General features: G+C 67.6%; 216 protein-coding genes and 7 tRNA genes (2 of these 223 cut by a window edge). 147 read left to right on the top strand and 76 right to left on the bottom strand.

Going from position 1 to position 221,418, the window contains the following annotated elements:
* From GGQ93_RS06255 to egtB, 6 genes are all read left to right on the top strand, one after another.
* Positions 1-1,332, top strand: the 3' portion of a protein-coding gene (locus tag GGQ93_RS06255; RefSeq protein WP_183215802.1) for a S9 family peptidase. It extends 915 nt beyond the left edge of the window; only the last 1,332 of its 2,247 coding nucleotides appear in the window; its start codon lies off the left edge, out of view; its stop codon occupies positions 1,330-1,332.
* 27 nt (positions 1,333-1,359) lie between these two features.
* Positions 1,360-3,003: an amidase gene (locus GGQ93_RS06250; protein ID WP_054765512.1), complete on the top strand. Its 1,644-nt coding sequence runs from the start codon at positions 1,360-1,362 to the stop codon at positions 3,001-3,003.
* Positions 3,004-3,050: 47 nt separating this feature from the next.
* Complete coding sequence (locus tag GGQ93_RS06245; protein WP_054766917.1) at positions 3,051-3,329, top strand: SWEET family sugar transporter; 279 nt, start codon at positions 3,051-3,053, stop codon at positions 3,327-3,329.
* Between the two features lie 274 nt (positions 3,330-3,603).
* Positions 3,604-3,909 carry an SCP2 sterol-binding domain-containing protein gene (locus GGQ93_RS06240; RefSeq protein ID WP_183215800.1) on the top strand — a complete coding sequence of 102 codons (306 nt, stop codon included), beginning with the start codon at positions 3,604-3,606 and terminating at the stop codon, positions 3,907-3,909.
* 106 nt (positions 3,910-4,015) lie between these two features.
* Complete coding sequence (locus GGQ93_RS06235; protein WP_183215798.1) at positions 4,016-5,242, top strand: acyl-CoA dehydrogenase family protein; 1,227 nt, start codon at positions 4,016-4,018, stop codon at positions 5,240-5,242.
* Between the two features lie 114 nt (positions 5,243-5,356).
* Entirely contained in the window at positions 5,357-7,516 is a 2,160-nt protein-coding gene (gene egtB / locus GGQ93_RS06230; protein ID WP_183215796.1) for an ergothioneine biosynthesis protein EgtB, read from the top strand.
* A gap of 220 nt (positions 7,517-7,736) precedes the next feature.
* Here the strand turns inward: egtB and GGQ93_RS06225 are convergent, their stop codons facing one another.
* Entirely contained in the window at positions 7,737-7,958 is a 222-nt protein-coding gene (locus GGQ93_RS06225; RefSeq protein WP_152950050.1) for a con-10 family general stress protein, read from the bottom strand.
* A gap of 117 nt (positions 7,959-8,075) precedes the next feature.
* A complete protein-coding gene (locus GGQ93_RS06220) occupies positions 8,076-8,240 on the bottom strand; it encodes a hypothetical protein (protein ID WP_182713809.1) in 165 nt (54 codons plus the stop codon).
* Between the two features lie 121 nt (positions 8,241-8,361).
* On the opposite strand from GGQ93_RS06220, the gene GGQ93_RS06215 reads away from it, so the two are divergent.
* Positions 8,362-8,655 carry a hypothetical protein gene (locus tag GGQ93_RS06215; protein ID WP_224764285.1) on the top strand — a complete coding sequence of 98 codons (294 nt, stop codon included), beginning with the start codon at positions 8,362-8,364 and terminating at the stop codon, positions 8,653-8,655.
* Between the two features lies 1 nt (position 8,656).
* Here GGQ93_RS06215 and GGQ93_RS06210 read toward each other — a convergent pair whose 3' ends face one another.
* Positions 8,657-9,358 carry an MBL fold metallo-hydrolase gene (locus tag GGQ93_RS06210; protein ID WP_221233576.1) on the bottom strand — a complete coding sequence of 234 codons (702 nt, stop codon included), beginning with the start codon at positions 9,356-9,358 and terminating at the stop codon, positions 8,657-8,659.
* A 192-nt stretch (positions 9,359-9,550) separates the two neighbouring features.
* Here GGQ93_RS06210 and tig point away from each other — a divergent pair, with 192 nt between their 5' ends.
* The 3 genes from tig (at position 9,551) to GGQ93_RS06195 (ending at position 12,096) form a co-directional block, all read left to right on the top strand.
* Entirely contained in the window at positions 9,551-10,894 is a 1,344-nt protein-coding gene (tig, locus tag GGQ93_RS06205; protein WP_082382673.1) for a trigger factor, read from the top strand.
* A 160-nt stretch (positions 10,895-11,054) separates the two neighbouring features.
* On the top strand, positions 11,055-11,702 hold the full coding sequence (locus tag GGQ93_RS06200; protein WP_054765520.1) for an ATP-dependent Clp protease proteolytic subunit: 648 nt from the start codon (positions 11,055-11,057) through the stop codon (positions 11,700-11,702).
* 73 nt (positions 11,703-11,775) lie between these two features.
* Positions 11,776-12,096 (top strand): hypothetical protein, encoded by a 321-nt coding sequence (locus tag GGQ93_RS06195; RefSeq protein ID WP_054765521.1) that lies wholly within the window; start codon positions 11,776-11,778, stop codon positions 12,094-12,096.
* A gap of 6 nt (positions 12,097-12,102) precedes the next feature.
* Here GGQ93_RS06195 and GGQ93_RS06190 read toward each other — a convergent pair whose 3' ends face one another.
* Entirely contained in the window at positions 12,103-12,753 is a 651-nt protein-coding gene (locus GGQ93_RS06190; protein WP_183215792.1) for an HAD-IB family hydrolase, read from the bottom strand.
* Between the two features lie 194 nt (positions 12,754-12,947).
* Between GGQ93_RS06190 and clpX the strand changes: the two genes are divergently transcribed.
* From clpX to GGQ93_RS06170, 4 genes are all read left to right on the top strand, one after another.
* Positions 12,948-14,216, top strand: a complete 1,269-nt coding sequence (clpX, locus tag GGQ93_RS06185; RefSeq protein WP_054765523.1) for an ATP-dependent Clp protease ATP-binding subunit ClpX — start codon at positions 12,948-12,950, stop codon at positions 14,214-14,216.
* Between the two features lie 714 nt (positions 14,217-14,930).
* Positions 14,931-17,327, top strand: a complete 2,397-nt coding sequence (lon, locus tag GGQ93_RS06180) for an endopeptidase La (RefSeq protein ID WP_183215790.1) — start codon at positions 14,931-14,933, stop codon at positions 17,325-17,327.
* A gap of 109 nt (positions 17,328-17,436) precedes the next feature.
* Complete coding sequence (locus GGQ93_RS06175; RefSeq protein ID WP_054766918.1) at positions 17,437-17,712, top strand: HU family DNA-binding protein; 276 nt, start codon at positions 17,437-17,439, stop codon at positions 17,710-17,712.
* A 34-nt stretch (positions 17,713-17,746) separates the two neighbouring features.
* Positions 17,747-17,822, top strand: a tRNA-Val gene (locus GGQ93_RS06170).
* A gap of 57 nt (positions 17,823-17,879) precedes the next feature.
* Here GGQ93_RS06170 and GGQ93_RS06165 read toward each other — a convergent pair.
* Positions 17,880-21,179 (bottom strand): autotransporter domain-containing protein, encoded by a 3,300-nt coding sequence (locus GGQ93_RS06165; RefSeq protein WP_183215788.1) that lies wholly within the window; start codon positions 21,177-21,179, stop codon positions 17,880-17,882.
* A 326-nt stretch (positions 21,180-21,505) separates the two neighbouring features.
* Between GGQ93_RS06165 and GGQ93_RS06160 the strand changes: the two genes are divergently transcribed.
* Complete coding sequence (locus GGQ93_RS06160; RefSeq protein ID WP_183215786.1) at positions 21,506-22,756, top strand: glycosyltransferase; 1,251 nt, start codon at positions 21,506-21,508, stop codon at positions 22,754-22,756.
* A 141-nt stretch (positions 22,757-22,897) separates the two neighbouring features.
* Here the strand turns inward: GGQ93_RS06160 and GGQ93_RS06155 are convergent.
* From GGQ93_RS06155 to GGQ93_RS06145, 3 genes are all read right to left on the bottom strand, one after another.
* Positions 22,898-22,974, bottom strand: a tRNA-Asp gene (locus GGQ93_RS06155).
* 82 nt (positions 22,975-23,056) lie between these two features.
* Positions 23,057-23,133, bottom strand: a tRNA-Asp gene (locus tag GGQ93_RS06150).
* 95 nt (positions 23,134-23,228) lie between these two features.
* Entirely contained in the window at positions 23,229-24,860 is a 1,632-nt protein-coding gene (locus GGQ93_RS06145) for an AbgT family transporter (protein ID WP_182713805.1), read from the bottom strand.
* Positions 24,861-25,064: 204 nt separating this feature from the next.
* Between GGQ93_RS06145 and GGQ93_RS06140 the strand changes: the two genes are divergently transcribed.
* The 22 genes from GGQ93_RS06140 (at position 25,065) to GGQ93_RS06035 (ending at position 44,817) form a co-directional block, all read left to right on the top strand.
* The gene (locus GGQ93_RS06140) at positions 25,065-25,442 is read left to right on the top strand and encodes an NADH-quinone oxidoreductase subunit A (protein ID WP_054765527.1); all 378 of its coding nucleotides are present in this window, start codon (positions 25,065-25,067) and stop codon (positions 25,440-25,442) included.
* Positions 25,412-26,023: a NuoB/complex I 20 kDa subunit family protein gene (locus tag GGQ93_RS06135; RefSeq protein WP_183215783.1), complete on the top strand. Its 612-nt coding sequence runs from the start codon at positions 25,412-25,414 to the stop codon at positions 26,021-26,023. The genes GGQ93_RS06140 and GGQ93_RS06135 overlap by 31 nt, the downstream gene beginning before the upstream one ends.
* Complete coding sequence (locus GGQ93_RS06130) at positions 26,020-26,664, top strand: NADH-quinone oxidoreductase subunit C (RefSeq protein ID WP_183215781.1); 645 nt, start codon at positions 26,020-26,022, stop codon at positions 26,662-26,664. Before GGQ93_RS06135 ends, GGQ93_RS06130 begins: the two co-directional genes overlap by 4 nt.
* Before the next feature lie 65 nt (positions 26,665-26,729).
* On the top strand, positions 26,730-27,944 hold the full coding sequence (locus GGQ93_RS06125; protein ID WP_054766920.1) for an NADH-quinone oxidoreductase subunit D: 1,215 nt from the start codon (positions 26,730-26,732) through the stop codon (positions 27,942-27,944).
* The gene (nuoE, locus tag GGQ93_RS06120) at positions 27,941-28,618 is read left to right on the top strand and encodes an NADH-quinone oxidoreductase subunit NuoE (protein WP_054765530.1); all 678 of its coding nucleotides are present in this window, start codon (positions 27,941-27,943) and stop codon (positions 28,616-28,618) included. Before GGQ93_RS06125 ends, nuoE begins: the two co-directional genes overlap by 4 nt.
* On the top strand, positions 28,618-28,899 hold the full coding sequence (locus tag GGQ93_RS06115) for a hypothetical protein (protein ID WP_183215779.1): 282 nt from the start codon (positions 28,618-28,620) through the stop codon (positions 28,897-28,899). The genes nuoE and GGQ93_RS06115 overlap by 1 nt, the downstream gene beginning before the upstream one ends.
* Before the next feature lie 393 nt (positions 28,900-29,292).
* A complete protein-coding gene (nuoF, locus tag GGQ93_RS06110) occupies positions 29,293-30,606 on the top strand; it encodes an NADH-quinone oxidoreductase subunit NuoF (protein ID WP_183215777.1) in 1,314 nt (437 codons plus the stop codon).
* Between the two features lie 2 nt (positions 30,607-30,608).
* Positions 30,609-31,100, top strand: a complete 492-nt coding sequence (locus GGQ93_RS06105; RefSeq protein ID WP_054765533.1) for a hypothetical protein — start codon at positions 30,609-30,611, stop codon at positions 31,098-31,100.
* Entirely contained in the window at positions 31,100-33,145 is a 2,046-nt protein-coding gene (nuoG, locus tag GGQ93_RS06100) for an NADH-quinone oxidoreductase subunit NuoG (protein ID WP_183215775.1), read from the top strand. Before GGQ93_RS06105 ends, nuoG begins: the two co-directional genes overlap by 1 nt.
* A 3-nt stretch (positions 33,146-33,148) precedes the next feature.
* Positions 33,149-34,228 carry an NADH-quinone oxidoreductase subunit NuoH gene (gene nuoH, locus GGQ93_RS06095; RefSeq protein WP_054765535.1) on the top strand — a complete coding sequence of 360 codons (1,080 nt, stop codon included), beginning with the start codon at positions 33,149-33,151 and terminating at the stop codon, positions 34,226-34,228.
* Positions 34,229-34,462 (top strand): hypothetical protein, encoded by a 234-nt coding sequence (locus tag GGQ93_RS06090; RefSeq protein WP_183215773.1) that lies wholly within the window; start codon positions 34,229-34,231, stop codon positions 34,460-34,462.
* Entirely contained in the window at positions 34,459-34,692 is a 234-nt protein-coding gene (locus tag GGQ93_RS06085; RefSeq protein ID WP_183215770.1) for a hypothetical protein, read from the top strand. The genes GGQ93_RS06090 and GGQ93_RS06085 overlap by 4 nt, the downstream gene beginning before the upstream one ends.
* The gene (nuoI, locus tag GGQ93_RS06080; RefSeq protein ID WP_054765538.1) at positions 34,692-35,183 is read left to right on the top strand and encodes an NADH-quinone oxidoreductase subunit NuoI; all 492 of its coding nucleotides are present in this window, start codon (positions 34,692-34,694) and stop codon (positions 35,181-35,183) included. The genes GGQ93_RS06085 and nuoI overlap by 1 nt, the downstream gene beginning before the upstream one ends.
* 71 nt (positions 35,184-35,254) lie before the next feature.
* Entirely contained in the window at positions 35,255-35,881 is a 627-nt protein-coding gene (locus tag GGQ93_RS06075) for an NADH-quinone oxidoreductase subunit J (RefSeq protein WP_183215768.1), read from the top strand.
* Complete coding sequence (gene nuoK / locus GGQ93_RS06070; RefSeq protein ID WP_166620544.1) at positions 35,881-36,189, top strand: NADH-quinone oxidoreductase subunit NuoK; 309 nt, start codon at positions 35,881-35,883, stop codon at positions 36,187-36,189. The genes GGQ93_RS06075 and nuoK overlap by 1 nt, the downstream gene beginning before the upstream one ends.
* A gap of 2 nt (positions 36,190-36,191) precedes the next feature.
* Positions 36,192-38,285, top strand: a complete 2,094-nt coding sequence (nuoL, locus tag GGQ93_RS06065; protein WP_183215766.1) for an NADH-quinone oxidoreductase subunit L — start codon at positions 36,192-36,194, stop codon at positions 38,283-38,285.
* 4 nt (positions 38,286-38,289) lie between these two features.
* The gene (locus GGQ93_RS06060; protein ID WP_183215764.1) at positions 38,290-39,774 is read left to right on the top strand and encodes an NADH-quinone oxidoreductase subunit M; all 1,485 of its coding nucleotides are present in this window, start codon (positions 38,290-38,292) and stop codon (positions 39,772-39,774) included.
* 8 nt (positions 39,775-39,782) lie between these two features.
* Positions 39,783-41,225: an NADH-quinone oxidoreductase subunit NuoN gene (nuoN, locus tag GGQ93_RS06055; RefSeq protein ID WP_183215762.1), complete on the top strand. Its 1,443-nt coding sequence runs from the start codon at positions 39,783-39,785 to the stop codon at positions 41,223-41,225.
* Positions 41,226-41,229: 4 nt separating this feature from the next.
* Positions 41,230-41,979 carry a biotin--[acetyl-CoA-carboxylase] ligase gene (locus GGQ93_RS06050; RefSeq protein ID WP_183215759.1) on the top strand — a complete coding sequence of 250 codons (750 nt, stop codon included), beginning with the start codon at positions 41,230-41,232 and terminating at the stop codon, positions 41,977-41,979.
* Positions 41,976-42,755, top strand: coding sequence for a type III pantothenate kinase (locus tag GGQ93_RS06045; protein ID WP_183216102.1), 780 nt, complete (start codon positions 41,976-41,978; stop codon positions 42,753-42,755). Before GGQ93_RS06050 ends, GGQ93_RS06045 begins: the two co-directional genes overlap by 4 nt.
* A complete protein-coding gene (locus tag GGQ93_RS06040) occupies positions 42,756-44,429 on the top strand; it encodes a ribonuclease J (RefSeq protein WP_183215757.1) in 1,674 nt (557 codons plus the stop codon).
* A 49-nt stretch (positions 44,430-44,478) separates the two neighbouring features.
* Positions 44,479-44,817, top strand: a complete 339-nt coding sequence (locus tag GGQ93_RS06035; protein ID WP_183215755.1) for a DUF3088 family protein — start codon at positions 44,479-44,481, stop codon at positions 44,815-44,817.
* Between the two features lie 9 nt (positions 44,818-44,826).
* On the opposite strand, the gene GGQ93_RS06030 is transcribed toward GGQ93_RS06035, so the two are convergent.
* Positions 44,827-45,180, bottom strand: coding sequence for a 5-carboxymethyl-2-hydroxymuconate Delta-isomerase (locus GGQ93_RS06030; protein WP_183215753.1), 354 nt, complete (start codon positions 45,178-45,180; stop codon positions 44,827-44,829).
* Positions 45,181-45,256: 76 nt separating this feature from the next.
* Here GGQ93_RS06030 and GGQ93_RS06025 point away from each other — a divergent pair, with 76 nt between their 5' ends.
* The 4 genes from GGQ93_RS06025 (at position 45,257) to GGQ93_RS06010 (ending at position 48,894) form a co-directional block, all read left to right on the top strand.
* The gene (locus GGQ93_RS06025) at positions 45,257-45,523 is read left to right on the top strand and encodes a DUF1467 family protein (RefSeq protein ID WP_183215750.1); all 267 of its coding nucleotides are present in this window, start codon (positions 45,257-45,259) and stop codon (positions 45,521-45,523) included.
* Between the two features lie 77 nt (positions 45,524-45,600).
* The gene (gene proS / locus GGQ93_RS06020; protein WP_183215748.1) at positions 45,601-46,917 is read left to right on the top strand and encodes a proline--tRNA ligase; all 1,317 of its coding nucleotides are present in this window, start codon (positions 45,601-45,603) and stop codon (positions 46,915-46,917) included.
* A complete protein-coding gene (locus tag GGQ93_RS06015; protein WP_183215746.1) occupies positions 46,914-48,200 on the top strand; it encodes a lipoprotein-releasing ABC transporter permease subunit in 1,287 nt (428 codons plus the stop codon). Before proS ends, GGQ93_RS06015 begins: the two co-directional genes overlap by 4 nt.
* The gene (locus GGQ93_RS06010) at positions 48,193-48,894 is read left to right on the top strand and encodes an ABC transporter ATP-binding protein (protein ID WP_183215736.1); all 702 of its coding nucleotides are present in this window, start codon (positions 48,193-48,195) and stop codon (positions 48,892-48,894) included. Before GGQ93_RS06015 ends, GGQ93_RS06010 begins: the two co-directional genes overlap by 8 nt.
* Positions 48,895-49,289: 395 nt before the next feature.
* On the opposite strand, the gene msrA is transcribed toward GGQ93_RS06010, so the two are convergent.
* Positions 49,290-49,922, bottom strand: a complete 633-nt coding sequence (gene msrA / locus GGQ93_RS06005; protein ID WP_183215734.1) for a peptide-methionine (S)-S-oxide reductase MsrA — start codon at positions 49,920-49,922, stop codon at positions 49,290-49,292.
* A gap of 489 nt (positions 49,923-50,411) precedes the next feature.
* On the opposite strand from msrA, the gene dnaE reads away from it, so the two are divergent.
* The 18 genes from dnaE (at position 50,412) to lpxB (ending at position 70,084) form a co-directional block, all read left to right on the top strand.
* Positions 50,412-53,873 carry a DNA polymerase III subunit alpha gene (dnaE, locus tag GGQ93_RS06000; RefSeq protein ID WP_183215727.1) on the top strand — a complete coding sequence of 1,154 codons (3,462 nt, stop codon included), beginning with the start codon at positions 50,412-50,414 and terminating at the stop codon, positions 53,871-53,873.
* 98 nt (positions 53,874-53,971) lie between these two features.
* The gene (locus tag GGQ93_RS05995) at positions 53,972-54,358 is read left to right on the top strand and encodes a DUF3224 domain-containing protein (RefSeq protein ID WP_183215720.1); all 387 of its coding nucleotides are present in this window, start codon (positions 53,972-53,974) and stop codon (positions 54,356-54,358) included.
* A gap of 97 nt (positions 54,359-54,455) precedes the next feature.
* On the top strand, positions 54,456-55,049 hold the full coding sequence (locus GGQ93_RS05990; RefSeq protein WP_183215718.1) for a DUF4142 domain-containing protein: 594 nt from the start codon (positions 54,456-54,458) through the stop codon (positions 55,047-55,049).
* A gap of 224 nt (positions 55,050-55,273) precedes the next feature.
* Positions 55,274-56,158, top strand: coding sequence for a 30S ribosomal protein S2 (gene rpsB, locus GGQ93_RS05985; protein ID WP_182714651.1), 885 nt, complete (start codon positions 55,274-55,276; stop codon positions 56,156-56,158).
* A 102-nt stretch (positions 56,159-56,260) separates the two neighbouring features.
* Complete coding sequence (gene tsf / locus GGQ93_RS05980) at positions 56,261-57,202, top strand: translation elongation factor Ts (RefSeq protein ID WP_183215716.1); 942 nt, start codon at positions 56,261-56,263, stop codon at positions 57,200-57,202.
* A 125-nt stretch (positions 57,203-57,327) separates the two neighbouring features.
* A complete protein-coding gene (pyrH, locus tag GGQ93_RS05975) occupies positions 57,328-58,062 on the top strand; it encodes a UMP kinase (protein WP_182714653.1) in 735 nt (244 codons plus the stop codon).
* Between the two features lie 39 nt (positions 58,063-58,101).
* Positions 58,102-58,659 carry a ribosome recycling factor gene (gene frr / locus GGQ93_RS05970; protein WP_054765556.1) on the top strand — a complete coding sequence of 186 codons (558 nt, stop codon included), beginning with the start codon at positions 58,102-58,104 and terminating at the stop codon, positions 58,657-58,659.
* A 34-nt stretch (positions 58,660-58,693) separates the two neighbouring features.
* Positions 58,694-59,455 carry a polyprenyl diphosphate synthase gene (uppS, locus tag GGQ93_RS05965; protein ID WP_054765557.1) on the top strand — a complete coding sequence of 254 codons (762 nt, stop codon included), beginning with the start codon at positions 58,694-58,696 and terminating at the stop codon, positions 59,453-59,455.
* The gene (locus GGQ93_RS05960; RefSeq protein WP_183215714.1) at positions 59,455-60,276 is read left to right on the top strand and encodes a phosphatidate cytidylyltransferase; all 822 of its coding nucleotides are present in this window, start codon (positions 59,455-59,457) and stop codon (positions 60,274-60,276) included. The genes uppS and GGQ93_RS05960 overlap by 1 nt, the downstream gene beginning before the upstream one ends.
* Entirely contained in the window at positions 60,273-61,469 is a 1,197-nt protein-coding gene (gene dxr / locus GGQ93_RS05955) for a 1-deoxy-D-xylulose-5-phosphate reductoisomerase (protein WP_183215712.1), read from the top strand. Before GGQ93_RS05960 ends, dxr begins: the two co-directional genes overlap by 4 nt.
* 23 nt (positions 61,470-61,492) lie before the next feature.
* Entirely contained in the window at positions 61,493-62,710 is a 1,218-nt protein-coding gene (locus GGQ93_RS05950; protein WP_183215710.1) for a M50 family metallopeptidase, read from the top strand.
* A 29-nt stretch (positions 62,711-62,739) separates the two neighbouring features.
* Positions 62,740-65,154 (top strand): outer membrane protein assembly factor BamA, encoded by a 2,415-nt coding sequence (gene bamA, locus GGQ93_RS05945; protein ID WP_054765561.1) that lies wholly within the window; start codon positions 62,740-62,742, stop codon positions 65,152-65,154.
* Positions 65,155-65,191: 37 nt separating this feature from the next.
* Entirely contained in the window at positions 65,192-65,794 is a 603-nt protein-coding gene (locus GGQ93_RS05940; RefSeq protein ID WP_054765562.1) for an OmpH/Skp family outer membrane protein, read from the top strand.
* A gap of 7 nt (positions 65,795-65,801) precedes the next feature.
* Complete coding sequence (gene lpxD / locus GGQ93_RS05935; RefSeq protein ID WP_152950089.1) at positions 65,802-66,815, top strand: UDP-3-O-(3-hydroxymyristoyl)glucosamine N-acyltransferase; 1,014 nt, start codon at positions 65,802-65,804, stop codon at positions 66,813-66,815.
* 2 nt (positions 66,816-66,817) lie between these two features.
* Complete coding sequence (fabZ, locus tag GGQ93_RS05930; protein WP_054765564.1) at positions 66,818-67,294, top strand: 3-hydroxyacyl-ACP dehydratase FabZ; 477 nt, start codon at positions 66,818-66,820, stop codon at positions 67,292-67,294.
* Positions 67,294-68,082 (top strand): acyl-ACP--UDP-N-acetylglucosamine O-acyltransferase, encoded by a 789-nt coding sequence (lpxA, locus tag GGQ93_RS05925; protein WP_182714657.1) that lies wholly within the window; start codon positions 67,294-67,296, stop codon positions 68,080-68,082. Before fabZ ends, lpxA begins: the two co-directional genes overlap by 1 nt.
* Positions 68,079-68,918 carry a UDP-2,3-diacylglucosamine diphosphatase gene (gene lpxI, locus GGQ93_RS05920; protein ID WP_183215708.1) on the top strand — a complete coding sequence of 280 codons (840 nt, stop codon included), beginning with the start codon at positions 68,079-68,081 and terminating at the stop codon, positions 68,916-68,918. The genes lpxA and lpxI overlap by 4 nt, the downstream gene beginning before the upstream one ends.
* Entirely contained in the window at positions 68,915-70,084 is a 1,170-nt protein-coding gene (lpxB, locus tag GGQ93_RS05915; RefSeq protein WP_183215705.1) for a lipid-A-disaccharide synthase, read from the top strand. The genes lpxI and lpxB overlap by 4 nt, the downstream gene beginning before the upstream one ends.
* 81 nt (positions 70,085-70,165) lie before the next feature.
* On the opposite strand, the gene gltA is transcribed toward lpxB, so the two are convergent.
* Complete coding sequence (gltA, locus tag GGQ93_RS05910; protein ID WP_054765568.1) at positions 70,166-71,458, bottom strand: citrate synthase; 1,293 nt, start codon at positions 71,456-71,458, stop codon at positions 70,166-70,168.
* A 67-nt stretch (positions 71,459-71,525) separates the two neighbouring features.
* On the bottom strand, positions 71,526-72,941 hold the full coding sequence (gltX, locus tag GGQ93_RS05905; RefSeq protein ID WP_183215703.1) for a glutamate--tRNA ligase: 1,416 nt from the start codon (positions 72,939-72,941) through the stop codon (positions 71,526-71,528).
* Between gltX and GGQ93_RS05900 the strand changes: the two genes are divergently transcribed.
* Positions 72,940-75,117 (top strand): ComEC/Rec2 family competence protein, encoded by a 2,178-nt coding sequence (locus GGQ93_RS05900; RefSeq protein ID WP_183216099.1) that lies wholly within the window; start codon positions 72,940-72,942, stop codon positions 75,115-75,117. The two genes, gltX and GGQ93_RS05900, sit on opposite strands and share 2 nt — an antisense overlap.
* On the opposite strand, the gene lexA is transcribed toward GGQ93_RS05900, so the two are convergent.
* From lexA to GGQ93_RS05880, 4 genes are all read right to left on the bottom strand, one after another.
* Entirely contained in the window at positions 75,098-75,799 is a 702-nt protein-coding gene (lexA, locus tag GGQ93_RS05895) for a transcriptional repressor LexA (protein WP_054765570.1), read from the bottom strand. The genes GGQ93_RS05900 and lexA overlap by 20 nt on opposite strands.
* A gap of 123 nt (positions 75,800-75,922) precedes the next feature.
* Complete coding sequence (trpC, locus tag GGQ93_RS05890) at positions 75,923-76,717, bottom strand: indole-3-glycerol phosphate synthase TrpC (protein WP_054765571.1); 795 nt, start codon at positions 76,715-76,717, stop codon at positions 75,923-75,925.
* Positions 76,714-77,751: an anthranilate phosphoribosyltransferase gene (gene trpD, locus GGQ93_RS05885; protein WP_182714660.1), complete on the bottom strand. Its 1,038-nt coding sequence runs from the start codon at positions 77,749-77,751 to the stop codon at positions 76,714-76,716. Before trpD ends, trpC begins: the two co-directional genes overlap by 4 nt.
* 16 nt (positions 77,752-77,767) lie before the next feature.
* Positions 77,768-78,358, bottom strand: coding sequence for an anthranilate synthase component II (locus GGQ93_RS05880; protein WP_183215701.1), 591 nt, complete (start codon positions 78,356-78,358; stop codon positions 77,768-77,770).
* An 87-nt stretch (positions 78,359-78,445) separates the two neighbouring features.
* On the opposite strand from GGQ93_RS05880, the gene GGQ93_RS05875 reads away from it, so the two are divergent.
* Entirely contained in the window at positions 78,446-78,652 is a 207-nt protein-coding gene (locus GGQ93_RS05875; RefSeq protein ID WP_183215699.1) for a peptidoglycan-binding protein, read from the top strand.
* Here the strand turns inward: GGQ93_RS05875 and trpE are convergent.
* Together trpE and GGQ93_RS05865 are read right to left on the bottom strand one after the other, a co-directional pair.
* Positions 78,649-80,163 carry an anthranilate synthase component I gene (gene trpE / locus GGQ93_RS05870; RefSeq protein ID WP_183215697.1) on the bottom strand — a complete coding sequence of 505 codons (1,515 nt, stop codon included), beginning with the start codon at positions 80,161-80,163 and terminating at the stop codon, positions 78,649-78,651. The genes GGQ93_RS05875 and trpE overlap by 4 nt on opposite strands.
* On the bottom strand, positions 80,160-82,067 hold the full coding sequence (locus tag GGQ93_RS05865) for a peptidylprolyl isomerase (RefSeq protein WP_183215695.1): 1,908 nt from the start codon (positions 82,065-82,067) through the stop codon (positions 80,160-80,162). Before GGQ93_RS05865 ends, trpE begins: the two co-directional genes overlap by 4 nt.
* A gap of 138 nt (positions 82,068-82,205) precedes the next feature.
* Here GGQ93_RS05865 and tpiA point away from each other — a divergent pair, with 138 nt between their 5' ends.
* The 4 genes from tpiA to GGQ93_RS05845 all read left to right on the top strand — a co-directional run bounded on the left by tpiA (position 82,206) and on the right by GGQ93_RS05845 (position 85,514).
* A complete protein-coding gene (tpiA, locus tag GGQ93_RS05860) occupies positions 82,206-82,955 on the top strand; it encodes a triose-phosphate isomerase (protein ID WP_054765577.1) in 750 nt (249 codons plus the stop codon).
* A gap of 108 nt (positions 82,956-83,063) precedes the next feature.
* On the top strand, positions 83,064-83,483 hold the full coding sequence (secG, locus tag GGQ93_RS05855; protein ID WP_370513356.1) for a preprotein translocase subunit SecG: 420 nt from the start codon (positions 83,064-83,066) through the stop codon (positions 83,481-83,483).
* 120 nt (positions 83,484-83,603) lie between these two features.
* A complete protein-coding gene (gene pyrG / locus GGQ93_RS05850) occupies positions 83,604-85,256 on the top strand; it encodes a CTP synthase (RefSeq protein ID WP_054765579.1) in 1,653 nt (550 codons plus the stop codon).
* 99 nt (positions 85,257-85,355) lie between these two features.
* The gene (locus GGQ93_RS05845; protein WP_183215693.1) at positions 85,356-85,514 is read left to right on the top strand and encodes a hypothetical protein; all 159 of its coding nucleotides are present in this window, start codon (positions 85,356-85,358) and stop codon (positions 85,512-85,514) included.
* 4 nt (positions 85,515-85,518) lie between these two features.
* Here GGQ93_RS05845 and GGQ93_RS05840 read toward each other — a convergent pair whose 3' ends face one another.
* The 4 genes from GGQ93_RS05840 to hemB are packed head-to-tail and all read right to left on the bottom strand — an operon-like array spanning position 85,519 to position 88,841.
* Entirely contained in the window at positions 85,519-86,823 is a 1,305-nt protein-coding gene (locus GGQ93_RS05840) for a hypothetical protein (protein ID WP_183215691.1), read from the bottom strand.
* 55 nt (positions 86,824-86,878) lie between these two features.
* Positions 86,879-87,220 (bottom strand): hypothetical protein, encoded by a 342-nt coding sequence (locus GGQ93_RS05835; protein ID WP_152950118.1) that lies wholly within the window; start codon positions 87,218-87,220, stop codon positions 86,879-86,881.
* A gap of 53 nt (positions 87,221-87,273) precedes the next feature.
* Positions 87,274-87,843 carry a GNAT family N-acetyltransferase gene (locus GGQ93_RS05830; protein ID WP_183215690.1) on the bottom strand — a complete coding sequence of 190 codons (570 nt, stop codon included), beginning with the start codon at positions 87,841-87,843 and terminating at the stop codon, positions 87,274-87,276.
* Positions 87,843-88,841, bottom strand: coding sequence for a porphobilinogen synthase (gene hemB / locus GGQ93_RS05825; RefSeq protein ID WP_183215689.1), 999 nt, complete (start codon positions 88,839-88,841; stop codon positions 87,843-87,845). Before hemB ends, GGQ93_RS05830 begins: the two co-directional genes overlap by 1 nt.
* Positions 88,842-88,987: 146 nt before the next feature.
* Here hemB and GGQ93_RS05820 point away from each other — a divergent pair, with 146 nt between their 5' ends.
* The gene (locus GGQ93_RS05820; protein WP_221233574.1) at positions 88,988-89,788 is read left to right on the top strand and encodes a class I SAM-dependent methyltransferase; all 801 of its coding nucleotides are present in this window, start codon (positions 88,988-88,990) and stop codon (positions 89,786-89,788) included.
* 4 nt (positions 89,789-89,792) lie between these two features.
* Here the strand turns inward: GGQ93_RS05820 and GGQ93_RS05815 are convergent, their stop codons facing one another.
* From GGQ93_RS05815 to GGQ93_RS05805, 3 genes are all read right to left on the bottom strand, one after another.
* Entirely contained in the window at positions 89,793-91,778 is a 1,986-nt protein-coding gene (locus GGQ93_RS05815) for a M61 family metallopeptidase (RefSeq protein ID WP_183215687.1), read from the bottom strand.
* A 227-nt stretch (positions 91,779-92,005) separates the two neighbouring features.
* Positions 92,006-93,961, bottom strand: coding sequence for a M61 family metallopeptidase (locus tag GGQ93_RS05810; protein WP_183215685.1), 1,956 nt, complete (start codon positions 93,959-93,961; stop codon positions 92,006-92,008).
* Positions 93,962-94,078: 117 nt separating this feature from the next.
* The gene (locus GGQ93_RS05805; RefSeq protein WP_183215683.1) at positions 94,079-94,633 is read right to left on the bottom strand and encodes an FKBP-type peptidyl-prolyl cis-trans isomerase; all 555 of its coding nucleotides are present in this window, start codon (positions 94,631-94,633) and stop codon (positions 94,079-94,081) included.
* A gap of 127 nt (positions 94,634-94,760) precedes the next feature.
* On the opposite strand from GGQ93_RS05805, the gene GGQ93_RS05800 reads away from it, so the two are divergent.
* The 3 genes from GGQ93_RS05800 (at position 94,761) to GGQ93_RS05790 (ending at position 98,676) form a co-directional block, all read left to right on the top strand.
* Positions 94,761-95,711, top strand: coding sequence for a mechanosensitive ion channel family protein (locus GGQ93_RS05800; RefSeq protein WP_183215681.1), 951 nt, complete (start codon positions 94,761-94,763; stop codon positions 95,709-95,711).
* On the top strand, positions 95,711-96,727 hold the full coding sequence (locus tag GGQ93_RS05795) for a threonine aldolase family protein (protein ID WP_183215679.1): 1,017 nt from the start codon (positions 95,711-95,713) through the stop codon (positions 96,725-96,727). The genes GGQ93_RS05800 and GGQ93_RS05795 overlap by 1 nt, the downstream gene beginning before the upstream one ends.
* 62 nt (positions 96,728-96,789) lie before the next feature.
* Complete coding sequence (locus GGQ93_RS05790; RefSeq protein ID WP_183216097.1) at positions 96,790-98,676, top strand: ABCB family ABC transporter ATP-binding protein/permease; 1,887 nt, start codon at positions 96,790-96,792, stop codon at positions 98,674-98,676.
* Here GGQ93_RS05790 and GGQ93_RS05785 read toward each other — a convergent pair.
* From GGQ93_RS05785 to GGQ93_RS05770, 4 genes are all read right to left on the bottom strand, one after another.
* The gene (locus GGQ93_RS05785; protein ID WP_183215677.1) at positions 98,661-99,161 is read right to left on the bottom strand and encodes a chemotaxis protein CheE; all 501 of its coding nucleotides are present in this window, start codon (positions 99,159-99,161) and stop codon (positions 98,661-98,663) included. The genes GGQ93_RS05790 and GGQ93_RS05785 overlap by 16 nt on opposite strands.
* A complete protein-coding gene (locus GGQ93_RS05780) occupies positions 99,158-99,706 on the bottom strand; it encodes a response regulator (protein ID WP_182714831.1) in 549 nt (182 codons plus the stop codon). Before GGQ93_RS05780 ends, GGQ93_RS05785 begins: the two co-directional genes overlap by 4 nt.
* 71 nt (positions 99,707-99,777) lie before the next feature.
* On the bottom strand, positions 99,778-100,725 hold the full coding sequence (locus GGQ93_RS05775; RefSeq protein WP_183215675.1) for an acetyl-CoA carboxylase carboxyltransferase subunit alpha: 948 nt from the start codon (positions 100,723-100,725) through the stop codon (positions 99,778-99,780).
* A 116-nt stretch (positions 100,726-100,841) separates the two neighbouring features.
* Positions 100,842-101,744, bottom strand: a complete 903-nt coding sequence (locus GGQ93_RS05770) for a site-specific tyrosine recombinase XerD (protein ID WP_183215673.1) — start codon at positions 101,742-101,744, stop codon at positions 100,842-100,844.
* A 125-nt stretch (positions 101,745-101,869) separates the two neighbouring features.
* Between GGQ93_RS05770 and GGQ93_RS05765 the strand changes: the two genes are divergently transcribed.
* Genes GGQ93_RS05765 through GGQ93_RS05755 form a run of 3 tightly spaced genes read left to right on the top strand, consistent with a single transcriptional unit; the run spans position 101,870 to position 104,126 of the window.
* A complete protein-coding gene (locus GGQ93_RS05765) occupies positions 101,870-102,436 on the top strand; it encodes a shikimate kinase (RefSeq protein ID WP_183215671.1) in 567 nt (188 codons plus the stop codon).
* The gene (gene aroB / locus GGQ93_RS05760; RefSeq protein ID WP_183215669.1) at positions 102,433-103,539 is read left to right on the top strand and encodes a 3-dehydroquinate synthase; all 1,107 of its coding nucleotides are present in this window, start codon (positions 102,433-102,435) and stop codon (positions 103,537-103,539) included. The genes GGQ93_RS05765 and aroB overlap by 4 nt, the downstream gene beginning before the upstream one ends.
* Positions 103,539-104,126, top strand: coding sequence for a GNAT family N-acetyltransferase (locus tag GGQ93_RS05755; RefSeq protein WP_183215667.1), 588 nt, complete (start codon positions 103,539-103,541; stop codon positions 104,124-104,126). Before aroB ends, GGQ93_RS05755 begins: the two co-directional genes overlap by 1 nt.
* Before the next feature lie 131 nt (positions 104,127-104,257).
* Here GGQ93_RS05755 and GGQ93_RS05750 read toward each other — a convergent pair whose 3' ends face one another.
* The 3 genes from GGQ93_RS05750 to tadA are packed head-to-tail and all read right to left on the bottom strand — an operon-like array spanning position 104,258 to position 106,268.
* On the bottom strand, positions 104,258-105,304 hold the full coding sequence (locus GGQ93_RS05750) for an NAD(P)H-dependent flavin oxidoreductase (RefSeq protein WP_183215665.1): 1,047 nt from the start codon (positions 105,302-105,304) through the stop codon (positions 104,258-104,260).
* Positions 105,305-105,344: 40 nt separating this feature from the next.
* Positions 105,345-105,770 carry an MliC family protein gene (locus tag GGQ93_RS05745; RefSeq protein WP_224761429.1) on the bottom strand — a complete coding sequence of 142 codons (426 nt, stop codon included), beginning with the start codon at positions 105,768-105,770 and terminating at the stop codon, positions 105,345-105,347.
* Between the two features lie 39 nt (positions 105,771-105,809).
* Complete coding sequence (gene tadA / locus GGQ93_RS05740) at positions 105,810-106,268, bottom strand: tRNA adenosine(34) deaminase TadA (RefSeq protein WP_054766924.1); 459 nt, start codon at positions 106,266-106,268, stop codon at positions 105,810-105,812.
* Between the two features lie 12 nt (positions 106,269-106,280).
* On the opposite strand from tadA, the gene GGQ93_RS05735 reads away from it, so the two are divergent.
* Positions 106,281-107,717, top strand: coding sequence for a pseudouridine synthase (locus GGQ93_RS05735; RefSeq protein ID WP_183215663.1), 1,437 nt, complete (start codon positions 106,281-106,283; stop codon positions 107,715-107,717).
* A gap of 3 nt (positions 107,718-107,720) precedes the next feature.
* Positions 107,721-108,293 (top strand): 16S rRNA (guanine(966)-N(2))-methyltransferase RsmD, encoded by a 573-nt coding sequence (rsmD, locus tag GGQ93_RS05730; protein WP_183215661.1) that lies wholly within the window; start codon positions 107,721-107,723, stop codon positions 108,291-108,293.
* Positions 108,294-108,365: 72 nt separating this feature from the next.
* Here rsmD and GGQ93_RS05725 read toward each other — a convergent pair whose 3' ends face one another.
* From GGQ93_RS05725 to GGQ93_RS05695, 7 genes are all read right to left on the bottom strand, one after another.
* Positions 108,366-108,818, bottom strand: coding sequence for a hypothetical protein (locus GGQ93_RS05725; RefSeq protein ID WP_183215659.1), 453 nt, complete (start codon positions 108,816-108,818; stop codon positions 108,366-108,368).
* 163 nt (positions 108,819-108,981) lie between these two features.
* Positions 108,982-109,332, bottom strand: a complete 351-nt coding sequence (locus GGQ93_RS05720; RefSeq protein WP_183215657.1) for an endonuclease domain-containing protein — start codon at positions 109,330-109,332, stop codon at positions 108,982-108,984.
* Positions 109,333-109,484: 152 nt separating this feature from the next.
* A complete protein-coding gene (locus tag GGQ93_RS05715; protein WP_183215655.1) occupies positions 109,485-109,958 on the bottom strand; it encodes a low molecular weight protein-tyrosine-phosphatase in 474 nt (157 codons plus the stop codon).
* A 196-nt stretch (positions 109,959-110,154) separates the two neighbouring features.
* Positions 110,155-112,047 (bottom strand): DNA mismatch repair endonuclease MutL, encoded by a 1,893-nt coding sequence (mutL, locus tag GGQ93_RS05710; protein WP_183215654.1) that lies wholly within the window; start codon positions 112,045-112,047, stop codon positions 110,155-110,157.
* Between the two features lie 64 nt (positions 112,048-112,111).
* Positions 112,112-113,884 (bottom strand): response regulator, encoded by a 1,773-nt coding sequence (locus GGQ93_RS05705; protein ID WP_224764454.1) that lies wholly within the window; start codon positions 113,882-113,884, stop codon positions 112,112-112,114.
* A 65-nt stretch (positions 113,885-113,949) separates the two neighbouring features.
* Positions 113,950-114,954, bottom strand: a complete 1,005-nt coding sequence (cobS, locus tag GGQ93_RS05700) for a cobaltochelatase subunit CobS (RefSeq protein WP_054765606.1) — start codon at positions 114,952-114,954, stop codon at positions 113,950-113,952.
* A gap of 169 nt (positions 114,955-115,123) precedes the next feature.
* Entirely contained in the window at positions 115,124-115,552 is a 429-nt protein-coding gene (locus tag GGQ93_RS05695; RefSeq protein WP_152950162.1) for an organic hydroperoxide resistance protein, read from the bottom strand.
* 136 nt (positions 115,553-115,688) lie between these two features.
* Here GGQ93_RS05695 and GGQ93_RS05690 point away from each other — a divergent pair, with 136 nt between their 5' ends.
* Together GGQ93_RS05690 and prfB are read left to right on the top strand one after the other, a co-directional pair.
* Positions 115,689-118,100, top strand: a complete 2,412-nt coding sequence (locus tag GGQ93_RS05690; protein ID WP_054765608.1) for a penicillin-binding protein 1A — start codon at positions 115,689-115,691, stop codon at positions 118,098-118,100.
* A 120-nt stretch (positions 118,101-118,220) separates the two neighbouring features.
* A protein-coding gene (gene prfB / locus GGQ93_RS05685) for a peptide chain release factor 2 (RefSeq protein WP_152950166.1) occupies positions 118,221-119,343 on the top strand; the annotation gives its coding sequence in 2 pieces (ribosomal slippage) (positions 118,221-118,289 and positions 118,291-119,343; 1,122 coding nt in all).
* Between the two features lie 53 nt (positions 119,344-119,396).
* On the opposite strand, the gene GGQ93_RS05680 is transcribed toward prfB, so the two are convergent.
* From GGQ93_RS05680 to tyrS, 4 genes are all read right to left on the bottom strand, one after another.
* Positions 119,397-119,945 (bottom strand): bactofilin family protein, encoded by a 549-nt coding sequence (locus GGQ93_RS05680; RefSeq protein ID WP_224762143.1) that lies wholly within the window; start codon positions 119,943-119,945, stop codon positions 119,397-119,399.
* On the bottom strand, positions 119,929-121,038 hold the full coding sequence (locus GGQ93_RS05675; RefSeq protein WP_260171168.1) for a peptidoglycan DD-metalloendopeptidase family protein: 1,110 nt from the start codon (positions 121,036-121,038) through the stop codon (positions 119,929-119,931). Before GGQ93_RS05675 ends, GGQ93_RS05680 begins: the two co-directional genes overlap by 17 nt.
* A 220-nt stretch (positions 121,039-121,258) precedes the next feature.
* Positions 121,259-121,726 carry a peroxiredoxin gene (locus tag GGQ93_RS05670; protein WP_183215650.1) on the bottom strand — a complete coding sequence of 156 codons (468 nt, stop codon included), beginning with the start codon at positions 121,724-121,726 and terminating at the stop codon, positions 121,259-121,261.
* Positions 121,727-121,851: 125 nt separating this feature from the next.
* The gene (gene tyrS / locus GGQ93_RS05665) at positions 121,852-123,105 is read right to left on the bottom strand and encodes a tyrosine--tRNA ligase (RefSeq protein WP_054765614.1); all 1,254 of its coding nucleotides are present in this window, start codon (positions 123,103-123,105) and stop codon (positions 121,852-121,854) included.
* A 199-nt stretch (positions 123,106-123,304) separates the two neighbouring features.
* Here tyrS and GGQ93_RS05660 point away from each other — a divergent pair, with 199 nt between their 5' ends.
* The 6 genes from GGQ93_RS05660 to GGQ93_RS05635 all read left to right on the top strand — a co-directional run bounded on the left by GGQ93_RS05660 (position 123,305) and on the right by GGQ93_RS05635 (position 128,834).
* Complete coding sequence (locus GGQ93_RS05660) at positions 123,305-123,811, top strand: DOMON-like domain-containing protein (protein WP_183215648.1); 507 nt, start codon at positions 123,305-123,307, stop codon at positions 123,809-123,811.
* Positions 123,808-125,010, top strand: a complete 1,203-nt coding sequence (locus tag GGQ93_RS05655; protein ID WP_183215646.1) for an exo-beta-N-acetylmuramidase NamZ family protein — start codon at positions 123,808-123,810, stop codon at positions 125,008-125,010. The genes GGQ93_RS05660 and GGQ93_RS05655 overlap by 4 nt, the downstream gene beginning before the upstream one ends.
* 40 nt (positions 125,011-125,050) lie before the next feature.
* Positions 125,051-125,389, top strand: a complete 339-nt coding sequence (locus tag GGQ93_RS05650; RefSeq protein WP_152950177.1) for a hypothetical protein — start codon at positions 125,051-125,053, stop codon at positions 125,387-125,389.
* Positions 125,390-125,510: 121 nt separating this feature from the next.
* Positions 125,511-126,074, top strand: coding sequence for an alkyl hydroperoxide reductase subunit C (gene ahpC / locus GGQ93_RS05645; RefSeq protein WP_152950179.1), 564 nt, complete (start codon positions 125,511-125,513; stop codon positions 126,072-126,074).
* Positions 126,075-126,216: 142 nt separating this feature from the next.
* Positions 126,217-127,803, top strand: a complete 1,587-nt coding sequence (ahpF, locus tag GGQ93_RS05640) for an alkyl hydroperoxide reductase subunit F (protein WP_054765618.1) — start codon at positions 126,217-126,219, stop codon at positions 127,801-127,803.
* 68 nt (positions 127,804-127,871) lie between these two features.
* Entirely contained in the window at positions 127,872-128,834 is a 963-nt protein-coding gene (locus GGQ93_RS05635; RefSeq protein WP_183215645.1) for a DMT family transporter, read from the top strand.
* Positions 128,835-128,844: 10 nt separating this feature from the next.
* Here the strand turns inward: GGQ93_RS05635 and GGQ93_RS05630 are convergent, their stop codons facing one another.
* Positions 128,845-130,158, bottom strand: a complete 1,314-nt coding sequence (locus GGQ93_RS05630; RefSeq protein ID WP_183215644.1) for an NAD(P)/FAD-dependent oxidoreductase — start codon at positions 130,156-130,158, stop codon at positions 128,845-128,847.
* Positions 130,159-130,344: 186 nt separating this feature from the next.
* Here GGQ93_RS05630 and GGQ93_RS05625 point away from each other — a divergent pair, with 186 nt between their 5' ends.
* Entirely contained in the window at positions 130,345-131,322 is a 978-nt protein-coding gene (locus GGQ93_RS05625) for a TerC family protein (protein ID WP_183215643.1), read from the top strand.
* Positions 131,323-131,343: 21 nt separating this feature from the next.
* Here the strand turns inward: GGQ93_RS05625 and GGQ93_RS05620 are convergent, their stop codons facing one another.
* Entirely contained in the window at positions 131,344-131,994 is a 651-nt protein-coding gene (locus GGQ93_RS05620) for an alpha/beta hydrolase (protein WP_054765621.1), read from the bottom strand.
* A gap of 158 nt (positions 131,995-132,152) precedes the next feature.
* Between GGQ93_RS05620 and GGQ93_RS05615 the strand changes: the two genes are divergently transcribed.
* Genes GGQ93_RS05615 through GGQ93_RS05575 form a run of 9 tightly spaced genes read left to right on the top strand, consistent with a single transcriptional unit; the run spans position 132,153 to position 139,397 of the window.
* Complete coding sequence (locus tag GGQ93_RS05615; protein ID WP_054765622.1) at positions 132,153-132,635, top strand: Rrf2 family transcriptional regulator; 483 nt, start codon at positions 132,153-132,155, stop codon at positions 132,633-132,635.
* Positions 132,632-133,771, top strand: a complete 1,140-nt coding sequence (locus GGQ93_RS05610; RefSeq protein ID WP_183215642.1) for a cysteine desulfurase family protein — start codon at positions 132,632-132,634, stop codon at positions 133,769-133,771. Before GGQ93_RS05615 ends, GGQ93_RS05610 begins: the two co-directional genes overlap by 4 nt.
* Positions 133,771-135,237, top strand: a complete 1,467-nt coding sequence (gene sufB, locus GGQ93_RS05605; RefSeq protein WP_183215641.1) for a Fe-S cluster assembly protein SufB — start codon at positions 133,771-133,773, stop codon at positions 135,235-135,237. Before GGQ93_RS05610 ends, sufB begins: the two co-directional genes overlap by 1 nt.
* The gene (locus tag GGQ93_RS05600) at positions 135,234-135,614 is read left to right on the top strand and encodes a hypothetical protein (protein WP_183215639.1); all 381 of its coding nucleotides are present in this window, start codon (positions 135,234-135,236) and stop codon (positions 135,612-135,614) included. Before sufB ends, GGQ93_RS05600 begins: the two co-directional genes overlap by 4 nt.
* 2 nt (positions 135,615-135,616) lie before the next feature.
* Positions 135,617-136,378: a Fe-S cluster assembly ATPase SufC gene (sufC, locus tag GGQ93_RS05595; protein WP_183216093.1), complete on the top strand. Its 762-nt coding sequence runs from the start codon at positions 135,617-135,619 to the stop codon at positions 136,376-136,378.
* Positions 136,375-137,397 (top strand): Fe-S cluster assembly protein SufD, encoded by a 1,023-nt coding sequence (gene sufD / locus GGQ93_RS05590; RefSeq protein ID WP_183215637.1) that lies wholly within the window; start codon positions 136,375-136,377, stop codon positions 137,395-137,397. The genes sufC and sufD overlap by 4 nt, the downstream gene beginning before the upstream one ends.
* Entirely contained in the window at positions 137,376-138,614 is a 1,239-nt protein-coding gene (locus GGQ93_RS05585; protein ID WP_183215635.1) for an aminotransferase class V-fold PLP-dependent enzyme, read from the top strand. Before sufD ends, GGQ93_RS05585 begins: the two co-directional genes overlap by 22 nt.
* Positions 138,615-138,618: 4 nt before the next feature.
* On the top strand, positions 138,619-139,008 hold the full coding sequence (locus GGQ93_RS05580; protein WP_182713634.1) for an SUF system Fe-S cluster assembly protein: 390 nt from the start codon (positions 138,619-138,621) through the stop codon (positions 139,006-139,008).
* Positions 139,008-139,397, top strand: coding sequence for a HesB/IscA family protein (locus tag GGQ93_RS05575; protein ID WP_183215633.1), 390 nt, complete (start codon positions 139,008-139,010; stop codon positions 139,395-139,397). The genes GGQ93_RS05580 and GGQ93_RS05575 overlap by 1 nt, the downstream gene beginning before the upstream one ends.
* A gap of 8 nt (positions 139,398-139,405) precedes the next feature.
* On the opposite strand, the gene GGQ93_RS05570 is transcribed toward GGQ93_RS05575, so the two are convergent.
* Positions 139,406-141,136, bottom strand: a complete 1,731-nt coding sequence (locus GGQ93_RS05570) for a cytochrome c biogenesis protein DipZ (protein ID WP_183215631.1) — start codon at positions 141,134-141,136, stop codon at positions 139,406-139,408.
* 148 nt (positions 141,137-141,284) lie between these two features.
* On the opposite strand from GGQ93_RS05570, the gene parC reads away from it, so the two are divergent.
* Entirely contained in the window at positions 141,285-143,498 is a 2,214-nt protein-coding gene (parC, locus tag GGQ93_RS05565; protein ID WP_183215629.1) for a DNA topoisomerase IV subunit A, read from the top strand.
* Here the strand turns inward: parC and GGQ93_RS05560 are convergent.
* Both GGQ93_RS05560 and GGQ93_RS05555 read right to left on the bottom strand, forming a co-directional pair.
* The gene (locus tag GGQ93_RS05560; RefSeq protein WP_183215627.1) at positions 143,491-144,243 is read right to left on the bottom strand and encodes an arginyltransferase; all 753 of its coding nucleotides are present in this window, start codon (positions 144,241-144,243) and stop codon (positions 143,491-143,493) included. The two genes, parC and GGQ93_RS05560, sit on opposite strands and share 8 nt — an antisense overlap.
* 114 nt (positions 144,244-144,357) lie before the next feature.
* Positions 144,358-145,257: a flagellar motor protein MotB gene (locus GGQ93_RS05555; protein WP_054765635.1), complete on the bottom strand. Its 900-nt coding sequence runs from the start codon at positions 145,255-145,257 to the stop codon at positions 144,358-144,360.
* Between the two features lie 123 nt (positions 145,258-145,380).
* On the opposite strand from GGQ93_RS05555, the gene GGQ93_RS05550 reads away from it, so the two are divergent.
* A complete protein-coding gene (locus GGQ93_RS05550; protein ID WP_183215625.1) occupies positions 145,381-146,241 on the top strand; it encodes an NAD(P)-dependent oxidoreductase in 861 nt (286 codons plus the stop codon).
* A gap of 19 nt (positions 146,242-146,260) precedes the next feature.
* Here the strand turns inward: GGQ93_RS05550 and GGQ93_RS05545 are convergent, their stop codons facing one another.
* Both GGQ93_RS05545 and GGQ93_RS05540 read right to left on the bottom strand, forming a co-directional pair.
* Positions 146,261-148,480: a S9 family peptidase gene (locus GGQ93_RS05545; protein ID WP_183215623.1), complete on the bottom strand. Its 2,220-nt coding sequence runs from the start codon at positions 148,478-148,480 to the stop codon at positions 146,261-146,263.
* A 75-nt stretch (positions 148,481-148,555) separates the two neighbouring features.
* Positions 148,556-150,340 (bottom strand): acyl-CoA dehydrogenase, encoded by a 1,785-nt coding sequence (locus tag GGQ93_RS05540; protein WP_183215620.1) that lies wholly within the window; start codon positions 150,338-150,340, stop codon positions 148,556-148,558.
* Between the two features lie 124 nt (positions 150,341-150,464).
* On the opposite strand from GGQ93_RS05540, the gene GGQ93_RS05535 reads away from it, so the two are divergent.
* On the top strand, positions 150,465-151,016 hold the full coding sequence (locus GGQ93_RS05535) for a cytochrome b (protein ID WP_183215618.1): 552 nt from the start codon (positions 150,465-150,467) through the stop codon (positions 151,014-151,016).
* A complete protein-coding gene (locus tag GGQ93_RS05530; protein WP_224764407.1) occupies positions 151,013-151,939 on the top strand; it encodes an L-threonylcarbamoyladenylate synthase in 927 nt (308 codons plus the stop codon). The genes GGQ93_RS05535 and GGQ93_RS05530 overlap by 4 nt, the downstream gene beginning before the upstream one ends.
* Here GGQ93_RS05530 and GGQ93_RS05525 read toward each other — a convergent pair.
* From GGQ93_RS05525 to GGQ93_RS05510, 4 genes are all read right to left on the bottom strand, one after another.
* Positions 151,936-153,000 carry a patatin-like phospholipase family protein gene (locus tag GGQ93_RS05525; protein ID WP_183215616.1) on the bottom strand — a complete coding sequence of 355 codons (1,065 nt, stop codon included), beginning with the start codon at positions 152,998-153,000 and terminating at the stop codon, positions 151,936-151,938. The genes GGQ93_RS05530 and GGQ93_RS05525 overlap by 4 nt on opposite strands.
* 24 nt (positions 153,001-153,024) lie before the next feature.
* Positions 153,025-153,849: a 3-hydroxybutyrate dehydrogenase gene (locus GGQ93_RS05520; RefSeq protein WP_183215614.1), complete on the bottom strand. Its 825-nt coding sequence runs from the start codon at positions 153,847-153,849 to the stop codon at positions 153,025-153,027.
* Positions 153,850-153,901: 52 nt separating this feature from the next.
* Entirely contained in the window at positions 153,902-154,687 is a 786-nt protein-coding gene (yaaA, locus tag GGQ93_RS05515) for a peroxide stress protein YaaA (protein ID WP_182713622.1), read from the bottom strand.
* A 78-nt stretch (positions 154,688-154,765) separates the two neighbouring features.
* Entirely contained in the window at positions 154,766-155,308 is a 543-nt protein-coding gene (locus tag GGQ93_RS05510) for a DUF924 family protein (RefSeq protein ID WP_183215612.1), read from the bottom strand.
* Between GGQ93_RS05510 and ilvC the strand changes: the two genes are divergently transcribed.
* A complete protein-coding gene (gene ilvC / locus GGQ93_RS05505; RefSeq protein WP_183215610.1) occupies positions 155,307-156,341 on the top strand; it encodes a ketol-acid reductoisomerase in 1,035 nt (344 codons plus the stop codon). The genes GGQ93_RS05510 and ilvC overlap by 2 nt on opposite strands.
* A 111-nt stretch (positions 156,342-156,452) precedes the next feature.
* Here ilvC and GGQ93_RS05500 read toward each other — a convergent pair.
* Positions 156,453-156,529, bottom strand: a tRNA-Pro gene (locus GGQ93_RS05500).
* 199 nt (positions 156,530-156,728) lie between these two features.
* On the opposite strand from GGQ93_RS05500, the gene GGQ93_RS05495 reads away from it, so the two are divergent.
* Positions 156,729-156,802, top strand: a tRNA-Gln gene (locus GGQ93_RS05495).
* Between the two features lie 208 nt (positions 156,803-157,010).
* Positions 157,011-157,095 (top strand) — tRNA-Leu (locus tag GGQ93_RS05490).
* Positions 157,096-157,280: 185 nt separating this feature from the next.
* Here the strand turns inward: GGQ93_RS05490 and GGQ93_RS05485 are convergent.
* Positions 157,281-158,891, bottom strand: coding sequence for an amino acid permease (locus tag GGQ93_RS05485; protein WP_183215608.1), 1,611 nt, complete (start codon positions 158,889-158,891; stop codon positions 157,281-157,283).
* A gap of 156 nt (positions 158,892-159,047) precedes the next feature.
* Between GGQ93_RS05485 and hrpB the strand changes: the two genes are divergently transcribed.
* From hrpB to GGQ93_RS05470, 3 genes are all read left to right on the top strand, one after another.
* Positions 159,048-161,483, top strand: a complete 2,436-nt coding sequence (gene hrpB / locus GGQ93_RS05480; protein WP_183215606.1) for an ATP-dependent helicase HrpB — start codon at positions 159,048-159,050, stop codon at positions 161,481-161,483.
* A gap of 74 nt (positions 161,484-161,557) precedes the next feature.
* On the top strand, positions 161,558-161,767 hold the full coding sequence (locus tag GGQ93_RS05475) for a hypothetical protein (RefSeq protein ID WP_182713618.1): 210 nt from the start codon (positions 161,558-161,560) through the stop codon (positions 161,765-161,767).
* Positions 161,768-161,786: 19 nt separating this feature from the next.
* A complete protein-coding gene (locus tag GGQ93_RS05470) occupies positions 161,787-163,124 on the top strand; it encodes an MFS transporter (RefSeq protein WP_375782440.1) in 1,338 nt (445 codons plus the stop codon).
* Between the two features lie 55 nt (positions 163,125-163,179).
* On the opposite strand, the gene GGQ93_RS05465 is transcribed toward GGQ93_RS05470, so the two are convergent.
* The 3 genes from GGQ93_RS05465 to GGQ93_RS05455 are packed head-to-tail and all read right to left on the bottom strand — an operon-like array spanning position 163,180 to position 166,283.
* Positions 163,180-163,977, bottom strand: a complete 798-nt coding sequence (locus tag GGQ93_RS05465) for a TrmH family RNA methyltransferase (RefSeq protein ID WP_183215604.1) — start codon at positions 163,975-163,977, stop codon at positions 163,180-163,182.
* On the bottom strand, positions 163,974-164,885 hold the full coding sequence (locus GGQ93_RS05460) for an RsmD family RNA methyltransferase (RefSeq protein WP_183215602.1): 912 nt from the start codon (positions 164,883-164,885) through the stop codon (positions 163,974-163,976). The genes GGQ93_RS05465 and GGQ93_RS05460 overlap by 4 nt, the downstream gene beginning before the upstream one ends.
* Positions 164,886-164,903: 18 nt before the next feature.
* Positions 164,904-166,283, bottom strand: coding sequence for a glycosyltransferase (locus GGQ93_RS05455; RefSeq protein WP_224764405.1), 1,380 nt, complete (start codon positions 166,281-166,283; stop codon positions 164,904-164,906).
* Between the two features lie 130 nt (positions 166,284-166,413).
* On the opposite strand from GGQ93_RS05455, the gene GGQ93_RS05450 reads away from it, so the two are divergent.
* The 4 genes from GGQ93_RS05450 to GGQ93_RS05435 all read left to right on the top strand — a co-directional run bounded on the left by GGQ93_RS05450 (position 166,414) and on the right by GGQ93_RS05435 (position 169,587).
* Positions 166,414-167,043 carry a TetR/AcrR family transcriptional regulator gene (locus GGQ93_RS05450; RefSeq protein ID WP_183215598.1) on the top strand — a complete coding sequence of 210 codons (630 nt, stop codon included), beginning with the start codon at positions 166,414-166,416 and terminating at the stop codon, positions 167,041-167,043.
* An 83-nt stretch (positions 167,044-167,126) separates the two neighbouring features.
* The gene (locus GGQ93_RS05445; protein ID WP_183216087.1) at positions 167,127-167,846 is read left to right on the top strand and encodes an ABC transporter substrate-binding protein; all 720 of its coding nucleotides are present in this window, start codon (positions 167,127-167,129) and stop codon (positions 167,844-167,846) included.
* Positions 167,843-168,832 (top strand): FecCD family ABC transporter permease, encoded by a 990-nt coding sequence (locus tag GGQ93_RS05440; RefSeq protein WP_183215596.1) that lies wholly within the window; start codon positions 167,843-167,845, stop codon positions 168,830-168,832. The genes GGQ93_RS05445 and GGQ93_RS05440 overlap by 4 nt, the downstream gene beginning before the upstream one ends.
* On the top strand, positions 168,832-169,587 hold the full coding sequence (locus GGQ93_RS05435; protein ID WP_224764415.1) for an ABC transporter ATP-binding protein: 756 nt from the start codon (positions 168,832-168,834) through the stop codon (positions 169,585-169,587). The genes GGQ93_RS05440 and GGQ93_RS05435 overlap by 1 nt, the downstream gene beginning before the upstream one ends.
* Here the strand turns inward: GGQ93_RS05435 and GGQ93_RS05430 are convergent.
* Complete coding sequence (locus GGQ93_RS05430; protein ID WP_221233572.1) at positions 169,581-171,632, bottom strand: lytic transglycosylase domain-containing protein; 2,052 nt, start codon at positions 171,630-171,632, stop codon at positions 169,581-169,583. The two genes, GGQ93_RS05435 and GGQ93_RS05430, sit on opposite strands and share 7 nt — an antisense overlap.
* Positions 171,633-171,757: 125 nt before the next feature.
* Here GGQ93_RS05430 and dapA point away from each other — a divergent pair, with 125 nt between their 5' ends.
* Both dapA and smpB read left to right on the top strand, forming a co-directional pair.
* Positions 171,758-172,642, top strand: coding sequence for a 4-hydroxy-tetrahydrodipicolinate synthase (gene dapA / locus GGQ93_RS05425; RefSeq protein WP_182713611.1), 885 nt, complete (start codon positions 171,758-171,760; stop codon positions 172,640-172,642).
* The gene (gene smpB / locus GGQ93_RS05420; protein WP_054765718.1) at positions 172,642-173,115 is read left to right on the top strand and encodes an SsrA-binding protein SmpB; all 474 of its coding nucleotides are present in this window, start codon (positions 172,642-172,644) and stop codon (positions 173,113-173,115) included. The genes dapA and smpB overlap by 1 nt, the downstream gene beginning before the upstream one ends.
* A 16-nt stretch (positions 173,116-173,131) precedes the next feature.
* On the opposite strand, the gene GGQ93_RS05415 is transcribed toward smpB, so the two are convergent.
* The 3 genes from GGQ93_RS05415 to GGQ93_RS05405 all read right to left on the bottom strand — a co-directional run bounded on the left by GGQ93_RS05415 (position 173,132) and on the right by GGQ93_RS05405 (position 174,599).
* Complete coding sequence (locus GGQ93_RS05415; RefSeq protein WP_183215593.1) at positions 173,132-173,323, bottom strand: hypothetical protein; 192 nt, start codon at positions 173,321-173,323, stop codon at positions 173,132-173,134.
* Positions 173,324-173,421: 98 nt separating this feature from the next.
* A complete protein-coding gene (locus GGQ93_RS05410) occupies positions 173,422-174,060 on the bottom strand; it encodes a uracil-DNA glycosylase (RefSeq protein WP_054765720.1) in 639 nt (212 codons plus the stop codon).
* Positions 174,057-174,599: a LabA-like NYN domain-containing protein gene (locus GGQ93_RS05405; RefSeq protein WP_152950228.1), complete on the bottom strand. Its 543-nt coding sequence runs from the start codon at positions 174,597-174,599 to the stop codon at positions 174,057-174,059. The genes GGQ93_RS05410 and GGQ93_RS05405 overlap by 4 nt, the downstream gene beginning before the upstream one ends.
* A 25-nt stretch (positions 174,600-174,624) precedes the next feature.
* On the opposite strand from GGQ93_RS05405, the gene folK reads away from it, so the two are divergent.
* From folK to GGQ93_RS05355, 10 genes are all read left to right on the top strand, one after another.
* Positions 174,625-175,173: a 2-amino-4-hydroxy-6-hydroxymethyldihydropteridine diphosphokinase gene (folK, locus tag GGQ93_RS05400; RefSeq protein WP_224761548.1), complete on the top strand. Its 549-nt coding sequence runs from the start codon at positions 174,625-174,627 to the stop codon at positions 175,171-175,173.
* An 84-nt stretch (positions 175,174-175,257) separates the two neighbouring features.
* Positions 175,258-175,617, top strand: a complete 360-nt coding sequence (gene rpoZ / locus GGQ93_RS05395) for a DNA-directed RNA polymerase subunit omega (protein WP_054765722.1) — start codon at positions 175,258-175,260, stop codon at positions 175,615-175,617.
* 98 nt (positions 175,618-175,715) lie between these two features.
* Positions 175,716-177,896, top strand: a complete 2,181-nt coding sequence (locus GGQ93_RS05390) for a RelA/SpoT family protein (RefSeq protein WP_054765723.1) — start codon at positions 175,716-175,718, stop codon at positions 177,894-177,896.
* Between the two features lie 39 nt (positions 177,897-177,935).
* On the top strand, positions 177,936-178,520 hold the full coding sequence (gene pyrE, locus GGQ93_RS05385) for an orotate phosphoribosyltransferase (RefSeq protein WP_152950231.1): 585 nt from the start codon (positions 177,936-177,938) through the stop codon (positions 178,518-178,520).
* Positions 178,521-178,560: 40 nt separating this feature from the next.
* Positions 178,561-179,301, top strand: coding sequence for a pyridoxine 5'-phosphate synthase (locus GGQ93_RS05380; protein ID WP_183215591.1), 741 nt, complete (start codon positions 178,561-178,563; stop codon positions 179,299-179,301).
* Positions 179,298-179,699 (top strand): holo-ACP synthase, encoded by a 402-nt coding sequence (gene acpS, locus GGQ93_RS05375; protein ID WP_054765726.1) that lies wholly within the window; start codon positions 179,298-179,300, stop codon positions 179,697-179,699. The genes GGQ93_RS05380 and acpS overlap by 4 nt, the downstream gene beginning before the upstream one ends.
* Positions 179,700-180,039: 340 nt before the next feature.
* Positions 180,040-180,753, top strand: a complete 714-nt coding sequence (gene lepB / locus GGQ93_RS05370) for a signal peptidase I (protein WP_224764416.1) — start codon at positions 180,040-180,042, stop codon at positions 180,751-180,753.
* Positions 180,753-181,463: a ribonuclease III gene (gene rnc, locus GGQ93_RS05365; protein ID WP_183215589.1), complete on the top strand. Its 711-nt coding sequence runs from the start codon at positions 180,753-180,755 to the stop codon at positions 181,461-181,463. Before lepB ends, rnc begins: the two co-directional genes overlap by 1 nt.
* On the top strand, positions 181,460-182,407 hold the full coding sequence (era, locus tag GGQ93_RS05360) for a GTPase Era (RefSeq protein ID WP_054765728.1): 948 nt from the start codon (positions 181,460-181,462) through the stop codon (positions 182,405-182,407). Before rnc ends, era begins: the two co-directional genes overlap by 4 nt.
* Before the next feature lie 15 nt (positions 182,408-182,422).
* On the top strand, positions 182,423-183,658 hold the full coding sequence (locus GGQ93_RS05355; protein WP_224764414.1) for a serine hydrolase domain-containing protein: 1,236 nt from the start codon (positions 182,423-182,425) through the stop codon (positions 183,656-183,658).
* Positions 183,659-183,771: 113 nt separating this feature from the next.
* Here GGQ93_RS05355 and scpC read toward each other — a convergent pair whose 3' ends face one another.
* Positions 183,772-185,283, bottom strand: a complete 1,512-nt coding sequence (gene scpC, locus GGQ93_RS05350; protein WP_183215585.1) for a succinyl-CoA:acetate CoA-transferase ScpC — start codon at positions 185,281-185,283, stop codon at positions 183,772-183,774.
* A gap of 185 nt (positions 185,284-185,468) precedes the next feature.
* Between scpC and GGQ93_RS05345 the strand changes: the two genes are divergently transcribed.
* The 3 genes from GGQ93_RS05345 to recO are packed head-to-tail and all read left to right on the top strand — an operon-like array spanning position 185,469 to position 187,340.
* Positions 185,469-186,074, top strand: a complete 606-nt coding sequence (locus GGQ93_RS05345) for a flavodoxin family protein (protein ID WP_054765731.1) — start codon at positions 185,469-185,471, stop codon at positions 186,072-186,074.
* 22 nt (positions 186,075-186,096) lie between these two features.
* Positions 186,097-186,609: a nuclear transport factor 2 family protein gene (locus GGQ93_RS05340; protein WP_183215583.1), complete on the top strand. Its 513-nt coding sequence runs from the start codon at positions 186,097-186,099 to the stop codon at positions 186,607-186,609.
* Positions 186,609-187,340 (top strand): DNA repair protein RecO, encoded by a 732-nt coding sequence (recO, locus tag GGQ93_RS05335; protein WP_054765732.1) that lies wholly within the window; start codon positions 186,609-186,611, stop codon positions 187,338-187,340. The genes GGQ93_RS05340 and recO overlap by 1 nt, the downstream gene beginning before the upstream one ends.
* Positions 187,341-187,379: 39 nt before the next feature.
* On the opposite strand, the gene GGQ93_RS05330 is transcribed toward recO, so the two are convergent.
* The gene (locus GGQ93_RS05330) at positions 187,380-187,988 is read right to left on the bottom strand and encodes a hypothetical protein (protein ID WP_152950246.1); all 609 of its coding nucleotides are present in this window, start codon (positions 187,986-187,988) and stop codon (positions 187,380-187,382) included.
* Positions 187,989-188,280: 292 nt separating this feature from the next.
* Between GGQ93_RS05330 and GGQ93_RS05325 the strand changes: the two genes are divergently transcribed.
* The 12 genes from GGQ93_RS05325 (at position 188,281) to GGQ93_RS05270 (ending at position 192,889) form a co-directional block, all read left to right on the top strand.
* On the top strand, positions 188,281-188,619 hold the full coding sequence (locus GGQ93_RS05325) for a RebB family R body protein (protein WP_054765734.1): 339 nt from the start codon (positions 188,281-188,283) through the stop codon (positions 188,617-188,619).
* A gap of 35 nt (positions 188,620-188,654) precedes the next feature.
* Positions 188,655-188,978: a RebB family R body protein gene (locus tag GGQ93_RS05320; protein ID WP_152950248.1), complete on the top strand. Its 324-nt coding sequence runs from the start codon at positions 188,655-188,657 to the stop codon at positions 188,976-188,978.
* Between the two features lie 102 nt (positions 188,979-189,080).
* Entirely contained in the window at positions 189,081-189,446 is a 366-nt protein-coding gene (locus tag GGQ93_RS05315) for a RebB family R body protein (RefSeq protein ID WP_054765736.1), read from the top strand.
* On the top strand, positions 189,443-189,769 hold the full coding sequence (locus GGQ93_RS05310) for a hypothetical protein (RefSeq protein ID WP_054765737.1): 327 nt from the start codon (positions 189,443-189,445) through the stop codon (positions 189,767-189,769). Before GGQ93_RS05315 ends, GGQ93_RS05310 begins: the two co-directional genes overlap by 4 nt.
* A 24-nt stretch (positions 189,770-189,793) precedes the next feature.
* Positions 189,794-190,021, top strand: coding sequence for a RebB family R body protein (locus tag GGQ93_RS05305; protein WP_054765738.1), 228 nt, complete (start codon positions 189,794-189,796; stop codon positions 190,019-190,021).
* 3 nt (positions 190,022-190,024) lie between these two features.
* Positions 190,025-190,360, top strand: a complete 336-nt coding sequence (locus GGQ93_RS05300) for a RebB family R body protein (protein ID WP_054765739.1) — start codon at positions 190,025-190,027, stop codon at positions 190,358-190,360.
* A gap of 19 nt (positions 190,361-190,379) precedes the next feature.
* On the top strand, positions 190,380-190,613 hold the full coding sequence (locus tag GGQ93_RS05295; RefSeq protein WP_054765740.1) for a RebB family R body protein: 234 nt from the start codon (positions 190,380-190,382) through the stop codon (positions 190,611-190,613).
* Positions 190,614-190,647: 34 nt separating this feature from the next.
* The gene (locus tag GGQ93_RS05290; protein ID WP_054765741.1) at positions 190,648-191,031 is read left to right on the top strand and encodes a hypothetical protein; all 384 of its coding nucleotides are present in this window, start codon (positions 190,648-190,650) and stop codon (positions 191,029-191,031) included.
* A gap of 21 nt (positions 191,032-191,052) precedes the next feature.
* Positions 191,053-191,403 (top strand): hypothetical protein, encoded by a 351-nt coding sequence (locus GGQ93_RS05285; protein WP_183215581.1) that lies wholly within the window; start codon positions 191,053-191,055, stop codon positions 191,401-191,403.
* Positions 191,404-191,410: 7 nt separating this feature from the next.
* Complete coding sequence (locus tag GGQ93_RS05280; protein ID WP_183215580.1) at positions 191,411-191,671, top strand: hypothetical protein; 261 nt, start codon at positions 191,411-191,413, stop codon at positions 191,669-191,671.
* Complete coding sequence (locus tag GGQ93_RS05275) at positions 191,668-191,985, top strand: hypothetical protein (protein WP_183215578.1); 318 nt, start codon at positions 191,668-191,670, stop codon at positions 191,983-191,985. The genes GGQ93_RS05280 and GGQ93_RS05275 overlap by 4 nt, the downstream gene beginning before the upstream one ends.
* Before the next feature lie 181 nt (positions 191,986-192,166).
* Entirely contained in the window at positions 192,167-192,889 is a 723-nt protein-coding gene (locus GGQ93_RS05270) for an RNA polymerase sigma factor (RefSeq protein WP_183215576.1), read from the top strand.
* Here the strand turns inward: GGQ93_RS05270 and GGQ93_RS05265 are convergent.
* The 3 genes from GGQ93_RS05265 to GGQ93_RS05255 all read right to left on the bottom strand — a co-directional run bounded on the left by GGQ93_RS05265 (position 192,886) and on the right by GGQ93_RS05255 (position 196,349).
* Complete coding sequence (locus GGQ93_RS05265; RefSeq protein ID WP_054765746.1) at positions 192,886-193,635, bottom strand: lysophospholipid acyltransferase family protein; 750 nt, start codon at positions 193,633-193,635, stop codon at positions 192,886-192,888. The genes GGQ93_RS05270 and GGQ93_RS05265 overlap by 4 nt on opposite strands.
* Positions 193,636-193,673: 38 nt before the next feature.
* Entirely contained in the window at positions 193,674-194,720 is a 1,047-nt protein-coding gene (locus GGQ93_RS05260; protein ID WP_183215574.1) for a GGDEF domain-containing protein, read from the bottom strand.
* 99 nt (positions 194,721-194,819) lie between these two features.
* Positions 194,820-196,349, bottom strand: a complete 1,530-nt coding sequence (locus GGQ93_RS05255; RefSeq protein WP_183215572.1) for a DEAD/DEAH box helicase — start codon at positions 196,347-196,349, stop codon at positions 194,820-194,822.
* A 247-nt stretch (positions 196,350-196,596) separates the two neighbouring features.
* Here GGQ93_RS05255 and GGQ93_RS05250 point away from each other — a divergent pair, with 247 nt between their 5' ends.
* From GGQ93_RS05250 to GGQ93_RS05240, 3 genes are read left to right on the top strand one after another with little or no spacing between them, the layout of a single operon-like run.
* Positions 196,597-197,415, top strand: coding sequence for an ImuA family protein (locus GGQ93_RS05250; RefSeq protein WP_183215570.1), 819 nt, complete (start codon positions 196,597-196,599; stop codon positions 197,413-197,415).
* Positions 197,315-198,886 carry a Y-family DNA polymerase gene (locus GGQ93_RS05245; RefSeq protein WP_260171167.1) on the top strand — a complete coding sequence of 524 codons (1,572 nt, stop codon included), beginning with the start codon at positions 197,315-197,317 and terminating at the stop codon, positions 198,884-198,886. The genes GGQ93_RS05250 and GGQ93_RS05245 overlap by 101 nt, the downstream gene beginning before the upstream one ends.
* Positions 198,883-202,245, top strand: a complete 3,363-nt coding sequence (locus tag GGQ93_RS05240; RefSeq protein ID WP_183215566.1) for an error-prone DNA polymerase — start codon at positions 198,883-198,885, stop codon at positions 202,243-202,245. The genes GGQ93_RS05245 and GGQ93_RS05240 overlap by 4 nt, the downstream gene beginning before the upstream one ends.
* Before the next feature lie 6 nt (positions 202,246-202,251).
* Here the strand turns inward: GGQ93_RS05240 and GGQ93_RS05235 are convergent, their stop codons facing one another.
* Positions 202,252-203,421, bottom strand: a complete 1,170-nt coding sequence (locus GGQ93_RS05235) for an MFS transporter (RefSeq protein ID WP_182713593.1) — start codon at positions 203,419-203,421, stop codon at positions 202,252-202,254.
* A 103-nt stretch (positions 203,422-203,524) separates the two neighbouring features.
* Between GGQ93_RS05235 and GGQ93_RS05230 the strand changes: the two genes are divergently transcribed.
* Positions 203,525-204,421 (top strand): LysR family transcriptional regulator, encoded by an 897-nt coding sequence (locus GGQ93_RS05230; protein WP_183215563.1) that lies wholly within the window; start codon positions 203,525-203,527, stop codon positions 204,419-204,421.
* A 62-nt stretch (positions 204,422-204,483) separates the two neighbouring features.
* Here the strand turns inward: GGQ93_RS05230 and GGQ93_RS05225 are convergent, their stop codons facing one another.
* Positions 204,484-204,993 (bottom strand): hypothetical protein, encoded by a 510-nt coding sequence (locus GGQ93_RS05225; protein WP_183215561.1) that lies wholly within the window; start codon positions 204,991-204,993, stop codon positions 204,484-204,486.
* A gap of 187 nt (positions 204,994-205,180) precedes the next feature.
* Here GGQ93_RS05225 and GGQ93_RS05220 point away from each other — a divergent pair, with 187 nt between their 5' ends.
* Together GGQ93_RS05220 and GGQ93_RS05215 are read left to right on the top strand one after the other, a co-directional pair.
* Entirely contained in the window at positions 205,181-206,047 is an 867-nt protein-coding gene (locus GGQ93_RS05220) for a 50S ribosomal protein L11 methyltransferase (RefSeq protein WP_054765755.1), read from the top strand.
* An 18-nt stretch (positions 206,048-206,065) separates the two neighbouring features.
* Positions 206,066-207,871 carry an aminopeptidase P family protein gene (locus GGQ93_RS05215; protein ID WP_183216083.1) on the top strand — a complete coding sequence of 602 codons (1,806 nt, stop codon included), beginning with the start codon at positions 206,066-206,068 and terminating at the stop codon, positions 207,869-207,871.
* Positions 207,872-207,873: 2 nt separating this feature from the next.
* On the opposite strand, the gene GGQ93_RS05210 is transcribed toward GGQ93_RS05215, so the two are convergent.
* Positions 207,874-209,610 carry a patatin-like phospholipase family protein gene (locus GGQ93_RS05210; RefSeq protein ID WP_183215559.1) on the bottom strand — a complete coding sequence of 579 codons (1,737 nt, stop codon included), beginning with the start codon at positions 209,608-209,610 and terminating at the stop codon, positions 207,874-207,876.
* Between the two features lie 85 nt (positions 209,611-209,695).
* Between GGQ93_RS05210 and GGQ93_RS05205 the strand changes: the two genes are divergently transcribed.
* From GGQ93_RS05205 to GGQ93_RS05185, 5 genes are all read left to right on the top strand, one after another.
* The gene (locus GGQ93_RS05205) at positions 209,696-211,108 is read left to right on the top strand and encodes an FAD-binding oxidoreductase (RefSeq protein ID WP_183215557.1); all 1,413 of its coding nucleotides are present in this window, start codon (positions 209,696-209,698) and stop codon (positions 211,106-211,108) included.
* Between the two features lie 15 nt (positions 211,109-211,123).
* Entirely contained in the window at positions 211,124-211,837 is a 714-nt protein-coding gene (locus GGQ93_RS05200; protein ID WP_183215555.1) for an HAD-IA family hydrolase, read from the top strand.
* 114 nt (positions 211,838-211,951) lie between these two features.
* Positions 211,952-213,241, top strand: coding sequence for a dicarboxylate/amino acid:cation symporter (locus GGQ93_RS05195; RefSeq protein WP_183215553.1), 1,290 nt, complete (start codon positions 211,952-211,954; stop codon positions 213,239-213,241).
* 56 nt (positions 213,242-213,297) lie between these two features.
* Positions 213,298-213,372 (top strand) — tRNA-Val (locus GGQ93_RS05190).
* A gap of 55 nt (positions 213,373-213,427) precedes the next feature.
* Positions 213,428-213,640, top strand: coding sequence for a hypothetical protein (locus GGQ93_RS05185; protein ID WP_054765759.1), 213 nt, complete (start codon positions 213,428-213,430; stop codon positions 213,638-213,640).
* Positions 213,641-213,723: 83 nt separating this feature from the next.
* Here GGQ93_RS05185 and GGQ93_RS05180 read toward each other — a convergent pair whose 3' ends face one another.
* Both GGQ93_RS05180 and GGQ93_RS05175 read right to left on the bottom strand, forming a co-directional pair.
* Positions 213,724-214,941 carry an LL-diaminopimelate aminotransferase gene (locus tag GGQ93_RS05180; RefSeq protein WP_183215551.1) on the bottom strand — a complete coding sequence of 406 codons (1,218 nt, stop codon included), beginning with the start codon at positions 214,939-214,941 and terminating at the stop codon, positions 213,724-213,726.
* A gap of 157 nt (positions 214,942-215,098) precedes the next feature.
* Positions 215,099-215,290 (bottom strand): hypothetical protein, encoded by a 192-nt coding sequence (locus GGQ93_RS05175; RefSeq protein ID WP_054765761.1) that lies wholly within the window; start codon positions 215,288-215,290, stop codon positions 215,099-215,101.
* A 213-nt stretch (positions 215,291-215,503) separates the two neighbouring features.
* On the opposite strand from GGQ93_RS05175, the gene GGQ93_RS05170 reads away from it, so the two are divergent.
* Entirely contained in the window at positions 215,504-216,874 is a 1,371-nt protein-coding gene (locus tag GGQ93_RS05170) for a class II 3-deoxy-7-phosphoheptulonate synthase (RefSeq protein WP_183215549.1), read from the top strand.
* Here the strand turns inward: GGQ93_RS05170 and GGQ93_RS05165 are convergent.
* The gene (locus GGQ93_RS05165; protein ID WP_183215547.1) at positions 216,852-218,063 is read right to left on the bottom strand and encodes an FAD-dependent oxidoreductase; all 1,212 of its coding nucleotides are present in this window, start codon (positions 218,061-218,063) and stop codon (positions 216,852-216,854) included. The two genes, GGQ93_RS05170 and GGQ93_RS05165, sit on opposite strands and share 23 nt — an antisense overlap.
* Positions 218,064-218,264: 201 nt before the next feature.
* Between GGQ93_RS05165 and GGQ93_RS05160 the strand changes: the two genes are divergently transcribed.
* Together GGQ93_RS05160 and GGQ93_RS05155 are read left to right on the top strand one after the other, a co-directional pair.
* The gene (locus GGQ93_RS05160) at positions 218,265-218,840 is read left to right on the top strand and encodes a prephenate dehydratase domain-containing protein (protein ID WP_183215545.1); all 576 of its coding nucleotides are present in this window, start codon (positions 218,265-218,267) and stop codon (positions 218,838-218,840) included.
* Between the two features lie 281 nt (positions 218,841-219,121).
* On the top strand, positions 219,122-219,880 hold the full coding sequence (locus tag GGQ93_RS05155) for a chorismate mutase (RefSeq protein WP_183215543.1): 759 nt from the start codon (positions 219,122-219,124) through the stop codon (positions 219,878-219,880).
* Positions 219,881-219,898: 18 nt separating this feature from the next.
* Here GGQ93_RS05155 and GGQ93_RS05150 read toward each other — a convergent pair whose 3' ends face one another.
* Together GGQ93_RS05150 and acs are read right to left on the bottom strand one after the other, a co-directional pair.
* Complete coding sequence (locus GGQ93_RS05150) at positions 219,899-220,807, bottom strand: SDR family NAD(P)-dependent oxidoreductase (protein WP_183215541.1); 909 nt, start codon at positions 220,805-220,807, stop codon at positions 219,899-219,901.
* Positions 220,808-220,905: 98 nt separating this feature from the next.
* Positions 220,906-221,418, bottom strand: partial view of an acetate--CoA ligase gene (gene acs / locus GGQ93_RS05145; protein ID WP_183215539.1) — the 3' end only. It continues 1,440 nt past the right edge of the window; 513 of the gene's 1,953 nt are visible here — the last part of the coding sequence; its start codon lies off the right edge, out of view; it ends in the stop codon at positions 220,906-220,908.

The following is a 221,418-nucleotide window of genomic DNA, read 5'->3' as shown; positions in this document are numbered from 1 at the left end:
TCGCGCGACCAGAAGACGCTCGACCTGCTCAGCGTCGATCCGGCCACCGGCGCATCGCGGGTCATTCTCAGCCAGAAGGCCGAGGCCTGGGTCGATCTGAACAACGATTTCCACGTCCTGCCGGACGGCCGTTTCATCTGGTCGAACGAGGACAGCGGCTGGCGGCACCTCTATCTTTACGACCGCAACGGCCGCCGCATCCGGGCGATCACGCACGGCGACTATCCGGTCAAACATCTGGACGGCGTCAACGAGCGGACCGGCGAGGTCTATTTCACCGCCTCGATGCGCGACGGCAAGGAACTGCCCATCGAACAGCAGATGTTCCGCGCCAGCCTGAACCGCACGGTCGATCCGGTGGCGGTGACCCCCGCCGGCGGCTGGTGGAACGTCTCGGTCAACGGGCCGGCGACCGCCTATGTCGGCAACTATTCCGATCCCGCCACCCCGCCCCAGTCGGCCCTGTACCGGATCGACGGCACGCGGATCCGCTGGATCGAGGAAAACCGGCTCGACGCCGACCATCCGTTCGCCCCCTATGTCTCGCGTCTGCGCACGCCCGAGTTCGGGACCATGCAGAGCCACGGCGAAACCCTGGTCTGGCGCATGACCACCCCGCCCGACTTCGATCCGTCGAAGAAGTACCCGGTGGTGATGCAGGTCTACGGCGGCCCCGGCACCGGCGCGGGCGTGCAGAAGAGCTGGCAGCCCCTGACCAACCAACTGCTGACCGAGGCCGGCTATATCGTCTTCCGCGTGGACAACCGCGGCGAGGGCGACCGGTCCCAGGCGTTTGAGACCAGCATCTATCGCCGCCTGGGCATCCCTGCGGTCGAGGATCAGGCTTTGGCCGCCAAATGGCTGAAAACCCTGCCTTATGTCGATGGCGACCATATCGCGGTCATGGGCTGGAGCTTCGGCGGTTTCCTCAGCCTGCTGACCCTGACCGATCCGGACGCTGGACTGGCCTCGGCGCTTGCCGGCGCCGCCCCGACCGAGTGGAGCCTCTACGACACCCACTACACCGAACGCTACATGTCCACGCCCCAGGACAATCCGGACGGCTACGCCGCCACCGACATCCTGCCGCGCCTGGACGACCTGACCGGCCGTCTGCTGATCCTTCACGGCATGGCCGACGACAATGTCATCTTCGGCAACGCCACCCGCGTGATCGACGCCCTCCAGGCCAAGAGCACGCCGTTCGAGATGATGCTCTATCCGGGCCAAAGGCATGGCGTCCGCGGCGAACCGCGGCAGCTTCAGCAATGGCGGACCTATCTCGACTTCCTGGACCGCACGATCGGCAAGAGGGCTGAGACGGCGGACTGACGACTGAACCAAGGCGCAGGGGCGAACATGTTGAAGACCAAGCTTTTGGCCGGTGTGTTCGCCGTCGTCCTGGCCGGCGTCGCGGCGCCGTTCGCCTCGGCGCAGACGCCGCCGCCCCCGCCGCCGCCGCCGAACGCCGACATCGCCTGGGTTCAGCGCGAGCGGACGCCCTACGGCTCCTGGGAGCAGATGGCGCGCTTCTTCCTCAGCCAGATTCGCACCTATGACGTCGAAGGCCGGTTCGGCGAGCCCGGTCCCGCGATCAACAGCCTGATCGCGATCAACCCCGATGCGCTCGAGGACGCCCGCGCCTCCGACGCCCGCCGCCTCGCCGGACAGGCCCTGCCGCTGGACGGCGTGCCCCTGGTCATCAAGGACAATGTCGAGGCGCGCGGCATGCCGACCACGGCGGGCTCCCTGGCCCTGGCCGCGAACCAGCCGGACCGCGACGCGCCGATCACGGCCCGGCTGCGCGCGGCGGGGGCGGTGCTGATCGGCAAGTCCAATCTGTCGGAGTGGGCCAATATCCGCTCGTCCCACTCCATCAGCGGCTGGAGCGCCGTGGGCGGCCTGACCCGAAACCCCTACGCCCGCGACCGCAACACCTGCGGCTCGTCCTCGGGATCGGGCGCGGCGGTGGCGGCGGGTTTCGCCATCGTGGCCATAGGCACCGAGACGGACGGATCGATCACCTGTCCGGCGGCGATGAACGGCCTGGTCGGGTTCAAGCCCACCGTCGGCCTGGTGTCGCGCACGGGGATCGTGCCGATCAGCCACAGCCAGGATACGGCCGGGCCGATGACCCGCACGGTCAGGGACGCGGCCCTGGTGCTCAATGTCATCGCCGGTTCCGACCCCGCCGATCCGGCGACGGCTGAGGCTGACGCCCGCAAGACCGACTATGCGGCGGCTCTGGAGGCGGCCAGTCTCCGCGGGGTTCGCATCGGCGTCGCTCGGTTCCTCACCGGCTATTCCGACGGCACGGACGCCGTCTTTGAAGCCAATCTGGAGCGGTTGCGCCAGGCGGGCGCCGTCCTGATCGAGATCAAGGACGGACCGGATATGGACGCTGTCGGCGGCGCGGAATTCACCGTCCTGCTGACGGAGTTGAAGGCGGATCTGAACGCCTATCTCGCCACCACCGATCGGGCCCAGGTCAAGACCCGCACTCTGGCGGACGTCATCGCCTTTAACCGCGCGACCCCGCGCGAGCTGGCCCTGTTCGACCAGGACCTGTTCGAGGCCGCCGAGGCGACCGGGGGCCTGTCCGACCCCGCCTATGTGGCGGCGCGCGAGACCTCGCTGCGTCTGGCCGGGGCCGAGGGGATCGATCGGCTGCTGAAGGACAATGACGTCGCCGTCCTGATCGCGCCGACGACCGGCCCGGCCTGGATGACCGACGTCGTCAACGGCGACCACTATCTGGGCTCGGCCTCGACGCTGCCGGCTGTGGCGGGCTATCCCCATCTGACCGTGCCCATGGGGCAGGTGGGCGGGCTTCCGGTGGGGCTCAGCTTTATCGGCGGCCAGTGGCAGGACGCGCGGGTGCTCGCGCTCGGCTACGCCTTTGAACAGTTGGAACCGCAGCGGGTCGCGCCGGCCTTTCCCGCCTCGTTGAACAGCACGCGCGCCGTCGCGCCTGTGCTCGCGCCCGTCCTTCAGGAACCTTGATCGGCGGTCCGCTGTTGGGCCTTCATGACAAAGCCGACCCTCCCCGAATGAGCGACCTGATCGCCAATATCGTCGGCTCGGCCGCAGCGGTCTGTTCCGTCACCAGTTTCGCACCCCAGGCGCTCAAGATCTGGAAGGAGAGGGACGCCTCCTCCGTCAGTCTGAGGACCTATTCCCTGACCGTGACCTGTTTCGCCCTGTGGGTGGTCTATGGGGTGATGACCCAGGCCTGGCCCGTCACCGTGGCCAATTCCTGCGCCCTGGTCATGGCGTCCTGGGTTCTGGTGATGAAATGGCGGTTCCGCGACGGTGATCCCGCAGCCTGACGGCCCGATTCTGCAGGTTTGATCCGGATCAAGGCGAGGCGGCGGAGGCGGCGCGAGGGTGGGGCTGAGGAGATTTCCCATGCCCCATGACGCCGTCCCCTTCGTCGCCGCCATCGTCGCGGCCTTCGTCTTCTTCATGGCCGCCCTTGGTCTGGCCAGTCTCTATTCGGGCTCTTCACCGGACAAGTGACGACAGCTTTACCCGACGTGATCTTGGCGCCCCGCGCGATGCGGGCTACGGCAGGAGCCTCAACGTCCAAGGGAGACGCCCCCAATGCCTGATCTCGCCCAAGTCACTGAACACATCCGCAACGCCGTCGGCGACAACTCCGGCCTCGGCAAGACCGTGAAGCTCGACCTCGGCGACGAGGGCAAGATTTTCATCGACGGCGCCTCGGTGCCGAACACCGTCACCAACGAAGACAAGCCCGCCGACGCCACCGTCTCGATGAAGTGGGACGACTTCATGGCCCTGTCGGAAGGCAAGCTGGACCCGATGATGGCCTTCATGCAGGGCAAGCTGAAGATCGCCGGCGACATGATGATCGCCCAGAAGCTGGCTCCGCTGCTGAAGCGCTGATGGCTCGCTGATCAATACTTGACTGCGGCGCGGCGCCCCTCGGGGGCCGCGCCGTTTTCGTCTTCAGCGTCCGTCAGAGGCGCGACCGAAAAAACGAGGAAACGACATGGATTTCAGACATTCCGACCGCGCCCTGGACTGGCACGCCCGCGTGCGCCGTTTCCTCGACGAACAGGTGATCCCGCGCGAGGCCGACTATTTCGCCCAGGTGCGCGAGAATCCGAACCGCCAGCCCCCGGTCATGGAGGCCATGAAGGCCGCCGCGCGCGAGGCGGGCCTGTGGAACATGTTCCTGCCGGGCGGCCATGACGGTGAGAACGGGGGCGCCGGCCTGACGAACCTCGAATACGCCCCCCTCGCCGAAATGATGGGCCGCCATCTGTGGACGGCCGAGGTGTTCAACTGCAACGCCCCCGACACCGGCAATATGGAGGTGCTCCATATGTACGGGAATGCGGCCCAGCAGGACCGTTGGCTGAAGCCGCTGATGGCCGGGGAGATCCGCTCCGCCTTTCTGATGACCGAGCCCGAGGTCGCCTCGTCCGACGCCACCAATATCCAGACCCGGATCGAGCGCGACGGCGATCACTATGTCATCAACGGCCGCAAATGGTGGTCGACCAACATGGCCCATCCGAACGTCGCCGTGACCATCGTCATGGGCAAGACCGATCCGGACGCCGCTGCGCACGCCCAGCAGTCCCAGATCATCGTCCCCGTCGATACGCCCGGCTTCCGGGTCGAGCGGATGCTGTCGGTCTTCGGCTATGACGAAAAGCCCATCGGCCACGCCGAGGTGGTGCTGGAGAACGTCCGCGTGCCGGTCGAGAACCTGATCGCGGGCGAGGGCCGGGGATTCGAGATCGCTCAGGGGCGCCTCGGCCCGGGCCGTATCCACCACTGTATGCGCGTGATCGGCGCGGCCGAGCGGGCGCTGGAGCTGATGGTGACCCGCCTTCTGAACCGCACCGCCTTCCGGAAACAGCTGGCCGAACATTCGGTGTGGGAGCAGAGGGTCGCCGACGCCCGCACCAGTATCGAAATGTGCCGCCTCCTGGTGCTGAAGGCCGCCTGGATGATGGACGAGGCGGGGGCCAAGAACGCCCGCTCCGAGATCGCCCAGATCAAGGTCGCAGCCCCGCGCATGGCGCTTCAGGTCATCGACGACGCCATCCAGGCCTTCGGCGGCGCCGGCGTCTCGGCCGACACCCCCCTGGCCGAACTCTACGCCACGGTGCGCACCCTGCGGATCGCCGACGGCCCGGACGAGGTGCACAACCGCGCCATCGCCCGGCTGGAGTACGCCAAACACGGCGGCAGACCCTCGGCCTGAGAAACGGCGTCACGCCGTCCGCTTCCGAGGGAACCCCTGGCGGCGCCTGACGTTTTCCGGACTGGACGACGCGAGGCCAGCCGGGGCGTCGCAAGCGGGGACGGAACGGCTGAGATGAATGCGCGCTTGGAGCCCGATACGCGGGCGGCGTCCGACGTGACCCGTTTCAGGGCGATCCGGGGCGCCATGCCCGCCCTGGCGGAAGGCCTGTCGCCCGAGGATCTGGCGGCCCAGTCCATGCCGGACTGCAGCCCCGGCAAATGGCACCTGGCCCACACCAGCTGGTTCTTCGAGGCGATGATCCTGTCGGCCGACCCGGACTATGCTCCGGTCGATCCGCGCTTCCAGCAGCTGTTCAACTCCTACTACGAGGCCCTGGGCGAGCGGGTGCCCCGGCCCCAGCGCGGCCTGATGACCCGGCCCTCGGTGAACGAGGTCCTGGCCTATCGGCGCGAGATCGACCGCCGCATGGCCGCCTGGCTGGCCTCGGGGCCGTCCAGCGGCCATCAGCGCTATCTGTTCGAACTGGGCCTGCACCACGATCAGCAACATCAGGAGCTGTTCCTGATGGACCTGCTGAACCTGATGGCCTGTTCGCCGCTGGACCCCGCCGCCTATGCGGTGGAGCCCCGATCAGCGCCGTTGGAGTCTCCGCGCGGCGGCGTCGTCGCCTTCGACGGCGGCCTGGTCTCGATCGGTCACGACGGCGCCGGCTTCGCCTTCGACAATGAGGGGCCGTCGCACCGGGTCTGGCTGGAACCCTTCGCCCTGGCCGCCGACCTGGTGACCAACGGCGACTGGCTGGGCTTCATCGCCGACGGCGGCTACGCCCGGCCCGAGCTGTGGCTGTCCGACGGCTGGGCCACAGTCAAGGCCGAGGCCTGGACCGCGCCCCTCTACTGGCGCCGCGACGGCGACGACTGGACGGTCCTGACCCTGACCGGCCGCGCCCCGGTCGATCCGACCGCCCCGGTGCGGCATGTCAGCTTCTATGAGGCTGACGCCTACGCCCGCTGGGCCGGCAAGCGCCTGCCGTCCGAGGCGGAGTGGGAGCATGCCGCGACCACGGCGCCCGACGCCTTCTCAAACCTGTCGGGCGAGGTCTGGCAGTGGACGTCCAGCGCCTACGCCCCTTACCCCGGCTTCCAGCCGACGCCTGGCACGGCGGCTGAGTACAACGGCAAGTTCATGGCCAATCAGATGGTCTTGCGCGGCGGCGCCTTCGCCACGCCGCCCGGCCACGCCCGCGTCACCTATCGCAACTTCTTCTATCCCCAACAGAGGTGGGCCTTCATGGGTCTGAGACTGGCCGAAGACGCCCCGCGCGGGCGCACGAGTTTCATTGAGGACGCCCAGACGGCCGCCTTCCGGCGCGACCTGGTCCAGGGCCTGTCCCGCGACCAGAAGGCCGTGCCGCCCAAATGGTTCTATGACGCCGAGGGCTCGCGCCTGTTCGAAGAGATCACGGCGCTGCCGGAATATTATCCGACCCGTCAGGAGACGGCCCTGCTGCGCGACCGCGCCGCCGCCCTGACCGCCGACTTCGGCCCCGAGGCCGTCCTGGTCGAGTTCGGCTCGGGCGCCAGCGAAAAGACCCGCATCCTGCTGGACGCCGCGCCCGACCTCGGCGCCTATGTGCCGCTGGACATCAGCGAGACGGCCCTGCTGGACGCCGTCGCCCGCCTGTCCGCCGACTATCCGGCCCTGCGGGTCCAGCCGGTTCTGGGCGATTTCGAACATCTGTCGCCCTTGCCGGACGATTTGCCGCAGGGCCGGCGCATCGGTTTCTTCCCCGGCTCGACCATCGGCAATCTGGAGCCCGAGGAGGCGGTGCGGTTCCTGGCCTCGGCGCGTCGGATGCTGGGGGAGGGGGCGCTGTTCATCCTCGGCGTCGATCTGGTCAAAGACCCTGCGACCCTGGTCGCCGCCTATGACGACAGCCGGGGCGTCACCGCGGCCTTCAACCTGAACCTCCTGGTCCGCGCCAACGCCGAACTGGACGCCGATTTCGACCTGGACGCCTTCGCCCACCGCGCCGTCTGGAACCCGGATCACTCGCGCATGGAAATGCACCTTCAGGCGCTGCGTCAAACCGCCGCCCGCGTCGGCGACAGGGCCTTCACCTTCATGGCCGGAGAGACCCTCCACACCGAAAGCTCGCGCAAGTTCACGCCGGATTCGGTCGAGGCCCTGGCCAAGGAGTCCGGCTGGTGCATGGCCGGTTTCGAGGTTTCGCCCGAACCCCGCGTGGCCCTGGCCTTGCTGCGGGGGTGAGGGGGCCACTTCCTTTCTGTCTATACAGATAAGATCGTCATCCTCGGCCTTGTGCCGAGGATCCATAATCCCGGCGCCGGGCGTCGTGCCCCCTGCAAGACCGAGCCTATGGATCCTCGGCACAACGCCGAGGATGACGGCCCTGGGGGCGAGTGCATGGAAAAGAAAAAGGGCGGCGCATCCTCGACGCGCCGCCCTGCAGACTCTCACTGAAGCCGTGTCACTCGGCTTCGTTCGAAGCCGCGTCCTTCTTCGGCCCGTGCGAGGCCTCGCCGCCCTTGCGTCCGGCCTGGGCGGCCAGGCTGCGGTCTTGGGAGAAGCTTCGTTTTTCGCTGGGGACGCTTGCGCCCCCCTTGCGTGCGATTTCGCGCTGACGTTCGGGATCCATGGAGGCGAAGCCTCGCTTGGAAACGCCGGAGGGTCGCGAGGTCTGGCCGTCCATCGGTGTTCCTTTCAGTGCTGCCGTTGCGCTTGCCGAAATGAACCCTGTGACTCCGTGACGGTTCCGTAGGTAACTTCGTTTTACCAGCCGTGATCTGAACGTCTTTGTGGTTTGACTTCAAACGGCTGCATAGGGGCGGGAATCGCCTTCGCCGCCGCCGCCGGGCTCCATCGGCGGCATTTCGTCCGGAGCGTCGGCCGGGTCGATCTCGGGTTGTGGCGTCGGCTCGGGCTGGATTTCCGGTTGCGGCGTTCCGGGTGGCGTGGGTTCGACATAGGTCATGGTCTTCTCCTCTGAATGGAGAACGCGGCCCGCACCCCAATGTTCACCCCCGGCTTTGGGGGCGGACCTGGGGAACTGGATCCGGTCGGGCCGGTTCAGTGTCCGAACCCCGGAGATTCCCATGACCCAGACCCCCATCGCCCCTTCCTCGCCCGATGACATCGTCACGGAAGACGACGGCCCGACCCAGCGCCTCGACCGACAGGCGGACGCCATCCTGGCCGAGGGCGAAGCCCGCAGCTTCGAGGACACCACGTCGCTGCGTCACGCTCTGCGCGAAGACGCCGCCATGATCCGCAGCAAGCTGGCCGGCCGGGTCGAGACCGCCCGCGACGGCATCCGCGACGAGCCGATGCGGACCACCCTCTACGCCCTGGGCATAGGGGTGATCATCGGCATGCTGATGCGCCGCTGATCTAAGCCGGCCCCACCGGCTCCCTCTGAATCGGCGCCCTTTGCAACGCCGCATCCGACACGAACGGATTGGTCCGCCGCTCCTCGCCGAAGGTCGAGATCGGTCCGTGGCCCGGCACGAAGGTCACGTCGTCGCCCAGGGGCCACAGCTTCTCCACCACGCTGCGGATCAGGGCGGGCGGATCGCTCATCGGGAAGTCGGTGCGGCCGACCGAGCCCTTGAACAGCACGTCGCCCACCTGGGCGAACCGGGCCGCCCGGTTGAAGAAGATCACATGGCCCGGCGTATGGCCCGGGCAGTGGCGCACTTCCCAGCTCGTCTCGCCCAGGCTGACGGTATCCCCATCCTCTAGCCAGCGATCGGGCGTAAAGGGTCGGGCCTCGGGCAGGCCGTACATCCGGCCGGTCTCCACGATCCGGTCGACCCAGAACTGGTCGGCCTTCTGCGGTCCGGTGATCTGGACCCCGGTCTTCTCCTGCATCTCCGCCGCGCCGCCGGCGTGATCCAGATGGCCGTGGGTGATCCAGATCTGGTCCAGAACCAGGCCGCGCCGCGTCACCTCGCCCAGAATCGCATCCACCGACCCGCCGGGGTCGATCACGGCGGCCTTGTTGGTCGCCGTGCACCAAACAGTGGTGCAGTTCTGCTGGAGCGGCGTGACGGGCGTCACAAAGACGCCGATGGGGGAGGCGGGCTGGGTCATGGCGCCTTATTAGCCGCCCCTGTGACGCGAAACCACCGCCGCGGCCCACGCTCGCGTTGACCTTTTGAGCCCTTCTCGACATAAGGGCGGGCTTCGAGGCGCCGCTCCAAACGGGGCGGCCTTCTCGCTTTATCCATTCCGCGCCGACCGTCCCGACGGTTCATGCGCCCCAGAGCGTCAGAAATCCCGACCATGCAAGTCGTCGAAAAGTCGAACGAAGGCCTCAGCCGCGTGATCGCGGTCACCATTCCCGTCGCGGAGCTGAACGAGAAGCTCGAAGCCCGCGTCAAGGAAGTCGCCCCGCAGATGAAGCTGAAGGGCTTCCGTCCGGGCAAGGTGCCGGTCGCCCACGTCAAGAAGACTTTCGGCCGCGACTTCATGGGCGAGATCATCAACGCCCAGCTGAACGAGACCAGCCAGAAGGCTCTGGACGAGGCCAAGATCCGTCCGGCCGCCCCGGCCGAGATGAAGCTGACCTCCGACATGGACAAGGTCATCGCCGGTCAGGAAGACCTGGCCTATGAGATGTCGCTGGAGATCATGCCGGACTTCACCCCGGTCGATCCCAAGACCCTGAAGCTGGAACGCCCCACCTATGAGGCGTCTGACGCCGATCTGGACGAGGCCCTGACCGAACTGGCCGGCCAGGCCAAGTCCTACGAGGACAAGAAGGGCAAGACCGTCAAGGCCGCCGAGGGCGACCAACTGACCATCGACTTCCTGGGCAAGCTGGACGGCGAACCCTTCGACGGCGGCGCCGCCGAAGACGCGGACCTGGTGATCGGCTCGGGCCGCTTCATCCCCGGCTTCGAAGAGCAGCTGAAGGGCGCCAAGGTCGGCGAGGAAAAGACCATCGAGGTCACCTTCCCGGAAAACTACCAGGCCGCCCATCTGGCCGGCAAACTGGCCACCTTCGACATCAAGGTGAAGGCCATCAAGGCCGAGGTCGAAGCCAAGGTGGACGACGAGTTCGCCAAGCGTATCGGTCTGGAATCGCTGGATCGCCTGAAAGAGCTGCTGAGCCAGAACCTGAACCAGCAGTACGCCGGCGCCGCCCGCTTCAAGCTGAAGCGGGCCCTGCTGGACCAGCTGGACGCCGCCCATGACTTCCCCCTGCCGCCCAAGATGGTCGAAGCCGAGTTCGACGGCATCTGGCAACAGGTCGAGGCCGACAAGGCCGCCGGCCGCCTGCCGGAAGAAGACGCCGCCAAGTCCGAAGAGGACCTGAAGGCCGAATACAAGAAGATCGCCGAGCGTCGCGTGCGCCTGGGCCTGGTCCTGGCCGAAATCGGCCGCGCCCACAATGTCCAGGTCACCGACCAGGAGCTGAACGCCGCCCTGCTGCAGGAAGCCCGCAACTATCCGGGCCAGGAGCAGGCCGTCCTGAACTTCTACCGTCAGAACCCCAACGCCGCTGCCCAAATGCGCGCCCCGATCTATGAGGAAAAGGTCGTCGACCTGATCGTCGGCCTGGCCGAAGTCACCGACAAGCCCATCAGCAAGGAAGAGCTGCTGAAGGAAGACGAAGAGGGCTGATCGCCTCCTTCATCGGATCGTGAAGAGGCGGGGGTCGGCGATCCCCGCCTTTTTCGTATGCGGGCCCCACCTTGTAAGGCGGCCTTCATAACGCGATATGCAGAACAACAAGGCGAGCGACCGCGAGTCGCGCGCTCCCCCGCATTCTTGAGAAGGCTCCATGCGCGATCCGATCGAACTGATGAACATGAACCTCGTCCCCATGGTGGTCGAGCAGTCCAGCCGGGGCGAGCGCTCCTTCGACATCTTCTCGCGCCTGCTACGCGAGCGGATCATCTTCCTGACGGGGCCGTTCGAGGACGGCATGGCGTCGCTGATCTGCGCCCAGCTGCTGTTCCTGGAGTCGGAGAACCCCAAGAAGGAAATCTCCATGTACATCAACAGCCCCGGCGGTCAGGTGACCTCGGCGCTGGCGATCTACGACACCATGCAATACATCAAGAGCCCGGTCTCGACCGTGGTCATGGGCATGGCGGCCTCGGCCGGCTCCCTGATCCTGACGGCCGGCGAGGCGGGCCAGCGGATCGCCCTGCCGAACGCCCGGGTCATGGTGCACCAGCCCTCGGGCGGCTTCCGCGGCCAGGCCTCGGACATCGAGCGCCACGCCGAGGACATCCGCTACACCAAGAAGCGGTTGAACGAGATCTATGTCCATCACACCGGCCGCACCTATGAGGAGGTGGAGCGCACCCTGGATCGCGACCACTTCATGTCGGCCGAAGAGGCCAAGGCCTGGGGCATCGTCGACCACGTCTATGACCGGCGCGAACAGGCGGACGCCGACGGCATAAAGACGCCCGGCGCCTGAGCCCCGTTTTCAGCTAGAATGAGGGGGCGCGTCCTGGCGGCGCGCCCCTTTCTTTTCGTCCATCGGAACCGAGATGCAGTTCACACGAGACCCCTCAGGCACGATCGAGGTGGAGGGCGAGACCTACGCCTGGGAAATCCGTCGCCAGCCGCGCCCCGTCGGCGGGGCGGTGTGGGAGGGGATGGCCGTCTCCCTTCGCCATGTGGATTTCAAGCGCGAGGCCATCATCCAGTTTCCGCCGCCCTTGCGTCCCAACGGCCGGCCCGACGTGGAGAAGCAGCGGGTCAATGTCGATGCGGTGCGCAACGCCGTCACCGCCGCCATCGAGGCGGGCTGGGATCCGACATCGCGCGGGAAGGCCATGGTTTTCGACGTGGACGCAGACGGCCGTTGACGCCGTTCAGGGCCGCTGGGTGAAGACCCGGAACCCCGGCGACTGGGCGATGGCCAGCATTTCCGCGTCGCCGGAGGTGTCGCCATAGGCGGCCGTCAGGACCAGATCCTCCCCATAGGCGGCCTTCAGACGCCGCACCTTCTCCTCGCCCCGGCAGTTGGCGCCGTCGAAGGCGCCGGTCACCCGGCCTTCGGCGTCGAAGGTCAGGGGCGTTCCCAAGAGGGCCTCGGCGCCCAGCCGGCGGGCGAATGGCTCAACCGTCGTCTCGGGCGAGGCGGTCACGATCACGCGATGGGCGCCGCGCTCGCCCCAGTCGTTCCAGACCTTCAGCGCGTCCGGCCGCATGAAGCGGTCCCAGACCAGATCGGCGAACCGTTCCGCCTCGGCCTCCAGGCTTTCGCGGTCCATGCCGGCCAGGAATTCCTTGACCGAGGCGGCCTTGATCCGCCCCCGATCACGATCCCGCCCATAGGCCGCCAGGGCCGGCGCCAGCTTGACCAGACCCAGGGCCCAGCCGCCCGGACCGGCCTTCCAGCGCAGAAACTGCGTGAAACTGTCGCGAATCGTCAGGGTGCCGTCGAAGTCGAAGGCGACGAGCGGCTGTTCCGATTTGATCCGGGACTGGCGTAATTCCTGCACGCTTCCCATGTCAGACATTCGCCGTGATCCCCAACGACACTGATCCATCCCCTTTCCGTGACCTCGCCCCTCCGCCTTCGGGGTTGTCGTGGAACGTGGGATGGGTGATTGTCATTTTTTGAAGACCTTTGCGTCCAGAGTGCTGGAATCAACGCGGAGGAAGCGCGTATCGGGCCATTTCGGTCCGCTCCGCGGGAGTGAGATAAGGGTCTATGACCAAAGCAGCCGGCTCTGACGCCAAAAGCACCCTGTACTGCTCGTTCTGCGGAAAGAGCCAGCACGAAGTCCGCAAACTCATTGCGGGACCGACCGTCTTCATCTGCGATGAATGTGTCGAACTGTGCATGGACATCATCCGTGAAGAGCACAAGATCGGCTTCAAGAAGACGAGCGACGGCGTCCCCACGCCCAAGGAGATTCGCGACGTCCTGGACGATTACGTCATCGGCCAGTCGCACGCCAAGAAGGTCCTCTCGGTCGCCGTCCACAACCATTACAAGCGTCTGAACCACGCGACGAAGAACAACGACGTCGAACTGGCCAAGTCGAACATCATGCTGATCGGGCCGACCGGTTCGGGCAAGACGCTGTTGGCCCAGACCCTGGCCCGCATCATCGACGTGCCCTTCACCATGGCCGACGCCACCACCCTGACCGAGGCCGGCTATGTGGGCGAGGACGTCGAGAACATCATCCTGAAGCTGCTCCAGGCTTCGGATTACAATGTCGAACGGGCCCAGCGCGGCATCGTCTACATCGACGAAATCGACAAGATCAGCCGCAAGTCGGACAATCCCTCGATCACCCGCGACGTCTCGGGCGAGGGCGTGCAGCAGGCGCTGCTGAAGATCATGGAAGGCACCGTCGCCTCCGTGCCTCCGCAAGGCGGCCGCAAACATCCGCAGCAGGAGTTCCTGCAGGTCGACACCGCCAACATCCTCTTCATCGTCGGCGGCGCCTTCGCCGGGCTGGAGAAGGTGATTTCGGCGCGCGGCGAGGGGGCCTCGATCGGCTTCGGCGCCAAGGTCAAGGAGATCGACGAGCGCCGCACCGGCGACATCCTCAAGGGGGTGGAGCCTGACGACCTGATGCGTTTCGGCCTGATCCCCGAGTTCATCGGCCGTCTGCCTGTCCTGGCGACGCTGGAGGATCTGGACGAAACGGCCCTGGTCACCATCCTGACCGAGCCCAAGAACGCCCTGGTCAAACAGTACAAGCGTCTGTTCGAGATGGAGAATGTCGAACTGACCTTCACCGACGACGCCCTGATCGCCGTCGCCAAGAAGGCCATCACCCGCAAGACCGGCGCGCGCGGCCTGCGTTCGATCCTGGAAGGCATTCTGCTGGAAACCATGTTCGAACTGCCGACCTTCGAAGGCGTCGAGGAGGTGGTGGTCAACGCCGAGGTCATCGACGGCAAGGCCCAGCCCCTGCTGATCTATTCCGAAGCCTCCAAGAAGAAGGCTGACGGCGCCGCCTGATCGAGCCGCCGCTGAACGTCACAAGGGCCGGAGCGACGCCGCTCCGGCCCTTTTTTCAGCTGGGATCCTCCCCCGCTTGCGGGGGAGGTGTCGCGTCGATCGCGCAGCGATCCAGCGACGGAGGGGGAAATCTCACGAGTCTCCCGCAGGGTGGAAGAAACCCGCACCTTCTCTCGCCCTTTCGGCCGGCGCTTCATCCGCGCACTCCCGCATTCAGTCTCATCGGCAATACAAAGACTTGTCGGTCCCAGGCGCTGATCGACCCGTCGCGGCGCCGGGGCGGCTTATGCTGGCGGGATCAGCCGAGGCGGCGCAGAGGCGTGAAGGAGGTGACTTTCAAATCGGACAAATCGGACAGATCGGACAGATCGGACACATCGGACACTGTTTTTCTGTGTCCGACAGCCGCCGAACGGTTCTTCCGCTTCGCCGAGGGCTTCACCACCGGACAGATCGGACACATCGGACACATCGGACACTGTTTTTCAGCCGTCCGAAAACCGCGCGCCGACCGGCCGCAGACCCCTGCGGCGTGGGCTGAAAGACACGTGCATGTGGGCGGATGGGCGGCCACGCTTGAACCGCAGGTCTTTCAAACCACATACTCATCCGAACGCCGTCGGAATCGACGGGCCGTCACGCGCTGGTCGGGCCTCTTGCCCGGGCGACCGTGGCGGCGGGCCGGCGATCACCAATGGCCCAGGAGTACGCATCATGACTGACACCAAGATCCTGCCCGTCCTGCCGTTGAGAGACATCGTGGTCTTTCCGCACATGGTCGTGCCGCTCTTCGTGGGCCGCGAAAAATCGGTGAAGGCCCTCGACGAGATCATGAAGGGCGAAAAGCAGATCCTTCTGGCGACCCAGAAGAACAGCGTTGACGACGACCCGTCGCCCGACGCCATCTATCCCATCGGCGTCCTGGCCAGCGTCCTGCAGCTGCTGAAGCTGCCGGACGGCACGGTCAAGGTCCTAGTCGAGGGCAAGGGCCGCGCCCGCCTGACCCGCTTCACCGACCGCACCGACTATTTCGAGGCCGAGGCCGTCGAGATCGAGGACGAGCCGGGCGAGACCTCTCAGGCCGAGGCCATGCTGCGCGCCGTGGTCGAGCAGTTCGAAAACTATGTGAAGCTGAACAAGAAGGTGCCGCCCGAGGCCCTCAGCTCCATCCCCCAGATCACCGACGCCTCCAAACTGGCGGACTCGGTCGCGGCCCACCTGTCGGTCAAGATCATCGACAAACAGGGTCTGCTTGAAACCATCGACGTGCCCAAGCGGCTGGAGAAGGTCTATGGCCTGATGGAGGGGGAAATCTCCGTCCTGCAGGTCGAGAAGAAGATCCGCTCGCGCGTGAAGCGTCAGATGGAGAAGACCCAGCGCGAATATTATCTGAACGAGCAGATGAAGGCGATCCAGCGCGAGCTGGGCGAGACCGACGACGCGCGCGACGAAATCATGGACCTGGAGAAGCGCATCCGTAAGACGCGCCTGTCCAAGGAGGCCCGGACCAAGGCCGAGGCCGAGGTCAAGAAGCTGCGCAACATGTCGCCGATGTCGGCCGAATCGACGGTGGTGCGCAACTACCTCGACTGGCTGCTGTCCGTGCCGTGGGGCAAGGCCAAGCAGAAGCCGATCGACCTGGTGCGGGCGGAAGAGATCCTCGAGGAGGACCACTTCGGCCTGGAGAAGGTCAAGGAACGGATCATCGAATATCTGGCCGTCCAGGCCCGCACCGGCAGCCTGAAGGGGCCGATCCTGTGCCTCGTCGGTCCTCCCGGCGTCGGCAAGACCTCTCTGGCCAAGTCCATCGCCAAGGCCACGGGCCGTGAATATGTCCGCATGTCGCTGGGCGGCGTGCGCGACGAGAGCGAAATCCGCGGCCACCGCCGGACCTATATCGGCTCCATGCCCGGCAAGATCATCCAGTCGATGAAGAAGGCCAAGACCACCAACGCCTTCGTCCTGCTGGACGAGATCGACAAACTGGGCGCCGACTGGCGCGGCGATCCGTCCTCGGCCCTGCTGGAAGTGCTGGACCCGGCCCAGAACTCGACCTTCGGCGACCACTATCTGGAGGTGGACTACGACCTGTCCCAGGTCATGTTCGTGACCACCGCGAACAGCCTGAACATGCCGCAGCCGCTAATGGACCGGATGGAGATCATCCGGGTCTCCGGCTACACCGAAGACGAGAAGGTCGAGATCGCCAAGCGTCACGTCCTGCCCAAACAGATGAAGGATCACGGCCTGAAGGACGGCGAGCTGGTCGTTCCGGAAGAGACCATCCGCGACCTGATCCGCTACTATACCCGTGAGGCCGGGGTGCGGTCGCTGGAGCGGGCCCTGGGCGGTCTGGCCCGCAAGGCCGTTCGCGAAATGGCCAAGACTGGGGCCGCCTCGATCACCGTCGATGCGGAAAAACTGGCCGAATACGCCGGGGTGAAGAAGTTCCGCTACGGCGAGACGGATGAGGAGGATCAGGTCGGCATCGTCACCGGCCTGGCCTGGACCGAGTTCGGCGGCGACATCCTGACCATCGAGGCGATCAAGATGCCCGGTCGCGGCCGCATGACCGTGACCGGCAACCTCAAGGACGTGATGAAGGAGTCGATCTCGGCGGCGGCCTCCTATGTCCGTTCGCGGGCTCTGGACTTCGGCGTCAAGCCGCCGGTGTTCGAGAAGACCGACATCCACGTCCACGTGCCGGACGGCGCCACGCCCAAGGACGGTCCGTCCGCCGGCGTCGCCATGACCGTGGCCATGGTCTCGGTCCTGACGGGCGTGCCGATCCGCAAGGATATCGCCATGACCGGCGAGATCACCCTGCGCGGCCGCGTCACCGCCATCGGCGGCCTGAAGGAGAAGCTGCTCGCGGCCCTGCGTTCCGGGGTCAAGACGGTGCTGATCCCCCAGGAGAACGAAAAGGACCTCGCCGACGTGCCGGACAATGTGAAGTCAGGTCTGGAGATCGTGCCGATTTCCACAGCGGACGAGGCCCTGAAATGGGCCCTGGTCGGCGCCCTGACCCCGGTCGAATGGGACGAGACGGCTGAACCCCTGCCGACGCCCGTTCCCCCCGCGGAGGGCGCTACGGCGGCCGTCAGCCACTGAAACGCGACTTAAGTCGCACGCCGGAACGCCGCCGACAGCCCGTCGGCGGCGTTTTCGCTTTTGACGCGAGCGCCTATCGGACGTTTACTGACCGTTTGGAGGGATGACGATGACGAAAGCGGAACTCATCGGTCGCATGGCGACGGCGGCGAACATCAGTCGGGACCAGGCCAAGGCGGCGCTGGAGGCCTTCACCGACGGTGTTGTCGAGGCCCTGTCTCACGGTCACGACGTCAAGCTGATCGGCTTCGGCAGCTTCACCACGATCGAGCGCAAGGCGGGGGTGGCGCGCAATCCTCAAACCGGCCAGGCCATAGCGCGGGCCGCCTCCCGCACCGCCCGCTTCCGCGCCGGCGAAGGCCTGAAAAGCGCCTTGAACGCCTGACGCCCAGAGGGCATAAGCCCCGCTCTGGTTTCAAGGGCGGCTAGCTCAGCTGGAAGAGCATCTCGTTTACACCGAGAGGGTCGGCGGTTCGAGCCCGTCGCCGCCTACCAATCAAAAAGGCCGCCGGATCGCTCCGGCGGCCTTTCGCATTGGGTCTGAGGCTCCGATCAGAACCGGAAGCTGGCCCGCAGCAGCAGCGAATAGCGGACATAGTCCTCCAGCAGCTCGGCGTCGCCCGTCAGGGACAGCATGCCCAGCTCGTTGCCCAGGTTCATGCGGAAGCCCAGCAGCAGGCCGCCGCCCTCGACGGCGTCCGGCGACAGGATGAAGTCCGGCCCGCCGCTGGCGAAGCGGGCGATGGTCTCCCCGGCGTCGACCGACAGGTTCTGGCGATAACCGATCCGCAGTTCGGGGCGGATCCAGCCGTCGCGGCCGAAGCCGTAGCCGACGTTCATCGCCGCCACTGCCGAGAAGATGTGGCTGTCGCGGGAATCGATGTCCAGATCGAAGCCGTCGCCGCCGCCCTTTTCGGATCGGGCGTCTTCCGACAGGCGGAAGTATTCAGCGTAGATTTCGGGACGGACGTTCAGCCGGCCGTAGTTGCGCTCATAGGAGGCGCCCCCGGCGGCGGCGGCGGTCCAGCCGTGCCAGTCGGAGGTATTGTTCAGATAGACGCCGCCGGCGACCAGCGAGCGGTCGGCGCTGAAGCTGGCGTAGCCGCCGGCCGCCCGAGCCCAGGTGGTCCAGTACTGACCCTGGGCGCGCCAATAGAGGCCCAGCTCCAGAAGATTGGCGGACAGGACCTCTTCGGCCTCCGCTTCCGGATCCTTGATGTCCGAGGAGGTGAAGGCCGCCGTCACGCCGAAAGCGCCCAGGCTAGAGCCCTTCTCGACGCCGCCGGCCACGCCGAATCCTTCAGAACGGAAGCCGTAGGAGTCGGTCTTGTCCTTGTCTGCGTAGAAGTTGATCTCCTGCAGCCAGGCGCTGGTCTCGCCGGGCGCGGCGGAGGCGTTGCGACCGGTCAGGGCGCGGGTCACCGCGTCCACCCCGGCCGACAGCGACATCAGCGGGCCGCCCGAATGGTCCGGCAGCATCTGCTCATAGGCGTCGATGAAGCCGTCGCGGCCCGTCTGGGACAGGAACAGGTTGCGAACCGTCTCATTGGCGCCCAGGGCGGCGTAGACGGCGTCATAGGCCGAGGCCTCGACCGGGATCAGCCCGGCCTCCTGGGCGGTGCGCCGCCGTGCGTCGATATAGAGGCTGTTGGCGCCCTGATCGACGCCCGCTTCGACGACGTAGAGATACGGCGAGTTCTCGGCGAGCAGCTGTTTGTCGATTTGACCGACGTTGAGCGTGCCGGCCTTGATGATGTCGAACCGTTCCGGCCCCTCCAGCAGGGAAGAGAAGCGCACGCCCAGCTGGGCGCCCGTGGCCAGGGTTGCGGCGCCGCTGACGTTGAAGCCGCCGGCGCGATCCGCCTTGGGGTCCAGGGTCGTGATCAGGACGCCGTCAGCCCCCACGTTCAGGCTGGAGATGTTGGTGGCGGTCGTCTGGGTCGCGTTCAGCGTGCCCTTGGAGACGTTGATGTCCAAGGCGCCGTCGCTGTCGGTTATCGCGCCCTGCACCACGGCGCCGCCGCTGATCGCCAGCCGGTCCGCGCCGGCGCCGAAGGCGACGTCCCCGACGACCGTGCCGTTCTCGACATTGAAGGTGTCGGCGCCCGAGCCGAGCTTGATTGCGCCCACGATCTGGGGCTCGCTGGCGTCCGGCACTCCGTCCTTGTCGGTGTCTGTCGCAGTGCTGTCGGCCGCGGCGGGAATACCGTACTGGCGCAGGGTGACGCCGCTGGTGTTGGCCGACAGGTCGATGGCCGTGACCGTGCCGGAGACGTCCGCCAGACTGCTGGAGCTGGCGGTCAGGGAGCCGGCGATCACGCCCGCATTGTTCAGCTGGGTCAGGGAGCCCGACTGATCGCGGATCACGGTCGCCGAACCATCGTCGCCGCCGTAGGAGGCGATCAGGGTGCCGGTGTTGGTCAGGCTGCCGACGTTCGCGCCGGCGCCGATCAGAACGCCCGTGGCGACCTCGGTTCCCTTGCCGGCCACGACGGCCTGGATGGTCCCGGTGTTGACCAAGGCGGGGGCGGAGACGCCGGAACCGACCTGGATGGCGGTGGCGTTGGCGTCGACGGCCGAGGCGGCGATCGAGCCTTCGTTGCGCACGCCGCCCGCAATCGTCACGGCCTGTCCGCCGTCCACGCCGAGCTGAAGCCCGCGTCCCTGAACGCCGGAATAGACGCCCGATCCGGTGATGGCGCCCCGGTTGATCAGGCCATAGGCGGCGTCGCCCGTTCCCACCGCGCCCAAGTTCACAGTGTTGGCGGTGGAGCCGATCAGCAGGGCCGGCGCGGCGCCCAGAGAGGTGAGGGCGGCCGTTGTCTCGCTGGCGTCGGGCACGCCGTCGCCGTCGCGGTCCAGATCATCGCGGTTCTTGACGCCGTCGCCGTCGTCGTCCTCGTCGCCGTTCTTGACGCCGTCCTTGTCGTCGTCGCCGTCGATGCCGGCGGCCGAATAGGCCAGGGCCTTGTCCAGCAGGACGCCGCCCGCGACATCGGCGCCGACGCGCACGGCCGGTCCGCCCTGAAGCAGGTCATCGGCGTCCAACTCATCCAGGAACAGGGTGGTGGCGTTGTCGAACGTTCCGGTGGAGGGGCGCGCCGGAGGCGGGGTGGTGTAGCGATAGCCGGTGGTGGCGATGGTGGAATGGATCTTCAGAGCGCCGCCCACGGCGCCTTCGACCGAGACCCCGGTCGCGCCCGCGCCGGTGGCCGAGATGGAGCCCGCTAGATCCACATTGCCCGAGACCGGAGCCGTGGTGCGGACGCCCGCCGTGTTGTCGCCCACGACCCGGATGGTGCCCAGGCTCTGAACCTTGCCGTTCACCGCCGATTCGACGCCGAGCCCGTAGGAATTATTGCCTTCGACCGTAATGGAGCCGCTGGATTCGACCAGGACGTTGCCGGTGAAGGGCGATGCCCCGGTCACCCGCACGCCATAGCGGCCGGTTCCCGTGGCGAAGGGGCCGTCCAGATCGCCGTCGCCGTCTGTGTCCTTGATGTCAGCCGTTTCCTGGCTGTCGGTGATGTTAATCGCCCCGCCGACCGTGACCGACCCGGTGTTGCCGCCGTTGACCAGGATGCCGGTGGCGCCGTCGGCGGCCTTGTCCATGGTGATGGAACTACCGCTGTCCAGATCGACGGGGTTGCTGGAATCCAGCGTCACGGCCGCGCCCGAGTTGACGGCGACCGAGCCGCCGCTGGCCAGACGGACGTTATCCGCCGCCGTTCCGGTGGCGTTCGCCGTGCGGATCGGGGTGGTCCGGGCGGTCGAGACGACGACCTCGGCCTGAGCGCCGCTTACGGCCATCAAGGGGGCGATCGCCACGGCGGTCGCGAGCAGAATACGCATTCGGAAGAAAACCCCTGGTGGTCACGCGATCACGATGCAGGCGACCCTTTAGCAGGGTCCGGGCCAGCCTTCCCCAACTTTATCGAATTTGAGGCGAATGCAAGGCCGCGCTCCATCTGCTGCGGCGCCGAAAGGGCGGGGTGGTCGGGCCAAGGTCCTGATTTTCAGTCGTGATGGGCGGGGTTCGGAGGGTTTTTCTCGCTCCCTATTGAGCTTTGCCGCAGCCGGGTCTAGGGGCGAAGATCATGGTCAACCGCCTCTGAGGATGAGGCATCCATTCCGCGCCTTTCGGCGTTTGCGAGCGCAGACCTGACGAGAACCCCCGAATGACCCTGACTGATCTCGACGTCCACGAAAGCGAACTTCGTCTGATTCCCGGACTGGACGTGGAGGTGGCGGACACCTTGAGGGCGTTGAAACAGGCGTCGCAGGACGAGCGGCCGCGGCTGTTGGACACCACCATGCTGTACGCGCCCCGGTCCGGCGGCGTGAAGCGATACCTGCTGTCGAAGAAGGCGTGGATCGAGGCCAATCGGCCGGGGGTCAGCCATTCCCTCATCGTGCCGGGCGCCCGACACAGGGCGCGGGCGGACGGGATCGTTCAGCTGCGCGCCACGCGACTGCCGTTCGGAGACGGCTATCGTTGGCCCAGTTCGGTCAAGCGCTGGAGCGCCTGGGTCGCGGCCATGAAGCCGTCGATCATTGAGGCGGGCGACCCCTATACGCCGGGACAGGGCGCCCTGGAGGCCGGCCAGAGGGTCGGCTGTCCCGTCGTCGGCTTCTGCCATTCGGACCCAGCCGGCCTGGCGGCGCTTCATTTCGGCGAGTGGGCCAAGAAGCCCGTCGAAAAGCGCTGGGCCCGTCTGTTCTCCCAGTTCGACCGCGTCGTCTCGCCCAGCCGCTTCATCGCGCGGCGGCTTGAGGAGGCGGGGGTGGACAATATCGTCATTCGTCCGCTGGGCGTCGAGGTCGACACCTTCCGGCCCGACCGCCGCGATCGGTCCTGGCTGCTGAAGGAACTGGGCCTCGGCCCGGACGCACGCCTTCTGTGTTTTGCCGGCCGTCCCGCCAAGGAGAAGAACGTCGATGTTCTGATCGAGGCGGTCCAAAAGCTGGGCGCCCCTTATCATCTGGTCCTGGTCGGCGCCGGTTCGGGCATGCCCGCCGAGGACCGGGTGATCTCCCTGCCTTATGAGAAGGACCCGCGGGCGGTGGCCAAGATCATCGCCAGCTGCGACGCCTTCGTTCACGCCAATGACAAGGAGCCCTTCGGTCTGATCGTGCTGGAGGCCATGGCCTGCGGTCGGCCCGTGGTGGGGGTAAACGCCGGGGGCGTGGCCGAGACGGTCGATTCGACCGTGGGCCAGCTGGCCGCCAGCGCCGAGGCCGACGACTACGCCCAGGCGATCGAGGCCTTGTTCGCCCGCGACATCGAGGCCATCGGCCGCGCCGCCCGCGAAAAGGCGGTCAGCCGGTTCGCCTGGAACCGCGTCTTTGAAGACCTGTGCATGGTCTATGGAGAGCTGACCGGAGAGGCCGCCTTCGTTCAGCCCGAGGCGGCGTTCGCCGTCCACTGATCCGAAGCGGGCGCCGCCCGTCTCCGGGGACGGTATTGCGGTCAGCGCCGATCATACCCCGGAAGGGGATGATGTTTTTCCAAGAAATAGGGGATTTGCGCGCTTGCGGGGCGGCGCGCCGCTTCCTCGTTACAGAAGAAGTGGCGCGAGTGACGGGGCTCGAACCCGCGACCTCCGGCGTGACAGGCCGGCACTCTAACCAACTGAGCTACACCCGCGTACCTGGGTCGAAACTTTAGAGTTGTTTCGAAAACTGTGTGGGAAGGCGGTGTGCGCCACTCCATCTATTTCTAGAGAGAGTGGCGCGAGTGACGGGGCTCGAACCCGCGACCTCCGGCGTGACAGGCCGGCACTCTAACCAACTGAGCTACACCCGCGTTTCCCGACCGAAGCGGCTGTGCGCCCCGGCGAGGGGCGTCGTTTAGGCGGGCTTACACAGCGCGTCAAGCGACCTTTTTCGATAAGACGGGCCTCAGCGCGACGGGGCTGTGGGCGAAGGGACCGCCGCCGGTTGGGGCGGGGTGTGCGGACCCGCCAGACCGCCTGCAGCAGGCTCCTGGGCGGCGACGGCGGGGGCGGGCGGTTCGTAATAGACGCCGACGCCCGGCCCAAGCGGCAGGTCCAGCGTGACCCAGGCCGCCACCATGATCAGGCCGGCGACCAGAAATGCCCCTGCATAGGGCAGCATGGTCGCCATCAGAGACCCCAGGCCGAAGCGCGGATCCCAGCGCTGGGCGAAGGTCAGGATCAGGGGGAAGTAGCTCATCAGCGGCGTGGCGATGTTGGTGACCGAATCGCCCATCCGATAGGCGGCGGTCGTCATCTCGGGCGAAATCCCCAACAGCATGAACATCGGCACCACGATCGGAGCCAGGGCGGACCATTTGGCCGAGGCCGAACCGATGAACAGGTCGAAGAAGCAGGAGACGAAGACCACGCAGATCAGCAGCAGGGGGGCGGGCAGGGCCAGGCTTTTCAGTTCGGCGGCGGCGTTGACCGCCAGGATCGGTCCCAGCCCCGACCAGTTGAACATGGCTACGAAATGGGCAGCGAAGAAGGCCAGCACGATATAGGGCGCCAGCTGGGCGATGCCGTCGCGCATCATGCGGACCAGGTCCCGATGCGACTGGATTGACCGCGAACCGGCGCCATAGGCGGCGCCGGTCAGGAAGAAGGTCACGGCGAAGAAGGCCACCAGCGAACGGTACAGGGGATTGAACCTCTGTTCGGGCTCGGCCGCCGGATCGACGAAGGGCGAGCCGGGCAGGAGGGTGATCAGGGCCCAGAGGGCGATCATCCCCATCAGGGCCAGTCCGGCCCAGGCCAGGCCGCGCTTCTCATCGGCGGTCAGGGGCTGTTTCTCGGAGGCGGCGGGAGCGGCGGCGTCCGCCGACGGCGCCCACGGCCCCAGGCGCGGCTCGATCACCCGGTCCGTCAGGAACCAGACGATGGGGGTGAAGACCAGGACGACCCCGATGATGAAGAACCAGTTGCCGGCGATGTTCACCGAATAGGAGGGGTCGATCAGGTGGGCCGCCGGCTCAGTGATCCCCAGGATCAAGGCGTCGCTGGCGCCGGGAAACAGATTTCCGGCATAGCCGCCCGACACGGCCGCAAACCCGGCGGCCAGACCCGCCAGGGGGTGCCGACCCGCCGCAGCGAAGATGACCGCCGCCAGGGGGATGACCACGACATAGGAGGCGTCCGACGCATGGTGGGAGACCATGCCCGTCACAACCACGATCGGGGTCAGGATCGCCCGCGGCGCATTCAGCAGGGCGCCGCGAATCGCCGTGGCGAACAGGCCCGCCCTTTCCGCCACCGAAGCCCCGTAGATTATGGTGACGACGATCCCCAACGGCGGGAAGTCCGCCAGGGTGCGCGGCATGCCTATGATCAGCCGCTCCAGGTTTTCGGGCGACAGCAGGCTCTGGGCCGCCAGCCGATCGCCCGTCACCGGATTCACCGCCGACCAGCCCAGGGCCGCGCCGATCATGCTGAGCAGAATCAGACCGCCGACCAGCCAGAGGAAGAGAAAGACTGGATCGGGCAGACGATTTCCGATCCTCTCGACCGTGTTCAGAAGGCGCGCGGCTGGATTCATCGTTGGACTTTCGGGTGCGAAATCAGGCCGTCAGTAGGGCCGCGCGCCGCCGAAGACGGCAAGCGCCCCACCTGCGACATATAGCCCGAAAACCTGCGACCGATTCGCAACAAAAAACCCGTCGTCACAGGGGTTTGAACCGCGCCGACGTTGGGTCTAAGAAGCCCCGAATCCCGCCTCTCCCCGGCGGCCGAGGTTCTTTGAATGAACGCATTTCTGCTCGAATATCTGCCGGTGCTGATCTTCGCCGGCGTGGCCGCCTTCATCGGCGTGCTTTTCATCGCCCTGCCGCTGCTGCTGGCGCCGAAAAATCCGGACGCCGAGAAGCTGTCCGCCTATGAGTGCGGGTTCAACGCCTTTGACGACGCGCGGATGAAGTTCGACGTCCGCTTCTATCTGGTGTCCATCCTGTTCATCATCTTCGACCTGGAAGTGGCCTTCCTCTTCCCCTGGGCCGTGTCGATGTTCGACCTGTCGCAGGCGGGCATGATCTTCGCCTTCTGGTCGATGATGGTCTTCCTGGGCGTCCTGACCATCGGCTTCATCTATGAATGGAAGAAGGGAGCCCTGGAATGGGAGTGATCGCGCCTTCGTCGCCGCTTCCCGGCGCAATGGTTCCCGCCAACTCGGCCGCCCGGTCGACGGTCGAGGGCTATGACCCCAAGGTCCATGACAAGTTCTTCGAGGCGGTGAACACCGAACTGGGCGAGCGCGGCTTCCTGACCGCCTCGCTGGACGACGTCATCACCTGGGCCCGCACCGGCTCGCTGATGTGGATGACCTTCGGCCTGGCCTGCTGCGCCGTCGAGATGATCCAGATGTCGATGCCGCGCTTCGACGTGGAACGCTTCGGCATGGCCCCGCGCGGCAGTCCGCGCCATTCGGACCTGATGATCGTCGCCGGCACCCTGACCAACAAGATGGCTCCGGCCATTCGCAAGGTCTATGACCAGATGCCCAATCCCCGCTACGTCGTGTCGATGGGCAGCTGCGCCAACGGCGGCGGCTATTATCACTACAGCTACAGCGTCGTGCGCGGCTGCGACCGCGTGGTGCCGGTGGACGTCTATGTGCCCGGCTGCCCGCCGACGGCCGAGGCCCTGCTGTACGGCCTGCTGCAGCTGCAGAAGAAGATTCGCCGCACGGGGACCATCGACCGATGAGCTCGCTGGCCGTTCAAGCTCAGTTCGAGGCCGTCTTGACGCCGATGGGCGCCGAGCTGGTCGGGGCGCTCGCCGGCGACGGCTGGGGCGTCGAGGCCCAGGTCGCCTTTGGCGAACTGACCCTGGTCGCGCCGCGCGAACACATCGTCGAGGTGATGACCGCCCTGCGCGACCGGTTCGGGTTCCAGCAACTGCTGGACGTCTGCGGCGCCGACTATCCGGATCGCGAAGAGCGGTTCGAGGTGGTCTATCACCTGCTGTCCCTGACGCGGAACGCCCGCATCCGGGTCAAGGTCGCCACCGACGAGGTCCAGCCGGTCCCGACCGTCTGCCACGTCTATCCGTCCGCCGGCTGGTTCGAGCGTGAAGCCTACGACATGTACGGGATGATCTTCGCAGGCCATCCCGACATGCGGCGCCTGCTGACCGACTACGGGTTCGAGGGGCATCCGCTGCGCAAGGACTTCCCCATGACGGGCTATGTCGAGGTCCGTTACGACGAAGAGCAGAAGCGGGTCGTCTATGAACCCGTCAAGCTGACGCAGGAATTCCGCACGTTCGACTTCCTGTCGCCATGGGAAGGCGCCGACTATCCGGCGCCCGTCCTGCCCGGCGACGAAAAGGCTGGAGTGAAGGGCTGATGGCTGACGGCGCCCGTATCCCTGCGTCCGCGAACAGCGGCGGCGGCGGAGATCCCTTCGAAGACATGCCGATGGATCACCGGACCGACCATGCCCGCGACATGGACGACCGCAAGTTCACCATCAACTTCGGCCCGCAGCACCCGGCCGCGCACGGCGTGCTGCGTCTGGTGCTGGAGCTGGACGGCGAGATCGTCGAGCGCGTCGATCCGCATATCGGCCTGCTGCATCGCGGCACCGAAAAGCTGATGGAGGCCCGCACCTATCTGCAGAACGTGCCCTATCTGGACCGGCTCGACTATGTGGCGCCGATGAACCAGGAGCACGCCTTCTGCCTGGCCATCGAGAAGCTGCTGGGCATCGAGGTTCCGTACCGGGCTCAGCTGATCCGCGTCCTCTATTCGGAGATCGGCCGGATCGGGAACCACCTGCTGAACGCGACCATGCAGGCCATGGACGTCGGCGCCCTGACGCCCCCGCTCTGGGGTCACGAAGAGCGCGAGAAGCTGATGGTCTTCTACGAGCGCGCCAGCGGGGCGCGTCTCCACGCCAACTACTTCCGCCCCGGCGGCGTCCATCAGGACCTGCCGATGGACCTGATCGACGACATCGGTCGCTGGTGCCTGGAGTTCCCCAAGGCCCTGGCCGACATCGAGAGCCTGGTCACCGAAAACCGCATCTTCAAGCAGCGCAATGTCGATATCGGCGTGGTGTCCAAGGAACAGGCCCTGGCCTGGGGCTTCTCGGGCGTGATGCTGCGCGGCTCGGACATCGCCTGGGACCTACGCAAGTCGCAGCCCTACGAGTGCTACGCCGAGATGGAGTTCGACATTCCGGTCGGCAAGAACGGCGACTGCTGGGACCGCTACCTCTGCCGCATCGAGGAGATGAAGCAGTCGGTGCGCATCATGGAGCAGTGTATCCATAAGCTGCGCAACTGCCCCGGCGAGCCGGTGATGGTCGAGGACAACAAGATCGTTCCGCCGCGTCGCGGCGAGATGAAGCGGTCGATGGAATCCCTGATCCATCACTTCAAGCTGTACACCGAAGGCTTCAAGACGCCGGAAGGCGAGGTCTATGCGGCCGTCGAGGCGCCCAAGGGCGAGTTCGGCATCTATCTGGTGTCGGACGGCACCAACAAACCCTATCGCGTCAAGATCTCGGCGCCGGGCTTCCGTCACCTGCAGGCGATGGACTGGATGAACCGCGGCCACCAGCTGGCCGACGTCTCCGCCATCCTGGGCTCGCTCGACATCGTTTTCGGAGAAGTGGACCGATGAGCGTTCGTCGTCTCGCCAAGGAACAGCCGGCCTCGTTCGCCTTTTCGAAGGACACCCAGGCCAAGGCCGAATGGTGGATCAAGAAGTATCCGGAAAACCGTCGCCAGTCGGCGGTGATCCCGATCCTGTGGCTGGTGCAGAAGCAGGAAGGCTGGGTCTCAGAACCCGCCATTCGCGCGGTCGGCGAACTGCTGGGCATGCCCTTCATCCGGGTGATGGAGGTCGCGACCTTCTACACCATGTTCATGCTGGAGCCGGTCGGCAAGACCGCCCTGATCCAGGTGTGCGGCACCACACCGTGCATGCTGCGCGGCGCCAATGAGCTGATGAAGGTCTGCAAGGAGAAGATCGGTCCCAAGGACCATCTGTCCGCCGACGGCCGCTTCACCTGGCAGGAGGTCGAATGCCTGGGCGCCTGTTCCAACGCGCCCATGGCACAGATCAACGACTACTATTACGAAGACCTGACGCCCGAGACCATGGCCCAGGTCATCGACGATTTCGCGGCGGGCAAGGCGCCCAAGCCGGGCTCCTACATCGGTCGCCACAATGCAGCGCCGGCCGGCGGGGCCAAGACCCTGCTGGACCCGAAGCTGTATGACGGCTCGGCCGCCAAGCCGATCAAGAAACTGCCCAACAGCGATCCCGCGCCGGTCGAGAAGGCTCCGGCCTGATGCCTGCCCCTGACCTCGACAGCGACGAAGGCCGCGCCGCATACCGCAAGGAGCTGCGCCAGGTCGCGCGCCCCCTGCGCGCGGGCGGACTCGCGCTCGTGGTCGGCGCCGCCATGCTGATCCTGTTCACCCGGCAGGGCACGCCCGGCCTGGGCGACTGGGCCTATACGGCCTCCTACGTCATGCTGGGCCTGGGCTGGGCCTGCGTCATCGGCGCCGTCTACAGCCGCACCCGGCATCACCGACGCCGTATGCGCGAGCTGGAAGGCGCTTCGTCATGAGTGCGTCGATCTACTGTGGTTTCCTGAACTCGATGCAGCGTGCCGGGGGGCGCCATGTCGACGGATCAGAAGCGGGCAGGGCGCCGCGCGCCCAAGCGCGGCCGAGGCGGGTGGAGCCCCGCCGGGACAGGTCGATTGCTGGTCAACCTGGCCGGCGCGGCCAGTCTGTCGCTGAGCGCTGGGTCCGTATCGACGCAAACTCCGCCCACATCCCCTTCGGTCGTCCCCGCGACCGCTCCCTCTACGCCTTCACCCGGTCCTGCTGATGCTTCCGAACCGCGTAACAAACCCAGCCCTGAACCGCGTCAGCCGCCGCCCGGCCAGCGCGATCTCGGCCTCGAACGCCAGTCCGCTCTCGGTCCCCCCCGTCGGCGTAGACGCAGGAGCAGCCTGATGGTCGGCATTCTCGAAGACAAGGACCGCATCTTCACCAACCTGTACGGCTTCCATGATTGGACGCTGGACGGAGCCAAGAGCCGCGGCGCCTGGAACGCCACCAAGGACATGCTGGACCTTGGCCGCGACTGGATCATCAACAACGTCAAGGCGTCCGGCCTGCGCGGCCGTGGCGGCGCCGGCTTCTCGACCGGTCTGAAGTGGTCCTTCATGCCCAAGGAAGTGAAGGATCGCCCTCACTACCTGGTCGTCAACGCCGACGAATCCGAGCCCGCGACCTGCAAGGACCGCGAGATCATGCGCCACGATCCGCATCTGCTGATCGAAGGCTGCCTGATCGCCAGCTTCGCCATGCAGGCCCACGCCTGCTACATCTATCTGCGCGGCGAATATGTGCTCGAGCGCGAGCGGATGGAGGCGGCGGTCAAACAGGCCTATGAGGCCAGGCTGATCGGCAAGGACAACGTCCACGGCTGGGACTTCGACGTCTATATCCACCACGGCGGCGGCGCCTATATCTGCGGTGAAGAGACCGCCCTGCTGGAATCCCTCGAAGGCAAGAAGGGCCAGCCCCGTCTGAAGCCGCCGTTCCCTGCTGGCGCGGGCCTGTACGGCTGCCCGACCACGGTGAACAACGTCGAGTCGATCGCCGTCGTCGGCACCATCCTGCGTCGCGGCGCGGACTGGTTCGCCGGCTTCGGCCGTCCGAACAACACCGGCACCAAGCTGATGTCGCTGTCGGGCCATGTGAACACGCCCTGCGTCGTCGAAGAGACCATGTCGATCCCGCTGCGTCAGCTGATCGAAGAGCACGGCGGCGGCGTTCGCGGCGGCTGGGGCAGTCTGAAGGCCATCATCCCCGGCGGCGCCTCCTGCCCGGTCATCACGCGCGAACAGGCGGAAACCGTGCTGATGGACTTCGACTCCATGCGCGAGGTTCGCTCGTCGTTGGGCACCGCCGGCGTGACCGTGATGGACGAGTCCACCGACATCGTGAAGGCGATCGCCCGCATCAGCTATTTCTTCAAGCATGAGAGCTGCGGCCAGTGCACGCCGTGCCGCGAGGGCACCGGCTGGATGTGGCGCGTGCTGGAGCGTATGGCCGTGGGCGAGGCTGATCCGTCGGAAATCGACCTGCTGCTGGACGTCGCCGGTCAGGTCGAGGGCCACACCATCTGCGCCCTGGGCGACGCGGCGGCCTGGCCGGTTCAGGGCCTGATCCGTCACTTCCGTCACGAGATCGAAGAGCGTATCGCCAACTACCGCAGCCGCCGCGCGAACTTCGCCGGCCATGCGATCGCGGCGGAGTAGGAATGCGCCGCTTGTCCGCCCTCGTGATCGGAGCCTTGGCTCTCGCCGCTTGCGGCGAGCGCGAGGCTGCGCCCACGCCTGCGGAAAAGGTCGCGGCTGCGGCCAAGCCGTCCGACGCCGTGAAGACGGCGCCGGCGGTCCTGACGCCCGCCGATCTGCGCCGGGTCTGTCGCGCCGGCCTCGCCGCCATTCACGGGCAGCAACCCGGCGCCGTCGCCATCGACGGCGTGGAGGGCGAGGTGGTGCACGCCTCTTGGCGCGCGCCGGTCGACGGCGGCCGGATGCGCGCTGACTGCCGCGTCGAGAAAGACCTGATCGTGTGGAAACCGCTCGATCTGCCCGATCCAACCTTCGTGCGCTGGATGAACCAGTCGGACGATCCGGTGGTCCGCTACGTCATGGACGGCGAGACGATCACCATCACCCAGACCCTCCCGGATGGGACGACGGAACAGGCCGAATTGGCCGTTCCTGCTGAAGAAGAGGCCCGCTGATGCCAGTCGCCAAGGTCAACGGCGTCGAAGTTGAGTTCGAGCCCGGCATGACCGTGCTCCAGGTCGCCGAGCGCGCGGGGCAGGAAATCCCGCGCTTCTGCTACCATGAACGCCTGTCCATCGCCGGCAACTGCCGCATGTGCCTGGTCGAGGTGAAGCCCGGACCGCCCAAGCCCCAGGCTTCGTGCGCGCTTCCGGCCGCCGACGGCCAGGAGATCTTCACCGACACCCCGATGGTGAAGAAGGCCCGCGAAGGCGTGATGGAGTTCCTGCTCATCAACCACCCGCTGGACTGCCCGATCTGCGACCAGGGCGGCGAGTGCGACCTGCAGGACCAGTCCATGGCCTATGGCCGCGACGGTTCTCGCTATGCCGAGAACAAGCGCGCGGTCGAAGAAAAGAACATGGGGCCGACGATCAAGACCTTCATGACGCGGTGCATTCAGTGCACCCGTTGCGTTCGCTTCATCACTGAGGTCGCGGGCGTGCCGGACATCGGCATGATCTCGCGCGGCGAGGACGCCGAGATCACCACCTATCTCGAGAAGTCGGTCGCCTCGGAGCTGTCGGGCAATGTCAACGACCTGTGCCCGGTCGGCGCCCTGACCCACCGGCCCTGGCAATACCACTATCGTCCGTGGGAACTGAAGAAGACCGAGACCATCGACGTCATGGACGGCCTGGGCTCGAACATTCGCGCCGATTACCGCGGCTCCGAGGTCATGCGGGTCCTGCCGCGCGTGAACGAGGGGATCAACGAGGAGTGGCTGTCGGACAAGAGCCGCTATGTCGTCGATGGCCTGACCGCGCGCCGCCTGGACCGCCCCTGGATCCGCGAGAACGGCAAGCTGCGCGCCGCCACCTGGAACGAGGCGCTGGACGCCGTCGCCGCCAACCTGAAGGCCGCCTCGGCCGACCGCATCGGCGTCATCGCCGGCGACCTTCAGGACGCCGAGTCGATGAAGGCGACCCTGGACCTGTTCCGCGCCCTGGGCTCCAAGAACACCGACTGCCGCCAGGACGGCACCGCCCTGGGCTATGGCCCGCGCGAGGGCTGGCTGTTCAACTCCGGCCTGGAAGGCATTGAAAAGGCGGACGCCATCCTGATCGTGGGCGCCAACCCGCGCGTCGAGGCGCCCCTGCTGAACGCCCGTCTGCGCAAGAGCTGGATCAAGGGCGGGGTCGAGATCGGCGTCATCGGCGAACAGGCCGATCTGACCTTCGACTACGCCTATCTGGGCGCCGGGTCGAAGACCCTGGCCAAGCTGCCCAAGTCGGCGATGGACTTCCTGGCCAAGGCCGAGCGGCCGGCGATCATCGTCGGCTCCGGCGCGCTGAACGGGGAGGGCGGCGCCGCCGTCCTTAACGCCCTGGGCGCCCTGGCCAAGAAGGTCGGGGTCGTGACCGACAGCTGGAACGGCTTCAACGTCCTGCACCACGCCGCAGCGCGCGTGGCCGGCCTGGACATGGGCTTCGTGCCGGCCGAGGGCGGCTTGACGGCAGCGGAGATGCTGAAGCCGGGCGCGCTGGACGTGCTGTTCCTGCTGGGCGCCGACGAGGTCGATCCGACCGGTTCGAACGCCTTCCGCGTCTATCTGGGCAGCCACGGCGACCGCGGCGCGCACGGCGCCGACGTCATCCTGCCGGGCGCGGCCTATACCGAGAAGTCGGGCCTGTATGTGAACACCGAGGGCCGGGTGCAGATGGCCGAACGCGTCGTCTTCCCCAAGGGCGAGGCCAAGGAAGACTGGGCGATCATCCGCGCCCTGTCCGCCCGCGTCGACCAGACCCTGCCGTACGACACCCTGGACCAGCTGCGCGCCAAGCTGATGGCCGATCATCCGACCTTCGGCCGGATCGACTATCTGCCGACGCCGGCCGCCTTTGACCCGTCGAAACTGGGCGTCAAGGGCGACCTGGGTGACCGGGCCTTCACCTCGATCGTCGCCGATCCCTATCTTTCCAACCCGATCGCGCGCGCCAGTGCGACCATGGCCGAACTGTCCGCCCTGCGGATCGCCCCGGTCGCGATGGCGGCGGAGTAAGTCATGGACGCTGCTACCTCCTTTTGGGCCACGCCCGGCGGCTGGACGCTGATCACCCTCGGTCAGATCCTGCTGATCACCGTCGGCGTCCTGGTCGCCGTCGCCTTCCTGCTGCTGGCCGACCGCAAGGTCTGGGCCTCGGTGCAGATGCGCAAAGGGCCGAACGTCGTCGGCCCCTTCGGCCTGCTGCAGTCCTTCGCGGACATGATCAAATTCGTGCTGAAGGAGGTGGTCATCCCCTCCGGCGCGGACAAGGCGGTCTTCATCCTGGCGCCGATCATCACCGTCGTCCTGGCCTTCATGGCTTGGGCGGTGATCCCCTTCGCGCCGGGCTGGGTGGTGTCGGACCTGAACGTCGGCATCCTGTATATCTTCGCCGTGTCCTCGCTGGGCGTGTACGGCATCATCATGGGCGGCTGGGCTTCGAACTCGAAGTATCCGTTCCTGGGATCGCTGCGTTCGGCGGCCCAGATGGTGTCCTATGAGGTCTCGCTGGGCCTGATCATCATCAATGTGATCCTGCTGGCCGGCACCATGAACCTGTCGCAGATCGTGGAAGGCCAGAGCGGCTATTTCTGGAACTGGTACGCCTTCGGCGGCGGGCAGGGCACCTGGCCCCTGATCGTGATCCTGTTCCCCATGTCGATCGTCTTCTTCGTCTCGGCCCTGGCGGAAACCAACCGCCCGCCGTTTGACCTGCCCGAAGCGGAGTCGGAACTGGTGGCCGGCTATCAGGTCGAATACAGCTCGACCACCTATCTGCTCTTCATGATGGGCGAGTACGTCAACATCGTCTTCATGTCGGCGATGATGACCATCCTCTTCTTCGGCGGCTGGAACCCCGGCTTCCTGTCGCAGGAGACGCTGGACGACCTGCCGGCCTGGATCGCCTATACGATCTATCTGCTGACCTTCGTCACCAAGACGGTCTTCTGGTTCCTGGCCATCGCCCTGGTGAAGGCCTTCGTGCCTCGCTTCCGCTATGATCAGCTGATGCGGCTGGGCTGGAAGATCTTCCTGCCCGCCTCTCTGGTCGCCGTGGTGGTCACTGCCGCCTGGCGCGTCTTCGCGGTGGGGGCCTAGATGGTCTCGCGCGCCGTCATCCTGGCCATGGCCGCGTCGGGGGGGCTCGCCGCCTGCACCTTCGCGCCCATTCCCGCACCGGCGCCGACCGATCCCGCCGCGTCGCTGGAGCGGCGCGAGGACGGAGCGCGCCGTGACGGCGAGACGGTCAATCTGTGCCGGATGATGAACCGCGACGATCCCCGCTATAAGACGATGGACTGCAAGGACGTGCTGCGGAGGGTCGGAGCATGACCCGTCTGATCCTCCCGCTGCTGGTCCTCGCGCCCGTGATGACGGCCTGCGCGCCCGACACCCGGATGCCTGAATCCGGCTATCAGTGGCAGCAACGCCAGGAGCGGATCGAGCGCGAATGGCGCGCCGCCCAAAGCCAGGTTCCAGCCCAGACCCCGACCAAGACCCAGGCCGTCGCCCCGGCCCAGACTTCAACCAACGGCGCCCCGGCGCCAGAGGATCGCTCGTGATGTTCACCCGTATCGCCCAGGCCGCCAAGGGCGCGATGATGCTCGACGCCATCGGCGCCATCGGCCTGACCCTCAAATACATGGCCCGCCCCAAGGCGACCGTGAACTATCCGTTCGAGCGGAACCCGCAATCGCCTCGCTTCCGCGGCGAACACGCCCTGCGCCGCTATCCGAACGGTGAAGAGCGCTGCATCGCCTGCAAACTGTGCGAGGCCATCTGCCCGGCCCAGGCCATCACCATCGAGGCCGAGCCCCGCGCCGACGGCAGCCGCCGCACGACCCGCTACGACATCGACATGGTCAAATGCATCTACTGCGGGCTGTGCCAGGAGGCCTGCCCGGTGGACGCCATCGTCGAGGGCCCGAACTCGGAGTTCACCGTCGAAACGCGCGAGGAGCTGCTGTACGACAAGGCCCGGCTGCTGGACAACGGCGACCGCTGGGAACGCCATATCGCTAAGAATCTGGAACTCGACGCGCCTTACCGCTAAGGCGCTCACGCTAACGGGTCGGCGATTCCCAAACGGGGTCACGACCGAGACGAAAGGGGCCTCGTCCCGACATGCTGCAAGGCATAGCCTTCTATCTGCTGGCGGCGACCGCCGTGGTGTCAGGCCTTCTGGTCGTGACCGCGCGCAATCCCGTGCACAGCGTTCTCTTCCTGATCCTGGCCTTCTTCTCCTCGGCGGGTCTGTTCGTCCTTCTCGGCGCCGAGTTCCTGGCGATGCTGCTGGTCGTCGTCTACGTCGGGGCTGTGGCGGTGCTGTTCCTGTTCGTCGTCATGATGCTGGACGTCGACTTCCTGAAACTTCGGGGCGGCTACGCCCGCTATCTGCCGATCGGGGCCATCGTCGCGGCGGTGCTGCTGTTCGAGATGATCCTGGTGTCCATCGCCGTGGTTCAGGGCGGAGCGACCGCCGGCCTGACGGCGCCGGGCGCGCCGAGCGCCGACATGACCAATGTCGAGGCGATCGGCCGGGTGCTCTATACGGACTATGTCTACTTCTTCCAGGCGGCGGGGATCGTGCTGCTGATCGCCATGATCGGCGCCATCACCCTGACCCTGCGCCACAAGCCGCATATCAAGCGCCAGAACATTTCGGACCAGGTCAACCGCTCCGCCGCCAAGGCGATGGAGGTCAAGTCGGTGCAGACCGGGCAGGGCGTCTCGCCCGAGGAGCTTCTCTGATGGACATCGGTCTCATCCATTATCTCAGCGTGGCGGCGATCCTGTTCACCATCGGGGTCTTCGGCATCTTCGTGAACCGCAAGAACGTCATCATCATCCTGATGTCGATCGAGCTGATCCTGCTGGCCGTGAACATAAACTTCGTCGCCTTCTCGACCTATCTGAACGACATCAGCGGGCAGATCATGGCCATGTTCGTCCTGACCGTCGCGGCGGCCGAGGCCGCCGTCGGCCTCGCCGTTCTGGTGACCTTCTTCCGTAACCGCGGCGACATCGCCGTCGACGACGCCTCCGTGATGAAGGGCTGAGCGTGAACCTCCACACCCTGATCATTCTCGGGATCTTCGCCCCGCTGCTGGGCGCGACCGTCGCCGGCCTGTTCGGCCGCCGGATCGGCAATATCCCGTCGCAGGCCGTCACCACGGGCCTGCTGTTCTTCTCGTGCGCCGTCGCCTGGACGGTGTTCGGCCAGTGGACCTGGGGCCATCTGGAGCCCTTCACCATCCGCCTGGCGCCCTTCATCAATGTGGGGGACTTCCAGTCGGCCTGGTCGATCCGCATCGACGCCTTGTCGGCGACCATGCTGATCGTGGTCACCAGCGTCTCCTCGCTCGTGCACCTCTATTCCTGGGGCTATATGGCCGAGGACGACAGCCGTCCGCGCTTCTTCGCCTATCTGTCCCTCTTCACCTTCATGATGCTGGCGCTGGTGACGGCCGCCGACTTCATGCAGATCTTCTTCGGCTGGGAAGGCGTGGGTCTGGCCTCCTATCTGCTGATCGGCTTCTGGTACAAGAAGCCGACCGCCAGCGCCGCCGCCATCAAGGCCTTCGTGGTCAACCGGGTCGGCGACTTCGGCTTCGTGCTGGGGATCATGACCGTCTTCTGGATGTACGGCACGATCGAGTTCGCCGAACTCTTCCCGCTGGTCGCCTCCAAGGCGGGCACGACCTGGGAGTTCCTGGGCGTCCAGTGGTCCGCCCTGGATCTGGCCGGCTTCCTGCTGTTCATCGGCGCCATGGGCAAGTCGGCCCAGTTCTTCCTGCACACCTGGCTGCCGGACGCGATGGAAGGCCCGACCCCCGTTTCGGCCCTGATCCACGCCGCCACCATGGTGACCGCCGGCGTCTATATGGTCTGCCTGCTGTCGCCGATCTATGAATACGCCCCCGGCGCATCGCAGATCATCGCCATCATCGGCGCGATTACGGCCCTGTTCGCCGCCACGGTCGGCCTGACCCAGAACGACATCAAGCGGGTCATCGCCTATTCGACCTGTTCGCAGCTGGGCTACATGTTCTTCGCGGCGGGCGTCGGCGCCTATCAGGCGGCCATGTTCCACCTGTTCACCCACGCCTTCTTCAAGGCCCTGCTGTTCCTGGGCGCCGGTTCGGTGATCCACGGCATGCACCACGAGCAGGACATGCGGAAGATGGGCGGCCTGTGGAAGCTGCTGCCGATCACCTATGCCGTCATGACCATCGGCACCATCGCCATCACCGGCCTGGGCATCCCCGGCGTCGGCGGCTTTGCCGGCTTCTATTCGAAGGACTCGATCATTGAGAGCGCTTACGCCTCGGCCGCCAGCGGCCATAGCGCAGTCGGCCTGTTCGCCTTCTTCGTCGGCATCATCGCCGCCGGTCTGACGGCCTACTATTCGTGGCGCCTGGTCTTCATGACCTTCCACAACAGACCTGTGTGGAAGGAAGAGGGCGACGCCCATCATGCGGACGACCATGCCTCGCACGCCCAGCTGGAAACCCATTCCGAGCCGGCGGCCGAAGCGCACGCCCATGACGCGCATGACGATCACGCCCACGACGACCACGGCCCGCTGCAGCCGCACGAGAGCCCTTGGGTCATGCTGGTTCCGCTGATCCTGCTGTCGGTCGGCGCCGTGGCGGCGGGCTTCGTCTTCGCGCCGCACTTCATCGGCCACCACGAGCATGAGTTCTGGCGTGGCGCCATCTTCACCGGCGAGCACAATCATGTGCTGCACGAAAGCCACGAGGTTCCGACCTGGGTGAAGTGGTCGCCCCTGATCCTGACCCTGATCGGCACGGCCTTCGCCTACTGGATCTATGTGGCGCGCGAGGGCATGGGCCGTCGCATGGCCGAGCGGGACGGCGCGATCTACCGCTTCCTCTACAACAAGTGGTACTTCGACGAGTTGTACGACTTCGTCTTCGTGCGCGGCTTCCGCGCCCTGGGCGACGCCTTCTGGAAGATCTTCGACGTGAAGATCATCGACGGCTTCGGTCCCAACGGCGCCGCCTGGGCCTCGCTGAAATCGGCCGGCTGGCTGTCCAAGTTCCAGTCCGGATTCCTCTACTACTATGCCTTCGTGATGCTGCTCGGGGTGGCTGGTCTGCTCACCTTCGCCATCCTCGCGTGGGGAGCCTGATCCCGTGCCCTACATCCTGAGCCTCGTTACCTTCCTGCCGCTGGTCGGCGCCCTGGCGATCTATCTCGCCCGGCTGGCCTCCAAGTCCCAGGACGCCGCCGCCCCGGCCGCGCGCTGGATCGCTCTGCTGACGACCCTGGTCGTCCTGGGCGTCTCGGTCGTGCTGGTCGCCGGTTTCGACCCGTCGAACACCGCCTATCAGTTCGTCGAAATGGTCCCCTGGTTCGCCGGGGCCAGCTATCATCTGGGCGTCGACGGGGTATCGGTGCTGTTCGTCCTGCTGACGGCCTTCCTGATGCCGATCTGCATCCTGGCCAGCTGGAAGTCGATCGAGACGCGCGTCGTCGAATATATGATCGCCTTCCTGATCCTGGAGACCCTGGTCATCGGCGTCTTCACGGCCCTGGACCTGTATCTCTTCTACATCTTCTTCGAAGGCACCCTGGTGCCGATGTTCCTGATCATTGGCATCTGGGGCGGGGCCAACCGGATCTACGCGGCCTACAAGTTCTTCCTCTATACCCTGCTGGGGTCGGTGCTGATGCTGCTGGCCATGCTGTGGATGTCGCACACCGCCGGCACCACCAGCATTCCCGAGCTGAAGCAGTACGCCTTCAGCCCCGCCGTTCAGCCCCTGCTGTGGCTGGCCTTCTTCGCCTCCTTCGCGGTGAAGATGCCGATGTGGCCTGTCCATACCTGGCTGCCTGACGCTCACGTGCAGGCGCCGACGGCGGGCTCGGTCATCCTGGCCGGCATCCTGCTGAAGCTGGGCGGTTACGGCTTCATCCTGTTCAACGTGCCCATGTTCCCGGTCGCGTCCGAGATGTTCCGCCCCCTGGTCTTCACCCTGTCGGTGATCGCCATCGTCTACACCTCGCTGGTCGCCTGGCGTCAGACCGACATCAAGAAGCTGATCGCCTATTCGTCGGTCGCCCACATGGGCTTCGTGACCCTGGGCATCTTCTCGGGCAACGATCAGGGCATGCAGGGCGCCGTCTTCCAGATGATCAGCCACGGCCTGATCTCGGGCGCGCTCTTCCTCTGCGTCGGCGTGGTCTATGACCGGATGCACACGCGGGAGATCGCCTTCTATGGCGGCCTGACCTCGCGCATGCCCTGGTTCGCCGCCATCTTCCTGATGTTCACCATGGCAAATGTCGGCCTGCCGGGCACCTCGGGCTTCATCGGCGAAGTCCTGACCATGACGGGCGCCTATCAGGCCTCGACCTGGGCGGCCCTGGTGGCGGCGTCGGGCGTCATCTTCTCGGCGGTCTACGCCCTGACCCTGTATCGTTCGGTCATGTTCGGCGAGATCACCAATCCGAAGCTGATGACCATCGCCGACATCGACAAGCGTGAGCTTGCGCTGTTCGTGCCGCTGATCGTCGGCGCCCTGTGGCTGGGCGTCCATCCGGCCGCCGTTCTCGATTACACCGGGCCCGCCGTTGAGGCCCTGACCAGCGCCTATCGCGCCGCGATCGGCGGGTGAGACCAAGCATGCCTGATCTGTCCTCCGCCCTGCACCTCGCCGCCTCGGAGCTGACCCTCGCGGTCGGCGCCCTGGTCCTGCTGATGGTCGGCGCCTTCATCGGCGACAAGAGCGCCCGGCTGGTGTCCGTCCTTTCGGTCCTGCTGCTGATCGCCGCCGCCGTCGTCGCCGTCATGGGACCGTGGGGCGTCGCCTTCAACGGCGCCTATGTGGCCGACCCCCTGGCCATCTACGGCAAGAGCGTCATCTATCTGTCCGCCGCCGTGGCCGTCGTGCTCGGCGACGGCTGGATGAAGCGCACCCGCATCGCCAAGTTCGAATATCCGGTCCTGATCGTTCTCGCGGCGGCCGGCATGGGGATGATGGCCTCCTCGGGCGATCTGATCTCCATGTATGTCGGCATCGAGCTGCATTCGCTGGCCTTGTACGTCCTGGCCGCCTTCCACCGCGACGACGCCAAGGCGTCGGAAGCGGGCCTGAAGTATTTTGTGCTCGGCGCCCTGTCGTCCGGCCTGCTGCTGTACGGCGCCAGTCTGATCTACGGCTTCGCCGGCTCGATGCGCTTTGAGGACATCGCCGCTTTCGCCCAGGACCATCCGGGCCCGGGCCTGGTGTTCGGCCTGGTCTTCCTGATCTGCGGCCTGGCGTTCAAGGTTTCGGCGGCCCCCTTCCACATGTGGACGCCTGACGTTTACGAAGGCGCCCCGACCCCGGTCGTGGCCCTGTTCGCCACCGCGCCCAAGATGGCCGCCATGGTGCTGATCGCCCGCGTTTTGGAAGGCGGCTTCGCCGAGGCCCACGCCCAGTGGTCGCAGGTCCTGATCGCCATCTCCCTGCTCAGCTTCGTGGTCGGCGCCTTCGGCGGCATCGCCCAGAAGGACATCCAGCGTCTGCTGGCCTATTCGTCGATCGCCAACATCGGCTACGCCCTGCTGGGCATCGCCGCGGGCACCAGTGCGGGCCTTCAGGCCATGCTGATGTTCATGACCCTGTATGTCATCGACCAACTGGGCTTCTTCGCCATCCTGCTCAGCCTGTCCAAGTCGGGCCGCCCGATCCGACGCGTCGCCGATCTCGCCGGTCTGAAGAAGGATCGTCCGGTCACCGCCGTGGCCCTGACCGTCCTGTCCTTGTCGGTTCTGGGCATGCCGCCGCTGTCGGGCTTCTGGGCCAAATACTATGTGTTCGGGGCCGCAGCATCGGCCGGCCTGTGGCCGGTCGCCGCCGTCGGTCTGGTCGCCTCGGTCGTCGCCGCCTTCTACTATCTGCGGATCATCAAGCTGATGTGGTTCGATGCGCCCGTGGACGAGATCGTGACCGACAAGGCCTCGCCGGAAACCAGCCTGATCGGCTGGGCCTGCGCCGCCTTCGCCTTCCCCCTGGTGATCGTCGGTCTGGCCTGGCTGGAGCCGCTGACCCGGGTTGCGAGCGCCGGCTTCGGGAACGGTTAGGGCGTTGACGCCCGCCCCCTTGGTCATCCTCGACGAGATCGACTCGACCAACGCCGAGGCCCGGCGTCTCGCCGAGGCCGGAGAAGCCGGGCCGCGCTGGATCGTGGCTCGGCGCCAGACCGCCGGTCGCGGTCGCCGCGGCCGCAAGTGGGAGACCGAACAGGGCAACCTGGCGGCCACCCTTTTGATCACCACGCCCAAGTCGGCGGCCGAGGCGGCCCAGGCCACCTTCGTCGCCGCCCTGGCCGTCGCCGACCTGCTGGACGTCTTCGTCTCGCCGGCCCTGGTCTCGATCAAATGGCCGAACGACGTCCTGCTGGACGGGGTCAAGGTCTCCGGCATCCTGGTCGAGTCCGGCTCCCATGCGAACGGCGACCTGTGGCTGGCCGTCGGCATCGGCGTGAACCTGGCCCATGCGCCGGACAATACGGAGCGCGGCGCGACTGCGGTCGCCGAGCGTCTGCGCGCCGACCTGGCCTTCGCTCCCCCCATCGAGGCCGCCGCCGAGATCCTGGCCGAGACCTTCGCCGTCTGGTGGGGCCGCTGGCAGACCCTGGGCTTCGAGCCTGTGCTGGACGCCTGGACCAGCCGGCTGACCGGCCTTAACGGCCCCTGCGTCGCGCGACTGGACAATGAGACCCTGGAAGGCGTGGCCGAGGGTGTCGAGGCGGACGGGGCGCTGCGTCTGCGTCTGACCGACGGCTCCGTGCGGCTGATCTCGGCGGGCGACGTCTTCTTCGGCAAGGCGAACTGATGCTGCTCGCCATCGAACAGGGCAACACCAATACGCTGTTCGCCGTTCACGACGGTTCGGACTGGATCGCCCAATGGCGCGCCGCCACAGAGGCCAGCCGCACCGCCGACGAATACGCCGTCTGGCTGAACCAGCTGATGGTCATGAAAGGGCTTCAGTTCGCCGCTCTGACCGGCTGCATCATCTCCAGCGTGGTGCCCCAGTCGATCTTCAATCTGCGCAATCTGTCGCGCCGCTATCTGAACATCGAACCCCTGGTGATCGGCGAGAACGCCGAGCTGGGCATCGACATCCGCATCGCCAAGCCCAGCGAAGCCGGCGCCGACCGTCTGGTCAATGCGATAGGGGCCAAGCTGGTCTATCCGGGCGACCTGATCGTGATCGACAGCGGCACGGCCACCACCTTCGACATCGTCGCCGACGACGGCGCCTTCGAGGGCGGCCTGATCGCGCCGGGCATCAATCTGTCGCTCCAGGCCCTGCACGAGGCGGCGGCCAAACTGCCGCGCATCGCCATACAGAAACCCGAACACGTCATCGGCAAGGGCACGGTCGAGGCCATGCAGTCCGGCGTCTTCTGGGGCTATATTTCATTGATCGAAGGCCTTGTCGCGCGCATCAAGGCGGAATGGGCGCGGCCCATGACCGTCATTGGAACCGGCGGGGTCGCCAGCCTGTTCGAAGGCGCGACCGACAGCATCGATCACTTCGATCCCGACCTGACTATCCGCGGCCTCCTCGAAATCTGGCGTCGTAACGCCCATTTGACGGACTGAATGAAAAAGCAAACCCAAGACGAACTCGTTTTCCTGCCGCTGGGCGGCTCGGACGAGGTCGGTATGAACCTCAACGCCTATGGCTTCGGGCCAGAGGCTGATCGTGAATGGCTGATCGTCGACGTCGGCGTCACCTTCGGCGACCTGTCGACGCCCGGCGTGGACGTGATCGTGCCGGATCCCACCTATCTGGAAGGGGAGACGATCAAGGGCATCGTCCTGACCCATGCGCACGAAGACCATATCGGGGCCCTGGGCTGGCTGTGGCCGCGGCTGAAGGCGCCGGTCTATGCGACGCCCTTCACCGCCTATCTGATCCGCGACAAGCTGCGCGAGCGCGGCATTCTGGACGAGGTCGAACTGATCGAGGTTCCCCTGGGCGGAACCGTCGACATCGGCCCGTTCGGCGTCACCTTCGTCAACATGACCCATTCGATCGCCGAGCCCAGCGGCCTGGCCATCGACACCCCCCTGGGCACGGTGTTCCATACCGGCGACTGGAAGATCGACAACCAACCGGTCATCGGGACCAAGACGGACGCCCCGACCATCCGCGGCCTGGGCGACGAGGGCGTCCTGGCCATGGTCTGCGACTCGACCAATGTCTTCGTGCCGGGCGTGGCCGGGTCGGAAGGCGACGTGGCCGTGGCCCTGGGCAAGCTGATTTCGACCCTGAAGGGCCGGGTCGCCGTCGGATGCTTCGCCTCCAACGTCGCGCGGATGGACAGCGTCATCCGCGCCGCCGAGGCCTGCGGCCGTCGCGTCGCCCTGGCCGGCCGTTCGATGCACCGGATCACGGCCGCGGCCAAACACGTCGGCATGCTGCAGGACGTGAAGCCCTTCCTGTCGGACGAGGAGGCGCGCGTCTGGCCCGCCGACCAGATCCTGTACCTGTGCACCGGCAGCCAGGGCGAGGCGAGGGCGGCCCTGTCGCGCGTCGCCGACGGCACGCACCCGGTCGTGAAACTGGGCCTGGGCGACCACTGCATCTTCTCGTCGCGCCAGATCCCCGGCAACGAACTGGCCATCGGCAATCTGCAGGACCGTCTCGCGGACCGGGGCGTGCGCCTCTACACCGAGAAGGATCACCCCGGCATCCACGTCTCCGGCCACCCGTGTCGCGATGAACTGAAGCAGATGTACGACTGGGTGCGGCCGCAGATCGCGGTGCCGACCCATGGGGTGCGCCGCTTCCTGCTGGAGCACGCCAACCTGGCCAAGGAGGTCGGGGTCAAGGAGACGGTGACGCCGCGCAACGGCGACATGGTCCGACTGGCGCCCGGTCCGGCCCAGATCATCGACGAAGTGCCGAGCGGCCGCCTCTATGTCGACGGCGGCATGCTGGTGACTGAACAGGGCGAGGCCCTGAAGGAGCGTCGCCACGCCTCGACCAACGGGGTGCTGATCGTCAGCTTCGCCCTGGACAAGCGCGGCCGGATCGTCAGCGACATCGACATTCGCAGCGTCGGCCTGCCGGGCGATACCGCCACGCCTCTGGGCGACGCCCTGGACAATCTGGCCGAGCGGGTCGAACAGGTGGTCAAGAGCCTGAAGGGCGAGGCCCTGGAGGACGAACTGGTCATCGAACAGGCCGTCGCCCGCGTGCTGAAGAAGGCCAGCCAGCAGATCTGGGATCGCCGTCCCATCGTCGAGACGGTCGTCCTGCGGGTCTGACGGCGCCGCCCTCTGGCGCTTCGGTCATGAGCCGATCTATATCGCGCTCATGGCCGAACGACTCTTTCTGCTGAACCCCGACTGGCATGACGATCAGGGCGGACCCTGGTTCTGCCCGCCCGGCGCCTATATCGAGGGCGTCCTGGCCTTCTATCCCCAGCTGCGGGAGGCGCTTGAGGTGGTCTATCTGGACCACCCCCGGCCGCGCGCGCCAGTCGTCGCCGAGGTCGGCGAGGCGCATCAGAGCTGCCCGATCCTGATCCTGGACGGCGAACTGGACTGGCCCGAGGCCCAGGTCAGCGAAACCACCGGCCGCCGCTTCCTCCAGGACCACGCCATCGCCCCCTATCTGGCGGCCCGCTACGGCGTGGGCCGCCCGCATCCCTGAGGGCGCGCCTCAGCCGAGCGTGGCCTTGCGATAGGTCTCGTTCAGCTCGAACACCTCGGCCGAGACCTCGACCTTGCGCGTGACGCCGGCCAGGGCGGCCGTCAGGATCTCCAGCACGCGTTCGCTCAGCGCGCTCTTCTGCTCAGGCGTGCGGCCCAGCATCAGGCCGATGCGGCAGGCCAGCATGGCGGTCTCTGGCGCGTCGTCGGCGATGACGACATGATCCAGGGCGATCAGCCGGGTCTTGCAGGCCGACAGGGCGGCGCCGGCGATCTCGACGGCGGCCTGGTGGATCTCCAGCGCGATCGGGGTCCAGTCGGCCTCGGCCAGGTGGCGGGTGTATTCCAGGGTGATCTGCGGCATGTCGGGGACTCGTCGTGGGGAGGCTGATCCTCTAGACCGGTTTCAACCGGACGCCAAAGTTCCGACAGGAGGTTTCATGCCCATCGGCCCCGCCACCATGTTCGGCATCTACATCATCGTCTGGTGGACGGTGCTGTTCGCGGTCCTGCCGCTGGGAACCTCGCGCGAGACCCATACTCCGCCGACCGACGGCGCCCAATGGGGCGCCCCGACCACGCCGAACCTGAAGCGCAAATTCATCACCACCACCTGGGTGTCGGTGATCGTCTGGGCCTTCGTCATGGTGCTGATCTTCACCGGCTGGCTGCCCCTGCCGGACTTCTCGCGCGCCCCGGCTCTCTAAACGCCATCCCGGCCTAGCTTTCGCCCCGGTCCAGCGGCTAAAGCCTTGGTCTGTCTCTACGCCTAGGATTCCCCATCATGCGCCTGTCGCGCTTTTTCCTGCCCACGCTGAAGGAAGCCCCTTCGGACGCCCAGATCGTTTCGCACCAGCTGATGCTGCGCGCCGGCATGATCAAGCAGGAGGCCGCCGGCATCTACGCCTGGCTGCCGCTGGGCCTGAAGGTGCTGCGCAAGATCGAGCAGATCGTGCGCGAGGAGCAGGTGAGAGCGGGGGCTGTCGAGCTGCTGATGCCGACCCTGCAACTGGCGGACCTGTGGCGTGAGAGCGGCCGCTACGACGCCTATGGCCCCGAGATGCTGCGCATCACCGACCGGCACGAGCGCGAACTGTTGTACGGCCCCACCAATGAGGAGATGATCACCGACATCTTCCGGGCCTATGTGAAGTCCTACAAGTCGCTGCCGCTGAACCTGTTTCACATCCAGTGGAAGTTCCGCGACGAGCGCCGCCCCCGCTTCGGCGTCATGCGCGGTCGCGAGTTCCTGATGAAGGACGCCTATTCCTTCGACGTGGACGAGGCTTCGGCCCGCAAGGCCTATAACCGCATGTTCGTGGCCTATCTGAACACCTTCGCCCGCATGGGGCTGAAGGCCGTGCCGATGCGCGCCGACACCGGCCCGATCGGCGGCGACCTGAGCCACGAGTTCATCGTCCTGGCCGAGACGGGCGAGAGCGCCGTCTTCTGCGACAAGGCCCTGGTCGAAATGCCGGCGCCGGGTGCGGACGTGGACTGGGATGATCTTCAGTCAATCGTTGATCAGCGAACCGCGCTCTACGCCGCGACCGAGGAAATGCACGACGAAGCCCGGTTCGAGGCTGAGACCGCCGAGGGCGACCGCCTGTCGGCGCGCGGCATCGAGGTCGGCCACATCTTCTATTTCGGCGAGAAATATTCGGCCCCGATGAAGGCGAAGGTCGCCGGACCCGACGGCCAGGACGCCAATGTCCACATGGGCAGCTACGGCGTCGGCGTGTCGCGTCTGCTGGGCGCCATCATCGAGGCCAGCCACGACGAGGGCGGCATCATCTGGCCTGACGCCGTCGCCCCGTTCGACGTGGTCGTGATCAATCTGCGCGCCAATGACGCCGCCGTCTCCGCCGCCTGCGAGGACGCGGTGGCCCAGCTGGAAAAACTCGGCAAGGACGTGCTGTACGACGACACCGACGAACGGCCGGGCGGCAAGTTCGCCACCGCCGACCTGATCGGCGTGCCCTGGCAACTGACGATCGGCCCCAAGGGTTTGGCGGACGGCGTGGTCGAGCTGAAGCGTCGCGCCACCGGTGAAAAGGTCTCCGTCCCCCTGGCCGAAGCGATCGAAAGGCTCACGGCTTGACCGCGCCCGCCCGCGCCTCCGGCCCCTTCTCCGCCTGGGAGATCGGTCTCGCCCTCCGCTACCTGCGCGCCAAGCGCAAGGAGGGCGGGGTGGCGACCATAGCGGTGATCAGCTTCATCGGCATCATGCTGGCCGTCGCCGTGCTCATCAGCGTCATGAGCATCATGTCCGGCTTCCGTGCGGAACTGCTGGGCCGGATGCTGTCGTTCAACGGCCATATGTACGTCCAGGGCCCGGTCCTGACGTCGGAAGATCGGGACGCCGCCCTGAAGCGGATCGCCGCCGTGCCGGGCGTGGCCAGCGTCACCCCTCTGAACGAGAGCCAGAGCCTGGTCCGGGTCGGCAACTTCACCACGGGCGCCATGGTGCGCGGCGTGCGGCCCCAGGACCTGGCCACCACCAAATATGTCTTCGACAGCCTGACGCCCCAGGAGCGGGCGAACTTCGGCAAGGGCGCCTATGGCGGCGACCGCATCCTGATGGGCGCGGCCCTGGCCAATTCCCTGGGCCTGCGGGTCGGCGATCCCGTCACCCTCTATTCGCCCACCGGAGCCGATAGCGCCTTCGGCAATCTGGGCGGGCTGGAAAAGACCTATTTCGTCGGCGGTCTGTTCCGCTCGGGCACGGCCGATTTCGACCGCGCCTTCCTGTTCATGCCGCTGGAACAGCAGCAGCTCTTCTTCGGGAAGGAAGGCGTGTGGGACGCGATCGAGATCAAGGTCGATGACCCCGACCGGGTCGGCGAACTGACCCCCGCCATCCGCGACGCGGCCGGGCCGGGCTCGGTCGTCAGCGACTGGCGCGAGCGTCTGGCCGCCTTCTACGGCGCCCTGAAGGTCGAGCGGGTGGCGATGAGCATTATCCTGGGTCTGGTGGTCGCCATCGCAGCGATGAACATCATCTCCGGCATCGTCATGCTGGTGAAGAACAAGACGCGCGACATCGCCATCCTGCGCACCGTCGGCGCCAGCCAGTCGTCGATCCTGCGGGTCTTCTTCATGTCCGGCGCCCTGATCGGCGTGGCCGGGACCGTAGCGGGTCTGGTGCTGGGCCTGCTGTTCTGCTGGAACATCGGCGCCATCCAGCACGCCCTGGAAGCCATCCTGGGGGTCCAGCTGTTCAACGCCGACGTCTATCAGCTGGACGCCATTCCGGCCCTAGTCGATCCCGTCGACGTGACCTGGGTCGCCCTGCTGTCCTTCAGCATGAGCTGCCTGGCCAGCCTGCCGCCGTCGTGGACGGCCTCGCGCATCGATCCCGTGGAGGCGCTCCGCTATGAGTAGTCCCATCCTGTCGGTGCGCGGCCTGACCCGCACCTATGACACCGCGAGCGGCGGTCTGACTGTGCTGAAGGGCGTGGATCTGGACGTCATGCCGGGCGAGATCGTCGGCCTGATCGGTCCCTCGGGCTCGGGCAAGTCCAGCCTGCTGCACGCCGCCGGCCTGTTGGAAAGGCCGACCGAGGGCACGGTCGCCATCGACGGCGAAATGGTGGGCGATCTGGACGAGCGCGCCCGCACCCGCCTGCGTCTGTCGCGCATCGGCTTCGTCTATCAGTTCCACCATCTGCTGGCCGAGTTCGACGCGCGCGACAACGTCGCCCTGCCGATGCGGATCGCGGGCATGGGCCAGGTCCAGGCCCGCAAACAGGCCGAGGAGACCCTGACCGCTCTGGGTCTGGGCGAACGTCTGACCCACCAGCCGGCCCAGCTGTCGGGCGGCGAGAAACAGCGTGTCGCCATCGCCCGCGCCCTGGCCAACCGGCCCCGCCTGCTGCTGGCCGACGAGCCGACCGGCAATCTGGATCCGACCACCAGCCAGTCGGTGTTCGAATCCCTGCGCGACCTGGCCAAGACCACGGGCGTCGCCGCCCTGATCGCCACCCACAATATGGAGCTGGCCGGCCACATGGACCGCGTCTTCGCCCTGAAGGACGGCCATCTGGAAGAACGGGCGGCCCAGAGCCAGACCTACTGAGCTAGGCCTACTGAGCTAGGTTCAATCGACATTCAGCTTACTGCGGTCAGGCCGCTCTTCCCGCGTCACAGGCCTTGATGCGGCGAGCGGGTTCATCACAGCGATCACGGCGGATCCACAACGGTCACGACGCCATAGGAAGCGCCGTGTCCGCCGTGACCTCGTCGTGCCCCGTTGTGATGAACCCATCCTCAATCGGCGTTCCGCCGCCAGACGTTTTTCCCTTCCGCTGACGCGGGAAGGAAGACCGACACTCAATGGAAGACCGGCACTCAATGGAATAGAGTCTTCAACGCCCGAGGCGCTTCTCCTGGGTTGGCGGCTGCGCGCCGCCCGGCAGGACGGCGGCAGGCCCAATGTCGATTGGCCCTAGGCCTACTGAAGGCCCGCCTGCCTCACCCCACAGCCGCGTCGCCCCAGATGGCGCGCAGGCTTTGCGGTCGGCGGCAGCCCTGGCGGTAGGCTTCGTAGTGGGCGCGGTGGCGGCGGGCGTAGTCCTGGTGCTCCGGGCCGGCGGGCCAGAACCGCTGAGCCCCGACGACCGGGGTGGTGAAACTCTTGCCCAAGACGCGCATCGCCGCGTCGCGCGACGCGACCGCCGTCGCACGCTGATCCGCCGTGGCGAAGACGGCCGTCCGGTATGACGGTCCTCGATCACAGAACTGTCCGTCCGGATCGGTCGGATCAATGGTGCGCCAGTAGCGGTCGACCAGGGCGCGATAGCTGACGACGCGCGGATCGAAGGTGACCTGGACCGCCTCCATATGGCCGGTCCCGCCGCGAACCACCTGCTCATAGGTCGGACGGGCGGTATGGCCGCCGACGAAGCCCGACACGGCCGAGCGAACGCCGGGCAGGCCGTCGAACGCCTTTTCCTCCGACCAGAAACAGCCGCCGGCGAAGACCGCCGTCTGAAATCGAGGCGCGTCGCGGGCCTGGGCGTCGGCCGCCGCCCGGGGCAGGGCGAGCAGGACGAGGCCCGCGACAATGGCCCCGACGCCGGTCGGGCGAGCCCTGGATTTGAGCATGGTGGTCTCCTTGCTTCCTCTGCATACGACAGGCGCGCGCGGATGGTTTCGCACGAACCGTCCCTGTGGATAAGTGTGGGGTTGACGCGAACAAGGGGTGAACATAGAACAAGACGGGAACATTATTCATTGGGGATGAACCGTAATGCCGCGTCTGATGAGAGACCTGTTGTCGTTGGCCTCGTGCGGGGGCTTCGTCTGGATGGTCTGGACCCTGGCCTTCAGCGTCACCGCCGCCTGAGATCGGACGGAGCGCCGGACAGTCCGACTGTCGGCTTTCAATAGATCAAAGACTTAGGCGGAGGTTTCGGACAGATCGGACAGTTCGGACACTGTTTTTTCCCCGACCGGCCCAAGCCTCTATCCACAGCTGGGGCCGAGATCGGCCGTCTCTGGGGCGGTTTGCGGTGTCCCCGCGCGCGACGATGTGAGACTCGGTCCAAGGTGGCGTATGCGCCCTAATCGGCGACGCGAGAGGCGGAAGGTGCAGTGAGCGAAACGGTGAACAGTCAGGGCTTCGTCCATCTGCGGGTCCGCTCGGCCTATTCCCTGCTGGAGGGCGCGATCAAGGCCGGCAAGCTGGGCAAGATGGCGGCCGAGGCGGGCATGCCGGCGGTGGCGATCACGGACCGGTCCAACCTGTTCGGCGCCCTGGAGTTCAGCCAGTCCACGAAGGACGCCGGGGTCCAGCCGATCGTCGGCTGCGCCCTTCCGGTCCTGGGGATCGGCGGTCAGCAGGCCGTGCGCTGGGCCAAGACGCCGACGGTGGTTCTGCTGGTCCAGAGCGAGACGGGCTGGCGCAATCTGTGCGCCCTGTCCTCGGCGGCCTATCTGGAGGCCGGCGAGATGGCCGAGCCGGGCGTGGCCTGGAGCATGGTGGCGGCCCGCTCCGAAGGTCTGATCCTGCTGTCGGGCGGCCCCGACGGCCCGATCGATCCCCTGTTCGCCCAGGGCAAGTTCGGGGAGGGCGCCGCCGCCTTGTCGACGATGAAGTCCGTCTTCGGCGACCGTTTCTATGTCGAGCTTCAGCGCCACGGCCTGGAGGACGAGCGGCGGGCCGAGCCGGGTCTGGTCCAGTGGGCCTATGACAATGACGCGCCCCTGGTCGCCACCAACGACGTCTATTACGCCAAGGCGGCCCAGGCGAAGTCCCACGACGCCCTGTTGTGCATCGCCGACGGCGCCTTCACCGGCCAGGAGGACCGCCGCCGGATCACCGGCGAACACTGGTTCAAGTCGGCCGAGGCCATGCGCGACCTGTTCGCCGACCTGCCCGAGGCTTGCGACAACACCATCGACATCGCCCGGCGCTGCGCCTTCCTGGTCAAGACCCATGCGCCCATCCTGCCGCGCTTCGACACCGGGGCGGGGCGGTCCGAGGCCGACGAACTGGCCCACCAGGCGCGCGAGGGGCTGAAGCTCCGTCTTCAGCAGGTCCCGCCCGCCGTCCCGGAGGAAGACTACTGGACCCGGCTGGAATGGGAGGTCGGCATCATCCAGCAGATGGGCTTCCCCGGCTATTTCCTGATCGTGTCGGACTTCATCAAATGGGCCAAGGAGCACGGCATCCCGGTGGGGCCGGGGCGGGGCTCCGGGGCCGGGTCGCTGGTCGCCTGGTCCCTGACCATCACCGATTTGGACCCCTTGCGGTTCGGCCTGCTGTTCGAACGGTTCCTGAACCCCGAACGGGTCTCCATGCCCGACTTCGACATCGACTTCTGCCAGGAGCGGCGCGAAGAGGTGATCGACTATGTCCAGGCCCACTACGGCAAGGACCGGGTGGCCCAGATCATCACCTTCGGCACGCTTCAGGCCCGGGCCGTGCTGCGCGACGTCGGCCGGGTGCTGCAGATGCCGTTGGGCCAGGTCGACCGGCTCTGCAAGATGGTGCCGAACAATCCGGCCAATCCGGTCACCCTGGCCCAGGCCATCGAGCTGGAGCCGCGGCTGAAGGAGGCGAGGGACGCCGAACCGGCGGTGCGCACCCTGTTGGAGACGGCGCTGGAGCTGGAGGGGCTGTACCGCAACGCCTCGACCCACGCCGCCGGCATCGTCATCGGCGACCGCCCCCTGGTCGAGCTGGTGCCCCTGTACCAGGACCCGCGCTCCACCATTCCGGCCAGCCAGTTCAACATGAAGTGGGTCGAGCCGGCCGGTCTGGTCAAGTTCGACTTCCTGGGCCTGAAGACCCTGACGACCCTGGACCGGGCGCACGGCTATCTGTCCCGGCGCGGCGCCGCTCCGGTCTGGAACCAGCTGCCGCTGGACGACGCCAAGACCTATGAGCTGATGGCTTCGGGCCAGACGGTCGGGGTGTTCCAGCTGGAATCCCAGGGCATGCGCGACACCCTGCGCAAGATGCGCTGCGGCTCCATCGAGGAGATCACCGCCCTGATCTCCCTCTATCGGCCGGGGCCGATGGAGATGATCGACACCTATATCGACCGGAAGTTCGGCCGGGCCGAGGTCGACTATCTGCACCCCAGTCTGAAGGAGGTGCTGACCGAGACCTACGGCGTCATCATCTACCAGGAACAGGTGATGAAGATCGCCCAGATCCTGGCGGGCTACAGCCTGGGCGAGGCCGACCTGCTGCGTCGCGCCATGGGCAAGAAGAAGAAGGAGGAGATGGACTTCCAGCGGGCGCGCTTCATCAAGGGCGCCCTGGAAAAATCCGTCCCCGAGAGCCAGTCGGGCTCCATCTTCGACCTGGTGGCCAAGTTCGCCGGCTACGGCTTCAACAAGTCGCACGCCGCCGCCTACGCCCTGATCTCCTTCCAGACGGGCTGGCTCAAGGCCAATCATCCGGTGGAGTTCTTCGCCGCCTCGATGAGCCTGGATCTGTCGAACACCGACAAGCTGGCGGTCTTCTACCAGGACGCCAAACGGTTTGACGTCCCGGTCCTCCCGCCCGACATCAACCGCTCCTCGGCCGACTTCGACGTGGCTTGGGAGGAGGGGCGAGGGTCTGTCCTTTATGCGCTCGGCGCCATCCGCAACGTGGGGCTGGAGGCCATGCGCCACGTCATCGAGGTGCGCGAGACCGGCGGCCGCTTCGCCGACATCTTCGACTTCCTCGAGCGGGTCGATCCGCGCAGCGTCAACAAGCGGGCGCTGGAAGGCCTGGCCAAGGCCGGGGCCTTCGACAGCATCCACCCGAACCGCCGCCAGCTGGTCGAACAGGCAGACGTCCTAATGGCCTATTGCCAGAGCGTGGCGGCCGAGCGCGCCTCGTCCCAGGTCAGTCTGTTCGGCGGAGACCAGGCCCATGTGGGACGGCCCCGTCTGAAGAGCGTCGAGCCCTGGGTCGGGCCGGAGCGTCTGGATCACGAACTGTCGGCCGTCGGCTTCTATCTGTCGGGCCATCCGCTGGACGAGATGAGTTCGGCCCTGAAGCGCAAGCGCGTCACCTTCGTCGCCGAGGCCATTCCCCTGGCGGAGGGCGGCCATGAAGCCTTTCAGATGGCCGGTGTGGTGCGTCGGCGGCAGGAACGGGCCAGCGCCCGCACCGGCGAGAAGTTCGCCTTCGTCACCTTTTCGGATCCGACGGGCGAGTTCGAATGTCTGTTCCCGCCCGAACAGCTGCGCAAATGCCGCGAGGTGCTGGAGCCCGGCGCCACCGTCATGGTGCGCGTGCGCGCCAAGGCGTCCGAGGGCGAGGTGCGGTTCTTCGGCGACGACGCCAGCCGGATGGACAATCTGCTGGATGACGCCAACATCGGCCTGCGGATCCACGTCTCGGCCCGCAGCGCCGACGCCGAGGCCCTGAAGACGCGTCTGGAGCGGGCCCGATCCGGCGCCATCGGCAAGGGCGGGGAGATCGCCCTGGTCGCTTCGCTGGACGGTCGTCAAGAGGTCGAGATCAAACTGCCCGGCCGTTATCGTCTGGACGGCGCCCTGCGCGGCGCGCTGAAGTCCGCGCCCGGCGTCCTGATGCTGGAGGACGCCTGATGTCGGCTTGCGGTCTGATCCTCGCCCTGAGTCTGGCGGGGGCCGATCCTTCGAGCGCTCCGCCCCTCCAGCCGATCACCGCCTCAAGGAGTCAGACCATGTCCCACGCCGTCGGAACCTTCGAGGTTCAGATCACGCCGATCGCACCTGAAGAAGACGCGCCCGCCGGCGCGCCCGGCCGGATGCGTTTGACCAAGACCTTTCACGGGGATCTGCAGGGCGAGGGCGCGGGCGAGATGCTGGGGCTGCTCAAGGACGGCTCGGGCGCCTATGTCGCCATGGAGCGGGTGTCCGGCGTTCTGGAGGGGCGACGCGGCGCCTTCGCCCTGGTTCATCGGGGCGTCATGGAGGCGGGGGCTCAGGATCTTCTGATCACCATCGTTCCCGGTTCCGGCGAAGGCGAGCTGGCTGGGATTGCGGGCGTCTTTCATCTAAAGATCGAGGGCGGCCTCCACCGCTACGAGCTGCAATACAGCCTGCCATAAGGCATCAACATACAGCCAAGCCTATGGTTAAGCTTATGAATTTTCGGAACCTGAGGGGAGATTGACGGGTTTTGGCGGTCCACAGGGAGACTGTTCCATGAAAAATCTCGTTCTCGCCGGCGCCGCGTCGTTGGCTCTTCTCGCGGCCTGTAACCAAGGCGGCGACACTGCGGCCCAGAACACCGGCGAAGCCGTGAACGCCACCCAGGACGCGACGTCCGGCATGGTGGGCCAGACTTCGGCGGCCACCCTGGGCGCCAATACGGTGGAGGGCTTCGTCACCAATCTGGCGGTCGGCAACATGTATGAGATCGAGGCCGCCAAGATCGCCCAGGCCAAGTCGAACAACGCCGACGTCAAGGCCCTGGCCGCCATGATCGAGAAGGATCACATGGCCGCGGGCGACAAGCTGAAATCGACGGCTGCGACGGCTGCGCCGGACGTGACCGTGCCGACCATGCTGGACCAGCGCCGCCAGGGTCTGATCGACAATCTGAACGCCGCCGCCCCGGACGACTTCAACAAGGTCTATCTGGACCAGCAGGTCGCGGCCCATAACGAAACCCTGACCCTGTTGAACGGCTTCTCCGACAACAGCGACGCCCCGGCCCTGGCCACCCTGGCGCGGGAGATGATCCCGACCATCACCACCCACCGCGACCGGGCTCAGGCCTTGGTCAACGGCATGTAAGACGGTCCTAGGATCGCAGGTGGAAGGGCGGCTCTTGACGGGGCCGCCCTTCGTCCTGTTCACGCCGCGCTTGCTATTGCGGGCCATCCCGACTACATGGCCCCCGCACTTCGCAACGCGGGCGAGGCGCGGTTCGGGGAGACATCCCGCTCCGCTCCATTCCGAGGGTCTTTCAGACCTTTAATCCCCGCGCCACGTTAGATCGGAAAAAGGACTGAACGATCATGGCTCTGCCTGAATTCTCGATGCGCACCCTGCTGGAAGCGGGCGCCCACTTCGGCCACCAGACGCACCGCTGGAACCCGAAGATGGACCGCTACATCTTCGGCTCGCGCTCGAACATCCACATCATCGACCTGTCGCAGACGATGCCGCTGTTCCACCAGGCCCTGGTGGCGGTGCGCGACGTCGCCGCCAAGGGCGGCCGCGTCCTGTTCGTCGGCACCAAGCGCCAGGCCGCCGAGCCGGTCGCCGAAGCCGCCAAGCGCTGCGCCCAATACTATATGAACAACCGCTGGCTGGGCGGCACCCTGACCAACTGGCGCACCGTCTCGGGTTCGATCGCTCGTCTGCGCGAGCTGGAAACCATCCTGGCCAACGGCGGCGAAGGCCGGGTCAAGAAGGAGCTGCTGAACCTGCAGCGCGAGAAGGACAAGCTGGAACTGTCGCTGGGCGGCATCAAGGACATGGGCTCCATTCCGGACATCATGTTCGTGATCGACACCAACAAGGAAGCGATCGCGATCCAGGAAGCCCGCAAGCTGAACATCCCGATCATCGCCATCCTGGACACCAACTCGGACCCGGACGGCATCACCTATCCGGTGCCGGGCAATGACGACGCCGCCCGCGCCATCCAGACCTACTGCGACCTGATCGCCGACGCCGTCCTGGACGGTCTGGCCGCCGGCGCCTCGGCCTCGGGCATCGACCTGGGCGCCTCGGAAGCCCCGGTCGAGCCGATGCTGCGCGAAGCCTCGGCCCCGGCCGAAGCCGAGCCCGCGCCGGCCGGTACGGAAGCGGTCGCCGAAGAGCTGCTGGCCTCGGACGACGCCTCGGCCAATACGGCGGCTCTGGACGCGGTCGAGACCGAACAGGCTGCGGGCTGAGGCCCGACGGCCTTCAAGACGAGGGCCGTGCGTTGAACTGACACACGGCCGGGCTAAGTCAGCCCGGCCGTTACCACATACGAATCCCCCAAGGAGAAGAACATGGCCGAGATCACTGCCGCCCTCGTGAAGGAACTTCGCGAGCGTTCGGGCGTCGGCATGATGGACTGCAAGAAGGCCCTGCAGGAAAATGACGGCAATATCGAAGCCGCCATCGACTGGCTGCGCGCCAAGGGCCTGTCCAAGGCCGCCAAGAAGGCTGACCGCGTCGCCGCTGAAGGTCTGGTGGCCGTGGCGTCCAAGGAAGACGGCAAGGGCGAAGTCGCCGCCGCCATCGAGTTCAATGCGGAAACCGACTTCGTCGCCCGCAACGAACTGTTCCAGAACGCCGCCAAGGCCTTCGCCCAGCTGGGCCTTGAGCACCACACGGTCGAGGCTCTGCACGGCGCCGAGCTGGAAGCCGGCAAGACGGTCCAGGACGAGGTGACCAACCTGATCGCCACCGTCGGCGAAAACATGCAGCTGCGCCGCGCCGCCCGCCTGTCGGTGTCGGAAGGCGTGGTCGCGACCTATGTCCACAACGCCGTTTCTCCGGGCGTCGGCCGCATCGGCGTTCTGGTGGCTCTGGAAGGCGAAGGCGACAAGACCGCCCTGCGCGACCTGGGCCGCAAGATCGCCATGCACGTCGCCGCCACGGCGCCGCTGTCGCTGAACACCGACGATCTGGACCCGGCCGCCATCGAAAAGGAACGCGCCGTCCTGATCGAAAAGGCCAAGGAAGAGGGTCGTCCCGAAGCCATGATCGAGAAGATCGTGGAAGGCCAGATCAACAAGTTCCAGAAGGACGTGGTGCTGACCAAGCAGCCGTTCGTGATGGATCCGGACGTGACCATCGAACAGCTGGTCGCCAACTCGGCCAAGGAACTGGGCTCGTCCAACCTGCACCTGGCGGGCTTTGTCCGCTTGGCTCTGGGCGAGGGCGTGGAGAAGGTCGAAGGACCCGATTTCGCGTCGGAAGTCGCCTCCATGATGGGCGGAAACTAAGACCCTTTCCCTCATTCGTGAGGGTTTTGTATCAGAGGGGCGCGTTCGGCTTTGATGGCCGGCGCGCCCTTCGTCTATAAGAAGTCGCCTGATTCAACGGCGCCGCAGACAACGGACCACACCGCATGCCCGACGCCCCGTCGAACTTCCGCTACAAGCGCGTCCTGCTCAAGGTGTCCGGCGAGGTGCTGATGGGCGACCAGGCGTTCGGCGTGGACATGAAGACGGTGGACACGGTCGCCAAGGCCGTGGCGCAGGTAGCGGCCGAGGGCGTGGAAATCTGTCTGGTGATCGGCGGGGGCAACATCTTCCGCGGCCTGTCCAAGGCGGCGGCGGGGATGGAGCGGGCCCAGGCCGACTATATGGGCATGCTGGCTACCATCATGAACGCCCTGGCCATGCAGTCGGCGCTGGAGAAGATCGGCGTCTCCACCCGGGTGCAGAGCGCCATTCCGATGGCCGCCATCGCCGAACCCTACATTCGCCGCCGCGCCCTGCGTCACCTGGAAAAGGGCCGGGTGGTGATCTTCGCCGCCGGGGTGGGCGCACCCTTCTTCACCACCGATTCCGGCGCGGCCCTGCGCGCCGCCGAAATGGGCTGCGACGCCCTCTTGAAGGGCACCAGCGTGGACGGCGTCTATACGGCCGACCCCAAGAAGGACCCGACCGCGACCCGCTATGACACCCTGACCTATCAGGACGTTCTGGCCAAGGACCTGCGGGTGATGGACGCTTCCGCCATCGCCATGATGCGCGATACGGGCATTCCGATCGTCGTCTTCTCCATTCGCGAAGACGATTCCCTGCGCCGGACCCTGACGGGCGAGGGCACCTGCACGATCATCCAGCACCGCGGCTGATCGTTCGGACGACGAATAGAGACGAGAGAGACCAAGACCATGGCCAAGCCTGACGTGAAGACCTACCGCGACCGCATGGACAAGGCGGTCGCCGCCCTGAAGGAAGAGTTCAGCGGCCTGCGGACCGGACGCGCCAACGCCGGCCTCCTGGAGCCCGTGCGGGTCGAGGCCTATGGCTCGACCTCGCCGCTGACGGCCGTCGCGGCCATCAGCGTGCCCGAGCCGCGCATGATCACGGTCAATGTCTGGGACAAGGGGATGGTGGTCTCGGTCGAAAAGGCGATCCGCAACGCCAATCTGGGCCTGAACCCCATCGTCGACGGCCAGACCCTGCGTATTCCGATCCCGCCCCTGACGGAGGAACGCCGCAAGGACCTGGTCAAGCTGGCGGGCAAGTACGCCGAACAGCAGAAGATCGCCGTTCGCAACGTCCGCCGCGACGCCAATGACGACTTCAAAAAGGCCGAAAAGGCCGGCGAGATCAGCCAGGACGAACAGAAGAAGCTGGAGACCGAAGTTCAGAAGGAGACGGATGCGGCCATCAAGCGTATCGACGAAGCCTTGAAGACCAAGGAACAAGAGATCATGCAGGTCTGACGGACAGACCGGGCCTGATGGGATCGTAAGACAGATGACGGCAGACAGCGCCGCGCCTTCAGGCTCGCGTCCTCCCGCTGGACCGCGCCATGTCGCCATCATCATGGACGGCAACGGTCGCTGGGCGAAGGCGCGCGGGCTGCCGCGCGCCGTGGGCCATCGCGAGGGCGTCCAGGCCCTGAAGCGCACCATCCAGGCGGCGCCGGATCTGGGCATCCAGTGTCTGACCGTCTTCGGCTTTTCGACCGAGAACTGGAGCCGCCCCCCCGACGAGGTCTCGGACCTGATGGGGCTGGTGCGAACCTATGTCGCCAGCGATCTGGCCCGTCTGGAAAAGGCGGGCGTGCGCCTGAGGGTTCTGGGCCGTCGCGAGGGCCTTCCGGCCGACATCGCCGCCATCATCGAAAGGGCCGAGGCCCAGACCGCGCACAATGATCGGTTCCTGCTTCAGGTCGCCTTCAACTACGGCGGCCGCGCGGACCTGATCGACGCCGCCCGTCGCCATATGCAGCGGATGCTGGCCGGCGAGACGATCGAGCCGATCGGCGAGGCCGACATCACCGACGGCCTGGCCACGGCGGGCTCGCCGCCGCTGGACCTGATCATCCGCACCTCGGGCGAGCAGCGGCTGTCGAACTTCCTGCTGTGGGAAGCCGCCTATGCCGAACTGGTGTTTCAGGACGTGCTCTGGCCCGACTATGGACCGAAGGCGCTGGAGGAGGCGGTGCTGATCTTCCGGCAGCGCGAGCGCCGCTATGGCGGTCGTGCGGTCGAGCCTGCGCGCGTGTCGGCCTGATGGCGGTCAAGGGACGCGACATCGCCTTGCGGGCCGCCTCCGCCGCCGTCCTGGCGCCGGCCGCCGTGGCGGCGACCTGGATCGGCGGCGTCTGGTTTCTGGCCCTGATCACCGCCGCCGGCGTGGTCCTGGCCTTTGAATGGGCGGCGATGAGCGCCCCGCATGCGCGACGCCTGATCGGCGGGGCCGTCAGCCTGGGCGTGGTCGCCGCAGTGGTCAGCGCCTATTTCGGCGTCATGTCGGTCGCCTTCGTGATGTTGGTTTTCGGCGCCGCCGCCGCCGGCCTCTATGCGCGCAGCCGGGGGCAACAGGCCTTGGACGCCGCCTATGGGGTCCTCTATCTGGGCTGGCCGTCGGTCCTGCTGATCTGGTTGCGGGACGTGGACGCCACGGTCGGCCTGCATTGGACGGTGCTGGTCTTCGCCGTCGCCTGGTCGGCTGACATCCTGGCCTATCTGGCCGGATCGACCTTCGGCGGGCCCAAGCTGTGGCCCCGCTTTTCGCCCAACAAGACCTGGTCCGGCTTCGTCGGGGGCATACTGGCGGGCGCCGTCGCCGGAGCCGTCATGACGGCCTGGTTCGACATGGGGCGGTTGACCGTCTTCTGGGGCGGCGTGCTGGGTCTTGCGGCCGCCCTGGCGACCATGGCGGGCGACCTGTGGGAATCGGGCCTGAAGCGGCGCTTCGGGGTGAAGGACGCGGGCAACACCATTCCCGGCCACGGCGGCCTGCTCGATCGGGTGGATGGGCTGATGTTCGCCGTCGTGGTCGTCGCCGTCGGACGGCTGATCGTTCTGATGGTCGAGCGGGGCGCGTCTTGATCCGCCGTCGCGTCTCCGTTCTGGGCTCTACGGGCTCGGTGGGTTCGTCCACCCTGGACCTGATGGACCAGGCCGAGGCGGGCGGAGCCGCCGCCTTTGAGGTCGAGGCCCTGACGGGCGGATCGAATATCGCCCGGCTGGCTGAACAGGCCCGGCGCTGGAAGCCGCGTGTGGCCGTGACCGCCGACGCCGCGCGTCTGGACGAGCTTCGCGACGCCCTGGCCGGCACGGACGTGGCGGCGGCGGCGGGAGAGGCGGCGGTCGTCGAGGCGGCGAGCCGTCCCGTCGACTGGGTCATGGCCTCCATCGTCGGGGCGGCGGGGCTGAAGTCGGCCTGGGCGGCGGCCGACACCGGCGCGACCCTAGCCCTGGCGAACAAGGAAAGCCTGGTCTGCTGCGGCGCGACCCTGATCGAGCGCGTGAACCGGGCGGGGGGACGTCTGATCCCGGTCGATTCCGAACATTCGGCCATCTTCCAGGTGTTTCCGGCCGAGGCGCCGGAGCGGGTGGCCAAGCTGGTGCTGACGGCCTCAGGCGGGCCCTTTCGCCAGACTCCGCGAGCCCAGATGGTCGGGATCACGCCGGAACAGGCCGTGGCCCACCCCAACTGGAGCATGGGCGCCAAAATCTCGGTCGACAGCGCGACCATGGCCAACAAGGGGTTGGAGATGATCGAGGCGGCCTATCTGTTCGCCATGCCCGCCGATCGGATCGACGTCGTGGTCCACCCCGAATCGATCATCCATAGCCTTGTGGAATATGTGGATGGTTCGACCCTGGCCCAGATGGGCCCGCCGGACATGCGCACACCGATCGCCTGCGCCCTGGCCTGGCCCGACCGGATCGCCTGGCCCGCGCCCAAGCTGGACCTGCCCGAGCTGGGGCGGCTGACGTTCGAAGCGCCGGATCTGGCGCGTTTTCCGGCCTTGGACCTGGCCCGTCAAGCCCTGAAGGCGGGCGGGGCGGCGCCGGCGGTGTTCAACGCCGCCAATGAGATGGCGGCCTTCGCCTTTCTTGACCGCAAGCTGGCCTTTCTCAATATTGCCGCAGTCGTCGCCGAAACCCTTGAGCGTGCGATGAAAGCGGGGATGGTGTTCGGCTCTGGAGACGCCTGCAGCGCGGCCCTTTCGGTCGATGCTGAGGCGCGACGGATCGCCGGATCCATTATCGCCGGACTGGCGAACGCGGCCTGATCGGCCAGGGGAGACGATTTACGATGCTGGGCGCCCTGGGTCAGATCCTGATCTATATCGTGCCGTTCCTGCTGGTGCTGACCTTCATCGTCACCATCCATGAACTGGGCCATTTCCTGGTCGCCCGCGCCTTCGGCGTGAAGGTGGATCGGTTCGCCATCGGCTTCGGCCGGGCGATCTTCAGCCGCACCGACCGCCACGGGATCGAATGGCGGCTGGGTTGGATGCCGCTCGGCGGCTACGTCAAATTCTCCGGCGATCTGGATGCATCCAGCGTGCCCGATCAGGCCGGGCTGGCCGAACTGCGCCAACGCCTGGTCGCCCAGGGCGGTGCGGGGGCCGAACGCGACTACTTTCATTTCAAACCCGTCTGGCAGCGCGCCCTGATCGTCGTCGCCGGCCCGGCGGCCAACTTCATCCTGGCGATTTCGATCTTCGCCCTGGTCTTCATGACCATCGGCACGCAGATCCGGCCGGCGCGGGTGGCCCAGATTCAGGCCGGTTCCCCCGCCGCCGCCGCCGGATTCCAGGTGGGCGACCTGATCACCGGGGTCAACGGCCGCACAGTGCGGGACGGGGGAGAGGTGACCCAGACGGTCATGCTGTCCACCGGCGACCCGGTTCGCTTCACCGTCGAGCGCGGCGCGCAGACGGTGGAACTGGTGGCGGTGCCGGAGCGCCGGGAAGAAAACGATCCGATCGCCGGCCGCATCAAGGTGGGTCGGATCGGCCTGGGGCTGGGCGCCAGCCGGGCCGATGTCCGCCATCTCCGCTATGGGCCGCTCGAGGCCGTGACCGAGGGGGTGCGTCAGACCGGCGAAATCATCGGCTCGACCCTGACCTATCTGGGGCGGCTGGTCACGGGTCGGGAGTCGGGCGATCAGTTCAGCGGACCGCTGGGGATCGCCAAGGCGACCGGCGCCCTGACCACGGCGGCGGTGGAGGCCGATCCCGCGCCTCAGGCGATGGCGCTCAACCTCCTTCTCACCCTGACAAGCTTCGCCGCCATACTTTCGATCGGAATCGGATTTCTAAATCTTTTGCCCATTCCGGTTCTGGACGGCGGCCACCTGCTTTTCTACGGCTATGAAGCCGTGGCGCGGCGACCCGTGGCGGCGCGGTATCAGGAGATGGGCTATCGCGCAGGTCTTGCGCTTCTGGCGGGATTTATGTTGTTCGCGACGTGGAACGACCTACAGAAGCTCAACCTCTTCCAATTCCTCGGCGGGCTCGTCTCGTGAGCCGACGCCAGCCCCCGATGGTTTTCAGAATGAACGACATGAAATCTCGCGCCGCCGTCCGACTGAGCGCCCGATCCAGCCTCCTGGCGCTGGCCGTGGCCGCGGGCTTTTCCGCTCCCGCCCTGGCTCAGTCGGCTCCGGCGCCCGCTGCCGAGGGCGCGGCCCCGCAACAGCCGCCGCGCGTCGAGGTCGCAGCGCCCCAGGCCCTGACCGTCAATCGGATCATCGTCCAGGGCGCCCAGCGGATCGACCAGACCACGGTCCTGTCCTATCTGCCGATCCGCCCCGGCGACACCGTCGACGCCGCCGTGCTGGACGTGGCCGTGCGCACCCTGTCGCGGACCGGCCTGTTCGCCGACGTGCAGTTGGGCGTGCAGAACGGCGACCTGATCGTCCAGATCGTCGAAAACCCGATCATCAACCAGGTGGTGTTCGAGGGGAACAGCGCCGTCTCTCAGGACAAGCTGACCAAGGAGGTCACTCTCCAGCCGCGCGGCATCTACACCCGCGCCAAGGTTCAGGAGGACGTCGGCTCCATCGTGGAGCTTTATCGTCTCCAAGGCCGGATATCCGCGACGGTCACGCCCAAGCTGGTTCAGTTGGAGCAGAACCGCGTCGATGTGATCTTCGAGATCAACGAAGGACCGCAGACTGGCATCAGCGCCATCAATGTCCTGGGCAACAAGGCCTTTTCGGACAACGACGTCCGCGACGTCATGGTGACGGAGCGGTCGCAGTGGTGGAAGTTCTTCTCCAACAACGACAATTACGATCCCAACCGCCTGGAGTACGACCAGGAGCAGCTGCGCAAATTCTACACCAACCGCGGCTATTACGACTTCCGCATCATTTCGTCGGTTGCGGAACTTCAGCCGGATAATCAGGCCTTCCAGATCACCCTGACGCTGAACGAAGGCGACAAGTACAACTTCGGCAAGATCGACGTGGTCACTCAGAACGACCGCCTCAACGCCCAGTTCCTGAAGGCCCTGGTCCCGATCCGCGAAGGCCAGCTGTACGAAAGCGACAAGATCGAACAGGCGGTCGACGCCTTGACCTTTGCGGCGGGATCGGCCGGCTACGCCTTCGTCGAGATCAATCCGACGTACCGCGCCAATCCCGACACCGATACGGTCGACGTCACCTTCAACGTCTCAGAAGGCCAGCGGGTCTACATCGACCGCATCAATGTGGTCGGCAACACCCGCACCATCGATCCCGTCATCCGGCGCGAGCTGATGCTGACCGAAGGCGACGCCTTCAACCGCGCCCTGATGGAACGGTCGCGCAACAATCTGCGCGCGCTGGGCTTCTTCAAGGACGTGACGATCGAAGAGACCCGCGGCAGCGCCCCGGACCGGAGCATCGTCAACGTCAACGTCCAGGAACAGCCCACCGGCGAACTTTCGGTCGGGGCCGGCTTCAGCTCGGTCGATTCCTTTACGGTGAACCTGGGCATTTCAGAGCGGAACTTCCGCGGTCGGGGCCAGAACGTCGTCGCCCGGCTGGAGTGGGGTTCGCTGCGTCAACAGGTCGACTTCCGCTTCACCGAGCCGAAATTCCTGGGCCGCGATCTGCGCGCCGGGTGGGACCTGTTCCACTCGCGCTATGACCTCAGCGAATATTCCTCCTACGACTACCGTTCGACCGGCGGCGGCTTGCGTCTGACCTATCCGCTGAACGGCAATATGTGGCTCAGCACCCGCTACTTCCTGAAGTCCGACGAAATCATCGTCCCGACCGGCTATTGCAACACCAGCGGCAGCGGCTCTTCGGCCCTGTGCGACCAGGTCGGCAGCTACATCAACTCGTCTGCGGGCTATACGCTTCAGATGAACTACACCAACGATCCGATCCGGCCGACGCGCGGCTGGTCCGGCTCCTTGCGTCAGGACTTCGCGGGCCTGGGCGGCGACGTCAACTATGTGAAGACCGAGGCGGACGCCGCCTGGTACTACGGCATCACCCCGCGCTGGATCGTCAGCCTTCAAGGCTCCACCGGCTATGTCAGCGGCTGGAACGGCGACCCGATCCGCATCAACGATCGCTTCTTCAAGGGCGGCAACAGCTTCCGCGGCTTCGAAACCGCCGGCATGGGGCCGCGCGACCTGGACACCACCGACGCCCTGGGGGGCAACTTCTACGCCATCGGCACCGTCGAACTGACCGTGCCCAACTATCTGCCCGAACAGTACGGCATCAAGACCTCGCTGTTCGCCGACGTCGGCACCCTGGGAGTTCTGGATGACCGCTATAAGCTGACCTCGACCGGCACGGTCGACACCACCATCGCCGACGAGCTGTCGCTGCGGGCTTCCGCCGGCGTCAGCATCCACTGGAAGTCGCCGATGGGCCCGATCCGGTTCGACATCTCAAAGGTCCTGTCCAAGGAAGACTACGACAAGACGGAATCCTTCCGCTTCTCGACCTCCACCCAGTTCTAAGGAAGCGACGCAAAAAAGCGCTCGCAGAGGAATACCTATGAAAGCTCTGATCATCGCCGCCACGGCCGCCGCCTCGCTGGTCGCCACCGCCGCCTCGGCCCAGACGGCCGCGCCGGCCAACCCCGGTCCGGTCATTCCGGGCGTCTGCGTCTATTACAACGCCCGCCTGCTGGCCCAGTCGGCCGCCGGTCAGGCGGTCGAGGCCCGCATGCAGCAACTGGCCCAGGAGGTTCAGGGCGAGCTCCAGCCCTACGCCACCGCCATCCAGTCGGAAGCCCAGCAACTGCAAACCTCGGGCGCTAGCCTGCCGGCGGATCAACTGCAACAGCGCCGTCAGGCCCTGCAGCAGCGCGCCCAGGAGGCCCAGCAGCTGGAAGCCACCCGCGAGAACGAGCTGCGCTACACCCTGGCCATGCAGCGCCAGGCCATCACCGAGGCCGTCTCGCCGATCCTGACCGCCCTCTATCAGGAAAAGGGCTGCGGCCTGCTGCTGGACCGCGAGAGCGTCTTCATGATGAACCCGGCCATGGACCTGACCGACGCGGCGATCCAGCGGCTGAACACGGCCCTGCCGACCCTGTCGTTCAACCGCATGCCGGTGCCGGCGCAGCAGCCGCAACAGCCGGCCGCCGCCAACTAAGGCCCTCATGCCCGATTCCCGCTTCTTCGAAACCCTTTCACCCCTGTCCGTCGTCGAACTGGCGGCCAAGACCGGGGGTGAGGCGGTCCGAGGCGGGGACCGGATGATCGGTTCCGTCGCGCCCCTGTCCTCTGCGGACGGGGGCGCGATCGCGTTTATGGGCGACCGCAAGTTCGTGGCGGCCCTGGCGGCGACACAGGCGGGCTGCGTCATCGTGCCGGAACAGGCGGTGGGCTCGGTTCCGGCCGAGGCGGCGGTGATCGTCTCGCGCACGCCCCAGGCCTCCTGGGCCATGGCCTCGGCCCTGCTGCACCGCCCGTTGAGCCTGGACCGCGCCATCGCCCCGTCTGAGGCGTCCGAGGACGACAGCGTGGTGATCGAACCCGGCGCGGTTCTGGGCGAGGGCGTCCGCATCGGCTGCGGCACGCGCATCGGCGCCAATACCGTCATCGGCCCGGGCGTGCAGATCGGCCGGGACTGTGTGATCGGTTCGAACGTCACCGTCGGCTTCGCCCTGATCGGCGACCGGGTGAAGCTCTACGCCGGCGCCCGCATCGGCGAGGCCGGCTTCGGCGCCACCGGCACGGCGGCCGGCGCCATGGACATTCCCCAGCTGGGCCGCGTGATCTTGCAGGACGGCGTGACGGTCGGCGCCAACAGCTGCATCGACCGCGGCGCCTATGACGACACCGTCATCGGCGAGAACACCAAGATCGATAATCTGGTCATGGTGGGCCATAACTGCGTCATCGGCCGCAACAATCTGATGGCGGCCAATACGGGGATCTCCGGCTCCGTGACCAGCGGCGACAATGTCATCTTCGGTGGCAAGGCGGGGATCGGCGACCATCTGACGATCGGCGAAGGCGCGCGGGTGGCGGCCGGCGCGGGGGTGCTGGCGGACATTCCGCCGGGCGAGACCTGGTCCGGCTATCCGGCCCGCCCGATCCGACAGTTCTTGCGTGAAACCGTCTGGCTCGCCAAACAGGCGTCTTCAAAGAAGGCCCCAAGGGAATCATAGGGATGAGTGAAGACGGCAAGATCGACTACGCCGAGGTGATGCGGCGGCTGCCGCACCGTTATCCCTTCCTGCTGGTGGACAAGGCCGAGGAATTTGTTCCCGCGACCTCCATCGTGGGGATCAAGAACGTCACCCACAACGAGCCCTTCTTCCCCGGCCATTTCCCGATCGATCCGGTCATGCCGGGCGTGCTGATCGTAGAGGCCATGGCGCAGACCGGCGCCTTGCTGATGTCCAAGACCCTGGACGTCGCCGTGGCGGACAAGGTCATCATGTTCATGTCGATCGACGGCGTGCGTTTCCGCAAGCCGGCGCGGCCCGGCGATCAGCTGCGCATGCAGGTCAAGGTGATCAAGGCGCGGGGCGACGCCTACAAGTTCCGCGGCGAGACCTTCATTGACGGCAAGCTGGCGGCCGAGGCCGAGTTCATGGCCATGGTGGTGACGGTGCCCACGCCGGCGACGGAGCCCGCCGCCTGATGGCCGTCCACCCCACCGCCCTGATCGACGCCACGGCGACCTTGGCCGAAGGGGTCGAGGTCGGCCCCTGGTGCACGGTCGGACCGAATGTCTCCCTGGCCGAGGGCGTGCGCCTGGTCAGCCATGTAGTGGTCCAGCAGGACACGACGGTCGGGGCTGGAACCGTGATCCATCCCTTCGCCGTCATCGGCGGCGATCCGCAGCACAACGGCTACAAGGGCGAGCCGGTGCGGCTGGAGATCGGCGAAAACAACCTGATCCGCGAGCACTGCACCTTCAACCGGGGCACGCCCCAGGGAACGGGCGTGACCGTCGTGGGCTCCAACAATCTGTTCATGACGGGCGCGCACATCGGTCACGACTGCGTGGTCGGCAGCCATCTGGTCATGGCCAACAACGCCACCCTGGGCGGTCATGCCCAGGTCGGCGACAAGGTCTTCCTGGGTGGGCTGTGCGCCGTCCACCAGAACGGGCGCGTGGGGCAGGGAGCGATCATCGGCGGTCTGGCCGCCGTGACCCGCGACGTCATCCCCTATGGCTCGGCCTGGGGCAATCACGCGCGACTGCGCGGGCTGAACCTGATCGGTCTTAAGCGCAAGGGTTACGGCAAATCCCAGATACGAAGATTGCTGGCCGCCTATCGCGACCTGTTCGAGGGCGAGGGCGAGTTCGCCGGTCGCATCGACGGCGTGGCCCAGGCCTACGCCGACCTGCCGGAGATCCTGGAGATCATCGCCTTCATCCGTGATGGCGGGCGGCGTCCGCTGTGTCTGCCGAACGCGGAATGAGCCGCTCGGGAAGGCTGGGGCTGATCGCCGGGGGCGGCGATCTGCCGGCGACGGTGGCGGCCCGGTGCGAGGTCGAGGGGCGGCCGGTCTTCATCATCCGTCTGGCGGGTTTCGCCGATCCGCATCTGAGCCGCTGGCCCGGCGCCGAGTTCGGCATGGCCCAGATCGGGGCGATATTGAAGGCTCTGAAGGCTGAAGGCTGCACCAGCGTCTGTCTTGCCGGCATCGTCAATCGACCCGATTTCAAGACCTTGAAGCCCGATCTGAAGGGCGCGTCTCTGCTGCCGGGCATCGTCGCGGCGGCGACCAAGGGCGATGACGCCCTGCTGAGGAAGATTCTGTCCATCTTCGAGGCCGAAGGATTTACGGTTGAAGGCGCCGACGACATCCTGGGCGGCGAGACCCTGGCAGGCGGAGCGCTGGGGGCGGTCGTCCCGACCTCGCAGCAGATGGACGATCTGAGAAAGGCGCTTCACGTCGCCGAAAGGTCCGGCGAACTGGATATCGGCCAGGGCGCGGTCGTCTGTGACGGCCTGGTCCTGGCGGTCGAGGCGCAGGAAGGCACCGACGCCATGCTGCGCCGGGTGGCGGACCTGCCCGCCGATCTCCGCGGCGCTCCGGCCTCGCCCAAGGGGGCGCTGGCCAAGGCGCCCAAGCCGATCCAGGACCTGCGTGTGGACATGCCGGTGATCGGACCGCGCACGGTGGAACTGGCGGCGGCGGCAGGGCTGGCGGGGATCGCCGGCGTCACCGGGCGGTTGATCCTGATCGACCGGTCCGCGATCGTGGCTGCGGCGGATCGGTTGGGCCTGTTCGTCTGGGGTGAAACGCGATGAGCCGTCCGTTGAAGATCATGCTGGTGGCGGCCGAGGCGTCGGGCGACGCCTTGGGCGCCGGCCTGGCCCGGGCCTTGAGAGCGCGGCTGGGTCAGGGGGTCAGCTTCGTCGGCATCGGCGGCCCGCGCATGGCGGCCGAGGGCGTCGTCAGTCCCTTCGACATCGCCGAACTCTCGATTCTGGGCTGGATCGAGGGCCTGCGCGCCTATCGGACGGTGCGCCGTCGCGTGGCGGAGACGGCCGCCTTGGCGGCGCGTGAACAGCCGGACGCGGTGGTTCTGATCGACAGCTGGGGCTTCACCATTCGGGTCGCAGAGGCGATCCGCGCCGCCCGGCCGGACGTGCCCTTGATCAAATACGTCGGGCCCCAGGTCTGGGCGTCTCGGCCTGGTCGGGCCAGGACCCTGGCGCGGGCCGTGGATCATCTGCTGGCCCTCTACAGCTTCGACGCGCCCTGGTTCGAGCGTGAAGGTCTGCCGACGACGGTGGTCGGCTCGTCCGCCCTGCACGTCGACATGGGCGGGGCCGACGGCGCCGCCTTTCGCGCCCGGCGGGGCGTCACGCCTGACGCCAAGCTGCTGCTGATCCTGCCGGGCAGCCGACCGGCCGAAATCGCGCGGATGACTCCGGTTTATGAGGCGACCGTCAAGCGGTTGAAGGCCCAGGATCCAGGCCTGGAAGTCGCGGTGGTCGCGGCGGGGACGGTGTCAAAGGACGTGGTCGGGCGGGTATCCGCCTGGCCTTTCCGCGTCCATGTCGTCGATGAGGCCGAAAAGTACGACGCCATGCGGGCGGCGACGGCGGCCCTGGCGACCAGCGGCACCGTCTCGACCGAACTGGCCCTGGCGGGGGCGCCGATGGTCATCGCCTATAAGATCGGCGGGGTAAGCTATCAGCTGATGAAGCGGCTGGTGACGGCCGAACACATCACCCTGTTCAACATCGCCGCCGGCGAACGGATCGCCCCGGAGTTCATCCAGGGCGAGGCGTCTGCGGAAAACCTGGCGGCGGCCGTCGGGCGGCTGTTGAACGATCCCCAGGCTGCGGCCGAGCAGGCGAGGCGTCAGACGGCGGCGCTGGACCTGATGGGGCGGGGCGGGCCGGATCCTTCGACCCTGGCCGCCGAGGCCGTGTTGCGGGTCATCGAGGCCAAGGCGGCTGGATAGCGGCCCGATCTCTGTCTCAGACAAAGAAAAACGCCGGGGCCTGCGCCCCGGCGTTCTGCATTTCAGGCCTGTGGCGCTCGATCAGCCGCGCTGTTCGATCGGCACGTAATCGCGCTGCGTCGGGCCGGTGTACAGCTGACGCGGGCGGCCGATCTTCTGCGACGGATCGGCCATCATTTCCTGCCACTGGGCGATCCAGCCCACAGTGCGGGCCAGGGCGAACAGGACGGTGAACATGGTGGTGGGGAAGCCCATGGCCGACAGGGTGATGCCCGAATAGAAGTCGACGTTCGGGAAAAGCTTGCGCGAGGTGAAATATTCGTCGTTCAGCGCGACCTTTTCCAGCTCCTTGGCGACCTGGAACAGGGGGTCGTTTTCGCGGCCCGTGGCGGCCAGAACCTCATAGGCCGACTGCTGCATCACCTTGGCGCGCGGGTCGTAGTTCTTATAGACCCGGTGGCCGAAGCCCATCAGCTTGTATTTGCGGTCCTTCACGCCCTGGATGAACTCGGGGATCTTGTCGGGGGTGCCGATCTCCTTGAGCATGTTCAGCGCCTCTTCATTGGCGCCGCCGTGCGACGGGCCCCACAGGCAGGCGATGCCGGCGGCGATACAGGCGAAGGGGTTGGCGCCCGACGAACCGGCCAGGCGGACGGTCGAGGTCGAGGCGTTCTGCTCGTGGTCGGCGTGCAGGGTGAAGATGCGGTCCATGGCGCGCACCAGGGCCGGATCGACGTGATAGTCCTCGGCCGGGACGGCGAAGCACATCCGCAGGAAGTTTTCGGCGTAGGACAGGTCGTTGCGCGGCGAGATGAAGGGCTGGCCGACATGATATTTGTAGGCGCGGGCCGCGATCGTCGGCATCTTGGCGATCAAACGGATGGCCGAGATATCGCGCTGGACCGGATCATGGATGTCCAGGCTGTCGTGATAGAAGGCCGACAGGGCGCCGACCGTGCCGACCATGATCGCCATCGGGTGGGCGTCGCGGCGGAAGCCCTCGAAGAAGCGGTCGAACTGGGCGTGCAGCATCGTGTGCATGGTGATGCTGTCTTCGAACTTTTCGTACTGAGCCGCCGTCGGCAGTTCGCCGTGCAGCAGCAGGTGGCAGACCTCGATGAAGTTCGACTGGGCCGCCAGCTGGTCGATCGGATAGCCCCGGTGCAGCAGGACGCCGGCGTCGCCGTCGATATAGGTCAGGCCTGACTCGCAGGAGGCGGTCGAGGTGAAGCCCGGATCGAAGGTGAAAGCGCCCGTTCCGCCGTAGAGCTTGCGGATGTCGATAACGTCCGGACCGGTCGAACCCGACAGAACGGGCAGATCGACGCTCTTGCCCTCGAAGGAGAGCGTGGCGGTTTTGGCTTGGTCAGTCATCAATGCCCCTTTGCATTTGGACGTCCGATCGCGGGGAGGCGCCGGGCGCTCTTAGGTTTGTGGTTGATCACTTAGTCTGTTGCAGCGCATCATCCAAGCGTCCGAGACTTTCGTCGCGCCCAAGAGCGGACAAAGTTCGTGCAATATCAGGTGATGTTGACCCTGCGGTAAGCGCTGCGCGCATCGGCGGGCCGATCTTGCCGAAGCCGACCTGTTCGGCTTCGGCGAAGCTCTTCAGCTCGGCTTCCAGGGCGAAGACGTCCCAGGACTGGAACAAAGCCAGCCGGTCGCGCAGGCGCGCCAGGCGGTCCAGGGTTTCGCCGGACAGCAGGGTGCGGCCCTTGTCGTCAATGTCCAGGGGACGTGTCTTGAGCACGAATTCCGTCTGGTCGGCCAACTCCAGTACGGTCTTGGCGCGGTCCTTCACAAACGGCATGGCGCGCTGGAGCCGGGCCTCGTCGGCCTCGGCCAGGCTGCGGCCGCGGGCGAGGTGGACGTCCAGCGTCAGCTTGGCCAGGCGTTCGTCGTCGGCGAGCCGCAGCCAGTGCGAATTGACATGGGCCAGCTTGTCGAAGTCCAACCGCGCCGGAGCCTTGCCGATGCCGGCCAGATCAAACCATTCGATCGCCTGGGCGTCGCTGAACAGTTCGTCGTCGCCGTGACCCCAGCCGAGGCGCGCCAGATAGTTGCGCATGGCCTCGGGCAGATAGCCCATTTCGGCGTATTCGTGGACGGCCTGGGCGCCGTGGCGCTTCGACAGCTTGGCGCCGTCCGGCCCGTGGATCAGCGGGATATGGGCGAAGGTCGGTCGGGTCCAGCCGAGGGCGTCATAGATCAGGCTCTGGCGGGCGGCGTTGTTCAGATGGTCGTCGCCGCGGATGACGTGGGTCACCCCCATGTCGTGGTCATCGACAACGACCGCGAGATTATAGGTCGGCGCCCCGTCGGAGCGCAGCAGGACCAGATCGTCGAGGTCGTCGGTCGACCAGCTGACCGAACCCTGGACCTCGTCCGCGACGACGACCGTGGCGGACTGAGGACGGCGGAAGCGAACGACGTGCGGCTGGGCCAGGTCGTCGACGGTCGGGGTGCGGTCGCGCCAGGGCGATTCAAAGGTGCGACGCTCGGCCTTGGCGGCGTCGCGCAGACGTCCGGTTTCCTCGGCCGTGGTGAAATCGCGATAGGCGTGGCCGGTCTCCAGCAGTTGATCCACCACTTCGCGATGGCGGTCGGCGCGGCTGAACTGGAACACCGGCTCTTCGTCGGCGAACAGCTCCAGCCAGCTCAGGCCGTCGAAGATGGCCTGGACGGCCTCCTCGGTCGAACGTTCCCGATCGGTGTCCTCGACCCGGATCAGGAAGCGTCCCGCGTGTCTCTTGGCGTACAGCCAGTTGAACAAGGCGGTTCTCGCCCCGCCGATATGCAGATAGCCTGTCGGCGAGGGGGCGAAGCGGGTGACGACAGTCGAAGAAGGCAAGGTCATGGGGGAAGGGTCCGTAAGCGAGGCCCTTATACGCCCCGAGGCGACAAAGCCTACCCCCGGCGCGCGTTTGCGGGTCTGGCTGGCCGACGAGGTCAAGGCGCAGGTGCTGAGATGGCGGCTTTGGGCGCCGGTGGCCTTCGGCGGCGGCGCCGCCTGCTATTTCGCCCTGAGGACAGAGCCGAGCCTTTGGCCCCTGGCGTTTGGTGCGGCGGCGGCTGTCGCGGCCTGGCTTGCGGCGCGGCGGCGCGGCTTGAGGCGGCGTCTCACCTGGCCGCTGATGATTCTGGCCTGCCTGACCAGCGGCCTGGCGGCGGCGAAGATCCGCACCGAACGCGTGGCCGCCCCGATCGCGCCGGCCCTGCCCGAGGGGGTGGTGATCGAGGCCTGGGTCGTCGATGTCGACAGCCCTGGCGAGAACGGCGCGCGGATCGTGGCGGCCCCGGTCTGGATCCGAGGCCTGAGCCCGGAGGAGACCCCGGTTAGGCTGCGGGTCACGGTGAGGGGCGAGCCGCCGAGGCCCGGCGAGGCGATCCGACTGTTCGCCATTCTCAATCCGCCCCCTGCGCCCGCCAGTCCCGGCGCCTATGACTTCGGTCGCAACGCCTTTTTCGAGGGCCTGGGCGGCGTGGCCTTCGCTCTGGGAGAGACACGGCGGATCGATCTGCCGCCGGCGCCGTGGCGGCTTCGACTGGCCATGGCGGTGAATGGGGCGCGCTATGCCCTGGCGGAGCGGATCGTGGCGCGGCTGGGCCGGCGGACCGGCGGGATCGCGGCGGCCATGACCACCAGCCACGAGGCCTGGATCAGCCAGGCCGACATGGATGTGATGCGGGAATCCGGCCTGGCGCACATTCTGTCGGTCTCGGGCCTGCACATGGCCATCGTCGGCGGATTTGTCTTCTTCGCCGTGCGGTTGGGCGTGGCGGCCTGGCCCTGGCTGGCCTTGCGCGTTCCCGGCAAGAAGGTCGCCGCCGCGGCGGGCCTGACGGCTGTGGGGGTTTATCTGGTGATTTCCGGCGCCCCGCCGCCGGCGGAGCGGGCGGCCATTACCGCCTCCATCGCCTTTGCGGCCATCTTGCTGGACCGGCAGGCCGTGACCATGCACGGGCTGGCCGTGGCCGCCTTCGCCGTCCTGGCGATCCAGCCCGAGGCCATCGTGACGCCGGGGTTCCAGATGTCGTTCGCGGCGACGGCGGCCCTGGTGGCCCTGGTCGAAATCTGGCCCAAGCGGACCCGAGAGATCTCCGCGCCCTGGCCCATTGTGGCGGTCCAGAGGTTCGGCGGTTGGCTGACGGCGGCGGTGGCGGCCAGCGTCGTGGCGGGACTGGCGACGGGACCCTTCGCCATGCAGCATTTCAACCGGACGGCCATGTACGGGCTGCTGGCCAATCTGGCGACGGCGCCGGTGGCGGACTTCGTCCTTATGCCCGCCCTCGCGTTGGGCGCGGCCTTGGAGCCCGTGGGCCTGGGCGGCCCGTTCCTGGCGGTGGCGGGGTGGGGCGTCGATCTGACGCTGGCGATCGGCGGCTGGACGGCCGGCTTGCCGGGCGCGGTGCGGACGGTGGCCAGCGCGCCGGACCCTGTGCTGCCCGTGGCCTTTCTTGGCGTGCTGTTCGTCTGCCTCTGGCAGGGGCGGCTGCGGTGGCTGGGCCTGCCTCTTGCGGCGGCGGTGCTGGTCTGTCCGCGCGCGCCGACGCCGGATGTCTGGATCGGCGACGGCGGGACCAATGCGGCCTTTCGTCGCCAGAAGGAGGCGATCGTCGTCCGGCCCGGCGTGCGTGAGTTCGCGGCGGACCTGTGGTCCCGGCGGCGCGGTCTGACCCTGGCGGACCGGCCCGAGGCCGGCTGGGCCTGCGACCGCGCTTCATGCCGTCCCGAACTCACTGGGGCGGGGCCGGTCGCCCTGTGGTGGGGCAGGCGGACGCCGGACATGGAGCAGATGGACGCCCTGTGCCTTGCGGCCCCGGTCGTCAGCGTGCGGGCGGTGGTTCACGCCCTGCCGCCCTCATGTGACGGGCGGCTGGTTCTGGACGGGGCGGACTTTGCGCGCGGCGGGGCGGTGGAGCTGTGGCGTAGCGGCGCGGGCGGCTGGCGGGCCGTGTGGACGGCCGATGTCCGGGGCGACCGGCCGTGGGCGCGCCGGCCGAATCCAGCTGTCAGTGATAGCGGCGCATGAGGCCGACCAGCTTGCCCTGGACCTCGACCTGGTCGGGACCGAAGATGCGGGTCTCATAGTTGCGGTTGGCGGGCTCCAGGGCGATGGAGCCGCCCTTGCGGCGCAGACGCTTCAGCGTGGCCTCTTCGCCCTCGACCAGGGCGACGACGATCTCGCCGTTGTTGGCGGTGTCGCCGCGCCGGATGACCACCAGGTCGCCGTTCAGAATGCCGGCCTCGATCATGGAGTCGCCCTCGATTTCGAGGATGTAGTGATCGCCCTTGCCCAGCATGGATTCCGGCACCGGCAGCCGCTCCTGTTCGTGCTGGATGGCGGCTATGGGGGTGCCGGCGGCGATCTTGCCCAGGAGCGGCAGTTCGCGGGTGTCGTTGGCGGCTGAGGCCGCAGCGACGGGACGCGCGCCGCCGCCGCCTTCGATGACATCGGGCTTGAACCCGGCCCGGCCGCGCGGAGCGCCGGCTGTGGCCTGCTCCGGCAGTTTGGTCACTTCCAGGGCGCGGGCGCGGTGGGCGAGGCGGCGGATGAAGCCGCGCTCCTCCAGCGCCGTGATCAGCCGGTGAATGCCCGACTTGGACGCCAGGTCCAGCGCCTCCTTCATCTCGTCGAACGAGGGGGAGACGCCGGTCTCCTGAATCCGTTCGTGGATGAACATCAGCAGTTCGTGCTGTTTGCGCGTGAGCATCGCCGGCCCCTCATGCGCCCGACCGACGAATCGGAACGGGCCGTGAACATTGACGATGTTCTGTAAGTGTTCCTTCCTAATGTCAACTTAACGGCGTCGCTTCACCACGCGCGTCCAGTTGAATCAGGCGGCCAGCAGCTTGCGCGTCGCTTCCTCGACGTCGGCCTGACGCATCAGGCTCTCGCCGACCAGAATGGCCTGGGCGTGGGCGGCGGAGACGCGCGCGACGTCGTCGGGGGTGAAGATGCCGCTCTCGGCGACCAGGAGGGCGCGCACGGGGCTGAGCATCGCCAGGCGTTCCGTCGTTTCCAGATCGACCTCGAACGTTCGCAGCGACCGGTTGTTGATCCCCACCAAATCCCCGCCGAGAGCGCAGGCGCGCGCCATTTCGGCCTCGTCGTGGGTTTCGATCAGGGCGTCCATGCCGAAGCGTTCGGCCTCGGCCAGCAGTTCGGCGGCCAGCCGATCGTCGATCATGGCCAGGATGATCAGGATGCAGTCGGCGCCGAGCGCCCGGCTCTCGGCGACCTGCCAGGGATCGACCAGGAAGTCCTTGCGCAGGCAGGGCAGGGCGGTCGCCGCACGGGCCTGGCCCAAATAGGCGTCGTCGCCCTGGAAACTGGGGCCGTCGGTCAGGACCGAAAGGCAGGACGCGCCGCCGGCCTCATAGGCCTTGGCGAGGGCTGGGGGATCGAAGTCGGGACGGATCAACCCCTTGGACGGGCTGGCCTTCTTGATCTCGGCGATCAGGGCGGGGCGGCCGGTGTCCTCGACCGTTCGATCCAGGGCGGCGCGGAAGCCGCGCGGGGCCGAGGCGGCCTGGGCCAGAGTCTCGATCGCGTCCTGAGAGGTCGCGGCCTTGCGGGCGGCGACGTCCTCGCGCTTGTAGGCGGCGATACGGTCCAGAACGTCGGTCATGGGGCGTCCTCCGTCTCCAGCGGGGTCGAGGTGATGCGGGCCAGCCGCTCCAGGGCCTGGGCGGCCCGGCCGTCGTCGACGGCGGCTGCGGCCAGGGCGGCGCCTTCGGCGAGATCCGTCGCCCGATCCGCGACCACGAGGGCGGCGGCGGCGTTCAGCAAGACGATGTCGCGATAGGGGCCCGTCTGGCCCGCCAGCAGGGCGCGCAGGGCGGCGGCGTTCTCCTCGGCGTCGCCGCCGCGAATGGCGTCGATGGAGGCGCGGGGCAGGCCGGCGTCCTCGGGCGTGACCTGGAAGCGGCGGACGGCGCCGTCCTTCCATTCCGCCACTTCGGTCGGGCCGGACGTCGCCAGTTCGTCCAGACCCTGGCCGTGGACGGTCCAGGCGCGGGTCGCGCCCAGCCGGCCCAGCACCTCGACCAGAGGCTCGAGCAGTCGGGGGTCATAGACGCCCATGACCTGGCGTCTGGCCTGGGCCGGGTTGGACAGGGGGCCCAGCAGATTGAAGACGGTGCGGAAACCGATCTCGGCCCGGACGGGGCCGACATGGCGCATGGCGCCGTGATAGGCGGGGGCGAACAGGAAGCAGATGCCGGCCTCGTCCAGCGCCTTGCGCTGCTGGGCCGGGCTGGCGGCCATGTTGACGCCCAGGATCGACAGGACGTCGGACGAGCCGGATTTCGAGGACATGGCCCGGTTGCCGTGCTTGGCGACCTTCAGGCCGGCGCCGGCCAGGACCAGGGCGGCGGCGGTGGAGATGTTGTAGGTGTGCTGGCCGTCGCCGCCGGTGCCGCAGGTGTCGATCACCTCATAGGGATGATCCAAGGTCAGGGCGGCCTCGCGCATGGCCTGGGCGAAGGCGGCGATCTCGTCCACCGTCTCCCCGCGAATCCGAAGGGCGGTGACGGCGGCGGCGACCTGGGACGGGGTCGGTTCGCCGCGCAGGCAGGCGGCGAAGAAGTCGTGCGCCTGTTCGGACGTCAGGGGGTGGCCCTCGACCAGTCGGGCGAGGATCGGCTTGAAACCATCGGCCATGGTCAGGCGGCCATGATCAGGCGGCCGCGAGGCGCTTCACGCCGGCGATCTGAAGGAAGTTGGCCAGCATGTCGTGGCCATGTTCTGTAGCGATGGATTCCGGGTGGAACTGAACGCCATGGATCGGGCGGCTGCGGTGCTGGAGCCCCATGATTTCGCCGTCGGCGGTCCAGGCGGTCACCTCGAGACAGTCGGGCAGGGTTTCGCGCTTCACGGCCAGGGAATGATAGCGGGTGGCGGTGAAGGGCGAGGGCAGGCCGGCGAAGACGCTCTTGCCGTCGTGATGGATCGGCGAGGTCTTGCCGTGCATCAGGGTCTTGGCGCGGATCACGTCGCCGCCGAAGGCCTGGCCTATGGCCTGGTGGCCCAGGCAGACGCCCAGGATGGGCATGGAGGCCGGTGCGCTTTCGATCAGCGGCAGGCAGATGCCTGCCTGATCCGGCGCGCAGGGGCCGGGAGACAGCAGGACGGCGGCGGGGTTCAGCGCCCAGGCCTCGGCCGCCGTCAGGTCATCGTTGCGCACCACATGGGTCGGCGCGCCCAACTCCGCGAGGTAGTGGACGAGGTTGTAGGTAAAGCTGTCGTAGTTATCGACGACGAGGATCATGATCAGGCTTCTAGGCGTGACAGGCGTCCGCGCCAAGCATATGCGTCGCTAAAGCGCATCTTAACGGTCATGGGGGCAGGTGGAGGGGTGAAACTCGCCGCCGAACAAGACATCGCCGACAAGATCGCCGCCGCAAAGGCGAAGCTGGTCGTTGTCGAACCCAAACCGATCAGCCCCTATGCGGCGCTAGGCGCCGCCGCCCTGGCCGCTGCGGCCGCCGTGGTCATGGCCGGGGTGGTGGTGCTGGGGCCCGGCGTCCGATTCGACGAACGCCCGGCGACCTACGCGCCCTAGCGGTTGCCGGTGCGGAACCGCCAGGCGTCGTCAGCGGCCCGCATGGGGGCGCGGGCCTTGTGCCGGGTCTCGGCGTATTCGGCCGCAGGATCGCTGTCGGCGACCACGCCGGCGCCGGCCTGGACGAAGATCTGATCATCAGCAAACAGGGCGGTGCGCAGGGTGATGCAGATGTCCGCCTCGCCGCCCGCCGAAATATAGCCGACGCCGCCGCCGTAGCCGACGCCGCGCTTTTCGGCTTCCAGCTCGTCGATGATCTCCATCGCCCGGACCTTGGGCGCGCCTGACAGGGTGCCGGCGGGAAGGGCCGCCAGCAGGGTGTCGACGGCGTCCAGTTTCGGATCGGCCTTGCCGCGTACATTGGAGACGATGTGCATGACCTGGCTGTAGCGTTCGACGACGAAGCTTTCGGTCACCTCGACCGTGCCCGGCGCGGCGACGCGGCCGACGTCGTTGCGGCCCAGGTCCAGCAGCATCAGATGTTCGGCCCGCTCCTTGGGATCGGCCAGTAGTTCGGCCTCCAGAGCCTTGTCCGCCTCGGGCGTGGCGCCGCGCATCCGGGTTCCGGCCAGTGGTCGGATGGTGACCTGGCCGTCCTTGAGCCGGACCAGGATCTCCGGACTGGACCCGGCCAGCTGGAAGCCTTCGAAGTTCAGATAGAAGAGATAGGGCGACGGGTTCTGGCGACGCAGGGAGCGGTAGAAGGCGAACGAATCTTCGGTCCAGGGCGCCGAGAAACGGTGGCTGAGCACGACCTGAAAGATGTCGCCGGCGGCGATATAGTCCTTGGCCCGGGCCACCATCTGGCCGAAACCGGCCTCGTCCACGGGCGAGGCGAAGGTCGGGGCGGGCGTGGGCTGCGGCGCGGCGCGCACCGGCAAGGGCTCGCGCAGGCCCGTCTCGAAAGCGTCCAGCCTGGCGACGGCGGCGTCGAAGGCTTGCCGCGCGTCGCCGCCCGTGTCGGGATAGGCGGCGGAGACCAGGATGATCTCCTGGCCGACGGAATCGAAGATCGCCACCAGCGACGGTCGGGTCAGGACCGCATCGGGCAGGTTCAGCGGGTCGGGATTGGGTTCGCCCAGCGGCTCGAGCAGGCGCACCATGTCATAGCCGAAGACGCCGAACAGGCCGGCCGCCATCGGCGGCAGACCGTCGGGCAGGTCGAACTTGGAGGCGGCGATCAGGGCGCGCAGCGACTGAAGCGTGGGCAGGGGCTCGGGAATGAAGCGGCCTTCGGCGACGGCTGGACCGCGCGCCAGTTCCGCCGCGTTCGACCGACAGCGCCAGACCACGTCCGGGTCCAGGGTCAGGATCGAATAGCGGCCCTTGACGGCGCCGCCCTCGACCGATTCCAGCAGGCAGGCGTAAGGCCGGTGGAGCCCCAGCTTCAGATAGGCCGAAACCGGGGTCTCCAGGTCGTCGATCACCCGACGCACGATCACCTGGGGCCGACCGGCCGAGAGGCCGGCGGCGAAGGCGTCGAAATCGGGCCCGCTGTCCGCCTGCGTCATTGCGCCGGAGCGGCGGGCGCGGTCGGTTCGGCCGACAGGCCCAGGGCCTGACGCGCCAGGCCGACGTCATGCTTGGCCTTGGAGCGTTTGGCCGCCGCCGCCATCTCGGTCTGAACCATGGCCTGGACGATCTCCTGGGTGATGCGCGGGCGGGCCTGTTCGGCGAGCGGACCGGCGACCGCCGGATTGGCGGCGTGGATGTCATCGACCCGGCCGATCAGGACGCCGCCCTGTCCCGGTTGCGAGAAGACCTGGCCCTTGGACTGGCCGAACAGACCTTGCAGCACGCCCTGACCCAGGGCCTCCTGGGTGGCCTGATCACGGACGACGCCGGTGCGGACGGTCAGGGGGGCGTTGACGGAACGGGCCACGGCGGCGATGTCCTGGCCTTGGCGCACGCGACCGGCCAACTCCTCGGCCTTGGCGGCGAGCCGGCGCGAAATCTCACGCTGTCTCCACTGGGCGGCCAGGGGCTCGCGCACCTCGGCCAGGGTCGGCAGGGCCGAGGGACGGATGTCGTTCAGCCGGACCGCGAAATACTGGCCCTGGCCGGCGTCCACCACATCGCTCTCGCCGCCCTTGGTCAGGGACCAGGCCGTTTCGAACAGCTGCGGCGGGGCGTTCAGCGGCTGGCCGTTCGGCAGTTTGCCGTCCTGGGTGAAGGGCGGCAGGTCGACGATCCGCGCCCCGGCTTCACGCGCGGCGTCGGCCAGGCTCTTGCCGGCGGTTCGGGCGGCTTCGTACTTTTCGACCTTGGCGTAGGTCTGGCCCTTGATGTCCTCGGCGCGCAGTTCCTGAATGATCTGCTCGCGCGAACCCTCGAGGCTGGCGGGCTGACCGGGCTGGACCGCCGTCAGCTTGGCGACGGCGAAGCCCACGCCCGCCTGGACCGGGTCCGACACCTGGCCGGGCTGAAGGCCGAACACGGCTGCGGCCGTGGCGGCGTCGCCGACGGCGGAGCGAGGCGTGGCGTCGAACTGGGCCGGCTGGATGCTGTTGGCGCGGCCGACGTCTACGGGCGACTGACCGGCGCGCAGGGCGGCGGCGATCTTCTGGGCCGCGTCGCGGCTGGGCGCCGTCAGGGTGACGAAGGTGCGGGTCTCGGGCTTGCCCAGGCTGTCCTTCTTGAACTCGAACCGCTCGCGGATACGCTCTTCCGACACGGCCGGGGCGGCGCCGGGTTCCGGCGAGAACAGGACGACGGAGGCCATGCGGAACTCCGGCGCGCGCAGCCGGGCGGCGTTCTCCTGGATGAAGGCGTTCAACTGGGCGTCGGTCGGGGCGGGGATGTCGCCGGCCATGGCCGGGGTGATTTCGAACCAGCGGCCGTCGCGGCTCTCGAAGGCGGCGCCGGCCAACAGGGCCCCGTAGATCCGGGGCGCGCGGGCGCCGGCGAAGACGGCGGCGTTGAAATGCTCGGTCGCATACTGGTCGCGCAGGTCCTGTTCCAGCATTGCGGGGGTCAGGTTCTGCTGGGCCAGGGCGCTCTCATAGGCCTTCTGGTCGAACTGGCCCGTGACCGAGTTGAAGAAGGCCGGGATCTGGCGGATCTGTTTGACGATCAACTCCTTGCCGGGGCGGATGCCCGCCTTCCACGCCCAGTTGAGGAAGCCCAGCTGCTCGGTCTGGCTTTCCAGAAAGCGGACATGGATGTTTTCGGCGATCAGGTCCTCGTTCGTCACCGGACGACCGGCCTGCTGCTGAATGTTCTCGCGCACCCGTCCGAAGGCGGCCGAGAACTCGGCCTCGTTCATCGAACGGTCGCCGGCGTCGATGACGTGTTTCGGTCCCAGGTTGGCGAAGACGTCCATGCGCGCGCCCACGATCACAAAGCTGATCGCGATCAGGACGAGCAGGGCGGCGGCCCATTTGGAGCGCGAGAAGGCGCGGAAGGCGGTGATCATTCGTGGACCCGGAGACTTGCCGACGATGGCTTCGCTTCGGCGTATAGTCGGCCCGGGCGGGCCGCCGCAAGAACGGCTTGATGTCCAGATTGGGGCGCCCCTCTTGGCGCGGCGGTTTTCGCCCCCTAGACAGGGGCGATGAAACAATCCGTGAAGTTGATCGTCGGCAATTGGAAGATGCACGGCCTGACGGCCGCCCTGTCCGAAGCCGAGGCGCTGAAGACCGCCCTCTCCGCCACGCCGACCGAGGCCCGCGTGGCCCTGTGCCCTCCCGCCACCCTGGTTCATCAGATGAGCGCGGTTCTGAGCGGAAGCGCGATCGAGACCGGCGGGCAGGACTGTCATGACAAGCCGTCGGGCGCCTTCACCGGCTCGATCTCGGCGGAAATGCTGGCGGATGCGGGGGCCGGGCTGGTGATCCTGGGCCATTCCGAACGCAGGGCCGCCTTTGGAGAGACCGACGCCCAGGTGGCGGACAAGGTTCAGGCCGCCGTTGCGGCGGGACTGGAGCCGATCGTCTGCGTCGGCGAAACGCTGGAACAGAGACAGGCCGGCCAGGCCGTCGCGGTCGTCAGCGCCCAGGTGGCGGGCTCTCTGCCCCACGGACTGGCGGAGCGGACGTTTGCGGTGGCCTATGAGCCGGTCTGGGCGATCGGCAGCGGCCTGACCCCGAGCCTCGAACAGATCGCCGAGGTCCATGCGGCGATCCGCAGCGCCCTGATCGACCGGTTGGGCGAGGCGGCGCGCCGGGTCCCGATCCTGTACGGCGGCTCGGTCAAGCCGGACAATGCGGCCGATATTCTGGCGACGGCGGAGGTCGGCGGGGCCCTGGTCGGGGGCGCCTCGCTGAGGGCCGAGGACTTTCTTCCGATCATCCGCGCGGCCTGAACGACGCGGCAGGGCGGTCGGGCGCGGCTATAGGTTTGCCCCTGGGCGGCATCGGTGATAGAGGCCGCCGCTTGATCGGCGCAGCTCCGCGCCCACATGAATGACGCCATGCTCCAGACCATCCTGCTCGTCGCCATCATCCTGGTCGCCGTCTCCTTGACGGGCGTCGTTCTGCTGCAACGCTCGGAAGGCGGCGCCCTGGGCATGGGCGGCGGACCTTCGGGCTTCATGACCGCGCGCGGCGCGGGCAATCTGCTGACCAAGGTGACCTGGGTTCTGGCCGCCCTGCTGTTCGGCCTGACCATCATCCTGACCGTCGTCGGCAATATGGACCGCGCCTCCACCTCGGTGATCGACGCCGACGCCGTGGGCTCCCTGGCCACGACGCCCCGGCCCCAGCAACAACAGCCCGCCCAAGCCCAGCCGGCCGCCCCCGCCCAACCGTCGGCCCCGTCGCTGGACGATCTGGAAGCCAGCCTGCCGTCGGCGGCGCCGGCGCAGCAGCCGGCCCCCACCCCGGCCCAGTAAGGCCCCGCCGACCCAGAGTTCCGAAAGCGCGCCGCAGGGCGCGCTTTCTTCTTTTGATCAACAGTTCGATTCGCCGAGGCCCATGCGTCGTTCGCGAATCATGGAGTAAGGTGTCCGCCCATGGCTCGCTATGTGTTCATCACCGGCGGCGTGGTTTCCTCGCTTGGAAAAGGCCTCGCTTCCGCCGCTCTCGGCGCTCTTCTGCAGGCGCGCGGCTACAAGGTCCGCCTGCGCAAGCTCGACCCCTATCTGAACGTCGATCCGGGGACGATGAGCCCCTATCAGCACGGCGAGGTCTTCGTGACCGACGACGGCGCCGAGACCGATCTGGACCTGGGCCACTATGAGCGGTTCACCGGCGTGTCGGCGGCGAAGTCCGACAACATCACCACCGGCCGGATCTATTCGACCATTCTGGAGAAGGAGCGGCGCGGCGACTATCTGGGCGCCACCGTCCAGGTCATTCCCCACGTCACAGACCAGATCAAATCCTTCTGCCTGACCCCGGCCCTGACGGATGCGGGCGAGGACGTGGACTTCGTCCTGGTCGAGATCGGCGGCACGGTCGGCGACATCGAGGGCCTGCCCTTCTTCGAAGCCATCCGCCAGCTGGGCCAGGACCTGCCGCGCGGCAAGAGCTGTTTCGTCCACCTGACCCTCTTGCCCTTCATCAAGACGGCCGGTGAGATGAAGACCAAGCCGACGCAGCATTCGGTCAAGGAGCTGCGCTCGATCGGGATCCAGCCCGACATCCTGTTGTGCCGCTGCGAACAGCCGATCCCGCCCGAAGAGAAGCGCAAGATCGGCCAGTTCTGCAACGTCCGCGAAAGCGGCGTCATCCAGGCGATGGACTCGGCCGACATCTATGCGGTGCCGCTGGACTATCACCGCGAGGGGCTGGACAAGGAGGTCCTGGCCCATTTCGGCATCGAGGACGCGCCCGAGCCCGATCTGACGCGCTGGCGGGAGATCGCGCGGCGGCGGCTGCAGCCCGACGGCGAGGTCACCATCGCCGTGGTCGGCAAATATACGGTGCTGAAGGACGCCTATAAGTCCCTGATCGAGGCCCTGCACCACGGCGGGGTTGCGAACAACGTCAAGGTCAATATCGACTGGGTCGAGGCCGACACCTTCGAAGGCGATCCGGAAGCCTGTGAGGAGCGGCTTCAGGGCGCCCACGCCGTCCTGGTGCCCGGCGGCTTCGGCGAGCGTGGGTCGGAAGGCAAGATCGAGGCGGCGCGGTTCGCCCGCGAGCGCAACATCCCCTATTTCGGCATCTGTTTCGGCATGCAGATGGCGGTGATCGAGGCGGCGCGGAACCTGGCCGGTTTTCCCAAGGCCTCCTCGACGGAGTTCGGGCCTACGACCGAGCCGGTCGTGGGTCTGATGACCGAATGGACCCAGGGCAACCAGCGCGTCCTGCGCCAGCAGGGCGGCGACCTGGGCGGCACCATGCGGCTGGGCGCCTATGAATCGACCCTGGCCGAAGGGTCTCGGATCGCCGAAATCTATGGGACCACGACCATCAGCGAACGGCACCGCCATCGCTATGAGGTCAACATCAACTATCGCGAGGCGATCGAGGCCAAGGCCGGTCTGGTCTTCGCCGGGCTGTCGCCCGACGGCGTCCTGCCCGAAACTGTGGAGCGGCCGGACCACCCCTGGTTCATCGGGGTTCAATACCATCCGGAGCTGAAGAGCCGGCCCTTCGCGCCGCATCCGCTGTTCGCCAGCTTCATTGCGGCGGCCGTGGTGCAGAGCCGGCTGGTGTGAGAACGACGCTCACGGACCTGCGATTCCGGTTGGCGTCCTTTTTGCGATAAAATGCCTGGAACGGATCGAATTAGGACGATCCGACAGGATGGACCGTCGATGATCGGCGCCTTGCTCTATTACCTGCACCGGCATGTCCGCCTGGTGCTCATTGTCGCCGGCCTTGGGCTCATGTTCGGCGTCGGCGTGATCGGCTATGAGGTCGTTCGCGGCCTGGCGGCGGCGTCGGCCCACCCGGCGCAAACCGGGCGGGCCTGAGCCGTCAGTCGATCTTCAGCCGCATGAAGACCATGCCGCCGTCCGGATCGCCGCCGTAGATCGGCTCCAGCGCGTCCGGCACGCGGTTCATCGCATAGAGGGCGCCGAGGCCGAAGCGGACGCGCGGGGCGATCCGCCAGTCGCGGACGGCGCCCACAGACGCCTTGCCCACCGTGTAGAGCGGGCCGTGGCCGCCGTGATCGCCGGGGACCAGTTCGTCGGTCTCGATCCGTTCGGCCCGGGCGAAGACGGTCCAGCGGTCGTTCGGATGGAGGGCGGATTCCAGCAGCCAGCCGTCCTTGGATTCATCGTGACTGTTGGTCTTGCGGCCCCAGGCCAGGGTCGAGGACCACCAGCCGGTCTCGCCCAGGCGGCGGGTGTGGAGGACGCTGGCCGACCATTTGGTCTCGTCCTCGTCAGGCTCGAGCTGTTCCGGGGCCGAGACATCGGCGTAGGAGGCCTGGAGGGCCCAGTCGGACGACGGGTTCCAGGAGGCTCGCACCGACCAGCTGTCCAGTTTCGGCTCATCTATGCCCCAGCGTTCCTCGTCCGGCTCGCGCCCCTTGAAGGCCGAGGTCTCGATCTTGAACCGGTCGTGGGCCCAGCCCAGGGTCGTCACGCCGAAGACGATATGGGTCGAGTCCAGCCAGTGGTGGGTGATGGGCGCCTCGGGACTGTCCATCGCGCTCATCCGGTGCATGAAGGCGGGCGGGCCGAAGGCGGGCTCGCCGGGCAGGCCGATGTAGCCGTAGAGGCTGTCCTTTTCGGACAGGCGTTTCGAATAGCTGGCCGACAGCTCCATGAAGAAGTCGTGCGGATGCTGGCGGTCCACCAGGGGATCGACGCCGTTCGCCGTTTCGCCGGCGGCCAGCAGCAGCGGATAGCCGGACTTGCCCATCAGGGGGTCGGGGCTGAGCATGGCGCGCAGGTTCAGGGTCGAACCGTCGTCGAAGTCACGGCGAGCCGTCGTCATCAACATGCCCGAGGCGAAGGTCTTGTCGCCGCCGCGGGGGCCGGACTGGGTGTCGTAGGTCAGGTTCAGCAGGGCGTGGGTCATCACCGTCCAGTCGCCCCGGACGGTGTGGATTCCGGCGTGTTCGCCGGAATCGGGCTGCCAGCTGGTGCCGGAGGCGTCGCGGCTCATGGCCCAGGCGCCGTAGGGGCTGGTCATTGCGTGGGAGGCGTGCGGAGCCTCCGCGGGCGCTGCGGCGTGCTGGCCGTGATGGCTGTGGTCCTGGGCGGCCGCCGCTGAGGCGAGGGCGAGCAGGGAGACGCCGGCGCAGGCGCCGACGCGGATACGGGTGGCCATGAAAGGCCTCCTTTTCAATGATCGTGACTGAAGGAGCGCCGGAGGGCGCGGGGGTTCAGGTGATCAGGAGGCGGGGCGGGCCGGGCTCGGGCGACAGTCGGCGGCCCGACGGGAGGGCGGGTGAAACGGCGGTCAGGCGAAGCGGCGCCGCAGCCGTCTGCGGACGGGCAGCGGGCGGAATGGTCGGCGCCGCGACGCAGGCGACACAGCAGGCCATGGCCTTCATGGCCTTATCTGGGGCTTTGTCGGGGGCCTTGCCAGACGGGTCCGGCGCCTTGTGGCCCGTCTCGTGGCAGGGCGCCTCGGCCATGGCCGGGATGGCCGAGACGCCGAGGGCGCCCAGGGTCAGCACCGCAAGGGCGCCGACCAGCAGCAGAAGGGACGAGACGATCTTCACGACGCCAAGGATAGGCGTTGCACTCCCCCGTCGCAATGGATCGCCCGCGTCCTTCACCGCACCGGCTTCTTGTCGACCAGGGGCAGGCCGGGGGCGTCGGGCGGGGTTCGGCCGCCCGGGCCCAGTTCCCGCTGCATGAAGACGACGTCGCGCCAGTCGTCGTGTTTCCAGCCTGCCGCCTTGAACACCCCGGCGTCGGCGAAGCCGCGGGCGCGGTGCAGGGCGATGGAGCCCTGGTTCGCGGAGTCGCCGATCACGGCGACCATCTGGCGCAGGCCGAGCGCCTCGCAATGATTGATTAGTTGATCCAGCAGGGCGCCGGCGACGCCGCGGCCGCGGGCTTCTGGCGTGACATAGATCGAGTCCTCGACCATGTAGCGATAGGCCTGGCGGGTGCGGAACGGCCCGGCGTAGGCGTAACCGACCACGGCGCCCTCGATCTCGGCGACCAGGCGGGGCAGGCCCAGGGCCTGGACGGCGGCGAAGCGGGCGGCCATCTCGATCTCGTCCGGCGGCTCCAGCTCGAAGGTGCCGCGCCCGTTGGCGACGCTTTCGGCATAGATGGCGGTGACGGCCGCCATGTCGGCGGGGGTCGCCTCGCGGATCTGGACCTCAGGCCGCATCAGCCCAGCAGCCGCGCGGCCTGGGGGGCGAAATAGGTCAGGACGCCCGCGCAGCCGGCGCGCTTGAACCCGTGCAGGGTCTCAAGGATGGCCCGGTCCTGGTCCAGCCAGCCGTTGGCGATCGAGGCCTGCATCATCGCGTACTCGCCCGAGACCTGATAGGCGAAGGTCGGGACGCGGAAGGTTTCGGACACACGCCGGACGATGTCGAGATAGGGCATGCCCGGCTTGACCATGACCGCGTCGGCGCCTTCCGACAGGTCCATGGCGACCTCCTTCAGGGCCTCGTCGGAGTTGGCGTAGTCCATCTGATAGGTCTTCTTGTCGCCCTTCAGCGCCCTCGAGGAGCCGACGGCGTCGCGGTAAGGGCCGTAGAAGGCCGAGGCGTATTTGGCCGCATAGGAGAGGATCAGGGTGTCCTGGAAGCCGTTGGCCTCCAGGGCCTCGCGCACCGCCTGGATGCGGCCGTCCATCATGTCCGAGGGGGCCACGACGTCGGCGCCGGCGTGGGCGTGGATGAAGGCCTGTTCGGCCAGGCGATCCAGGCTGGCGTCATTGACGATCCGCTCGCCCTCCAGAACCCCGTCGTGGCCGTGGTCGGTGTAGCAGTCCAGCGCCACGTCGGTCATGATTCCGATCTCGGGCGCGGCGTCCTTGATGGCCTTGATACAGTCGGGGATCAGGCCGTCGGGATCGGTGGCGCCTGTGCCGACCGAGTCCTTGATCGCCCCATCGACGTTCGGGAAGAGGGCCAGCATCGGAATGCCGAGGTCGCGCGCCTCGACCGCCGCCTTTGCGGCTTCCTTGGGCGACAGGCGGAAGACGCCGGGCATGGAGGCGACGGGGACGCGGTCCTCGGCGCCGTCGTGGACGATCAAAGGCCAGATCAGGTCGGCCGGGGTCAGGACGGTCTCGGCGACCATGCGGCGCACCCAGGGGCTGGCGCGCAGACGCCGGGGACGGGCGAGCGGGAAGGGGGCAGGCTGGTAGGGGAGCATGGCGAGACCTTGGAAATCTGTCGCCGGACTAGCGCCGCCGGGGCCGGGGCGCAAATCGCGTGAGGATTCGGATCGTTTCAAGCGGGATAGCGGCTTGCGCCGGGCGACGAAATGCGAGCCTATCGCGACGAACTGAGGGAGACGAGATGATGAGACGATGGGCGGCGGGCGCGGCGGTTCTGGCCCTGGCGGCGGGACTGTCGGGATGTATCATCATCGCCTCCGACGGCGGCGACCGGACGGTGGTCGTGGACAGCGCGTCCTCGTCCGCCCCCGCCTATGTCTCCCTCTATGCCGACGCCGTCGCCGATCCGAAACGCCCGGCCGAGGAGGTGGCGCGCGATCCGCTGCGTCATCCGGCCGAAATCCTGGCCTTCGCCCAGGTCGCGCCCGGCGACAAGGTGGCCGACATCCGCCCCGGCGCCGGCTATTTCACCCGTCTGTTCTCGGACGTGGTCGGGCCGACGGGCCGGGTCTACGCCTTCGTGCCCGAGCGGACCATGACGCGGGAAAACCCCCTGGCCGACGCCCTGGTCGCGGCCTATCCCAATGTGACGCGGGTCAATGGTCTGCTGGACTCCATGACCTATGACCAGCCGCTGGACCTAGTCTTCATGAGCCAGGAGTACCACGACTTCCACATTCCCGGCTTCAACACCGATGTGGCCAGGATGAACGCCGCGGTCTTCGCCGCCCTGAAGCCCGGCGGCCGCTATGTGGTGATCGACCACCAGGCGGCGCCGGGGACGGGGATTTCGGCGGTTCAGACCCTGCACCGGATCGAGGGCGACTATCTGAGGCGCGAGGTCGAGGCCGCCGGCTTCGTCTTCGAGGCCGAGAGCCGGGCGGTCGCCAACCCCGACGACGACCACAGTCTGAACGTCTTCGACGCCGCCATCCGCGGCAAGACCGACCAGTTCGTCTATCGTTTCAGAAAGCCGGGCTGAGACCTCAGCGCCGGCGCGGGGCCAGGATGTCGGACAGCCAGTCCGGGGTTCCTTCGATCCGCTCCAGACGCGGATAGCGCAGGCCGTCGTGATAGTCGAAGGCGACGGTGCGGAACCGGTCGCCGGACTTGATCAGCAGCTCCAGGGGGGCGTCCGTCCCCTTGGCGGCCGTGACGGCGTCGCGCAGAACCTCCGCCGAGCCCGCCTTGCCGTTGACGGCGACAAGCGACCAGCCGGCGCCGATCCCCTGTTCGAAGGCCGGGCCGCCCCAGCGGATATTGGCCAGCTTGTCACCCGACAGGCTGAAGCCCAGCGAATATTGGAAGTCATTGGCCCAGCCGCCGTTCACCGCCTTTTCATCGGCGTTGGGCGTGTCGGTATAGGTCAGGCGCCAGCCGCCCCGTTCGATCCCCGCCAGGGGCGCGCGGGCGTCGGGGCCGACGGCGTCCAGCCGATCCCGCAGGAAGCCGGCCCAGTCGTGCGGATGGACCGCGTTCAGGGCGGCCACCACCTGATCGAAGGTGTAGCCCTGGGGCGTCCAAGAGCCGGCGCTGTGGCCGAAGAAGGCCCGGGCGAAGTCGTCGAGCGACTTGCGGCCGTCGGTCTCGGCCCGGATCAGGGTGTCGGCGTCCAGCCAGACCAGCAGGCTTTCACGATAGTAGTCGCCGGTGCCCCGCATCCAGGAGGGATATTGGCCGGGCACGCGGTAGCCCAGGAGATTGTGGTTGTTGGTGTCCTGAAGGGCGCGCCACTGACGGCCGGGCTGGTTGTCATAGAAGGCGGCGATCGAGGCCAGGGTCGCCAGGGCCACCCCCTTGGAATGCAGGCCCGAACGGGCGGCCAGGACATCGCCCCAATATTCCGTCTGGCCCTCATAGACCCACAGCAGGGTGTTCTGGGTCGGGACGTTGTGGTTGGCGGTCAGCTCATCCGCCGGGCGCATGAACTTGCCGTTCCAGGAGTGGGTGTATTCGTGGGGCAGAAGGGCGCGATCGCCGGCGCTCTTGGCCCAGTCGGTGAAGAAGCCGGGGGCGCCGGTGTTCTCGGAGGAGCGATGATGCTCCAGGCCGATGCCGCCCATCTGGTCGGTCAGGGCGAAGAGGAACTCATAGTTGTCGAAGTGACGGGCGCCGAACAGGCGGTCGGCCTGCTGGACCATGTTCTCGTAGAGCTTCAACTGCTCTTCGGTGGCGGCGAGACCCTTCTCCTCGTCGGCGAGGAGGTTCAGGTGGACCCTTGATTCAGACGGGGCGCCGTTCGGGTCGATATCGACGCGGCGATAGTGGGCGCCGGCGAAAACCGGGCTGTCGATCAGGGTGTAGAGGTCGGTGGTCTCCAGCCGCGCCACATCGCCGTCGCGGCCTTCGGTCTTCAGGGCCGTGCCGTAGCTCCAGCCTGCGGGCAGGCGGATGGAGGGGGCGACCTGGATCTGGCGGCTGTAGTAGCCGGCCGGATAGAGGATGGCCTTCTCCCACTGCAGATTGACCATGGCGGGGGTCATCAGGACGCGCCAGTTGGAGCTGTCAGGCTGGGTCAGCTGTTCGAAGGCCACCTCGATCGCCGTCACGCCCGCCGGAACGTCCAGGTGGAAGGCGTAGGGGTCGAGGGTGTCGCGCAGCCATTCCAGCCTCTGACCATTCGCCGTGACGGTAAGGCCGGCCAGCAGCTGGATGGGGCCGGTGGCGGCGTGGTTGCCCGGCAGATATTTCGGATAGAGCAGGGTCAGCGGGCCGGGCCCCGCGACCGGTATGGTCTGGCTGACGCGGATGATTCGCCGGTCCAGGTCGGTAATGTCGGCCCGGTACTGGATGACGCCGGGATAGGGCCTGTCCGCAGGGGCGGGGATGGCCGGTTGGGGCCGCGGCAGGGCCAGGGCCGCGTCGCGCGCCTCGACCACCACCGGCGTCGACTGGAAATCCTGGGCCAGGGCTGGGGCGGCCGTCATCAGGGCGGCGAGGCAGGCGGCGGCGGTCAGGCGGGTACGCGGCATCAGGTCATCCGAACGAGAGGGCAGATCTGCACCGTCGGGGAGCGGGCAAGGGGCGTCAAGTGCAGCGGGCGCGGTGCGGCGTTAGAGCCCCTCCGTCACGGCGCCGAGCGGCGCCGCGCCACCTCCCCACCCTGTGGGGAGGAGACGGTGTTGTCTCCTCCCTGTCGCGAGGCGATGGGGCGGCGGCTCGGAGCGAAGCGGAGAGACAGAAAGGGGTTCTATCGGCGTCAGCGTCGGCGCGGCGTCAGTATGTCGCCCAGCCGGTCCGGGGTTCCGGGGATGCGTTCCAGGCGCGGGTAGCGAAGGCCGTCGTGATAGTCGAGGACGACGGTCCGGTACTGGTCGCCGTCCTTGACGATCAGGGTGATCGGCACGGCGGGGTCCTTGGCGGCGGTGACGGCCTCGGCCAGTCGGTCCGGCTTGGCGGCCTGGCCGTTGACGGCGACGATCTCCATGCCCGGCGCCAGGCCGGCCTTGAAGGACGGACTGCCCCACTGGACGCTGCGGATCGCATTGTTCTCGCCGGTCTGCAGGCCCAGGGAATAGGTGAAGTCGTTGCGCTTGAACTCGCCGTACAGGGTCTTCTGATAGGCGGTCGGGGTCTCGCCGTAGGTCAGCCGCCAGCCGCCGCGCTCCAGCCCGTCCAGGGGCGCGCGGGCGTCGGGACCGACGGCGTCCAGGCGGGCGCGCAGGAAGGCCGCCCAGTCGTTCTCGACTACCCCGTTCAGGGCCGCCACCACGTCTTCGAACGCATAGGGCGCCGGTTCGAAACTGCCGTCCTGGACGCCGTAGAAGGCGCGGGCGAAGTCGTCGAGCGACTTGCGCCCGCCGGTCTTCTCACGGATCGTGGTGTCGACGTCGAGCCAGATCAGCTGGCCCTCGGAATAGTAGTCCTCGTCCCTCTGCCAGGACAGCCAGGCCTTGGGCCGGCGCTGGCTGATGATCGGGTCGTTGGTGGTGTCCTGAAGCGCGCGCCAGCCGCGCCCGACCCGGTAGTCATAGGAGGCCGCCGTCATGGCCAGGGAGTCCATGGCCTGTTCCTTGGTCAGAAGGCCCGAACGGGCCGCGACGACCTGGCCGTAGTATTGGGTCTGGCCTTCATAGACCCACAGCAGGCTGTTCTGCATCGGGCTGTTGAAGTTAGGCACATACTGGTCCGCCGGGCGACGCCATTTGCCGTCCCAGGAGTGGTTCATCTCGTGGCTGAGCAGATCGCGGTCGCCCAGATGGGTGGCCCAGCCGGTGAAGAACTCGGGATCGACCGAGTTCTCGGAGGAGCGATGATGCTCAAGACCGATGCCGCCCAGCTTGTCGGTCATGGCGATCAGGAAGTCGTAGTGGTCGAAATGGCGAGCGCCGTAGAGGCGGTCCATCTGGGTCACGAGGTTGCGCAGGATCTGGACCTGCTCGTCGGTGGCTTCCAGGTTCTTGGCCTCGTCGGCGACGATGTTGGCGCGAACCGGAGAGCGGCCGCCGGGATCGAGATCGATCTGGCGATAGTGGAGGCCGGCGAAGACGGGACTGTCGATCAGGACTTCCAGATTGACCGGCTTGAAGGTCTGGAGGTCGCCCTCCTTGCTCTCAGGCTCCAGGGCCGTGCCGAACCGCCAGCCGGTGGGGAACTTGACCGTGGGATGGACCATGATGTTCCGCGACCAGTGACCGGCGGGATAGAGCAGCATCTTCTCCCACTGGATGTTCAGCATCTCGGGCGTCATCGTCACCCGGCCCTGGGCGCCGCTGGTCGGCGACAGGTGCTGCATGGCGATCTTCAGCTCGGTCGCCCCGGCCGGAACCGTGATGTGATAGGCGAAGGGGCTGAGGGTGTCGCGGACCCATTCGACCCGCCGGCCGTTCGCGGTGATCTCGATCCCCGCCAGCTGGGTGATCGGCCCGACCGGACCGTGGTTGCCCGGCAGCCATTCAGGGAAGAACAGGACCATGGGCCCGCTCTGGGCGACGGGAAGAGTCTCGGTGATCGAGAAGATGTGCTGGCCCAGGTTGGTCGCGTCGATTTCCAGACCGATCACCCCCGGATAGGCGACGTCGCGCGCCGCTGGGATGGGCGTCAGGGGCGCCGGCAGGGCGGGCGCCGCCGTCGACGCCTGTTGCGCCAGGGCGGCCGGTGCGGCGGAGGCCAGCAGGAGGGCGAGGCCGACGGCGCGAAGGCGGGTGCGGATCATGGACGCGGACTTTCGAACTCAGGAAAGGGAGAGGCGCGACAGTCCGCCGCACCGCGTGGATCGTCAAGCGGTCCGGCCGATCGGACTCCGAAAATCTCGTTCGCCCGGACCCCGGCGTCAGGCGCCGGGGGCGACGTCCAGCAGCTCCACCGAAAAGCGCAGGGTGGAGTTGGGCGGAAGCTGGTCGCCGCCGACCCAGCGCGAGCCATAGGCCAGGGCCGGCGGAATGACGAACTCATAGGTCTCGCCGACCCGCATCAGGGCCACCCCTTCGGTCCAGCCCTTGATGACCCGGTTCAGCGGAAACTCGGCCGGTTCGTTGCGGGCGTAGGAGCTGTCGAACTCGCGTCCGTCGATGAAGGTCCCGCGATAATGGACCTTGACCGTATCGGTCGCCGAAGGCTGGGCGCCCTCGGGATGGGCCTTGCCCACGCGGCGGTATTGCAGGCCGCTGGCGGTGGTGGTCCAGCCGCGCCGGGCGCCGTTCCACGCCAGATAGGCCTGGTTTCCGGCGTCCCAGGCCTGCTGCGGCGTCTGGCCGGCCTGGCCCTCGACCTGGGCTGCGGCGCGGGCGGCCGCCGAAGCCGTTTCGGCGTAGGAGACCGGCGTCCCGCGCGTCGCACAGGCGGAGACGGCGAGGGCGGCGAGGAGGATCGGGAGGGTGCGAGTCATAAGGCGACGCTATCAGGCCGAACGGGCCGCCGCCAACCGTCTTTGCGCGAAGGCGACATGCGCGGAAGGAGCGGGAAATTGAGCCGGCGGGGTTCCAATCGGGACTTAAGGCGTTAGACCCGCGACCATGTCCATAGACAACTCTCTCGCCGAAGCAGTGGCGGCCGGTCGCCAGGCCGTGGCCGTCGACGCCGTCATGATCGCCAAGCTGACCGACATGGCCGGCGACTTCGCCATCAATCTGATCATCGCGGCCCTGATCTTCGCCGCGACCCTGTTCGCGGCCAAATGGGCGGCGGGGCTGGCGCGAAGGGCGCTGTCGCGGATCGGCGCCTTCCGCCACGACCAGACGGTCCTCAGCTTCGCCGTTCAGGTGGTCCGGGTGGTGGTGATCATCATCGGCATGATCGCCGTGCTGCAAAGGCTGGGGGTGCAGACCACCTCCATCATCGCGGTCCTGGGGGCGGCGTCCCTGGCCGTGGGCCTGGCGCTTCAGGGGACGCTGTCCAATGTGGCCTCGGGCATCATGCTTCTGATCCTGCGGCCCTACCGCGTCGGGGACGTGGTGGACGTCGGCGGCATGGCCGGGACGGTGCAGCGGCTGGACCTGTTCACGACCCAGCTGTCGAACGCCAACAACCACAAGATCGTCATTCCGAACTCCAAGGTCCTGAGCGACCCCCTGACCAATCTGACCGGTCAGCAGACCCGGCGGATCGAGATCAATTTCACCGTCGGCTACGGCGAGGATCTGAACAAGGCGCGCCGCGTCCTGGCCGACATGGCCGCGGCCCATGAGAAGGTTCTGCACGACCCCCATCCCTGGACCGGGGTGACCGGCCTGCTGGACAGCGCGGTCCAGATCACCCTGCACGCCTGGGTCAAGGTCGAGGACTGGTGGCAGACCCAGGCCGATCTGATGCAGGGCGGCAAGGAGGCGCTGGACGCCGCCGAGATCGAGATTCCCTTCCCGCACCAGGTCGCCGTGCCCTATGGCGACGAGGACGTCATGCCGGTGGTCCGTGTGCGGACGGTCGACCCGAGCCAGGCCGAAGAGACGAGTACAAAGACCCGCTGATGCGTTACGATTTCGGATCCGACAACACCGCCGGAATGGCGCCCAGCGCCCTGGAGGGCCTGATCCAGGCCAACGCGGGCTTTGTTCCCTCCTACGGCGCCGATGCGATCACGGCGCGGGCCGCCGACCAGATTCGCCAGAGGCTGGACGCCGACGCTGACGTCCGTTTCGTCTTCAGCGGCACGGCGGCCAACGCCATCGCCCTGTCGATGCTGACCTATCCGTTCGAGGCGGTGCTTGCGCACAACGCCGCCCATGTCTGCACCGATGAGACGGGGGCGCCGGGCTTCTTCGGCCAGGGGGTGGGGCTGATCGGCCTGCCGGGCTTCTCCGGGCGGATCGATCCCCTGGCGCTGAAGGCGCAGCTGACCGAGCCCGAGGTCGGCCATCGCCAGCCGCCGGCCGCCCTGTCCCTGACCCAGGCCACGGAATACGGCGCCGTCTATACGGAAGAAGAGCTGCGCCATCTGATCGAGCCGGTGAAGGCGCGCGGCTATGGGGTGCATATAGACGGGGCGCGGCTGGCCAATGCGGCTGCGGCCGGGTTCGACCTGAAGGACATTGCGCGCCTGGGCGTGGACATATTGGTGTTCGGCGGCGCCAAGGCGGGCGCGTCTTGCGTCGAGGCCCTGGTCCTGTTCGACAAGAGCCTGGCGCGGCGGCTGGACAATCGGCTGAAACAGGCCGGACAGACGGCGTCCAAGGCCCGGACGCTGGCCGGACCCATGCTGGGGCTGTTGGAAAGCGGCGACTGGGAGGCGGGCGGCGCCCACGCCAATCTGATGGCCCAGCGTCTGGCGGCGGGGATCGCGACGCGCTCGCCCTTCGTCCTGGCTCATCCGGTCGAATCCAATACGGTCTTCGTCCGTATGCCGGCCGAGGCGCACCAGAGGCTGAAGGCCCTGGGCTGGGCCTGCTATCAGTTCGACGACGGCTCGGTGCGGTTCGTCTGTTCCTGGGCGACCCAGGAAGAGGCGGTGGACGAGCTGATCGCCGCCATCGCCGGCCTGAACTGAGCCGTCCGGCGCCGGGCGGCCTTTTCCCGGCCGTCTTGACTGTCCATATGCGAACCATGGCGATGCGCGGAGAGCGCTCCGGCGGCCGGCGCGACCCGATGGTCAAGGCGCAGCAGGCGGGGAGCATGCAGGACAGGACGGAAGGCCCACCGACGCTGAAGGCGCTGGCGGATCTGGTGCGGCTGGTCGGGCGATCGGGCGCGCCGCAGCTGCGCGTGCGGCTGGGGGCGGCGATCGCCCTGACCCTGGCGGGCAAGGGTTTGGGCGTGCTGGCGCCCCTGGTCCTGGGCGCGGCGGTCAATCGGCTGGCGGCCGGACAGGGAACGGCCGTCGCCATGGGCTGGGGCTTCGCCGCCTTTGCGGTCGGCTGGGCCCTGGTGCGGTTTCTGTCAGCGGCGGCGCCCCAGGCCTCAGACGTCGTCTTCGCCCCGGTCCGGGCGGCGGCCCAGAGGCGGACAGCCGCCGAAGGCTTCGCCCACGCCCTGAGCCTGTCGCTGGATTTCCACCAGACCAAACGCTCCGGCGCCCTGTCGCGGACCCTGGATCGCGGCTCGCGGGCCGTGGACTTCCTGCTGCGCATCCTGGCCTTCAACCTGGTCCCGACGGGGGTGGAGCTGGTGCTGGCGGCGGCGGTGCTGGGCGGCAAGTACGACTGGCGGTTCGCCGCTGTGGCGATCGCGGTGGTGGTCGTCTACGCTTCGGCCACCTTCGCCCTGTCGAACTGGCGGCTGGAGCATCGGCGGGTGATGAACGCCGCCGACTCGGAGGCCGCCGGGGTCTCGGTCGACGCCCTTCTGAACTATGAGACGGTCAAGTCGTTCGGCGCCGAGGCGCGGGCGGCCCTGACCTATGACCGGGCGCTGGGCGACTATGCGGCGGCGGCCTTGAAGGCCAACACCTCCCTGGCCCTGCTGAACGGGATTCAGGCCCTGATCATGAACCTTGGTCTGGGGGTGATGGCGGTGATGGCCGGGTTTGAGGCGGCGGCCGGACGAATGGGGCCGGGCGATGTGACCGCGGCGGTGCTGATCATGGTCTCCCTGTACGCCCCGCTGAACATCCTCGGCTTCGCCTATCGCGAGATCCGCCAATCCTTCATCGACATGGAGGAGATGCTGAAGGTGACGCGCCAGACGCCCCAGGTGGCCGATGCGCTCCACGCCCAGCCTCTGCCGCGCCCGACCGAAGCGCGCGGCGCCGAAGTCGCGTTCCAGCACGTCGGCTTCCGCCACGACGCCCGCGCCAATGGGCTGGAGGACGTCAGCTTCGTGGCGGCGCCCGGAACCACCACCGCCCTGGTCGGGCCCTCGGGGGCGGGCAAGTCGACCATCGTCAAACTGGCCCTGCGCCTGATCGACCCGCAGGAGGGCCGGGTTCTGATCGACGGCCGCGACGTGCGCGACGTGACCCAGGCGTCCTTGCGGGCCGCCGTGGCCCTGGTGCCGCAGGACGTGGCCCTGTTCAACGACACCTTGGCGGCCAATATCGCCTTCGCCCGGCCCGAGGCGGACGAGGCCCAGGTCTGGGCGGCGGCCGAGGCGGCGGAACTGGCCGACTTCATCCGCGGATTACCGGACGGGATGCAGACACGGGTCGGAGAACGGGGGCTGAAACTGTCGGGCGGCGAACGGCAGAGGGTGGGCATCGCACGCGCCCTGCTGGCCGATCCCTGCATCCTGATCCTGGACGAGGCCACCAGCGCCCTGGACAGTCGCACCGAGGCGGCGATCCAGAAGACGCTGCGGCGGGTCAGCGCCGGACGCACCACCCTGGTGGTCGCCCACCGGCTGTCCACCGTGGCCGACGCCGACCAGATCCTGGTGCTGAAGGCGGGGCGGATCGTCGAGCGCGGCGCCCATCACGAACTGGTGGCGCGCCAGGGCGGGGAGTACGCCGCCCTGTGGCGCAAACAGACGCGGGCGGGCAGGACGATTCAGGCCGCCGGCTGAACCGCCTGATGAGCCGTCTGGGACTGGACGGGCAGTTTGCGCTTAAGAACCTCGGCCAGGTTTTCGACGATGGCGGCGCGGGGCGCCGCAGCGTCGGTCGGCAGGCTGAGCAGCAGCTTCATGGCCTGGGCGTGGACGGTGGCGATGCGCCAGTCGAAACCACCCTGGCGCGGGGCGGCGTCCAGAAGGTCGCACAGACCCTTGGCGGCCGTGCACAGATCATCCATCGCAAAGGGGCTGGCCGCGTCGATGATCTGGTTGGACGCTGAATAGGCCAGGTCCAGCCGCAGGGCCTCGATCGTGCCCGGCGCCGGCTCGGCCAGGAGGACGGCGATGTTGTCGGCGATGATGGCGCAGGCCTGGTCCCTCAACCCGCCCAGATTGGCCTGGGCCTGAGCGAGGGCGACGCCGACGCTGACGCCGCCGGGGCGATCCACCATCTCCGCCAGGCGCGAGCGGCGTTGAACGTGGGTGATGACCGTCATGCGAACTCCACCATATTGTTGCGGAGCCTGTCGGCGCGCCGTTCCTCGCCCTCATAGAGTTCGGGGCGGACGAAGCGACGATCCGGGCCCAGATAGTCCCCGACCTCAAGGAAGGGGCGCGTGTCGCGGGCGACCCAAAGGATGCGCTCCAGCAGCATGGCGGCGCTGAAGGGCTTGGTGACGACAAAGTTGGCGCCGCAGTCCCGCGCCTCGGCCACCCGACCGCGTCGGATGTGGCTGGCCGTCATGATGACGGGGGTGAAGGCGTTGGGATTTGGGCCGGACCGGCGCAACCATCGCACCAGTTCGAACCCGTCTATGTCGGGCATGTCGGTGTCGATCAGCAAGAGGTCGATCGGCTTTTCAGCCAGGAGGCTCTGGGCCTGAACCCCGCTGCTGACCGTATAGGCCGGACGTACCCCGAAACCCGACAGGACGCCTGTGGTCAGGGTCAGGGAGAAGGGCGAATCATCGACCACCATCACGACGGCGCCGCTCAGATTGAAGACGGCGCTTTCTCTGAGCGTATCCGACTGTGTCGGCATGTCCGAACTTTCCAATCCTCAGGTCCTATAGGCTAGAACCTGGAGGTGGACGCGCGGTTAACGGCGTTCGATCAGAGGGCGCCGATGGCGTAGAACCGCTCGGCGCGGCGGGTCTTGATCTGTTTGGGCGACAGACCCTGGAAGGACTGAAGCTCCTCGGCCAGGACGTCGCCGACCCGGGCCAGGGCGCCGTCGCGGTCCGCGTGGGCGCCGCCGGTCGGCTCCTCGATCAGACGATCCACGATCTTCAGCGCCACAAGATCCGGGCCGGTGATCTTCATGGCCATGGCGGCGTCGCGGGCGCGGGCGCCGTCGCGCCACAGGATGCCGGCCGCCCCCTCGGGCGAGATGACCGAATAGATCGAATGCTCCAGCATCAGGACGCGGCTGGCGGCGGCGATGGCGATGGCGCCGCCGGATCCGCCTTCCCCGGTGATGGTGGCGATGGAGGGGACGCCCAGGGTCAGGCACCGTTCGGTCGAGCGGGCGATAGCCTCCGCCTGACCGCGCTCTTCGGCGCCCAGACCCGGATAGGCGCCGGCCGTGTCGATGAAGCTGAGGACCGGCAGGCCGAACTGTTCGGCCATGTCCATCAGGCGCACGGCCTTGCGATAACCCTCGGGCCGGGCCATGCCGAAGTTGTGGGTCAGGCGAGTCTCGGTGTCGTGGCCCTTCTCATGGCCCATGACGACGACCGGACGGCCCCGGAATCGCGCCAGCCCGCCCAGAATGGCCTGATCGTCGCCGAACTGGCGATCGCCGTGCAGTTCGGTCCAGTCGGTGAACAGGCCCTGGACATAGTCGATGAAGTGGGGGCGTTGCGGATGCCGCGCCACCTGGGTCTTCATCCAGGGGTCAAGGCCGGCGTAGGTCTTCTTGCGCAGCTGTTCAGCCTTCCTGCGCAGGCCGGCGATCTCGTTGTCGAAGCCCCCGGAGGTCTCGGACAGGGCCGACAGCTCTTCGATCTTGGCTTCCAGATCGGCGATCGGCTTTTCGAAATCGAGATAGTGCGTGGCCATAAAGGCGTCCGAAAACGGCGGGCGAGGCGCCCCAGGGGAAGGCGGGGGAAACTAGAGAGGTCGGGGCCGTGGGGCAAGCGGGGTGACAATGTCGCTTTCACAGCCGTGAGTCGGAGTTATTCGTCCCGCGCCAAGGGGTGGTTCTGCTGGACGACCTGGGCCAGGCGGTCGGTGGCGACGTGGGTGTAGATCTGGGTGGTGGCGATGTCGGCGTGGCCGAGCAGGGTCTGGACCACGCGCAGGTCGGCGCCGCCCTCCAGAAGATGGGTGGCGAAGGCGTGACGCAGGACGTGGGGGCTGACCCGCGCCGGGTCGAGGCCCGCCGCGACCGCGGCCTCGTCCAGCAGCTGGGCGAACCGGCGCGGGGTCAGATGGCCGGAACGGCCGGAGGATGGAAACAGCCAGGGGCTGTCGGGCGCCTCGGGCTTGCGCCGGGCGTCGCGCGCCGTCAGCCATGCCTTCAGCGCCGCGCGGGCGGCGGGGTTCAGCGGGGCCAACCGCTCCTTGCCGCCCTTGCCGCGCACGATCAGATAGGCGGGATCGCGGCGCACGGCCTCGACCTTCAGGCCCAGCAGTTCCGACACCCGCAGGCCCGAGGCATAGGCCAGTTCGACCAGGGCGACCAGCCGCAGGCCGGCGGCCGCGTCTCGGGCTGCGGCGGCGGCCAGCAGCCGGTCGATCTCGTCCCGGCTGAGGGACTTGGGCAGGGGGCGGCCCTGTCTGGGGGCGTCCAGGCGACGCGACGGATCGTCGGCCCGCCAGCCCTCGGCCAGGGCGAAGCGGTAGAACTGCCGCACCGACGATCGGCGTCGGGCGGCGGTGGCCGCCGACAGGCCCCGGCGCGACAGGTCGGCGAACCAGGCCTCGACCGCCTCGGCCGGGGCCTGCATCAGGCCGCCGTCCGAGGTCAGGGCGGATTCGGCGTCGGCCAGATCCCGCCCATAGGCCGCCAGGGTGTGGGGCGAGGCGTCGCGCTCCACCGCCATCATCTCCAGAAAAGCTTCGATTTGGGGCGTCATGCGGCGATCGTTCCTGCGAACGGATGGCGCGAGGCCGGGCTTGGTGTAGAGGTTCCAACGATCATGTCCGCCTGCGCCGTCGCCTTCGCCGTTTCCTTCGCCGTCCGTTCCGCCGGAGCCGCCGGATGAGGCGGCGCGCGAATCCGGGCCCGACCCGCACCATAGCCCTGGTCGGCCTGATGGGGGTGGGCAAATCGTCGGTGGGGCGGCGGCTGGCCAATCGGTTGAAACTGCCCTTCGCCGACGGAGACGTGGAGATCGAGGAGGCGGCGGGAATGACCGTGTCCGAAATCTTCGCCGCCTTGGGCGAGGCCGAGTTCAGGGCCGGCGAGGCGCGGGTGATTCGCCGCCTGCTGGAGGGGCCGCCCCTGGTCCTGGCCACCGGCGGCGGGGCGATGATGAACCCGGAGACCCGCGCCCTGCTGAAGGAAAGAGCCGACACGGTCTGGCTGAGGGCCGATCTGGCGGTCATCGCCGAACGGGTGGCGCGGCGCGACACCCGCCCCCTGTTGCGCGGCAAGGACCCGCTGGAGGTGCTGACGGCCTTGGCCGAGGTCCGTTATCCGATCTATGGCGAGGCCGACGTCACCGTGGACGTGGGGCAGGGGTCTCATGGCCAGGCGGTGGACGCCATCCACAAGACCCTGCGCCGACACTGGCGCACACGCCGCCGTGCGGAGACGAAAGCATGACGACCATTTCCGTCAGCGGCGGCGCCTTCGCCGCCTATCAGGTGATCGTGGGGCGCGGGCTGCTGCAGCAGGCGGGCGCCCGGATCGCGCCCCTGGCCCGGGGCCGGACGGTGATCATCACCGATGAGACGGTCGAGGCCGTTCACGGCGCCGCCCTGACCGCATCCCTGGCGGCGGCGGGGGTCCAGAGCCGGATCGTCGCCGTGCCGCCGGGCGAGGGGTCGAAATCCTTCGCCCAGCTGGAGCGGGTGCTGGACCGGCTGCTGGAGATCGGGCTGGACCGCAAGGACGTGGTGATCGCCCTGGGCGGCGGGGTGGTCGGCGACCTGGCCGGGCTGGCGGCGGCGCTCTACATGCGCGGCATCGACTTCGTGCAGATCCCGACGACCCTGCTGGCCCAGGTCGACTCGTCCGTCGGCGGCAAGACGGCCATCGACACGCCGCGGGGCAAGAACCTGGTCGGCGCCTTCCATCAGCCGCGCCTGGTCCTGGCCGACATCGACGTTCTGGCGACCCTGCCGGCGCGGCAGGTGAAGTCCGGCTGGGCCGAGGTGCTGAAGCACGGGCTGATCTGCGACGCCGCCTTCTTCGACTGGCTGGCGGGCGAGGGGGCGGCGGGCGCGAAGGGCGATCCGGCGGCCCTGGAACGGGCGGTGATCCGCTCGGTCGAGATCAAGAGCGCCGTGGTCGGGGAGGACGAGAAGGAGGCGGGACGCCGCGCCCTGCTGAACCTGGGACACACCTTCGGCCACGCCATAGAGACCGAGGTCGGGTTCGACGAGGACGCCCTGGCCCACGGTGAGGCGGTGGCCCTGGGCTGCTGCATGGCCTTGCGCTATTCGGCGCGCGAGGGGCTGTGTTCGTCCCAGGACGCCGCGCGGGTCGAGGCGGTGATCGCGGCGGCGGGCCTGCCCACGCGGCTGGATCAGGCGGGCGCCTTCGAAGCCGACGGGCTGCTGGCCCTGATGGCCGGGGACAAGAAGGCCGAGGGCGGCGCCCTGACCCTGATCCTGGCGCGCGGGATCGGCCGGGCCTTTGTCGCCAAGGGCGTGGATGCGGACAAGGTGCGCGCCTTCCTGATCGCCGAAGGGGCGACGGGCTGATGCAGATCGCCACGGTCCCGCTGGAGGATCGGTTCGTGCGGCTGGAGCCGTTCACCGAGGATTTGCGGGAGACGATGAAGGCGGCGCTGGATTGCGATCCGGCCGCCTGGGAGATCATGGTCGCGTCCGCCTATGGCGCGCATTTCGAGGGCTGGTGGGGCGCCGCCCTCAAGGCCATGGGGGCCGGAACGCGCATCGCCTACGCCGTGCGGCGGCTGTCGGACGGGGCGGTGGTCGGGACGACCAGCCTTTACGAGATCCACCCGGCCTATCGACGCTGTGAGATCGGATCGACCTTCTATCGGCCCGAGGCGCGGGGCGGGCCGGTCAATCCGGCCTGCAAGCGGCTGTTGCTGGGCCACGCCTTCGACGCCGGCGCGGTGCGGGTCGAGATCATCACCGACGCGGTCAATGCCCAGAGCCAGGCGGCGATCCGCAAACTGGGCGCCAAGGCCGAGGGCGTTCTGAGAAAGCACAAGACCACCTGGACCGGCCGGGCGCGGGATACGGCCATGTTCGCCGTGATCGACGACGACTGGCCCGAGGTGCGGGACGGGCTGGATCGAAGGCTGGCGGCGTTCGGCTAGAGCCTGATCCGTTGAGGAGGAACCGCTACGCGGTTCCGCTGAAACGGTGAATCAGGCTCCAGATTAAAGCGAGAGCATGATTCACGCTTCTGTCGGAACCGCGAAGCGGTTCCGTCCGAAACGATCATGCTCTAGGCGACCATCTCCGCCGCCAGTGCCGCAATCAGGTCGGCGGCGGGAAGGCTGCGGGCCAGGGGCGCGCCCTGGCCGGCCCATTGGGCGCCGAAGCCGTATTCGCCGGCGGCCTTGGCGGCGGCGTTCAGGGCCTTTCCGGCGTCATAGGCGACGGGATAGTCAGGGACGGCGGCCGTCGTCTGCGCCCCTAGTTCGGTGAAACGATTGCGCAGGCAGCGGGCGGGTCGGCCCGATACGGCGCAGGTCATGACGGTATGGCGCGCCGCGTCGCTGAACAGGGCCGCGCGATAGGCGGCGTCGGCGGCGCTTTCGTCGCAGGCGATGAAGGCGGTGCCCAACTGGGCCGCGACGGCGCCCAGGTTCAGGGCGGCGTGAACGCCCCGGCCGTCCATGATCCCGCCGGCGGCGACGACCGGCAGGCCGGAACGGAGGACCAGCAGCCGGGTCAGGGCGGCCATGCCCAACCGGTCGTCGTCGGCGTCGGGATCGAACATCCCGCGATGGCCGCCGGCCTCCCATCCTTGCGCCACCACGGCGTCGACGCCCGCCGCCTTGCAAGCCAGGGCTTCATCGAGATTGGTCGCCGTGGCCAAGAGCAGGCAGCCGGCCTGTTTCAGCGCCCGGATACGCTCTCCATCCGGCAGGCCGAAGTGGAAGCTGACCACGGCGGGGGCGTCGGCGACCAAGCGGGCCAGCATGGCGTCGTCGTCGGCGAAGCTGCGGTAGGGGGCGTTCAGCAGGGCGGGGGGCGCGGCGCCGAAGGCGGCGAACGACGGCGTCAGGGCCTGAAGCCAGGCGGCCTCTGCACCTTCGTCGCGGCGGGGCGCGGCGTGGACGAACAGATTGACGTTGAAGGGGCGGTCGGTCAGGGCGCGGGTCTCGGCGATCATCCGGCCGGCCCCCGCCGCGTCGGTCGCGCCGACGGCGATGGAGCCCAGCGCCCCGGCCTTTGAAACGGCCGCAGCCATGGCCGGGGTCGAGACGCCCGCCATGGGCGCCTGGACGATCGGCGCGGTCAGGCCAAGCTGTTCGATCAGGGACATGGACCGCAGCTAGGGAGCCGGGTCGGCTTCGGCAATGGGGTCAGTCGACGGCCCGGCATTCGGTCGGCTGTCGGCCTTCGACGGACCAGGTGGCCAGCACCCCCTTGCCGCGCAGTTCGACGTTGGAGGCGCGGTACCAGATGCCGTCGGCGGCGCGTTCCTGATAAAGATCCACCGCCTCGCCCGAGGAGTTGCGGACCGTGGCCATCTCGCGCGGATTGTCGAAGTCGACCGACAGCCGCTCGCCGTTGTCGCACAGATACACCGTATGGACGACCCGGTTCAGGACGCGGTCCTGGACCTCGGCGCCGGTGCGTTTGCGGGCGGTCTGGGCCTCGATGGCGCGTTCCTTGACCTCGTCGCCGGTGGTGGGAGCCTTGTCGGGGTCAGGGCCGCAGGCCGTCAGAAGGAGGACGGCGGCGAGGCCGCCGAGAGCGAAGGACGGCCGCAGAACCGGCTTGGACAAGGCGATACTCCTCACAACAGCGCCGCTTGGGGCGGCGGTCTAACGTCCGCCGCCTGCGGCCGTTCCTCTCCGTTGACGGAAGAAGGACTTGAGCAGGCTGGACGCCTCCTCGGCCAACAGACCCCACTCCGTCGCCGGACGCCAGTGGCAAGTGGGTTGCTCGAACAGACGGGGGCCGTGGAGCACGGCGCCGCCCTTGGGATCATCGGCCGCCCAGACCACGCGGCCGATGCGGGCGTGGCTGATGGCGCCGGCGCACATGGCGCAGGGCTCAAGCGTCACATAGAGGGTCAGGCCGGTGAGGCGGTAGTTCTGCAGCGCCGTCGCCGCGCGTCGCATGGCCACGATCTCGGCATGGGCCGTAGGGTCGTGCGCGCAGATCGGGCCGTTGGCGCCGGTGGAAATCACCGCGTTTGAGGCGGGATCGACAAGAATTGCGCCCACAGGCACCTCTCCTGCGTCCGCCGCCGCTTGCGCTTGGTCCAGCGCCATGCGCATGAACCGCTCATCATGGTCCGCCATACGAACGACAACGACAAGAAGCCCCGCGCCCGTCAAGACGGACGGTCGCCTGGGCCCTTCAAATCCTCCGGTCCCCGCAAGAGCGGCGACGGGAAGACCCCCTTCGGCGACAAGCCGCGCAAGGCCTTTGCGGGCAAGCCGGGCGACGACCGCCCCCGCGCGGGCGCCAAACCGGCCAAGGCCGAGGCCGCCCCGGTCCGCAGCGAGCGAATCGCCAAGGCGATGGCGCGGGCGGGCATCGCCTCGCGCCGCGAGGTCGAGCGGCTGATCGGCCTGGGCAAGGTGGCGGTCAACGGCCGCATCCTGGACACGCCCGCCACCCTGGTGACCCGCGACGACGTGATCACCGTGGACGGCAAGCCGATCGGCGGGGCCCAGGCGACGCGCGTCTGGCGCTATCACAAGCCGGCCGGCCTCTTGACCAGCCACAAGGATCCGGCGGGCAGGCCCACGGTGTTCGACGCCCTGCCGGCCGGTCTGCCGCGCGTGATCTCGGTCGGGCGGCTGGACCTCGCCACCGAAGGCCTGCTGCTGCTGACCAACGACGGGGAGCTGAGCCGGGCGCTGGAACTGCCCTCGACCGCCCTGGTGCGCCAGTACCGGGCGCGGGCGCGCGGCAAGATCACCCAGGAACAGCTCGACAGGCTGAAGGACGGCGTCGTCGTGGACGGCGTCTCCTATGGGCCCATCGAGGCCACCCTGGACAAGGCCAAGGAGTCCAAGTCCGAGGACGGCAAGGCGCCGGCCAATCTGTGGATCTCGGTCTCCATCACCGAGGGCAAGAACCGCGAGGTCAGGAAGGTGCTGGAATCGGTCGGCCTGACGGTCAACCGGCTGATTCGTCTCGCCTACGGCCCCTTCCGGCTGGACGTCCTGCCGGTCGGGGCGGTGGAGGAGGTGGGGCCGCGCGTGATCCGCGAGCTGCTGGCTGACCATATCCGTCCCGAGAACCTGCCGACCGGCAATACGGTCGAGACCCCGGCGCCCATCCCCGGCCGTCGGATCGCCACGCCCATCGTCAAGGGCAAGTCGGGCTCGGCCCTGTCGGACCCGTCGAGGAAGCCCAGCCGGGTCCGCGCCGCCGAAACGGCCCAGGCGGATGCGATCGAACGCCGCGAGCGGGCGCCCAAGAAGGCGGGCTGGGCCAAGGCCAAGCCCAGGTTCGAACACTCAAAGAGCTTCAAGCCCCGCGAACGCACCGCGCCTGAGGGCGAGCGTCCCGCCCGCGCCGACGGCGATCGGCCCAAGCGGGTGTTCAAACCCCGCGACGACCAGTTCATCGACGACCGCAGGAAGCCCGCAGGCCGCAGCGAGGGGGCTCGCAGCGGCGGGCCTCGCGGCGGCGGCAAGCCGGCGGGACCGTCGGGGACCAGCGGGCGCAAGCCCGGCGGGCAGCCCGGCAAGCCCCGCACGCCGCGCGGCTGATCCATGCGGATCGTCGCCGGAAGCCTAAAGGGCCGGGCCATCGTCGCGCCGGAGGGGCAGGGCACGCGCCCGACCTCGGACCGGGCGCGCCAGGCCCTGTTCAACGTGCTGGAGCACGCCGCCTGGAGCGAGAGCCTGAACGGCCTGCGGGTCATCGACCTGTACGCCGGATCGGGCGCCCTGGGCTTTGAGGCGATCAGCCGGGGGGCGGGCTTCTGCCTGTTCGTCGAGACCGACGACGGGGCCAGGGGCGCGATTCGCGAGAACGCCGACGCCTACGGGCTGATGGGCCGCACCCGGGTGCATCGACGCAGCGCGACCGACCTGGGCGTCCGTCCCGGATCGGACGGCGAAGCCTTCGACCTGGCCTTCCTGGACCCGCCCTACGGCAAGGGTCTGGGCGAGCAGACCCTTGTGCGGCTGCTGGAGGGGAACTGGCTGAAGCCCGGCGCCCTGGTGGTGTTCGAACGCGGCTCGGACGAGCCGGACATCGACACCCCCGGCTATGACCGGCTGGACGCGCGGGACTACGGGGCGGCGCGGGTGCTGTTCCTGAAGGTCGCCCCCGCCGCCTGACGGGGCGAAAGTGCACTCCGAATTCTTTTAGTGCACTTTCGTGCAGATTTTTGCGAGGGAGTCGCAGGACGGTCAGTCCTCGGGCGGCGGTCCCAGCAGGGCCTCGTCCTCCTCGTCGATCTCGCGCCGCATCCCTTCGAGCGAGGCGGCCACCTCTTCGTGGCTCATGCCCCTGAAGAAGTCGGCGTCGAAGGCGCGGGCCTCGCGGGTCAGGTCGTCGGCCAGGGCGCGCCAGCGCCGGGCGTCCGACGCGCGCCCGCCCTCCACCGCCTCGATGAACCGCAGGCGGGCGGTGCGCGCCAGCTCGTCCAGGTCGATGTCCTCATACAGGGACAGGTCGATCTCGCCGGGCGGCGGCTCGACCTGATCGCTGCGCCGCCAGCCGTATTTGCGGGCGCGGCGGCGAAAGGCCGACAGACCCAGGTCATGACGCCGGCACACGGCCTCGGCGGTGAGACCCGACAGATAGTCGGCGCGGGCCTGGGCCCAGATGCGGGATTCACGGATGCGATAGGGCTGGGTCATGGCCGTATCCGTAAAACGACGGTACGTCAGAGTCGGACGTGGAGCGAGCCCCCCTCCGTCGGCTTTCGCCGACACCTCCCCCAAGGGGGAGGAATGCGACCGTGATGACCGAAATCCTCCCCCTCTGGGGGAGGTGTCGGCGCAGCCGACGGAGGGGGTCAGGCTAGGCTTTGAGCCGCAGCCCGATCTCCTCCAGCACCCCAGCCAGGTCCGTCAGCACATCGCGCGCCGGTATACGCAGCACGGCGACGCCCCTCCGGTTCAGCCAGTCGGTTCGGCGAGCATCATGCCTGGCCTGATCGGGCGTGTCATGGCTGGAGCCGTCGATCTCGACCGCCAGCCGGGCCGCGTCGCAGTAGAAGTCGAGGATATAGGGGCCGATCGGATGCTGACGCCGGAACCGCGCCCCGCACAGCCCCCGTTTTCGCAGCGCCTGCCACAGCAAGACTTCGGGCAGGGTCAGGTTACGGCGGAGTTCGCGCGCACGAGCCTGGGTTTTGTTTGGCGCATCCATAAGGGGAATGTGCGTAGAGACCCGGTGCGCGGCAAGCCCCCTCCACCGCTTCGCGGTCCCCCTCCCCCAAGGGGGGAGGAATGCGACAGTGACGACGACCGAAATCCTCCCCCTCTGGGGGAGGTGTCGGCGCAGCCGACGGAGGGGGCGTGTCAGGCGCGGCCCAGCCTCTGGATCAGCCCCCGCGCCCCCGCCGTCACCTCGGCCCAGGTGACCTCGAACCCGGCGTCGTCGCCGAAATAGGGATCGGTCACGGCCTGGCCCTCGCGGCCGGGGACATGGTCGAGCAGAAGACTGAGTTCGGCGACGGCGCCCCCTTCGTCGTCCCTGGGCGCGATCCGGCGCAGGTTCGCCAGGTTGTCGTGGTCCAGGGCGATGAGGTGGGTGAAGCGGCGGAAGTCCGCCGGCTTCACCTGCCGGCCCTGATAACCGGAGATGTCGATCCCATATTTGCGCGCCACGGCCTGGGCGCGCGGATCGGGCGGATGGCCGACATGCCAGTTCCCCGTGCCGGCGGAGTCGACGATCAGGTCGAGACGCAGGCGCTCAGCCTCGGCGCGAAGGGCGGCCTCGGCGAGGGGGGAGCGACAGATGTTGCCGAGGCAGACGAAGAGGATGGAGGGCATGGGGGGATCTTAGCGGATGGGGTTGCGTCAGGTTAGGCCGCCGTTCCCCCACTCGTCATCCTCGCCCTTGTGGCGAGGATCCAGACTCCCGGTGTGTCCGCTGGGTGCGACGGCGTTGAGACCGGGCGTATGGATCCTCGGGACAAGCCCGAGGATGACGGTTGAGTAAGGAGCGGCGGGTGGGCGCCGGTGAGGCTCACCGTCTCCCGAACAGCTTCTCCAGATCGTGCAGCTTCAGCTCCACATAGGTCGGGCGCCCGTGGTTGCACTGGCCCGAATGCGGGGTGGCCTCCATCTGGCGGAGCAGGGCGTTCATTTCGGGGGCGGTGAGGATGCGGCCGGAGCGGACGCTGCCGTGGCAGGCCATGGTGCCGCAGACCTCGGCCATCCGCTCCTTCAGCGTAAGAGCGGCGCCGTGTTCGGCCAGGTCGTCGGCGATGTCGCGGATCAGCCCTTGCACGTCGGTGTCGCCCAGCAGGGCCGGGGTTTCGCGCACCAGGACGGCGCCAGCGCCGAATGCCTCGACGATCAGGCCCATCTCGGCCAGCTCCTCGGCGCGGGCGGCGACGCGCTCGGCCTCGGCCGGGTCAAGCTCGACCACCTCGGGCGTCAAGAGGGCCTGGCGGGTCACGGCCCCCTCGGCCATCTGGGCCTTCATCCGCTCATAGACCAGCCGCTCGTGGGCGGCGTGCTGATCGACGATGACCAGGCCGTCGCGGGTCTGGGCCACGATATAGTTGGCATGCAGCTGAGCCCGGGCGGCGCCCAGGGGCAGGTCGATGTCGGAAGGGGGAGTGGCGAGTGGCTGGGGGGCAGTGGCGAGTGGCGAGTGGCGAGTGGCGAGTTCGCCGTATGAGGCGCCGTCCCAGCCGGGTTCGACGCGGGCGCTGCGTTCGTGGAGGCCAGGCAGGACTTGCGCCGCGGCGGCGGGCTGGGACCAGCCTGTCCACCCGGACCAGCCCTCGCCACTCGCCACTCGCCACTCGCCACTCTGCGTCACGCCCGTGTGCGGCCTGAACCCGCTCAGGGCATCCGCCGCCACGGTCGTGCTCGCCCGGTGGCCGGCGGCGTGGAGCGCGTGCCTCAGGGCGCCGACGATCAGGCCGCGCACCAGGGCCGGATCGCGGAACCGGACCTCGGCCTTGGCGGGGTGGACGTTGACGTCCACGTACAGGGGGTCGATGTCGATGAAGAGGGCGGCGGCCGGGTGCCGGTCGCGCGCCAGAAAATCGGCATAGGCGCCGCGCAGGGCCCCTTGCAGCAGCCGGTCCTTCACCGGGCGGCCGTTGACGAACAGATACTGATGCGCCGCATTGCCGCGCGAATAGGTGGGCAGGCCCGCATAGCCCGACAGACGCACCCCGTCCCGCTCCTGGTCGATCAACAGGGCGTTGGCCTCGAAGTCGCGGCCCAGGAGGGCGGCCAGGCGGCGCAGGCGGCCCTCGTCGCCCGGATGTTCGGCGGGCAGGCGAAGGGCGACCTTGCCGTCCAGCGACAGGGTGAAGGCGACGGCCTCGTGCGCCATGGCCTGGCGTTTGATCTCTTCCGAAATGGCCATGGCCTCGGCCCGCTCGGACTTCATGAATTTGAGCCGGGCGGGGGTGGCGTAGAAGAGGTCGCGCACCTCGACCCGCGCGCCGTGCGGGCCGGGGAAGGGGGCGGGGGCCAGGGGGCGGGTCGCGCCGCCCTCGACCTGAATGACCCAGGCCTCGGTCGCCTCGCCAGACTCGGACCTCGCTCGGGTGGTGATCGACAGGCGGGCGACCGAGCCGATGGAGGGCAGGGCCTCGCCCCGGAAGCCCAGGGTGTGGATGCGCAACAGGTCCACGTCGCCGGCGTCGTCGGGCTCCAGCTTGGAGGTGGCGTGGCGTTCGACGGCGAGCGGCAGTTCGTCCTTGGGGATGCCCTTGCCGTCGTCGGCGATCAGTATGCGCGACAGGCCGCCGCCGTCGGCCTGGATCTCGATATTGCGGCTCCCGGCGTCCAGGGCGTTCTCGACCAGTTCCTTGATGGCGCTGGCCGGGCGCTCGACCACCTCGCCGGCGGCGATGCGGTTGACGGTTTCGGGGGAGAGGCGGCGAATGGGCATGTGCCCGCCAAGATAGGGGGGCGAAGGGATTCGCGCCACGCCGGTCAGGGCCGGACCGTTTCCGTCAGGCGGGGACGGCGGAGGCGGCCGTCTGTTCCAGCAGGGCCTGAAGCGCGCCGATCTGGATCGGCTTGCCCAGGACGCCGTCGGCCCCGGCGGCCCGATAGCGGGCCACGTCGTCCTCGAACACATTGGCCGTCAGCATGTGAATCGGGGTGCGGGGGCGGCCCTCGACGGCCTCCTCGGCGCGGATCAGCCTGACCGCCTCGACCCCGTCCATCACCGGCATCATGGCGTCCATCAGCACAAGGTCGAACCGGTCGGCGCGCAGGGCGTCCACCGCGTTGCGCCCGTTCTCGACCAGGGCGAGGTCCAGGCCGAACGACTGGAACAAGAGGGCCAGCAGCTTGCGATTGGCCGGATGGTCCTCGGCCGCCAGGACGCGCAGGGCTGGGGGCGCGTCGGGCGTCGGTGCGGTCGGAGCGGCCTCCGCGTCCGTCTCGACGGGGGCGCGCGGGGCGGTGAAACGGAACCAGAAGACGGCGCCCGCGCCCTCGGCCGGACGCACGCCGACGCTTCCGCCCAGCCCCTCGGCTGCGGCGCGGCACAGGGCCAGGCCCAGACCCGCCCCGCCTGCGGCCCGCCCGGCGGCCAGCTGTTCGAACGGCTGGAAGATGCGCTCGCGCTGATCCTCGGGCACGCCGGGGCCCTGGTCGTGGACCTCCAGGCTCAGGGCGATCCGGCCGTCCGCCTGGGGCCGGGCCTGGGCGACCAGGCGGATGGTTCCCGCCGGGGTCAGTTTCAGGGCGTTGGACAGATAGTTGATCAGCACCTGTTCGACCCGCGCCTGATCCGTCAGGACCGCGAAATCGGCAAGGTCGCCGTCCAGAACGACCTCCAGCGTCAGGCCCAGTTCGGCGACGCGGGTGCGCCAGACCCGGGCGATGGCCTCGATCCGGGCGGCGACGTCGACGGGGGCGATCTGGAGATCGGAATGACCCGATTCGATCTTGGAGATGTCCAGCGCCCCGTTCAGCAGCCGCAGCAGCATGCCGCCCGCCTCGGCCATGTCGTCGATCACGACCGCCTCGGCCTTGGGCCGGCGCCGGCCGCGCAACACCTCGGTCAGGCCCAGGATGACGTTCAGGGGGGTGCGGACCTCATGGCTGATCATGGCCAGGAAGCGGGACTTGGCCTTGTTGGCCCGTTCGGCGGCGGCCCGGTCGGTCTCGGCCTGGCCCAGGGCGGCCTGAAGCTGGCGGCTGCGTTCGGTCAGGGCCACCATCAGCTCCACCGTCTCGCGGTCGCCGCGCCACTGACGCCAGGCGGCGGCGATGATGCCCAGGACGAACAGGGCGACGGCGAACTTCAGCGTCGGCGTGGCCTGGGGCTGGTTGGCGGCGATGATCATGGCCGCGATCGACGGCGGCGCCACGGCCGCCAGGAAGCTGCGCCGGCTGATGTGGACCTGAAGGGCGCCCACCATCAGATTGCCCGCCAGCAGCAGCCGCAGATAGTCGATCGTATCGGGCCGAACCCACCAGGCGGCCAGGATGTAGACGGCGTTGTGCGAGGCCAGGCCCAGGGTGATCCATTCGGTCCGAAGACGGAACCGCCGCCCGGCGCCCGGCGCCTCGGGCCGGGTGCGGGCGATCTCCACCGTCCGCCACAAAAGGACATAGAGGCCCAGCTGGATCAGGCCGAAGTTCGCCGCCCAGCCCCAGTCCAGCACCCAGGCGGCCACCAGAATGACGGCGACGATGGTCGTCAGCCGGACCGCGAACATGTCGCGATACCGGTCGGCATAGGCCCGGATATAGTCGGCTTTCTGGATCACGCGGCGGCGCCCCTCTTACGAGCTTCGCCATAAGGGGAGGACCTTAATGAGCCCTCAATCCGGCCCTACCCCACCTTCACCCGCGTCGCCGCCTCGGGCAGGTCTTCCCCGAACGCCCGCTGGTAGAATTCCGCGATCGTGGGGCGTTCCAGTTCGTCGCACTTGTTCAGGAAGGTCAGGCGGAAGCTGAGCGCCACGTCGCCGCCGAAGATCAGGGCGTTCTGGGCCCAGGTGATGACGGTGCGGGGCGACATGACGGTGGAGATGTCGCCGTTCATGAAGGCGTTCCTGGTCATGTCGGCGACGCGGACCATGGCGGCGATGCGGCGGCGCCCTTCCGCGTCCGACCATTCGGGGACCTTGGCGGCGACGATCTCGGCCTCGACGTCGTGGTCGAGGTAGTTCAGCGTGGTGACGATGTTCCAGCGGTCCAGCTGGGCCTGATTGATCTGTTGCGCGCCGTGATACAGGCCCGTGGTGTCGCCCAGACCGATGGTGTTGGTCGTGGCGAACAGGCGGAAATATTTGTTCGGGCGGATGACGCGGTTCTGGTCCAAGAGCGTCAGGCGGCCTTGCGCCTCCAGCACGCGCTGGATCACGAACATGACGTCGGGACGGCCGGCGTCATATTCGTCGAAGACCAGGGCGACGGGGCGTTGCAGCGACCAGGGCAGTATGCCCTCGCGGAACTCGGTGATCTGCTTGCCGTCCTTCAGGACGATGGCGTCCTTGCCGACCAGGTCGATGCGGCTGACGTGGCTGTCCAGATTGATGCGGACCAGGGGCCAGTTCAGGCGGGCCGCAACCTGTTCGATATGGGTCGACTTGCCGGTGCCGTGATAGCCCTGGACCATGACGCGGCGGTCGAAGGCGAAGCCGGCGCAGATGGCGATCGTGGTCTGAGGGTCGAAGCGATAGGCCTCGTCGATCTCGGGCACATGGCTGTCGCGCTCGGCGAAGGCGGGCACGGTCATGTCGCTGTCGATCCCGAAGGCCTCGCGCAGGGTCACGCGGCGGGTCGGTTCCAGGGTGATCAGCGGATCGGGGGAGGCGTCGAGCGGGGAGGTCATGCCTGTGCGATTAGCGCACGTTCGGGATCACTTAAACCCCGCTCATCCCCGCGAAAGCGGGGATCCCGTTCTTTTGCTCGGCAGTGCGTTGGGCGATGCGCTTTTGCAGACGGCGGCGATCATCGCCCAAGGCACTGGATCCCCGCATTCGCGGGGATGAGCGGAGGTCTTACTTGGCCGCCAGGCGGACGTCCACATTGCCGCGCGTGGCGTTGGAATAGGGGCAGACCTGGTGGGCCTTTTCGATCAGGTCTTCGATCACAGCCTGGTCCAGGCCGTGGTCGGTGACGGTCAGATCGACGTCCAGGTTGAAGCCTTCGCCCCGGGTGTTCTTGCCGAAGCCGACGCCGGCGGTGATCTTGGTGTCGGGGCCGACGGGCGTGCCCGCCTTGCCGCTGACCAGACGAAGCGCCCCCAGGTAACAGGCCGCATAGCCGGTGGCGAACAGCTGTTCGGGATTGGTCCCGTCGCCGCCCTTTCCGCCCATTTCCTTCGGCGTAGAGAGTTTGACGTCGATCTTGCCGTCGTCGGTGGTCGAGCGGCCGTCTTCGCGGCCGCCGCCCGAGGCGGTGGCCTGGGCGCGGTACAGAACTTCCATGGCGGTCTCCTGTGTTGGGAAGGCTTCAGATGGGGGCTGAACGAGGCAGGGAAAGGGGGCGTTGCATCCGCACCCTAGCCTTTCGGGGCCGACGCGGGCTAAAGCACCAATTCGGGGCGTGTCGTCGGAGTAGGCCGTGAAGATTGCCGAACGCTGGTTCGTATGGGCGGGCATGGTCCTGCTGGGCGGCATCGCCCTGGCGGGGGTGGCGGTGGCCGTCTATGCGGCCTGGCTGTTCCACGACCTGCCCGACGCCTCGGAACTGGCGGACTACCGTCCGCCGACGGCGACGCGAGTCTATGCGGGCGACGGCACCCTGATCGGGGAGTTTTCGGACGAGCGGCGAATCTACGTCTCCTACGACCAGATTCCGGCGACGGTGGTGCAGGCCTTCCTGGCCGCCGAGGACCGCAACTTCTTCCAGCACGGCGGCATCGATGTGGGCGGCATAGGCCGGGCGTCGCTGAAGAACGTCTTCAACCTGGCGCAGGGGCGCCGGCTGGAAGGCGGCTCGACCATCACCCAGCAGGTGGCCAAGAACGTCCTGCTGACCAATGAATCGAGCCTGAACCGCAAGCTGAAGGAAGCCATCCTGGCCAATCGTCTGGAGGCGACCCTGTCCAAGGAGCAGATCCTCGGCCTGTATCTGAACGAGATCTTCCTGGGCTACCGGTCGTTCGGCATCGCCTCGGCCGCCTACAACTATTTCGGCAAGTCGCTGAACCAGCTGACGCCGGACGAGGCGGCCTTTCTGGCCTCCCTGCCCAAGGGGCCGAACAACTATCACCCCAAACGTCATCCGGGCGCGGCCAAGGGCCGGCGGGATTGGGTGCTGGGCGAGATGGAGCAGAGCGGCTGGTTGACCCAGGCTCAGCTGGCCGAGGCGCGCGCCCGGCCCCTGGTCACGCGCGACGCGCCGCAGCGGTCGGAATATAAGGACGCGGACTTCTTTGTGGAGGAGGCGCGGCGTCAGGCGGCGGCCAATCCCGATTTCGGCGCCCAGTTGCGCGCCGGCGGCTTCTATATGCGCACCACCCTGGACCCGACCTTGCAGACGGCCGCGCGCCAGGCGCTGATGCAGGGTCTGGAGAACTATGACCGTCGCCACGGCTGGCGCGGAGGGTGGGGCTCGACCGACTTCGCCGAGGGCTGGCAGGCCGCCGCCCTGAAGGAACAGGCGCCGCCCGAACGCCGCAGCTGGCAGGCCGCCGCCATCGAGAGCGTCAGCGGAAACACGGTTCGCATCCGCACGGCCAAGGACGACGAGAGCGGAACCCTGATCGCCGCCGACGCCGCCTGGGCCAACGCCAATCGGCAGCTGCGGCGCGGCGAGCTGATCTTCGTCGAGAAGAAGAACGGCCAGTTCGCCCTGAAACAGGTGCCGCGCGTCAACGGCGCCCTGGTGGCGATCGAGCCCCAGTCGGGCCGGGTCCTGGCCATGGTGGGCGGCTATTCCTTCGCCCTGTCCAGCTTCAACCGGGCGACCCAGGCCAAGCGACAGCCGGGGTCGGCCTTCAAGCCCTTCGTCTATGCGACGGCGCTGGAGGGGGATTTCACCCCCGCCTCCATCGTGCTGGACGCCCCGATCAGCTTCGCCGGCGGCCCCAACGGCCAGCGCTGGACGCCTGAGAACTACAGCCGGGAATATTACGGGCCCCAGACGCTGCGGCGCGGGCTGGAGCTGTCGCGCAACGTCATGACGGTGCGCCTGGCCCAGTCGGTCGGCATGAAGAAGATCGTCGATCAGGCGGACCGGATGGGGATCCCCGGACTGACGCCAAACCTGTCGGTGTCCCTGGGCGCGGGCGAGGTGACGCCGCTGGAGATCACGGCGGCCTATTCGGCCTTCGCCAACGGCGGACGGCGCGTGACCCCCTATCTGATCGACTATGTTCAGGACCGGGACGGCCAGACCATCTTCCGCGCGGACGCCCGCAACTGCCGCGAATGCGGGCGGGGCTTCTCCGGTCAGGAATCGCCGCGTCTTCAGCCGCGCGGAACCCAGGTGATCGATCCGATCACCGCCTATCAGATGAGTTCGATGCTGGAAGGCGTGGTCCAGCGGGGCACGGCCGCCAGCGCGCGCGGCCTGGGTCGCTGGGTCGCCGGCAAGACCGGCACGACCAATGAATACCGTTCGGCCTGGTTCGTCGGCTTCACCACCGACATAGTGGTCGGGGTCTTCATCGGTTTTGACGACAACCGGTCGCTGGGGTCCGGCGAGGCCGGCGCCTCGGCCGCCGTGCCGGTCTTTACCGAATTCATGCAGACGGCGCTGAAGGAGCGGCCGGCCCGGCCATTCGTGCGGCCCAAGAACGCCGTTTTCCGCACGGTGAATGGGATCGAGGAAGCCTTCCGCCCCGGCACTGAACGCCAGGCGCCGGCCCCGGTCCAGGCCCCGAGCCAGCCGGTCGGACCCCAGAACTATTATGACGTGATCCGTCGCGAACAGGAGGCGGCGGCCGCCGGCGCCAACGCCCCGCCGCCCGCCGCCGCCCCGCCGCCGCCGAAGAAGGCGCCGGCCGAGGACTTGAGCGGACTGTACTGAGGCTCTAGGTAGGCCTTCCGAACGGCGCGTCCTCGTGGCGCGCCGTTCTTCATTCTTTTCGCCCTATCGCGCGACCTGCGGGCCGCGCTGCTTGAGGGCCTAGTGTCGCTGGAGATTGCGATGAGACCGGATGTCGAGGCCATGAAGGCCGACATCGAGCAGAGCGTCGCTCTGCTCAGGAGGCGTCTTTGACTGGGACGTCGCCGTCAGAAAGCTCGATGAGCTGAACGCACGGGTCGAGGACCCGACCCTGTGGGACCGGCCGGAAGAGGCCCAGGCCGTCAGCCGCGACCGTTCGCGCCTGGAAGGCCAGATCAACGCCGTCAAGGCGATGGAGCAGGACCTGGAAGACGGGGTCATGCTGGCCGATATGGCCGATGAAGAAGGCGACGAGGCCGCTCTGGAAGAGGCGCGCGCCCTGTTGCGCGGCATCAAGGAACGGGCGGCGCGGGCCGAGCTGGAGGCCCTGCTGTCCGGCGAGGCCGACGGAAACGACGCCTATCTGGAAGTCAACTCCGGCGCCGGCGGCACAGAATCCAACGACTGGGCGGGCATGCTGCTGCGGATGTACAGCCGCTGGGCCAAGGCTCACGGCTATGAAGTCACGGTCGAGGCTCAGGAGGACGGCGAACAGGCGGGGGTCAAGTCGGCCACCGTTCTGATCAGCGGCCCCAACGCCTATGGCTGGCTGAAGTCGGAATCCGGCGTCCATCGCCTCGTGCGGATCAGCCCCTATGATGCGGCGGCCAAGCGGCACACCTCGTTCGCCTCGATCGGCGTCTCGCCAGTCGTCGACGACACGATCGAGATCGACATCAATCCGTCCGACGTGCGCACCGACACCTATCGCGCCTCGGGCGCCGGCGGTCAGCACATCAACAAGACGGATTCGGCCGTGCGTCTGACGCACATTCCGACCAATACGGTCGTGTCCTGCCAGACCGGCCGGTCGCAGCACCAGAACCGCGAACAGGCGTGGAAGATGCTGCGGGCGCGTCTGTATGAGCTGGAACTGCAGAAGCGCGAGGCGGCGGCCCAGGCCCTGAACGACGCCAAGACGGACATCGGCTGGGGGCACCAGATCCGATCCTATGTGCTGCAGCCGTATCAAATGGTGAAGGACCTGCGGACCGAGGTCGAGACCTCGGATACGCAAGGGGTGCTGGACGGTGACCTTGACGCCTTCATGGGGGCGGCCTTGGCGGCGCGGGTCGGCCAGACGCGGGGCTCGGTCGCCGATTGACGGCGAGGGCGCGGCCTGATCGCTGAAATCCGGCGATCAGGCCGCGACGCGGATCAGGCGTTCGGCTTCAGGGCCACGACGTCAGCCTTGGCCTCGCTCGCCGGGGCGGGCGTCGGCTGGAGCGCGACGGGGGCGACCGGCGCGGGGGCGGGGGCCTGACGCTGGCCCTGGGCGACGCGGCCCTGGAAGAAGGCGCCGACGTCGATCGACAGCTGTTCGGCGGTGATGTCGCCTTCCACATAGGCTGTGGCGACCAGTTTGATCTGCTTGCCCTGGACGCCGCCGACGATGCGGCCGCGCACTTCGATATAGTCGGCCTGGACATTGCCCTCGACCGCGCCGGTCTCGCCGACGATCAGGCGGCCGACGCGGACGTCGCCCTTGATCTGTCCATCGATCTGCAGATCGCCCGCGCCGGTGATATTGCCTTCAAAGGCCAGGTCGGAGGACAGGGTGGACAGGCCGCGGCCTGGCGTCGTGGCGGCCGGGGCCGCGCCGGGGCGCGGGGCGGCCGGCATGTCCGGCAGCGGCGGAATGGCCGGGGCCGCAGGACGAGGCGACGACGGCGTCGGGGTCGCGGGTTTGCTAATTTTGTTGAACAAGTTGATCTCCTGCTCTGAGGAAGCGTGCGGGGTTCTGCGGCCGGCCGTTCAGCCAGACTTCGTAATGGAGGTGGACGCCGGTCGATCGGCCGGTGGTGCCCATGGCGCCGATCCTCTGGCCGAGCGCGACCGACTGCCCCGGCTGGACGGCCAGGGCGTTCAGATGGGCGTAGCGTGTCTTGAAGCCGCGCCCGTGGTCTATCTCGACCGTATTGCCATACCCTGAACGAACGCCGGCGAAGGAAACGACGCCGGGCGCCGTGGCGTAGATGGGGGTGTTCAGCGGGGCGGCGAAATCCTGGCCCTGGTGGATGGCGGGACGGCCGTTGAAGGGGTCGAAGCGGACGCCGAAGCCGGAGGTGGTGCGGGCCTGGGTCGGTCGTTTGAACGGCAGCTCTTCGGCGGCCTCCGACAGGGTCCGCATTTCGTTCAGATTGGTCGCCGCGTGGCGGATGCGGACGGCGAAGGGTTCGTCGACGTCCAGAATGGCGGCCAGGGCCCGGGGATCGCGCGCCTCCACCAGGGGGCCGCCCAGCGGTTCGGCGGCGGCGACATAGGCGGCGGGATTGAGGCCCGCGAGACGGAAGGCCAGCCGGAGCCGTTCGGCGCGAGTCTGGGCGAAGGTCTCCGCTCGATCCAGCAGCCGTTCCTGGTCCAGCCGTACCGCCAGAATGCGCTGGATCGGCGGCATGTCGGGGCGCAGGGGCTTGGGCGCCAGGGCCTGGACCGCGCCGTCCACCCCGTTCAGCCCGGTCATGACCTGGGTCAGGGCGGCGTGCCGGCGTTCGATCATGGCGGCCGTCTGGTCCAGGGCGCCGTTGGTGGCGGACATGCGCACGACCGCGCTTTCCAGCCGCGCCTGAAGGTCGGCGTTCAGCCGTTCGGACGCGGCGCGCGCGCGGATGACCTCGGAGTCGGCGTGGCGCCGGGTCACGATGTCGAAGAGGAAGGCGCCCGAGGCGACCAGAGACCAGACCAAGAAGGCCGATGCCGCCAGGCCGAGCAGGATCTGACGCCGGGCGGTGAGGGCGTAGGCCCGAACCTCGTCATGGCTGCGGAGATAGACGTAACGGACGGGCAAAAAACGATCCATGAAGGAGCGTTTCGGCGCTTTCTCTTCCAGGTCCATAAAGCAACGCCCCCACGTCGAGGTGGGGTTTATCCGCCGCCTTTATGACAGCGGCAAGATGGTTCACCTGTTGTTAACTATCATTTCAGGCGTTTTTGGGCATTTTCACGCAAAAGTGCCTTGAGAATCCCGGAATGCGAGAACCCGCTTGGACGGGATTCCCCTTGAAGGCGATTCGGCGTTCTCAGCCCAAGGCGTGGGCCGCCGCGAGAACCTCGGCGGCGTGGTCGGCGACCTTCACATTGCGCCAGGCGCGGGCGATCCGACCCTGGGCGTCGATCAGGAAGGTGGCGCGTTCGATGCCCATATATTCGCGGCCGTAGAGCTTCTTCTGGACCCAGACGCCCCAGGCCTCGCAGGCGGCGCCGTCCTCGTCGGAGGCCAGGACGACGGCGAGGTCGTACTTGGCCTTGAACTTGTCGTGCTTCTTCACCGTGTCCCTGGACACGCCGATGACCGGGCAGCCCAAGGCGGCGAAGTCGGCGGACAGGGCGGTGAAGTCCTGGGCCTCGCGGGTGCAGCCGGTCGTGTCGTCCTTGGGATAGAAGTAGACGACGGCGGGCTTGCCCCTCAGGGCGGCGAGGGAGATCCGGCCGCCGTTGTCGGTCGGCAGGTCGAGAGCGGGGGCGGGCTGGCGTTCATCGGTGGACATGGGCTGTCTCCTTCCGTCATCCTCGGGCCTGACCCGAGGATCGGATGTGGTGCTCGGAGTGCGGCGCTTGTTCGCACAAGCGGCGGATGGTCCGGCCCTCGGGTCAAGCCCGAGGGTGACGGAGATTAAACGGGCCTCACCAGGACGATCTTCTTCTTGCCGGCCGCCAGCTTGATCACGCCGTCCTTCAGATCGGCCTCGGTCAGCAGCTGGGCGCCGTCGGAGACGGCGACGTCGTTGAGGCGCAAGCCCCCGCCCTGGGCCAGGCGGCGCGCCTCGCCGTTGGAGGCGGTCAGGCCGGCCTTGGTCACGACGGCGGCGATCATGGCGCCGTAGATCTCGGCGGCCGGAAGTTCGACGGTCGGCAGGTCGGCGGAAAGCTGGCCCTTCTCGAAGGCGCTTTCGGCGGCGGCGCGGGCGGTGGCGGCGGCTTCGGCCCCGTGCAGCAGGGTGGTGGCGGCGTCGGCGAGGGCCTTCTTGGCCTCGTTGATGGCCGCGCCCTCCAGGGCTTCGTATTCGGCGATCTGCTCCAGGCTGAGGTCCGTGAACAGGCGCATGAAGCGGCCGACGTCGGCGTCCTCGGCGTTACGCCAGAACTGCCAGTAGTCGTAGGGGCTCAGCTGTTCGGCGTTCAGCCAGACGGCGCCCTGGGCGGTCTTGCCCATCTTGCCGCCCGAGGCCGTGGTCAGAAGCGGGGTGGTCAGGCCGAAGGCGGCCTTCTGGTCCACCCGGCGCACCAGATCCACGCCCGAGGTGATGTTGCCCCACTGGTCCGACCCGCCCATCTGCAGCGTGACCTTCAGGCTGCGGTTCAGCTCCAGGAAGTCCACCGACTGCATCAGCATGTAGTTGAACTCGAGGAAGGTCATCGGCTGCTCGCGCTCGAGCCGCAGCTTGACCGAGTCGAAGCTCAGCATCCGGTTGACGGTGAAATGGGTCCCGAAGTCGCGCAGGAACTGGATGTAGCCGTAGGTCGACAGCCAGTCGTCGTTATTGACCATGACCGCATCGGTCGGGCCGTCGCCGAAGGTCAGGAATTTGGCGAAGACCGTCTTGATGGAGTCGATGTTCGACTGGATGGTCTCTTGGGTCAGCTGGGGGCGCGACGCATCCTTGCCGGTCGGGTCGCCGACCTTGGTGGTGCCGCCGCCCATCAGGACGATGGGCTTGCCGCCCGCCTGCTGGAGCCGGCGCAGCATCATGATCTGGATCAGGCTGCCCACGTGCAGGGACGGAGCGGTGGCGTCGAAGCCGATGTAGCCGGCAACCACGCCCGAGGCGGCCGCCTCGTCCAGCTCGGTCGGATGGGTGATCTGATGGACGTAGCCGCGCGCCTGAAGGGTGCGGAGGAAGTCGGATTTGAAAGCTTGGTCGGTCATGGCGGAGGCTCCGTTAGCAGGGATGCCGGCGGTCGTCTTCCATTTCCGAAGCGCGCGTCGCCAGCGAAGGCGGCGCGTGTTCGCGGGCCGCTCGCTTACAGCGGGCGGTAATACAGGCCGGTGATGGCGCGGGCGGCGAACATGGGTTCTGGATAAGGCGCAGCGTTGACCGGCGTCAAGCCTGCGCTACGAAGACGGGATGCGTCTGCCCCTGATCCCGCACCCGACCTGTTCCCCCGCCGGGCTGACGCTGGAGGTCGAGGCGCGGCGGGCGGGGCGGGTGTTGAGCCTGGAGTATCTGTTGGCCGGGCCGGTCGAGAGGGTGCGGTGGCCCGAGGCGACGGCGCGGGCGCGGACGGACGGGCTGTGGCGGACGACCTGTTTCGAGGCCTTCGTGCGGACGGAGGGCGGCTATGTCGAATATAATCTGTCGCCGTCGGGGGCCTGGGCGGCCTATCGGTTCGACGGCTATCGCGAGGGGATGCGGGGGCTGGAGATCGCGGCGCCCTTCATCGTCACGCGCATGGCCCAGGGGCGGTTCGTTCTGACGGTCGATGTGGAGCTGCCCGAGGATGCGACGGGGCCGGTCGGGCTGACGGCAGTGGTCGAGGGTCTGGACGGGGCGATCGCCTATTGGGCCCTGGCGCATCCATCGGATAAGCCGGACTTTCATCATCCCGACTCGTTCGCGCTGGAACTGCCATGAATTTCGGTCTCGACCGCCTGCTGTCCGACGACGCCCTGAGGGGGCAGCTGAAGGGGCGGCGCGTGGCCTTGCTGGCGCACCCGGCCTCGGTGACGAAGGACCTGGGTCATGTGGTGGACGCCCTGGCCGCCTGTCCCGAGATCGAGCTGACCGCCGCCTTCGGGCCGCAGCACGGGATGAAGGGCGATCTGCAGGACAATATGATGGAGAGCCCGGATTATCGCGATCCGGTGCACGGCTTCCCCGTCTTCAGCCTGTACGGCGAGGTGCGGCGGCCCAAGGACGAATGGATGGAGACGTTCGACGTCGTCCTGATCGACCTGCAGGACCTGGGCTGTCGCATCTACACCTATGTGACCACGCTTCTGTATGTGCTGGAGGCGGCGGCGAAACACGGCAAGTCGGTCTGGGTGCTGGACCGGCCCAATCCGGCGGGGCGGCCGGTCGAGGGGATGACGCTGAAGCCCGGCTGGGAGAGTTTCGTCGGGGCCGGGCCGATGCCGATGCGGCACGGCATGACGATGGGCGAACTGGGCCTGTGGTTCATCGACCGGTTCAGGCTGGATGTGGACTACCGCGTCGTGGAGATGCAGGGCTGGGCCCCCGAGGCGGGGCCGGGCTTCGGCTGGCCGCTGGGCGAGCGGGCCTGGGTCAACCCCAGCCCCAATGCGCCGAACCTGAGCATGGCCCGCTGCTACGCAGGGACGGTGATGCTGGAGGGGGCGACCCTGTCGGAAGGCCGGGGCACGACCCGGCCGCTGGAGCTGTTCGGGGCGCCGGACATTGATGCGCGGGCGGTGATCGCCGAGATGCAGGCTCTGGCGCCGGTATGGCTGGGCGGTTGCGTGCTGCGCGACATGTGGTTCGAGCCGACCTTCCACAAGCACGTCGGGAAACTGTGCAGCGGGGTGCAGATCCATGTCGATCACCCCGGCTACGACCACGCCGCCTTCAAGCCGTGGCGGGTGCAGGCCCTGGGGTTCAAGGCGATCCGGCGGCTGTATCCCGACTACGATCTGTGGCGGGATTTTCCTTATGAATATGCGTTCGGGAAACTGCCCATCGACGTGATCAACGGCGGGCCCGGCTTGCGGGAATGGGTGGACGACGCGGCGGCGGGGCCTGGGGATCTGGAGGCGGCGACGCGGCCGGATGAGGCGGCGTGGGAAGAGGCGCGGGGGGCGTTCCTGCTGTATTAGGTTCAAGGCTGCGGTTTGGACGTTTGGAGGGGGTTAGGCCATGATGGTTTCGTTGATCGCCGCGATGGCGCTCCAGCAGGCGGCGGCGCCGTCGGCGACCTCCTATCCATCGGACATGCAGCGCGCCGAAATCTGCTACGCCCACGTGATGCTGCTGATCATCGAAGCTGCCAAGGACGGCGGTCGCGTGGCCGGCCCCAGCTGGTTTGTTCGCGACTGGTGGATCGAAAAGCTGAACCCAGCACAGCTGAAGGATCAAAGGCTGGCTGCGGTTCAGGCGGCGGTGGAACGACGCCGCTTGGAAGACGCCGAATTCTTCGCCGCTGAGCGCCGCACCTGTATTCAGGACGCAATAGACGGCGGCGCGCTGCCCAGTTGAACCGACACGAGGATGTATAACCAAAATCTATCACGCATCTGCAAATAAGTGATTGGGCTTATCTGCTGCGATGCGGTAGGAAGCGGGCCTCCCCAACCTCCCAACGGAATGGAAGCCCTGCATGGCCCTCATCAACACGACCATCAAACCCTTCACGGCCGAGGCCTATAAGGACGGCAAGTTCCTGACCGTCACCGAGGCCGATGTGGCGGGCAAGTGGGCGATCTTCTTCTTCTATCCGGCCGACTTCACCTTCGTCTGCCCGACCGAGCTGGAAGACCTGGCCGACAACTACGCCGAGTTCCAGAAGCTGGGCGTTGAAATCTATTCGGTGTCGACCGACACCCATTTCTCGCACAAGGCCTGGCACGACTCCTCGCCGGCCATCGGCAAGATCACCTACACCATGCTGGGCGATCCCTCGGGTCAGGTGACCAACAACTTCGACGCCATGCGTCCGGGCGTGGGCCTGGCCGATCGTGCGACCTTCCTGGTCGATCCGGACGGCGTGATCCAGTTCACCGAGACCACCTCGGAAGGCATCGGCCGCAACGCCGCCGAACTGCTGCGCAAGGTCAAGGCCGCGCAATATGTGCGCGCGCATCCGGGTGAAGTCTGCCCGGCCAAGTGGGAAGAGGGCGAAGCCACCCTGGCGCCGTCGCTCGACCTCGTCGGCAAGATCTAAGACGGAACGCCTATCGGGTCCGGCCTTCGGGTCGGACCCACCCGGCCGCCGCCCTGTTTCGTGGGGGCCGGACCCTATCGCGCAAGCCTCGCCGGGATCGGCTCGAAGGCGGCGCGTCACCCTGGAATTCGAGGACTGCCCCATGCTGGACGCCAATCTGAAATCTCAGCTCGAGAGCTACCTCAAGAACATCGTCCATCCGGTCGAACTGATCGCGTCGCTGGGCGCCGGGCCCAAGTCGCAGGAGCTGAAGACCCTGCTGGAGGAGATCGTCTCGGTCTCGCACGGCAAGGTCGAGATGGGCCGCGACTATGACGACGAACGCCAGCCCAGCTTCCTGATCCGCAGGAAGGGCACGGACATCGGGGTGCGGTTCGCGGGGATTCCTCTGGGCCACGAGTTCACCTCGCTGGTGCTGGCCCTGCTGCACGTCGGCGGCCATCCGTCCAAGGCGGCGCAGGAGGTGATCCAGCAGGTCAAGGATCTGGAGGGCGACTATGTGTTCGAGACCTATTTCTCGCTGTCGTGCCAGAACTGCCCCGACGTGGTGCAGGCCCTGAACCTGATGAGCGTGCTGAACCCGCGCATCAAACACGTCGCCATCGAGGGCGGCCTGTTCAAGGACGAGGTGGACGAGCGCAAGATCATGGCCGTGCCGACGGTCTTCCTGAACGGCGAACTGTTCGGCCAGGGCCGGATGGAGCTGGAGCAGATCGTCGCCAAGCTGGATTCGGGCGCCGAGGCGCGGGCCGCCGAGCGGCTGAAGGCCAAGGACCCGTTCGACGTGCTGGTGGTCGGCGGCGGACCGGCCGGGGCGGCGGCCGCCATCTATACGGCGCGCAAGGGCATCCGCACCGGCATCGTGGCCGAACGGTTCGGCGGCCAGGTGCTGGACACCATGGCGATCGAGAACTTCATCTCGGTGCCGCACACCGAGGGGCCGAAGCTGGCCGCCCATCTGGAACAGCATGTCCGCGAATATGAGGTGGACCTGATGAACCTGCAGAAGGCGGCCAAGCTGATCCCGGCCAAGGTTCCGGGCGGGCTGCACGAGGTGGTGCTGGAGAACGGCGCCAGCCTGAAGTCGCGCACCGTCATCCTGTCGACCGGCGCCCGCTGGCGCCAGATGAATGTGCCGGGCGAGGACCAGTACAAGAACAAGGGCGTGGCCTATTGCCCGCACTGCGACGGGCCGCTGTTCAAGGGCAAGCGGGTGGCGGTGATCGGCGGCGGCAACTCCGGCGTCGAGGCGGCGATCGACCTGGCGGGCATCGTGGCCCATGTGACCCTGATCGAATACGACAGCGAACTGCGGGCCGATGCGGTGTTGCAGCGCAAGCTGGCGACCCTGCCGAACGTGCGGATCGTGACCTCGGCCCTGACGACCGAGGTGCGCGGCGACGGCGAGAAGGTGACGGGCCTGGTCTATAAGGACCGCAACTCCGACGCCCATCACGACGTCGATCTGGAAGGCGTCTTCGTCCAGATCGGCCTGGTGCCGAACACCGAATGGCTGCACGGCGCCGTCGCTCTGACGACGCGCGGCGAGATCGAAGTGGATCACCGGGGCGAGACGTCTCAGCCGGGCGTCTTCGGGGCGGGCGACGTGACGACCGTGCCCTATAAGCAGATCGTGGTGGCGATGGGCGAGGGCTCCAAGGCAGGGCTGGCCGCCTTCGACTATATGATCCGCACCGTCCCGGCCGAAGAGGCGGTCGAGGCGGCCTGACGTCCAGGGCGGTTTTCGCTGTAAGGCGAACCGTGTAAGCGCAGGCCAGGTTTAAGGCGGAGCGCGATATGACGGCGGCATCCTCGGGCCGGCTGTGGGGCGTCGCCTCCGGCCTGGGCGCAGGCGCGATGTGGGGGCTGGTTTTCCTGGCGCCCAAGTTTGCGCCCGAGGCCTCGCCCCTGCTGCTGACGGCCGGGCGCTATCTGGCCTATGGGCTGATCGCCGCCGTCCTGATCGCCCCGCGCTGGCGGCGGCTGGCGCCCTTGATCGAGGGGCGGACATGGCGCGCCCTGGTCTGGCTGAGCCTGGCGGGCAATCTGGTCTATTTCGCCTTTGTCGTGGTCGCGGTGCATCTGGCCGGGGTGGCGGCCTCGGCCCTGATCGTCGGCATGGTGCCGGTGGTGGTGGCCCTGTGGGGACTGAGAGACCGCAGCGGACCGTCCCTGTCGCGCGCGGCGCCCCCCATCGTCCTGGCCGCCCTGGCGGTGGCCCTGATCGGCTGGCGGGCCCTGAGTCAGGGGGAGGCGGGGGCGGAGGGACCGACGGGGGCTCAGGCCCTGATCGGCTTGGTCTGCGCTGTGGGCGCCCTGGCGTCCTGGTCGGCCTATGCGGTGGGCAATAGCCGCTGGATGGCGCGGCTGCCCGAGGTCTCGCCCCATGACTGGTCCCTGCTGACCGGCGTCGTGACCGGCGGCCTGGCATTGATCCTGGCGGTCCCGGCGGTTTGGACCGCCCAGGACTGGAGCGGGGGGCAGTGGCTGCATCTGGCGGGGGTCTGCCTGGGCGTGGCCCTGTTGGCCTCCATCATCGGCAACGCCCTGTGGAACCAGGCCAGCCGCCGCCTGCCCCTGTCCATGCTGGGCCAGATGATCGTCTTCGAGACGGTGTTCGCCTTCGTTTACGGCTATGTCTGGGAGGGGCGGGGGCCGGCCCTGGTGGAGATACTGGCCATACTGATGATGATCGTCAGCGTCATCTGGTGCGTGCGCGCCCACGCCCCGCCACGCGGCGCGGAGGAGCCGCCGCACTGATCACGGCGGCTCAGTGCAGCTTGAGCCGACCCGAGACGCGGCGGTGCAGTAGCCGCGACAAGGCCAGGATGACGGTGCGACGGACGCCCAGAATGGCCCGGTGGTGGTCCAGGTGCAGGGCCATATAGGCCCATTTGGCGATCAGCCCCTCGATCAGGAAGTTCGGCCCGCTCAGATTGCCCATCAGCGATCCCACGCCCCGGTCCCCGCCCAGCGACACCAGCGACCCCCGGTCGCGATAGACATAGGGGCCGGGATCGCGAGCCGGGTCCGCCAGGGCCTGGGCCAGATAAGCGGCCTGCTGGGCGGCCGCCTGGGCGCGAGCGGGGACCGGGCGCCCCTCGGGGCCTGGCGCTTCGGCGCAGTCGCCCAGGGCGTAGATGTCGGGCGCGGAGGTCCGCAGCCGGTCGTCTACGACGAACTGATTGAGACGTCCCGTCGTCAGGCCGAGGTCGCGGTTGGTCTCGGCGGCCTTGACCCCGGCGGCCCAGACGATCAGGTCGGCGGGGACCGCGCCTCTGGACGTCTCCAGCCGGTCGGCATGGACGGCCTGGACCTTGGCGTCGGTCAGCAGCCTCACCCCCTTGGCCTCCAGGGCCTGGGCCGCCTTGGTCGAGACCCGTTCCGGAAGACCGCCCAGGATGCGGGGCGCCGCCTCCACAATGGTGACGTCGATGTCGAACCTCTGGTCCGGCGTCAGGCCCGCAGACAGTTCGTCATGGCCTTCGATCAGTTCGGTGGAGAGCTCCACCCCCGTCGCGCCGGCCCCGACGATGGCGATGCTCAGCCTGCGATCATCCGAATAGGCCGCAGCCAGGAAGGCGCTGGTCAAACGTTTGTTGAAAGCCTCGGCGTCGGCGACGTCTTCCAGAAGATGGGCGTGTTCGGCCGCGCCCGGCGTGTTGAACAGGTTCGAACCGCTGCCGATCGCCAGCACCAGGGTGTTGAAGGCCAGGGTGCGCGGGGCCACCAGGACGGCGCCGTCCTGATCGCGGATTTCACCCAGGGTCAGAGTCTTGTTCGCCGGATCGAGCCCGGTCAGGTCGCCGAAGGCGAAGCTGAAATGGTTGCGGCGCGCCAGGACGGGATAGGACAGCCCCTCCTGATGGCTGTCCAGCGATCCGGCCGCCACCTCATGCAGGCTGGGCTTCCACAGGTGGAAGATGGAGCGGTCGATCAGCAGGACGCGCCGGCGTCCCTCGCGCGCACCGAACCGACGACCGAGGCGCGCGGCCAGCTCAAGCCCGCCTGCGCCGCCGCCGATGATGACGATGTCATGAACGGGCCGCGGCGCGGCGGCAGGGGAGGAAGCGGTTTGCGTCATGGGGATCTAGCGAGGCCTTATCGGCAGGGTTCCACTGGCCCCTATGTGGACCCGGCGAGACCGTTTGTCGCGCCCGTTGACGCCATATCGGCTCTGTCTTAGCCATAAGAGGCGGCGATCCGGGCCCCTCTGGCGATCCCTTCCGATCGCGATGTCGGCCGCCTCTCGACATTGATGGAGGTAGACGTGGATTTTCTGCTGGCCGAATGGCTGGGCCAGCCCGCATGGATGTGGGTCGGCTTTATCGGAATCGTGGCCCTGCTGCTGGCGCTCGACCTGGGCGTCCTGAACCGCAAGGATCATGAAATCGGGGTTCGCGAGAGCCTGCTGCTGTCCTCGATGTACATTGCGATCGCCCTGGCGTTCGGCGGCTTCGTCTGGTGGGAGCTGGGGTCGGAAAAGGGGCTGGAATATCTGACCGGCTTTGCGATCGAAAAAAGCCTGGCGATGGACAATGTCTTCGTCATCGCCATGATCTTCGGGGCCTTTTCCATACCGCGCATCTACCAGCACCGGGTGCTGTTCTGGGGCATCGTCGGGGTGATCGTCCTGCGGGCCTTGATGATCGCAGGCGGGGCGGCCCTGGTCAGCCGCTATGAGTGGGTGCTGTATCTGTTCGCGGCCTTCCTGGTCTTCACCGGGATCAAGATGTTCGCCGCCCGTCACGAGAATGAGCAGGACATCGCCGACAATCGGCTGCTGGCCTGGCTGCGTCGCCGCCTGCCGGTGACGGAGACCCTGCATGGGCACGCCTTCTTCGTGCGTCAGCCGAACAAGACGGGCCGGACGGCGCTGCACGTCACGCCGCTGTTTCTCGCCCTGGTGATGATCGAACTGGCGGACGTGGTGTTCGCGGTGGACTCGGTGCCGGCCATCTTCGCCATCACCACCGACCCCTATATCGTCTATACGTCCAACATCTTCGCCATTCTGGGCCTGCGGGCGCTGTATTTCGCCCTGGCGGCGGTCATCCACCGCTTCGCCTATCTGAAACAGGCCCTGGCCGTGCTGCTGATCTTCATCGGCGGCAAGGTGATCGCCGCGCCCCTGATGGGACTGGACAAGATCCCGCCCGCCGTCTCGCTGAGCGTGACGGCGGTCATATTGGCCGCAGGCGTCGGCTATTCGCTGTGGCGGACGCGATCGGACGTCAAACCCGGGTGAACCGAGCGGCCGGCCTGAGGTTCAGGCCGGCTTTTCTTCCAGCCGCTTGTCCAGATAGGCGCCGACGCGGCGATCCACGGCGGCCATATGATCCTGCCAGAAGTGGCTGGCGCCCTCTTCCAGCTCATAGTCGATGACGATGCCCTTCTGGGTGCGCAGCTTGTTGACCACCCGCTCGACCTCGACGGGCGGGACGATGGTGTCGGCCGTGCCGTGCAGGAACAGGCCCGACGCCGGGCAGGGCGCCAGGAAGCTGAAGTCGTACATGTTCGACGGGGGCGAGACCGAGATGAAGCCGTCGGTCTCGGGCCGGCGCATCAGAAGCTGCATGCCGATATAGGCGCCGAACTGATAGCCCGCGACCCAGGTCTGGCTGGCGCCGGGATTGTTGGCCTGAAGCCAGTCCAGCGCCGTGGCCGCGTCCGCCAGCTCGCCGATGCCGGAATCGAACTCGCCCTGCGACTTGCCGACGCCGCGCGAATTATAGCGCAGGGTGGCGAAGCCGCGCTGCTGGAACAACTGGTGCAGGGTGACGGCGACCGGGTTGTTCATATGGCCGCCCGCCTTGGGATGCGGGTGCAGGATCAGGGCGATCGGGGCGTTCGGGCGCTTGCCCGGAGAATAGCGGCCTTCGATGCGACCGGAGGCGCCGGGCAGGATGACTTCAGGCATAGGGGCTCTGGAATCCGTTCAACTGTCATTTCGCGTGAGCGTAATACTTGACCGCGGAGGTGGGACTTTCTAAGTCCCTCCGCAAGCGCGCCGCCTTTGCGAAGGCGCGGGTTCTAACACAAGAGCCCCAGAAAGCGCGCAATTTTTGAAGGTGCGATATGCGTCTGTCGACCAAGGGACGATACGCCGTCATGGCGATGGCCGATCTGGCGAAGAATGGACGCGGCGCGGGCGGGGAAATCCGGGCGGTTTCCTTAGCCGAGATCGCCGCGCGGCAGGAGATTTCGCTGAGTTACCTGGAGCAGCTGTTCGCCCGGCTGCGCAAGAGCGGCCTGGTCAAGAGCGTGCGCGGGCCCGGCGGCGGCTATCGCCTGGCCAAGGGGGCGGATGAGACGGTGGTGGCGGAAATCGTGCTGGCCGTGGACGAGCCGATCCGCGCGACCCGGTGCGTGGCGCACGGAACACCCAAGGGTTGCATGCTGGCCGGCGAGCGCTGCATCACCCACAACCTTTGGGAAGATCTGGGCGATGAGATCCATCGCTATCTGGCCGGGGTTTCGCTGGAGGATGTGGTGATGAACCGCACCGGCCGGCGACGCCAGCATGTCGATCCGCCCGTGGCGGTGGAGGCGGCGGCATGAGCGCGGTCTATCTGGACTACAACGCCTCAGGGCTGGTGCGGCCCGAGGTTCTGGAGATCATGACCAAGGCCCTGGCCGACAACGGCAATCCGTCGGCGGTCCACGCCGCCGGCCGTCGGGCGCGGGCGCGGATCGAGACGGCGCGCGCCCAGGTCGCCGAACTGGTCGGCGCCGATCCGACGGCGGTGGTGTTCAACTCGGGCGGTACCGAGGCCAATGCGCAAGCGATCGCCAGCGCCCTGGCGGCCGGGTGCGAACGGCTGATCGTGTCGGCGACCGAACATCCGTGCGTGGCCGAGGCTGCGGCGGCGGCAGGCGCGCCGGTCGAGATTCTGCCGGTCGATGCGAACGGGGTGGTCGATCTGGCCTGGCTGGCCGAGGCCTTGGCGCGGCCCGGTCGGGCGGTGGTCGCCATCCATCATGCGAACAATGAAAGCGGCGTGATCCAGCCGATCGCGGAGGCGGCGGCCCTGGTGCGGGCCGCCGGCGGCTGGCTGCACGTCGACGCCATCCAGTCGGCGGGCAAGATTCCTGTCCATATGCGGGCTCTGGGGGCGGACAGCCTGACCCTGTCGGCGCACAAGCTGGGCGGCCCCCAGGGCGTCGGCGCCCTGGTCTTCAAGGAAGGCGTGTCGGGCGTGCGCATCCTGCACGGGGCGGGGCAGGAGCGGGGCCTGCGCGCCGGGACCGAGAACGGGCCCGGGATCGCCGGGTTCGGCGTCGCCGCCGTTTGCGCCGCGCGCGATCTGGAGACAGTCGCTTCGCATGCGGCCTGGCGTGACGCCGCCCAGGCGCGGGTCAAGGCGGCCGGGGCGACCATCATCGGCGAGGGCGCCGATCGCCTGCCCAACACCCTGTTTTTGGCCGTCGAGGGCTGGGACAGCCCGCAACAGTTGATCACCCTGGATCTGGCCGGGATCATGGTGTCCGCCGGTTCGGCCTGTTCCTCGGGCAAGGTCAAGCCGTCCAAGACGATCAGCGCGATGGGACTGAATAGGCTGGCCACGGGGGGCGTGCGCGTCTCCGGCGGCTGGGGCACGACCGAGGGCGACTGGGCGCGGTTCGCCGACGCCTGGGTGGACGCCTGGACCAAACACAAGGCACGCGCCGCCGCGCGCGTGAGAGAGGTCGCCTGATGGCCGCCGTCAAGGAAACCATCGACACCGTCGCCGAACTGGAACGGTACAAGTACGGCTTCACCTCGGATGTGGAGCAGGAGTTCGCCCCCAGGGGTCTGAACGCCGACATCGTGCGCTTCATCTCCGAGAAGAAGGGCGAGCCGGAATGGATGCTGGAATGGCGCTTAGCCGCCTATGAACGCTGGCTGGCGATGGAGGAGCCGACCTGGGCGGCGGTTCATTACGAGCCCGTCGATTATCAGGACCTGTTCTACTACGCCGCGCCGAAGAAGAAGGAAGGGCCGAAGTCGCTGGACGAGGTCGATCCCGAGATCCTGGACGTCTACAAGAAGCTGGGCATTCCGCTGAAGGAGCAGGAGGTTCTGGCGGGAGTGCAGGGCGCGCCGCGCGTGGCCGTGGACGCCGTGTTCGACAGCGTGTCCGTGGTCACCACCTTCAAGGAGGAACTGGCCAAGGCGGGCGTGATCTTCATGCCGATTTCCGAGGCCTTGCGCGAATATCCTGAGCTGGTGCGACAATATCTGGGGTCGGTGGTGCCGGTCTCGGATAACTATTTTGCGGCCCTGAACAGTGCGGTCTTTTCGGACGGGTCGTTCGTCTACATTCCGCCGGGCGTGCGCTGCCCGATGGAGCTGTCGACCTATTTCCGCATCAATGCTTCGCAGACGGGCCAGTTCGAGCGCACCCTGATCATCGCCGACAAGGGCAGCTACGTCTCGTACCTTGAGGGCTGCACGGCGCCGATGCGCGACGAGAACCAGCTGCATGCGGCGGTGGTCGAGATCGTGGCGCTGGACGACGCCGAGGTGAAATATTCCACGGTCCAGAACTGGTATCCGGGCGACGCCGAGGGCAAGGGCGGCATCTACAACTTTGTCACCAAGCGGGCCGACTGCCGGGGTGATCGGTCGAAGGTGTCATGGACCCAGGTCGAGACCGGTTCGGCCGTGACCTGGAAATATCCCTCCTGCATCCTGAAGGGCGACGACAGCTCGGGCGAGTTCTATTCCATCGCCATCACCAACGGACATCAGCAGGCCGACACCGGCACCAAGATGATCCACCTGGGCAAGAACACCAAGTCGCGGATCATCGCCAAGGCGGTGTCGGCGGGGAAATCGGACTCGACCTATCGCGGCCTGGTCTCGGTGCATCCGAAGGCGACGGGGGTGAGAAACTTCACCCAGTGCGACAGTCTGCTGATCGGCAAGGAGTGCGGTTCACACACCATCCCCTATATCGAGGCCCGCAACGGCTCGGCCCAGCTGGAGCACGAGGCGACGACGACGCGCCTGTCGGACGACCAACTGTTCTACGCCCAGCAGCGCGGCCTGTCGCAGGAAGAGGCGGTGGCCCTGCTGGTCAACGGCTTCGTCCGTGACGTGCTGCAGGAACTGCCGATGGAGTTCGCCGTCGAGGCGCAGAAGCTGGTGGCGATCAGTCTGGAAGGCTCGGTCGGATGACGGATCGACGGGCGGGGTTCGCCAACAAGGTCACGAAGGGGGCGCCGTCATCAGGCCTGATGAACGACAAGCGCGCCAACGAGCGCCTGAGGCGTACGGTTGAATGGCGGACGCCGACGTCAACCGAGCAAAAGGCGTTTGAAGCTCACAGGACGCTGAAAACGTACGCGGACTTTCTCGTCGCGGCTGTCGAGACCGATGACGAGAGCTGGATTCTGATGGAGCGCGTCTGGCACGGCTTTCCCGATCCGCCTCGCTGGATATTCATCGCATTCGGGCCGGACGGCCGGACGATATGCGGTGGCGATTTTGACCATATCCCCACGAATTGGACAATGCCCGAAGGCGCGATCCTGCCGTTGGAAGAGACTGTTTGACGATGCTGACTATATCCAACCTCCACGTCTCCGTCGGCGACAAGCCGATCCTCAAGGGGCTGACGCTCGAAGTGCCGGCGGGGGAAGTGCACGCCATCATGGGGCCGAACGGCGCGGGCAAATCGACGCTGGGTTACGCCCTGTCGGGCCGGCCCGGATATGAGGCGACTGAAGGCGCGGTCGAATGGGCGGGCGAGGACCTGCTGGCGCTGGAGCCGGCCGAGCGGGCGGCCAAGGGCGTCTTCCTGTCGTTCCAGTATCCGATCGAGATTCCCGGCGTCCCGGCCCTGACCTTCGTGCGGACGGCGCTGAATGCGCAGAAGCGCGCGCGGGGCGAGGAGGAGGTGGCGGCGCCGGCCTTCCTGAAGCTGGTCCGCGAGGCGTCCCGAAGCCTGAAGATGGACTTCGACATGCTGAAACGTCCTTTGAACGTCGGCTTCTCCGGCGGAGAGAAGAAGCGGATGGAGATCCTGCAGATGGCCCTGCTGGAGCCGTCGCTGCTGATCCTCGACGAGACGGATTCGGGGCTGGACATCGACGCCCTGCGGATCGTGTCCGAAGGGGTCAACGCCCTGCGTTCGCCCGATCGGGCCATGCTGGTCATTACCCACTATCAGCGCCTGCTGGACTATATCAAACCGGACCGGGTCCATGTGCTGGCGGGGGGGCGGATCGTGGCCTCGGGCGGGCCGGAACTGGCCTTGCAGCTGGAGGCGGAGGGGTATGACAAATACCTGCCGCCGGTGCTTGAGGGGGCGGCGTGAGCGCGACCTTCGCCATCGACCTGACCGACGCCTCGACCTTTCCGTCGCGGCGGGATGAGGCGTGGAAATACAGCGACCTGAAGCGTTATCTGCGCGAGGCGCCGGCGCCGTCGGGCACGGCGACGGTGGGCGCGCCGGGGCCCTTCTATGACCTGGGCGGCGAGGCTGTCGTCTTCGCCAACGGGCGGGCCGTGGGCGTGACCGACTTCATCGCCTCGGGCGAGCAGACGCTGCGGCTGCGCTACATCTCCGACGCCGTGGGCACGGGCCATACGGCGAGCGCGCGGGTGGCGGCGCGGGCGGGCGCCAAGCTGTTGCTTCTAGAGACGCATGAGGGCGCGGGCTCGGCCTATGTCGCCCACAATACGCTGGAGCTGGACGTGGCGGCCGGGGCCGAGGTGACGCGCGTCGTTCTGGTCGAGGAGCCGGAGGACGCGATTTCCGTGTCCGAAGCCCATGTGAAGGTCGAGGCCGGCGGCGTCTATCGCCAGACCGTCATCGCCACCGGAGCCAGGCTGCAACGGATCGAGACCCGGATTTCCCATTTCGCCCAGGGCGCACAGGTCCAGGCCGACGGTCTTTATCTGCTGAACGGATCGCGCCACGCCGACCTGACCAGCGTGGTGCGGCACATGGAGCATGACGGCGCGACCAGCCAGCTGATCAAGGGCGTGGCGCGCGACACGGCGCGGGGCGTGTTTCAGGGCAAGATCGTGGTCGAGCGCGGGGCCGACGGCACGGATGCGCGGATGGGGCACCACGCCCTGATCGCCTCCGAACGGGCCGAGATCGACGCCAAGCCGGAACTGATCATCTACGCCGACGACGTGCAGTGCGCCCACGGCAATACGGTCGGGGCGCTGGACGAGAGCGCCCTGTTCTACATGCAGCAGCGCGGGGTTCCGGCCGAGGAAGCGCGCGCCCTGCTGACCCAGGCCTTCCTGATCGAGGTCATCGACCGGATCGAGCATGAGGGCGCGAGAGAGGTGGCGCGGGAATGGCTGACGGCTCGGTTGTGACTACCTTCGATCCCTATGCCGTCCGGGCGCAGTTCCCGATCCTGTCGCGACAGGTGAACGGCAGGCCGCTGGTCTATCTGGACAATGCGGCCTCGGCCCAGAAGCCGCGCGCGGTGATCGATGCCCTGACAGCGACGATGGAGGGCGGCTACGCCAATGTCCACCGCGGGCTGCACACCCTGTCGAACGAGGCGACCGAGGCCTTCGAGAAGGCGCGCGAGATCGTGGCCCGCTTCCTGAACGCCGAGAGCCCCGAACAGGTCGTCTGGACCAAGGGCGGCACCGAGGCGATCAATCTGGTGGCCAATGGGCTGGGGCTTCAAATCCAACCGGGCGACGAGATCATCGTCTCGGAGATGGAGCATCACTCCAACATCGTGCCCTGGCATCTGCTGCGGGAGCGGCGCGGGGCGGTGATCAGATGGATCCCGGTCAGGGACGACGGCTCGCTGGACATGGCGGCCTATGCCGACCTGCTGGGGCCCAAGACGCGGATGGTCGCCGTCACCCATATGTCGAACGTGCTGGGCACCATCAATCCCGTCGCCGAGATCAGCCGTCTGGCCCATGCGGCCGGGGCGCAGGTGCTGATCGACGGGTGCCAGGGGGCGGTCCATGCGACGCCGGACGTGCAGGCGATCGACTGCGACTTCTATGTGCTGACCGGCCACAAGCTGTTCGGTCCGACCGGCATCGGCGCCCTGTACGGCAAGGCCGAGGCGCTGGAGGCCCTGCCGCCCTATCAGGGCGGGGGCGAGATGATCGAGACGGTCGAGCAGGACCGCGTAACCTACGCCAAGCCGCCTCATCGGTTCGAGGCGGGGACGCCGCCCATCCTGGAGGCCATCGGCCTGGGCGTGGCGCTGAAATGGCTGACCCAATATGATCGGGCAGCGGTTCAGGCGCATGAGCATGCGCTGTACCAGCATGCGGTTGATCGCCTGCAGGGGCAGAACTGGCTGAGGATCCTGGGTCAGGCGGAAGGCAAGGGCGCGATCCTGACCTTCGCCGTCGAGGGCGCCCACGCCCACGATGTGGCCCAGATCATGGACCGTTACGGGGTGGCGGTGCGGGCCGGACTGCACTGCGCCGAGCCCTTGGCGAAAAGAATGGGGGTGACGTCGAGCACCCGCGCCTCCTTCGCCCTATATAACACCGTGGAGGATGCCGACGCCTTCGTGGATGCGCTGATCAAGGCGCGGAACTTCTTCGTGTAACGCCATGACAGACGACCCTATTCAAGACAGCGACGCCTTCAAGGAAGCCTGGGCCGAACCCCAGAAGAGCGCCCTGTCTCAGGCCGAGCTGGACAGGCTGACCGAGGATCTGATCGGGGCGCTGAAGACCGTCTATGATCCGGAAATCCCGGTCGATATCTATGAGCTGGGGCTGATCTACCGGGTGGACGTCAATGACGACCGCGACGTGGTGGTGGACATGACCCTGACTGCGCCGGGCTGTCCCGTCGCCGGCGAAATGCCGGGCTGGGTCGAGACGGCGGTGGAGAAGGTGGAGGGCGTCCGCAGCGCCAAGGCCAATCTGGTGTTCGACCCGCCGTGGGACGCCTCCAAGATGAGCGACGAGGCCAAGCTGGCCCTGAACATGTTCTGATGAGCGAACTTCAAACCACATCCCGTCCCCGCCGCCCGCGCCCCAAGGTCGTGACCCTGACGGACGCCGCCGCCGCGCGCGTGCGCGAAATCCTGGACAAGGCCGACAACAGCCACATCGGCCTGCGGATCGGCGTCAAGAACGGCGGCTGCGCAGGCCAGGAATACACCTTCGCCTATGCCGATGAGATCGGCCCCCTGGACGAGGTGGTCGAGGACAAGGGGGTCACCATATTGATCGAGCCCAAGGCGGTGCTGTTCCTGATCGGCACCGAGATCGACTATGAGACGACCCGCCTGTCGTCGAAGTTCGTCTTCAACAATCCCAACCAGACCGACGCCTGCGGCTGCGGCGAGAGCGTCACCATCGTGCCGGCGGCGGCGGACTGAGGCATGCTCTAGCCGAAGGTGAAGGCGAAGACCTGGACGCCGGGGTCAAGGAATTCGATCTCGAACGTGTGTTCCCGCACCGGGCCGGCTTGGCGGATCAGCTGATACAGACGCTGGCGATCGACGCGGCCCTGGCCCTGGGCGTCGATGTCCGATCCCGCGTCGGGTCCGGGCGGGGCGCCGTCGATCCGGACCCGGAAGCGTAGCCCGGCGGCGCCTTCACCCGGCCCCATGACCAGATGCAGGTCGCGCGCCTTGAACCGGAAGGCCAGGCGTCCGCCCGGCGCCGTCAGGGCGGCGTGTTCCCGCGTCACCCGCCAGGAGCCCGCCAGGCTCCAGTCGTTCAGCTGTAAGGCCGCCGGCCCATAGGTCTTGACGGCGTCGCGCGCGAAACCACCGGGCGAGCGGAAATTCTCGGCCCTGGCGTAGCCGACATAGGTCTCGGGCGAGGCGAGCTGGGCCATGTCGGCGGCGGCCTCGGCGCCCTGGGCCTGGACCTGAACCAGGTCAGAGGCGACGTCGGCGGCGCCCGCCTCTTTCAGCAGTTGCTGAATGACCCGTTCGGAGCCGTCGTAGTCGCCCTCGCCGAAATGGTGGTGGCGGATCCGGCCCTGGGCGTCGATGAAGTAGTGGGCGGGCCAGTACTGGTTCCTGAACGCGCGCCAGACCGCGAAGTCGTTGTCCATGGCGACCGGATAGGTCACGCCGAGACGGTTCACGGCCTCTCGAACATTAGCCTCGGACTTTTCGAAGGCGAACTCGGGCGTATGGACGCCGATCACGACCAGGCCCTGGTCCCTGTATTTCTCGGCCCAGGCGCGGACATAGGGCAGGGCGCGCAGGCAGTTGATGCAGGAGTAGGTCCAGAAGTCGACCACCACCACCTTGCCGCGCAACTGATCGGGCGTGAGGGGCGGGGAGTTGATCCAGGTGACGGCGCTGGTCAGGGGCGGCATGGTCCCCTCGACCGGCAGGTTGGCAAGGTCGGTCGGCGCTGAGTTCGTTGGGACGCCCCGACCGATGCCGCTCAGCAAGGCCTGTTCAAGCCGTCCGGTGCTGCCGGCCGAGATGCGGGTGAGCAGGCCGGTGTCCAGACCCAGGCCGATGACGACCACCCCCGCCAGAACCAGAACGCCCAGACCGCGCCTGACCCATTCCCCCACGCCGAGCGCGCCCTTCATGGCCTTGAACACCCGCCCCCCGACCAGCAGGGCCAGGGCCAGGGAGGTGGCGGCGCCCGCCGCATAGGCCAGGAGGAGAACGGTGGAGCCGACGCCCGCGCCCTGCAGGGCCGCGCCGGTCAGGATCAGCCCCAAGATCGGACCCGCGCAGGGCGCCCAGAGCAGCCCGGTCGCTACGCCCAGCAACAGGGACGAACGGACATCGCCCTGGGGGCCGGCGCCCCGCTCCGCGCGGTCCGTCAACCATGACCCGGCCGCCACCAAGGGCCGCATCAGCCGGTCGCCCACCGCAGGGATCAGCAGGCTGAGGCCCAGCGCCGCCATGACCGTCAGGGCGATCCAGCGCCCCGCCTCGTTGGCCCGCACCGCCCAGCCGCCGCCCAGGGCCGCCAGACTGGCCACCCCGGCGAAGGTCAGGGCCATGCCCGCCAGCAGGGGCAGGCCGTTACGGACGAACGGTCGGTCAGCCCGGGCGAAGACGAAGGGCAGGACCGGCAGGATGCACGGACTGACGATGGTCAGGACGCCGGCCAGATAGGAGACGAGAAACAGGATCATGGAGCGGGCCTTGGGGGCTGTCGTTCGCTCTGATACGACGGATAGACGTCTTCGGTTACCTCTGCCGGGGATTATCTCCCACAGATAGACGACCTGTCGGTGTCGAACGGGCTAGACTTCGCGCCTCCGATCCCCGATTCGCTTGCCCATGACGATCCACGCCCCGCCGCCGGAAGGCGGCCGTATCATTGACGAGCCGATGGAGACGGCGCTCAGCCGCCGCTATCTGGCCTACGCCCTGTCGACCATCACCAATCGCGCCCTGCCGGACGTGCGCGACGGGTTCAAACCCGTGCACCGGCGCATCCTGTACGCCATGCACCAGATGCGGCTGAACCCGCAGGCGGCGGCGCGCAAATGCGCCAAGGTCGTCGGCGAGGTCATGGGGGGATACCACCCGCACGGCGACGCCTCCATCTATGAGGCCCTGGTCCGCCTGGCCCAGGACTTCGCCCAGCGCTATCCCCTGGTCGACGGCCAGGGGAACTTCGGCAATATCGACGGCGATAGCGCCGCGGCCATGCGCTATACCGAGTGCAAGCTGACCCCGGCCGCCGTCCTGCTGCTGGAGGGGATCGACCAAGACGCGGTCGATTTCCGCCCCACCTATGACGATCAGGACGAGGAGCCGGTCGTCCTGCCGGCCGGTTTCCCCAATCTTCTGGCCAACGGGTCTTCGGGCATCGCCGTGGGCATGGCGACCTCCATCCCGCCGCACAATGTCGGCGAACTGATCGACGCCTGTCAGCTGTTGCTGGAGCGACCCGAGGCGACCACGGACGAGTTGGTGCAGTTGGTCCCCGGACCCGACTTCCCCACCGGCGGCGTGGCTGTCGAAGGCCGCGCAGCCATTCTGGACGCCTATGAGACGGGCCGGGGCGGGGTACGGCTGCGCGCGCGCTGGGAGACCGAGGACCTGGGCCGCGGCGTCTGGCGGATCGTCGTCACCGAAATGCCGTACCAGGTGCAGAAGTCGCGCCTGATCGAGGCGCTGGCCGACCTGATCGAGCAGAAGAAGGCGCCCCTGCTGGGCGATGTGCGCGACGAGTCGGCGGAGGACATTCGCCTGATTCTGGAGCCCAAGAATCGGACCATAGAGCCTGAAATGCTGATGGAAAGTCTGTTCAAGCTTTCCGATCTCGAGGTCCGTTTCCCGATCAATATGAACGTGCTGGACGCCGACGGCACGCCGCGCGTCATGGGGCTGAAGGCCTGTCTCAAGGCCTTCCTGGATCACCGGCGCGAGGTGCTGAACCGACGGTCGCAATGGCGGATCGCCCGGGTCGAGAAGCGGCTGCACCTGCTGGAAGGCCTGCGCATCGTCTTCCTAAACCTGGACGAGGTGATCCGCATCGTCCGCGAGGAGGAACAGCCCAAGGCCGTCCTGATCGCGCGCTTCGGCCTGACCGAGGTCCAGGCCGACTTCATTCTCGACACCCGGCTGCGGCAGCTGGCGCGTCTGGAAGAGATGACGATCGAGAATGAATTCAAGGAGTTGTCGGAAGAACTTGCCAATCTGAAGGCGCTTACGTCGTCGGAAGGCAAGCAGTGGAAGGCTGTTTCCAAAGAGCTTGAGGCGGTGCGCAAGGCGCTGATCTCGCCGCGGCGCACGACGATGGGCGAGGCGGTCGACGCCTCGGCCTTCGTGGCCCCCGAGGCCTTCATCCCGCGCGAGGCCATCACCGTCATCCTGTCGGAGCGCGGCTGGATCCGCGCCGCCAAGGGCAAGGTCGAGGACCCGTCGGAGCTGAAGTTCAAGGAAGGCGACAAGCTGGCCTATCTGGTTCCGGCCTATACGACGGACAAGCTGCTGGTGGGGGCGTCGGACGGCCGGATCTTCACCATCGGCGCGGACAAGCTGGCGTCGGGCCGCGGCCACGGCGAGCCGCTACGGCTGATGATCGATCTGGACGAGAAGGCCGAGATCATCAATCTGCTGGCGCACCAGCCGGGCGGCAAGCTGCTGATCGCCTCAAAGGCCGGCTACGGCTTCATCGCGCCCGAGGACGACACCCTGGCCCAGAAGCGGGGCGGCAAACAGGTGCTGAACGGCGAGATGCTGGCCATGCTGCGCGTGCCGACCAGCCCTATGGGGGATCACGTCGCGACGATCGGCGAGAACATCAAGACCTTGATCTTCCCTCTGGCCGAACTGCCCGAAATGGGGCGCGGCAAGGGTGTGAAGCTGCAGAGCTTCAAACAGGGCGGCCTGGCCGATGTGACGGTCTTCAACGCCGAACAGGGGCCGGAATGGGCCGACGGCGGCGGTCGGCGGCGCAACTGGCCCGACTGGAAGGACTGGCTGGGCAAGCGCGCCGGGGCCGGTCGCCAGGGGCCGAGGGGATTGCGGAAGTTCAGATAGGGGGCGGCTGGTCTTCCAGCCGCATCCAGCCCAGCTTGCCCAGCACCTCCAGGGGGCGGAAGTCGGCCTTGTAGTCCATCTTCTCCGAGCCCCGGACCCAGTAGCCCAGATAGACGAAGGGCAGGCCCACCTGGGCCGCCTGACGGACATGGTCGAGGATGGCGAACCGACCCAGACTGCGGCGGTCAAGACGCGGATCGTAGAAGCTGTAGACCATGGACAGGCCGTCTCTGAGCAGGTCCGTCAGGGTCACGGCGACGAGGTCGCCGGGGCCGCCGTCGTCGGACGGCAGGCGGTATTCTATCAGATGGGTGCGGACGGCCGTGTCCTCGACCATGGCGACATAGTCGAGCCAGCCCATATCGCTCATGCCGCCCAAGGGGTGGCGGCTGGTCAGATAGCGGCGCAGCAGCTGGAACTGTTCGGTCGTGGCCTCGGCCTCGACCAGGGCGCGCGTCAGGTCGGCGTTGCGCGCCAGAACCTTGCGCTGGGATCGGCTGAAGGCGAAGTCCGGCACAGGCAGGCGGACGGAGACGCAGGCGTCGCAGGCTTCGCAGGCGGGGCGATAGGCGATGTTCTGGCTGCGGCGGAAACCCGCCAGGGTCAGTTCGTCATTGACGTGGGCGCCGTCCGAAAAAGGCAGGTTTGCGAAGACCTTCCGTTCCGTCTTGCCCGGCAGATAGGGACACGGGGCGACCGAGGTCATGAAGAACCGGAGCTGGCGTGTCGGCACATGTTGGGTCACGACTCTAGGTCCGCACCCGATCTGGCCCAAAATAGGACGGTCTGACGCTCATGCCGCGATTTGGCGCGATTGAGCGCTCGGCGGCAAGCGCCAGGGCGCCACAGCCGCTCAGGATCACAGCGAGGTGTCCATAGGCAGGACCGGGGCCTCGCGCAGCAGGACGATGGCGATGCGGCGGTTGCCGGGCAGGCTGGGATCGTCGGGATAGAGGGGGTCAGAGCCCGCCTTGCCGGCGACCGAATAGACCCGATCGGGGTCCACGCCCGCGCTTTGCAACACCAGGCGCGAGCCGTTGGCCCGTTCGGAGGATAGGGTCCAGTCCGCCGGGCCGCTGGCGCGGTTCGACCCTGGCGTGGCGCTGGTGTGGCCGGTGATGGAGATGCGGTTGGGCAGCTGGTTGATCACCTTGGCGACCGCGCGCAGCAGAACCTGAGCCCGCGCATTGGGGCGGGCCGAGTTGTTGTCGAACATGGACCGGCCTTCCTGGTCCACCAGCTGGATGCGCAGCCCTTCGGGCGTCTGGTCCACGATCAGCTGTTTGGACAGTTCGGCCAGTTCCGGCATCGACTGCATGGCCTGGCGCAGCGATTCCGCCGCACTGGCGAACTCGGCCGCCTCGCGCTTCTGGATTTCGGCCTGCAGGGCGGCGTCGCTGGCGGAGGTGAGGTTTGAGCTGGGGCCGGTGTTGGTCGTCTCCGGCGGGGCCTCGGGCGCCAGCTGTTCGATGACCGACTGCGAGCCCGAGCTCTTGGGACCGTCGTCGCCCAGCGCCGTGCCGCCCAGAAGGCCGCCCGAACCCGAGGTGGTTTCGGACACGCTGGCGGGGGCGAAATATTCGGCGATGCCCTTCTTCTGTTCCGGGTCGGTCGTATTGATCAGCCACATCAGCAGGAAGAAGGCCATCATGGCCGTCACGAAGTCTGCATAGGCCACCTTCCAGGCGCCGCCGTGGTGGCCTCCGCCGGAAACCTTTTTCACCTTCTTGATGAGGATCGGACGATCGCTCACGGACATGGACGCACCCCGGCAAGTTCGCGCCAGCATGACGCGGCAAGGTTAACCGCCCGTTGACCCCCAGCCTGGGTTGAACCCTGGGGCGACCCAGCCTAGTCCAAGGCGGAAACACGGGAGCCTGCCATGAAGATCGCTTTCGCCGGCCTGGGGGTCATGGGCGCCCCGATGGCGCGTCACCTGGTGAACGCCGGCCATCAGGTCGTCGGCTTCAATCGCACCCCCGCCAAGGCCCAGGCCTGGGCCGAGGCCGTGGGCGCGCGGGCGGCCGCGACCGTGTCGGAGGCGGCGCAGGGGGCGGAGCTCTTCATCCTGTGCGTCGGCAATGACGACGACGTGCGGGCGGTCGTGACCGACGCCCTGCCGCACCTGGCCGAAGGGGCGGTCATCGTGGATCACACCACGACATCGGCCAAACTGGCGCGGGAAATGGCCCAGGCCGCGGCCGAGGCGGGGCGCGTCTTCATCGACGCTCCGGTCTCCGGCGGTCAGGCGGGCGCAGAAAACGGCCAGCTGAGCGTCATGGCCGGCGGCGAGGCCGAGGCCCTGGCCCGGGTGGAACCGGCGCTGACGGCCTATTCCAAGGCGATCAAACATATGGGGCCGGCGGGCTCGGGCCAGCTGACCAAGATGGTCAATCAGATCGCCATCGCCGGCGTGGTCCAGGGCCTGGCCGAGGCGGTCCATTTCGCCCAGGTCGCGGGCCTGGATACGGACGCGGTCTTCGAGGCGGTATCCAAGGGCGCGGCCCAGAGCTGGCAGATGGACAATCGCTGGAAGACCGCCGCCCAGGGCCGTTTCGACTTCGGCTTCGCCGTCGATTGGATGCGAAAGGACCTGGGCCTGGTTCTGGACGAGGCGCGGTCGAACGGGGCGCGCCTGGCCCTGACGGCCCTGGTCGATCAGTTCTACGCCGAGGTCCAGGCCATGGGCGGCAATCGCTGGGACACCTCCAGCCTGGCGGCGCGGCTTCAGCCCAAGAGCTGAAGCCGCCGGTGCGGGCGGGTTAAGCCGTCTCCCAGCCCTTTTCGATCGCCCAGACTGCGAAGGCGTAGTCGTGGGCGACCTCCTTCAGATAGTCGAACCGGCCGGCGGCGCCGCCGTGGCCGGCTTCCATATTGATCTTCAGCAGGACGGGCTTGCCCGAGGTGGTGGCGGGCCGCAGTTTGGCGACCCACTTCTCCGGCTCCCAATAGGTCACCCGTGGATCGGACAGGCCGCCCGTCGCCAGGACGGCGGGATAGGCCTGGGGCTTCACCTGATCATAGGGACTGTAGCTCATCATATAGTCGTAGGCGTCCGGGTCCTCGATCGGATTGCCCCATTCGGGCCATTCCGGCGGCGTCAGCGGCAGGGAGGTGTCGCTCATGGTGTTGATGACATCGACGAAGGGCACCTGGCCGATGATCCCGGCCCAGAGGTCCGGCCGCATATTGTTGACGGCGCCCATCAGCATGCCGCCGGCCGATCCGCCCTGGGCCACGATGTTTCCGGCCGTGGCGTAGTTCTGCGCGATCAGATGTTCGGCGGCGGCGATGAAATCGGTGAAAGTGTTCTTCTTGGTCATCCGGCGGGCGCTGAGAAACCAGCCCCAGCCCTTGTCCGATCCACCCCGGATGTGGGCGATGGCGTAGATCCAGCCGCGATCCACCAGCGACAGACGATTGGTCGAGAAGCCCGCCGGCATAGGGATGCCGTAGGAGCCGTAGCCGTACAGCAGCAGCGGGGCCGAGCCGTCGATCGGCGTGGTGCGGCGGCGCAGGACGGTGACAGGCACCAGTTGACCGTCGGCGGCGGGGGCGTTCAGCCGTTCGACCACATAGTCTTCGATATTGTGGCCCGACGGGATTTCCTGGGTCTTGCGCAGCGTGCGTTCCCGCGACGCCATGTCGTAGTCATAGGTCTGGGTCGGGGTGGACGGCGAGTTGTAGCTGTAGCGGGTCGTCGTGGTGTCGAACTCCGACGCGCCCGACAGCGACAGGGCGAAGGCCGGTTCATCGACGGCGATCGCATGTTCGGCCCCGGCGCGATCGCGGATGATGATGCGGGTGTTGGCGTCGGCCCGTTCCTGGCGCGCCAGATGATGGCGGGTCAGGTCCATCCCCTCGATGAAACGACCCGGCGTATGGGGGACGAGATCCGTCCAATGCGCCCTGCCGGGCGTTTCGGTCGGCGCCTGAACGATCTTGAAGTCGATGGCGTCGTCGGCGTTGGTGCGGATCACCCAGCGGTCGTCCCAGTGATCGACGTCATAGCGGACGGCGACCTGGCGCGGCTCCAAAACGACCGGCGCAGCGGTCGGGTCGTCGGCGGGGATGTAGCGGGCCTCGGACGTCTCCTGGTTCTGGATGCCGATGACGATGAACCGGTCGTCGGCGGTGCGGCCGACGCCGATGAACATGCCGTCGTCCGCCTCCTCATAGACCAGGGTCGTCTCGCCGCCGCGCGCCGGGCGGCGGAAGATCTTGTCCGGCCGTCCGTTGTCGTCGCGATTGGTCCAGAAAATCCACCGGCTGTCAGGCGAGAAGGTGAAGTCGCCGGTGGCGCTCTCGATCACATCGGGCAGGACGGCGCCGGTCGCCAGATCCTTCACATAGATCTTGTGCACCTCGGACCCTTGCGCGTCCTCGGCATAGGCGAACAGGCTGTGGTCAGGGCTGTGGGCGGCGGCCGAGACCTCGGAATAGGCCTTGCCTTCGGCCAGTTCATTGGCGTCCAGCAGCAGTTGGGGAGTCGGGGCGACGATGAAATTCTTCGTCACCGGCCGGCCATCGACCATCCAGGTTCCCTGGCGCTCGACGCGCATATAGCGGGGATGCTGGTCGCCCGTGCGGTACTCGACATAGTAGGTCCAGTCGCCGTCAGGCGCGGGGACGGAACTGTCGTCCTCCTTGATGCGTCCGCGCATCTCCTGGAACATCGTCTCCTGGAGGGGGAGGGTCGAGGCCATCATGGCTTCGCGATAGGCGTTTTCGGCCGTCAGATGCTCTTTGACCTCGGCCTTGATCAGGGTCGGATCGCGCAGCACCGCCTGCCAATTGTCGTCCTTCATCCACTGATAGTCGTCGGTGCGGGTGCGCCCCAGCTGTTCGATGACGACGGGGATCTTCTTGGCGACAGGGGGTTGGGGCATCGAGGCTCCGGAAGACTGGCGGGCGAGGGCGGGGGAGGCCGAGGCGGCCAAGGCCGTCGCAGCGGTGGACAGGAGGATTTGGCGTCGGTTCATGGTCGGCTCCCGGGCGTGCGGATGCGACCTTGGGCGTTCGGGCCGCCCAAGGTCAAATCAAGATCGCGTCGGGCGTCAGCCCGCCAGGGCCTCGACCGTCATCCGTTTCAGCAGGTCGCCGCCCTGGCCCACGGCCGCCAGACGGCTGGAGACATGGCCCAGAACATTGGCGGCGTAGAGTTCATAGAGGTCCAGCTTGCCCTGCAGCCAGACCGGATCGCCGTCGGCGGCGTCCAGCCGCGCCTTGGCGGCCAGCGCCCCCTTGGCCAGCATCCAGCCGCCGATGACGTCGCCCAAGAGCTTCAGATAGGCGTCCGCCGCGGCCAGGACGTCGGCCGCCGCATCCGGGTCGGCCTTGCGGTCCAACAGCCACAGTGTGGCGTCCTCCACCGCCTCGACGGCCGTGGCGAACCGTTCGACCGGCTTGCCGGCATAGAGGCCAGAGAGGTCGGCCAGCGTCGTCTTCATGTCGGCGATCAGGGCCTTGGCCGCCTCGCCCCCGTCCATCGACAGTTTGCGCCCGACCAGATCCATGGCCTGGATGCCGTTGGTGCCCTCGTAGATCGGGGCGATTCGGGCGTCGCGATAGTATTGAGCCGCGCCCGTCTCCTCGATGAAGCCCATGCCGCCATGGACCTGGACGCCCAGGGAGGCGACTTCGCATCCGACGTCGGTGGACCAGGCCTTGGCGATGGGGGTGAACAGGTCCTCGCGGGCCTTCCAGCGGCGGCGCGCCTCTTCCGTTTCGGCATGACGGGCCAGATCGGCGGCGACGCCGGTCGACAGGCACAGGGCGCGAGCGGCCGCGGTCTTGGCCTTCATCACACCCAGCATTCGACGCACGTCCGGATGATCGAAGATCGGGGCGTTGGCCTCTCCGGTCCAGACCGATCGACCCTGGCGGCGGTCCAGCGCATAGGCCAGGGCGTGCTGATAGGCGCGTTCGGCGATGCCGACGCCTTCGACCCCGACGGCCAGGCGGGCGGCGTTCATCATGACGAACATATGGGCCAGGCCCTCGTTCGGACGTCCGACCAGCTCGGCCCGCGCGCCCTCATAGGCCATGACGCAGGTGGGCGAGGCGTGGATGCCCAGCTTGTGCTCGACCCCGACGGGACGGAAGGCGTTGCGTTCGCCCAGGCTTCCGTCGTCCTTGACGAGGAATTTCGGCGCCAGGAACAGGCTGATCCCCTTGGGCCCCTTGGGCGCGTCGGGCAGGCGCGCCAGGACCAGATGGATGATGTTGTCCGTCGCGTCGTGATCGCCCCAGGTGATGAAGATCTTCTGACCGTGGATGGCGTAGGTCCCGTCGCCGTTCGGCGTCGCCGTGGTGATCAGAGAGCCCAGGTCCGAACCGGCGCCCGGCTCGGTCAGCACCATGGCGCCGGTCCATTCGCCGCTGACGAGCTTGGTCAGATATTTCGCCTTCTGCTCTTCCGTGCCGACCTGCTCCAAGGCCTCGATGGCGGCGAGAGACAGCATTGGACACAGGCCGAAGGCCATGTTGGCGGCGTGGACGGTCTCATAGGCCGCCAGCTCCAGGGCCTTGGGCAGGGCCTGGCCGCCCGCCTCGACCGGCGCCGACAGACCGGTCCATCCGCCGGCGGCGAACTGGCGATAGGCGTCGGCGAAGCCGGGAGCGGCCGAGACGGCCCCGTTGGCGTAGAGCGAGCCCTTCTGGTCCCCGATGCGGTTCAGCGGGGCCAGAACCTCCTGCGAAAACTGTCCCGCCGCCTCCAGCACGGCCGAGGCGACGTCGGAATCGTAATCCGGAAAGGCGCCGGTGGTGGCGACGTCCGCCATGCCGGCCACGGCCTCCAGGGTGAAGGCCAGATCACGAACGGGGGCGCGGTAGCTCATGGGTTTCCTCGATGTCCTTTCCGGCTTAAGTGCCTCGCCGAAGCCCCCCGTCGCAAGAGAGACTTGGCGCAGTCGGGGCAATCGGGGCACAGTGACGCCCTGCCGCGAGGGAAGGGAAGTCGTCATGGCCGAGCCGCGCAATCGCTATTCGTCGGTGTCACTGGCTTTGCACTGGATCATCGCTGCGGCGATCCTGGTCCAGGTGCTGCTGATCACCGCCCATGAGAGCACGCAGGGGCCGCTGTCCGGGCAGTTCGTCATGCTGCACAAGTCGCTGGGCGTGTCGATCCTGATCCTGACCCTGGCTCGCATCGGCTGGCGACTGGCGCATCCGGCCATTCCCTTGCCCGCGCAGATGCCGCGCTGGGAGCGGCTGGCGGCGCGCGCCACCCATGTCCTGTTTTACGTCGTCCTGATCGCCATGCCTCTGTCGGGCTGGCTGGCCACTTCGGCGGCGGGACGCGACTTCGCCTGGTTCGGCCTGTTCGACTGGCCCCTCTTGCCAGTGGGCGGCGGGCGCGAGGCCGCCGGTCGGTTCATGGACGTGCATGAGACGGTGATGAAGGGGCTCTATGTCCTGATCGCCCTGCATGTCGCCGCGGCGCTGAAGCATCAGTTCATCAACCGCGACAATGTGCTGCATCGGATGATCCCCCTGATCCCGCGGCGGCCGTGAGGGACGCGGGCGACCCGCCGGATCAGGCCGCCGCCGCCCTGCGACGCGGCGAACTGATCCTGCTGCCGACCGAGACGGTCTATGGCCTGGGCGCCGACGCCGCCGATCCGCGAGCGGTGGCCGCCATTTTCGAAGCCAAGGGAAGACCTCGGTTCAACCCCTTGATCGCGCATGTCTCTGACGCCGCCGCCGCTGAGGCGATCGGCCTCTTCGACGCCGCCGCCCGTTCCCTGGCCCAGGCCTTCTGGCCGGGGCCGATGACGCTGGTGGTCCCGGTGCGGGATCGGACCCGCGTCTGTGATCTGGCGCGCGCGGGGCTGGACAGCGTCGCCGTGCGCGTTCCCGGCCACGCCCAGGCGCGGGCGGTGCTGTCGATGTTCGGCGGTCCCGTCGTGGCGCCGTCGGCAAACCGTTCCGGCCGGCCCAGTCCGACGACCTTCGCCGACGCCGTGGAGGAGACCGGCTTCGCCGTCTCGGCCGCCGTGGACGGCGGGCCCTGCGCCGTCGGTCTGGAAAGCACCGTCGTCTCGGTCCTGGAAGGACGGGTCGCCCTGCTGAGACCCGGCGCCGTCACCCGAGCGGAGATCGAGGCCGTGGTCGGTCCCCTGGACGGGAGTGGCGACGGGCGACGCTCGCCGGGCCGGCTGGCCGTCCACTATGCGCCTGACGCCCCGGTGCGGATCGAGGCGACCCAGCCGCGTCCGGGGGAAATCCTGCTGGGGTTCGGGCCGGGCGTCGGCGACCCCCGCTGGAGTCTCAGTCCTTCCGGCGATCTGCGAGAAGCCGCCGCTAACCTGTTCAGGTTGTTCAGAGAAGCAGATCGCACCAAGCCGGCGGGCATAGCCGTGGCGCCCATTCCTTCCTCCGGACTGGGCGAGGCGATCAACGACAGGCTCCGGCGAGCGGCCGGCTTCGTCGGCTAACCGAACCGCGCCTGAAGATCGACGCTGGAGCGGCGTCCGACGCTGGCGAGACAGGTCTCCAGCCAGTCGTCCGCAGCCGCCCGGCCACGGGCCTTCAGGTCGATCAGGAAACTCCATTCCGTGTTGAACTTCGACCTCAAGGACAGGTCCGACAGCCAACCGTCGGCCTCGATGGCGTGAAGTCGCAATTGTCGATAGGGCCCCGAGCCGTGTTTCAACTGGCCCTGGCTGATCATTTCGCCGGCCATGGCGATGGCGCGCAGCTCGGCCAGGAGCGGCGCGTTGAAGAGGATCTCATTCAACCGATCGACGATGTCGCCCGCCGCGCGGGGCGTCTCGTCGCGCACCATCGGGTTCAGCGTCACCAGCAGCACGTCGTCCGGCGTATCATCCCCCGTCAGGGGCCAGAGCGGCGGATTGGTCAGATAACCGCCGTCCCAGTAAGGCTCCCCCTCGATCTCGACGGCCTGAAACAGGTGCGGCAAACAGGCCGAGGCCATCAGGACGTCGGCGGTGATCTCGCTGGACGCGAAGATGCGGGCCCTGGCCTGGCGCACGGCCGTGGCGGCGACGAACAGTTTGATGTCGGAGCCCTGGACCGCCTGAAAATCCACGGCCGTCTTCAGAACCCGCTTCAGAGGATTGTGGTTCAAGGGATTGAATTCATACGGGCTCATTGACAGAGCCAGGGTTTCTCCGGCGCGCCAGAGCGGCGTGTCCTTCAGCCAGTCGGGCGCCTGGGCCGGATTCCACAGGGCGCTGTCGCCGAAGACGTTGCGGCCCCCCGACTGGTTGATCTCGCGCCACAGCCGGTCCAGGGCGGCGCGGGCGTCGCCGCTCGCCAGGCCGGAAACCAGGGCGGCGCCGTTCATGGCGCCGGCGGACACGCCCGAGACGGCGCGGATATCCAGCCGATCGTCTTCCAGCAGTCGATCCAGCACCCCCCATTGGAAGGCGCCGTGCGCCCCGCCGCCTTGAAGCGCCAGACAGAAGGGCCGCCGGCCTGTCGAAGCGGCGGCGAGGTCCGTCGGCTCGGCGGTCTTGCGTTTGAAGATCGCCATAGGTCGGCCCCCGCTGGGATGATCTTATTGAGCGGTCCAGCCGCCGTCGATCGAGAAACTGGCGCCGTTGGCCGAGGCGCCCAGGTCGCTGACCAGATAGAGGAACAGCCCCGCCAACTGATCCGTCGTGACGAACTGTTTGGTCGGCTGGGCGGCCAGGATCACGTCGCTCATGACCTTTTCAGGACTGATGCCGCGGGTGCGGGCCTGGTCTTCGATCTGCTTTTCCACGATCGGCGTATGGACGAAGCCGGGGCAGATGGCGTTGCAGGTGATGTTGTCCTGCGCCAGCTCCAGCGCCACCGTCTTGGTGAAGCCGATGATGCCGTGTTTGGCCGCGACATAGGCCGATTTGAAGGGGCTGGCGACCAGGCCGTGGGCCGAGGCCATGTTGACGATCCGACCACGCCCCTGGGCCTTCATGATCGGGATGGCGGCGCGGGTAGCGTAGAAGGCCGAGGACAGGTTGATGGCGATGATCTGTTCCCATTTGTCGGTGGGAAACTTCTCGACCGACTCCACATGCTGGACGCCGGCGTTGTTGACCAGAATGTCCAGGCGGCCGAACTCGCGCTCGGCGAAGGCGACCATGTCGGCCACCTCCTCGCCGCGCGTCATGTCGGCGGGGTGATAGCGCACCCGCACGCCGGAAGACGCTTCAAGCGCGGCGCGGGTGCGCTCGATCTCGGCCGGATCGCCCAGGCCGTTCAGGACCACGTCGCCGCCCCGCGTCGCCACCGCGCGCGCCAGGGCCAGGCCGATGCCCGAGGTCGAGCCCGAGATCACCGCCGCCTGACCCTTCAGATCGCCGATGTCGCGGAAGTCAGGGGACTGGGGCGAGGTGGACATGGATGCGCCTTTCGTTCTTTCGCGAGAGACTAGCGGGGGCGCCCGGCGAAGATCAAGAATTTCCCGACCTGATGAATATCCATTCGGTCTCGGTCGAGGCCGCCTTGTCGAAACCGTAGCCGTCCCGGTCGAAAGCCTTCAGATCCTCGACTCGTTCCAGCCGTTCGTCGATGGCGAAGCGGCTCATGGCGCCGCGCGCCTTCTTGGCGAAGAAGGAGACGATCCGCGTTTCGCCGTTCTTCTCCTCGCGGAACTGGGGCGTGACGACCGGCAGTTTCAGAGCCTTGGCGTCGACGGCGCCGAAATATTCCTGGCTGGCCAGGTTGACGACGACCGGATCGGGCGATCCCTGGGCTCTGAGGTCTTCGGCGTCGGCGTTCAGCTGTTTGGAGATCCGATCGCCCCAGAAATCATAAAGGCTGGAGCCGCGGCGGGTCTTCAGCCGCGTGCCCATTTCCAGTCGATAGGGCTGGATCCGGTCGAGCGGACGCAGCAGCCCGTAGAAGCCGGACAAAATCCGCAGATGGTCCTGGGCGAAGGCCAGGGCGGCGGCGTCCAGCTCTCGCGCCTTCAGCCCCTCATAGACGTCGCCGGCGAAGGCGAAGGCGGCCTGGACGCCGTCCGTCGATTCCGGATCGAACGCCCTGAACCGTTCCAGATTCAAGGTCGCCAGATCATCCGAAATCCCCATCAGGCGACGCAGGTCGGCCTTGGTCTGACGCCGCGCCGTCGCCGCTAGGCTGGCGGTGTCTTCCAGAAAGCGACGCTCCGTGCCGGGCAGGGCCGGATCGGCCGGCGAGAAGTCGAGCCGTTTGGCGGGAGAAAGAAGGATCAGCAAGGGACGGCTCCGTGATGGCGCCGCTCACATAGGCCGCTTCTGCGAAGATTTGAACGGGCGAGGCCGGAATGCCGCGGCTCAGCCGCCGAAGCCGCCCTGATCGAGGAAGGCCTGCTCTTGCGGCGTCGTCGCGCGGCCCAGGGCGAGGTTGCGGTGGGGAAAGCGGCCGAAGCGCACGATGATGTCGCGGTGCAGGCGGCCCCATTTCTCCAGCTCGGCGTCGCCGGCGACCAGGGCCAGGTAGCGGTCCTGATCCTCGAGCCGTTCGGAATGTTCGAAGGGCAGCAGGAGGAAGTTCTTCAGCTCGGGTTCGACCCGGAGGTGCCAGCCGCGCGCCACCGCCTGTTCGGCGAACATCAGCGCCAGGGGATCGGTGGCGAACTGATGGGCCGTGCCGCGGAAACTGTTCCTCGGATACTGATCCAGCAGGATCAGCAGGGCCAGGGCGGTCTCGGGGGCCTCGATCCAGTCGTCGCGTTCGCGCCGGGCGGCCGACAGGTGCAGATCCTGGCCGCGCGACCGAAACTGGGCGTCGAAGGCCTCGTCCTTGGCGAACCACTTTTCGGGCCCGGCCTCTTTCCAGAAGGCGACGACGTCGGATGCGGTTATGAAGGGGACCATGACCGACATCTTAGCCAATCCGCTGCCCGTCTTCCATGACCGCGACTGCGACCTTTCGATCATCCGCGGCAAGCGCGTGGCCATGATCGGCTACGGCAGTCAGGGACGCACCCATGCGCTGAACCTGCGCGATTCGGGCGTGACCGACATCGTGGTCGGCCTGAAGCCCGGGTCGAAGACGCGGGCTGTGGCCGAAGCCGACGGATTTAAGGTGATGACGGCGGGCGAGGCGGCGGCTGGGGCGGACGTGGTCGCCGTCATGACCTCCGACGAGGCGCATCGCGACCTGTGGCGCGACGAACTGGCGCCTGCTGTGCGGCCCGGCGCTGCCCTGGTCTTCGCCCACGGCCTGTCGGTGCGATTCGGACTGGTGGAGCCTCGCGACGATCTGGACGTGATCCTGGCCTCGCCCAAGGGGATTGGGCCGCGCATCCGCGACCTGTACGAGGCCGGGGAGGGGGTCTTCTGCCTGTTCGGAGTGCATCAGGACGCCACGGGCGGGGCCCATGCCCTGGGCCTGTCCTATGCGGCGGCCCTGGGGTGCGGACGCAAGGGCATCCTCGAGACGACGATGCGGGACGAGTGCGAGAGCGACCTGTTCGGCGAACAGGTGGTGCTGTGCGGCGGGATCGCCGAACTGATCGATTCGGCCTTCATGAAACTGGTCGAGGCCGGCTATCCGGCCGAGGTGGCCTGGTTCGAATGTTTCTACGAGGCCAAGCTGGTCACCGACCTGATGTACGAGCGCGGCATAGCCGGCGCCTTCGCCAAGATCTCCAATACGGCGGAGTACGGGGCTTACCGCACCGGGCCGCGCGTGATCGGCGCCGAATCGCGCGCCGCCATGGATCAGGTCCTGGCCGAGGTTCAGGGCGGGGGATTCGTGCGGGATCTGATGGCGGACTATGACGCCGGCTCGCCCGACCTCATGGCGCGGCGCGCGGCCCTGGGGCGGCGGCCGATCGAGTCGGTGGGGGCGCGTCTGAACGAGGCGGCGCGGCGGGCGCGGGAGACGGCGGCGAACGACGACTGATGCGCGGGAGATGACTCGTCATCCTGTGCGTCCTTATCGACGCCATGCGGCGGACGGGCCGGCCCTCGGGTCGAGCCCGAGGGTGACGATCACTAGAGGTATGAGAGAGAATGGTCGGAGTGAGAGGATTCGAACCTCCGACCCCTGCGTCCCGAACGCAGTGCTCTACCAGGCTGAGCCACACTCCGACCGTGGGGGCTGGCCGCAAGGCGTCGCCCCGAAGTGAGGACGCGGCTTATAGCCATGGGTTTCGGAGGCCGCAAGCGTCCATTTCGACCTTCTTCGCAGTCGGCGAAAATTGTCCTGAGCGGGGGTGTTGCATCCGAAAACGGTTTGGCCTATCTGACCGCCTCCGCCGCACGAGAGTGCTGCGGACGCCGGACCTGCTGGGGAATGGTGTAATGGTAACACTCCGGTTTTTGGTACCGTCATTCTAGGTTCGAGTCCTAGTTCCCCAGCCATCCGCCCCTCCCATAAGCGAAGGCCTGCCTTGGTGTCAGGCCCGCCGGCCAAGCCTCAAGACACGGGTGATTTCAGTGCGGAGACGGCATTCTGGCCGCAATCCCCTGGGCGGCGCGATTCGCAATGAACTGGTGGCGGGACGGCGTTGGGGTTACAGCGCCCCTTGTCAGGGGCGATCCCGCCCTCTAGAGCCCACTGCCTGCCCATGCGGATGTGGCGGAACTGGTAGACGCACTGGATTTAGGTTCCAGCGCCGCGAGGCGTGGAGGTTCGAGTCCTCTCATCCGCACCAAGCAAAAGGCCCGGGAGCGATTCCGGGCCTTTTTTGTCTTTGTAGGGGGCCTATCGCGCTTCGGGCTGCTTGAGGCCATTTTTGTGGGTCTATCGCGCGTGGCGCTGCCTGAGACCCGTTGGCGCGCCTCTGTTTCGCTTGCGGCGAAGAAAAAGGCCGGGGCGTCGACCCCGGCCTTCTTTGCATCAGTCGCGTTCTTCCTTGGAGCCGGGGGCCGGGGCGCCCGGCATCGGCGGGACCGGGCCGACCGGGGCGTCGGGGGACAGTTCCGGGACCTCGACCAGGCCGCGGGCGACGTGGCTCTTACGGAAGCCGTAGGCGAAATAGATCACCAGACCCACGGCGCCCCAGATGGGCGGGACCATCTTGGCGTCATGCGGCAGGTTCCAGAACAGGAAGGCGCAGCCGGCGGCCGAAAGCGGCGCGATGATCCAGACCAGGGGCGTCTTGAACGGACGTTTCCGGTTCGGGTCGGTCTTGCGCAGGATCAGGACCGCGATCGACACCATGAAGAAGGCGAACAGGGTGCCCGAGTTCGAGATGTCGGCCAGCTGACCCACCGGGAAGAGGGCGGCGGCGATGGCGACGGCGACGCCGGTGAACAGGGTCACGACATAGGGGGTCTTGAACCGCTTGTGCATCTTGGTCAGGCCTTCCGGCAGCAGGCCGTCGCGCGCCATGACGAAGAAGATGCGGGTCTGGCCGTAGATCATCATCAGGATGACCGAAGGCAGGGCCAAGAGGGCGGCGGTGCCCAGGGCGTTGCCGACCTGCGGATGGCCGATGACGCGCAGGACGTGGGCCAGGGCCTCGTTCGAGCAGACCAGAGCCTCGGCGTTGGCCGGCAGGGCGCAGGCGGCGACGAAGGCAGGGGAGCCCGGCTGGACGGCTTGACCGGCGGCGCCGAGGACCGGCTGGGCGCCGATGGCGCCGGCCGCGCCCAGGGCGACCAGCAGATAGAAGACGGTGCAGAAGGCCAGGGAGCCGATCAGGCCGATCGGCACGTTGCGCTGCGGGTTCTTGGTCTCTTCAGCAGCGGTGGAGACGGCGTCGAAGCCGACATAGGCGAAGAAGATCGAGGCGGCGGCGCCGACGATGCCCATGCCCGAATAGGCGCCGAACAGGCCGTTGGGCGCGAAGGGCGACAGGTTGGCGGTGTCGATGACCGGCAGGGTCAGGACGATGAAGACCGTCAGGGCCGCGACCTTGATCGCCACCAGGATGGCGTTGACGCGGGCCGACTCGGTGGTGCCCAGGATCAGCAGGCCCGTCACGGCCAGGGCCACGATGATGGCGGGAATGTTGACGATCCCGGCCGAGAAGTCTGGCGTCGGGATGAAGCCGTTCATGCTCCAGGTCGGTCCGGCGGATAGGAGGTCCGGGAAGTCGAAGCCTATCCCGTTCTCTATCAGGCCCAGCACATAGCCGGACCAGCCCACCGACACGGCCGAGGCCGCAACAGCGTATTCGAGGATCAGGGCCCAGCCGACGCACCAGGCGAGCAGCTCGCCCAGGACGGCGTAGGTATAGGTGTAGGCCGAGCCGGAGACCGGGGCCATGGCCGCCAGTTCCGAATAGCAGAGCGCCGCCACCGCGCAGACCGCGCCGGCGATGACGAAGCTGACCATCATGCCGGGGCCGGCCTTCTGAGAGGCCGCAGCCGTCAGAACGAAGATGCCGGTGCCGATGATGGCGCCGATGCCGAGCAAGGTCAGTTGAACAGGTCCGAGCGACCGATGAAGCGACTTCTTCTCGGCCGTGGCCAGAATCGCGTCGAGCGACTTAACGCGCCACATAGAATACCCCCACGTTTACAGCGGCCCTCTGGCCGCGTCGGCGGGGACGCTAGCGGCGGAATGCGGGCCGCGCAACGCGCATGACTGCGGGGTGAAGCGCTCACGACGCTTTCGTGATCGTGGCGCATCGGGGGCGCATCGGGCTAGAGGCGGATCATGTTGCCGATCCACGCCGTTCTCGACCCGCTGAAATCCGCCCTTGCAAACGGAAATACGGCGGCTTTGGCCGCCCCGCCGGGGGCGGGGAAGACCACGGTCGTCCCCTTGGCCCTGCTGGACCAGGCCTGGCTGGGCGACGGACGGGTGCTGGTGCTGGAGCCGCGCCGTATCGCCGCACGGGCCGCCGCCGACCGGATGGCCGCCACCCTGGGCCAGGAGGCGGGCGGGACGGTCGGCTACCGCACCCGGCTGCAGAGCCGGATCGGGCCGAAGACGCGGATCGAGGTGATCACCGAGGGGGTCTTCACACGGATGATCCTGGACGACCCCGGGCTGGAGGGGGTGGGAGCGGTCCTGTTCGACGAATTTCACGAGCGCAGCCTGGACGCCGACCTGGGTCTGGCCCTGGCGCGGGAAACGCAAGGGGCGCTGCGGGAGGATCTGCGGCTGCTGGTGATGTCGGCCACCCTGGACGTGGCGGGGGTGTCGCGGTTGCTGGACGGCGCGCCGGTGATCGAGGCGGAGGGGCGGGCCTATCCGGTCGACACCCGCTATCTGGGCCGCAATCCGACCGAGCGGTTCGAGGAGGCGATGACGCGGGCCTGTCTGACGGCCCTGGGCGAGGAGACGGGGTCGGTTCTGGCCTTCCTGCCGGGGCAGGGCGAGATTCATCGGGTCGTGCGGCAGATCAACGAACGGCTGAGGCTGCCGAACGTCGACGTGGTTCCCCTGTATGGCGGACTGGATCGGGCGGAGCAGGACCGCGCCATCGAACCGGCGGCGCCGGGGCGGCGCAAGCTGGTGCTGGCGACCTCGGTTGCGGAGACGAGCCTGACGATCGACGGGGTGCGGGTGGTGGTGGACGGCGGCCTGTCGCGCGTGCCTCGGTTCGAGCCGTCCAGCGGCCTGACCCGGCTGGCCACGGTTCGGGTCAGCCGGTCGTCGGCGGAACAGCGCCGGGGACGGGCGGGACGGACCGAACCGGGCGTCTGCTATCGGCTGTGGGACGAGGAACAGACGCGCGGCCTGGTCCCGCATCAGCGGCCGGAAATCCAGGAGGCGGATTTGACCGGCCTGGCGTTGGATCTGGCGCGATGGGGCGCGCGGTCGGTCGAGGGGTTGGCCCTGCTGGACCCGCCGCCGGCCGGAGCCCTGGGCGAGGCGCGCAAGGTGCTGACGCGGCTGGGGGCGCTGGATGCGGAGGGCGGGTTGACCGATCACGGGCGGCGGCTGACACGCATCCCCCTGTCGCCGCGCCTGGCCCATATGGTCGCCGTGGCCTCGGACGGGCACGACGCCATGACGGGCGCGCGGATCGCGGCGGTGCTGAGCGAGCCGGGATTGGGCGGATCGAACGTGGATCTGCACGAACGGCTGGTCGGCCTGGAGCGGGACCGGTCGCCGCGGGCGCGGGATGCGTTGAAACTGGCTGAGCGCTGGGCTCGGGCGGCGGGCGGCGGCGCGGGCGGGTCGGTCGATGAGGGACTGCTGCTGGCCGTGGCCTTCCCCGAACGGATCGCGCGGATGCGGGGCAAGGCCGGCGAGATGCTGCTGGCCAGCGGGCGCGGGGCCATGGTCGAGGCGACCGATCCCCTGGCGCGCGAGACCTGGCTGGCGGTGGCCGAGCTGGGGGGCGGCGAGGCGCGGGACCGGGTGCGGCTGGCGGCGGCGCTGGACGCGGCGACGCTTGAAACCGATCTGGCGCGGCTGATCGAAACCGAGGAACGGCTGGCGCGCGAGCCCTCGGGCCGGGCGGTGATCAAGCGCATCCGACGGATCGGCGCGATCGTTCTGGATGAGAAGGTGATCGGGACGCCTGACGCGAGCCAGTTGTCGGCCGTGCTGAAGGCCGAGGTCGAGGCCGAGGGGATCGGCGCCCTGCACTGGGGCGAGCAGGCCTCGGCTCTGCGGGCGCGGCTGGCTTTTCTGCACGGGCTGGACCCGGCCTGGCCTGATGTGTCGGACGATGGTCTCATGGCGGCGCGCGAGGACTGGCTGTGGCCGGTGCTGGAGGGCGCGAAGTCGCTGGCGGCGACCAACGACGGCAGGCTGGCGGACGCCTTGCGGGGGCTGATCCCCTGGGATCTGCAACGCAGGCTGGACGAACTGGCGCCGCCGCGACTGACGACGCCGCTGGGGTCGGCGGGCATCGACTACGGCGCGGAGGGCGGACCGCGCGTTGAGATCCGCGTTCAGGAGTTGTTCGGCGTGACGACCCATCCGACGGTCGGCGGCGGCCGCGTTCCCCTGACCCTGGCCCTGCTGTCGCCGGCGCGGCGGCCGGTGCAGGTGACCCAGGACCTGCCGGGATTCTGGGCGGGCTCCTGGGCGGCAGTGCGCTCGGAGATGCGCGGCCGCTATCCGCGCCATCCCTGGCCCGAGAACCCGGCCGAAGCCCAGGCGACCAACCGGGCCAAGCCCCGCGGGACGTGAAGCGTCGAACCCGTCCCAAGCGGCTGCAACCGGGCGGCAAGCGCTGCGTTGAGCCAATCTCGCAGAGGACGCCCATGGCCTTCACCCAACTCGACCCCCCGCTGCCTGTCACCGTGCAGGATCGCGGCAAGGGGTTCGCCTTCGCCGTCATCGACTATGGTCAGGAGCACAATCTGATCTGGGTGACGGCCATTACCGAGACCGGAGAAATCTGGTGTGCGCCCAACCCGGTCGTGCGGATGCAGGCGAACTGGACCATGGGACGGCCGTCGCCCGCAGGTTGAGGCTTTTCAGCGGGAGAAGATGACGCGATATGGTCAGGCGCGCCCGCCGTGCGCCAACGGGGACAAAATCGTGCCGAACGCCAGGACCATCTCGCCGACCGCCGGAAAAGGGCGGGTGCTTTTCGCCAGCCTGATCGGCACCACGATCGAATTCTACGACTTCTATATCTACGCCACGGCGGCGGTGCTGGTGTTTCCGCGGCTGTTCTTCCCGGGCGGGGACCCGACGACGGCCATGCTGTCGTCCTTCGCGACCTTCTCCATCGCCTTTTTCGCAAGACCGGTCGGCGCCCTGGCCTTCGGGCATTTCGGCGACCGGGTGGGACGCAAGGCGACCCTGGTGGCGGCCCTTATGACCATGGGCCTTTCGACCGTGGCCATCGGCCTGCTGCCGACCCATGCGACGGTCGGTATTGTCGCTCCCCTGCTGCTGGCCCTGTGCCGGTTCGGACAGGGGCTGGGCCTGGGCGGCGAATGGGGCGGGGCCGTGCTGCTGGCCACCGAAAACGCGCCGCCGGGCAAGAAGGCCTGGTTCGGCATGTTCCCGCAACTGGGGGCGCCGATCGGCTTCATCCTGTCGACGGGCGCCTTCATCGTCCTGACCTCGACGATGGGCGAGGCCCAGTTCGAGGCCTGGGGCTGGCGCCTGCCCTTTCTGGCCAGCGCCGTCCTGGTCTTCGTCGGTCTGTGGGTGCGGTTGAAGATCACCGAGACCCCGGAATTCCAGACGGCGATGGACCGGAAGGAGCGGGTCAAGGCGCCGGCCGTGACCCTGTTCGCCCAGCACAAGACCGCCCTGTTCCTGGGGACGTTCAGCGGGGTGACGACCTTCTCCCTCTTTTATCTGATGACGGTCTTCGCCCTGGGTTGGGCGACGACGGGGATGGGGCTGGCGCGAGGCGACGTCCTGCCGGTCCAGCTGATCGGGGTGCTGTTCTTCGCCGCCTTTATCCCTGTGACGGCCCTGCTGGCCGACAAGTTCGGCCAGACCAGGGTGCTGATCGCCTCTTCGGTCGGGATCGCCCTGTTCGGCGGCCTGTTCGCGCCCCTGTTCGGAGCGGGGCTGACGGGGCTGCTGATCTTCTTCGCCCTGGGCTTTGCGCTGATGGGCTGCACCTACGGCCCTATCGGCGCGGCCATGGCGCGGCCCTTCCCGACGGCCGTCCGCTATACGGGGGCGTCCATGGCCTTCAATCTGGCAGGGATCGTGGGGGCGTCGCTGGCGCCCTATCTGGCGACCTGGCTGGCCAAGACCTACGGCCTGGCGGCGGTCGGCGGCTATCTGGCCCTGTCGGCGGTGGTGACCATACTGGCCCTGTGGGGCATGGGGCGGGTCAGCCCGGAGACGGAACTCTAGAGCCTGATCCGTTGAGGAGGAACCGCGAAGCGGTTCCGTCCGAAACGATCATGCCCTAGGCTTCGTCCGTCGCCGCATAGACCATGATCCCGGTCGCGATGGCCAGGTTCAGACTGTCGGCCCGGCCGCGCATCGGGATCTTGACGTTGACGTCGCAGGCGGCGGCCAGTTGGTCGGTCAGGCCGGCCTGTTCATTGCCCATCAGGATCAGCGACGGCTTCTGCATCACCGCCGAGTGGTGGCTGACCTTGGCGTCCAGCCGGGTGCCGACGACGCTGCCGGGCCAGGTCTGGCGCCAGGCCAGGAAGGCCTCGGGGTCGGCTTTGGTGATGGAGACGGCGAAGACCGAACCCATGGTCGCGCGCACCGCCTCGACCGAATAGGGATCGACGCAGTCGCCGATCAGGATGACGCCGCCGCAGCCGGCCGCGTCGGCGGTGCGGATGATGGTGCCCAGATTGCCGGGATCACGCACCTGCTCCAGGGCCACCCAGCAGGGGGCCGAGGCGGGGTCCAGCCTGTCCAGAGGGGTATAGACCTGATCGAACACGCCCAGGACCGTCTGGGGATTGTCGCGGCGGCTGATCTTTTCGAGGATGGCGTGGGTGACGACGACGATCTCGCCGCCGGCCTTGCGCGTCTCGGCCCTGGCCCGGTCCAGCAGGGGGTGCGGGCGGGCGTCCTCGCCGACCAGCAGCAGGCGCGGCGCCCGGCCCAGGTCCAGGGCCTCGCCGATGAATTTCAGCCCCTCGGCCAGGAAGGTCCCGGTGCTGTCCCGCTCCTTGCGCATATGCAGGGCGCGGACGGCCTTGACCGTGTCATTGGTCAGGGATGTGATCACGCGGTCCGTCATCGGCTCCACCGGGCGAAGAAGGACAGGCCGATGGCGCGGGCGTTCGGGCCGTCTTCGGACAGGGCCAGTTCGCCCCAGTCGATGCGACCGCTACGATCCGGCAGGGCCTCGGCCATCAGATGGGCCAGGGACAGGCCGGAGATGCGGGCGGCGTAGGCGTTCAGCAACAGGAAATCGGCCTCGTGGGACAACAGGGCGGCGCAATCCTTCAGCAGGGCCGGCATGTCCTCGAACAGGCGCCAGACCTCGCCGGTCGGGCCGCGTCCGTACTTGGGCGGGTCCAGGATGATTCCGTCGTATTTGGAGCCGCGCCGGACCTCGCGGGCCACGTATTTTCGGGCGTCCTCGACGATCCAGCGGATCGGGCGGTCGGACAGGCCGGATTGTTCGGCGTTCTCGCGGGCGTAGTTGACTGATTTCTTCGAGGCGTCGACGTGGGTGACCTCGGCCCCGGCGGCGGCGCAGGCCAGGCTGGCGACGCCGGTGTAGCCGAACAGGTTCAGGATCTTCGGCGCTCGGCCGGCGTCGCGCGTGAAGGCGCGCACGCGGCCGTCCAGCCAGTCCCAGTTGGCGGCCTGTTCCGGGAAGAAGGCCAGGTGGCGGAAAGGCGTGAAACGGCCGGTGAACTTCACCTCGCGCCATTTCAGGGGAAAAGCGTCGACGGGGCCGTGCCGGTCGAAGCGCCAGCGACCGGAGTCGTCCTCCTCCTGCTGCGGATCGAAGGCGGCCGTGGCCTGGTCGAAGGCGGCCGGGTCGCGCGGGGACCAGAAGCACTGGGGCTCGGGCCGGACCACCGTGTAGGGACCGTAGCGTTCCAGCTTCCGACCGTCGCCGGAGTCCAACAGGGCGTAGTCGGACCAGCCGCGGGTCACCAGGGTTTCGGGGGTTGGGGAGAGCAGGGGCGCCATCCTGCGGCTGATAGGCGGTCAGGCGGCCTTCCGTCCAGCATCGACATGGGTCGAGGCGTCGCATTCGGCGTCATGGTCCGGCTCATGAATCGTCTTGTCCCAGACATAGGGCGATACGATCAGTCGCCACAGAGCCTGTACAAACGCGACGCTGAGCAGGGACCAGTAGGCCGGCGCCAGCAGCATGTCGCTGAGACGATAGTCCAGACCGGCGCGCCGCGCCCCGACGGCGCAACTCATCCATGCGGCGACGACGCCCAGAGCCAGGACGGCGAGCGATCCGACCGGCAAGGACGGCGCCGCGCCCGTGTGAAGACCCAGGAGAAGGGCCGAGCCGATCCAGGCCAAGGCGGGAGCGTGGCAGGCGGCGGATATGACGGCGGCTCCCAAGGTCATGACAAGCGACAGCAGTCCGCGCTCGCCCAGGGCGGCGGGCGAGCGCGTGTGGACGCCCCAGGTCTGCATATAGCCCTTCAACCATCGCGTTCTCTGGGGCAGCCAGCGCTCGAAAGGGCCGGGCGGCGTTTCCCAGGTCGGTCGGTGGATGACCCCCAGACGCCACCCCGCCGACCAGAGCCGAAAGCCCAGGTCGGCGTCTTCCGTCACATTATAGGCGTCCCAACCGCCCAGATCCCGGAGGATGGCCGTCCGAAGATGATTGCTGGTGCCGCCGAGGGGGAAGGGCAGGTTCAGCTTCGCTATGCCCTGAAGATTGACCTCGAAAAGGGCGGCGTACTCCAGGGCGAACTGTCGATCGAGAAACCCCTTCAGGCCGGCGCCTCTGCGAACGCGCAACGGCGCCTGAACGCAGGCGAGATCAGGGCTCTGGGCGAAGTGCGCCGCCGCTTCACGCAGTTGCCCCGGGTCCGGCGCATCTTCGGCGTCATAGACGGTGACCAGTTCGCCCTTGATGAAGGGAAGGGCGTGGTTGAGGGCGCGCGGCTTGGTCTGGGGCGCGCCAGGCGGCACAATCAGGATCTGCAGCCAGTCAGGCCTGGCTGCGGCCGTCGCCGCCGCAATGGTTGACTGATCGTGCGCTTCCAGGATGAGGAACCCCTGCAACTGTCGGCGGGGGTAGTCCAGCCGAGACAGGTTCTGCACCAACTGCTCCACCACCGCCGCCTCGTCATACAAGGCCGCCAGGACGGTATAGCGCGGCCAGCGGCCCGGCTTGGGCGGCGGGGGCGGCGGAGAAAGACTGGCTGCCGCCAGGACGGCCCGCCAAATGGCCGTGGCGACGAAACAAGCCTGAAGCCCCAAGATCAGGGCCTCCAGCGTCGCCCGTGGCCAGAGGACAAGGCCGAACGCCGCACATGCGACCAGCCCGCCGACAACCGCCGCCTGCCAGGCCGTCGGCGTTCGACGCCCTGCGCCGCTGAGCGCATTCGTCTTGATCATCATCGTTCCAGCCCCCGCCCGAGCCGAATACAACTGGAAATACTTGTTTGTTGCAACTGGATTTTTCTGCGCCGATTGGCGCCGATGATCGATTGTCGCTATTCAGATCGCCCCTGACCTGGAGTCGCCTTTGCCCCTCGCGTCGCAATCGTCTCGTTCCCACCGCAAGCCCAAGGGGGAAGGCCATTCACGGCGCGGCGAAATCCTGGCCGCCGCCGAGCGGATTTTCGTCGAGCACGGCTATGAAGGAGCGACCATTCGCAAGATCGCGGATGAGGTCGGCCTGTCCTCGACCGCCCTCTATATGCATTTCCCCGATAAGGGCGCGATCCTGCAGGAAATCTGCCGCAACGCCTTCAGCGTCCTGACGGCGGCTGCGGCCTCCCTGTCGACGGGCTCCGCGCCGCCGGAGGTGCGACTGAGGGCCATGATCGAGGCGTACGCCCAGTTCGGGTTCGATCAGCCCAACGCCTATCGCCTGATCTATCTGACCCGTCCCGTTGAGGCCCGAGAGGGCGCTCAGACCTTGTCTCAGGAACTGGGCGCCGTCGTCTTTTCCGCCTTTGGAGCCTTGGTTGAGGAGACCGTGGCCGCAGGGCGGATGGAGGGCGACGCCAGGGCGATCGCTCAGTCGATTTGGGCGGCTGCGCACGGCGTCGTGTCGCTGATGATCACCAAACCCTATTTTCCGTGGGTGGAGCGGGACCGGTTGGTCAAGACGACCCTGGACGCCGTGTTCGACGGCCTGCTTAAGCCGTGACCCCACGCCCCCGGTCGCTCCTTCTCTGTCTGGTCCTTGTGGGGCTGACGCCGCTCCCCGCCCAGGCTCGGCCCTTGCGGGTCATGGCCCTGGATCAGTGCGCCGATCAATATGTCCTGGCCCTGGCGCCGGACGCCGAACTGGCCCTGTCGCCGCGCGCCGACGACCCTGACGCCTGGCTGAGGCGCGAGGCGGCCGGACACCGGCGGCTGCGCCCGACCCTGGAGGCGGCGGTGGGGTTCAAGCCGGATGTGGTCCTACGCTACTGGGGCGGCGAACCCCGGCTGCTGGCGGCCCTGGAGCAGCGCGGGACCAAGGTGATCACAATCGCGGACGCGACGGACTTCGACGGGGTGCGCGCCAATATTCGCGCCGCAGCGCAGGGTCTCGGGCAGGCCGAGCGGGGGGCTCGACTGGAGCGGACCATGCAGGCCAAGCTGGATCGCGCGGCGCCGCCCGCCGGAAGCCCCACGCCCGGCGCCCTCTATCTGACCTCGGGCGGCTATACGTCCGGTCCCGGCACGCTGATGGATGCGATGATGCGGGCGGCCGGCTTTCGCAATCTGACGACCGCGCCGGGCTTCGGGGCCGTCAGTGTCGAGCAGATCGCGCTTCAGCCGCCCCTCCGGTTCGTGCTGGGCTTTTTCGACCAGTTGCGGGCCGACTGGCGGGGAGCAGGCCGCCATCCGGTGGTGCGCCGCGCCGCCAAGGGGCGGACGGCGGCGAAGCTGCCGGCGGCCGTCCTGACCTGTCCCGCCTGGTTCGCCGCCAACGGGGTGGAGATGATGAAGGCGCGGCCATGAGTCGGACGGTTCGTCTGTGCGTGAGGCTGGGCCTGCTCTGTACGGCGGCCGTGGCGACCGCCGTATTGTTCGGGGAGACGGGGTTCGACCGCGCCCAGTATGCGGCGGCCTTCGGCGATCCGTCTTCAGGTCCCTGGGACGTCTTGTGGCAGGTGCGGGCGCCCCGCGCCGTCTGCGCCCTGGTCGTGGGGGCGGCTCTGGGGCTGGCGGGGGCGGTGATGCAGGGGCTGCTCCGCAATCCCCTGGCCGATCCTGGCGTTCTGGGGGTTTCGGCGACGGCGGCCCTGGGCGCAGCCCTGGCGATCGTCCTCGGCGGCGCGGGCGTTGGGGGCCTGGTGGAGATGTCGGCCCTGGCCGGCGCTGCTGTGGCCGGCGGGGTGCTGGTCGCGGCAGCCGGACTGATGCGGGCGCCGGAGGCCCTGATCCTGTTCGGGGTGGCCCTGTCGAGTTTCGCGGGGGCGGCGACGGCCCTGATCTTCAACCTGTCGCCGTCCCCCATCGCCCAGGCCGAGGTCATGGCCTGGCTCTTGGGATCGGTGCAGAACCGGAGTTGGGTCGATGTCGCCTGGGTGGCGCCGGCCCTGGCGATCGCGGCCGTTTTCGCCGCCCTGTCGGCGCGGGGACTGCGAATGCTCACCCTTGGCGATGAAACGGCCGCAACGTCGGGGCTCTCCATGGGGCGGTTGAGAGGCTTCGCCCTGATCGCGGCGGCGCTGGCGACGGGGGCGGCGGTGGCGGTCGCGGGCGTGATCGGCTTCGTCGGTCTGGCGGCGCCCCATCTGGTGCGGGCGGCGGTGCGCGGGGACGCGGGGCGAATCCTGGCGCCCTCGGCCCTGGCGGGCGGATTGATCCTGGTGGTCGCGGACTTAGCGGCGCGGCTGACGCCGACGGATCAGGAGCTGAAACTGGGGGTGTTCACGGCCTTGATCGGGGCGCCCCTGTTCGCCTTGATCGCCTGGCGGGCGGCGCGGGAGTGGCGGCTGTGATCGCGCCGCTGACGATGTGGGACGCCGAGGCGACCCTGGGCGGGCGCAAGGTGCTGGACGGTGCGGACGTACAGGTCGAGCGCGGCCGGTTGGTCGCTCTGGTCGGTCCCAACGGAGCCGGAAAGTCCAGCCTGATCAAGGCGTTTGTCGGACTGCTGGCGCTGGACGGCGGCGTCGCCCGCCTGAACGGCGACGACGTCACGACCCTGTCCCCTCGAGAACGGGCCCGGCGCGTCGCCTATCTGCCCCAGGAGCGGCGGATCGCCTGGAACCTGCCGGCGGTGGAGGTGGCGGCCCTGGGCGCGCCCTTCCTGGCCGGTCCCGAAGCCTTGGCGCGGGCCAAGCGGGCTCTGGCTGAAGTGGGCGGCGCCCATCTGGTCGATCGCGGCGTAGCCGAAATGTCCGGCGGCGAGCGGGCGCGGGTGCTGCTGGCGCGCGCTTTGACGACCGACGCCCCCATGCTGCTGGCGGATGAACCGATCGCGGGGCTCGATCCGGACGCGCAGCGGCTGGTGCTGGAGCGGCTGCGCGGCCGCGCGGACGGCGGCGCCGCCGTGCTGGTCAGCCTGCACGACCTGGCCCTGGCGGCGGCCTTCGCCGACCAGGTGGTGGTCATGCATCAGGGACAGGTCGCCGCCGCCGCCCCGCCGATGGAGGCGCTGGAGCCGGGCGTGCTCAGAAGCGTCTTCGGCTTGGACGGGCGCTGGGTCGAAACACCGGACGGGCCGCTGCTGGCGGCCCGCCGGGCTCAGTAGGCGACGTAGGGACGAGGACCCGCCGCGGCGCCGCGCGCAATGTCGGCCGAGGGCGTCAGGGGCGCCGAGCCGCCGTTCAGCCGGGCCTTGTAGACCGCCATATTCTCCATCACCCGCATCATATAGTTGCGCGTCTCGGTGAAGGGGGCGCATTCGATGAAGTCGATGGCGGCGTTGGCGTCGCCGCGCGGGTCGCCGCAGCGAGCGATCCACTGGTTCGGCCGCGCTGGGCCGGCGTTGTAGCCGACCGTGGCCAGCAGCATGGAGCCGTTGTTGGCCGCCATCAGCTCGCCCAGGTGATAGCTGCCCAGGGTCATGTTGTAGTCCGGGTCCCACAGCTGTTCGGCCGAGAAGCTCATGCCCAGGCGACGGGCCACGCCGGAGCCGGTGGAGGGCAGGAACTGCATCATTCCGCGCGCATCGGCGCCGGAGCGGGCCCGGGGGTCGAAACTGGATTCCTGACGCGTGATGGCCTGGGTGAACTCCAGCGGCGCCGCGCCGGCGACCTGTGGCGGTATGCGGACCGGATACATCCGCTCTGGCAGGACAAAGCCCCTCTGGCTGGCCGCACGGCCGACCATCATGGCCGCGAAACCGTCGCCGTAGCTGCGGCTCAGATCCATCAGCAGGGCCAGATCCTCGATCGTCGGGAGGTCGTTGTCGAGCTGATAGGCGAAGACCCGCAGCAGGCTGGTCTCTCCGGTCTCGCCGAGAATCCGAGTGGCGCGAACCCGTTCGTCGGCTTCAAATCGGGCGATGTCCGCAGGGGTAGGCGCCGGATCACCGGGCAGGGTCAGGGTGGTCATCCCGGCCTTTTCGGCGGCGAGCTGGCCATAGAAGGTCTGCCAGTGCTGGGCGCCGTTGCGATAATGGGCGAGGGCGGCGTCGCGCTCGCCCCGGGCCTCGGCGGCCCGGCCCAGCCAGTAATAGGCGCGGCCCTGGGTGATCGGAGTGGAGGAGGCGGTGCGCAGGGCCTCGAAATGACGGGCGGCGACTTCGGGCTGGTTCAGCTTTGTCAGGGCGACCCATCCGGCGAAGAATTCGGCGTCAACCATTCGGTCGCCCGAGGTGAAGCCGTGGCCGTTCATCGCATCATAGGCGGCGCGCCAGTTTCCCTGCTGCAGGGCGTCCAGATAATAGTTGCGGCGCTCGGTCCACAGGGTGTCGTCGCCGACCGTGTGGCCCGGAGCGGGCGGGAGGTAGGCCAGAAGCGGGAAGGCTTCGGACTGACGGTTCTGAGACCGCAGGATACGAACCCGTTCCAGGACCACGACGGGATCGACGGCCTGTGTCGGGGTCAGGGAAGCGACCACGGCGTCAGGGCTGTAGGCGGTGCGCAGGCTCATGACGGCGTTGGCGACGGCCGCCCGTTCCGGTGAGACGAGGCCCGTCATCGCGCGGGTGGCCGGGCCGTGAGGGCCCATCAGCAGCAGATTGAGGCGGGTCTCATGATCGGCCGGGGTCAACCATCCGGCCCAGGCGGCCAGAATGCGCGATTGCGGCGCCTCGTCGAAGGATCGCGTGCGCCACCATTCGCGGATCAGGGCGCGCGCCTCATCGCGTCGCCCCCTCTGTTCAAGGGCGGCGGCGTAGGCGATGGCGCCCTCGACCGTGCGGGGCGGTTCCTGCGCGAACAGGGCCAGGGCGGCGTCCGGGCCGACGCCGGACCGGGCCAGCACCTTTTCTGTCGCTTCGCGGCGTGATTCGGCCCTCGGCCAGCCGGCCAGCTCCGTCTGGGCGCGGGCGAGGTCGGCGTAGGACAGCTGTTCGCCCGAGGTGTCGATCAGGGCCCACTGGACCAGTTTGCGCGCTGCGGGATCGCCGATCTGTGAGAGGGCCGACTGGGCGCCCAGCACGTCGCGCGCCCGCGCGGCGGCCAGTCCTTGACGAAACAGCGCCGTGTCCTGATCATTCAGGACGCGGGTTTGGCCATAGGCGACGCCGGTTTGAGTGACGGAACCATAGGGGACGGCCTGCGCCGGCGCCGCGTCTTGAGGGCTCGGCGCAATCAAGGCGAGAACCGCCGCCAGACTCGTCGCAATCATGATCTTTCCTGTTCTCATTCATCCCGGTTGCGGCGAAGCCGCTGGCGACCTAACGTCTCGCGCTCTCAAGACAGAGGTCCTGGACGTCCGTCCATCGCCCCTCCCCAATTAGGCTAGCTAGTCCCATGACCGCCCCCTTGTTCAAGGGCGTGATCACCGCCCTGATCACACCACTTCATGACGGAAACGTGGACGAAGCCGCATTCGCCACGCTGATCGAGCGTCAGATCGCCGCAGGCGTCAGCGGTCTGGTGCCCGTCGGCACGACAGGCGAGGGCGCCAGTATGGATCTGGACGAGCACAAACATGTGATCGAACTGTGCGTGCGGCTGGTCGCCGGCCGCGTTCGCGTCATCGCCGGAACCGGTTCGCCCTACACCAAGGAAGCCATCGACCTGACCCGTCACGCCAAGACGGTGGGGGCGGACGGCGCCCTGGTCGTGACGCCCTATTACATCCGCCCGTCCCAAGCCGGGATGGCGGCGCATTTCGAGGCTATAGCGGACGCCGTCCAACTGCCCATCCTGCTTTACAACGTGCCCGCGCGAACCGGCGCGGACCTGGCGAATGAGACGGTGGCGCGATTGGCGGCTCATCCGAACATCGTCGGCATCAAGGACGCCACCGGCGACATGAGCCGGGTCAGTTGGATGCGGGCCGAAATCCAAGAGCCGTTCGACCTGATCTCCGGCGATGACTCCAGCTATTTGGGCTATCACGCCCATGGCGGGGTCGGACTGATTTCGGTGGCGTCGAATGTGGCGCCCGAAGCCATGGTCGCTTTGCACAATGCGGCGGCGGCCGGCGACTATGCCGCAGCGCGGGATTGGCAGGACCGTCTGATCGGTCTGTGTAAGGCGCTGTTCCTCGATAATTCTCCCGCCCCGACCAAATACGCCCTGGCCCGGTTGGGCCTGTGCCGTGAAGAGGCGCGCTTGCCGCTGTCGCCGACCTCCGACGCGGTCAAGCCGGCCATCGACAAGGCCATGGTCGAGGCGGGCGTGATCTGATGGCGCCCAAGCCGCAGCCCAAGTCCAAGGTCATCGCCGAGAACCGCCGCGCGCGCTTCGACTATTTCCTGGAGGACAATATAGAGGCGGGGATTCAGCTGCTGGGCACCGAGATCAAGGCTCTGCGCGATGGCCGGGCCAATATCGCCGAAAGCTATGCGGCGGTTGAGGGGCGAGAGATCGTCCTGATCAACGCCGACATTCCGCCCTACAAACAGGCCAACCGCTTCAATCACGAGCCCCGCCGGCCGCGCAAATTGTTGCTGCATCGCAAGCAGATCGACAAGCTGATGGGGGCGGTGCAACGCGACGGTCAGACCATCATCCCGCTGAGGCTCTATCTGAACGAGGCGGGCAAGGCGAAGCTGGAGATCGCCCTGGCCAAGGGCAAGAAGCTGCACGACAAGCGCGAGGCCTCGGCCGAACGGGACTGGCAGCGCGACAAGGCGCGGTTGATGCGGGACAAGGGCTGAGCCCCGTCGCCGTCGCCTAGCTGAGAGGGCGGGCGTCCGTCACGCCGGGCAGGTCGGAGACTCCTCGGCTCATCTGGCCGCCGGCGGAGGGGGTGACCAGACCCCCGGTCAACAGCGTCAGCACCGTGAAGGCGACCACGACCACAGCTGCGATCAAGGCCAGCCTGCGCTCGGCTGGGGTGAAGAGTCGATCGGTCGTGCGTTGCATGGTTCAGCCTCCCTCCGCTCGAGAACGCAGCGGCGGGGCCTCAGTTCCGCCTCAATTGGATCCTGCCGGATTGGTGCGACACCTCCGCGACAGCACGGTCAGGCTTCTATGATCGACCGGGCGCGATTGAACACCGCTTCGAACATGTCCGGGGTCAGGCGACCCGTGTTCGTGTTCAATCGGGAGCAGTGATAGGAGTTCAGGATCACATAGCCCCCGGCCTCGCCCTCGGCCCCATGCCCCGCCGGCATGGCCGAGGCGGGGCGGCCGAACGCCTTGAGGATGTTGCGGCGGGATACGTCGCCCAGGGTGATGATGACCTTAAGATTGGGCAGAAGCGCAAGTCGGTCGATCAGGAAAGGACGACAGGTCGTCTCTTCGACCGGCAGGGGCTTGTTGCCGGGCGGGGCGCAGCGGACGGCGTTGGTGATCATGCAATCGACCAAGGTCAGATCATCGTCGCCGTTCGGCTCATAGGTTCCGGTCGCGAAGCCGGTCTTCTTCAGCGTGTCGTACAGCAGCCATCCGGCGTGGTCGCCCGTGAATGGACGGCCGGTGCGGTTGGCTCCGGTGCGGCCCGGCGCCAGGCCGGCGACCAGAAGCCGCGCCTGAGGGTCGCCGAAGGAGGGGGCGGGGCCGTTCCACCAATCCGGATTCTGGCGGGCGTTTTCCTGGCGATAGGCCACCAGTCGCGGGCAGAGCGGACAGTCGCGGGGCGGCTCGGGCGTTAGGCTCATTGCGCCGTCGCCGACTTGGGTCGGCCGAAGTCGGCCATCAGATCGTTCAGGTCCAGGAAGGCGTCCGCCTGACGGCGCAGTTCGTCGGCGATGTGGGGCGGCTGAGTCTTCTGGGTGGAGATGACCGTCACCCGCACGCCCTTGGCCTGGACGGCCTGGACCAGCCGTCGGAAGTCGCCGTCGCCCGAAAACAGCACGACATGATCCAGCGCCGGAGCCAGCTCCAGCATGTCCACCGCGATCTCCATGTCCATATTGCCCTTGATCCGGCTATGGCCGGCCGTGTCCGTGAACCGCTTCACCGGCTTGGTGACGACGGAAAAGCCGTTGTAGTCCAGCCAGTCCACCAGGGGTTTTACCGGTGAGAACTCTTCGCCCTCCACCACCGCGGTGTAATAGTAGGCGCGGATCAGGATGGATTTCTCGCGAAACCAGTCCAGCATCCGCCGGAAGTCCATATCGTGTTGCAAGGCGCGGGCGGCGGAATACAGGTTGGACCCGTCGATGAAGATCGCCAGGCGGTCGGTGGGATGAAACATGGTCGAGGCCGTCGAAAGAGATGAAATGAGGGACGAAAGGCGAGGGGCGCCGGTCGATACGAGAATCGACGCCGCACTCGACCTGAACGCCGCAGTCATCGTGGCGCTGGGCTGTAATGACAAGGGGGCCTGGTCGTCTTGCCGCGAGGCCCTGGAGGCGGCTCTGGCGCGGTTTCGCACGGAAGGGATCGACATCATCGCCCGGTCGTCCTGGTGGTCGTCGCTGGCATGGCCCGATCCGCAGGATCCGCCGTTCCTGAACGGCGTCGTGATCGTGAGCACCGCCCATGATCCCCATGATCTGATGGCGGCCCTGGGCCGGATCGAAGACGCCTTCGGGCGGCGTCGGTCGGCGCGCAACGCGCCGCGCACCTTGGATCTGGACCTGATCGCCTACGGGCGACTGATCGGCGACCTGAACGGCCTGATCCTGCCGCATCCCAGGGCGGCCGAGCGCAGATTCGTCATGGGGCCGATTGCGGAGATTGCGCCGGACTGGGTGCATCCCGCCGGCGGCGACGCCGCAGCCCTTGCCGGGGCCGCAGGGGTCGGCAAGGACGCTCATCCCATCTGACGCCGTAGTTTCGCCGCTCTGGCGTTGCAAAACAGCGACCACATCTGTATTTGACGCGGTTCTCCCCCGCGTTCGAGGAATTTCATGGCCCGCGTCACCGTCGAAGACTGCATCGAGAAGGTTCCGAACCGCTTTGGTCTGGTGCTGATGGCGGGTCACCGCGCCCGCAGCATCGCCAACGGCGCCGCCCTGACGATCGACCGCGACAATGACAAGAACCCCGTGGTCGCCCTGCGCGAGATCGCCGACGACACGGTGGCGCCCGATGAACTGCGCGAGACCATCATCACGACGCTGCAACGTGTCGATGAGCGCACGGAGGCCGAGGACGAGGCGGAAACCGTCGCTCTGCTGGCCGAGCCGCAGCACATGAACATGGCCGAGGCCGAGCTGATCCGCGCCCTGCAAAGCGACCGGGATGGCGGTCAGGAGGAGCGCTACTGACGCCCGAGGGAGCCCCAGGCGTCACTATCCTGCCGGCGCGGACCGAGACGGTTCCGCCGGCGCCCCAAGCTGCAGACAAAATCGAGCCGGCGAAAGACATGGCGCCGCTCAAGCGCGCGCCGATCCTGCGTCAGTTCGAACTGATCGAGGCCGTCAAGGCTTATGATCCGACCGCTGACGAGGCGCTTCTCAATCGCGCCTATGTTTATGCGATGAAGATGCACGGCTCGCAGCTGCGGGCTTCAGGCGATCCCTATTTCGCCCATCCGATCCAGGTCGCGGGCATATTGACCGACTATCGGCTGGACACGGCGACGATCGTCACGGCCCTGCTGCATGACGTCGTCGAGGACACCTCGGCCACACGCGAAGACATCGCCCAGATGTTCGGGGAAGAGGTGGCCGTCCTGGTCGAGGGCGTGACCAAGCTGAGCCGGCTTGAGCTTCAGGCCGAGCATACGCGCCAGGCCGAAAACCTCCGCAAATTCATTCTTGCGATCAGCCGGGACGTGCGGGTCCTGTTGGTCAAGCTGGCGGACCGCCTGCACAACATGCGGACCCTTCAGTACGTCAAGCCGGAGAAGCGTGAGCGCATCAGCCGCGAGACGCTTGAGGTCTATGCACCCCTGGGGCGGTCGATTGGCATTCACTCCATTGCTTCCGAGTTGGAAGAACTGGCCTTCACCCATCTGAATCCGACGGCCAAGACGGCCATCGAACGTCGGCTTGAGGCGTTGAAGCTGGAGCATGGTCACGCCATCGAGGGCGTGTCGGACGAGGTGGAGCGGGTGCTGTCGGAAGCCGGGGTGCCGGCGCGGGTTTTCGGTCGGCAGAAGACGCCTTATTCCATCTGGCGCAAGCTGCAACGCAAGTCCGTCGGGTTTTCGTCTCTCTCCGACATCTATGGATTCCGCGTCATTCTGGAGGCGGAGGACGACTGTTACCGGGCGCTGGGCGTGATCCACCGGGCCTGGCCGATGGTCCCGGAACGGTTCAAGGACTTCATCTCCACGCCCAAGTCGAACAACTACCGCTCCCTGCACACCACGGTCGTGGGGCCGCGCGGCTTGCGAATCGAAATGCAGCTCCGCACCGAGGCTATGGACCGCGTCGCCGAGGACGGGGTGGCGGCCCACTGGCGCTACAAGAACCATTCCTACGGTTTCGATCATGAAGCCATGGCGACGGGAGGCGGCCGCGATCCCTTGCAGAACCTGCGCCATCTGGTTCAGGTGATCGAACACGGCGAGGGCGGAGAGGACTGGGTCGAGCACGCCAAGCTCGAAATGTACCTGGATCAGGTCTTCGTTTTTACGCCCAAGGGCCGGCTGGTGACCCTGCCGCGGGGCGGCATGCCGCTGGACTTCGCCTATGCGGTTCATACAGAGGTCGGCGACACGGCCGTTGGGGTAAAGGTCAACGGCGAGCTCAAGCCGATGCGGACGCCCTTGCAGAACGGCGACGTGGTCGAGATCATTCGCGGGGCCAAGCGGGAGGTGCCGGCGGACTGGCGTAGTCTGACGGTGACCGGGCGGGCCCGTTCCGCCATTCGTCGTCATATCCGAACCTCCGAGCGTGAAGAGTTCATCAAGCTGGGCCGTGTGGCGCTGGAGCAGACGCTGGCCCGGGTGGAGAAGTCTCTGGCTGACGTCTCGCTGAAGCCGGTTCTGGAAACCCTGGCGGTCGCCTCGGACGACGATGTGTTCGAAAATCTGGGCCGCGGTCGGTTCTCGCCCACGACCGTGGCCGAGACCCTGTTCCCGTCCTTGAAGGGGCGGTTGAAGGCCGGGCCGGAAAAACAGAGGATCGAGGGCGATACGGCGCGGCTGTTCGTTCGCGGGGGCGGACTGACGCCCGGCGTCAGCGTCCATTTCGGCCGTTGCTGCACGCCTGTGCCCGGCGATCGCATCGTGGGCATTCTTGAGCCGGAAACCGGGCTCACCGTCCATACTATCGACTGTCAGGCCCTGGCGGCCTTCGCCGATGACGATTCGGTCTGGCACGATCTGCAATGGACGCCTCAAGCCGAGACGGACGCCGTCGCCGCGGTCCGGTTGAACGCCACCATCCGCAATGCGCCGGGCGTGCTGGGGCAGGTGACCACCCTGATCGGCGAGGCGGGCGGCAACATCATCAATCTGTCGATGGCCTATCGTCAGCAGGACTTCTTTGACGTGACGATTGATGTGGAGGTGGAGGACGCCAAACACGCCACCACCATCATGGCGGCTCTGCGGGCCAATCCTTCGGTCGACAACGTCGATCGCGGGCGCGGCTGAGTCTTTCGCCGGACAGGGCGAGGCGCTAAGACGCCCCGCATGAACACCCAAGACGTCCTCAACGAGTTTCGCGACGCCGGCGCCCTGCGCGAAGGCCATTTCGTCCTGTCCTCCGGTCTGCACAGCCCGGTCTTTCTGCAGAAGAACCTGGTCTTCATGCAGACGGACCGCTGCGAGCGGCTGTGCAAGGCTTTGGCGGAAAAGATCGTCGCGACGGTCGGGCCGGTGGATGTGGCCATTTCGCCGGCCGTGGGCGGGATCATTCCCGGCTATGAGACGGCGCGTCACCTGGGCGTCCCGTCGATGTATGTCGAGCGCGAAGGCGGCCAGTTCAAACTGAGGCGCGGGTTTTCGGTCGAGCCGGGCCAGAAGGTTGTGATGGTGGAGGACATCGTCACCACCGGCTTGTCGTCGCGCGAATGCATCGCCGCCATCCAGGCGGCGGGAGGCGAGGTGGTCGCTGCAGCCTGTATCGTCGATCGGTCAGGCGGAAAGGCCGATGTGGGCGTGCCCCTCATCGCCCTGGCGTCGCTGGAGGTGCCGGCCTATCCAGCCGACGCCCTGCCGCCGGAACTTGCGGCCGTGCCGGTCGAAGACCCCGGCAGCCGCAGACTTGCGAAATAATGTCCGGCGAAGCGACGTCGGGGCCGGCGAGGAGCTGAAGATGCGCGAACGGGTGAGGCTGGGCGTCAATATTGATCATGTCGCGACGGTTCGGAACGCCCGCGGCGGCGCCCATCCGGATCCGGCCAGAGCGGCGGAGACGGCCTTGACGGCGGGGGCAGACGGCATCACCGCCCACCTGCGCGAGGACCGGCGCCACATTACGGATGCCGACATCGGCGTGCTGAGCGCGCTCTGCGCTCGCGCAGGCAAGCCGCTCAACTTTGAGATGGCCGTGACCGACGAGATGCTGAGCATCGCCCTGCGCCACCGCCCCCACGCCGCCTGCCTTGTGCCCGAGCGGCGCGAGGAGGTGACGACGGAAGGCGGCTTGGCGGTGGCGGGACAGGAGGCGCGGATCAAGCCTGTCGCCCAGGCCCTGACGGAAGCTGGGATACGGGTCTCGCTGTTCATCGAACCGTCCGAGGCTCAGGTCGAGGCCGCTGCGGCGGTCGGCGCCCAGGTGGTGGAATTTCACACCGGCCGCTATTGCCACCTGACCGATCCCGGGGAGCGGGAGGTCGAGTTCGAGCGGCTGGCCGCCGCCGCCGCCCAGGCCGACATCCTGGGGCTGGAGGTCCATGCCGGTCACGGGCTCGACTATGAGACCGCCCCAAGGATGTTGGCCATTCCCGAGATTCGGGAGCTGAACATCGGCCATTTCCTGATCGGCGAATCCATATTTGTGGGCCTGGATACAGCGATCCGTCGCATGCGGGCGGCGATGGATTCGGCGAAGTGATCATCGGCGTCGGCGCGGACCTGTCGGACATCCGGCGTATCCAGGCCTCGCTCGACCGGTTCGGCGAGCGGTTCAAACAGCGGTGTTTCACCGACATCGAACGGGCGCGGTCGGATCGGAAGCCGGACCCGGCCTGGAGCTACGCCAAGCGGTTCGCGGCCAAGGAGGCCTGCGCCAAGGCCCTGGGCACCGGCATGAGGGCGGACGTCTATTGGCGCGACATGGGGGTGGTGAACCTGAGGTCCGGGCAGCCGACCCTGGCCCTGACCGGCCACGCGGCCGATCACCTGGCGCGGCTGACCCCGGCCGGGCACGAGGCGAAGATTCACCTGACCCTGAGCGACGAACACCCCTATGCGCTCGCCTTCGTGGTGATCGAAGCCTTGCCGCTGTCGTAATCGCGATATACCCGTCACTGGACGACCGCGAGGACGCGGCAAGGGGATGCTTGATCGCATGAGCGAAGATCAAAAGCCGCAGGGCGACGACGTGAAGACGAGCGATGCTGCGGGTGCGGCCTCGGCGGGCGACGTCTATGTCTGGACTGAGGGCGACAAGGCGGAGAAGCCTGCGGAGGCGCCTGTCGAGCCGATGACCTCGACGACGCCGGTCGCCGCAAAGCGGCCGGTTTGGAGCGACGACGGCGACGCCCCCTTCGAGGACGCGCCGGCGCCTGCGGCGCAAAAGGCGGACAAGTCTTCCAAGGCCAAACAGGGCGGCGGGGCCGGGGACGAGACGATGGAAATCGTCAAGACGGTCGTCTTCGCCCTGCTGATCGCCATGGTGCTGCGGATCTTCCTGTTCCAGCCCTTCACCATTCCATCGGCCTCGATGGAGCCGAACCTGTATGAGGGCGACTATATCGTCGTGTCGAAATGGTCCTACGGCTATTCGAGACATTCGATCCCGTTCAGCCCGCCGCTGTTCGACGGCAGGATCTTGGGGTCGGCGCCCAAGCGGGGCGACATCGTCGTGTTCAAACTGCCGCGCGACGACAAGACCGACTTCATCAAGCGCGTGATCGGCTTGCCGGGCGATCGGATCCAGATGATCGCCAACAAGCTGTATATCAACGATAAACCTGTTCAGGACGTCGTGGTCAGCCAGCAGGAGATCAACGACATCTTCGGCCCGCGCCCCGTCACCGAGGTTCGCGAGACCCTGCCCAACGGCAAGAGCTTCATGACCCAGGACTTCGGCCCGGGCAACGATCTGGACGACACCCCCGTCTATGAGGTGCCGGCCGGTCACTATTTCATGATGGGCGACAACCGCGACAACTCGATCGACAGCCGCGTCGAACAGTCCAGCGGCGTGGGCATGGTCCCGGCCGAGAACCTGGTCGGCAAGGCGCAGATCATCCTGTTCTCGTGGAAGCCGGGCGCCTCGCTGTTCAAGCCCTGGACCTGGGGCAATGTGCGGCTCGATCGGTTCTTCGACGTTCTGCACTGATGGCGAATACGCGGGCCGAGGCGGTCGCGGCGCTTGAGGCGCAGCTCGGCCATCATTTCCGGGACAAGGCCCTGCTGGATCGCGCCCTGACCCACGCCAGCGTGAGCGAGGGCGCGCCGGTCGGCGTCCATGGGCCTAAGCACAACGAGCGGCTGGAGTTCCTGGGCGACCGGGTGCTGGGCCTGCTGGTGGCGGACAAGCTGTCGCGCGACTATCCGACGGCGGACGAGGGCCAGCTGTCGTCCAGCCTGCACGCCCTGGTCGACAAGACCGCCTGCGCCCGTGTGGGCGAAGCCTTGGGCGTCGGCCCGGCGATGCGGCTTTCGCCGGGCGAGACCAAGACGGGCGGCCGCCGCAAGGCCGGGGTCATCGCCGATGCGGTCGAGGCCATACTGGCGGCCGTCTATCTGGACGGCGGTCTCGAGGCGGCCCGGACCGTGTTCGACAAGGCCTGGGCGGCGGAATTTGCAGCGCCCCCTTCGCGAACCGTGACCAATCCCAAGTCGGCCTTGCAGGAATGGGCCCAGGGGCTGGGCCGGCCCCTGCCGACCTATCGCATCGCAGATCGGACGGGTTCGGATCATGCACCGACTTTCACGGTCGAGGTGTCCGTTGAAGGCGTGGAGCCCTTGACCGCGCAGGGGCGTTCGCGTCAGGAGGCGGAGAAGGCGGCCGCAACGGCCCTTTTGAAACGTGAAGGCGTCATTTGACCGATATTGAAAACCAGCGGGCGGGCTTCGCCGCCATCATCGGCGCCCCGAACGCGGGCAAGTCCACGCTGGTCAACCGGCTGACCGGGTCCAAGGTCTCCATCGTCACCCAGAAGGTGCAGACCACGCGGTTCCCCGTGCGCGGCATCGCCATGGAAGGCGACGCCCAGATCGTGCTGGTGGACACCCCCGGCATCTTCACCCCGCGCCGGCGTCTGGATCGGGCCATGGTCGCCTCGGCCTGGGGCGGCGCCGAGGATGCGGACGTGGTGGTGCATCTGATCGACGCCCAGTCGCACATCAACGCCGAAGGTCGCGAAGGCACGGCGGCGGATCGGCGCTCGGCCGAGGACACCGAGACCATCATCGCCAATCTCAAGGCGACGGGGACCAAGGTGATCCTGGCCCTGAACAAGATCGACGGCATGCGGCGCGACACCCTGCTGGGCCTGTCGCAGAAGCTCTTCGAGAGCGGCGTCTATGAGGAGGTCTATATGATCTCCGCCGCCAACGGCGACGGGGTCGAGGACCTGAAGCAAAGGCTGGCGCGGTCCATGCCCAAGGGGCCGTGGCTCTATCCCGAGGACCAGGCGGCGGACGTGCCGGTTCGGGTTCTGGCGGCCGAGATCACGCGCGAGAAGGTCTATCTGCGCGTCCACGAGGAACTGCCGTATTCGGCGGCGGTGGAGACGACCAGTTTCGAGGAGAGGGCCGACGGCTCGGCCCGGATCGAACAGACCATCTATGTCGAGCGCGAGAGCCAGCGCCCCATCGTCCTGGGCAAGGGCGGCCAGACCCTGAAATGGATCGGCCAGAAGGCGCGTGAGGAGCTGAACGAGATCCTGGGCCGCCAGGTCCACCTGTTCCTGACGGTGAAGGTCGATCCGAAGTGGCAGGATTCGCGGGCGCTCTACGCCCAGTTCGGTCTGGATTTCGACGTCTGAGCGCCCGTGTTTGAAGTGCCGCGTACCCCGGGGGGGCATCCCCGGCTCGTTCTGGGCGTCCTGGGGGCGCTGATCCTCGGCGGCGCCGTCTGGGCCGGATTCTCCACAGCGGTAAGGCCCGTCAGCGACGCAGCGCGCGCCGCCGCTTCGCCCGAGACGCCGCCGCGCCCGCCGCTGGTCGTGGTCGAGGACCTGCCTCGGCTGGCCGCGCGGCTGGATCGCGAGGCTGCCGCCGGTCGGTTCATGGGCGGGGTTCTGGTGGCCAGGGGCGACCGGGTTCTGTTCCGTCAGGTCTACGGCAAGGCGAACTATGGGCAGGACCAGGCGCTGAAACTGGACTCCCGGTTCCGGCTGGCCTCGATCTCCAAACAGTTCACGGCGGCGGCCATTCTGCGGCTACAGGACGAAGGCAAGTTGAGCGTCTCCGATCCGGTATGCAAATGGATCCAGCCTTGCCCGAAGGCGTGGGAGCCGGTGCGGATCAGCCATCTGCTCTCGCACACCTCGGGCATACCGGACCTGATGGCGCGGCCGGGCTGGGGCATGAGGCGCACGACTCCGGCGACCCTGGACGAGCTGACCGAGGATTCGAAGCGGTTCGGCCTGCAGTTCACGCCAGGGACCAAGGTCCGGTACGACAATGCAGGCTTCAACCTGGCGGCGGCGATCGTTGAGAAGGCCAGCGGACGGCCGTATGAAGCCTATATGCACGACACCTTCTTCGGCCCCCTGGGCATGAAGGACAGCGGGCTGGACCTGGACGGCGGCGACCATGGGCTGATTATGGGGTACGCCAACTTCCCCGGCGGGCTGGCGGCCCAGCCGAACGCCAACACCTCCATCGTCGCGGGGGCGGGGGCGGTCTATTCGACGCTGGACGATCTGCTGGTCTGGCAGAGGGCGTTGCACCGCGGCGGTCTGCTGAAGCCGTCCAGCTATCAGCAGATGCTCGCCGACCACGCCCCTGCCGATACGCCGATGGAGCGGGGCCATCCACGCCGCGACTGGGGCTACGGGATTTTCGCGAACCGGCTGGGCGATCAGGTTCGGCCAAGCTTCCAGGATCGCCAAATCTACCACACCGGCAGCTGGGGCGGATTCCGCAACCTGATGCTGTACCAACCCGACGCCGATGTGACGGTGATCGTGCTGTCGAACAACTATCACCTTCGGGATCAGGTCTTCCTGATCAGCCAGCAGGCGATGGCCGAAGCCCTGGGCCGTGACTTCCCCACGACCCTGCACCGCTAGCCTCATCTGAGGCCGTCCTAAAAGCGTCCGCTCCCGTCAAACGGACCGGCGCGGGGCGCAAAGGCTTGCGCCGCCGTATTCAGGAGCGGACGGAAGTGATCCGACCCGCTTCCTCAGGCCGGAAGCATGGACCCAGTGTCGATATAGCGCTGATGCCAGGACAGGGCCTCGTTCAGCAGATGCGGCGACTGGAGACCGTAGGAGCCCTTCAGCGCGCGCTCGAAATAGTCGGTCAGTCCGTCGCGGTATCTGGGGTGGGCGCACTGGGCGATGATCAGCCGGGCGCGCTGTTTCGGCGACAGGCCGCGCAGGTCCGCCAGGCCCTGTTCGGTGACGATGACCTGGACGTCCTGGGTGATGTGGTCGACGTGGCTGGCCATGGGGACGATGGCCGAGATGGCGCCGCCCTTGGCCGTCGAGGGGGTCACAAAACACGAGATGAAGGCGTTGCGCGAAAAGTCGCCCGAACCGCCGATGCCGTTCTGGATGCGCGAGCCCATGACCTGGGTCGAGTTGACGTTGCCGTAGATGTCGGCCTCGATCAGGCCGTTCATGGCGATACAGCCCAGGCGGCGGATCAGCTCGGGGTGGTTGGAGATCTCCTGCGGGCGCAGGATGATCTTGCCGCGAAACTGCGCCATCCGGCTGTTCAGATCGGCCGCCGCCTCTGGGCTGAGGGAGAAGGCGGTGGCGGAGGCGACGGTCAGCTTTCCGGCGTCCAGCAGGTCCAGCATCCCGTCCTGGATGACCTCGGTATAGGCGGCCATCCGCTCGAACGGACTGTCCATCAGGCCCGCCAGGACGGCGTTGGCGACATTGCCGACGCCCGACTGGAGCGGGAGCAGGGCGGCGGGCAGGCGGCCGACCTTCACCTCATGCTTCAGGAATTCGATCAGGTGATCGGCGATGGCGCGGGCGTTGGCGTCCGGAGCGGCGAAGGGCAGGTTGCGGTCCGGCGCCTCCGTCTCGACGATGGCGACGATCTTGTCCGGGTCGCAGCGCAGGGTCGGCTGGCCGATCAGCTGGTCGGGCCGGGTCAGGGGGATGGGCACCCGATTGGGCGGCAGGGCGGTGCCGTAATAGATGTCGTGCATCCCCTCCAGGGCGGGATCCTGCCAGGCGTTGACTTCGAGGATCACCCGCTCGGCCCGGTCCAGCCAGGTCTTGTTGTTGCCGATCGAGGATGAGGGGACCAGGGAGCCGTCCTCCTTGACCGCCGAAACCTCGATCACGGCCGTGTCGAGGCTGCCCAGCACGCCTTGCCAGACCATGGGGGCCAGGTGGCTGAGGTGCATGTCCAGATAGTCCATCTGGCCGGAGTTGATCTTCTCGCGGGCGATGGGGTCGGAGTTGTAGGGCAGGCGCCGTTCGATGCCGTCGGCCTTGGCCAGGGCGCCGTCCAGCTCGGGTCCGGTCGAGGCGCCGGTCCACAGGTTCAGCCGGAAGGGGGAGCCCGCGTCATGCGCCGCCTCGATCCGCCGGGCCAGGGCCGGGGGGACAAGCTTGGGATAGCCGGAGCCGGTGAAGCCGCTCATGCCCACCGTGGAGCCTGGAGGGATCAGGGCGGCGGCGTCTTCGGCCGACATAAGCTTGGAACGCAGGGACGAACAACGGATGCGCGACATGAACTCTTCAGGGTTACGGCAGGGGAGGGCCTTCAGCGTCTCGGTTAGGCGGCGCCTTGAAGGCGATCCATTCGACCTTGGTCTAGATCGGCCCAGGCGTCCCTGATCTTCGTCAAACCCGCCACGCCTCGATGGAACGCCTCAAGGCCCCGCCGGTTTGCCAGAAAACGACGGAAAGGATCCCCATGAGAGCGCTCGTTCTGAACTGCACCCTGAAACCTTCGCCCCAGACGTCCAGCACCGAGGCCCTCGCCCGGGTGGTGATCGCGGAGCTGGAAAAGGGCGGCGCCGAGGTCGAGCTGGTCCGGCTGGTGGATCTGAACCTCAAGCCGGGCGTGAGGACGGACGAGGGCGAAGGCGACGACTGGCCCTCGGTTCACGCCAAGATTATGGCGGCCGACATCGTCGTCTTCGCCACCCCGACCTGGGTCGGCCAGATGTCGAGCGTCTGTATGAGGGCCCTGGAGCGGATGGATGCCCTGTTCGGGGAAACGGACGACAGCGGCCGGCCCGTCGCCTTCGGCAAGGTGGGCGGCATCGTCATCACCGGCAATGAGGACGGCGCGCACCATATCGTCGCCACCGTGTCCCAGGCCCTGATCGACATGGGCTTCACCATGCCGGCGCAGAGCTGGACCTACTGGCACCTGGGGCCGGGCGCCGGTCCCGACTATGTCGAGACGGATCAGGGCCATGACTATTCCGATCGGGTGGGCCGAAACGCCGCGCGCAATCTGCTGGCCCTGGCCCGGGTTCTGAGGCCCGACACCTACCCCGTTCCCGAAAGCTGAGAACAGGACTAGAACGGGCGGCATGATCATCGCCCTGTTCGCCGTCCTCGCCCTTCAAGCCGCGCCGCCCCCGCCGACGGCGCCGTCGGCGGGGAGCGACAGTATCGGCGCGACCACGAAAGGGGATGCGGACGCAGCGGCCGCGCCCCTGGACCGGATGCACCAGGCTGCGGCGCAGGCGGACGGGGCGACCTACTTCGCCCAGTTCAGCGACACCGCCCGGTTCGTGGGGACCGACGCTTCGGAACATTGGGATATTGCCGCGTTCAAAGCCTACGCCGAGCCGGTGTTCGCCCGCGGCCAGGGCTGGACCTATCGGCCCTATGACCGCACTCTGATCGTGTCGGGCGACGTGGCCTGGTTCGACGAGAAGCTGGACAACGACAGCTACGGCGCCCTGCGGGGATCCGGCCTGCTGCGGCGGACCAGTCCTGAAGGCGAGTGGAAGATCGAGCAATATGTGCTCAGCTTCACCGTGCCGAACGACCGTGCGCGGGCGGTGGTCGCGCTCATCAAGTCCGACGCCGCCGACTGATGGATTTCCACGAAGAGGCCTTCGTCCTGTCGGCGCGCAGCCATGGCGACACCGGCGCCGTGGTGGATCTGCTGACCGAGACCCATGGGCGGCGCGCGGCCTATGTGGCGGGCGGGGCGTCGCGGAAGATGCGGCCGTTTCTGCAAGCGGGAGCGCGGGTTGTGGCCGACTATCGGGCCCGAACCTCGGATCATCTGGGCGCAGCGCGGCTAGAGCCGGTGGGAGAGGGGCCGAGCGCCCTGTTCGACGACGCCCTGGCCCTGACCGGCCTGGCGGCGGCGGCGGGCGTGGCCCAGGGCGCCCTGCCGGAGCGCGAGCCGCATCCGGGCGTCTTCCTGGCCTTTGAGGCCCTGATGGCGGCCTTCGCCTGGCCCGAGGTCTGGCCGGCGGTCTTCGTCCGGTTCGAGGCGGGGCTGCTGGAGGACCTGGGCTTCGGGCTGGATCTGTCGAAATGTGCGGCGACCGGCGTCACGGACGACCTGATCTATGTCAGCCCCCGCACAGGCCGCGCCGTCAGCCGCGCGGCCGGCGCCCCCTATGCCGACAAGATGCTGGCCCTGCCGCCCTTCATGCTGGGCGCCCAGGCCGGCGTGGACGAGGGCGACGTCAAGGCGGGCTTCGATCTGACCGGGCATTTCCTGGAGCAGTTCGTCTTCCACCCGCAGAACCGGCCCCTGCCGCCGGCGCGGGTGTGGATGCTGGACAAGCTGGGCGAGGCGGGCCGGCTGTAGGATCTGGAGCGTCGCTCCAGATCCCAGGCTTGACGCGGTTCAGGCGACGAGGAAGGCGATGCCGATCTCGCGATGGGGCGTGTAGCGGATCTCATATCCGGTCAGCATGGCGAGCTGCTCTTCCGATTCCGGAGAGAAAAACAGGCCGAGCGAGATCTTCCTGGCGCCCCCCAGCCCCAGCCGCATCGGACCGTTCAGCTTCCAGGTGTCGTACCGCAGGCCGTCGATGAAGCCGGCCCAGTTGCGGAGCGACTCGCACTTCATCTCGACCACAATCTCGTCCGAGGACGGGTTTTCGAAAGGGTTGTTGACCAGGAAGTCGGCGCGCGCCCGGTCGGGATAGACATAGGCTTCGCGCTCGATCCAGGCGTCCTGGACATTGGCGTTGATGTGGCCGGCGATTTCGGCCTGGGCCCAGGCCTCCCAACCGCCGGCGAGCGGCCAGACCAGGCGGATTCGATTGACGTTGGCGCTGGCCCATTGGGTGACCAGATCCATGAAGTTGGCGGTGGAGATCGGCATAGGTGTCGCTTCCGCATTGGCGCTCGCCGGTCTGGCGACGCCGGAGAAGGGCGCGGTGGCTGAGGGACGGACCGAACGGCCTTCGACCATACGACCGAGCAACAACAGGTTGAGCGCTCTCGACATGATGGGATGCTCCCGGTCCCGATTGCACGGTCTGGCCCACCACTCCCGCGTCAGAGCCGCGCCCCGAAAGACTGCGACGCGAGCGGTGGCGTCCCGCACACCCGACGTGGCCGACGGCGTCTTGTGAAACTTGAGCGCGCATTTTCAGCAGGCGCGCCGAGCGATGGAGAAATCAACCAAAGGTGGTTCACGAGTTGGCCGCTCGACCGTCAAGTCCGTGAGGTCGCGCTTCAGCGGGGCGAGGCGACCTTCCTCAAAACGGGCCTCGATCCAACGGGTAAGGAGAGAACTGATGGCTATTCCAACTCCGGTGAACGGTCAGATCACCGACGCTGTAACCCAGGCCAATGTGAAGGTCCTGGGCGACGCCCCGGCCATGGCCATGGGCGCGATCTACCAGTCGCTGGCGCATTCCACGGGCATTCTGTACGAAAACGCCGCTTCGTCGCAGCAGCAGCTGGCGATCGCGGCGCAGGCCGCCACCAACCAGGGCGTCATCCAGATCTACAGCGTGGACACCATGGCCGGGGCCGTGGCGACCTCGAAGATCGCCCAGTCCGACACCCCCGACAATATGCTGTCCCTGCTGACCGCCCTGCGCGCCGTCGGCCCCGGCGCCGGCGTCTCCTGACGCTTCACCCTCGCACTGAAAGAAGGATTTGAGACATGGCGCTTCCCACTCCCGTCAACGGCATGATCACCGACGCCGTCACCCAGGCCAACGTCAAGGTTCTGGGCGACGCCCCGGCCATGGCCATGGGCGCGATCTACCAGTCGCTCGCCCACTCGACCGGCATTCTCTACGAGAACGCCGCCTCCTCGCAGCAGCAGCTGGCGATCGCCGGACAGGCCGCGACCAACCAGGGCGTGATCCAGATCTACAGCGTGGACACCATGGCGGGCGCCGTGGCGGCCAGCAAGATCAGCCAGTCGGACACCCCCGACAACCTGCTGTCGCTGCTCACGGCCCTGCGCGCCACCCAGGTCTGAGATCGGCTGACGGGCGACGCGGCCGGCGAGCGTCGACTGTCGTAATCCGCCATCGTTGCGGTCGGGCCCCGGCGCCCGCCGCGCCACCCTTGGGAGGACGACGTGTCCGAGGCCAGCAACAAGAGCGGCGGCGCCGACAAGGGCTCGCCCAACCTCGGCGACTATGAGGACATCCTCAAGCTCGCCCTGGAGCTCAGCCGCAATCCGGCCACCGCGCCGATCGCCGATTCGGTGGCCAGCACCTTGCTGACGGTCATCGGCTCGGGTCCCAGCTTTGCGGCGATGCAGAGTTTGGTCGCCGCCAATCAGGCCAGCGGGCTGATGTACCACAACGCCGTGGCCCATCAGCAGACGACCAACATCCTGGGCATGGTGGCGACGATGAACTGCGTCAACGCCCTGATGGACAAGCCGTCCTTCGTGCCCTGGCCAGACATCAATCCGCGTCGAGAGGAGCCGTTCGAATGACGCAGGAGGAGACGCGATCGCCGGACCTGCGGGGTTCGGCCGCCTGCCGGGATGACCTTCTGGTGCTGTGCGGCGGGGCGGGGGTCTGCAACGCCAGCCTGATCACCATCATGGCCTCGGCCGACGCCTTCGCCGCGCGCCTGGCGGCGTCCAGCCAACACGCGGCCGAACTGTCGACCCTGCAACTGCGGCAGCTGGCGACCAGCCTGGCCGAGATGCAGCCGATGCGCGCCGCCCGCGCGGCGGACATGGGCGTCCGCGCCGTTTCGCAGACCCATGCTCAGGCGCCGTCGCCCATGTATGGCGCGCCCGTCGTCACCTGAGCATCTGAAAGAGGGGGAAGGCTTATGACCGACACCGTCAATGCGCAGATCACCGATGCCGTGACCCAAACCAACGTCAAGGTTCTGGGCGAAGGTCCGGCGGAGGCTGTCGCGATCGCCGTTCAGGCGGTGGCCCACGCCACCAGCTTGTCGGTGGAGAACGCCAGCCAGGCCCAGGGCGGCATGCAGCAGATCAACAATGCGGCGGTCGGCGCCCTGATCGCCAAGATTCTCGAAATCCCGGTGGCCTGAGGCATGGCCTATTCACTCGCCGTCAACAGCCGAATCACCGATGCGGTGACGCAACAGAACATGATGGTTCTGGGCTCCGCTTCGACGGTGGCCATGGGCTCGATCTACCAGAGCGCCGCCCATTCGACGGCCATCGTCTTCCAAAATGCGGTTCAAGCCCAGCGCCAGGCCTCCATCTGCGCCCAGGCGGCGACCAACCAGGGGGTGATGCAGGTCTATGAGATGGGCGGCCTCGTCTCGGCGGCGGCCACCGCTCGCGTTGCGGCGCGCCCGCCGGCTTCGAACACTTTGGAGACCGCCGTGATGCTGCTCGTCGCTCTGAAAATGCTGAAACTCTAGATTTGTCAGGATCTGAACCATGGCCGCCGATACGCCCGTCAATTCTCAGGTCACCGACGCCGTCACCCAGACCAACGTCAAGGTGCTGGGCGAGGCGCCCGCCCAGTCCATGGCCCTGGTCTATCAGAGCATGGCTCACTCCATTTCCCTGGCCATGCAGAACGCTCAGCAGGCGCAGGGCGGGCTGCAGCAGATCGGCAACGCCGTCACCTCAAGCGCCGTCACCATGATCATGAACGCCGCGCACAAATAGCGCCGGGCCCTCCTGAAACGAAAGCAGCCGCGCCGTGAGCGAACCCGCCGTCAACAGCCAGATCAAAGACGCCGTCCAGACCTCGACCAACTGGGCCATGGGCTTTGCGCCCCTGGACGCCGGCACGCCGTCCAGCGCCAGCCGCGTCTCTGCCGGCGGGGCCATAGCCTATGACAAGGCGACCCAAGCCGCAGCCTTGGCGGTTCAGGACGCGGCCGATTACCAGCGCAATGTGATGTCGATCAGCACCACCGTCCAAGGCAAGGCGATGGCGATGATGCTGGCCTCCGGCGGCCTGAACGAACCGGCCCTCGTCGCCTACGCCATGGCCCTGGTCAGCGCGTTCGCCGCCCCCATCGCAGCCGGTCTGGCGGCGGAGTCCGTCACCAAGGCCGTCGAGAGCTTCCCCAAGAACTGAAGCCATACAAAGGAGACTATCGTGAGCCGACTGACCCTGTCCGCAAAGAGCGACGCCCAGGCCGTGATTCAGGAAGCGGAAGCCCTGGAATGGGAGACGCAGCGCGCAATGGAAGACTGGAGCGAGGAGGCCGGCGACGGCTTGTTGCGACCGTCCTTCGCCGCCAGCCAGGAACGCTACCTGGACCTGCGCCGCGCGTCGGAAACGGTCGTGGCCATCCTCCATCAGATGCAGGAGCCGCTTCTCGACGACCCCTACGCCTCATGGGCCGCCAAGCTGATGGTCAAGGCCAAGGGCCTGCTGACCGATATTGAGGAAGGGGAACTGGTCGCCAAGACCACCTTCGTTCCGGCGTCCGGCGACAAGGATTGAGGCGCCCATGACGAACGATGACGCCGGCGCCGAACCTGGCGCGTCCCAGTCTCCGGCGCCGGCGCGCGATCCCATCGTCGTGGCGGCGCAACAGATGGTGACCGAAATGTTCAACCTGGCCAGCGCTCAGCTGCCGGATCTTCTGAAGCTGCAAGATCCGGCGGCCGGTCAGGTGGCCAAGTTCAGCGAGGAGATGATCAACCAGCTGAAGGGACAGGTCGAGCGCGCCCTGGGCGTGCCGGCCGCCGATAAGGACAAGACCTCGTGACGGAAGGGGCGGGCCAGCATCTGTATGACGCCGTCTCGGCGCAGAAGCACCAGGTCGTCGACAGTTTCGCCGATCAACGCGAACAGTTGAGGAAGGCCGTGGCGGACCAGCGCTTGGCGGCCATGCCGGAGGAGATGCGCCGCGCGGCGCTTGGGCCGTCCGCCCAGGTCAGCCGCGAGATCGTCGATGCCCTGCGGGCGATCATTGCGCAGGAGGTGACGCGACAGCTGGATCTCGCCATCTGCGCGATGCTGGCGCGCGCGGCCGAGACAGAAGAGGGTGCGGCTCTATCGGCCGAGGCGACGCACAGCTGATCTGATTTCCCTCGAATTCGGATCGCACGCTTCACAAAACTCCGGGAAACCCGTTTAAGTTGTATTCACGGGGGTGATGGGGCGGCGACGTCGTATAGACGGCGGGCGGCGCTTCTCCGCCAAGGTCGGATCGGCGCGTCGGCGCCCGACGTCAACCCGATGGGACAGAGGGGTCGGGAAGATGAATGTTGTCCGCCTGTTTCCAGAAAAGGAAACCCCGGAGATCGAGCAGATCGCCAAGCCGCCGGCCCGAACCGAACGAGGCTTGCGTCGGGGATTACAGCCGGCCCAGCCTTCGCCGGTCGATGTTCTGGCCAGGGCGGCCGGAGGGCGGCGCGCCGCTTCGCCGCTGACGCCGACGGAGGTCATCGCTCGATCCCTGGAGCGGCCGGCCTCCATGGATCGGTTCTGGGCCATCTGGATGGCGCATCAGACAGCCCTGCGGCAGAGAAGTCTTCGTCTGTCCGGCGGAAATCGCGCCGACGCCGAGGATGCGCTGAGCGCCGCCATGGTGCGGGCCGCCCAGGCTTTTCAGCGGCAACCGGTGGAGAATCCCCGAGCTTGGCTGGTGCGTATACTGCACAACACCTGCATGGACCTGCATCGCCAGAACGCCAACCGAATCCCTATACAGACAGGGGACGCCGATCTGCCGCCGCCGACTGCGGCGGCCTGGGTCAGGGCGGCGCCGTCGCCGGAAGAGGCCCTGTCGCAACAAGAGCGAGACGCCGCCTGGGGCAAGGCCATGAACGCCCTGCCGGCCGCACTGGTCGAACCCTTGCGGCTTCACCTGGACGATTGGGGGGATGATCGGATCGCCGCCCATCTGAACATCAGTCGCGAACTGGTGCGAAAACGACGACAACTCGCCAAGAACCGTCTGCGCCTGTTGCTGGACCTCTAGGCGGGCGTATCGACCAGCACCGCCGGCGACAGGGGCGCGCCTGTGGCCTCTGCCACCAGTTCGGCCGTGCGCGCTTCGATCACGGCTTCAAGGCGCGCCAGGAATTCGTCCTTGTCCAAGCCGACTGGAATGGGGTCCAGAAACTCGAGCGTGGCCGTGCCGGGATGCTTCTCGTACTTCTCTTCGGGCCAGAAGAGACCGAGGTTGGTGGCCAGCGGCACGACCGGCATGTCGAAGTCGCGATACATATGCCAGACGCCTGAGCGATAGCGGTATTTCTGTCCGACCGGGGCGAGGTGACCTTCGGGATAGATCAGGATCTTGCGGTTTTCAGCCCTGGCCTGGGCGGCGCGGGTTGCGAGCGCCTGGCGCGCTTCGTGGCCGCCGCAGCTGTTGACGACGATGGCGCCCAGTTTTTTCAGAACGCCGCCGAGCAGGGGAAATTTTTCCAGGTGGTCGCCGGTGACGAAAGCCAGATCGTCGAACTGATCATAGGTCGCGAAGCCGTCGCCCCAGCTCTGGTGCTTGGAGGCGATGATGAAGGCGCCTTCAGGCAGCCGTTCCTTGCCCCGCACGTCCAGGCGGATGCCGGCGAAGAGGGCCATGGCCTGCACCATGCGTCGGACGTAGCGGCGGATGACCCAGCCAGTCGGACCCCGCCCGGGGGCAAGCGCCGCGAAGGCGGCGGCCAAGCCATAGGCGATCGAGAGAATCCAGTAGGCGACGTTGAATGAAAAGCTGCGCATGGATTGATTATTGCGCAGCTGGCCGCGATGTCATGCCCTCAAGCCGCATTTTCGAGGGCGGGCGCCCGCGTGACGCGATTGCGACCCCCGCGCTTCGAGGCGTAAAGCGCCGCGTCCGCGCGCTCCAAAAGGGCGGCGGGGCCTTCTCCCGGCCGATAGTCGGCAAAGCCGGCTGAAAGCGTCACCTTGCCCAGATCGTCGTTGGTCGAGCGACGCCGCAAGGCTCGGGACGCGACCTCTTCGCGGATGGTCTCCAGCGCCGCCAGAACCGTCCCCGCACTCTCGCCGGGGAAAAGTATGGCGAACTCTTCACCGCCGAATCGGGCGGCGAAGCGGTTTCCGCCGCTGAAGCGAGACAGGACGGTGGAGACATAGCGCAAAACCTGGTCGCCCGTCTGATGGCCCCAAGTGTCGTTGAACCGTTTGAAGTGGTCGATGTCGATGATCGCCAGGATCAGCGGCGCATCGCCAGACGCACAGGACTGTTCCAACCGCTCGTCGAAGGCCTTGCGGTTGGCCAGGCTGGTAAGGGCGTCGGTCATCGCTTCGCGCCGGACCTCTTCCAGATGCTCGCGCAGTCGCGCGATTTCCTTGTTGGAGGTCTCCAGTCGCTTTTCCAGAACGGCGGTTTCGCGCCGCGCGCGTTTGGTCGCGGTCGACAGGCCGCCGACCAGCGCTTTCAGCGGCGAGGCGGCGTCGGCGGCTTCAATAGTGTTGGACGCATCCGCCAGGGTGTCGCCATAGTCCGCCTGGGTCTTATGGGCCTTGGCGATGGCGTGGGCGACGCTGGCCAGTTCCCGGTCCAGCACGGCGCCGGCGTCGCGAATCTGCTCCGACAAGCGGCCGCGCGGCAGGAATTCGGCGGCGAGCCGCTCCGACACCTCGTCCGATATGATGTCCGACGCGGCCAGGAGCCGGTCGATCTCGCAGGCGAGCGGGCTCTCGCGGTCGTCAAGGTAATGAAGCCAGAGCTCGAAGTTCAGCCGGGTCGGCCAGACGCCGGCCTTTTCCATCTCGTCGATGACATGGTGCGCGAAGGCGTAAGCCTGAGGCCCTCTGACCGTCGTCTCCAGCTCGGCCGTCATTCTACGCTCCAACCCCCTTCTAGAGTTTCGCTGACATTAGGTGTCCATCCGTAACACCGGGTAAACAGCAGAAGGGGAGAGGGCGTAAATCGTCGAGGATCACCCGTGAATGATCACCGGCCGGCGCAGGAAGGCGGGTATGTCGTCGCCGAAACCCTTGACGCCGGTCCGCTCGCGCTCCTCCGGCCGGCGTTCGCCGCGGCGATCGGACTGGCGCAGTTGAGGCTCGCGTTCCGCACGGGCGGGACGATCCGAATCGACAGAAACCGGCTCGGAGAGGGTCGCCTCGACCGCCGGCTGAGGCGCGGCCTCCGGCTTGGTCTTGCGGCGGCTGCGAGAGCGGGCCGGAGCCTCGGCGGTCTGCGCTTCGGTCGGGATTTCCGCCGACGCCGCGACGGCCTGTTCCGTCTTGTCCGTTGATCGCGCCCGGCCGCGGCCGGTTCTTTCGCGCCCGCCCTTGTCATCGCGTTGGGCGGGCTTCTTGGTCGTGTCGAAATCGACGCCGTCCAGGACCAACTCCTCCGGCTCCTTCTTGATCAGCTTGAGCACCTTATCCAACGACTTGTCGTCGGCCGGTGTCACGATCATGAAGGCCTGTCCCAGACGGCCGGCCCGACCCGTGCGGCCGATGCGGTGCACATAGTCGTCGGCGTGGTGCGAGACGTCGTAGTTGAAGACGTGGCTGACGTCGGGAATGTCCAGACCGCGCGCGGCGACGTCGGACGCCACCAGGATCTTAAGCGCGCCCGAGCGGAAATCGGCCAATGTCTTCATCCGATGCGACTGATCCAGGTCGCCGTGAATGGGGGCTGCGTCAAATCCGTGTTTTTTCAAGGATTTGGCGACGATATCGACCTCGGATTTGCGGTTGCAGAAGACGATGCCGTTGCGCACGTCGGCGCGACCGATCAGGGCGCGCAGGGCGGCGCGCTTGGCCTTGGGGTCTGAGGTGGGGATGCGGACGAGGTACTGGGTGATGGTGTCGGCGGTCATCGCCGGACGCGAGGCCTCGATCCGTGTCGGGTCCTTGAGGAAGGCGGTCGTCAGCCGGGTGATCTCGGGCGGCATGGTGGCCGAGAAGAACAGGGTCTGGCGACGCGGCGGCGTCAGTTTGAAGATCCGCTCGATGTCGGGAATGAAGCCCATGTCGAGCATGCGGTCGGCTTCGTCCACGACCATGATCTCGACGCCGGTCAGCAGCATCTTGCCGCGTTCGAACAGGTCGAGCAGACGGCCGGGCGTGGCGATCAGGACGTCGACGCCCTTGTTCAGCGCCGCCACCTGGTCGCCCATGGAGACGCCGCCGATCAGCAGCACCCAGCTCAGCTTGGTGCCCTTGGCGTATTTGGCGAAGCTTTCTGCGACCTGGTCGGCCAGTTCGCGGGTGGGGGCCAGGACAATGGCGCGCGGCATGCGGGCGCGGGCGCGGCCGGAGGCCAGGCGCTCGACCAGGGGCAGGGTGAAGGCGGCGGTCTTGCCCGTGCCGGTCTGGGCGATGCCCAGGACGTCTCGGCCGGCGAGGGCGACGGGGATCGCCTGTTCCTGAATGGGGGTGGCGGTCGTATAGCCGGTGTCGGCGACCGCTTGCAGGGTCGTGGGCGAAAGGCCCAGTTGGGTAAATTCTGTCATGAATCCTTGGGACGAAAAGCGTCTGCGTGCATAGCAGCGACGGAACCGCCCCTCTTTGGGCGAGCGGGCGGCGCGGATCGCAGACCTGTCCCGAGGCTGGGGGCGATATAGAAGCCCCTCCGACAAAGTCAAGTATTCTCGCTATTTCGGCCCGCTGCGACGGAATAAATTCCCATGGCCACGTTGGAGGTCGCTTGACTCTTCGTGGCCTGAAAGAGGCATATAAGAGAACAAAAGGAGAACTGTTGTGCGGTCCGACCGCAAGATCGAAGCCCTGCGCCAACATCTGAAAACCCTGGAGGCAGCCGGTCATCCAGTGGATGACGCGCGCTTCGATCTCGGACTGGAGGCGGCTGACCGGCATCTAGGCGGGCTGGCGACCCATGGGCTGCACGAGGTTTACGCCGCGACTACGCCTGATGCGACAGCGGCCCTGGGGTTCGCTCTGGGACTGGTCCGCCGGACGGCGGGCGATCGACCTGTGGTCTGGGGGGTCCAGGCCATGGCCGAACTGGAGACGGGGCGGATCTATGGGGCGGGCCTGCGCGAACTGGGGCTGGATCCCGGCCGGCTGGTGCTGGTGCGGGTCAAGGAGACGAAGGAGCTGCTGGCGGCGGGAGAGGAAGCCCTGGCCGGTGGAGCCGTGGGAGCGGTGCTGCTGACAGCCTGGGGCGAGAGCAAGGTGCTGAGCCTGACCGCCACGCGTCGCCTGTCGATGGCGGCAGGGCAGGGACGGGCGACTGCACTCCTGACCCGGTTGGCGGCCCAGCCCCAGCCCAGTGCAGCCGAAACGCGGTGGCGGATCAGGGGGGCTTTGTCGCGGGCGCTGGAAGCGGAGGCCCCTGGCCATCCGACCTATGCGGTCGAACTGTTGCGGCATCGGCTGGGCGCGCAGCCGAGAAGCTGGATCATGGAGTGGGATCGTGAGCGCGGAGTCTTCGAACAGGGCGGGCAGAATGCCGGACATGAACAGCCGCAACGACCGGCGCTATCTGGCGGTCTGGTTTCCCCTGCTGCCGACAGATCGGCTGAGGCGCGAGGAGAGGGGCTCAGACGCTACGGCTGAACCAGCCACCGTGTTGGTGGAAAAGGTGAAGGGCGCGCTCCGTTTGGCCGCTGCAAATGGTTCCGCCCTGGCTCTGGGTCTGTCGCCGGGCATGACTCTGGCGGACGCGCGGGCGCGGGCGCCGGATATCCGCGTGGAGCCGCACCGGCCCGAGGCGGACACGGCCCTGTTGAGACGGGTGCTGCTGGATTTCGGACGCTTCACCCCGATGGCGGCGACGGACGGGCCGGACGGCCTGGCGCTGGATGTGACCGGTTGCGCCCACCTGTTCGGGGGTGAAGAAGGACTGATCCGGGCGGTCGGGGCGCGGGCTGAGGGCGTGGGTCTGGCGACGCGCCTGGCCCTGGCCGGCACGCCCGAGGCGGCGCGCGCCCTGGCCCGCTTCGGTCCTGGCGGAATCTATCAGGGCGAGGACCAGAGCCAGGCCCTGCGTCGCTTGCCGGTCGCGGCGCTGGAAGTGTCGGACAAGGAGATCCAGGCCCTGTCGCGCGCGGGCCTGAAGACCCTGGCGCATCTGGCGGACCGCCCCACGGCGCCCATCGCCGCCCGGTTCGGGGCCGCAGCGGCGACGCGGCTGAACCGGGTGTTGGGACGCGAAGACGTCCGCATCCGCCCCGAACGCCCCGTTCCTCTGATTTCCGTCGACCGGGTTCTGGTCGAGCCGATCACGGAGACCCCGGACATCGAGGCGGTGATCGGCGACCTGCTGGTCGAGGCCATGGACCGGCTGGACCTGCGCGGTCAGGGCGGGCGCGCCTTTCAGGCCGGCTTTTTCCGCCTGGACGGAGAGGTGCGCCACATCACCGTGCGGACGGGCCGCCCCAGTCGCGACGCGGCGGCCGTGCTGCGCCTGTTTCGCGAACGGCTGGCCAATCTGGCGCGACCACTGGAGCCCGGTTTCGGCTTCGACCAGATGCGTCTGTCCGTAACGGTCGCCGATCGCCTGGCCTCGCGCCAGCGGGGATTTGAGGCCGCCCCGTCGACCGCTGAAGATCTGGGGCGACTGATCGACCGGCTGACGGCGCGCCTGGGACCGGAGGCGGTCAGCCGGTTCGAGCCGATAGAGTCGCACTGGCCCGAACGCGCCGTCCGCCTGATCCCGGCCGCCCATCCCCCAGCCGCCCATTCCCTGGGCGAGATCGTCGCCTGGCCCGAACCGGACCCTGCCGACCCGCCGCTGCGGCCGTTGCAGATATTCGACCCGCCCCAGCCGGTTCTGGCCACGGCGGAAGTGCCCGATCATCCGCCGAACCGCTTCATCTGGCGGCGGGTCGATCACCGGCTGGTCCGGGTCGAAGGCCCCGAACGCCTCGCGCCCGAATGGTGGCGCAGGGTGCAGGCCCCCCTGGAGCCGACGCGCGACTATTACCGGGTCGAGGACCAGGAGGGGCGGCGTTTCTGGCTGTTCCGTTCCGGCTTCTACGGCGAGGAGCCGGCCCCGCGCTGGTTCCTGCACGGGGTCTTCGCATGACCGCCTATGCCGAACTGGCGACGCGCAGCAACTTCTCCTTTCTGGAGGGGGCGTCTCATCCGAAGGAACTGGTGCTGGCTTCGATCCTGCTGGGCCATACGGGAATGGGTCTGGCCGATCGCAACAGTCTGGCGGGCGTGGTCCGGGCCTGGAGCGCGCTGAAGGCCTTGAGGGAGGAAGGGCTGTCGCCGCCGGAAAAGGTGCGCGAGGGCGGCGGTCCGGGCGAGGTCGGCTGGGTCGAGGATCCGATGAACGACCCGGCCCTCAGCGACCGGGTCAAGCAGCGCGCCCAGGCCTTCAAACTGGTTCTCGGCGCCCGGCTTCGGTTCAATGACGGCGCGCCGGACATTCTGGCCTATCCGGAGGATCGCCGAGGCTGGGCGCGCCTGTGTCGCCTGCTGACCCTGGGCAACAGCCGGGCCAGGAAAGGTCAATGCGAGATCGGCCTACACGACCTGTGCGCGGCGCCCGAGGGATTGCTGCTGATCGTCATGCCGCCGCCTCGTCTGGAAGGCTTGGAGGCCGTGCTGTCGCGAGTGGTCGCGGCGGCGCCGGGCGCGGTCTGGCTGGGGGCGGCCATGACCCGTTCCGGCGACGACCGGCGCCGCCTGACGCGGCTTAAGGCGATGGCGAAGCGGACAGGCGCCACCCTGCTGGCGGTCAATGACGTCCTGTATCATGAGGCCGGACAGCGCGACCTCCAGGATGTCCTGACCTGTATCCGCGAAGGCGTGACTCTGGAGACGGCAGGGCGACGGCTGGAAGAGAACGCCGAGCGCCGCCTGAAGCCGCCGCGGGAAATGGCCCGCCTGTTCGCCGATGCGCCAGAGGCGGTGGCGGAGACGCAGAATATGCTGGCGCGGGTGAGGTTCGACCTTGAGGATCTTTGCTACAACTATCCCGAGGAGCCGATCCCGCCGGGGTGGTCGTCACAGGACTGGCTGGCGCACCTGGTCGATCGAAACCTGGACCAGAAATATCCGCAGGGTGCGCCTCAGAAGGTGCGCGATGATCTCGACAAGGAGCTCGCCTACATTCGGGAGCGCGATCTGGCGCCCTATTTCTTGACCATCCACGACATTGTCCAGGTCGCGAACGACAAGGGCATCCTGTGTCAGGGACGAGGATCTGCGGCGAATTCGGCCGTCTGCTATGTGCTGGGGATCACCTCGGTCGATCCCAGCCAGCATGATCTTCTGTTCGAACGCTTCCTGTCGGCCGATCGCAACGAGCCGCCGGACATCGACGTCGATTTCGAACATGAGCGGCGCGAGGAGATCATTCAGCACATCTACGACCGGTATGGTCGGCACAGGGCGGGCCTAGCGGCGACGGTCATCCGTTACCGGCCGCGCAGCGCCATTCGCGAGGTCGGCAAGGTCCTGGGCCTGACCGAGGACGTCACGGCGCGGCTGGCCGGCAGTCAGTGGGGCAGTTTCGGCAGCGACATGACCGAGCGTCATGTCGTGCAGGCCGGGCTTGAGGCCGCCAACCCGCAGATCGCGCGCGCCGTCGCCATGACGCGGCGGCTGCTGGGCTTCCCGCGTCACCTGTCACAGCATGTCGGCGGCTTCGTCCTGACCCAGGACCGGCTGGACGAGGTCGTGCCCATCGGCAATGCGGCCATGCCGGACCGGACCTTCATCGAATGGGACAAGGACGATATCGACGCCCTGGGGCTGATGAAGGTCGATATTCTGGCGCTGGGGATGCTGACCTGTATCGCCAAGGCGTTCGATCTGATGCGGTCGCTGGGGGTGGCGGACCTGCGGCTGGATACGGTTTCCGACGAGGATCCGGCCGTCTACCGCATGCTTCAGGAAGGGCGGTCCATCGGGGTCTTTCAGGTGGAGAGCCGGGCGCAGATCAACATGTTGCCGAGACTGAAACCCGCGACCTTCTACGATCTGGCCATTCAGGTGGCGATCGTCCGGCCGGGACCGATCCAGGGCGACATGGTGCATCCCTATCTGCGTCGACGCCAAGGTCTGGAGGCGCCGGACTACGCCCGACCCGGCCCGCCGCACGATCCGGACGAGCTAAAGAAGGTGCTCAAAAAGACCCTGGGCGTGCCCCTGTTTCAGGAGCAGGCGATGAAGGTCGCCATGGTGGCGGCCGAGTTCACCTCGGCCGAGGCCAATGGTCTGCGCAAGGCGATGGGCACCTTTCGAGGCGACGGGACGCTCTGGAAGTACGAAGAGCGAATGGTCGGTCGGATGATCGCCCGCGGCTACGACCCCGCTTTCGCGCAAAGATGTTTCGAGCAGATCAAGGGCTTTGGTTCGTACGGCTTTCCCGAGAGCCACGCGGTGTCGTTCGCCAGGCTGGTCTACATCTCGTCCTGGATCAAATGTCATCACCCGGCGGTGTTCGCCTGTGCGTTGCTGAACAGCCAGCCGATGGGCTTCTACGCCCCGGCCCAACTGGTGCGGGATGCGCAGGAGAGCCCGCAGAAGGTCGAGGTGCGTGCGATCGACGTGAACCACAGCCTCTGGGACAATAGGCTGGAGCCGACGGCGCGGGGGCCGCACTATCCGGCCTTACGCTTGGGGATGCGGCAGATCGACGGGTTCAAGGAAGTCTGGGCGGATCGGATCGTCGCGGCGCGGGATGCGCCCTTCGCGGATGTCGAGGAAATGGCGCGGCGGACGGGTCTGGAGGCGGCCGCGATGCGGAAGCTGGCGGATGCGGACGCGTTTCGATCGATGGGGCTGGATCGACGCGAGGGGTTGTGGGCGGTCAGACGCTTGCCGGACGACGAGCCCCTGCCGCTGTTCCAGGCGGCGCGGGCGCGGGAGCTGGGCGTCGAGGCGGCGGCGAACCTGCCGCTGATGCCGCTGAAGGAGCATATCGCCACCGACTATCAGACGACGCGCCTGTCGCTGAAGGGGCACCCGATGCAGATCCTGCGGCCGATGTTCGACGCCGAGCGGGTGCTGAGCGCCGAGGCGGTCTACGCCAAGAGGCACGGGGCGCTGGTGAAGACGGCGGGGGTGGTGCTGGTGCGCCAGAGGCCCGGCACGGGCAACGCCATCTTCGTGACCCTGGAGGACGAGACCGGGGTGGTGAACATCCTGCTGTGGGCGCGGCTGTTCGAAACCTTCCGGCGCGAGGTCATGGCCGCGCGGCTGATGGAGGTGGAGGGCACGGTCGAGAAGAGCGTCGAGGGCGTGCTGCACCTCATGGCCCGGCGGGTCGTCGATCGTTCGGCCGAGCTGGGGCGGCTGTCCGAGGACTATGACCTTGAGGTCGAGCTGTCGCGGGCGGATGCGGTGAAATATCCGCAAGGCCCGCGCAGCCCGACCGGCCGGCATCCGCGCGACGTCCGAATCTTGCCGGGGTCGCGCGACTTTCACTGACGGACGTCAGCAGGTGGCGGGGGCCGCCACCGCTGTCCGCTTGCGGCTTAGGAAAAGGACCAGCAACAGGCCCAGTCCGGAAGCGACGGCTCCGGCCAAGGACACGGCTGGATAACCGAGGCCTCCTGCGATGACCGCTCCGCCCACAGCCGCGCCGATGGCGTTGCCCAAATTGAAGGCGCCGATGTTCATCGCCGAGGCCAGGTTGGGCGCATCGCCGGCGGCGCCCATGACCCGCACCTGGAGCGGCGGCACCAGGGCGAAGCTGGCGATCCCCCACAGGAAGACCAGGATGGAGGTCGGGACCGCGAACGGCATGGCGACAGCGAAGGCGACCAGGATGGCGGACAGGGAGGCCAGGGTCACGATCAAGGTCCGGTCCACGGACTTGTCCGCGAACTTGCCGCCCAGCCAGTTGCCGAGCGTCAGGCCCAGCCCATAGGTCACCAGCATGGCGGTGACGAAGCCGAGCGAGGCGTGGGTCTGCTCGCGCAGGATCGGGGCGATATAGGTGAAGACGGTGAACATGGCGCTGGAGCCGATCACCGTCAGGGCCAGTGCCGCCAGCACGGAGCCGCGACTGAGGACGCGCAGCTCGGCGGCGATGTTTCCGCCGGTCGGAGCGGAGAGTTGGGGCAGGGTCAGGCGCAGGGCGGCCATGACCCCCACGCCGATGGCGGCGATGCCCCAGAAGCTGGCGCGCCAGCCCAGGGCGTCGCCGGCCCAGGTCGCCAGGGGCACGCCGACGACATTGGCGATGGTCAGGCCCATGAACATGGCGGCGACGGCGCCCGCCTGACGGTTCGGCGGGACCAGGCCGGCGGCCACGATCGAGCCGACGCCGAAGAAGGCGCCGTGGTTCAGCGAGGTGATCACTCGGGCGACCAGCAGCATCGAATAGTCGGTCGAGATCGCCGACAGCAGATTGCCGACGGTGAAGATGGCGGCGAGACCGATCAGCAGGGCTCGGCGCGGCATGCGGCCTGTGGTCAGGGTCATCAGCGGCGCGCCCAGCATGACGCCCAGGGCATAGGCGCTGATCAGCAGGCCGGCCGTGGGAATGGAGACGCCGAGATCGGTGGCGATGACGGGGAGGAGGCCCATCGGGGCGAACTCGGTCACGCCGATACCGAAGGCGCCGGCGGCGAGGGCGAGCAGGGGAGGATTGAGTTTCATGGTTGTCCTTCGGCGATGTCCTTGTCCAGGCGCACAGATGGACGGCGATCCGCGCGAGCGTTAGGCAGGCTTCAGGCCAAAGATTTTTGATCTGGACGCACAGATGCAGACAACCGGCGTGGACCGCGCGAGAGAGATGGAAGTGTTTGCTGCGGTGGCGCAGAGCGGCAGTTTTTCGGCCGCAGGCCGTATGCTGGATTTGACGCCGTCAGCGGTCAGCCGGACCATCGACCGGATCGAGGCGCGGCTGGGCGTGCGGCTGATGCTGCGGACCACGCGGGTGCTGACGCTGACGGCGGAGGGCCAGACCTATCTGGCGGCGGCGCGTCGGATCCTGGCCGATCTGGACGATGCCGAGCGGGTCATCTCCGACCAAGGGGCGCCGCGCGGACGGGTCAGGGTCAGCGCGTCCCTGGCCCACGGTCGCCAGCGTGTCGTGCCCCTGCTGGGCGAGTTCGCCCGCCTGTATCCGCATATACTAATCGACTTCAACCTGACCGATGTCGTGGTCGATGTGGCGGCGGGCCAGGCCGATGTCGCCATCCGGTTCGGACCGCTGGCCGACAGTCCGCTGACGGCGCGCCGACTGGGCGAGACGGGGCGGACCATTGTCGCCTCGCCGGAGTATCTGGCGCGACGGGGCGCGCCGCAGGTCCCGGAGGATCTGCACGATCACGACTGTCTGAACTTCAATTTCCGTCGGGCCGAGCCGGTCTGGCCCTTCCGGCGCGACGGCCGGGATTACGCTCTGACGGTGAGGGGACCGATCGAGGCCAACAATGGCGAGACGCTGACGCAGCTGGCGCTGGCCGGCGTCGGGGTGACGCGAGTGGGCAATTTCAGCGTCGCGGACGCCATCGAAACGGGGCGGCTTGTCCCGCTGCTGGAAGCCTTTAATCCTGGTGATCGCGAGCCGATCCACGCCGTCTTTGTGGGCGGCGCCAATATGCCGGCTCGGGTAAGGGTCTTCGTGGACTTTCTGGCGGAACGGCTGCGCTGAACCGGAAATCGCCGGACGAGCGGACCCGTCCGGCGAGCTTCAGTCTCGACTGCGATTTGAACTCAGCGCTTGCCGAAGATCAGATCGCCCAGTTTGGCGAAGAAGCTCTTTTCATCCGTCTTCGGCGCGGCGGCCGGGGTCGGAGCGGCGGGCTTGGGCGTTTCGACCGGCTTCGGCGCCGGAGCGGCGGCGGCCGGCGCAACGACCGCAGCGGGCGTCGGCGCAGCGACGACGGCCGGGGCGGCAGGCTTGGGCGCAGCGGCCTTGGCGGCCGGCTTCGCGGCTGTGGTCTTGGCGGCGGGCTTGGCTGCAGCGGGCTTGGACGCCTTGGGCGCAGCGGCCTTCACCGGCGCAGCCTTGGCGGCCGGAGCGGCCTTGGGTTTGGCGGCCGCCTTCGGTGCGGCCTTGGGCGCAGCGGTCTTCGCAGCGGCGGCCTTGGCGGCCGGCTTCGCAGCCGGAGCCTTGGCGGCGGGCTTGGCGGCGGGCTTGGGGGCGGCCGTCTTGGCCGCAGGCTTCGCAGCGGCGGGCTTGGTCGCCTTGGGCGCGGCGGTTTTCTCGGCGACGGCCTTCACAGCGCTCGACTTCGGCGCGGCTTTAGGCTTGGAAGCGGCGGTCGCCGGTTTCGGCGACGCAGGTTTAGACGTAGACGGTGACTTGGCCATGTATTCCCCGACCCCTCGGTTAGATAAAAAGCCCGGCGGCGTCGGGAAGACGAAGCGCCGGATCGCAACGATTCGCCATCTTAGCGGTGTTTGAGAAATGTCCGAGTCCGCAGTTCAGATAATCGCGCGCGGTTCGCGCGACAGCGCCGAGGCCGCCGCCGCCGCCATCGACGCCGATCCCATGCTGGAGGGGGCGACCTATTCCATCCTGGAGGAGGACGAGGATCGCAATCTCTGGCGTATCGACGCCTTCCCGACGACCGAGGACGAGGTCGAGGGTCTGAAGGCGACCCTGGCCGACTATGCCGTGACCGTCACGGTCGAGAAGCTGGCCGACGCCGACTGGCTGGCCATGTCGCTGTCGGGCCTGCCGCCGGTGCGGGCCGGCCGCTTCTTCGTCTATGGGGCCCATGACGAGGGACGGGTTCCGCCGAACGCCGTCAATCTGAAGATCGACGCCGGGGCCGCCTTCGGCACCGGCCACCACGGCACGACGGTCGGCTGTCTGGAAGCCTTCGACGACCTGCTGAAGCGCGAGCGGTTCGAGCGGGTGCTGGACGTCGGCTGCGGCACCGGCGTCCTGGCGATCGCGGCGGCCCGCACCGGCAGCCGAATCGCCATCGGCACCGACATCGACGCCCCCTCGGTGCGGATCGCTAATGAGAACGCCGCCCTGAACCAGGCCCACGCCAGCTTCGTCCACGCCTCGGGCCTGAACGACCAGCGGGTGAGAAAGCACGGACCCTATGATCTGGTCTTCGCCAACATCCTGGCCCCGCCGCTGGTGGCCCTGTCGCAGGACATCAAGACGGCGCTGAGCCTGGGCGGGGTCGCCATACTGTCGGGCCTGCTGCGGACCCAGGAACGTCGGGTGACGGCGGCCTATACGTCGCGGGGATTCCGTCTGGAGAAGCGCATCCATCACGACGCCTGGAGCGCCCTGGTGCTGCGGCGAATGGGCTGAGGAACGAGAGACGAGATGATGCGCCAGACCTTCGACGAGACCACCGATCCGTCCTTCGGGGCCAAACACCTGCCGCTGTTGCGCGCCGAGATGGCCAAGCAGGGGCTGGACGGCTTCCTGATCCCGCACGAGGACGAACACCAGAACGAATATCTGCCCGACGCCAACGAGCGGCTGGCCTGGGCCACCGGCTTCAACGGCTCGGCCGGGGCGGCCGTGGTGTTCCAGGACCGGGCCAGCATGTTCACCGACGGCCGCTATACGGTGCAGGTCAAGGTCCAGACCGATCCGTCCCTGTTCGAACGGCGCGACCTGAACGACGTCGCCGCCTATCTGGAGACGGCCAAGCCCGGCCAGGTGATCGGCTATGATCCGCGTCTGCACAGCCCCGACGCCCTGGTCCCGCTGAAGGCGGCGGCCCAGAAGGCGGGGGCGGAGCTGAGGCCGGTCGAGGCCAATCCGCTGGACCTGGCCTGGGGGGCGGATCGTCCGGCCCAGCCGACCGCTCCGGTCGTCCCGCACGAAGACGTCTATTCCGGCGAGCCCCATGCGGCGAAGCGGGCGCGGATCGGTCGGGCCGTGGCGGACGCCGGCGCCGAGGCCGTGGTTCTGACCGCGCCCATGTCGATCGCCTGGCTGTTCAATGTGCGCGGCGGCGACGTGATCCGCTCGCCCCTGCCGATCGGCCAGGCCGTGCTGGAGGCCGACGGCAAGGCGCGCCTGTTCCTCGATCCGGCCAAGGTGACCAATGAACTGCCCGGCTGGCTGGGCGACGACGTGCGGCTGGAGGCGCCCGAGCGGTTGGGGGAGGCGCTGGATAGTCTGGCCGGCAAGAAGGTGATGATTGATCCCGCCCTGTCGTCCGCCTGGTATTTCGACCGGCTGGAGCAGGCCGGGGCGACGGTGGTGCGGGCCATGGACCCCTGCGCCGTTCCGCGCGCCGCCAAGAACGCGGTCGAGATCGAGGGCAGCCGACGCGCCCATATTCGCGACGGCGCCGCCCTGGCCAACTTCCTGCACTGGGTCGACACGGTCGCCCAGCAGACCCTGCCGGACGAGCGCGAGGTGGTGGAGACCCTGGAGCGGTTCCGCGAGGCGACGGGCGCCCTGAAGGACCTGAGTTTCGACACCATCGCCGGAGCCGGGCCGAACGGCGCCCTGCCGCATTACAAGCCGGTCGGGGCCACGATCCGCAAGATCGAGAAGGGCTCCCTGCTGCTGGTGGACGGCGGGGGCCAGTATTTGGACGGGACGACCGACGTGACCCGCACCATGGCGGTGGGCGAGCCGACGGCGGACCAGCGTCACAAGTTCACCCTGGTGCTGAAGGCCCATATCGCCATGGCGACGATCCGCTTCCCGGCGGGGACCAGCGGCATGGCGCTGGACGCCATAGCGCGGGCGCCGATGTGGGCGGCGGGGCTGGATTACGACCATGGGACCGGCCACGGCGTCGGCTCCTATCTGGGCGTCCACGAGGGGCCGCAGCGGATCGCCAAATGGGGCACCAGCCAGCCGCTGCTGGAGGGGATGATCCTGTCCAACGAGCCCGGCTATTACCGCGAGGGCCATTGGGGCGTCCGCATCGAGACCCTGCAGGTGGTGACGCCGGCCGTGGTTCCCGAGGGCGGAGAGCGGCCGATGCACGGGTTCGAACAGCTGACCTTCGCCCCGATCGACCGCAAGCTGATCGACGTCGATCTGCTGACCCCGGACGAGCGGGCCTATGTCGACGCCTATCACGCCGAGACCCTGGCCAAGGTCGGCCCCCTGGTCGAGGGCGAGGTGCGGGCCTGGCTGGAACAGGCCTGCGCCCCGCTCTGAACTTACAGGTCGAAGGCGCGGGATCGCCGCCGCAGGTGGGTGACGGGAACGGGCAGGTCCGCCAGGGCCGCCCGGGTCGCCGCGTAGCCTGAGGCGACCGGCTCCTCATAGGCCTTCCAGTCGCGGATGTCGGTCCCGCCGGTTCGCGGCAGGATCAGGACGTCGGCGGCGGCGCGCGACTGCTCCATCTCGGCGTCGGTGGTGATGGTGGCCGAGCGCATCAGGATGGAGACGATGGGCGGGCCGGCCTTCCAGGCGCCCGACAGCACCCATTTCCACCAGGAGGGGGGATTCTCCAGGGCGGCCGGATCGACGCCGCGGGTCTGGGACATGTCCACGCCGATGATGGGGCCGTTGTTCAGCTGGCGCATCACGCTGGTGGGGAAGTTCTTCAGCACCGCCCCGTCCACCAGAACCTGGCCGTCCATGACCACGGGCGGAAGGACGCCGGGAATGGCGATCGAGGCGCGCATGGCCCGGCGCATCAGGCCCGCGCGATGAACCTCGATCCGGCCGGACGTCAGGTTGGAGGAGACGCAGAAGAAGGGCAGGCAGAGATCGGCCAGATCGGTGTCGCCATAGGCCCGCTCCAGCAGCCGGGCCACCTTGCGGGCGCGCGACATGGCGATGATGGGAAAGGCCAGGTCGGACAAGGGGTCGGATTCGACGAAGGCGCGACGGATCTCGAAGTCCAGCCGCTCGAACGACCAGCCCATGGCCGGTCCGGCCGCCACCACCGCCCCCATGGAGGCGCCCCCGACGAAGTCGATGGGGACCCGGGCCTCCTCCAGGGCCTTGATCGCCCCCATGTGGCAATAGGCCCGCGCCCCGCCGCCCGACAGGACCAGGCCGACCGCCGTGCCCGTGATGACGCGGGCCATGCGGTCTGAATCGGTCTCGACTCCCTCGACGCAATGGAACCAGCGGTCCGGCTGGAGCACATTGAGCCAGACGCGAGTGTTGGCCGGCCGGTTCATGCGTGGATCGCGCAGCAGGATCAGATCGGTCAGACGCCGGCCGTCGCCGAAGCCCATACGCCGGGGCAGGTCCGACGGCGGGGCCAGAAGCCCGCTGCCGACGATGAACAGGCGATCGACCTGGCGGGCGCACAGCTCGGCCCAGGCCTTCTGGTCCAGTTCGGCGACATAGAGGACATAGTCGTGGTCGTCCTCGACCCGGCTGAACCAGTCGGCGGCCGAGCTGAGAGCCGACTGATCGATCACCTTGCAGGTGAAGCCCATGGCCTGGACGCCCGCCGCGATCCGTTCGACGAAGGCGCGGATCGGACGCGGGCGGGCCGAGACGAAGCCGAAGACGCTGGGCTCGGCGGCGCCCACGGCCCGCTCGCGGGCGCGATGGATCATCAGACGCGACAGTTCGACCAGCAGATCCGGCTCGGATCGAGCGGCGTCGAAGAAGGCTTCGCGCGGCAGGGCCAGGATTTCGGTGTCGCGCAGGGCGACCACGTCCGCGGTGTGCGGGGTGCCGGCCACCATGGCCATTTCGCCGACCGGCTCTCCGGGCCGGATGACGCCGACCAGCTGGGGCGGCTGATCCGTCTCGACGTGAAACACCCCCAGCCGGCCTGAGCGGACCAGATAGAGGGTGTCGGACGGATCGCCCGCCGCAAACAGCCGCTCGCCCCCGGTCAGGGCGAACCAACTGGCGCGATCGATCATCGGTCCTTCGAAGATGCGCGCCAGGGCGACGGCCAGGGTGTCGGGACGAAGCGGAGCCATGGCGTCTTGTACGGCAGATAAGGGAGGAGGTGAAATGGCGCGAAAACGCCTTTCAACCGATCGCGACGCCTGACAAAAGGGGCGAATGCCCCACGCCATTCCCTCGACCGCTGTCCTCGACGCGCTGAAGGCCGCCCTCGGCCCTGGCGGCTGGACCCAGGATCCAGAGGTCATCGCCCCGTCCCTGACGGAGTGGCGAAACCGCTGGACGGGTCATACGCCTATTCTGCTGACGCCGCGCTCGACCGAGGAAACCGCCAAGGCGATCGCCATCTGCGCCCAGTCAGGCGTGGCCGTCACCCCCCAGGGCGGGGGCACGGGCCTGGTCGGGGGACAGATCCCGTTCGGCGAGGTGTTGTTGTCCCTCAAGAAGATACGGGCCGTGCGCGACGTGACCCCCTTGGACGACGCCATGACGGTGGAGGCGGGTCTGACCCTGCTGGAGGCCCAGCAGGCGGCGGCGGCGGCCGGACGGGCCTTTCCGCTCAGCCTGGCGGCCGAAGGCTCGGCGACGATCGGGGGGGTGATCTCCACCAACGCCGGCGGCACCCAGGTGCTGCGCTACGGCATGATGCGGGACCTGGTCCTGGGCCTGGAGGCGGTCCTGCCGAACGGCGAGGTCTTTCACGGTCTGAAGCGGCTGCGAAAGGACAATACCGGCTATGATCTCAAGCAGTTGCTGATCGGCGCGGAGGGCACCCTGGGCGTCGTCACTGCGGCCACCCTGAAGCTGTTTCCGATCATGCGGTCGCGCGCGGTCGCCGTGGTCGCCCTGGAAACGGCTGCGGCGTCCATCGAACTGCTCGCCCGCGCCAAGGCGGAGACCGGCGGCGGGGTCGAGGCCTTTGAGTTGATGAAACGTCTGGGCATGGAGCTGGTGCTCAAGAACATCCCCGACACCCGCGAACCGCTGGACACGACGCCGAATTGGTATGTGTTGATCGAGATCGCGTCCGGGACGGCGGGGGGCGCCGAGGCCCAGATGGAGCGGCTGCTGGAAGTCGCCTTTGAGGAGGGGCTGATCACCGACGCCGCCATAGCGCAGAACGATGCGCAACGCGCCGCCTTCTGGCGGCTGCGTGAAGAGCATTCAGCGGCCCTGAAGCCCGAGGGCGGCGGGTGGAAACACGATGTCTCCGTCCCGATCAGCCGCATCGCCGAATTCATCGACGAGGCCACAGCGGCCGTCGAGCGCTTCCATCCCGGCGCCCGTGTCTCGGTGTTCGGCCACGTCGGCGACGGCAATCTGCACTACGACATCCTGCCCGGCGTCGGCGAGGATGTGGCGGCCTTCATCGGCCGCTGGAAAGAGGGCTCGCAGGTCGTTCACGACGTCGTCGGGCGTTACGACGGCTCAATCTCGGCCGAACACGGCCTGGGTCGGCTGAAGACCGAAGAGGTCAAACGCTACAAGTCGCCGCTGGAGATCGAGACCATGGCCGCCATCCGACGCGCCATCGATCCGCAGCGGATCATGAACCCCTCAGTTCTCTTCTAGACGGACAGGGCGACGATGAGCCTGCGTGACCTGGACGGCTGGACCGTCCTCTTCGATCTGGACGGCACCCTGGTCGATTCCGCTCCGGATCTGGTTGGAACCCTGAACCGTCTGCTGGTCGAGGAGGGATTGCCCCCTGCGCGACCCGAAGCGGCGAGGACCTTGATCGGCTCGGGCGCGCGCGCCCTGTTGGCGCATGGGTTCGAGGCGGCCGGCGCCGATGTGGAACGGGCCCGGTCCGATGCGCTCTTTGAGCGGTTCCTGGTCGATTACACCGCCCATATCGCCGACGGCTCGCGGGCGTTCGAGGGTGTCGTCGAGACCTTGGAACGCCTGGCCGAACGCGGCGCAGTCTTGGCGGTCGCCACCAACAAGCGGTCGGACCTGTCTGAACTGTTGCTGGACCGGCTTGATCTTCGCCGCCATTTCCTGGCCGTCGCCGGCCCCGATCGGGTCAGCGCGCGCAAACCCTCTGGCGCGCATCTGAAAGAGGCTGTGGCGATGGCGGGCGGTGACCCGGCCCGCGCGATCATGGTCGGCGACGCCGCGCCCGACGCCGAGGCGGCCCGCGACGCCGACATGCCCTGTGTCCTGACCACCTTCGGCTACACGCCCGTGCCGGTGGACACCCTGGGCGGAGACGTCCTGATCGACGCCTTCGAAGACGTGGAAGAGGCGATCGACGGCATTCTGGCCGAGTTTTACGTAAGGCGGGCCCTGAAGGCCTGAAAGAGCTGCGCTTAAGCCTGCACGCAGGAAAACTGGCCATGTTCGGGCACGACGACGGTTGCGGAACGGCGGGCCGATGGACAGATTGGCCCATCCCAGCCGAAAGCGCCCTTCATGATCTCCCGCTTCTTCCAGATTCCGCTTTGGCAGCGCACCTTCGCGGGCCTCGCCCTGGGGGTGATCGCCGGCCTGATTCTGCGTGAACGCGCCGAGACCTGGCTGCAGCCGATCGGCGACGTCTATCTGAACCTGATCCGCATGGTGGTGGCGCCCCTGGTGCTGTTCACCATCGCCAGCTCGATCGCCAAGTTGGGAGAAGGGGCGGGGGCCGTCCGCCTGGGCGTGCGCACCCTCGTCTGGATCGCGATCACGTCGCTGCTGGCCGTGCTGGTCGGTTTCGCCTTCGGCCATCTGATCAATCCGGGCGTGGGCCTGTCGAACCTGCCGCTGGGCGAGGTCAAGGAAAGGGTCATTCCGACGCCGCTGGAGGTGCTGATCGGCGTCGTCCCCACCAATCCCTTCGCCGCCTTGGCCGAAGGCAAGGTGTTGCAGATCATCTTCTTCTCCGCCCTGGTCGGCATGGCTCTGGTCGCGCTGGGCGATCGGGCCCAGGGCGTGCGGCGACTGGTGGACGAGGGGGCGTCCGTCATATTCCGCATCACCCGCTGGGTGATCCAGCTGACCCCCATCGGCGTCTTCGGCCTGATCGGCTCGGTCGTCGGCGGCTATGGCTGGGAGGCGCTTCTGCCCCTGCTGAAGTTTATCGGCGCCATCTACGCCGCCTGCCTGTTCCACATACTGGTCGTCTATTCGGGGCTGCTGAAGCTCCATGGCCTGAAGGTCGTCAGCTTCTTCCGCGGCGCCTTCGCGGCCCAGCAGACGGCCTTCGCCACCTCGTCGTCGCTGGGAACCCTGCCGATCACCCTGCGCCAGACGGTCGAGCGGCTGGGCGTGCCCCAGGCCTACGCCGCCTTCGCCGTGCCTCTGGGCGCCAATGTGAAGATGGACGGGTGCGGCGCCATCTATCCCGCCATCGCCTCGATCTTCATCGCCCAGTATTTTCAGATCGACCTGACCCTGACCCAATACATACTGATCGGCCTGACTGCGGTCTTGGGCTCGCTGGGGACGGCGGGGGTTCCGGGAACCTCGATCGTCATGCTGACCCTGACCCTGTCCACCGCCGGCCTGCCGCTGGAAGGCATCGGCTATATCGTCGCCATCGACCGGGTCATCGACATGATGCGGACGGCGACGAACGTGACCGGTCAGATGTTGGTCCCGGTCTTGGTGGCCAGGGAGGAAGGCATTCTGAACGTCGATATCTATGACGGCCACGTGGCCTGGCTGCCCGGCGATCCGGAGGCGGAGACGCCCGAAGCCGTTCAGGCGGCCGGAATCTGAAACGGACGCTTGCGCCGCGCGAGCGACCGGGCTATGTCGCCGCCTCCGCAAGGCATGGATGCGTAGCTCAGCGGGAGAGCACCTCGTTCACACCGAGGGGGTCACAGGTTCAATCCCTGTCGCATCCACCATCTTTTCCCTCATAGACGCCTTGCAGCCCAGCTTGCGAACGCGACGAGAGTGTCGATGCCGCAGATCAACGACACGGTTCATATCCGCTTCTCGCTCAGAGGTTTGGGCGGGCCCTTCTGGCAGACAAACGCCACCATCGCCTCGATCGGCCAGGGGGTGGCGCTGCTGGACGGTCTGGACCGGCAGGTTCCGGCGGCCGTGACGGAGCTGAAGCGCGCCGGGCCGAACCGCTGGACCCTGGACTGGGAAGTCAGAAGCCGGCCTTAGAGCCTGATCGGTTGAAGTGGAATCGCTTCGCGATTCCGCCGAAACCGTGAATCAGGCTCCAGATTAAAGCGAGAGCCTGATCCTCAGACGTCCGGCACGTCGCGTCCCGGCGGCACATTGACGCCCATCGACTTCAGATAGGTCTTGATGTTGCGCGCGGCCTGACGGATCCGATGCTCGTTCTCGACCAGGGCGATCCGCACGAAGCCCTCGCCGTTCTCGCCGTAGCCGACGCCCGCCGCCACCGCGACCTTGGCGTGGGTCAACAGTTGCTTGGAGAACTCCAGACTTCCCAGGTGGGCGAGGGCGGGGGGCACGGGCGCCCAGGCGAACATGGAAGCGGCGGGCTTGGGGATGTCCCACCCCGCCCGCGCGAAACTGTCGATCAGGACGTCACGGCGGCGATGATACAGGGCGCGGTTCTGATCCACGATGTCCTGCGGACCGTTCAGGGCCGCGACAGCGGCCGCCTGGATCGGCGTATAGGCGCCGTAGTCGAGATAGGACTTCACCCGCGCCATGGCGGCGATCAGCTTGCGATTGCCGACGGCGAAGCCGATGCGCCAGCCGGCCATGCTGTAGGTCTTTGACAGGGAGGTGAACTCGATCGCCACGTCCTTGGCGCCCGGCACCTGCAGGATCGAGACGGTCGGCTTGCCGTCGTAATAGAGTTCGGAATAGGCCAGGTCGCTGATGATCCAGAGGTCATTGGCCTTGGCGAAGGCGACGACCCGCTCATAGAAGGCCAGGTCGACGGTCTCGGCCGTCGGGTTCGACGGATAGTTCATCACCAGAACCTTGGGGCGCGGCACCGTATAGGCCATGGCCCGTTCCAGACTCTCGAAATAGCGTTCATCCGGCGTGGTCGGCACGCTGCGGATGGCGGCGCCGGCGATGATGAAGCCGAAGGTGTGGATCGGATAGGAGGGGTTGGGCGCCAGGACCACGTCCCCCGGCTCGGTGATGGCCGTCGCCAGACTGGCCAGCCCCTCCTTGGAGCCCATGGTGACGATGACCTCGGTCTCGGGGTCCAGATCGACGCCGAAACGACGGCCATAGTAGTTGGCCTGGGCCCGGCGCAGGCCGGGTATGCCCTTGGAGGCCGAATAGCCGTGGGCGTCCGGCTTTCGCGCCACTTCGCATAGTTTGTCGATGACGTGCGGCGGCGGCGGCAGGTCCGGATTGCCCATGCCGAGGTCGATGACGTCCTCACCGGCCTGACGGGCGGCGGCTCGCATGGCGTTGGTCTCCGCGATCACATACGGAGGCAGGCGCTTCATGCGATAGAATTCTTCGGACATCGGTCTTTGTGGGTGGAAGATGAAAGGGGGGCGCAAGCGATGCCACCGATGCGCGCTTCATGAAACAGAAAGATGAAGGCTGACGGGCTTTATCCGCCAAAAACTTGTGACGCGGCCTCTCTCGCGCCGCTCCTACGCAAGAAGCTTGCGAGCCGGCCTAGCCGATGAAGACGCGCGGCTCCTCGCCGATACGCGCGGGCGTCGGTGAGCGGTTCTGCGGGCCTCGCCGCCGCCGCACATAGTCGGACAGGCCGCGCACCTCGGCCTCGGCGACCCCGTCGCGCTCCATCAGCCGACGCACGATGGGATCTGACAGCATCTCGTCCAGGGTCAGGTCGTAAGACGTCATGGCGCATCTCCGGCTCACGGTTCGCCCCCTCCGACGAGATGGGGCGGCCCTGTCAGGACGCCAGAGCCAGATGGCGATGTCGTGGAAATTTCACGGTCCGGGCGCGCCAAAACGGCGCCTTTTCCGGCGCCGCCAGCCGAGAATTGGGTCTCCGCCGCAATATCTGTTCGTCTTTTCGTTGTTCCTGCGGCGGCAAGGCCCTATTCTTGCCGGATGACACGCTGGACCCCCGAAAGCTGGAGAACCAAGACCGCCCTGCACATGCCGGCGGACTATCCAGACCCGCAAGCCCTGGCCCTGGTCGAGGACGAACTGCGCGCCCTGCCGCCGCTCGTCTTCGCCGGCGAGGCGCGACGCCTGACGTCGAAACTCTCGCAGGTCGAGCGGGGCGAGGCCTTCCTGCTCCAGGGCGGCGACTGCGCCGAGAGCTTCAAGGAGTTCTCGACCGACAATATCCGCGACACCTTCCGCCTGATCCTGCAGATGGCCGTGGTCCTGACCTTCGCGGGGCGCAAGCCGGTCGTGAAGGTGGGGCGGATCGCCGGCCAGTTCGCCAAGCCGCGCTCTTCGCCTCTGGAAGAGATCGACGGCGTCGAACTGCCCAGCTACCGCGGCGACATCATCAACGGCATGGGCTTCACGGCCGAAGAGCGCATGCCCGACCCCCAGCGTCTGATCCGGGCCTACAACCAGTCGGCCTCGACCCTGAATCTGCTGCGCGCCTTCGCGGGGGGCGGCTACGCCGACCTGTACAACATCCATCGCTGGACCCTGGGCTTTGCGGGCGACAACGCCGCCGGCGCCCAGTACCGCGAGCTGGCCGACAAGATCACCGAGGCCCTGGCCTTCATGGAGGCGGTCGGCGTCACGCCCGAGACCCATCCGGATCTGAGCCGGGTCGAGGTCTTCACCAGCCACGAGGCCCTTCTCCTGAACGTCGAGAGCGCCCTGACGCGGCTGGACGGCGGTTCGGGCGAATGGTTCGACACCTCGGCCCATATGCTGTGGATCGGCGAACGCACGCGTCAGCTGGACGGCGCCCATGTCGAGTTCATGAAGGGGATCAAGAACCCTATCGGCGTGAAGTGCGGACCCACAATGACGGCCGACGACCTTCTGCCCCTGATCGACGTCCTGAACCCGGACAATGTGTCGGGCCGACTGACCCTGATCGGCCGTTTCGGTCACGACAAGGTCGGCGAACGCCTGCCCAAGCTGATGCGCGAAGTGAAGGCCTCGGGCCGCAAGGTGATCTGGTCCATTGACCCGATGCACGGCAATACGCTGAAGGCCGGCAACGGCTACAAGACCCGGCCGTTCGACCGGATCCTCAGCGAGGTGCGGACCTTCATCGACGTGGCGGAGGCGGAAGGGGTGCACCCCGGCGGCGTCCATCTGGAGATGACCGGCCAGAACGTCACCGAATGCATCGGGGGCGCTCAGGCCGTGACCGAGGACGACCTGTCCAACCGCTATCACACCCATTGCGACCCGCGCCTGAACGCCGACCAGGCGCTGGAGCTGGCCTTCCTGGTGGCCGAGCGGTTGAAGGCAGGCCGGATCAGCCGGTCGGAAGCCGCCTGATCGACGGAAACAGCGGGGCGACGAGGCCGATGGTCGCGTTCGCCTCGGCCCGGTCCGGCGTCTCGTCGTCGATGCCGACGCCGTTCATGTCATTGCGCGTGGCCTGAACCACGATGCCGTCCGGTCGCGACAGCACGGTCACGCCCCGGAAATGCAGGCCGTAGTTGGCCTCCGGCTGGGGCGCGAGCCAGGCGATCTGGCCGCGCACGGGGATCATCTCCTTGTCCTCGAACAGAGCCTTTGCGCCATAGCCGGTGCAGTTGACCACGATCTTCTCGGGCAGGGCTGTCAGATCCGTCGGCGTGTTGAAGGCGCGGGTCTCGATCCGGCCGCCCTGGCTCGAAAACTCGGTCTCCAACCGGTGCGCCAGTTCGGCGACGTTGAACTGCATGGCGCTGACCATCCGGGTCTCCCCCACCGGAAAGGGCGAGGCGGAGGCGGGGAGGGGGATGGAACGCGGCGCCAGCCCGTCCAGCCTGTATTCGGCGAATCGGATCGGCTTTATCCCAGGCGCGGTAAGGATCGGCGGCGGTTCGACCGTACGCGGCAGGTCGGCCGCGCCCGACAGCATATAGCGGTCGCTAAAGACGACCGGATCGCCTTCTGTCCCCAGATAGGTCTGGTGAGTGGCGTAGGTCTCGCGCGCCATCTGTTCCCAAAGGGCGGGGAAGTCAGCCGCGACGCGATCAGCGTCGGCGATGCGGCTGTCCGGCGTCCAACTGCCTGTGGCGCGCATGGATCGGGTGAAGGCTGCCCGTTCGCGCGCATAGATGGTCACCCGCGCCCCCATGCGCTGAAGCTGGAGCGCCGACGTCAAGCCGAGGGCGCCGCTGCCGATCACCGCGACCACGGGCGGACCGCCCGCCAGACCCGCCAGGGCCATGGCCTTGCGCGCTGCGATAGCGCTGGAGCCCCAGGACAAAGACCAGCCGCTGCCGCCGTGGCCATAGTTGTGAACCACCTTGGTCTCGCCGACCGCCTCCACGTTCAGGCGCGGGCCTGTCGGGCGAAAAGGACGGGTGCAGACGGTGATGCGTATGATCCGCTCGGGCGTCATCAGGATCGGCGCGATCCGGCGCGGGGCGAACCCTGTCGTCGGCAGGACGGCAGGCGTCGGCGCGCAGCCTGCAAGGGCTCCCGCCAGGCCCGTCAACACGGCCCGACGGTTGGAGCTGGTGATGAGGGACATGAGCGGCTCCGGAAGATGCGAACTGCGACGCTACCCGCACCATGCGCGGCCCGAAAGCACCCCACGATCACATTCGGCTTGTGGGGACGAAAGCGGCGCCGCAGATACGGCGCGAAACGGTCACGGCTCGGACAACTATGCTCCGTCTGATCGGCGGCCAGCAAAGGGAAGGCTTTCGGCGGTCCGTCGGAAGTGATGAATATGGACAAGCCAACACAGCAAGACGACAACCCCGGTCGGGTCGCCTATCAGGGCGCGCCCGGCGCCTTCAGTCATGAGGCCTGCACGGCCCTTCGCCCCTGGGACGAGGCTGTGCCGTTCGAGACCTTCGCCGAGGCCATCGCAGCCCTGAAGGGCGGCGACTGCGACTGCGCCCTGATCCCGGTCGAGAACTCCTCCATCGGCGTGGTCGAACCCGCCGCGACCCTGGTGCGCGACTCCGGCCTTCGCGTGGTCGCCGAAGCCTGGCGGCCGATCCGCCACGCCCTGATGGGACTGGACGGCGCGCGCATCGCCGATCTGAAGCGGGTGCTCAGCCACCCCATCGCCCTGGCTCAGTGCGAACGGACACTGAAGGGCCTGAAGCTGAACGTGGTCGAGCATTTCGACACCGCCGGCGCCGCCCGCGACGTCGCCGAGGCGGGCGATCCGACCCAGGCGGCCATTGCGCCGGTAGGGGCCGCCGAGGTCTATGGCCTGTCGATCCTGCGCAACGATCTTCAGGATTCCAGCGATAACCGGACGCGTTTCGTCCTCCTGGGGGCCGATAGGGCTTGACGGCGCACGGTCTTTGCGTGCTTTAAGGCCGCTCGGATCGCGAACGATCCGCATAACCGGACCCGGACCCATGTCCCGCCAGCGCGTTCTTTCTGTTTCCTTCGACCGTTCGCGCGCGGTGTCCGGCCTCTATTTCGGCTACGGCTTTTACGGCTTTCGATACGCCGGCTGAGGCGTCGGGCGCTTTTCGTCCCTGACAGTCTCGCCGGCGACCGCTCTGGACCAGAGCGGCTGTCCGCCCCTGCACATCGAAATTCCCCTTTTGCCGAAAGCCCGAACCCATGCCCCATTCCAACGTCCAGAAAGTGTGGCCCGAAGTGGTCGAACTGACCCCGGAACAACAGGCCCTGGCCGCCCTGCGCGCCGAGATCGACGCCATTGACGATCAGATTCTGGCCCTGTTCGAACAACGTCTCGCCGTCGCCGCCACCGTCGGCCGCGCCAAGGACGCCCCCACGGGGCCCCACACCAAGCTTCGCCCCGACCGCGAGCAGACCGTCCTGTCGCGGATGTTGTCCAAGTGCCGCCCCGAAAACGCAGAGGCGGTCGAACACCTCTGGCGTGAGATCGTCGGCTGGGGGCTGGCGCGTCAGGGCCGGCTGCAGGTCCAGGTCTGGGCCCCGATCGAGCCGACCCGCGCCTATGACGGCGCCCGGTTGCGTTTCGGCGCCGCCGCCGACATCAAGATGGTGCGCGACCCGCAGAAGGCCCTGGCCTTCGCCGCCGAGGGCCATGGCGTGGCCGTTCTGGCCATCAATACCGAGGACGCCTGGTGGATGGGCCTTCGCCGTGAATGGTCGATGCTGAGCGTGTTCGACGGTTACGGCGGCGAGACGCCGACGTCTCTGGCCGTCGGCAAGATCGATCCGCCGGCCCTGCCGAAGGGCCGCCGCGTGGTCGTCACCGCCGGCGGAGACGCCGGCGACGGCGGCGGCGCTCGTCGCTGGGGCCTGAACACCCACCACGGCTGGACCATCGCCCTGACCGAGGCGGAACTGACGCCGGGCGAGGCGGAAGGCTGCGTCGGCGCGATCGGCTGACCGCGCCGACATGAAGGCTCAGGAGGCGTGCGCCTTCTGGGCCTTGGTCAGCTCGATCATCCCCTGGGCGGCGCCCATCTCCGGCACGATCTCTTTCGCCCGGTCGGAGATGGCGTCGAACTGGGCCGCCACCTGTTCCGGCGCATCCTCGCCCGAGATGTGGACGCCTTCGGTCAGCGTCACATAGGCGCGTTCGAACCCGCCGGCGCCGGCCGCCAGGATACAGCGGCTCGGCGCGTCCCGGCTCAGCAAATACAGCAGACCCGGCGTCACCAGCGCCGGATCCAGGGCCTCCAGGGGCAGGGCGGCGCCCAGGTCTTCCGTCATGCGGGTATGGGCCGTGGGCGCCAGGCAGTTGACGCGGATGTCGTTCTTGGCCCCCTCGATCGACAGGGTCTGCATCAGACCGACCAAGGCCATCTTGGCCGCCCCATAGTTCGACTGGCCGAAATTGCCGTACAGACCCGAGGACGAGGTGGTCATGACGATGCGGCCGTAGTTCTGGCCGCGCATGATCTCCCACACCGCCTTGGTGCAGTTGACCGCCCCCATCAGATGCACGTCCACGACAAAGCGGAAGTCCTCCAGCTCCATCTTGGCGAAGCTCTTGTCGCGCAGGACCCCGGCGTTGTTCACCAGCAGATCGACCCGGCCCCATTTCGCCATGGCCGCCTCGACCATGGTCTGAACGGCGGCGAAGTCGGTGACTGAGGCGGCGTTGGCCATGGCCTCGCCGCCGGCGGCCTCGATCTCGGCCACGACAGCCTCGGCGGCGGTGGCGGAACCGCCCGAACCGTCGCGGGCGCCGCCCAGATCATTGACCACCACCTTGGCCCCGCGCGCCGCCAGGGCCAGGGCGTGCTGCCGCCCCAGACCACCGCCCGCGCCTGTCACAATGGCCACCTGTCCGTCGAACCGGATCGTCATCCTATCGTCTCCACCCAAGCACTGGGGCCCTCGGCGCTACAGCCGGCCCCTTGATCCGGTTTTGACGACGCCGGGCGCGGCGCACAAGTCCGGCCTGATCAGCCCGCGCGGTTCTTCACCAGATCCTCGACGACCGACGGATCGGCCAGGGTCGAGGTGTCGCCCAGCGAGCCGATCTCGTTCTCGGCGATTTTGCGCAGGATGCGGCGCATGATCTTGCCGGACCGGGTCTTGGGCAGGCCGGGCGCCCACTGGATCACATCCGGGGCGGCGATGGGGCCGATCTCGCGACGGACGTGGGCGCCCAGGGCCTTGCGCAGATCCTCGGTCGCCTCGACCCCCTTGTTCAGGGTGACATAGGCGTAGATGCCCTGGCCCTTGATGTCGTGGGGATAGCCGACCACGGCCGCCTCGGCCACGTCGTCGTGCAGCACCAGGGCGCTCTCGATCTCGGCCGTGCCCATCCGGTGGCCCGAGACATTGATGACGTCGTCGACCCGGCCGGTGATCCAGTAATAGCCGTCAGCATCCCGGCGGCAGCCGTCGCCGGTGAAATACCGGCCGGGATAGGTCGAGAAATAGGTGTCGAAGAAGCGCTGATGATCGCCGTA

The sequence above is a fragment of the Brevundimonas aurantiaca genome, from assembly GCF_014199955.1.
Taxonomy (GTDB): domain Bacteria; phylum Pseudomonadota; class Alphaproteobacteria; order Caulobacterales; family Caulobacteraceae; genus Brevundimonas; species Brevundimonas aurantiaca.
This window is presented reverse-complemented; position numbering and strand designations above follow the sequence as displayed.

Excerpts from the sequence above, each read along its gene's own strand:
- GGQ93_RS05260 (WP_183215574.1), bottom strand. The coding sequence starts at position 194,720 with ATGACGGCCGAGCTGGAGACGACGGTCAGAGGGCCTCAGGCTTACGCC.
- GGQ93_RS05570 (WP_183215631.1), bottom strand. The coding sequence starts at position 141,136 with ATGATCCTGTTTCTCGTCTCCTATCTGGCCGGCGTCCTGACCATCGTC.
- GGQ93_RS06215 (WP_224764285.1), top strand. The coding sequence starts at position 8,362 with ATGACCCAGACCCCCATCGCCCCTTCCTCGCCCGATGACATCGTCACG.
- GGQ93_RS05635 (WP_183215645.1), top strand. The coding sequence starts at position 127,872 with ATGACGGCGGCATCCTCGGGCCGGCTGTGGGGCGTCGCCTCCGGCCTG.
- GGQ93_RS06190 (WP_183215792.1), bottom strand. The coding sequence starts at position 12,753 with ATGTCTGACATGGGAAGCGTGCAGGAATTACGCCAGTCCCGGATCAAA.
- nuoI (WP_054765538.1), top strand. The coding sequence starts at position 34,692 with ATGTTCACCCGTATCGCCCAGGCCGCCAAGGGCGCGATGATGCTCGAC.
- egtB (WP_183215796.1), top strand. The coding sequence starts at position 5,357 with ATGAATGCGCGCTTGGAGCCCGATACGCGGGCGGCGTCCGACGTGACC.
- GGQ93_RS05300 (WP_054765739.1), top strand. The coding sequence starts at position 190,025 with ATGGCCTATTCACTCGCCGTCAACAGCCGAATCACCGATGCGGTGACG.
- GGQ93_RS05550 (WP_183215625.1), top strand. The coding sequence starts at position 145,381 with ATGAAGATCGCTTTCGCCGGCCTGGGGGTCATGGGCGCCCCGATGGCG.
- scpC (WP_183215585.1), bottom strand. The coding sequence starts at position 185,283 with ATGTCGCGCATCCGTTGTTCGTCCCTGCGTTCCAAGCTTATGTCGGCC.
- GGQ93_RS05800 (WP_183215681.1), top strand. The coding sequence starts at position 94,761 with ATGTCCATAGACAACTCTCTCGCCGAAGCAGTGGCGGCCGGTCGCCAG.
- nuoH (WP_054765535.1), top strand. The coding sequence starts at position 33,149 with ATGGACGCTGCTACCTCCTTTTGGGCCACGCCCGGCGGCTGGACGCTG.
- lpxI (WP_183215708.1), top strand. The coding sequence starts at position 68,079 with ATGAGCCGCTCGGGAAGGCTGGGGCTGATCGCCGGGGGCGGCGATCTG.
- GGQ93_RS05470 (WP_375782440.1), top strand. The coding sequence starts at position 161,787 with ATGACGCGATATGGTCAGGCGCGCCCGCCGTGCGCCAACGGGGACAAA.
- GGQ93_RS05535 (WP_183215618.1), top strand. The coding sequence starts at position 150,465 with ATGGCCGAGCCGCGCAATCGCTATTCGTCGGTGTCACTGGCTTTGCAC.
- GGQ93_RS06250 (WP_054765512.1), top strand. The coding sequence starts at position 1,360 with ATGTTGAAGACCAAGCTTTTGGCCGGTGTGTTCGCCGTCGTCCTGGCC.
- GGQ93_RS05305 (WP_054765738.1), top strand. The coding sequence starts at position 189,794 with ATGACCGACACCGTCAATGCGCAGATCACCGATGCCGTGACCCAAACC.
- GGQ93_RS05255 (WP_183215572.1), bottom strand. The coding sequence starts at position 196,349 with ATGACAGAATTTACCCAACTGGGCCTTTCGCCCACGACCCTGCAAGCG.
- GGQ93_RS06090 (WP_183215773.1), top strand. The coding sequence starts at position 34,229 with ATGGTCTCGCGCGCCGTCATCCTGGCCATGGCCGCGTCGGGGGGGCTC.
- GGQ93_RS06075 (WP_183215768.1), top strand. The coding sequence starts at position 35,255 with ATGCTGCAAGGCATAGCCTTCTATCTGCTGGCGGCGACCGCCGTGGTG.
- GGQ93_RS05695 (WP_152950162.1), bottom strand. The coding sequence starts at position 115,552 with ATGGAAGTTCTGTACCGCGCCCAGGCCACCGCCTCGGGCGGCGGCCGC.
- GGQ93_RS06235 (WP_183215798.1), top strand. The coding sequence starts at position 4,016 with ATGGATTTCAGACATTCCGACCGCGCCCTGGACTGGCACGCCCGCGTG.
- GGQ93_RS06225 (WP_152950050.1), bottom strand. The coding sequence starts at position 7,958 with ATGGACGGCCAGACCTCGCGACCCTCCGGCGTTTCCAAGCGAGGCTTC.
- GGQ93_RS05240 (WP_183215566.1), top strand. The coding sequence starts at position 198,883 with ATGACCGCCTATGCCGAACTGGCGACGCGCAGCAACTTCTCCTTTCTG.
- GGQ93_RS05655 (WP_183215646.1), top strand. The coding sequence starts at position 123,808 with ATGAATTTCGGTCTCGACCGCCTGCTGTCCGACGACGCCCTGAGGGGG.
- GGQ93_RS05320 (WP_152950248.1), top strand. The coding sequence starts at position 188,655 with ATGGCGCTTCCCACTCCCGTCAACGGCATGATCACCGACGCCGTCACC.
- ahpF (WP_054765618.1), top strand. The coding sequence starts at position 126,217 with ATGCTGGACGCCAATCTGAAATCTCAGCTCGAGAGCTACCTCAAGAAC.
- GGQ93_RS06175 (WP_054766918.1), top strand. The coding sequence starts at position 17,437 with ATGACGAAAGCGGAACTCATCGGTCGCATGGCGACGGCGGCGAACATC.
- GGQ93_RS05720 (WP_183215657.1), bottom strand. The coding sequence starts at position 109,332 with ATGGATGCGCCAAACAAAACCCAGGCTCGTGCGCGCGAACTCCGCCGT.
- GGQ93_RS06210 (WP_221233576.1), bottom strand. The coding sequence starts at position 9,358 with ATGACCCAGCCCGCCTCCCCCATCGGCGTCTTTGTGACGCCCGTCACG.
- GGQ93_RS05310 (WP_054765737.1), top strand. The coding sequence starts at position 189,443 with ATGACGCAGGAGGAGACGCGATCGCCGGACCTGCGGGGTTCGGCCGCC.
- GGQ93_RS05510 (WP_183215612.1), bottom strand. The coding sequence starts at position 155,308 with ATGGTCCCCTTCATAACCGCATCCGACGTCGTCGCCTTCTGGAAAGAG.
- lexA (WP_054765570.1), bottom strand. The coding sequence starts at position 75,799 with ATGCTCACGCGCAAACAGCACGAACTGCTGATGTTCATCCACGAACGG.
- ahpC (WP_152950179.1), top strand. The coding sequence starts at position 125,511 with ATGGCCCTCATCAACACGACCATCAAACCCTTCACGGCCGAGGCCTAT.
- GGQ93_RS05210 (WP_183215559.1), bottom strand. The coding sequence starts at position 209,610 with ATGGCTCCGCTTCGTCCCGACACCCTGGCCGTCGCCCTGGCGCGCATC.
- tpiA (WP_054765577.1), top strand. The coding sequence starts at position 82,206 with ATGAAACAATCCGTGAAGTTGATCGTCGGCAATTGGAAGATGCACGGC.
- GGQ93_RS05415 (WP_183215593.1), bottom strand. The coding sequence starts at position 173,323 with ATGCAACGCACGACCGATCGACTCTTCACCCCAGCCGAGCGCAGGCTG.
- lpxB (WP_183215705.1), top strand. The coding sequence starts at position 68,915 with ATGAGCCGTCCGTTGAAGATCATGCTGGTGGCGGCCGAGGCGTCGGGC.
- GGQ93_RS05670 (WP_183215650.1), bottom strand. The coding sequence starts at position 121,726 with ATGTCCACCGATGAACGCCAGCCCGCCCCCGCTCTCGACCTGCCGACC.
- nuoN (WP_183215762.1), top strand. The coding sequence starts at position 39,783 with ATGCCTGATCTGTCCTCCGCCCTGCACCTCGCCGCCTCGGAGCTGACC.
- GGQ93_RS05325 (WP_054765734.1), top strand. The coding sequence starts at position 188,281 with ATGGCTATTCCAACTCCGGTGAACGGTCAGATCACCGACGCTGTAACC.
- nuoE (WP_054765530.1), top strand. The coding sequence starts at position 27,941 with ATGAGCGTTCGTCGTCTCGCCAAGGAACAGCCGGCCTCGTTCGCCTTT.
- GGQ93_RS05430 (WP_221233572.1), bottom strand. The coding sequence starts at position 171,632 with ATGATTGCGACGAGTCTGGCGGCGGTTCTCGCCTTGATTGCGCCGAGC.
- GGQ93_RS05525 (WP_183215616.1), bottom strand. The coding sequence starts at position 153,000 with ATGGCGATCTTCAAACGCAAGACCGCCGAGCCGACGGACCTCGCCGCC.
- rpsB (WP_182714651.1), top strand. The coding sequence starts at position 55,274 with ATGGCTCTGCCTGAATTCTCGATGCGCACCCTGCTGGAAGCGGGCGCC.
- GGQ93_RS05180 (WP_183215551.1), bottom strand. The coding sequence starts at position 214,941 with ATGTCCGAAGAATTCTATCGCATGAAGCGCCTGCCTCCGTATGTGATC.
- GGQ93_RS06025 (WP_183215750.1), top strand. The coding sequence starts at position 45,257 with ATGCCCATCGGCCCCGCCACCATGTTCGGCATCTACATCATCGTCTGG.
- GGQ93_RS05845 (WP_183215693.1), top strand. The coding sequence starts at position 85,356 with ATGATCGGCGCCTTGCTCTATTACCTGCACCGGCATGTCCGCCTGGTG.
- GGQ93_RS05725 (WP_183215659.1), bottom strand. The coding sequence starts at position 108,818 with ATGACCCAGCCCTATCGCATCCGTGAATCCCGCATCTGGGCCCAGGCC.
- pyrE (WP_152950231.1), top strand. The coding sequence starts at position 177,936 with ATGAACACCCAAGACGTCCTCAACGAGTTTCGCGACGCCGGCGCCCTG.
- GGQ93_RS06040 (WP_183215757.1), top strand. The coding sequence starts at position 42,756 with ATGAAAAAGCAAACCCAAGACGAACTCGTTTTCCTGCCGCTGGGCGGC.
- lpxA (WP_182714657.1), top strand. The coding sequence starts at position 67,294 with ATGGCCGTCCACCCCACCGCCCTGATCGACGCCACGGCGACCTTGGCC.
- GGQ93_RS05485 (WP_183215608.1), bottom strand. The coding sequence starts at position 158,891 with ATGTGGCGCGTTAAGTCGCTCGACGCGATTCTGGCCACGGCCGAGAAG.
- GGQ93_RS05815 (WP_183215687.1), bottom strand. The coding sequence starts at position 91,778 with ATGCCGCGTACCCGCCTGACCGCCGCCGCCTGCCTCGCCGCCCTGATG.
- GGQ93_RS05780 (WP_182714831.1), bottom strand. The coding sequence starts at position 99,706 with ATGCCGACACAGTCGGATACGCTCAGAGAAAGCGCCGTCTTCAATCTG.
- GGQ93_RS05600 (WP_183215639.1), top strand. The coding sequence starts at position 135,234 with ATGACGGATCGACGGGCGGGGTTCGCCAACAAGGTCACGAAGGGGGCG.
- GGQ93_RS05410 (WP_054765720.1), bottom strand. The coding sequence starts at position 174,060 with ATGAGCCTAACGCCCGAGCCGCCCCGCGACTGTCCGCTCTGCCCGCGA.
- GGQ93_RS06135 (WP_183215783.1), top strand. The coding sequence starts at position 25,412 with ATGGAAGAAGGGAGCCCTGGAATGGGAGTGATCGCGCCTTCGTCGCCG.
- GGQ93_RS05265 (WP_054765746.1), bottom strand. The coding sequence starts at position 193,635 with ATGCGCAGCTTTTCATTCAACGTCGCCTACTGGATTCTCTCGATCGCC.
- nuoF (WP_183215777.1), top strand. The coding sequence starts at position 29,293 with ATGGTCGGCATTCTCGAAGACAAGGACCGCATCTTCACCAACCTGTAC.
- GGQ93_RS05865 (WP_183215695.1), bottom strand. The coding sequence starts at position 82,067 with ATGATCACCGCCTTCCGCGCCTTCTCGCGCTCCAAATGGGCCGCCGCC.
- fabZ (WP_054765564.1), top strand. The coding sequence starts at position 66,818 with ATGAGTGAAGACGGCAAGATCGACTACGCCGAGGTGATGCGGCGGCTG.
- GGQ93_RS05555 (WP_054765635.1), bottom strand. The coding sequence starts at position 145,257 with ATGTCCGTGAGCGATCGTCCGATCCTCATCAAGAAGGTGAAAAAGGTT.
- rnc (WP_183215589.1), top strand. The coding sequence starts at position 180,753 with ATGGCGAATACGCGGGCCGAGGCGGTCGCGGCGCTTGAGGCGCAGCTC.
- GGQ93_RS05785 (WP_183215677.1), bottom strand. The coding sequence starts at position 99,161 with ATGACGGTCATCACCCACGTTCAACGCCGCTCGCGCCTGGCGGAGATG.
- GGQ93_RS05170 (WP_183215549.1), top strand. The coding sequence starts at position 215,504 with ATGACACGCTGGACCCCCGAAAGCTGGAGAACCAAGACCGCCCTGCAC.
- GGQ93_RS05220 (WP_054765755.1), top strand. The coding sequence starts at position 205,181 with ATGTCCGAGTCCGCAGTTCAGATAATCGCGCGCGGTTCGCGCGACAGC.
- GGQ93_RS05805 (WP_183215683.1), bottom strand. The coding sequence starts at position 94,633 with ATGACTCGCACCCTCCCGATCCTCCTCGCCGCCCTCGCCGTCTCCGCC.
- GGQ93_RS05900 (WP_183216099.1), top strand. The coding sequence starts at position 72,940 with ATGGGGGAAGGGTCCGTAAGCGAGGCCCTTATACGCCCCGAGGCGACA.
- GGQ93_RS06125 (WP_054766920.1), top strand. The coding sequence starts at position 26,730 with ATGCCGATGGATCACCGGACCGACCATGCCCGCGACATGGACGACCGC.
- pyrH (WP_182714653.1), top strand. The coding sequence starts at position 57,328 with ATGCCCGACGCCCCGTCGAACTTCCGCTACAAGCGCGTCCTGCTCAAG.
- GGQ93_RS06115 (WP_183215779.1), top strand. The coding sequence starts at position 28,618 with ATGCCTGCCCCTGACCTCGACAGCGACGAAGGCCGCGCCGCATACCGC.
- GGQ93_RS05390 (WP_054765723.1), top strand. The coding sequence starts at position 175,716 with ATGGCGCCGCTCAAGCGCGCGCCGATCCTGCGTCAGTTCGAACTGATC.
- clpX (WP_054765523.1), top strand. The coding sequence starts at position 12,948 with ATGACCAAAGCAGCCGGCTCTGACGCCAAAAGCACCCTGTACTGCTCG.
- GGQ93_RS06030 (WP_183215753.1), bottom strand. The coding sequence starts at position 45,180 with ATGCCGCAGATCACCCTGGAATACACCCGCCACCTGGCCGAGGCCGAC.
- tig (WP_082382673.1), top strand. The coding sequence starts at position 9,551 with ATGCAAGTCGTCGAAAAGTCGAACGAAGGCCTCAGCCGCGTGATCGCG.
- GGQ93_RS05345 (WP_054765731.1), top strand. The coding sequence starts at position 185,469 with ATGAGAGCGCTCGTTCTGAACTGCACCCTGAAACCTTCGCCCCAGACG.
- GGQ93_RS05765 (WP_183215671.1), top strand. The coding sequence starts at position 101,870 with ATGAGGCGGCGCGCGAATCCGGGCCCGACCCGCACCATAGCCCTGGTC.
- GGQ93_RS05940 (WP_054765562.1), top strand. The coding sequence starts at position 65,192 with ATGAAAGCTCTGATCATCGCCGCCACGGCCGCCGCCTCGCTGGTCGCC.
- GGQ93_RS05195 (WP_183215553.1), top strand. The coding sequence starts at position 211,952 with ATGATCTCCCGCTTCTTCCAGATTCCGCTTTGGCAGCGCACCTTCGCG.
- GGQ93_RS05455 (WP_224764405.1), bottom strand. The coding sequence starts at position 166,283 with ATGATCAAGACGAATGCGCTCAGCGGCGCAGGGCGTCGAACGCCGACG.
- GGQ93_RS06105 (WP_054765533.1), top strand. The coding sequence starts at position 30,609 with ATGCGCCGCTTGTCCGCCCTCGTGATCGGAGCCTTGGCTCTCGCCGCT.
- GGQ93_RS05585 (WP_183215635.1), top strand. The coding sequence starts at position 137,376 with ATGGCTGACGGCTCGGTTGTGACTACCTTCGATCCCTATGCCGTCCGG.
- GGQ93_RS05280 (WP_183215580.1), top strand. The coding sequence starts at position 191,411 with ATGACGAACGATGACGCCGGCGCCGAACCTGGCGCGTCCCAGTCTCCG.
- GGQ93_RS05165 (WP_183215547.1), bottom strand. The coding sequence starts at position 218,063 with ATGTCCCTCATCACCAGCTCCAACCGTCGGGCCGTGTTGACGGGCCTG.
- GGQ93_RS05465 (WP_183215604.1), bottom strand. The coding sequence starts at position 163,977 with ATGACGGACCGCGTGATCACATCCCTGACCAATGACACGGTCAAGGCC.
- GGQ93_RS05230 (WP_183215563.1), top strand. The coding sequence starts at position 203,525 with ATGCAGACAACCGGCGTGGACCGCGCGAGAGAGATGGAAGTGTTTGCT.
- sufC (WP_183216093.1), top strand. The coding sequence starts at position 135,617 with ATGCTGACTATATCCAACCTCCACGTCTCCGTCGGCGACAAGCCGATC.
- GGQ93_RS05650 (WP_152950177.1), top strand. The coding sequence starts at position 125,051 with ATGATGGTTTCGTTGATCGCCGCGATGGCGCTCCAGCAGGCGGCGGCG.
- GGQ93_RS05755 (WP_183215667.1), top strand. The coding sequence starts at position 103,539 with ATGCAGATCGCCACGGTCCCGCTGGAGGATCGGTTCGTGCGGCTGGAG.
- GGQ93_RS05520 (WP_183215614.1), bottom strand. The coding sequence starts at position 153,849 with ATGTCCACCTCGCCCCAGTCCCCTGACTTCCGCGACATCGGCGATCTG.
- GGQ93_RS05950 (WP_183215710.1), top strand. The coding sequence starts at position 61,493 with ATGCTGGGCGCCCTGGGTCAGATCCTGATCTATATCGTGCCGTTCCTG.
- GGQ93_RS05790 (WP_183216097.1), top strand. The coding sequence starts at position 96,790 with ATGCGCGGAGAGCGCTCCGGCGGCCGGCGCGACCCGATGGTCAAGGCG.
- GGQ93_RS05960 (WP_183215714.1), top strand. The coding sequence starts at position 59,455 with ATGGCGGTCAAGGGACGCGACATCGCCTTGCGGGCCGCCTCCGCCGCC.
- secG (WP_370513356.1), top strand. The coding sequence starts at position 83,064 with ATGCTCCAGACCATCCTGCTCGTCGCCATCATCCTGGTCGCCGTCTCC.
- sufB (WP_183215641.1), top strand. The coding sequence starts at position 133,771 with ATGGCCGCCGTCAAGGAAACCATCGACACCGTCGCCGAACTGGAACGG.
- lpxD (WP_152950089.1), top strand. The coding sequence starts at position 65,802 with ATGCCCGATTCCCGCTTCTTCGAAACCCTTTCACCCCTGTCCGTCGTC.
- GGQ93_RS05575 (WP_183215633.1), top strand. The coding sequence starts at position 139,008 with ATGAGCGAACTTCAAACCACATCCCGTCCCCGCCGCCCGCGCCCCAAG.
- GGQ93_RS05155 (WP_183215543.1), top strand. The coding sequence starts at position 219,122 with ATGCCCCATTCCAACGTCCAGAAAGTGTGGCCCGAAGTGGTCGAACTG.
- trpD (WP_182714660.1), bottom strand. The coding sequence starts at position 77,751 with ATGGCCGATGGTTTCAAGCCGATCCTCGCCCGACTGGTCGAGGGCCAC.
- GGQ93_RS05245 (WP_260171167.1), top strand. The coding sequence starts at position 197,315 with ATGAACAGCCGCAACGACCGGCGCTATCTGGCGGTCTGGTTTCCCCTG.
- cobS (WP_054765606.1), bottom strand. The coding sequence starts at position 114,954 with ATGACCTCCCCGCTCGACGCCTCCCCCGATCCGCTGATCACCCTGGAA.
- GGQ93_RS06160 (WP_183215786.1), top strand. The coding sequence starts at position 21,506 with ATGACCCTGACTGATCTCGACGTCCACGAAAGCGAACTTCGTCTGATT.
- GGQ93_RS05580 (WP_182713634.1), top strand. The coding sequence starts at position 138,619 with ATGACAGACGACCCTATTCAAGACAGCGACGCCTTCAAGGAAGCCTGG.
- GGQ93_RS05545 (WP_183215623.1), bottom strand. The coding sequence starts at position 148,480 with ATGAACCGACGCCAAATCCTCCTGTCCACCGCTGCGACGGCCTTGGCC.
- GGQ93_RS05235 (WP_182713593.1), bottom strand. The coding sequence starts at position 203,421 with ATGAAACTCAATCCTCCCCTGCTCGCCCTCGCCGCCGGCGCCTTCGGT.
- GGQ93_RS06085 (WP_183215770.1), top strand. The coding sequence starts at position 34,459 with ATGACCCGTCTGATCCTCCCGCTGCTGGTCCTCGCGCCCGTGATGACG.
- GGQ93_RS06240 (WP_183215800.1), top strand. The coding sequence starts at position 3,604 with ATGCCTGATCTCGCCCAAGTCACTGAACACATCCGCAACGCCGTCGGC.
- msrA (WP_183215734.1), bottom strand. The coding sequence starts at position 49,922 with ATGCTCAAATCCAGGGCTCGCCCGACCGGCGTCGGGGCCATTGTCGCG.
- GGQ93_RS05615 (WP_054765622.1), top strand. The coding sequence starts at position 132,153 with ATGCGTCTGTCGACCAAGGGACGATACGCCGTCATGGCGATGGCCGAT.
- dapA (WP_182713611.1), top strand. The coding sequence starts at position 171,758 with ATGACCGCCCCCTTGTTCAAGGGCGTGATCACCGCCCTGATCACACCA.
- mutL (WP_183215654.1), bottom strand. The coding sequence starts at position 112,047 with ATGCCCATTCGCCGCCTCTCCCCCGAAACCGTCAACCGCATCGCCGCC.
- gltX (WP_183215703.1), bottom strand. The coding sequence starts at position 72,941 with ATGACCTTGCCTTCTTCGACTGTCGTCACCCGCTTCGCCCCCTCGCCG.
- GGQ93_RS05205 (WP_183215557.1), top strand. The coding sequence starts at position 209,696 with ATGCCCCACGCCATTCCCTCGACCGCTGTCCTCGACGCGCTGAAGGCC.
- GGQ93_RS05735 (WP_183215663.1), top strand. The coding sequence starts at position 106,281 with ATGGTCCGCCATACGAACGACAACGACAAGAAGCCCCGCGCCCGTCAA.
- GGQ93_RS06145 (WP_182713805.1), bottom strand. The coding sequence starts at position 24,860 with ATGAATCCAGCCGCGCGCCTTCTGAACACGGTCGAGAGGATCGGAAAT.
- GGQ93_RS06035 (WP_183215755.1), top strand. The coding sequence starts at position 44,479 with ATGGCCGAACGACTCTTTCTGCTGAACCCCGACTGGCATGACGATCAG.
- GGQ93_RS05660 (WP_183215648.1), top strand. The coding sequence starts at position 123,305 with ATGCGTCTGCCCCTGATCCCGCACCCGACCTGTTCCCCCGCCGGGCTG.
- tadA (WP_054766924.1), bottom strand. The coding sequence starts at position 106,268 with ATGCGCATGGCGCTGGACCAAGCGCAAGCGGCGGCGGACGCAGGAGAG.
- GGQ93_RS06195 (WP_054765521.1), top strand. The coding sequence starts at position 11,776 with ATGCAGTTCACACGAGACCCCTCAGGCACGATCGAGGTGGAGGGCGAG.
- GGQ93_RS05330 (WP_152950246.1), bottom strand. The coding sequence starts at position 187,988 with ATGTCGAGAGCGCTCAACCTGTTGTTGCTCGGTCGTATGGTCGAAGGC.
- GGQ93_RS05750 (WP_183215665.1), bottom strand. The coding sequence starts at position 105,304 with ATGTCCCTGATCGAACAGCTTGGCCTGACCGCGCCGATCGTCCAGGCG.
- GGQ93_RS05620 (WP_054765621.1), bottom strand. The coding sequence starts at position 131,994 with ATGCCTGAAGTCATCCTGCCCGGCGCCTCCGGTCGCATCGAAGGCCGC.
- GGQ93_RS06200 (WP_054765520.1), top strand. The coding sequence starts at position 11,055 with ATGCGCGATCCGATCGAACTGATGAACATGAACCTCGTCCCCATGGTG.
- GGQ93_RS05150 (WP_183215541.1), bottom strand. The coding sequence starts at position 220,807 with ATGACGATCCGGTTCGACGGACAGGTGGCCATTGTGACAGGCGCGGGC.
- hrpB (WP_183215606.1), top strand. The coding sequence starts at position 159,048 with ATGTTGCCGATCCACGCCGTTCTCGACCCGCTGAAATCCGCCCTTGCA.
- GGQ93_RS05475 (WP_182713618.1), top strand. The coding sequence starts at position 161,558 with ATGGCCTTCACCCAACTCGACCCCCCGCTGCCTGTCACCGTGCAGGAT.
- proS (WP_183215748.1), top strand. The coding sequence starts at position 45,601 with ATGCGCCTGTCGCGCTTTTTCCTGCCCACGCTGAAGGAAGCCCCTTCG.
- GGQ93_RS05880 (WP_183215701.1), bottom strand. The coding sequence starts at position 78,358 with ATGATCCTCGTCGTCGATAACTACGACAGCTTTACCTACAACCTCGTC.
- uppS (WP_054765557.1), top strand. The coding sequence starts at position 58,694 with ATGACGGCAGACAGCGCCGCGCCTTCAGGCTCGCGTCCTCCCGCTGGA.
- GGQ93_RS05630 (WP_183215644.1), bottom strand. The coding sequence starts at position 130,158 with ATGACGCAAACCGCTTCCTCCCCTGCCGCCGCGCCGCGGCCCGTTCAT.
- GGQ93_RS05820 (WP_221233574.1), top strand. The coding sequence starts at position 88,988 with ATGATGAGACGATGGGCGGCGGGCGCGGCGGTTCTGGCCCTGGCGGCG.
- GGQ93_RS05175 (WP_054765761.1), bottom strand. The coding sequence starts at position 215,290 with ATGACGTCTTACGACCTGACCCTGGACGAGATGCTGTCAGATCCCATC.
- GGQ93_RS05185 (WP_054765759.1), top strand. The coding sequence starts at position 213,428 with ATGCCGCAGATCAACGACACGGTTCATATCCGCTTCTCGCTCAGAGGT.
- lon (WP_183215790.1), top strand. The coding sequence starts at position 14,931 with ATGACTGACACCAAGATCCTGCCCGTCCTGCCGTTGAGAGACATCGTG.
- gltA (WP_054765568.1), bottom strand. The coding sequence starts at position 71,458 with ATGACTGACCAAGCCAAAACCGCCACGCTCTCCTTCGAGGGCAAGAGC.
- GGQ93_RS05440 (WP_183215596.1), top strand. The coding sequence starts at position 167,843 with ATGAGTCGGACGGTTCGTCTGTGCGTGAGGCTGGGCCTGCTCTGTACG.
- GGQ93_RS05770 (WP_183215673.1), bottom strand. The coding sequence starts at position 101,744 with ATGACGCCCCAAATCGAAGCTTTTCTGGAGATGATGGCGGTGGAGCGC.
- GGQ93_RS05995 (WP_183215720.1), top strand. The coding sequence starts at position 53,972 with ATGTCCCACGCCGTCGGAACCTTCGAGGTTCAGATCACGCCGATCGCA.
- GGQ93_RS05675 (WP_260171168.1), bottom strand. The coding sequence starts at position 121,038 with ATGGATCGTTTTTTGCCCGTCCGTTACGTCTATCTCCGCAGCCATGAC.
- hemB (WP_183215689.1), bottom strand. The coding sequence starts at position 88,841 with ATGCTCCCCTACCAGCCTGCCCCCTTCCCGCTCGCCCGTCCCCGGCGT.
- GGQ93_RS05610 (WP_183215642.1), top strand. The coding sequence starts at position 132,632 with ATGAGCGCGGTCTATCTGGACTACAACGCCTCAGGGCTGGTGCGGCCC.
- GGQ93_RS05270 (WP_183215576.1), top strand. The coding sequence starts at position 192,167 with ATGAATGTTGTCCGCCTGTTTCCAGAAAAGGAAACCCCGGAGATCGAG.
- nuoK (WP_166620544.1), top strand. The coding sequence starts at position 35,881 with ATGGACATCGGTCTCATCCATTATCTCAGCGTGGCGGCGATCCTGTTC.
- trpC (WP_054765571.1), bottom strand. The coding sequence starts at position 76,717 with ATGACCGACGTTCTGGACCGTATCGCCGCCTACAAGCGCGAGGACGTC.
- GGQ93_RS06140 (WP_054765527.1), top strand. The coding sequence starts at position 25,065 with ATGAACGCATTTCTGCTCGAATATCTGCCGGTGCTGATCTTCGCCGGC.
- GGQ93_RS05445 (WP_183216087.1), top strand. The coding sequence starts at position 167,127 with ATGGCCCTGGATCAGTGCGCCGATCAATATGTCCTGGCCCTGGCGCCG.
- GGQ93_RS06130 (WP_183215781.1), top strand. The coding sequence starts at position 26,020 with ATGAGCTCGCTGGCCGTTCAAGCTCAGTTCGAGGCCGTCTTGACGCCG.
- nuoG (WP_183215775.1), top strand. The coding sequence starts at position 31,100 with ATGCCAGTCGCCAAGGTCAACGGCGTCGAAGTTGAGTTCGAGCCCGGC.
- recO (WP_054765732.1), top strand. The coding sequence starts at position 186,609 with ATGGATTTCCACGAAGAGGCCTTCGTCCTGTCGGCGCGCAGCCATGGC.
- folK (WP_224761548.1), top strand. The coding sequence starts at position 174,625 with ATGAGGGACGAAAGGCGAGGGGCGCCGGTCGATACGAGAATCGACGCC.
- GGQ93_RS05840 (WP_183215691.1), bottom strand. The coding sequence starts at position 86,823 with ATGGCCACCCGTATCCGCGTCGGCGCCTGCGCCGGCGTCTCCCTGCTC.
- pyrG (WP_054765579.1), top strand. The coding sequence starts at position 83,604 with ATGGCTCGCTATGTGTTCATCACCGGCGGCGTGGTTTCCTCGCTTGGA.
- GGQ93_RS05295 (WP_054765740.1), top strand. The coding sequence starts at position 190,380 with ATGGCCGCCGATACGCCCGTCAATTCTCAGGTCACCGACGCCGTCACC.
- aroB (WP_183215669.1), top strand. The coding sequence starts at position 102,433 with ATGACGACCATTTCCGTCAGCGGCGGCGCCTTCGCCGCCTATCAGGTG.
- GGQ93_RS06165 (WP_183215788.1), bottom strand. The coding sequence starts at position 21,179 with ATGCGTATTCTGCTCGCGACCGCCGTGGCGATCGCCCCCTTGATGGCC.
- GGQ93_RS05200 (WP_183215555.1), top strand. The coding sequence starts at position 211,124 with ATGAGCCTGCGTGACCTGGACGGCTGGACCGTCCTCTTCGATCTGGAC.
- rpoZ (WP_054765722.1), top strand. The coding sequence starts at position 175,258 with ATGGCCCGCGTCACCGTCGAAGACTGCATCGAGAAGGTTCCGAACCGC.
- GGQ93_RS05715 (WP_183215655.1), bottom strand. The coding sequence starts at position 109,958 with ATGCCCTCCATCCTCTTCGTCTGCCTCGGCAACATCTGTCGCTCCCCC.
- GGQ93_RS05990 (WP_183215718.1), top strand. The coding sequence starts at position 54,456 with ATGAAAAATCTCGTTCTCGCCGGCGCCGCGTCGTTGGCTCTTCTCGCG.
- rsmD (WP_183215661.1), top strand. The coding sequence starts at position 107,721 with ATGCGGATCGTCGCCGGAAGCCTAAAGGGCCGGGCCATCGTCGCGCCG.
- GGQ93_RS06245 (WP_054766917.1), top strand. The coding sequence starts at position 3,051 with ATGAGCGACCTGATCGCCAATATCGTCGGCTCGGCCGCAGCGGTCTGT.
- bamA (WP_054765561.1), top strand. The coding sequence starts at position 62,740 with ATGAACGACATGAAATCTCGCGCCGCCGTCCGACTGAGCGCCCGATCC.
- GGQ93_RS05830 (WP_183215690.1), bottom strand. The coding sequence starts at position 87,843 with ATGCGGCCTGAGGTCCAGATCCGCGAGGCGACCCCCGCCGACATGGCG.
- parC (WP_183215629.1), top strand. The coding sequence starts at position 141,285 with ATGACGATCCACGCCCCGCCGCCGGAAGGCGGCCGTATCATTGACGAG.
- GGQ93_RS05340 (WP_183215583.1), top strand. The coding sequence starts at position 186,097 with ATGATCATCGCCCTGTTCGCCGTCCTCGCCCTTCAAGCCGCGCCGCCC.
- frr (WP_054765556.1), top strand. The coding sequence starts at position 58,102 with ATGGCCAAGCCTGACGTGAAGACCTACCGCGACCGCATGGACAAGGCG.
- tyrS (WP_054765614.1), bottom strand. The coding sequence starts at position 123,105 with ATGACCGACCAAGCTTTCAAATCCGACTTCCTCCGCACCCTTCAGGCG.
- GGQ93_RS05160 (WP_183215545.1), top strand. The coding sequence starts at position 218,265 with ATGGACAAGCCAACACAGCAAGACGACAACCCCGGTCGGGTCGCCTAT.
- GGQ93_RS05810 (WP_183215685.1), bottom strand. The coding sequence starts at position 93,961 with ATGATCCGCACCCGCCTTCGCGCCGTCGGCCTCGCCCTCCTGCTGGCC.
- tsf (WP_183215716.1), top strand. The coding sequence starts at position 56,261 with ATGGCCGAGATCACTGCCGCCCTCGTGAAGGAACTTCGCGAGCGTTCG.
- GGQ93_RS05795 (WP_183215679.1), top strand. The coding sequence starts at position 95,711 with ATGCGTTACGATTTCGGATCCGACAACACCGCCGGAATGGCGCCCAGC.
- smpB (WP_054765718.1), top strand. The coding sequence starts at position 172,642 with ATGGCGCCCAAGCCGCAGCCCAAGTCCAAGGTCATCGCCGAGAACCGC.
- GGQ93_RS05460 (WP_183215602.1), bottom strand. The coding sequence starts at position 164,885 with ATGGCGCCCCTGCTCTCCCCAACCCCCGAAACCCTGGTGACCCGCGGC.
- GGQ93_RS05380 (WP_183215591.1), top strand. The coding sequence starts at position 178,561 with ATGCGCGAACGGGTGAGGCTGGGCGTCAATATTGATCATGTCGCGACG.
- GGQ93_RS06220 (WP_182713809.1), bottom strand. The coding sequence starts at position 8,240 with ATGACCTATGTCGAACCCACGCCACCCGGAACGCCGCAACCGGAAATC.
- GGQ93_RS05540 (WP_183215620.1), bottom strand. The coding sequence starts at position 150,340 with ATGAGCTACCGCGCCCCCGTTCGTGATCTGGCCTTCACCCTGGAGGCC.
- GGQ93_RS05405 (WP_152950228.1), bottom strand. The coding sequence starts at position 174,599 with ATGTTTCATCCCACCGACCGCCTGGCGATCTTCATCGACGGGTCCAAC.
- lepB (WP_224764416.1), top strand. The coding sequence starts at position 180,040 with ATGGAAATCGTCAAGACGGTCGTCTTCGCCCTGCTGATCGCCATGGTG.
- ilvC (WP_183215610.1), top strand. The coding sequence starts at position 155,307 with ATGACCGACATCTTAGCCAATCCGCTGCCCGTCTTCCATGACCGCGAC.
- GGQ93_RS05775 (WP_183215675.1), bottom strand. The coding sequence starts at position 100,725 with ATGGCCACGCACTATCTCGATTTCGAAAAGCCGATCGCCGATCTGGAA.
- trpE (WP_183215697.1), bottom strand. The coding sequence starts at position 80,163 with ATGACGCAGGCGGACAGCGGGCCCGATTTCGACGCCTTCGCCGCCGGC.
- GGQ93_RS05215 (WP_183216083.1), top strand. The coding sequence starts at position 206,066 with ATGCGCCAGACCTTCGACGAGACCACCGATCCGTCCTTCGGGGCCAAA.
- GGQ93_RS06010 (WP_183215736.1), top strand. The coding sequence starts at position 48,193 with ATGAGTAGTCCCATCCTGTCGGTGCGCGGCCTGACCCGCACCTATGAC.